The sequence below is a fragment of the Nocardia fusca NBRC 14340 genome, from assembly GCF_001618425.1.
Classification (GTDB): Bacteria; Actinomycetota; Actinomycetes; order Mycobacteriales; family Mycobacteriaceae; genus Nocardia; species Nocardia fusca.
The window spans coordinates 57,231-284,418 of sequence record NZ_BDCU01000027.1 but is presented as its reverse complement, the minus strand read 5'-3'; the positions used below and the strand labels follow the sequence as shown (position 1 = coordinate 284,418).

Below are 227,188 nucleotides of genomic sequence, written 5' to 3'. Positions count from 1 at the left end.
CGGTTCGTGCCACCCATGGTGCGTGCCGGTCAGGGCGGTGCGCTGGTGAACGTCTCGTCGGCGGCCGGTTTGCTGGCGCTGCCATGGCACGCTGCCTACAGCGCCAGCAAGTACGGGCTGCGCGGATTGTCGGAGGTGTTGCGCTTCGAACTGGCGGAGCACGGTATCTCGGTGCATGTGGTGACCCCGGGCGCGGTCGCCACCCCGCTGGTGCGCTCGTTCGACCTGGTCGGTGTGGACAAGGAGCATCCACGGGTACAGCGGGTGACCTCGCTGTTCACCCGGCACGCGGTGGCACCGGAGAAGGTCGCCGCGGTGATCCTGAAGGGCATCGAACGCAACCGGTTCCTGGTGTACAGCTCTTTCGATATCCGGTTCGGGTACTGGTGGAAGCGGAAGTTCGCTTTTCCCTACGAACTGCTGATGCGGCAGGCCAACCTGCAGTTCAGCACGCTGAAGCGGTCGGTGAATCGGGATCGGCCAGCGGAGAACACAACGAGTCCGGACTCTGCGGCGCCGCGCTGAGCGCGTCGTCGCAGCCGTACTCCGGGCAGTTCAGGTGCACGTCCAGCACGCGCGCGCCCGGGCCCTCGGCGCCGAGCCGGTCGTTCTCGTTCACCAGTTTGCAGCTACCCAGGGACAGGCAACCGCAGCCGATGCATCCGGTCAGGTTGTCGCGCAGCCGGACCAGCTGGGTGATCCGGTCGTCCAGGTCCTCGCGCCAGGCCGTGGACAGCGTCTCCCAGTCGCGCCGGGTAGGTGTGCGACCTTCCGGCAAACGGTCCAGAGCGGCCCGGATATCGCTCAGTGGGATGCCGACCCGTTGCGAGATCCGGATGAACGCCACCCGGCGCAGCGTCTCGCGGGTGTAGCGCCGCTGATTTCCGCTGGTCCGGCGGCTGGAGATGAGTCCTTCGCGTTCGTAGAAATGCAACGCGGACACAGCTACTCCGCTACGCTCGGAAAGCTGGCCGGGGGTCAACTCTTTGGTGGTCCAATCCGCTGTCGGCATCGATACTCCTCCTTTATCTGAACAATACTTCAGGTTGCTGGAGGCGGGGGTGGAATCGGGGCAACTACCCCGCGAACGGGTAGGCGTCGCCGTGCCCCCATCGCGTTCGCGCACTAGTGTCGGGACATGGGACCAGATGCCGTACCGGATCCGACATCCGCCCGCGACCACCGGCCTTCCCCCGCCCGCTACGGGGTGACCAGCGAAGTCGGCGCGTTGCGCGCCGTACTGCTGCACCGCCCCGGTGACGAGTTGCGCCGCCTCACCCCGCGCAACAACGACCAGCTGCTCTTCGACGGAATCCCGTGGGTGGAACGCGCGCAACAGGAACACGACATCTTCGCCCAGGTGCTGCGCGACCGCGGAGTCGAGGTCGCGCTACTGGCCGATGTGCTCACCGAAACACTCGAGGTGAGCGGCGCCGCCCGCATCCAGGGCATCTCCGCCGCCGTGCACGCCCGCCGTCTCGGGCACGCCCTCGCCGACGAGCTGGCCGGCCACCTGCGCGGGGTCCCGGCCGCCGACCTGGCCCGGATCCTCATGGCCGGGATGACCTTCGACGAACTGCCTTTCGCCGCCGACAACACCTCGCTGGTCCGCCGGATGCACCACGGCGGTGATTTCGTCATCGACCCGCTGCCGAACCTGCTGTTCACCCGGGACTCCTCGTTCTGGGTCGGCCCCAAAGTCGCCATCACCGCCCTGGCCCTTCCCGCCCGCGCCCGGGAAACCTCCCTCACCGACCTGATCTACGCCTTCCATCCGCGGTTCCTCGGCGTACGCCGGGCCTACGAATCGCATACCGCGCCCATCGAAGGCGGCGATGTGCTGCTGCTGGCGCCCGGAGTAGTGGCGGTCGGCGTGGGCGAACGAACCTCACCGGCCGGCGCGGAAGCTCTGGCGCGCAGCCTGTTCGACGACCGGCTGGCGCATACGGTGCTGGTGGTGCCGATCGCGCAGAACCGCGCCACCATGCACCTGGACACCGTGTGCACGATGGTCGACACCGACGCCGTGGTGATGTATCCGGGAGTCCGCGAAACCCTCACCGCCTACACGATCAACCGCGACGGCACCTCCGACGACTGTGCCGTCACCGGCCCCGAACCCTTCCTGCCCGCCGCGGCGGCAGCCATGGGGATCGACAAACTCCGCGTGATCGACACCGGGCTCGACGGGGTCACCGCCGAACGCGAGCAGTGGGACGACGGGAACAACACCCTCGCCCTGCGCCCGGGCGTCGTCGTCGCCTACGAACGCAACGAAATGACCAATGCGCGGCTGGAGGATTCCGGTATCGAAGTGCTGCGCATTCCCGGCTCGGAACTGGGTTCGGGGCGCGGTGGGCCGCGCTGTCTGTCCTGCCCGCTTGCCCGGGATCCGGTATGAAATCGGATCGGATGCGGTAAGAACGAGCCATGCTCGAAATCACGGTGTCCCACGATTCGGGCGTCCCGCCGTACGAACAATTGCGGCTCGCCGTCATCGCCCGGGTCCGCGCAGGTGAACTGGCCGCGGGCACCAAGATCCCCACGGTGCGGGCCCTGGCCGCCCAACTGGGCCTGGCCCCCAACACGGTGGCCCGCGCCTACCGCGAACTGGAACAGGACGGAGTCCTGGAGACCCGCGGCCGGCTGGGCTCGTTCATCGCCTCCTCCGGCGACCCCACCGCTGACGCGGCGGGGCGGGCGGCCTCGGAATACATTGCGGCCATCCGGCGGCTGGGGTTGGACGGGGACGCGGCGATCCACTACGTCAGGGTCGCGCTGGGGAGCTGAACGTTCTCAGCGCCAGCTGGGTAGCCACAGGTGGTCTTGCCAGCTACCTGTCGTTATCGGTAGGCCGGTGATGATCGGCCACAACCAGATGAAGTTCGCTATTACGAGGGCGAGGTAGAGGCAGACCACCAGGAGGCCCAGGCTGTGGCGTTCGCTGGGTTGGGCGGGCAGGAACTCGCCGCCGGATCCGCGGGCGACCGGGCGTCTGGCGGTGCCGAGTATGTCACCCAGCACCAGCGCCACCGCCATCACCAGGAACGGGGCCAGGGTGACCGCGTAGAAGTAGTACATCTGGCGGTCGAGGGTCAGGAACCAGGGCAGCAGGGCGGCGCCGTAGGCGGTGAGCACGGCCGCGTATCGCCAGTCCCGGCGGACGATCCAGCGCCAGATACCCCACGCGAGAACGGGAAGCGACACCCACCACAGGGCGGGCGTGCCGACCAGCATGACGGCTTTCACGCATTCGGTCTGCCCGCAGCCGGTGACCCCGTCGTCGGCGTAGTAGTACAGCATCGGCCGCAACCCCATCGGCCAAGTCCACGGTTTGGATTCCCACGGGTGATGATTGCCGGCGGAATTGGTGAGCTCGGAATGGAACGTGAGGGTGCGGGAGTGGAAGTACCACAGCGACCGCATGGCGTCGGGCACCAGATGTGACCAGAATCCACCGGTGCCGATCCCGTCCTCGGGCGCCGACGGATTACCCGCCATATAGCGGTAGACGGCGGTTTCGCTCCGGAACCAGGCGGCGTAGCTCGCCAGGTACACGCCCAGCGGGATCAGCACCAGCGCGTACAGCGCGGGGCCGAGATCGCGGAGGGCGGTGCCGTACAGCGGTTTGCGCACACCGTAGGTACGGCGCGCGAACAGATCGAACAGGATGCTCAGCAGCCCGAACGCGGCGATGAAGTACAGCCCGGACCATTTGGTGCCGCAGGCGAGTCCCAGCAGGAGTCCGGCCCCGAACCGCCACCAGCGCACACCCAGGCGCGGACCCCACGGAGTCTCGCCGATCCGGCCCTCGGCGTCGGCGCGTGCGAGCCGGGCCCGCACCTGGTCACGGTCGACGATCAGGCATCCGAACGCGGCGGTGACGAACACCGTGATGAAGATGTCGAGCATCCCGATCCGGGACGAGACGAAGGTGGTTCCGTCCGCGATCAGTAGGATCCCGGCCAGGGCGCCCAGCATCGTCGAGCGCGTCATCCGCCGCACGATCCGGATGACCAGCAGGATCAGCACCGTACCGGCCAGCGCGGCGGAGAACCGCCACCCCCAGCCGTTGTAGCCGAACAGCGCCTCGCCGATCGCGATCATCTGTTTCCCGACCGGTGGATGCACCACCAGCCCGTACCCGGGGTTGTCCTCGATACCGCCGGTGAGGAACTGCCAGCCCTGCGGGGCGTAGTGCTTCTCGTCGAAGACCGGCGTTCCCGCGTCGGTCGGATAGTTGAGCATGGTGAAGCGGGTGATGGCCGCGATCACCGTCAGGAACAGGCTGACCACCCAGCCGCGCGCGGTATCGGTGGGACCGAAATCCGGCGCCGGCCGCAGCGGAGCCGGGCTCGACCAGGTGCGCTGCGGCCGCCAGGCCGCGTTGCGGCGCAGTTCGGTCAGCTGAGTCACGGTTGTGAGCTTATGTGCTGTGTTTTTTGGCGCCGCCTCCGGCGTCGCGGGGTTGAGGCCCCCTTGGTCTCGCCGTTCAGGCCTCGAGACTCGAGCCTTCGGCTCCTGCGATGTGCAGTGGGCCGCCCATATAGAGTGCGACCATTGAGCACCTCCGGCCAAGGGCGGGACGGCCTCAACCCTTTATGGGCCTCGCTGAAATCGGCACCGAAAAGGTGCTGCTGTCCGTGAAGGCGATCAGATGCCAGGCCGGCCGGTCGAGTCGGCATCCGACCCGAATGTCGAATGCTGACGCAACCCGCATGTGTCGAGTTTTACGAGACACCTCCAAGGGTTGAGGCCCGTCTCGCCGTTTCGGCCTCGAAAGCGCATGAGCCGAAGGCTCGAGTCTCGAGGCCGAAACGGCGAGACCCAGGGGGCCTCAACCCCGCGCGCGCCAGCGCGCCAAAAACACAGCTAGGCTGCCGACATCGACAGGTTCGGACCGGCCGAGCCGGGCAGGAGCGTGGTGACCGACGGTGGGCTGATCTTGGCGGCGACACCGCTGGGGGCGATCGGGGACGCCTCGCTCCGGTTGCGGGAGGCGCTCGGCAGCGCCGATATCGTAGCGGCGGAGGATACCCGGCGGACCCGGTCGCTGGCGGACGCGCTCGGGGTGGAGATCCGGGGGCGGGTGGTCAGTTTCTACGATCACGTCGAGGAGGCGCGGGTTCCGGCGCTGCTGACCGAGATCGCGGACGGCCGGACCGTGCTGCTGGTGACCGATGCCGGTATGCCGTCGGTGAGCGACCCCGGCTACCGGCTGGTGGCGGCCTGTGCCGAACGCGGGCTGCCGGTGACCTGTCTGCCGGGACCCTCGGCGGTGACGACGGCGCTGGCGCTGTCGGCGCTGCCGGTGGACCGGTTCTGTTTCGACGGTTTCGCACCCCGGAAGCCGGGCCGGCGCAAGGAGTGGCTGGGCACGCTGGTGGGGGAGAAACGGGCGTGCGTGTTCTTCGAGGCGCCGCACCGGTTGGCGGATTGCCTGGCCGACGCGGTCGAGGTGCTGGGCGGCGACCGCCGGGCCGCGGTGTGCCGGGAACTCACCAAGACCTACGAGGAGGTCGTGCGCGGCACGCTGGCCGAACTCGCCGACTGGGCGGTGGACGGGGCGCGCGGTGAGATCACCGTGGTGCTCGCCGGCGCCGCGGCCACCGTGGTCGATCCCCAGGATCTGGTGGCGCAGGTGGAGGAGCGCGCCGCGGCGGGGTTGCGTCTCAAGGACGCGAGCGCGGAGATCGCCGAGGTGGCCGGGGTTTCCCGCCGGGAACTCTACGATGCCGTGCTGGCCGCCCGCCGCGCCGCGGTGGACTGATCCGGCGTCGGATCAGTCCTCGGTTTTCGGCTCCACATAGCGCGGGAACACCGGTTCGGGAGCCGGCAGCGCGACACCGGGTACCAGCGGGGTGGCGAGTGCGGCGAAATCGCGGTCCTGCTGGGCGAGCAGGTCCAGGATCCGCGCGGCCGAACCGGGCAGGACCGGCTGGACCAGGATCGCCACGATCCGGACCACCTCGAGCGTGACGTAGAGGACCGTCGCCATCCGGGCGAGATCTTCCTCGGTACCCGATTTGCGCAGCGCCCACGGCGCCTGGGCGCTGAAGTACCGGTTGGTCTCACCGAGGGTCAGCCAGATCTGCTCGAGGGCCAGATGCATCTGCTGGACGTCGAATTCGGCGCGGCAGCGTGCCAGTAGTCCGTTCGCGCGGTCGAGCAACGCCTGGTCCTCGGCGGTGAACTCGCCCGGGGCAGGGACGGCGGCACCGCAGTTCTTGGCGACCATGGTCAGGCTGCGCTGCACCAGGTTGCCGAATTCGTTGGCGAGGTCGGCATTGATCCGGGAGACGATCGCCTCGTGGCTGTAGCTGCCGTCCTGGCCGTAGGAGATCTCGCGCAGCAGGAAGAAGCGCACCGCGTCCAGACCGTAGGTGTCGACGAGATCCAGCGGGTCGACCACATTGCCGACCGACTTCGACATCTTCTCACCCTTGTTGTACAGGAAGCCGTGCACGAAGACCCGGCGCGGCAGTTCGATCCCTGCCGACATCAGGAACGCCGGCCAGTACACGGTGTGGAAGCGAGTGATGTCCTTGCCGATGATGTGCACATCGGCGGGCCAGTATTTCCGGAACGCGGCCGACTCGGTGTCGGGGAAGCCGGCGCCGGTGAGGTAGTTGGTGAGCGCGTCCACCCAGACGTACATCACGTGGTCGGGATGGCCGGGGACCGGTATGCCCCAGTCGAAGGTGGTCCGGGAGATCGACAGGTCCTTGAGACCGGCCTTCACGTAGCTCACGATCTCGTTGCGCCGGGTGGCCGGGGCGATGAACTCGGGGTGCTCGTCGTAGAGGGCGAGCAGTTTGTCCTGATAGGCCGAGAGCCGGAAGAAGAAGTTGGATTCCTCGGTCCAGGTGACCGGGGTTTTCGTCTCGGTGGAGATACGGCTGCCGTCGTCGAGCAGCGTGGTCTCCTCCTCGGTGTAGAAGGCCTCGTCGCGCACCGAGTACCAGCCCGAATAGTTGTCGAGGTAGATATCGCCGTTGTCCAGCATCCGCTGCCAGATGGCGGCGCTGGCGAGCTGGTGGTCGGCGTCGGTGGTGCGGATGAACCGGTCGTAGGAGACGTCGAGGGTTTTGTCCATCCGCTCGAACACATCGGAGTTACGGGCGGCCAGTTCCTCCACCGCGATGTTCTCGGCGGCGGCGGTCTGCTGCATCTTCTGACCGTGCTCGTCGGTTCCGGTCATGAAGAACACGTCGTACCCGTCGAGCCGCTTGAACCGGGCGAGCGCGTCCGAGGAGATGTACTCGTAGGCGTGCCCGATATGCGGCGCACCGTTGGGGTACGCGATGGCCGTGGTGATATAGAAGGCGGGACGATCGACTGCGCTCATGGTGTGTCGATTCCATCATGCGGACCGCAGTGAACCCGACTCGACTGCGTGTTCATGCCATCAGAGGGTACTGGTACGGCTCCGCGGGCCGGGAACGAATTCGTCGCCGACCGGCCTCGCGCGGCCGGAACCGCGGTGCGCGCTGCCCTCCGTGCGGCGGGAGGGGGTCTCTAGTGTGGTGCCCGTGCCTCTTCTCGATCGTGTGCGTGAATCCCGCCCCGCCCAGGCGGCGGGCCCCGTCCTGCGTATTCACCCGCTTCGGCGACGGGTCGCGGACCGATGAGCGCGAAGCGTCCCGCGCCGCCGCTACCGGAGCCGCTGACGCCGCTGGTCGACGCGCATACCCATCTGGACGCCTGCGGCGCCACCGACGCGGCGTCGGTGGCGGAGATGGTGGACCGGGCAGCGGAGGTGGGTGTCGGCCGGGTGGTGACCGTCGCCGACGATCTGGACGCCGCCCGCTGGGCGGTCCGCGCCGCGAACTGGGACGACCGGGTGTACGCCGCGGTCGCGCTGCACCCGACCCGGGCGAACGCGCTCGACGACGCAGCGCGGACCGAGCTGGAGAAGCTGGCCGCCGACCCGCGGGTGGTGGCGGTCGGTGAGACCGGGCTGGACTACTACTGGCCGGGCAAGCTGGAGGGGTGCGCGGATGTCGAGACCCAGATCGAAGGTTTCCGCTGGCATATCGATCTGGCGAAGCGCATCGGTAAACCGCTGATGATCCACAACCGGGAAGCCGATCACGACCTGTTGACCGTGCTGCTCGACGAGGGCGCCCCGGAGACGGTGATCTTCCACTGTTTCTCCTCGGACGCGAATATGGCGGTGTCGTGTGTGGCCGAGGGCTATGTCCTGAGCTTCTCGGGGACGGCGAGTTTCAAGAACGCGCACGAATTGCGGGAGGCGGTGCGGGTGGTGCCCGACGAGCAGTTGCTGTTCGAGACCGACGCACCGTATCTGACTCCGCATCCGTACCGGGGCGCGCCCAACGAGCCGTACTGCCTGCCGTACACCGTGCGCGCGGTGGCCGAAATCCGTGGCCAGGATCCGGGTGAACTGGCCGAGATCAGCACTGCGAACGCGCGCCGGATCTATCGATTCGGCCGCGGCTGAGCTCGGTTGATCTTGAGTGATCTGAATCACAAATTGGCCTGCTCGGATTTCTCTTACCTGGGGCGCGAGGGTCCATCGGGGATGTGAAGAAACAGTGGGTCGGTTCGCAGCGGTTGTCGGGGACCGGCGGCTTCGTTATCGTCTCGTGACCGTGTCACCCTTTGCGAGGATCAACTCCTCACGCTCGCCCCTGCTGTACCTGGTCATCGCCGCCGTGCTGCTGACCTTGATCGCCGGCGCCGGTGCGGCCATCGCCACCCACGACTCCGATGGTGAGCGGGCGCATTCCGCCCCGGTGGGCGTGTCGTACTCGGCGGTCCTCGACGTGGCCTGAGCTTCCCGCCCGCGAGGGCGGCCGGGCCCGGGTTGGTAGGTTCTCCCGGTGTCCGATGCCGAGATGATGGTGCGTGGTCAGGCCGAACTGCTGGGCCCCGCGCAGGTGCGCGAACTGGCGGAGCGGCTGGGTGTGCGCCCGACCAAACAGCTCGGCCAGAACTTCGTGCACGACGGCAACACCGTCCGGCGCATCGTGGCCGCGGCCGGTGTCGGGCGGGCGGATACCGTGCTGGAGGTCGGGCCCGGTCTCGGTTCCCTGACCTTGGCGCTACTGGATGTGGTGGACGCCGTCCTCGCGGTGGAGATCGATCCGGTGCTGGCCGGGCAACTGCCCGCGACGGTACGGGAGCGGGCGGCCACGCTGGCCGAGCGGCTGACCGTGATCCCGGGTGACGCACTGCGGATCGGGGCGGCGGCGCTGGCGGTGGCACCGACCGCGCTGGTCGCGAATCTCCCCTACAACGTGGCCGTGCCGGTGCTGCTGCATCTGCTCGCCGAGTTCCCGAGTATCACCACCACGCTGGTGATGGTGCAGGCCGAGGTGGCCGACCGGCTCGCCGCGAAACCGGGCGGCCGGGTGTACGGGGTGCCCAGTGTGAAGGCGGGGTTCTACGGGACCGTGCGCAAAGCGGGCGCGGTGGGCCGTCAGGTGTTCTGGCCGGTGCCGCAGGTCGAATCGGGTCTGGTGCGCATCGATCGGTTCACCGAATCGCCCTGGCCGGTCGACGAGGCGCACCGGCGCCGGGTTTTCGAGGTGGTCGATCTGGCGTTCGCACAGCGGCGCAAAACGCTGCGTGCCGCGCTGGCGGGGTGGGCGGGGAGCCCCGCGGAAGCCGAGCGGCGGCTGCTCGCCGCCGGGATCGCACCGACTGCCCGCGGGGAAACCCTGGACACCGCGGCGTTCGTCCGTCTCGCCGCGCAATCCTGATCCATTCGGATCGATCCCGTTCGCCCGATTACCTGGCGATCTCGTAACCCGCTTCGTCCACCGCCGCGGCGATATCGGCCTCGGCGATGGGAGCGCTGCCCTCGACGACGACCCGGCCGGACGCGAGGTCCACGTCGACTCCGGTGACACCGTCGATCTTGCCGATCTCGGTCTGTACCGACTGGACGCAGTGTCCACAGGTCATACCGGTGACGGTGTAGGTGCTGGTCGTGGCCATGACATCTCCTTCGTGCTCGTTCCCGTTCGGGAGGTCCCGCCGCAAATATACCCCCGGGGGGTAGTTTGGGCAACGGTGTGTTGTGCACCGCACCCTCCGGGCCCGCTCATCCGCCCGCCCCGGACGGGATCCTCGGTGCCGAGAACCGCTTTCCGATCCGCGGACCGGGATGGACATCCGGCGTACCTTCACCGATACCGCGACCGTGCGCGGGTAGTCATCGGGCTCCGCCCAGCTGTGCCGATCAGGCGTACCTCCGCCTTCGCTCCGGCCGTGCGCGGGCTATCGATGGGCTCCGCCCAACTGTGCCTATTAGGCTGGGTCACCGTGCTGTCCGTTGTGCCCAGTCCCGTCACCGTGCGGGCTCCTTCGAAGGTGAACCTCCATCTGGGAGTAGGTGACCTGCGCGCCGACGGCTACCACGAGCTCACCACCGTGTTCCAGGCCCTGTCGCTCGCCGACGACCTGGAGATCACTCCCGCCAACTCGCTCACCCTGCGGGTCACCGGCGAGGGCGCCGCCGAAGTGCCCACCGACCGGACGAATCTGGTGTGGAAGGCGGCGGTCCGGCTCGCCCAGGTGGCCGGACGCGCGCCTCTGGTGGAGATCGCCATCGACAAAGGCATCCCGGTCGCCGGCGGGATGGCCGGCGGCAGCGCTGACGCGGCCGCCGCGCTGGTCGGCCTGAACGAGCTGTGGGAACTGGGGATGAACCGGGACGAACTCGCCGCGGTGGGCGCCGAACTGGGCAGCGATGTGCCCTTCGCCCTGCACGGTGGCACCGCGCTGGGCACCGGGCGCGGGGAGCGTCTACTTCCGGTGCTGTCCCGCAATGCCTTCCACTGGGTGCTGGCGCTGGCCAAGGGCGGGCTGTCCACCCCGGAGGTGTTCACCGAACTCGACCGCCTGCGGGTCCAGGGCGAACCGCCCCGGCTCGGCGAACCCCAGGAGATCATGCAGGCGCTGGCCTCCGGCGACGCACACCAGCTCGCGCCACTGCTCGGTAACGATCTGCAGGCCGCGGCGGTCTCGCTGCGTCCCGAACTGCGCCGCACACTGCGGGCGGGCGTGGAGGTCGGCGCCCTGGCCGGACTGGTTTCCGGCTCCGGCCCGACCTGCGCGTTCCTGTGCGAATCGGCGGAATCGGCGGTGGCGGTCGCGGCGGAACTGTCCGGCGCGGGAGTGGCCCGCAGCGTGCGTACCGCCACCGGCCCGGTACCCGGCGCCCGGGTGATCGGTCACGCCGAACCGCACCCGCCGGCGCCCGAACCCGGGCCGGGCCCGCGCCGCGCCTGATCGCCGGCCCCCGGACCGCTGCCGGGCCCCCTCCGGGTGGGTCGATAGGCGTACCTTCGCCTTCGCTGCGGCCGTGCGCGGGCTGCGGGTGGGTTGCGCCCGGCACTGCCCATTAGGCTGATCGGGGCCCCGTAGAGGCGTGGCCGGCAGCCGGAGGCGGAAGGATCCATGTCCAACCTGATCAACCTCGAACAGGTCAGCAAGAGTTTCGGGATCACACCGCTGCTCGACGGAGTATCGCTCGGTGTGCATGCCGGCGACCGGATCGGGGTGGTGGGCCTCAACGGCGGCGGGAAGACCACTCTGCTGGAGGTGCTGACCGGTATCGAGGAGCCCGACAGCGGCCGGGTGAGCCGGCTCGGCGGGCTGCGCATGGCGGTGGTCACGCAGCGGGGCGTACTGCCCGAGGGCGCCACCGTCGGCGAGGTGGTGCTGGCCGGACTGGCCGACGACGCGCCCACCGGTGATATCGCCGAACACGAATGGGCCGCAGATCCCCGGATCCGGTCGGTGCTGGACGGTATCGGTATCGCGGACCTCGGCCTGGATACCTCGGTCACCAACCTGTCCGGCGGCGAACGCCGCCGGGTCGCGCTGGCGGCCGCGCTGGTGCGGGAACTGGATCTGCTGGTTCTCGACGAACCGACCAACCATCTCGACGTCGAAGGGGTGGAGTGGCTGGCCGCACACCTGCTGGCCCGGCGTAGTGCGCTCGTCGTCGTCACCCACGACCGCTGGTTCCTGGACACGGTCGCCACCCGCACCTGGGAGGTGGTGGGTGGCCGGGTCGAAACCTACGAGGGCGGCTACGGCGACTGGATCTTCGCGCGGGCCGAACGCGCCCGCCAGGCCGACGCGACCGAGGCCCGCCGCCGCAACCTCGCGCGCAAGGAACTGGCCTGGTTGCGGCGTGGGCCGCAGGCCCGCACCTCCAAACCGCGTTATCGGGTGGAGGCCGCCGAGGCGTTGATCGCCGATGTGCCGCCGCCGCGCGATTCGGTTTCGCTCGCCGCGTTCGCCAAGAAGCGTCTGGGCCGGGTGGTGGTCGAACTCGAGGACGCCACCCTCGCCACCCCGGACGGCCGGGAACTGGTACGCGATCTCACCTGGCGGCTCGCCCCCGGTGAACGGGTCGGTCTGGTCGGGGTGAACGGATCGGGCAAGACCACGCTGTTACGCGCGCTCGCCGGTGATATCGACCCGGTGTCCGGGAAACGGATCCAGGGCCAGACCGTCCGGATCGGCTGGTTGCGCCAGGAACTCGACGACCTGCCCACCGATATGCGGGTGCTCGAGGCGGTGCAGGAGATCGCCATGCGCATCACGCTCGGGGAAGGCGGCAAAGCGCTGGAGCTCTCGGCCGGGCAACTCGCCGAACGGCTCGGTTTCACTCCGGCCCGCCAGCGCACCCCGGTGCGCGACCTGTCCGGTGGCGAGCGGCGACGCCTGCAACTCACGCGCATTCTGATGTCCGAGCCCAATGTGCTGCTGCTGGACGAACCGACCAACGACCTCGATATCGACACCCTGCAGCAGCTCGAGGATCTGCTGGACAACTGGGCCGGAACCCTGGTGGTGATCAGCCACGACCGCTACCTGGTCGAGCGGATCTGCGACAGCACCTGGGCGCTGTTCGGCGACGGCGCGCTCACCAACCTGCCCGGTGGGATCGCCCAATACCTGCGCCGCCGCGCCGAACTCGCGGCGGGCGGTTCCGCACGGGCGACGACGCAGTCCGGTCCACAGCCGGCGCAGACCGATTCCGCGGCCTACCGTGCGGCCCGTAAGGAACTGACCCGGCTGGAACGTGCCATCGACAAACTGGGCGAGCGGGAGAAGGCCCTGCACGCGGCGCTGGCCGAGGCCGCCACCGAACCCGGCAAACTGGTGACACTGGGCGCCGAACTCAAGGACGTCCGGGCCCAGAAGGAAACGGCCGAAGAGCGCTGGATGGAACTCGCCGACCAGGTTTGAGCGCCCCGGTGTTCAGTAGTTCTCGGCCGCCGGGTCGCCCTCGCCGGTGATCGGGAGGCTGGCCTGGACGAACTCGCCGCCGAATGGGGTGAGCGCGATACCGCGATGCTGGAGTTTGCCGCGGCCACCGGCCTGTTTCAGCAGGTCGATCGCGGGTGCCTGGGCCTCCAGCAGCTGATAGCGCTCGGGCGTGCCCACCGGTTCGTTCAGCAACTCGATCAGCCCGATCCGCCGCAGATTGGCCAGGTAACGCTGGACCCGGTCGGGGTGGCGCAGCCCGGCGTGCTCGCCGATCATGCTGACCCCGACCTCGGCGGTAACGGACGCCTGTTCCGCCTTACGGGAACCCCGCCGGGCGCGGCGCCCACCGCGGACGGTTACGGCCGGTTGCGGCCCGTCGAGGCGGAGCAAGCGCAGGATGCGGGCCTCGTCGGAGGTGAGTTCGGCCAGAATGCGGGCGAAGGCCGGATGGCCCTCGTCGGCGGCCCGGGGGCTGGCGGCCAGGCGTAACAGCGCGGCCCCCTGGGCGCGCAGGGACCGTTCGGTCGGGTTGTCGAGAGCCGAGGGTTCCGCCGCCGCGACACCCAGCGCCCGGCGCAGTGCCTCCTGGGCCTGCGCGACCGCCTCGGTGCGGATCTCGGCCGGCGGTAGCCCGGCCATACTGCCCCGCACCACCGTCTCGGTGATATCGAGGGCGGTGTGCACACCCCAGCGGGTGGTACCCGATACCGCCGAGGCCGCGACCCGCGCGACTCCGCTCACCGCGCGCACCGTCGCGGCGGGGCCACCGGCCCGCCCGCTCTCGCCGGCCCGCCCGCTACCGCCGCGCCGCTCGGGCTCACCGCTGTCCCGCGTTTCCCGTTTCACAGCCATGTCGTCGCCACTCCCGTTCCGAAGACCAGGATATGCGCGTATCCGGCGAACAGTCCCAGCACGCCGCCGTGCACGAACAGCAACCACTCGTCCTGTTTGATCGCCGCCCGCAGCATATCGACGAAATCGTTGGGCGACAGTTCGGACATCTGCTTGGAGATATAGGCGCCGATCTGTTTGCCTTGGCGCATGTTGAAGTCCTCGTCGGCGAAGGCGAGCGGCGCGATGGCCATCGCCTCGGTGGTCAGGGTCTCGGTCAGCGTCCGGTAGTCACGGCTGCCGAGTACCAGTTTCACCGCGCCGCGGGCCGGTCCCAGCGCCCGGTCGGCGGCGGGTCGCAGGGTGTCCTCCAGCATTTGCAGGGTGCGGTCGGACTTCGGGCCGTTCAGCAGTTCGTCGCCGATATTGGCCACCGTCATCACCTGGGTCGAGACCAGTTCCGCGTACCCGGTCGTGATCTCGTCCTGGCGTTTGATCAGCAGGCCCTGCCGCCACGGGCACCACCATTTCGGCTCGGCGGGCGCGAAGATCATGTTCAGGCCGACCCAGTTGACGACCCAGCCGATGATCACCCCGCCGATCGGCAGCACCGCCAGCGTGGGCCAGCCGGTGAGATGCAGTATCGCGACCAGTGCCACACCCATCGGGGCGCCGAAGTAGAGGCCGAAATTCTGCATGAACCGCAACTCCTTGGCGCCGAGCACCTGGAACAACTGATTGAGCAGTTGCGGCCGCGCCTGGAAATAACGAATGACCATCTGTTTGACATCGAGCAGCTGATCGATGTTCGCGCCGAGTTCGGTGGTGAGTTCGCGCAGAATATCCGGCAGTTGCTGGCGCACTCTTTCGTGCACCATCTCCCGTACCTGGGTGGGCAGGTTGTACCAGAGCTGCGGATGTTCGCGGCGCAGGATCGTCTCGACGATATCGCGGATCTGGGTCTCGGCCGTCCCCGCCAGATGCTCGGCGAGGGCGTCGGGTTCCAGTTCCCGGTAGAAGTCGGTGACACTGCCCAGTTTCGAAAGACCTTTGTCCACCGCGATACTGGCCATCTTGTCGGCCCGCGAGGGGACGATGCCCTGCCAGCCGAAGCGGCCGTCATGGCTGAGCAGCGGCAGGATCTGGATCCGCTTGGGCAGGTACGGGTACAGATACCGCAGGCCGGGTAATCGGACACCGTGAAATGCGATCGGCCGGAACAGCATCAGCACACCGGTCCAGTTGGTGACGTAGCCGATGACTCCGGTGAACAGAGGAATGGTCAGCAATTCCAGGAGGATCGTCGGGTGCACCCCGAATACACTCTCCAACACGACACACCCTCCTGCTCCGGTGATCGCCGCCTCACCGGGACCCTCAAATTAGCACCACTGCCGAACGACGACCGCGCCGCGGCGGAGGCCCGGTGGCAGCGCGTTCGGGCCCGGCACATCAGTGTCCCAGACGAGAGCCGGATTCATGGTCCGGCGGCGAGTGATCGCGGCGAATGGGCAATAATCGGTGAGCGGATTCGTTCATCTGGCGATAATCGGAGTAGACGTGGCAGACGACAGGCCCGGACAGGAGATCCCCCGGACCGGTTCCCGTGCCGTGCAGCGCAGCGGGTCCCCGGGGGCGGTGCGGGCGCCGGGAATCGCACGCGGTGCGTCACCGAACGGTGTGCGCGCTTCCGCCGCGGATGTCGAACGCCGGCCCCCGTCGACTGTGGAACGCAGTGCCGATGTCGAACAGCGGCAGATCAGCGATGAGGCCCGTCTGATCCGAGGGGTGTTCCGGGCCGCCGGTCTGGCGGCGGGCAGCGTGGTGCGCGGCGGCCAGTGGGCGGTCAACACCTCCTACGAGATGACCCGGGAAATCACCCAGGCCGCCCTGGACGGGGAATCCTCGGCCGAGATCGCCGAGCGGACCGGTAACGCGCTGCGCTCCATCGCGCGCAACGCTCTCGGCGTCACCGAGGGGTCGGTGCGTGAGATCGTCAGCTACGTCCCCACCGGGCAGACCCCGCCCCAGCAGACCGTGGCGGTCGGTTCCTACCTGCGCTCGGCCAGCGTCGCCGAACTGCGCCGGCGCGGGGACGCCTTGCTGGCCCGGTCGGCGGATGTGTACTTCACCGAAGAGGTGCACCCGGCCTATGACCGGATCCTGGACGAACTGGCGCCCGACGAGGCCCGCATCCTGCGCTACATGGCCCTCAACGGGCCGCAACCGACGGTCGATGTGCGTACCAACCGTCCGCTGGGTATCGGATCGGAGTTGATCGCCGGGGGGTTGACCTCGGTACCGGAGCAGGCCGGGGTGCGGTACATGGATCGCGCGCGCTCGTACCTGATCAACCTGAGCCGGTTGGGCCTGACCCATAATTCAGACGATCCGGTGGTGCTGAGTCGCTATATGGTGCTGGAGGTCCAGCCGATCGTGGAGGCGGCACTGAAAAAAGCGGGCCGCGCACCGAAAATCGTCCGCAAAAGCTTGCGTCTGACCGAGTTCGGAGAGGATTTCTGCCGGACCTGCTTCACCATCGGCAACGGCGAACGGCCCTGATATCGCCCCCTGGAAACAGGCCCCCGGCGGATCTACCTGGTCTTTTCATAATCGGTGATCTGTGGCCGCGGTCCGTGATATCGCCGACGCAGGATAGCAATCCGATACAGATCTGAATTACCTCCCAAATTGTCCATTTCAGGTGGGATGGTGGAGAGATGGACCAGGGCGAAGAGCGCAACGATCCCGGGCCGCGCCCGGGTGGTTTTCCGCGGCGGCCGGGCCAGAGCAGGGACACCATGGCCTTCTCCGGCGCCGCGCTGGCGGCCGCATTGGGAGCCGGACTCGATGTCTCGCTGCCTCCGCGGCTCGAGCCCGAGAGCGATGCGCCGCTGACGATGGGGCCGATGCGTCCCGGCGAACGATCCGGGGTGAAAACCGTGCCGACCGACGACGTCCTCGCGATACATCGCCTGAAATTCCGCTACCTTCGCGCCCTGGACACCAAACTCTGGGACGATCTTGCGGACACGCTGGTTCCGGAGGCGACGGCCACCTATAGCGAATACTTGCAGTTCGAGTCCCGGGAAGCATTTCTCACATTTCTGCGCAATACCCTCGGGCCGCATGTCATCACCGAACATCGCTGCGATCACCCGGAGATCGATGTGGACGGAGACCGGGCCACCGGAATCTGGTATCTGTCCGATACCGCGCTGATCCCGGAGAACAATATGCTGCTGCGCGGCTCCGCCTTCTACAACGACGAATATGTGCGCTGTGACGACGGTCGCTGGCGGATCGCGCGCACCGGATACGAACGCACCTACGAAGTGGTGCTCTCGCTCAGCGATCTGCCCAGCCTGCGGCTGACCGCGAACCGCTGGGGACTGATCCAGCAGGCCACCGGGGTCGAAGAGGTGGAGCGCGTGCCGCGCGATTACCCGGCGGCGGACGCCCAGGCGGCCAACGGTGAGGTCGATACGGAGCGCGAGTACCCGGGCCCGGAGGATCGGGCGGCCGGGTGAGCCGGGTCAGTCGGCGGCGGCGACCAGCGGTTCCAGCGTGAGGTCGGGCATCTCCTTCCGGATGTACTGCAACCGCCATTTATCGCTGAATACGGCCAGGATCGCACCGTCGCTGCGGGTGAACACCTCGACCCCGCGCTGACGGTCGAGTTCGGGTGCCGATTCGGCGTCGGTACGCCGGGCGATCGTATAGGCGAGGTGGTCGAGCTGGGTCTCGACACCGAACTCACCCTGCATCCGCGCCGTCACCACTTCGAACTGCATGGGGCCGACCGCGGCGAGAACCGGGGAGGCGTCACCGCGCGAATCGTTGCGCAGGACCTGCACCACTCCTTCGGAATCGAGCTGGTCGATGGCCTTGCGGAACTGCTTGTACTTGCCCGCGCTCTGGGCTCGCAGCGCGGCGAAATGTTCCGGCGCGAACGACGGGATGGGCGGGAACTCGACCTTCTTGTCCACGAACAGCGTGTGGCCGGGGGCCAGCGCGGTCGCGTTCACCAGGCCCACCACGTCACCGGGATAGGCGGTGTCCACGGTGGCGCGTTCCCGGCCGAACACGGTGAGCGCGTATTTGGTCGCGAACGGACGACCGGTCTGGGCGTGGGTGACGACCATGCCGCGTTCGAACTCACCGGACACGATCCGCATGAACGCCAGCCGGTCGCGGTGGGCGGTATCCATCCCGGCCTGCACCTTGAACACCACCGCGCTGAACGGATCCGCGGGCTGCCGCGAGGTGCCGTCCACCCCGGCCCGGGAGCCGGGGGCGGGCGCGAGGGCCACCAGGGTTTCCAGCAGCTGCCGGACCCCGAAGTTGAGCATGGCCGAGGCGTAGATCACCGGGGAGGTCTGCCCGGCGAGGAAGAGTTCCTGATCGTGGTCCTGGCCGGTGGCCGAGAGCAGTTCGCTCTCCTCCGCCGCGGTACTCCACGGCTCGCCCTCCCGGGCCTCGGCGGCCTCGGGGGTCAGCGACTCCTCGGGCGCGATCGTGGCGCCGCCGGCGGTACGGGTGAAATGGATGTACTCGGCGGGAGCGCCGTCGGGCCCGCGCCGCAGCAGCCCGCGGAAATCGCCGGCGATACCGACCGGGAGGAACAGCGGAGTCGGCGTGAGACCGATCCGCTCGTCGATCTCGTCGAGCAGTTCCAGCGGGGCGCGGCCCGGCCGGTCCCATTTGTTGATGACGGTGATCACCGGGATACCGCGGTGCCGGCACACCTGGAACAGTTTCAATGTCTGCGGTTCCAGGCCCTTGGCGGCGTCGATCAGCATCACCGCGGCATCGACCGCGGTCAGCACGCGGTAGGTGTCCTCGGAGAAATCGGAGTGACCGGGGGTGTCGACGAGATTGATCACATTGTCGATCTCGGAGCCGGCGGACCGGTAGTTGAATTGCAGCGCGGTGGAGCTCACCGAGATACCGCGCGCCTTCTCCATCTCCATCCAGTCCGACACCGTCGATTTACGTCCGGCCTTGCCGTGGATGGCGCCCGCCTCGGCGATCTTGCGCGCGTGTAGCGCGAGAGCTTCGGTGAGCGTCGATTTACCCGCGTCGGGGTGGGAGATCACGGCGAAAGTGCGGCGCCGCGACACCTCGGCGGCCAATCCGCGCGCAGCGGGTGCGACGGAGCCCTCGGGGGAGGCGGTCAACGGAAACAACCTTTCGGACGATCGGGACAACCTGTCCAGGCTACGTGACGGTGCTGACCAGGCGTCGACGTGCCGCCCCACTACCCGATTCAGGAGTTATGCGGGGACTGAGTTACAGTATTCGGGTTGTCTCGGCGAGGGTCCGCGTTTCTGCGGCACCGTGATCGACGCGGCGCGGCTTCCGGCCGCCTCCGATCGGTCCTCGCCTGACGAGCAGACCAACCGACCAGGGGCGCGATTACCCTGGCACCGCCCACCAGCCCGGTAGAGCCGTAGGAGTTATCCAGTCATGTCCGACGTCAACCTTCTCGAAGCGAAGATCCGCACCGAGTTCGGCAAGGGCGCAGCGCGCCGTACCCGCCGCGCGGGCAACGTGCCGGCCGTGCTGTACGGGCACCAGTCGGACCCCCAGCATCTGTCGCTGGACGCGCTGTCCTTCGCGGCCATCCTGCGCCAGCACGGCACCAACGCGGTACTGAACCTGGACATCGAGGGCAAGAAGCAGCTCGCGCTGACCAAGTCGGTCGTGGTGCACCCCATCCACCGCTACATCGAGCACGCCGACCTGCTGATCGTGCAGCGGGGCGAAGCCGTCACCGCCGATGTCCCGGTCACCCTCACCGGTGAGGCCGGCCCCGGCACCCTGGTCACCCAGGAGGCCACCACCATCTCGGTATCGGCCGATGCCCTCAACATTCCCGAGTCGATCGAGGTCTCCATCGCCGGCGCCGAGGTCGGCACCCAGATCACCGCGGGCGCCATCGAGCTGCCCAAGGGCGTCGGTCTGGCCGGTGACCCCGAGGCCCTCATCGTGAACATCGTCGAGCCCCGCGCCGCCGAGCCCGAGCCCGAGACCGCGGCCGCCGAGGGCGAGAGCGCCGAATAAAGAACCGGCCCCCTCTCGATGGCCGATACCGCGCCGGCGCTCGTCGTCGGCCTGGGTAATCCGGGTCCCGCCTATGAGCGCACCCGGCACAATGTGGGCTTCCTGGTCGCCGACTCGCTCGCGCAGCGGGTCGGCGGCCGGTTCACCGCCCACAAGAAATCGGGCGCCGATCTGCTGCAGGCCCGCCTGGACGGACGGCAGGTGCTGATCGCGAAACCGCGGTCGTATATGAACCTGTCCGGCCGGTCGGTGGCGGCGCTGGCCCGGTTCTTCTCCGTCCCGCCCACCGAGGTCGTGGTGATCCACGACGAGTTGGATATCCCGTTCGGTGAGATCCGGCTCAAACGTGGCGGCGGTGAGGGCGGGCACAACGGCCTGCGGTCGGTGTCGGGGGCCCTCACCAGCAAGGATTATCTGCGGACCCGGATCGGTATCGGGCGGCCGCCCGGCCGGCAGGACCCGGCCGACTACGTGCTGAAGCCCTTTTCGTCGGTCGAGCGCAAAGAGCTCCCGACCGTGGTGGAGCAGGCCGCCGACGCCGTGGAACTACTGCTGCGGGTGGGCCTGGAAGCCGCGCAGAACCAACTGCACTGAGTTATTTGCGGCGCCTCCGGCGCCGCGGGTCGGGGCCCTCGTGACCCCGGTTCTTCACTCCGGAGCTCAGTCGCTGCGCTCGTTCGCTCTGTCGCTCCAGAACCGGGGCGGGCCCCGACCACCGATGTCGACCATTCGATCTTGTGGGGTTCCGGCTCAGATTCGGGCCGCGAGAACGAGGGCGAATCGATTGTCGGGATCGGTCCACGCGTGTTCGGTGGCGAAACCGGCGCCGCGCAGTTCGCGGTCGAGCGTGGGCAGCCGGAACTTCGCGGAGATCTCGGTACGTATCTGCTCGCCCCGGGCGAAACGTGCGGTGAAACCGAGATCGGCGACCGTGACCTCCATCTCCCGGGTGGCTTCCAGCCGCATTTCGATCCATTCGTTACCGGCATCCCAGTGCGCGATATGGTGGAAGGCCTCCGGGTCGAAATCGGCACGTAGCCGGGAATTGAGGACCCGCAGCACATTGCGGTTGAAATCCGCGGTGATGCCGGCGGCATCGTCGTAGGCGGGGACCATGATTCCCGGATCCACCACCAGGCCCGCGCCCAGCAGGAGTTGTTCGCCCGGCTCGAGGACATCGTGGATACCGGTGAGGAATTCGGCGCGTTCGTCGGGGACCATATTGCCGATGGTCCCGCCGAGGAACGCGATCATCCGGCGTCCGCCGCGCGGCAGCGTACCCAGGGTGTCGGTGAAATCACTGACCACCCCGTGGACCGCCAGGCCGGGGAACTCCGCCGCCACCTCGTCCGTCGAAGCCCGGAGGGCGGTGTCCGAGACATCCTGTGGGACATAGGTTTTGAGGGGCCCCTCCGAGGTGAGGGCGTTCAGCAGGATTCGGGTCTTGGCCGCCGACCCCGACCCCAGTTCGACCAGGACCTCCGCCTGCGCGGTGCGGGCGATCGCCGGAGCGACCGTTTCCAGCAGGGCGCGTTCGGTGCGGGTGGGGTAGTACTCGGGCAGCGCGGTGATCTGCTCGAACAGTTCGCTGCCGCGGGCATCGTAGAACCATTTCGGCGGCAGCCATTTCGGGCTCGCGGTGAGGCCGCGCCGCGCGTCGGCGCGTAGCGCCTCGGTCAGGTCGGCGTCGGTGAGATGGACTTCCACGATCGGCTGGGTCATAGGGGCAGGCTTTCGGTCGCGGGTGATCGGCCGAGGTCGAGCATTTCGACGCTCAGCTCGCCGGGTTCGGCACAGACGAGACTGCGATCCGGCAGCTGCTGCCACCGGGTGTCGTCGTCGTAGGGTTCGGAGGACAGCACGGCGAATTCGTCGCCGATCAGCGCGTACAGCGAGTGGTGACAGGTCGTGGCCCACAGCGCCGTGCCGTTGCCGAGCAACAGGTTCACCCGGGCGTCGGGCGCGTGGTGCAGCACCCCGGTGACCAGCAGGCGCAGGGCCGTGGCGGGAGTTTCGGCGAGGCCGGCCGGGGGTTCGGGGTCGAGCAGCTTGCGTAGCAGTACCCATAGTGCGGCGGAATCGGTCAGCGCCTCGGCTTCGAGGAGGTGACTGGTCTCGTAGCGGCGGGTCATTCCGGCTCGGGTGGCGGCCATATCGAGATCGGACAGGACGGCGGTGAGCACCGAACGCCACCCGGGCACCACCCCGTTGTGGCTGAACGCCCAGTTCTCCCAGCAGAACGGCGCGCACGCCGCGCGCTCCACCGGCATACCGACCGTGGCCGAGCGGACCGATCCGAGGACGGCGTGCGCGGTCAGCTGGGGCAGTACCTCGTCCACCGCGGGATCGGTCCAAATGGGATCGGCGTTGCGGTAGCGGGTCACCGAGGCCGCGTCCGGACCCCACCAGGCGACGCCGAAGCCGTCGGCGTTGATCGTGCCGCCGCCGCGCATTTCACGGGGCGCCCAGGCCTGGGTACGCAGCGAATGCGGGCCGCGGGTGAGCACTTCGCCCACCGGCACCGGGGTGCCCACATAGCCGATGTGCCGGCACATCAGATCTCTTCCGGGCCCACGGTGCGGGCCAGCCGGAAACCGGAGAATATCTGCCGGCGGATCGGATGATCCCAGTTCCGGAAAGTGCCGCGGCAGGCGACCGGATCGGTACCGAAGGAGCCGCCGCGCAGCACCCGGTAGTCGCCGCCGAAGAACACCTCCGAATACTCCCGGTACGGGAAGGCGTGGAAGCCGGGGTACGGCTGGAAGCCGGAGGAGGTCCACTCCCAGACATCGCCGATCAGCTGGTGTACTCCGGCGGGTGAGGCGCCCACGGGATAGGCGCCGATATCGGCCGGCTCCAGATGCCGCTGGCCGAGATTGGCGTGAGTGGAACCCGGTTCCGCATCGCCCCACGGGAAGGCGCGGGTGCGTCCGGTGTCCGGGTCGTAGCGGGCCGCCTTCTCCCATTCCGCCTCGGTGGGCAGCCGTTTACCGGCCCAGTTCGCATAGGCCTCGGCCTCGAACCAGCACACGTGCACCACCGGCTGTTCCGGACGCAGCGGCCGCAGCGCCCCGAACACCCGCCGCCACCACCGGCCGTCGGTATCGCGTTCCCAGAACTGCGGTGCGGTGAGCCCGGCCTCGTGCCGGTGCGCCCAGCCGCGCTCGGACCACAGCTCCCGCCGCTCGTAGCCGCCGTCGGCGACGAACGCGAGATACTGCGCGTTGCTGATGGGTGCCGCGTCGATCGCGAACGCGGGGACGTGCACCGGATGCGCGGGCCGTTCGTTGTCCAGCGCCCAGGGATCGGTGGAGGTGCCCATCACGAACTCACCGGCCGGGATCACCACCTCACCGCGCACCGCCGTGCGGGCGGTGGGCGGGGCGGGAGCGGTCAGGGCCGGTGCCCCGGTGCGCAGCTGGTGTGTGGCGAGCATGGTCTCGTCGTGCTGCTGTTCGTGCTGGGCGATCATCCCGAACGCGAAACCGCCCGCGACCAGCCGGTCGCCCTGGAGCGGGCTGCGGTCCAGCACATCCCACACCTTGTCGCGTACTGTGCCGACATAGCCGCGGGCCTCGTCCGGGCCCAGCAGCGGCAGCTGCGGCCGGCTCGGGCGCGCGTGTTTGAACGCGTCGTACAGCTCGTCGATATCGGGGCGCACCGGGTCCCGGCGGCCGACATCACGGACCAGCCACAACTCCTCCTGGCTGCCGATATGGGCCAGATCCCAGACCAGTGGGCTCATCAGCGGCGAATGCTGGGCGCGCAATTCGGCTTCGTCCAGGCAGTCGGTGAGCGCGGCGGTGCGTCGCCGGGCCCGGATGAGGGTGGCCGCGATGTGCTCGCGCAGGCGCTCGGTCTCGATGAGGTCGGCGTTCGGCGGGGTGAGGGTCACGATGCTGCTCCGCTCGTCGACGGGGGATCGGTGGGGTGCGCCGGTGCGCCACGGCCGGACTCGTCCTGTGGTGGCCGCCCGGCGGCGCACCGGCGGATGGCGGCATACAGCCGGGGTTCCGGACGGGGACTGTGGGCGGCGGCGGCCTCCAGGACGGCGACGGCCGCTGCCCGCAGCTCCGGCTCGGCGAGGCCGTGCCGGGCGGCGTCGTGCCAGCGTCCGACCGTGGCGCCCGCCGCGGCCGTCGCGTCCGCGACAGCGGCCGGAGTGGACAGCAGGGCGTCGACGACGGTGATCGGGACCGTCCACCCGTCGCCGGGCTGCGCGTCGAGATAGCGGACCTCGAAGTATCCGGCGGGCCGGACCGGCGGGAACAGTGTGGTCAGGTGGTATTCGAGGTCGCCGATATCGGGACGGCGGCCGATCACCTCGTCCAAGGCGCCGGACAACCAGTCGCCGAAGGTCACGTCCGGCGGCGCCGCCCAGGCGACCCGTCCGGCGGCCTCGGGCCGGCGGATACACAGCAGCGGGGCGTCCAGCGCCCAGCGCGCATAGCCGGTGACCGGATCGGGCCAGTCGGCGACCGGCGGGCAGGCGCGGGCCGGATCCAGGTGCAGCCAGGTGCGCATGCGCTGGGAGGCCCACTCGCCGGTGGGTGCCCCACGCAGCACCGGCGAGCACGCGAAAGCGGCGATCAGGGCGGGACCGACGGCGTGCAGGGCGGTCCAGCGGGCGGTGAGGTCGGCGTGGTCGGCGCCGATATCGACGCTGACCTGGGCGGCCGCCGTATTGCTCATCATCAGCCGCCCGTAGGGGCCGATGCGGGTGAAGTAGTGCTCCATCGCCTGGTACCGCGGTAGCCCCAGCTGACATCGGGGGGTGCGGGCCGGATCGGCGGCGGCGGCGACCATCCGGATGGACCGGGTGCCGAGGAGTTCGCGCAGCCGCTGTTCGTCGGCGCGGAGCCGGGCACAGAGGTCGGCGGCGTCGGGGACGGCGATGCTGGAGAGTTCGATCTGCCCGCCGGGTTCGACGGTGACCCGGCTGCCGCCGGGTAGCGGGAGGGCGGGGGAATCGGGCGCGATGGCGCGGGGTGCGTAGGGGCCCAGGGCCTGGGCCAGCAGTTCGGTCATGGGCCGGGGCCCGGTCAACAGATGGTGGGTCTCGTCCGGGGCGGGCCGTCGTGCGCCGCGGCGGGCCGTACGCCCGGTACGGCAGACGGTGAACCATTCGAGTTCGGCGCCGATGAGCCCGGGCGGGCCCACTTTGAAACAGACGCCCCCGAGAAAGGCTTCGGCCGCCGCGCGGCTGGACAGGGCCGGGTGTGCTGACAGGTCGCTGGTCGATTCCGGATGTTCGAGCGTGACCGCCATACCAACCTCCGTGCGGCTTCTCGCTGGTTCGTGTCTCGAGCTCGGTCCGGGTACTGACCGAGCAGGTGTTCGGTTGTCGGTTCGTCTCCGATCGACGGAGGGGCACCGGCCGGGCGGGTGGGCCGGTCGGACCTCGCGTGGAATCCAGAGTAGCGACGGGGGCGGACACGTTTTCGGCGCGAAGGGGTCACAGATCCGGCATAGGCTCGCATACATGGTCGATGAGCAGCGAGTACGCGACGATACGCCCGGGGTCGGGGCCGGGGCCGTTTTCCTGGACAGCGCGGGGTCCTCGCTTCCGCCGCGGGTGGTCACCGAGACGATGATCGCCCATCTGCGGCGTGAGGCCGAGATCGGCGGGTACCGGGCCGCGAACGAATGCCTCGCCGATCTCGCCGGGGTGAAGGACGCGATAGCGACCCTGCTGAACACCACCCCCGACACCATCGCCCTCAACGACAGCGCCACCCGCGGCTGGTCGGACTTCTTCTACGCCGTTCCGCTACATCCCGGCGACCGGATCCTGCTCTCCGGGGCCGACTACGCCAGCAATGCCATCGCCGCCCTGCAACGCGCGCGGGCCACCGGCGCCCGGGTCGAGCAGATCCCCAGCGACGACGTGGGCCGGATCGATCTCGACGCACTGGCCGCGATGATGGACGACCGGGTGCGGCTGGTCTCGCTGTTGCACGTGCCCACCAACGGCGGGCTGGTGAACCCGGTGGCCGCCGCGGCGCGGATCGCGCGGGAGGCGGGCGCGTTCGTCCTGCTCGACGCCTGCCAGTCCGCCGGCCAGCTGCCGCTGGATGTCGCCGAACTCGGGGTGGACGCGCTGTCGGCCACCGGACGCAAATGGTTGCGGGGGCCCCGGGGCACCGGGTTCCTCTACCTGCGGCCCGAGTTGGCGGCCGCGATGGAACCGGGCCGGCTCGATCTGCACAGCGCCCAGTGGACCGGTCCGCAGGAGTACCGGATGGCTCCGGACGCGTCCCGCTTCGAGTTCTGGGAGCACGATGTCGCGGCCCGGCTCGGGCTCGGTGCGGCGGTGCGCTACCTGCTCGAACTCGGTCCGGAGGAGGTGTACGCGGCCGTCGCCGAACGCGCCGAGTACCTGCGCGGCGCGCTCGGTGACCTGCCCGCGGTGACGGTCCGCGATCTGGGGGTGGAGCACAGCGGCATCGTCTCGTTCACGGTGGCCGGAACGGCGCCGGTGGAGGTCCGGGACCGGCTGCTGGGCAAGGACATCACAGTGACGGTCAGCCACCGCGGGTCCACGCTGCTCGATATGTCCGCCCGCGGTCTGGATTCGGTGGTCCGGGCGTCCCCGCACTGTTTCGTCGGCTACGACGAACTCGACCGGTTCATCGGTGCCGTCTCAGCGTTGTAGCGGATCTCGGCCGAGAAGTGAGCACAGACGAGCGAGGAGCCCATGGGTTTCGGGTAGCACGGTGGCGTCCACGATCACCGGTGTGAGGGTGCGCAAGGCGCGTAGCTGTCTGCCGGGTAGGTGCGTCGTCGCCGCGACGATCACCGCGTCGGCTCCGGTCCGGTCCAGCGTGGCGCGGAGTGTCGTGAGATGGTCCGGACGGGGGTCGGCCGGGAGTTCGACCAGCCAGCGGAGCCGGTAGCCGTGGGCGAGGGCGGCCAGCCGCAGTCGCGCGGTGGTGAATCCGCGATGCCCGCACAAATCGGTGCGCAGGTAACCGATAGCAGTCGGCTGTCCGCCCGGTGCGGGAAGGGAAACGTTCGTGTCCCCGCCGGGTTCGTGATCGGTCACCGATAGACCTCGGGTGTCGCCGGTATCCACCGGTCCACCTCGCCATGGCGGTACCACCCGTAAGGGTGGACGACCATCAGACCGTACCGCTCGAGCACCACCGGTGCGCGGAAGCCGATATGTTCCACGGTCGGTGTCACAATCGCGTCGCCACCGAGCAATTCCGATTTCCGTAATGTCCACGGCAGCACATCCACTCCGGATTCCACCACCACCCGGGCGATGGCGAATCCGTGTGCGCGGGCGAAATCGCGGCATTCGGTCTCGAGATGCTCTTGCTTTGTGCCGCAGAGACTTTTGTTCAGGTATACGATCGCAACGGGCATGGCTCCGCCTTTCCTCCAGAGGCGATGGGGTGCAGCCCGGCGCAGGGTCCGATAGGGAGTAGCGGCCACGATCGGACCACCGGTTCCACAACTCTCCAGGCCGTGGAGCCAGTGTCACCCAATGGATTCCGGGGGATTTCCTGCGCCGGGCGCGAAATCAGTAGACCGGAACAGCGCGATATGTGGAACCGCCTCGGTGGAGATTCTTGCCCGATCGGCCCGGCCTCCGTGCCGGGCCACTTCCGGCATTGTGTTCCGGGCCGGAGTGTTCCACAAAGGAATTCGATAATTAGGGAAGGTAAGAAAATGGCGGGTGGATCCACACTCCCGAAACGAGCACTCGGCCGCGAACTGCGCCGGCTGCGGGAACGCGGCGGTACCAGCCAGGCCGCCGCGGCCCGCGCCATCGAAGTGAGTCCCCAGACGATCGGCCGCATGGAAGACGGGCACGCGTCGCGGCCCACGTCGTTGCAGATCAACGGTCTGTGCGATCGGTACGGCGCCTCGGACGAGGAACGCCGGTTCCTGCTGGATCTGCTGGAGGATTCGCGGACGGCGAAGCAGAGCGGAGGTGGGTGGTGGCGGGCTTACGCCGACGAAATTCCTGCGGATTTCAACCACTACCTTGCGCTGGAGGAGTCCGCCACACGGGTGACTACATGGCAGGAGACGTTGCTTCCCGGGCTGATGCAGATCCCGGAGTACCGGCGCGAGATGATCTGGACCGAAAGCCCGCAATTGGCACCCGGTGACGTCGAACGTCGCATAGCGGTGTCTGAACAGCGATTGAATAATCTGCGTAACAGCAAGTTCCAGTTCAACGCGCTCTTGTCCGAGGCGGTACTGCGGCATGGAGTGGGCGGCTCGGCGGTTATGCCGCGCCAGCTGAACCACCTCCTTGCACTCAGCGAAGCGGCGAATGTCAGTGTTCGCGTCGTGCCCTTCCGGGCGCGCAGTCTGGTGGGCCTTCTCGTGCGTTCCTTCGTGTTCCTCGAATTCGAAGTGCTACCCAACACTCGTTTGACGGACCCGCCGGTGGTCTATGTGGAAGGCTTCACCGGCAGTCTCTACCTCGAACGGCGGGAGGAGGTCATGCAGTATCGAGCCGCCGCCGAGGCGATCGAGCGTGTAGCGTTGAGCGAGCAGGAAACCAGAGCGTTCATCGCGAAGGTTGCGAAGGAGTTCGAGACGTGAAGAGTGACCTGAGCGAGGCGCGTTGGTTCAAGAGCCGACACAGCGGGCCCTCTAGGGATTGCGTCGAGGTAGCGGGGCTGGGCGCTGGGACGGTTGGAGTCCGGGACAGCAAAAATCCGACTGGTCCTGTGCTCTCATTCCCTCAATCCGAATGGCAGCAGTTCCTGAGCGCCGCGCGTAGAGGTATCTTCGACCGTTCATGATTTGTTGTCCCAGCTTCCGTGTGGTGGTCCGGACTACGGTCGCTGATTTCCACAACGAATCTCGGGTCTTGCGAGAGAGGACCAGAGGTGGTGACCGATCCAGCCGAGGCTTGGTGGTTCAAGAGCTCATACAGCGGACCCGCTCGGGACTGCGTAGAGGCCGCTCATCTCACCGGGGGTGCAATCGGAGTCCGCGACAGCAAGCGCCGAACCGGACCGGTTCTTTTTCGACGCTGCCGCGTGGGATGCGTTCCTGACTTCGGTACGGATCGATTGATCGTGATCCACGAGGGGCTCTCCGGCCGCCGATGGCCCTCGTGCACAGTGGAGGTCTCCCGGTCGACAGCGCAGCGGATCATCACAGCGGCCGACGCCCCGAGCGCACTGATCCAGCCGGTACTCGAGCTGGAGAGTCGGCCGGGCCTATGGTCGAGGTGCGGCGCGAACCAGGGACGCGGTTGCCGAAGTCCGGTGGAACCCTTGAGCGCTGCGGGGCGTCCTATAGTGATAGCGGGGTAATCCGCCGCGCCGACACAGGGGAGAAGTATGCGAACCGCCGTCTTGACCCGCGCCGCGCTGACCACGGCGGTCGCAGCAGTCCTGGCAACCGGGTGTACCTCGAGCACTGAGGGAGCTGTTACCGGGACGACGGCGCCGACCACAACCGGCCCGATCGAAATCTTCAACCCTTGCACCGAGCTATCGGACCAGGTCTTGAGCGAGGTCGGGTTGGATCCGTTGACCAAGAGTGTCACAACAGACGCGCCAACCGGCGAGACCAGCTGGCGCGTGTGCAACTGGCGGACACCCGACAGCACGCTGATGATCGGCGTCTATTCAACCTCGCACACACTGGATGAGGCACGCAAGAACGAGGAGCTGGTGGAGAAGTCCGAGACCACTGTCGGTTCGCGGCCCGCCCTGACATTCTTCGACGACTCTGAAACAGATGGCACATCCTGCTATACAGCCATGGCAGCTGAGCAGGGGATGTTCGAGATCAACGCCAGCTGGTTTCTTGATGCAACCCGCAATCGTGACATCTGCGCGATCGCCACGGAGTACGCCGCCCTGTTGGAGCCCCATCTCCCGAGGTAATCGCATCGCAGCACATCAGGGAGCACGGTAGGTTCCAATAAATCAGCTAGGAATCAAACCCATGACCGACCAGCAGCAATACTGGCAGAACCTCAAACAGAACGCGATCGACGGGGAACTGCGCGTCGAGCACGACGCGGGGGCGGCACTGCAACAGGAGTGCCAAACCCTGCTGGTCGCGCTCGGCACCACGCGCAGGCAGGCCGCCGGTCTCGACCACCTGGCTGGCTATGGCGGCTTGCCGTCTGCACTCGACATGAAGAAAAAATTCGAGTTGAAGGCGTCCGGAGCAGAGAACGGTGATTCTGCGGTGGCGCGACTCGACGCGATGATCGAAGTCGTGACCCTCATGCGCGACACTTACGCTGCGATGATCGGCGGACTCCAGGAGACCGACCAGCAGAACTCCTCGCAGACCACCGCTGCCGGGGAAGGGCTCCGCTGATGCCCGCACCATTGCTGGTCGCTGCCGCGGTCGTCGCCGCGGTCGCTACCGTCGATTCCGCGGTCGATGAAGTCACCGGCAACTACGACGAATCCGAAGGCAACCGGAATCGCGCCTCCGATGCCGCCGGTGTCGCCGAGCAGGAGTGGAGCGGCGACCGGACACACATCAACAACGAACTGGCCCGAGTCAGCGGTGGTTTCGACGGCGAGTACGCCCCGGCCACGGCAACCAAGGAAGCGTTCAAAACCTGGACGCATCAACAAATCTGGGAAGCGCTCAACGGTAACTCCGAGCATCCGGCCGTGGCATCCGCCGATATCAATGCCGGTGCGGATGGCTGGCGGCGGCTCACCGGGGATCTTTCCCTCGCGCTCGACACCTTCGGCAAGAATGTCGACACGGTGATCAACGATAAATGGGGCGGTCAGTCCGCGAACGCGGCGGTCGAGGGCACCCGCACCTTTGTCACCGAGGCCCGGAAGCTGGTCAAGAGCTTCGAGATGGTTGCCAATGGTATCGACCTCTTGCAGGGCTACCTGGCCCAGGCGAAGATGTCGATCGTTCCACCGGTCGAGGTGTCCGGGTTCGATGAGTTCGTCGGCCATATTCCCGGTAACGGTGTCGTCAAGGCCGCCAAGCATCGCGCCAACGAAGCGCAGGCGCAGGCGCAGGATCTGATGATCGAGTTCTACCAGCCCGGTGTCACGGCCGTCGACACCAAAACCCCGGTGCTGCCCGTGACGAAAAGCCCGGTCGGTGAGGGTCCTGGCACGCAGCAACCGGTAGGACCCGGCGGCACCCAGAACCCCGCCGGTACCAACCCGAGTAGCACCAAGCCGACCGGGACGAACCCGGTCGGCCCGACCTCTCAGGACACGGCGACCCCCGGCCAGGAGACACCGCAGGATTCGGCGACCAACCCCGCCGGCACCGAAACTCCGGCGTCGACCACTCCGTCGACAACAACGACACCGGCGAACACTGTGCCGCTCGACGAACCGGTGGGCCGCCCGAACACCACCACACCTGGTTCGCCGAGTACCACCACCGGCGCACCCATGGTCGCCGCCCCGGGTGGCCAACAGCCTGCAGGCACCCCGGGCCGCACCGTAAGCGGAGGCCCAGGTAGCCCGAACCAGACCGCCGGACCCGCGACCCGTTCCGGTAGCCCGGCCGCTACTCGTGGCATGTCCGGGATGCCCGGCGCGATGGGCGCCGGTGGTCAACGCGGTCGCGGGGAGGACGACGACGAACACAAGACGCCCGACTATCTCGTCCAGGACCGCGCCACCGAACTACTGGGTGAGCAGCCACGGGTGCTCCCGCCGGGCGGGGTCATCGGCGCATGAGCGAATCAGGCCCGAAGGCGGGAGTTCGGTACCTCTGCCTGCGCTTCGGTTTCCCCACCAGTATGTCGGCCAATCGCCGCCCCCAGTCGGGCCCCGTGGGCAATGCATGAACGAAACTCGCTGGCAGTTGGACGGTTACGATTTCACGCTGGCCCTCGAGGCCATGGGACGTGACCGGTTACCGTATCCGCTGGAATACCAGCCGCACCGGATGGCGCACGACGACGATTTCCGGCGTTACCGGCAGCAGTGCGCACGCCGGTTGCAGCCAGTGTTCGACGAGCGGCTCTACCGGGCGCTCACCGTGCTCCTGGAACCGGAGATCCGCGTGGAGATCTACGGCGTCCACGGCCCCCAGCAGAACACCACGGTCCGGATGCACGCCGGGGTCGTCGGGCGAATCGCTGTGCGGGCCATGCAGTTACCCGGACCGGCCCGGAAATCCGGCGGCGATATCGTCCTCACCCAGCTCCGCACCGACCAGCTGGCTGCCCAGCTGGTGGCTGGCCTGCCGCAGGTCGCAACCGGCCGCCATCAACCCATCCGCGCCCGACGCAGCGACCTGAACGCACCCGTGTACTCCCGGCACCCGACGCGCCTGTCCCCGGAGGAGGATCTGCAACGCTTTTTCCGCCGCGCCCGCACCGGCACCGGCGAGATCACCGTCTATCCGGGCTACACCGTCGACACGCGTCCCACCGGCGACGGGTATGCCTTCCTCTGGCTCGACTACCCGGACGACGGCCGCTACCTGCTGCATAACCACAACACCGACGATTTCACCCTTACCCCGGGACCCCCGGACGAAATCCTGCGCCAACTCCGCAGCCGCATGGACACCGCCCACCGAGTCCGGACCGGCAACTACCAATGAGGTATGGGACTGCCGAAGCGGCGGTGGTACATGCGGCCGAGCCTCCGGGATCGTGTGAGTCGAGTCGTCGGTTTGACAACCGGTTGCTCAATCGAGAGGCTCTGTCAGCGAAGGGTATTCGTCGTTCGGGGGGCGTGTCGATGTCGAATGAACCGAGGCGTCCGGCAGTTGCCTCGGCCGGTTACCGGCGTCGGACTACTGATTTTCGAGAACGACCTGGGAGGAAGGGTTTCAGATGGCCGAGGAACTAAAAGTCGAACCAGACGACCTGGATGCGTTCGCGGGAAAGGTCCAAAATCTCGGGAGAGATGCCGAGGCTGCGAGATCCTATTCGAACAAGTGGCTCGACATCAGTTCCGGTGAGGCCCGAATCTATGCCCATGTAAAAGGTATTGCGGATCAGGTGAAGAAGAATCTGGACGCGAACTACAGTCAATTGGCACTGCTCGCCGACTCTGCCGCGACAGAGCTCGTCGCCACTGCGGAAATGTATCGCACCACCGATTCGGGAACCGCCCAGCAGCTGGACAAGACGTATGCGGACGGTCAGAAGTGACCGAGCCACGAGAGAATTTGCAGGATCCGCCCGCCGAAGATCCTATGCCGTTCGCTATTCCGTTTCTGGTAGGCGGAAATTTCATTTCTCCGGGTTTCTATATCAACGAGACTTTGAAGACCCTCATCGGTGTGGATGCATTCGGGTGGGCCTCTCAGCAGATTGCCGGTGATTGGGAAGCCGTGAAGCGGGCGGCGGGCGCGGCCGAAAAACTGGCGCATTTCAACACCGCGTTCCATGATTCACTGGAAGCCGCCTGGGGTGAGCAAGTGGAAGCATCATGGCGTGGCAACGCTGCCGATGACGCTCGTACTTATTTCGCTCAGCTGGCCGGTAACGTCGAGTTTCAGGTCGGCTCCCTCGAGGAAATCCACCGGACCCTGAACAATATAAGTAATTCGATGGTCAATCTGGCCAGGGTGCTCGGTGATATCCTGCAGGACATGTTCGATGCGGTCGTCATGTACCTGTTGGCAAGGGCGGCCGGCGCGGTATTGGCGTCGTCACTGGCTACTTCACCATTGGCAATGGCTCAATTTGCTGTAGCTGCCGCTCATGCCGCCTACATCGTGTTGAAATTCGGGGAGGCTATGAATGCGGTTACTGCCGCGTTCAAAGTTGTCATCGGCCTGGGAGCTACATTGCTCACCGCTTCATCGCGGATGCCCGAAAAGCTGCCGCCACTGAATTCCTCGACCTATGATCACCCGGGAGTGTGATTGCATGACACCATCGGATGAGTTCGTATACGACGTTGCAAAAGGAGATCTCGGCGCATCCCGTATGTTGCGGAGGTCTCTGGAGGTCCTTCGTTCTTCTTCGACCGATCCGGAGATGCGCAAACAGTTCGACGATCTGATCAAGGGCAGGGCGAGCGTACGCGAATTCGCGAAGTCGGCGGCATTCGCCGGTCTGCTGGACGGAACGGCCAAGGATATTTTCGCCCACGAGAATTCGACTTCCGATGAGGAGAAGCAGCGGCTCGCGGCTCTAGGCGAAGCGGAACTCGAACGCGCGCGCACAATGCGGCCGGACGAGCTTACCGGCGAGGCCGCCGCACCACCGGCGACTCCCGCTGTTCCGGCCGTCCCCCAGCGCGTAGTCGCTGATCCGCCACCTCCGGCATCTCTACCGGGCGTACGTCGCCGACCCTATCGGGAAGAGGTTGTCACCCCTGACGAACCGGACGAGGACGACCTCTATTTCCGCGAGCGCAACGAGCGCGGCTGGTTGGTGTGATGGCGAATTATCCGGAAACTCAGTACCGGTATGCGGTTCCGGTACGGGCGCGGAACACCGTGGAGACTGCCCTGGATGTGTACATGCTGACGCATTTCACCGGGGACGAGACCTTTTCGCTGGAGCTGGCCGGTCCGCTGCCGGAGGTGTGTCCACAGCACGGCCGGCCTGCTGTCTCCCGGAAATCGGAAGTGGTCCAGTTCTGGCGAACGTCACGCGGAATCGAGCAGGTAACAGCAGGTCTGTTCATCTGGGAGTTTCTCCGCAGAATCCTCAGCGTCCTCGCTCTGCGCAGATTCCGGATCCCCGTAACAGTCGCCACGCTCCACGGTACGTGGCCGGTATGCGGCCGATGCGTCACCCGATCCGCTGTGCTGCGGTGGATCGCAATCCTGCTCGGGTTCGCCGGAATTCCGATGATCATTGCCGCCTTCATCGCGAACCAGCTCGGCGTCTCGCGCATCCCGGTCGGGTTCATTATCGCGTTCTTCCCGGGCTGGCTGCCGTGCGGGCTGTTCGTGGCATGTGCCGCCCACCAGGGATCCCGCGATTTCGTTCGTTTCGACACCATCACCGACCAAGAGCACCTGATGCTTCGGGTGGGTCCCGATTTCCCGAGTAGTTGACGGTGCGTTGAATGGGTCCGGGCATTCTCGTCTCCGGTGCCGGGTGCATTCACCGTCCAGCGCTGGAAGCAACACCTATAGGACTTCCCGGGTCCGCGAACGCCGGTGCGCCCGTCCCATCGGGGACGGGCGCACCGGGTCGGCGGTTCACGCGTTGACCGGGATGGACAGCACGACCTCCTTTTCGTTCTCGGGCAGATAGTGTGCCGTGACGATCCGGCCCACCTGCACGTTCCCGATCGCGGTCGGCGGCAGGAACTTCTCGGAGCAGGTGGCGAAGGTGCTGCCGTCGGGGCGGGTGACCACCAGCCCCACCGCGACTTTGGAGTATCCGTCGCGGATCTCGCCCGGGACGGTGAGCGACTGGACCACCGCCTGCGCCGCGATACCGCGGGCGGCGATATCCACCTTGGCCCGGGTGGTGAACCCCTTGCGGATCAAGGATTCGTTCATCACCCGTTGCGCCGCAGCGGCGTCACCGGACAGATCCAGTTCGACGATCCCGGGCCGGTCCGGCCGGTAGCGGACGGGCAGCACCACACCGGGTGCCAGCAGGGCGAGTTCGGTGAGGGGGACGACCGTTTTCGCCGTGGCGTCGAATCGTTCGCCCTGCGCGCCCTCGACGATGAACTCGATCCGGATCTGCGGCTGGTCGTTCAGGGTGACCCCGGTGGGGGTGAACGAGCGCACGGTGCCCAGACCCAGTGGGGCGTCGCGGAACTCACCGGTGTTGCGGCCGGTGAGGGCCGTGACGATTCCCGCGCCGGTGAACGCGAAGACCATGATGACCAGGGTGGACGCGATGATCGGCAGGGCCAGGAACCCGTTGAGCCAGGCCATCGCGGCGGGTTCGTAGCGGCTGGTGGGTTCGTAGGTGAGGCCGTGCCAGAGGTAGAAGGCGATGGCGAGGGCGGCGCCGGCGAGGGCGGCGGTGCGCAGGGTGCGGATCATGGTTCTCTCCTGGTGGTGGTGGTCCGGATACCTGGCCACCTCGTCGCCCCGGATGCCGGCCGCAAGGCCGAGGTGCGGGGCGACGAGGAGCCGGATGTCCGGGCCGATCAGCCGCCGACGACGGTCGAGCAGGCGAAGGTGATCTCGAAAGCCGCGGTAGCGGGCCCGGCGAGCGGGTTCGCCATATCGGGGGCGCTGATGCCCTCGCCGGTCACGGTGAAAGTGTCACCGTCCTTGGTCACCTGGGCGGACCCGCCGGGCTGGCCGTTGCCGTAACCGACCGCGTAGGGCATCCCGGAGGAGGCGCCCTGGCTGCCGGCGATGGCCACCGCCTGCACGGTCTTGTCGTCGACGATGCTGGCGCTCACGCTCAGCTGCCCGTACTGGGCGTTGTTGTTGTCCGTGAGGGCCAGTGCCAGAGTGTTGCCCTGCTTCGCGCACGTGGTCTCGAAATCGCCCGCCAGCGCCTTTCCGTCGACCAGTGCGGCCGATTCGCCACCGGCCGTATCTCCTGCGGGGGCCGCGGCCGACGAACTCGGGGCCGCCGGGGCGGCGGTGGTGCTCGCGTCGTCGCCGCAGGCGGACAGCAGCAGGGTCGCGGAGGCGGCGAGGGCGACGGCGCCGAGGCGGAAGATCGTGGTGCTCATGGTGTGTCCTGTTCTCTCGGTGTTCCGGCCCGGTGTGCGTGGCCGTTACGAGAAAAGTAGGAATCGCTGCGCGCCTACCGATCCCAACTTTCGGCACCGCCACACCGGCGAAACTCCGATAACCTGGGCACATGCGACGACCGCGGGCCATGGTGCTCGATGAGGTGTGGCGCGGTCTCGAGGGCGTCGATGCGTTGAGCGGCCCGCAAGGCGGGCCGCTGCGCCGGACCGTGAAATTGATCCTCGATCCGCTGGTCATCCGGCCGGTGCAGTATCCGAGCTGCGGGGGCGCGGTGCTGACGGCCGACGGCGCGACCCTGCTCGCCGCCCGCGTCTACGCGCACGCCGACGCGTTGCGCGCGACCGCGGCCTGGTTCAGGCTGCTCAAACAGGCGCGCCGCCGGTTGCGGATCACCGAGGGCACCGCGCAGGATCTCTACTTCCAGCGCTGTTTCGAGCTGGCCGCCACCCGGGGTCATCCCGATCCCCACCGAGATCGGGTGCGTGCCGAGGCGGTGCTGCGTGAGATCCACGGTGTCGCGGCCGGGCGCACCACCCAGGCGCTGAAAGATCATCTGACCGATCCCGCCCGGGCCGCGCTGCTCGACGACCTGCTCACCACGGCCTGGGGCCGCCGTCCGCCGCCGCCCGCGGTACCGGTCGAGCACAGCGCACAACTGCGGCAACTGCTGGACTGTGCGGTGGCCTCACGTACCGACACCGACACCCGCGCCGGTCGGCGCCTGCTCGACCTGTTGGCCGCCGCGAACGCGGGGACACATACCGGGATCGAGTTGTGGCACGCGGCAACCCGCGACGCGGCCACCGATCTCGCGCGGTACCGGGCGCACGAACTCGGCCTGACCACCTATTCCGTTCCGCGCCGCCCGGAGGTAGGAGATTCGGCATCCACCGCGACGCTGGGGTTGCCCTTCGATCGCACCGTGCACGAACGGGTTTTCACGGTGCTCCAGGTCTCCACCGAACGCGCCGAACTGCCACCGATCCCGGACCTGGTCACCACGGAGATCGCCCGCAGTTGCGCACCGTGGGCACTGCTCGGCGAATCATTGCGCGTCACCGCGGCCGCGGGGGTCGAGCTGGCACTCGGCCTGGCGCCGATCGCGCCGCCGGACCCGCTCCGATCCCGGCCGGATACCGGCGTATCGGCCGCGCATCGGCTGGTGAACGGCCGCTGGCAGCGCGAAGCCTATGTGCTGCAGGCCCGGCGGCTGGCCGTCCATCCGCTGCCCGTGGACGGTAACCCGCTCACCGCCATCGCCGCCGAACTGCGGACCCCGTGGCGTCCGTACCTGCGGCGCCTGTGGGTGCGGTTGCACGGGCGCGATGTCCGGGAGCTGCCGGTCACCGAACCCGACGAGCTGTGGGATCTGCTCGACGGGGTGGCCCGCTCGGTGGTGCTCGATCACCGCACCCGCGTCCGGAAAGCCCTCAGCGCGCAGCCGGCGCGGGAACCGGATACGGCCGAACCGAGGGCGGTCTGATGGTCGACACTGTGCGTATCCAGCGAATCGAGCCGGGGCTGTGGAGTATCGCGCCACCCGGTGCGCCGACGCCGGCCGATGCCGATCCAGGTCTGGACACCGCCGTACTGGAGGTCGGCGGCGGCCACCTGAGCTGGAGTGTGCTGGCGGGCCGGCAGGTTCCGGCGGCGATCCTGCACGATCTGGACACCGCGCAGGAATGGTTGTGGGCGCTCTACGGCGCCGAGGTCGCGGTGGCGGCCGACGCGTACACCGAGCCCGTGGAGCTGCCGGCCCGTCCGGAGCGGCCCGAACTGGCGGCCGCGGTGCGCCGGCTCGGTTACGCGCACTGGGCGGCGCGCTGGTGGCCTGCCTCGACGGTGGACGGTATCCCGGCCCTCGACGCGGCCGAACTCGAGCGCGAGATCGCGGAGCTGAGCGAATTCTGCGAGAGCGTCGTCGCCGGCGCCGATGCCGCGGTACCGGCCGAATCCGAGGAGGTCACCGCGGCGGCGGACCGCCTCGGTGCCGAGGACGCCGGCCGCGCCGCCGACTATGCGCTGGCCGCGGGTGGACAGCGCGATCCGCGGGCGGCGCTGGTTCTCGAACGGGGAACCGCGGGCTGGGACTGGCGGTACTGCCCGCCCGGCGTGGTGGATGCCTCCGAACGGGCGGTCTCGTGGGAACTTGTGCGGGCCGCGGGCGTCAATTCGCTGCGGATCCGGGCCGTCGCCGCGCCGGGGCTGCGCGGGGAACCGCCCGAATATCTGCGTCCGCACGCGCTGGTCCGCACCCCGGCGGGCGACCACGGTGCCGCGCTGGTGCTGGCCGGGGACGACTGGACGGCCTCGATCGCCGGAACGGCCGGCACGGTATCGGGGGTGGAGGTCTATGTGCCGGGGGTCGGCCCGGCGGCACCGGTGGGGACCGAAGCGTCCGCGTTCGCGGTCGGCGCGCCCGGACCGCGCGACCCCGCGGCCCCGGCAGCGGATTCGCGGCAGCGCGAGCGCATCAGGGAACTCGCGCACAGCCGGCTGCGCCGCGCGGTATCGGGCCCCGGACCCGGTCCGGCGCCCGGCGACGGGCAACCGGCCGGGGGACTCGCCGACATCGCACCCCTGCGGGCCGAGATCAGGGCCGCCGAAACAGATTCGGATTTCTGAGATGAGCGCGCAAGAACCGCCCGGCCTGGAACTGTTGTACGAGGGCGCGGCCGCCTATCAGCGCGGCGATATCGCCGAGGCGCTGCGGATATTCGAGCACGCGGTGGACACCACCACCGACGGTGTCCGCACCAGCGCGCTGATCAACGTCGCGAGTATGTACGACGAACTCGGTGACCATCACGGCGCCGCCGCCCGGTACCGCGCGGCGCTGGACCGGATTCCGGCGGATGCCCGCGAGAAACGGGCCTCCACACTGATCAACTATTCCCAGGCCCTCCAGCATCTCGGCATGCTCGACGAAGCCCGCGAGGTGCTGGAAGAGGCGCGGGATCTGCTCGCCGACACCACGGATCTGGGTGTGCTGCGGGTGTCGTGCCTGCTCTCGCTCAGCGCCGTCGCGGCCCATCGCAGTCAGTGGAACCGGGTCATCGAGACGGCCACCGAATCCCTCGACGCGGCCTCGCGTTTCGCACCCCACCTGGCCGGACACCCATTGATGAATCTGGCCGGGGCGTATTTCGAAACCGGTCGCCGGGAGCTCGGTGTGGATTTCGCACAGCAGGCGCTGGCGGCGTTCACTGCGGCGGGGGACCGCAACGCCGTCGCCGATACCCAGCAGAACCTGGCCCAGCTCTTCAGCCGGCTCGACCGGCTCGACGAGGCGGAGGAACTGGTGCTGGCCAGTCAGGACTACTACGAGCGGGCCGGACTCGGGTACCGGGCGGGAGTCGGCTGGAAGATCCGCGGTTTCCTGGCCGAATGCCGCGGGGAGGTCGATCGGGCCGACGAATGGTATCGGCGCGGCCTCGACTGCTTCCGGGACTCCGGGGCGGTACTCGACGCCGCCGCCGTGCAGTGCCGGCTCGCCACGGTGGCCTATGCGCGCGGGCTGGTCGGGGAAGGACAGCGGCTGCTCGACGCCGCGTTCACCGTCTACGCCGAACGCGGTCTCGGCCTGCAGTGCGCGCAACTCGACTACTGGCACGCGGTGCTGGTGCAGATGCTGGTCGACGATATGGATTCCCCGCCTGCCGAACTCCTGGCGCTGGGCCGCGCTCTGGCGGTGCCCGCCGCGATCGCCATCGACGCGGTGCGTTACACGCTGCCGGGCGGCAGTCAGCGCGATCAGTGGAACCGCGAGGTCGCCGACCCCGCCGTCCGGCTGGCGTTCCGATTCGCCTACCTCTGCGGCGACGGACAGCTGCTCGCCGACCTCATCGAGACACAGTGCGCGGGAACGACACTGGACACGACTCCCGGAGCGCGCACCGAACGCCCGCAGTTCCCGCTGGACAGTCCCGTACCGCCGGCCGGCGGCGAACCCGGGGCCGGCCCACTGGTTCTGGGGGCCGCTCTGGCCCGCGTCGCGGCGGCGGCCGGTCTACCGGTGGCGCCACCCGCGCGGCTGGCCGTGGGGCCCGAGGCGCGTATCGCGCTCGGGGACTACATCGCGACCGCCGAACAGCGGTACGGGCAGCGTGTCCGGGAGGATCGGGTGATCGCGATATGAGCGGCGATCGGAGTACGGGGGAGTCGTGCTGAACGATCAGCCCACCGTGGTGGTGCGGATGGCCGACGCCGGCGATGTGTACATCTCCTGGCGTTGGATCGGAGACGCCGCCGCACCCGGTGTGGTGGCGCTACCCGGCGCCGATATCGACGCGGTGGTGCGGGAGCTGGCGGCCGCGCTCCCGGATCCGACTGGGCCCGGTGGTCTGGAACGCACCCTGACCACCGCCGCCTTCGCCGCGCCCGATACCGAATACCTGCTTGCCCGCGACCTTTCCCGTGCGCTGCTGCCCTATGACCTGGCCGGACAGCTGCATACGCTCTACCGGCAGGGGATCCGGCCGCTCATCCGGCTGCAGCCCTCGCCCCGGGTCGCCCAGGTGCCGTGGGAGATCCTGGCCCCGGCGCCGGACCTGCGGTTGATCGATATCGCCGATATCGGGTTGCTCGCACCCGCCGGTGTCGTGCACGGGCCCGCGCGTATCGCGCGCTGCTGGGCCGAAACCCGGGAACTGCCCGTGGTCGCCGTTCTCGACCCGCGGATACCCGGCTTCCGGGCCGATTCCGAACTCGGTTCGGTCCTCGGCCGGATGACCCATCCGACACCGCTGACCCGGCGCCTCGCCGGCCATATCGATTCCGGCCGCCTCCGCCCGGCGGTCACCACGCCCGCCGAGATCTTCCGCCGTACCGATCTCGACCGCGACTGGCTCTCCCGCACCCTGCGCGCCGGGGCCGCCCGTCTGCTCTACGTCGGCCACGTCACCGCGGCGCCGCCGGAATCCGGTCAGAGCGAGAACACCGAACTCCATCTGGCCTGCACCGCCGAGACGGCCGGTTTCGCCGAACCGCAGCGCACGCATCGCCCGCTCTCGGCCAAGGATCTGCTGCTCGGCACCCATACGCTGGCCGCCGACCCCGTACCGGGCCAGGAGTTGTGGCCGGTGCCGAGCCGGGTCGCGCTCATCGCCTGTGAAAGCGGCGGCGATCTGCGGTTCACCGAGGCGCTGGGCCTCGTCGCGGCCATGATCACCGGTGGCGCGGAACTCGTCACCGCCACTCGCTGGCCGCTACCCACCGACCTGGCCTTCCAGCGCTGGGGTGCGGCGGCGGACGCGACTCCGCTGCAGGAGGTCGTGCGCGCGGTCGATACGGCCCACGAGGCGGCCGATCCGGTGGCGGAACTGGCCGAATGGCAACGCGACCGGTTGCGCGCCTGGCGCGCGACCGGCGCTGTCGAGGACTCTCCGGTGCTGTGGTCGGCATTCGCCACCTTCGCGACCTGACGCCCGTGAACAGGGCGTGTCGCAATCGAGTAATCGCCGGCCCGCCGCACTGTCCGGAGCAGTACATCTCGGCCGTATTCCGCCACTACAGAGCGGTTTCGCCGCCGCGCCCGACGGGCGGGCCGCCGGAAGGCGGATCGTTGGTGCCTTTCACATTGCGGCGCAGGAGAATTTGTTCGGGTATACGATCGCAACGGGTATGGATTCCGCCATTTCAGGTGAGCGGATACATCCCGACGCAGGGGTCCGATGTGCTGTGGCGGCCGTGATCGGACCACCGGTGGCGCGGCTTCCCGCCGTGCCGCCGGTGTCCCCGAAGGGTCCGGGGCCTCCTGCGCCGCCACGCTCTCCGGCCCCGCGTCGAGCCCGAATCGAAACGATTCAGGGTTGCAATACGTATTTCCCGCGCACCCCGCCCCGGGCGAGTTCCCGGTGGGCGTCGGCGGCCCGGTCGAGCGGTAGGACCGCGTGCACGCGGGCCGGAAGACGGCCGCTCGCGGTATCGGCGAGGAGCCCGGCGAGGCGTTCTCCGTCGGGCTGTACCGCGACGGCACGGACGGTGATACCGCGTTCGGCCGGCGGTTCGGCGCCGGGCCGCACTCCGACGAACAGCCCGCCGTCGCGGACCAGCGGCAAACCCGCCTCCTGCAGCGTGGCGGCATCGGCCACCGCGTCCCAGCCCGGTGTGGCGGCGGCGGTGAAACCGGCGCCGAGACCGCGCACGAACTCCTCGTCGGTGGCGCGGGCCAGCCCGGTGACCCGCCAGCCGCGCTCTTGCGCGAACCGGATCACATAGCCGCCGACCGCCCCCGCGGCGCCGGTGACCAGCAGGTCACGACCGTCACCGGCGCCGAGCAGATCCACCAGCTGGGCCGCGGTGAGACTGTTGAGCGGGACGGTCGCCGCGGTGGCCAGATCGAGTTCGTCGGGCACCCGGGCGATATCGCTCACCGGGACGATCACCTGCTCGGCATAGGTGCCGAAATCGCGATCGAATCCACCGATCAGGCCCGCGACGCGGGTGCCGACCGGCAGTTCGACGCCGGGCCCGGCCGCGGTGACAGTGCCGGCGAAATCCGTGCCGATCCCGGTGTACTCCGACCGGGTGATCATGCCGAGGGCATGGAAAACACCCGCGGTCAGCGCGAGGTCGACGGGGTTGACGGTGGCGCCGGCTATCGCGACCCGTACCTGTCCCGCGCCGGGCTGGGTCACGGGTACGTCGATGATCTCGATTGAATCGGGTCCGCCCGGGGTGCGGACGATCGCACTGCGGAAAGTACTGGCCACGGTGACCTCCTGTGGTGATTTCTGTGCCATGCCTCCACAATGGAGCGGTAACTCTCCATCGGGAAGTAGGCACCTGAAAGTGCGTATCCCACCGCCGGGTAGGAAGGAGTGGGTCATGGCGACGACGACGGCCGCCCAGCAGCGGGCGCTGCGCAAGGTGGACTACGACGCGTTCTTCGCGGGCTGTCCCAGTCGGCAGCTGCTGGAACGGATCTCCGGGAAGTGGGTGGCGCTGGTGCTGTCCGCCCTGGGCAGCGGCGGTCCGCATCCGGGCGTGGAGTGCGGCGGCGAGCCGCAGCCGCTGCGCTACTCGGAGCTGGCCCGCCGGCTGGCCGGGGTCAGTCAGAAGATGCTCACTCAGACGCTGCGCACCCTGGAACGTGACGGCCTGGTCACCCGCACGGTCACGCCGACCGTACCGGTCACCGTCACCTACGAACTGACCGAACTCGGGCTCTCGCTGCACGAGATCATGCGCGGTATCAAGATGTGGGCGGAGACCCATATGGACGAGGTGCAGGCCAATCGCGAAGAGTTCGATCTCGGCTCGTCGGTGCGCGAAGCCGTCGGCGCGAACGATCCGGCCTAGCCCGACCAGGCCGCCGACCAGGGCCGCTTTCCACGTCGAGACCGATGCCGATGTCCACGCCGACCACTGGGAGATCCACCCCGGATCGGAGGAGGCTGTGTGCTGTCTGTCCGGTGCGCTGCGGCTCTACCTGCGTCCGGACCACCCCGGTGACGCCGAGACCGAAGTGCGCCTGAGTGCGGGCACGGCGTTCGTCGTACCACGTAACCGCTGGCATCGGCTCGAACTCGACCGGCCGTCCGACATCATGTCGATCGGGTTGCGGGACGGGACGCGTATCGAGCCGGTCGCCGGACCCTGACGGCCGGTCGTCGCCCGGCCGGAGCGGGTCAGCGGCGGGACGGAAACGGAATACGGTCCAGATCCGCGGCGACCACGATCTCGCCCCCGAACTCCCGCCGCGCCTCGGCCAGATGCTGGTCGAGACCGGGATAGCGCTGCGAGAAATGGGTCAGGACCAGGGTCCGCGCACCGGCCTCGGCGGCGATCCGGGCGGCCTGCCCGGCGGTGAGGTGACCGTGTTCGGCGGCCAACCGGGCATCGGCCTCGACGAAGGTCGCTTCGATCACCAGCATGTCCACTCCCGCAGCGAGTTCCCGCGCGCCGGGGCAGAGGCGGGTGTCCATGACGAACGCGAAACTCTGGCCGCGCCGCAGCGTACTCACCTCGTCGAGGGTCACGGTACGGCCCTGCCAGTCGATTTCGCCCTCGCGTTGCAGACGGCCCACCAGCGGGCCGTGCAGGCCGAGCTCGGCCAGTGCCTCCGGCCGGATGGTGCGGTAATCGGGTTCGGTGAGCCGGTAACCGAACGCCTCCACCGGATGGTCGAGCCGGCCGGCGGCGATCTCGAAGGGGGCGCCGGGAGCAGGTAGTGCGCCCGGTCCGGTGATCGGCCACTGCCGGAGTTCGACCGTCCGGTGGTAGGCGGTCGCGTCGCAGAGGTTGTCGAAGAATCGCCGGCCCGAGGCCGGGAAATAGGTGTCGATCGGGTGCGGGACCCGGTCCAGATTGATCCGCTGCACCACCCCGGCCAGACCCAGACTGTGGTCACCGTGGAAGTGGGTGATCGCTATCCGGGTCAGATCGGTCGCGGAGATGCCGGCGCGGATCATCTGCCGCTGGGTACCCTCGCCGGGATCGAACAGTACGACCTCACCACCCCAGCGCAGTGCGTATCCGTTGTGATTGCGCTGGGCCGTCGGCACCTGGCTGGCGGTGCCCAGTACGACCAGTTCCCGCTGTGACATCTATCCGCACCACGGCGGCGCGGCCGCCCCTGTCGCCGCCGCGCATCCACCGGCGCCTCGTTCCTCGGGCATGGCCAGACGATATCTGTCACCGAGGTGACGCGTACTACGCGGGCGCATGTGCGACCACGACCGAGGCGCGGTGGCGCTTCGGGCGTGGTATCCGTCCGGTCAGCCGAACGATTCGTTGGGCACGATCTCGGTCCCGGTGAGCAGCAACCCGATCACCACGCCCACCACGAGACATATCGCGGCCGCGATGGCCGCCCATTTGCCCAGCGGCTCGCCGCGGATATGCCCGATGACTCCGAGCACGATGCCGGCGGCGCCGAACACGATCGGGCAGAACAGCAGCGAGACCGCGGCGCAGACGAAACCGATGATGGACAGTACCTGTGGTCCCGAGCGTTCCGGCTGCCGGTCGGCGCCATAGGGCTGGTACTGCTGTTGTCCGGGGTAGGCGGGATAACCACCGGCACCGGGCGTTCCGCCCGACCGGCCGCTCTGCTGTCCGCCCGGCGCGCCGCCGGTCCAGCCGGGCGCACCACCCCAGCCCGCCTGTTCCTGCGGACCCCAGCCGGTCTGTTCCTGCGGACCCCAGCCGGTCTGTTGCTCCGCGCCCCACCCGGTCTGTTCCGGGCCGCCCCAGCCGCCCGGACCGCCGTATCCGCCACCCGGTTGTCCGCCGTACCCGCCCTGCGGCGGATACTGCCCACCGCCCTGAGGCGGATAGGGCGACCCGCCCGGCGGCTGCCCGGAACCCGGATACCCGCCGGGTGACTGCTGCTGCCAGGCCTGCCCGGGAGACTGTTCCTCGGGGCGGGCCGACCACGCCTGTGGGGGCACTTCACCGCCGGGCGGCCGCTGCTCCGGGGTGCCGGCGTGCTCATGGGCTCCGGCACCTTCGCCGGACCCCGGCGCGGGCTGTTCCGGCCCGGACGCGGGCCGGGGCCCCCGGCCGAGCAGTTTCGGCAGGTACTCGGTGGGCGGGTCGTCGGACCGTGCCGCCTGCGCACCGTACGGCTCGCCGGCCTCCGGCGGCTGCGGGGTGCCCGACGCCGTGTCACCCGCCGGGGGTTCCGCAGCGTTATCCGGGGTCTGCGTGTCGTCGGGAGGTTGCGGGGCGCCGGGGGTGACGTACGGCTCGTCCGGTGTTTCCCGTGGGCGGTCCGCCGCAGGCCCGCCGGTGGCGCCGGAATCGGGTCCCGGCCGGTCTGTGCTCCTGTCCTCCGGCCTGTCGCCGGAGTCGCGCGGGTCCTGCGGTGTGCTCATCACGTCTCCTCGTTCGTATCGTCGAGGGCTCGTTGGCCGGTACCGCGGTGCGGGCGCAGCGTCAGCTGCCGGGGCGTCCCCTATTCGGGTTCTTCCTCGATATGGATGGCGGCGGCCTCGGCGGGCCGGTTGTCGTCGGCGGCGCGGTCGCGCCGGTCCGGTTCCTGCCGCAGCTCCTCGGCTATGCCGAGACGGCCGTCGTCGTCGCCCTCCCGGTTACGAATGCGCAGGTCAGCGGGCGGGTCCTCGATATAGCGTTCGTAGGCGCGGACCTCGTCCTCCTGGTCGTCGTCGCCCATATCGGGCTCTCGTGGTTCGCGATCCATACCAACCAGTATGCGCCGCCGCGGGGCCGCTCGGCGGGATCGTGACCAGCGGTGTCGGCTCCGCCCCGAACGCCGAACGGCCCCGGACCGATGGGTCCGGGGCCGTTCGGAAAAGGATCAGGCGTTGCCGTTGAACAGTCCGGTCACCGAACCGTTCTCGAAGACCTCACGGATGGTGCGGGCCAGCAGCGGTGCGATGGACAGCACGGTGAGCTGCGGGAACTTCTTGTCCTCGGTGATCGGCAGGGTGTTGGTCACCACGACCTCCCGGGCTCCACAGGACGCGAGCCGCTCGGCGGCCGGGGCGCTCAGCACACCGTGCGTCGCGGCGATGACCACATCGCCGGCACCGGCCTCGCGCAGCACGTTCACCGCGCCGGCGATGGTGCCGCCGGTGTCGATCATATCGTCGATGAGGATGCAGGTGCGGCCCTCGACGGAGCCGACCACCCGGTTGGACTTCACCTGGTTCGGGACCAGCGGATCACGAGTCTTGTGGATGAACGCCAGCGGCGCGCCGTCCAGCGAATCCGCCCACTTCTCCGCCACCCGGACGCGGCCGGAATCGGGGGAGACCACGGTGATGTTGTCGAGGCTGTAGTTGTTGCGCACGTACTCGGCGAGCTGCAGCTGGGCGTGCATATGGTCGACCGGGCCGTCGAAGAAGCCCTGGATCTGGTCGGTGTGCAGGTCGACGGTGACGATTCGGTCGGCGCCCGCGGTCTTGAGCAGATCGGCGACCAGGCGGGCCGAGATGGGCTCGCGGCCGCGGTGCTTCTTGTCCTGGCGGGCGTAGGGGTAGAACGGCAGGATGGCGGTGATCCGCTTGGCCGAACCGCGCTTGAGCGCGTCGATCATGATCAGCTGTTCCATCAGCCACTGGTTCAGCGGCGCCGGAAAGCTCTGCAGGACGAAAGCGTCCGAGCCGCGGACCGACTCCTCGAACCGGACGAAGATCTCCCCGTTCGCGAAATCACGCGCGGTCTGCGGGGTGACGTGAACGTCGAGTTCCTTGGCGACCTGCTCGGCTAGTTCGGGGTGCGACCGCCCGGCGAAGAGCATCAGGTTCTTCTGGTTGTCGATCCATGACGCGGTCACTGCTGGTTGCCATCCTTAAGCTTTGTTGCCCGACCTGGTGTCTCTTCGGCCGCGAGAGCTTTCGCCGCCGCCTCTGCTGCAGCGGTTCCCGGTCGTTTCCGCTGCACCCAGTTCTCGATATTGCGCTGCGCCCCGCCGGACACTGCCAACGCGCCCGGTGGAACGTCTTCCCGCAGTACAGTACCTGCCCCGGTATAGGCGCCGTCACCCACGGTCACCGGGGCGATGAACATCGTATCGCTGCCGGTACGCACGTGTGAGCCCACGACAGTGCGATGCTTGCGCACCCCGTCGTAGTTCACGAACACACTGGATGCTCCGATGTTGCTGTGCTCGCCGATGGTGGCGTCGCCGATATAGGTCAGGTGCGGGACCTTGGTGTGTCGGCCGATCTCGACGTTCTTCGTCTCCACGAAGGCGCCGATCTTGCCGGACTCGCCCAGCACCGTGCCCGGCCGCAGATAGCTGAACGGTCCGACCGTCGCCCCCGCGGCGATCGTCGCGGCTTCGCCGTGGGTGCGGATCACCCGGGCGCGGTCGCCGACCAGCGTATTGGTGAGGGAGGAGTCCGGGCCGATCTCGGCGTCCTCGCCGATCACCGTGGTACCCAGCAGCTGCACCCCTGGGCGCACCACGGTGTCGCGGCCGATCCGGACATCGGTATCGATCCAGGTGGTGGCCGGATCCATGATGGTCACGCCGGCGCGCATATGGCGTTCCAGAATGTAGCGGTTGAGCGTATGGGCCGCGGCGGCCAGTTGCACGCGGTCGTTCACGCCGGTGACCTTGGCCGAATCGACCAGGCGGGCGCCCTGCACGGGGTAGCCCGCCTCGCGGGCGAGTTTCAGGACATCGGTCAGATACAGCTCGTGCTGGGCGTTGGCGGTGGACAGCCGGCCCAGCATGGTGCGCAACACCCCGGCGTCGAAGGCGTACACGCCGGAATTGACCTCGCGGATCGCGGCCTGCTCCGGGGTCGCGTCGGCGTGCTCGACGATCTCGGCGACCTCACCGTCGGCGTCACGCACGATACGGCCGTAGCCGTTGGGGTCCTCGGGTACAAAGGTGAGGACCGTGACGGCGGGGCGCTCGGCATAGCTGCGATGCTCGTCGAGGAGGGCGGCGAGGGTGTGCCCGTCCAGCAGCGGGACATCCCCGGACGTGACGATGACATCGCCGGAGAAATCGGCGGGCAGTCCGGAGAGCCCCACCTGAACGGCGTGCCCGGTGCCCAGTTGCTGTTCCTGCACCACCGGCACTATTTCCCGATCGAGTTCGGTGGCCACCGCGGCCGCGGCCGCCCCCACCTGCTCCCGGTCGTGCCCCACCACCGTCACCAGATGGCGCGGCTCGATGGCATGGGCCGCGTACAGCGCATGCGCCAGCATGCTGCGCCCGGCGAGCGGGTGCAGCACCTTGGGCGTCTTCGACCGCATTCTCGTACCGGCACCTGCGGCTAGCACGATGACGGCGGTCTGCTCCTGCATGAATCTCCCTCGGGCCGACGATGGTCATCGTGCACGCGAGCTGCTCCGCCGCCAGGACTCGAACCTGAACTATCTGAACCAAAATCAGAGGTGCTGCCATTACACTACGGCGGACTGTCACACCGGCAGGTACCCGAAACCCGCCGCTGTGCCCCGGCACGGGAACGATACTCGCATGCCACCCCGGGATACGTCGAACCGTGGTGGTGGCGACACGCCAGCGGTCCCGTCCCGCCCGGGTGTCTCCGGCCGCCACGGGTCTGGGACAGTTGATCTCGATGGTTCTGGTCGTAGGTCCGGTTTCGGCACCCACGGCCCCGATAACCAGGGAGGCGGGAACGTGGCGTCGGGAGAACCGAGAAGAACCGAGGAGTGGCGGGCCGCCGGTGACGCCGGCGAGGCCACCGAGCAGGTTCCGGTGGGTCGACAGCGGATGACGGGTACCCAGCGGCGCCAGCAGTTGATCGAGATCGGTCGCGCCCTGTTCGCCGAACGCGGCTACGACGCCACATCCATCGAGGAGATCGCGCAACGCGCCCTGGTGTCCAAACCGGTCGTCTACGAGCATTTCGGCGGTAAAGAGGGGCTCTACGCGGTCGTGGTCGACCGGGAGATGTCGATGTTGCTGGACATGATCACCTCCTCGCTCACCAACAACAGATCGCGGGTGCGGCTCGAACAGGTGGCGCTGGCCCTGCTCACCTATATCGAGCAACGCACCGACGGGTTCCGCATCCTGGTCCGTGATCAGCCGGTGTCCTCCACCGACGGCCGCTACTCGAGTCTGCTCAACGAGGCGGTCAATCAGGTGGCGCATCTGCTCGGCGGTGATTTCGAACGCCGCGGTTTCGATATCAGCCTGGCCGGCCTGTACGCACAGGCATTGGTCGGGATGGTGGCCACCACCGCCACCTGGTGGCTGGATGTGCGCAGCCCGTCCAAAGAAGTCGTCGCGGCCCATCTGGTCAATTTGTGCTGGAACGGTCTGAGTCATCTGGAGGCCGACCCCCAGCTCAGCTCGGAATGGCCCGCCCTGCCCGGGCAGCCTCCGGCGAACTTCCCGGGCGGGCAGGGCAGTTCGGGCAACCGCCGATGAACTACCGGCGAACTCGGGCGGGCCGATGAATCGACAGACGTAGCGAACACGGATGGTACGGTTCACCCATCCTTTGGGTGCTGTTCGAGCGGTAAGTCGGTCTACTTCGACAATGTCGGTCTACTTCAGGATGGCTGGTTATTGGGATGACAGGCGGAGCTGATGGCTAGGCAAGCGCGCGCGGAGATCACTCGCGATTCCGTTCTCGCGGGCGCTGCCGATGTCTTTCTGCGCTTGGGTTACGCCAATGCGAGCCTCAGCGAGATCATCGCGCAGTCCAACGTGACCAAGGGTGCCTTGTACTTTCACTTCGGGTCCAAAGAGGAACTGGCCCGCGCTGTGGTCGACCAGGGCAACGAACGCCTCATCGCGTCCTGCAAGGGATTCTTCGACTCCCGGGTCCCCGCCCTCGAGGCCGCCATCGGCATCACCTATGTGGTGGCCGATCTGTCGATGAACGACCCGATGGTCGGCGCCATGCTCAAACTGACCCATCAGATCGGCGACTACCGCGGCGCCAACGGCGACAATATCGCCAAGACCTGGGGCGAGACCTACCGCCTTCTCTCCGAGCGGGCGATCACCCAGGGCGACCTGCTCCCCGACCTCGACCCGGAGACCGTCGGCCTGCTGCTGTACGGGCTCACCACCGGAATCCACATCGTGGCGGTCGGCACGGAATCGGTCGATCAGATGGCATCGCGCATGGAACGGGCCTGGTACTTCCTGCTGCCCTCCATCGTCCCCGACGACAAGGTGTCGTACTTCCGCGAGTTCGCCGCTCGCCGCCTCCGCCGCTACGTGCCGTAATTCGCATTGCTGATCGCCTGACCTCGGCAGACCGGCCGAGCCTCTGCCCGGACCGCTGGTAATTCGCTGGACGCGCGTCGATACACTCGGCTGGCCCGGTGGAATTCTTTCGTTCGGCGTTCAGGAGAGAACATGTCTGCCCCACGTCCACCACTGGCGGGATTGGCCGCCGCGGCCGGTGCCGATACCGCGTTGCGGACAGTTTCCGGGATGCTCGGGCGATCGCCGGTGGAGCTGGTGGCGCCGGCGGCGGCGCGGTCGTTCGTCGCGGCGACCATGGCTGTCGAGCAGCCGGTGGTGGTGGTGACCGCGACCGGCCGGGAGGCCGATGATCTGACGCTGGAACTGGGCGAGATGCTGGGGTCGGCGGTCGCGCAGTTCCCCTCCTGGGAGACCCTGCCGCACGAGCGGTTGTCGCCGGGTGCCGATACGGTCGGGCGCCGGCTCGAGGTGTTGCGGCGGCTGGCGCATCCGGAAGACCCGGTGTTCCCGGAACCGTTGCGGGTCGTGGTGACCACGGTGCGGTCGCTGATGCAGCCGATGGCGAGCGGCCTGGGCGATATCGAACCGATCGTGCTGCGGATCGGCGGGGAAGCCGATTTCGACGAATTGGTCGCGCAGCTGGTCGAATTCGCGTATACGCGGGTGGATATGGTCGGCAAGCGCGGCGAGTTCGCGGTGCGCGGCGGCATTCTGGATCTGTTCCCGCCGACCGCGGATCATCCGGTCCGGGTGGAGTTCTGGGGCGACGAGATCACCGAGTTACGGCCGTTCTCGGTGGCCGATCAGCGTTCGCTCGGGGAGACCTCGCTGCAGGCCGTGGTCGCGCCGCCCTGCCGGGAACTGTTGCTCACCGCGGCGGTGCGTGAGCGGGCCGCGGCGGTGGCGGCGGCGAATCCGGCGGATGCCGCGCTGGTGGAGATGCTGGCGAAGCTGGCCGAGGGTATTCCGGTCGAGGGTATGGAGGCGCTGCTGCCGGTGCTGCAGCCCGGTGAGCTGCGCCTGCTGACCGAGCAGTTGCCCGATCGCACCCATCTGCTGGTATGTGATCCGGAGAAGGTGCGCACCCGGGCGGCCGATCTCATGCGCACCGGTGAGGAGTTCCTGGAGGCTTCGTGGACCGCGGCTTCCTTCGGGGGTGATGCGCCGCTGGGCGCGCGCGGGCTGGATCTGGCGGCGTCGGCCTATCGCCCGCTCTCCGAGATCCAGGCGAGTGCCGCGGCGCGGGAACTGCCCTGGTGGACGTTGAGCCCGCTGGCGTCCGGGAATCCCGCGGAGGTGGAGTTGCCGGTGCAGTCCGGCCCCACCGCGCGCGGGTCCGACGAACTGGTGGCGACGATTTTCGCGTCGCTGCGCGCCCATGTGACCACCGGTGGTCGCGCGGTGGTGGTGCTGGCCGGGCACGGTACCGCCCAGCGCACGTTGGAGCGCCTCGGCGAGGCCGAGGTTCCGGCCGCGCAGTTGGAGGCCGGTGCGGAGCCGGCGCCCGGGGTGGTCGGGGTGCTGTGCGGGTCGCTGCACGACGGGGTGATCTTCGGGGACGCGGGCCTGGTGGTGGTCGCGGAATCCGATCTCACCGGTAACCGGGTCACCGCGCCGGGCGACGGGAAGCGGCTGCCCGCCAAACGCCGCAACCAGGTGGACCCGCTGGCATTGAACGCCGGGGACATGGTGGTGCACGACCAGCACGGGATCGGCCGGTTCGTGGAGATGATCGAGCGCACGGTCGGCGGCGCGCGGCGCGAATACCTGGTGATCGAATACGCGCCCGGGAAACGCGGTCAGCCCGGCGACCGGTTGTACGTGCCGATGGAATCGCTGGACCAGCTGTCCCGGTATGTGGGCGGGGAAATGCCCAGCCTGTCCAAACTGGGCGGCGCGGACTGGGCGAACACCAAGCGCAGGGCGCGTAAAGCGGTCCGGGAGATCGCCGGCGAACTGGTACAGCTCTATGCCGCCCGGCAGGCGGCGCCCGGCCACGCCTTCGGCCCGGACACCCCGTGGCAGCGGGAGATGGAGGACGCGTTCGCGTTCACCGAGACCGTCGATCAGCTCACCGCCATCTCCGATGTGAAGGCGGATATGGAGAAGGCCGTGCCGATGGACCGGGTGGTCTGCGGCGACGTCGGCTACGGCAAGACCGAGATCGCGGTGCGCGCCGCGTTCAAGGCCGTGCAGGACGGGAAGCAGGTGGTGGTCCTGGTGCCGACGACCCTGCTGGCCCAACAGCATCTGCAGACCTTCACCCAACGTCTCGCCGGTTTCCCGGTGACCGTGAAGGGCCTGTCCCGGTTCACCGATCCGGCGGAATCGCGGGAGGTGCTCGCCGGAATGGCCGAGGGCGAGGTCGATATCGTGGTCGGCACGCACCGGCTGCTGCAGACCGGTGTGCGCTGGAAGAATCTCGGCCTGGTGATCGTGGACGAGGAACAGCGTTTCGGGGTGGAGCACAAAGAGCACATCAAGGCGCTGCGCACCCATGTGGACGTGCTGACCATGTCCGCGACGCCGATCCCGCGCACACTGGAGATGAGCCTGGCCGGTATCCGTGAGATGTCGACCATCCTGACGCCGCCCGAGGAACGGCATCCCGTGCTCACCTATGTCGGCGGCTACAACGACAAACAGGTCACCGCCGCGATCCGGCGTGAGCTGCTGCGCGACGGCCAGGTGTTCTATGTCCACAACCGGGTGTCCTCGATCGACAAGGCGGCCAAGCGGATCCGGGATCTGGTTCCGGAGGCCCGGGTCGTGGTGGCGCACGGGCAGATGAACGAGGACACCCTGGAACGCACCGTGCAGGGTTTCTGGCAGCGCGAATTCGACGTCCTGGTGTGCACCACGATCATCGAGACCGGCCTGGACATCTCCAATGCCAATACGCTGATCGTGGAACGGGCCGACGCTCTCGGACTCTCGCAGTTGCACCAGCTGCGCGGCCGGGTCGGGCGCAGCCGCGAACGCGGGTACGCCTACTTCCTGTATCCGGCGGAGAAACCGCTCACCGAAACCGCCTACGACCGGCTCGCCACCATCGCGCAGAACTCCGATCTCGGCGCGGGGATGGCGGTGGCGATGAAGGACCTCGAGATCCGCGGCGCCGGTAATGTGCTGGGTGCCGAGCAGTCCGGCCATGTGGCGGGCGTGGGGTTCGACCTCTATGTGCGCCTCGTCGGCGAGGCGGTGGAGGCCTACCGCGCGGCGGCGGACGGCAAACCGATCACCGCCGAGGAGACCAAGGAGGTCCGGATCGACCTCCCGGTGGACGCGCACATCCCGCCTGATTACATCGCCAGCGACCGGCTCCGGCTGGAGGCCTACCGCAAACTCGCCGCCGCCCACGACGATCCGGCGCTGGCCGCGGTGGTCGAGGAACTCACCGACCGCTACGGCCCGCTGCCGGTGGAGGTCGGCCGGCTCGTCTCGGTGGCCAAACTGCGGCTGCTGGCGCGAGAGTACGGGGTCACCGAGATCGCGGTCACCGGTACCACGGTGAAGGTGTCGCCGCTGTCGCTGCCCGATTCGAAGCAGATGCGGCTCAAACGGATCTACCCGAGCGCGAACTACCGCGCGGCCAGTTCGGTGGTGCAGCTACCGCTGCCGCGGGTGCAGGACAGCGTCGGCGCCGACCGGCTGCGTGATGTCGCGCTGCTGCAGTATCTCGCCGATCTGCTGCTCGCCCTCGACGGCAAGGCCGCCGGCGCGGTCGATCTCACGGTCGCGACCGAGGTGAGTCCGGCGCGATGAGCGAGGCGTGTGCCGACCGGCCCGAGCCGGGTGTGCTCGAATCGGAAACCGCCGCCGTGGCCGCCGGATTGGCCGAAGCGGTCGAGGTGATGGACCGGCTGTGGCGGTTCGGCGGCTGGGAGGTCACCCAGACCCACGATTCGCTGCGGCCGTATCTGCTGGAGGAGACCTACGAACTGCTCGACGCGATCCAGCAGGAGGACGCCGGGACGATCCGTGAGGAACTCGGAGATCTGCTGTTGCAGGTGCTGTTCCATTCGCGGATAGCCGAAGCGGCAGGCGAATTCACCATCGACGACGTGGCCGCCGCGCTGGTCGCCAAACTGGTGAACCGCAGCCCGCATCTGGTCGCGGGCCCCGACGAGTACGGTTTCGGTGCGGCGGTCACGGTCGAGGAGAAAGTGGCGGCGCAGGAGAAGGCCTGGGAGGAAAAGAAATCCGCGGAGAAGACGCGGCGTTCCTGCCTGGACGGTATCGCCATGGCGCAACCGGCGCTGGCGCTGGCGGAGAAGATCTGTTCCCGCAGCGTGCGGGCCGGTCTACCGGAGGAACTGATCCCGGACGATCTGCGTATCGTCCACCTGGGCGGTCCGGAGAGCGCCGAAGAGCGATTGCGCAAAGCCGCCCTCGCTTTCGCCGCCGCGATCCGCCGGGCCGAGGACACCGCCGAAGTCGCCCGGGGTGCCCGCCGCCCGCTCTCCGCAACCGACTGGCTCCAGTACTGGCCGGGCACCGCCCCATCGAGCCACTGACACAGGCGCGGCAGTGGGTGCCGACAAGCGGAGTCAGGGTTGCAGTCCGAGGATCAGCCGCACCGAGTCCTCCACACAACGCAACTCATTGGGCGCGAGCAGGCCCAGTTTTCGCCGCAACCGCGGCTTCGCCACCGTATGAAGATCGGCGCAATTCACGTACGACTCGTCGTACCGGGTCAACCCCGAATCACGTCCGACCGGAACATGGGTGGTTCGGGGACCCGAGGTGCCGGTGATCACCGCGACCGTCACAGCAGCCAACGGTTCGGCTATTCGGTTGACCGTGAGAACGACCACGGGATGCGCCCCCACCGGCTGAGGTAGAGCGCAGGCCCAGACCTCGCCCCGCAGTCGCGTGCCGACATTCACCACCGCATATCATCCGCGGCCGCGAGCTCGGAATCACTTGGTTCGGCGACACCGGCGGGTAGTGGCGCGGGCTGCTCCCCATAGAAAGCCCGGATCTCTTCGGCCGCCCCCACCTCCGCAGCCTCCTTGGCCAAGAGCTTCAGTCCTTCGCGCAAGGCATCTGAGGTCGAGGTGAGATCGAGAGTCCGCATGACCCGCTCGAGTGCCCGCACCTCGTCGTCACGTAACCGGACCTGCGCCAGACGACTGCGGCCGAAAGCCGCCGCGTCCCGCTCCGCCGGTGCGGCTTTCTTCGTGGTCCGCTTCCGGGAGGGCTTCGCCACGCGCTTACCTGCAGCTCTCTGCCCGCCTGCATCCTGTCTTACAGGTGTCATACAGCCAGTGTGGGGCAGTAAAACGCGCACGTCAAGACGGTGGTCGTCCTGCACGGTTGATGAACGCTATGGCGATCGGCGAGGCTGTCGGGTTCGGTCAGCCCAAATCGCGACCGTCGAGCACCTCGATCTCCGTCACAACCGCTTCGGCCGGATCGAGGCTAAGCAACACACCAGGGTCACCGCGCGTTCCAGTTGCACGATCCACGAGCCCGACGAACCGGACGGCGCCGTCAACAGGCCGTCGTGTCCAGGACCATACATTCGTGGCAACCGGCGACGGGTCCCTACGAATGTAGGTTGAACGACGAGCTCAGACGTTCACTCCGTAGTCGCGCGCGATACCGGCCAGACCCGAGGCGTAGCCCTGACCGATCGCCCGGAACTTCCATTCGCCCTGACGGCGATAGAGTTCGCCGAACACCATGGCGGTTTCGGAGGAGGCGTCCTCGGAGAGGTCGTAGCGGGCGAGTTCGGCGCCGGTGTTCAGATCGACCACCCGGATATAGGCGTTGCGGATCTGGCCGAAGGACTGGCCGCGCTGATCGGCATCGTGGATGGAGACCGGGAAAAAGATGTTGGTGATCGTCTCCGGCGTATTGGCCAGATCGACATTGATCACCTCGTCGTCGCCGTCGCCCTCACCGGTGACATTGTCACCGGTGTGCTCGATGCTGCCCTCCGGGGACCGGAGGTTGTTGTAGAAGATGAAATGCTGATCGGAGAGGACCTTCAGATTCGGTCCGGTGGCCAGGGCGCTGGCATCCAGGTCGTAGTCGGCGCCCACGGTGGTGCGCACATCCCAGCCGAGTCCGACGGCGATCTTGGTCAGATTGGGGGCCTGTTTGGACAGCGAGACATTGCCGCCTTTGGCCAGGTTGACGCTCATGTTCTCCTTCCCGTGGCGCCTGAGCGCCCGATGATCACGGCGGCGGGCGTGCGGAACCATCGGTGCCGTCGCGCCCGACGACGACCGCGCCGGGTCACCGATGGAAGGCGCCCGGACGCGAGGGATGTTGCGCCGCCGGAATCATCCGGCGATCGGATGTCACAAAGCGCCGCACCGAGCGAAGCGCCGGAAACACCCGAGGTGGTGAGCCGGGGCGGTCCGGCTCAGATTTTCTCTTCGTTCTCCGCCCAGGACTTCAGCGTCGCCACCCGGTGCTCCAGGGCGCGCAGTTCGCTGTCGTCGAGCACCGTGCGCTGGATCCCCTGTGCGACCGCGAAAGCCGACTGCCGGTGATCGTCGATCACATCCACATCGAGGCGGACCGCTACATAGTCGTCGGCGCCGGGCATCTCCTCGGCGATGACCTTGGCCGCGCCCCGGGCGCACAGCGCCACATTCCCGCCGCCCAGAATGAGCAGCGCCACCTGCGGCCGTTCGCGTAACCGGGCCAGTGAGCCGCGATCGAATTTGAGACTCAGCAGGATTCGCCGGTCGCCGGCGCGCACCGGCCACGACACCGGGATGGCGTGCGGCGCGGGATCGGTGGTGACCAGAACCGCGATCGTCTCCTGCGGCCATTCCGGCAGCGCATCCAGCTCGGGATGGTCGGTTGTGGGATTCTCCGCAGAACTGATTCCGGCTGCCATATCGTCCCCTCCTGGATCGACGTGGTGCGGCAGGGATGTGCCGTACCATGCACCAGTCTAGAGGTCGGCGCCGACACGCGCGGAGGAAGTACCGGCCCCCGACCTGCGCCGAAACACCTTGGTGTCGCCCGGAAACCGGGCGGCACGGGCAAGGAGACCCTCAGAACGGGAGGTGGAGAAGCCCCTTCGGGGATCTCGGAGGCGGCGGGCGGGGTGTCGTCGGGGCCCACGGGTTTCCGGGATGGGCGGGTCAGGCGGGGGTGAGGGTCGCGGACTCCAAGGGGAGGGTCCGGACCCATGCGCGACCCAGCACGGCGGCTTTGGTCTCACCGGACGCGTCGTGGCGGGCGTGCTCGCCGATCTGCACACCGCCGAACCCGGTGAGTTTCTCGGCGGCGATCTCCCCGCCCCGGTTGAAGGTGTGGTCGTAGACCGAATCGCCGAGCCCGAACACCGCGAAACGCAGCCCGGTCAGATCGGGGCGATGCGCGTCGAGGGCCTCGAAGAACGGTTCGGCCCCGGTGGGCAGATCGCCCTCGCCATAGGTGGAACACACGATGATGTGGAAGATCTCCCGGTCGAGTCCGGTGATATCGAACTCGCTCATATCGAAGACGGCGACCTCGTGTTCGGCCAGTTCCTCGGCAATACCCTCGGCCACCGTCTCCGCTGTGCCCATCTCCGAACCGAACAGGACGACGATACGCACCGCGTACTCCTTCCGCTCAAACTTTGGAGAGGCAATCCTAACTTACTGTCTCCCGCCGGTGGGGAGCGAGCAGTGCGTCGTGCTCGTCGAGCAGGCTGAAGTATTTGCGCACCATGAGTGCGGCGGTGGCGGCCAGGCCTGCGGTCAGCCCCCACCAGACGCCGGCCGCGCCCAATCCGGCCGGGTAGGCCAGCAGCAGCGCTGTCGGGAGTCCGACGATCCAGTAGCCGACCACCGACAGCCGGAAACCCGCGTTGGTGGCCTGCAGGCCGCGCAGCAGCCCGGTGCCGATGTTCTGGGCCGCGTCGAAGAACTGCAGCACGATACCGATGAGCAGCAGCGACCGGGCCAGTTCCACGGTCGCGGAGTCGGTGGGATCGAGGAACGGGCGCAGCACCAGGTCGGGGACGAACACATAGGCCAGGCCGGTGACCAGCGTGACCACTCCGGCGAACCGGAGTGCCAGCCGGGCCAGGCCCCGGGCGTCCGCGGTCTCGTTCCTGGCGACACTATGGCTGACCAGGACCGACGCGCCGTGCGAGATGCCGATGGCGATCTGGAACACGATGTAGATCACCTGGTACACGACATTGTGGGCGGCCAGCGCCGCGGGGCCGAGCGCCCCCATGACCAGCGCGAGTACCGAGAACATCCCGGCTTCCGACCCATAGGTGAGGGCGATGGGTGTGCCCAGCCGCAGTTCGCCGCGCACGGTCGTCATCCGCACCGGCCACGGCCGGATCGGCAGGGTGGCGCCGAGTTCGGGATCGCGGCGCACCATCGTCCAGAACACGGCGAACATGAGCAGAAAGACCAGTGAGGTCGCCACCCCGACACCGGTCAGCCCGAGAGCGGGCAATCCGGCCCAGCCGTGGATCAGCGCCAGGGCCAGCACGAGATTGACCGCGATGGAACCGAGAGTCACCGCCAGCAGCGCCTGTGGCCGCTGCATGCCCACCGAGTACTGGCGCAGCACCTGGAACCACAGGCAGGGCAGCAGGCCGGGGGCCAGGGCGACCATCAACGGCCGGGCCTCGGCCAGCACTCCGGCGTCCTGGCCGAGCCACTGTAGCGACCACCCCAGCCCGATGAGTACCGCGCCGCCGAGCAGACCTGCGACGGTGGCGATCAGGAAACTCGACCGCACCACCTCACGGACCTCGGGGCCGGGATCGTCACCGCGTTTACCGGCGGCGCCCACCGCGGCCGCGATCTGGTTGCCGCTGCCGGTGATCAACCCGACGCACATGGTGCGGATCTGATTGAACAGCACCAGGGCCAGCCCGCCCGCCGCGACCGCGCGCACACCCAGGCTGCCCATCAGGGCGATATTGGTGGTGGATACGGCGACCTGCGCCAGCTGGGTGAGCGCGATGGGAGCGGCCAGGGCGGCCAGACCGGCCGGGGCGGCCAGTCGGCTGTCGGGACGAATTCGCGAGAGGGGTGTGCTGATCACCGGGCCCGCACCATAGTGTCCGGTTCCTCCGTATGTTCGTGTTCGCCCGGTCGGCCGACTCGGACGGCGTGGGTATTCCCGGCCGCGGCATCGTTCAAAACGGCCGCCCCCACCGGATGATTGCCCCGGTTCGCGGGGGCATAGCGCGTCAGCATGGCGTGGACTTCGCGTTCGGTCTCGGTATCGAGCAATTCGCGGGCGGCCATCCAGTCGTCGTCGAAGACGGTGTCGAGATACTTCTCGCCGCCGTCGCAGACGATGGTGACCACGGTGGACCCGGCCGGGAACTCCTCGAGCCGGGTCAGCGCGGCATGGACCGAACCGCCCGCCGAACCGCCGAGCATCAGGCCCAGCCGCCGCGATACCGCGCGGCAGGTGGCGAACGCGGCCCGGTCGGTCACCTTCACGCCCTCGTCGAGCAGGTCATAGTCCACGGCCGTACCGATGGTGGCACCAGGCGGGGTGCCGGTGCCCGACTGCCAGTACGGCCCGCCCGGTCCGCCGAAAGCGATCGAGCCGACCGGTTCCACGCCGATCACCCGCGGCGCACATCCCAGCTGCCGCAGCCGCGTCGCGGTACCGAACAGGGAACCTCCGGTACCGACCGCGGACAGCAGGATATCGACCCGGTCCACCTCGGCCAGTAGTTCCTCGGCCACCGCGTAGTAGCCCACGGCATTGGCGTCGTTGTTGTGCTGTTCGGTGAAGAACGCGTCGGGCTGCGCGGCCGCCAGCGCGGCCGCGTGATCCTCACGCGCCGAGGTCGCCAGGTTGTCGTCGCCGTCGTCGGCGACGAAAATCAGCTCCGCGCCCATTGCCCGCATCGCCCGCAATTTGTCCTTACTCGCGTGATGGTCGACTACCGCAGTGAAACGATAGCCGCGTTCGGCGGCGACCACCGCGAGACCGAGCCCGGTATTTCCGGATGTGGATTCGATGATATGTCCGCCCTCGCGCAGCAGACCCCGACGCTCCGCGTCGAGAACCATTTCCCGCGCCATCCGGATCTTGGCGGCGCCGGTCGGATTGAACTGTTCCAGCTTGAGGAGTAATCGAGTGCCGGACCCGGTGGCGGCCAATTCGAAGAGCGGGGTGCGGCCGATCAGGTCCGTGACACGGGTGACGAGGGACATGGCGGATCTCCTGGGCGTCGATAACGGGCAATGCGAAGAGACCGGGGGCCGACGGTCTCAGTGACGGGATTGATCGAGAGCCCAGCGATACCGGCCGCCCGGCGCTTCGGAGAGCACCACCTTCGGCGGGAGGGGCAATTCGTGAAAGGGCGATTCGTTGGAATCCATCTGATAACCGGCGGTATTCGGGTAGATCAGCAGATCGCCGGCCTCGGCCGCGCGGGGCAGCGGGATCCGGCGCCAGCTCAGCATGTCCGATTCGAGACAGGTGGCGGCGCCGACGACCGTGGCGGTCGGGGTCCCGGGGCGGTCCGGCCAGAGCACCGGGTCCGGAAGGTATTCGCTGTCGAACCATTGTTCGGAAAGGCTCAGGCTCGTACCGTCCACGGTCAGGATCCGGTAGGGCTGCCCGTGTTCGTGGCGGGTCTTGCCGCCCTGTACCCGGAAAACCGTGCTGCCCGCCCGGTCCAGCAGGGCCCGGCCCGGTTCGACCGCCAGGGTCGTCTCCATGCGCCGCAGGCGGCCGGCGAGATCGTCGCGTCCGAGAATCGCGGTGAGCATGGCGGGGCCGGGTTCGGGAAAGGAATACGGATAGTACGACTCGAATGCTTTTCCGGAATGGAACCAGCGGCGGGTCACCTGTTCCCGGAACTCCGCCCAGTCGGCGGCGGGAACGTAATCGACACCGAACCCGCCACCGATGGAAACGGTGGTGGCCGGATGGCCCAGTGCCCGTGCGGCGCGACACCGGTCGAGCAATTGCCCGGCCATTTCGGCGCGGGGGATCGGGTCGTAACCGGAGAGATGGAAACTGAACCCCTGCAGGGAGATCGACGGATAGTCGGCCGATTCGGAAACGGCGTGATCGAGTTCCTCGGCCGACATACCGAACCGGCTGGCCGAGGCCGGGGGCAACGCACGCAGCAGTATCCGGACCGGGATATCCAGGGCGGCCAGGCGTTTCAGCTCGCCGATACTGTCCACGGCGATCAGGCATCCGTGCCGGGCGGCCAGCCAGTGCAGATCGTCGGTTTTCTCGGGGCCGGTGACCAGCAGATCCGCGCCACGGATGCCCTGTCCGAGTGCGGCGGTGAGTTCGCCGGTACTGGATACATCGATACCGGCCCCGGCGGTGGCGCAGGCCCGTGCCACACAGGCCGCCTTGTTGGCCTTCTTGCCGTAGTACACCGCGCCGGTGACCCCGGACTCGGTGAAAACCCGCTGGAAACCTCGGATATTGTCGACCACGCGGGCGGGATACATCAGATGGAACGGGCCCCCGACCGCGAAAGCGATATCGCCCAGGAGCTGCGGATCGGCGAGGATCCGCTGCTCCCACCGATCGCGGTGGGCGGGGACCGGTGCCGCCACGGTTCCCGCGTACCGGCCCGATGATCCCGATCCGGCACCGGTGGGGGCATCGGCTCCGGTCAATCCCATAGCGAGACCTCCGTGCCGCGGCCCTCGGCGATGGCCCGTTCGGCCAGGGCGTGGGCCACCGCGATATCGGTGAGCACCAGACCGCTGTTGTAGACGAAGATCTTCTGGTCCCTCCGCTGCCGGGCGACGGCCCGCCGGCTCAGTATCTGCGGCAGCTCCGCGTCCACCCGGCGCAGCTCGCCGTTGTCATCGGCCATATCGGTGCCGGTCAGCGCCATCTGTTCGGCACTGGTGGCGATCACCCGGTCGGCGTCGTGCAGCGTGGAGGGGGCCAGTCCGTAACCCACCAGCACCACCACCGCACCCGGTTTGAGGTGCTCGGATTCGATGGCCACCTCGGTGCCCGGTCCGGCGGTCGCCAGCACCACATCCGCGGTCCGCGCCGCGGCGTAGGGATCGTCGACGTTCTCCAGCAGTGCGTGCGGGGCGTATTCGGCGAGCTGCCGGTGCACCGCCTCGATGCCCTCGGGGTGGGTGCCGTACAGCATCAGTTTGCGCAACTGCGGGTTGGCGGCCAGCAGATGCGGCAGCGCGTTGCGGCCCTGGGTGCCGGTGCCGACGAGCAGCGCAGTGTCGGCGTCACGGTGCACCGTCTCGCGCACCAGCAGCGCCGATACCGCCGGGGTCCGCAGCGCGCCCACCCGCGCGCAGTCCATCATGGCGATGGGCGCGCCCGTGGTGTCGTCGTACAGCGTGATCGTGGTGTAGTAGCGCTTGGTGGTGCGATCGTGCCCGGGATCGAACTTGTAGGACGTTTTCATGGCGACCACCCGGCGCCGCCCGTCGCGGCCCAGCATCGCGTAGGCGACCGACCAGCCGTCCGGATTGGCCACGCTGAGCTTGCGTGGATTATCGGAATCCCCCGCCGCCAGTGCGATATACGCCTCTTCCACCGCGCGGACAACCTCGGCCGGGGCCACCGGCACATCGGCGAGATCGCCGCGGCTCAGGACGCGCAGGGGGGTCGGCCGGTCACGTGTGCTCAACGGATCCTCGATCATCTACTGCACCGTTCCGCTCTGCCCGCGCCCGTTGCGCCGGTAACGGCGGGAAGGGCGCGATGATTCGCTGACCGTATCCATTCTCCCCGGATTCGGCTGCGCGGCGGGGGCGTTCGGGTAGCCGGATGTTCACTCGTTTGAGCCAGCGGTCGGTGCCGTCGTAGCGCGCCGTGAACGGAACCCGGCCGTGAACTGCGACATCGTTATCGACCAGGAGCAGCTCACCGGGTTCGAGACAGGCCAGTACGCATACTCGTTCGAGTTCGTTTTCCAGCCGCTGGTAAGCCGCACGGTAGTGCGGTCCGGCGTCGGCGAGCGGGGTGTAGGCGGGGTCGAATCGCATCGTCAGGGCCTCGGGCCTGCCTTCGTCTCCGGGCTCGCACCAGAGTGTGGGCACCGGTACGGCGGTTTCGCGGTCGAAACCGGAGCCGTAGGAGACGTCCGGCAGGATCGGCAGAGTGGGGGTGCGCAGCGCGTCCTGTTCCGCGGCGGTGAGGTCGACCCTGCGCACCGACGAGACGGTGGTGCCGACGCGGTCCGGATTGCGCAGGCAGCCCAGCAGCAGCAGATTCGCGCGCAGCGGGTGGAAGGCGTCCTCGGTGTGCGGGCTGAGCAGGATGGTGCTGCTGGCCCCGGACTGCTCGAACTCGTGCCCGGCCGCCGGCACGATGTTGTTGACCAGCCGGCCGTCCTGCTGACCGGCCCAGCCGAACGGTTCCCCGGCCGCCGCGGCCAGTAACAGCATGGCGATATCCAGCTCGAACGAGCAGCCGGGACGCCCGGGTTCGGTGGTCCACGCGGTCGCGCTCTGCCAATCCGGTGGGGTGGGCCCGATTTCGTTGTCGCGCAGGGGCAGCCGGTGCAGCACACACGCGCCGGCCGTGGTGGCGGGCGGGCGCATCGCGGTGCGGACTTCCGCGGGGAGTTCGCCGGCGCGTGCGGTGATCAGGTCGATCAGGGCGGGGTCGGCGAGAGTGCGCGCGGCAGCGCCCGGCGCGGGATCCAGTGTGAAAACGATCTCAGCGGCCAGTTCACGCACCGCCTGTCCGGCGGTCTCGGGTAACTCACGGTGCTCGATATCTTCGATGTTAGGAGGGAGAAGCGTCTTACGTTCGGAGAGAACGCTTTTCACCAAGATTTCCCTTCTCGGAAGCGGTGTTCGGAGTACCGGTGGTGGCGAGTCGATGCGAAGTTAGTGCGTTCGCGCACCCGTGGCAAGGGTAGCCTTACTAAAGCGTGTGATAGCTTTTGCGTATTGCGCGCTCGAAGTGCAGGTGGTCGGGTGTGCGGGCGCCGATCGCCGGCGTCACGATGAGACGCAGAACACGGTAAGGCTAGCCTGCCCTTGCTGCAAAATCGGCGCGCCGCGCCGGGGAGCGAGAGTGACCGTGCCGCAACGAATTCGACCGGTCCACCGACCGGCCGACCGGGTTCAGAGGCTGTTGGCGAGCAGGGCGTACTGGGCCGCGGTCTTCTGCTCGATCTCGTTCTCGCTGTCGCTGGACACCACACCCACATACCGCTTGTACGGCACGAAGCAGCGGAACCGGTACTGATGCTGCGGATCGCCGGAGCTGTTGAGTCGCAGGCATTTCGCGCCCGGAATCGCGGCCGGGGCGGGATGGGCGTCGTAGGCCGCACCCGTCGATTCGACGAAACCGTCCACCAGGATCGGCGCACCCGCCGGATCGCGAACCCGGGCCACCGAACTGCCGTCGGCATAGGCGGTGGCCTCGAACCCGGACTCGTCGAGCAGCCGGGCGCGGGCGGGCTGATCGTCGGCCGAGTTGATCAGGTAGTTGCGGCCGTAGACAGCGAACTTGTCCGGATCGGGAACCTGACCTTTGCGGTCGGCGACCACCACGCGCGATAGCAGGTTCTCCGGATCCACCCGGAGATCGGCGATATCGGCGAGGGGGGTGGGACTGAACCGGTCGAGCTGGGCGAGCTGCGCGGTGAGGGTTTTGTCCACCCAGGACACCAGATCCTTACTGTCGGCTTTCGGCCGCTGCACGAACAGCGAGATCACGAACTCGTCGTGGGCCAGGAAGGCGCCGATATTGGCGATACCGGGCCGCCAGTGCACCAGCGCGTCGGGATACTTCTCCGACTTCAGCCGCCGGTTGTCCGGAGAGACCCCGATATCTGCGTTCTCCAGTTCCTCGGCCGCCTTGGCCGCCGCCGAGGTATCGGGAAAGCGCAGGGCCACCACCGTGATCGCGGTGGCGTCGGCCTCCGGTCGGGTCTGGCCCTCCGGATCGTCGCGATCGGCCCCGCTGGCCGCGTATCCGACCACCATCCGGCGATTCTTCAGCACCGGTTCGGACACGTTGGCCAGGAAATCGATCGCGGTCGCGGTATCGGGCAGCACCTTCGAACCGCGGCCGTATTTCAGGGAGGGATCGACCTGGCTGCTGGTGACTACCGCCTCCGACATACGGATACCCTCGAGCATGGGCCCGTTGTCGCCCGTGTCGGCGGGATAGCTGAACTTGTCGACCGGGAAGTCGCCGACCGCCAGGGTGCGCACGTCGATCTCTCCCGGGACCGGCGTCCCCGCCAGGGAACCGCATCCGGACAGTGCGGCCGCCACCAGAGCGACGACGGCGGTGACGGTGCTGGCACGCGATATCCGAACCATGGGCTGGCCCCTCGTTCCGATCGAAACTGCGGTGTCGAAGTTACCCGACGTCCAGCGGTCTCGGGGAGGGGCGTCGCACGCCGTGCCATACGCTGGACCGGTGGCAGGCCAACCGCAGCGCGACTCCGACGGAGGCTGATCCTCGTGTGGGATCAGCAGGTCGAAGTGGTCGCCGGAGCGCATGCGGCGGCCCGGGTCGCGGGTGCGGTGGTGCTGGTGGCCCATCGCGGTGTGGGCCGGCCCACCGAGCACGCCCCGGCGGTGCGGGCCCTGATCGAACTGGCCGAACTGGTACACGAGGCCGCCGTACGCCGGCCCGACGGCCCGGGTGCGCTGATCGCCCGGGAGGCGACCAGATGGCTCATGGCCCAGGCGGACCGGACCAGCCCGGGGACCGCCGTCGATTTCGGCATCCTCTCCGCCGCGGGCCCGGACCGGGTGGCGATATTCCTGCACGGTGCCGTCACCGCCGTCCTCGACGGTGCGGACAGCGAGTACTTCCACGGCCGCGACGCGGTCTTCACCGTCGACCGGGCGACGGCGATACCGGACCGCGCGGTCGCGCTGTTCGTCGACGACACCGCCGGCGACCCGGACGAGGATTTCCGGCCCGTACTGCCGGCCACCCGCGGTATCGGGCGGCTGGTGGAGGGCATTGCCGAGGCCGGCGGGGTGATCGCCTGGACGCCGCCCGGTGACCCGGGCGCGACGACCGGTTCCCGGGTGCGGGCGACCGGAGGCCGGACGACACCCGAGCCGGCCGCGGACACCGCGGTGACCGGCGGCGCGGGGCGGCCCGCGCCCGACGACGGACCGCACGCGGCACCGGTGGATCCGGACGCCGTTGCCACCGCCGTATCGACGCCACTGCTGGACACGGTCGAACTGTCTGAGCGGGGGAGTGGGTTCCGCGGTGCTCCCGGGGATCCGGAACCCACCGGCGGGCCGCGGGCCGCGGTCCCGGACACCGATCCGCACCGGGCACAGACCGAGATCAGCGTGCGGCAGCCGCCGCGCGGCGGTCCGGTGGCCGGCCCCGGACCCGACGAGACGGCGGACTCCCGGAAACCGGAGCCGGATGCGCTACGCCGGACACCCGCGCATCCCACCCCGCGTCAGCACCGGCCCCACGCATCACCCGACGCGCTGCCCGGTCCACCCGAGCGCGGGACACCCCCGCTCGACCCGGAACTGCGGCGCCGGACCGAGGCTACCGCGAAGGGCACCGCGCTCACCGTGAAGGTCATGGGGTTCAAATGCGCGCGCGCTCACCCCACCGATCCCCGGGCGGCCTTCTGCAGCGTCTGCGGTATGCCCGTGGACCAGACCCAGCCGCTGATCGAAGTGGTGCGTCCGCCGCTGGGCATCCTGATCCTCGACGACGGCGCGACCTATCTACTGGAGAGTGACTCCGTGCTGGGTCGCGATCCGGAGCATTCCGAACCCGCGCGCCGCGGGCTCACCCCGCTACCGGTGGTCGACAATTCCGGCGGGATGTCCCGCGCTCACGCGGAACTCCTGCTGGTGAACTGGGATGTGACGCTGGTCGACCGGGGCTCCACCAACGGCACCCGCACCCGGGCCACGGGCTTCCGGGACTGGGTCCGTATTCCGCCGCATCAGCCCGTGGTGCTGGTGCCGGGCACCGAGATCCTGATCGGTCACCGGATGCTGCGGTACGAATCCGCCGCGCCGCCCCCCTTCGGTCTGTGACGCAGGGTTCGTCGCCGCGTTATTCGTACCTGGCGCTGCAGGTGTCCTCGCCGCCGAGCACTCCGGCACGGAAGGCATCCACCCGGGAGAACCCGCTCGGCACCGTTTTACCCTCGACGTCGCTGGCGGCCAGGCCGTCGGTCAGCAGGCCCGAGACCGCCTCGTCCAGATCACCGGCGGCCAGCGTGATATCGCCCTCGGCCCGCCCGGATTCCGCCAGCTTCCCGGTGGCCACCCCGGATAGACAGGCCGCCCGCAACCCCGTTTTCGCTCCCACCAGGTCCTGGTCCCGGCTCTGCTGCACCGACAGGGTATAGCGGGAGATGAACACCACGTAGCCGTTGTAGTCGCCGGTGACCTTCACCGGTAGCGGGACTTCCGAATCGTCGGTGGCGGCCCCGCGCTCGGCGAGTCCGCCGATATTGGTGGCGATCGTATTACTGGCCGGGCAGTAGGTGACGGGCTCGGTGGAAACGCCGTCGCTGCATTCGATTTCGGCCCCGTCGTAGCGGTAGGTCGGCTCTTCGGGAATCGGCAGGATCACCGACAGGGCCTTGCTCAGTTCGACCAGGCTCCGTTCGGTGATCTCGAACTCCCCGGAGGTGCCCTCGAAACTCTGGGGCAGATCCCCCCGGCGCTGGTCGATCTCGTCCATATCGATCCCCTTGCACCCCTTGGCGCCGTCGGTGAAACCGATCTGCACCGCCGAAACCCGTTCGAAGGCCGAGCCGTGCACGCTCTCGGGATCGTCGGGGTCCGAATCGCGGATCGCCACCGTGGCGGCGAGCACCGAGTTCAGGCCGTCGGAGGTGTTGATGGTGAAGTAGTCCGACTTCCCCTCGGCCACCCAGCGCATGTACGCCCCGGCGAAACAGTCGGCCTGCTGTTCCTTGACGATCACCGGATCGTCGCGATCGACGATGTTCGCGTTGTTCTGGATGGCGTGCCCGTACTCGTGGGCGATCACCATCACCACCGACATCTTCCCGAACGTCTCGGTCATGGTGGGCAGCAGCAGTGCCCGGTCCCAGCCGATGGAGTTGTCCAGCCGGCAGTAGGCGGCATTCACCATTCGATAGGTCGATTCGGTGCAGAACTCCACCGATTCGCGCCGCGAATCCCGGGCACTCCAGGAGATCAATTTGTCGACCGGTTCGAACTCTCCCTCGAACTCGGCGCCGTAGTGCTGCTCCCAGTACGCCTGTACATCGGTGACCGCGTTCAGCGCGAGGGTATCGATCTCGCCGCCGTCGCCGTGCTCGGCGACGAGATCGGAGACCGGCGGGTTCTCCCGGGGACCGCTGGGACCGCTGGTGGTCGGCAGGCCGGCGACCTGGAAGGGATTGTCGTAGATCGATACCGCCCGGCCGTCCACGGGCCGGGTACACCCGGTGACCAGCAACAGTGCGCACAGTGCCGAGACGACGACAGCGGCGGTCGTGAGTTTCGGCATGGATCTCCCCCATTTCGGCCGGTGCGGGTGCTGCTCGTTGCCTCCGGAGCGGGGAGTTCACCCCCGCTCGGGGGCACCTCCGATGCCCGGGTAATGGAATAGTATCCGCTGCATGTCTGCACCGGGGGTGCGCACCATCACGGTGCGCCATGATGGAACCGAACGAGTCTTCGATTCGAATCAGCAGATCACTTTGGGCCGTGCGCCCGAGGTGACGCTGTTCGTCGACAGTCCGCTGGTATCACGTGTCCACGCGATATTGGCCTGGCAGTCGGGAGCCTGGGTACTCACCGACAATGGGAGTACCAACGGGGTGTTCGTCGATGCTCGCCGGGTCGGTGGGCCCGTCCCGATCGACCGGCCCACCCAGGTCCGGCTCGGTGACGCCATCAGCGGCCCACTGCTCTGGCTCGTTCCCTCCGGAGTCCCCCAGCAGCAACAGCAGCCGGCGCGGCCGCCGTCGCAGGCGCGTCCCGCCCCGCCGCAGCAGCGTCCGGCACCGTCGCCGCCGCGGCCGCAGTCCGGTCCACAGCCGCAGGTCGGACTGCACGGCCAGCGCGGTCCGGCCACCGGCCAGCCGTTGCCCGCGCAGCGTCCCGCACCGCAGCAGTGGCCGCCGCCCGGTGGACAGCCGCCCCGGCCGCCGCAGGTCGCCACCGCGGCCCAGCCGCCTCTCGTTCCGCCGCAGCCCGCCAATGTGAACATGACCGCCAAGGCGAGCGTGGCAGCCGTCCCACCCGTCCGTCACCGCAATACCGAGGGGCCGATCGCCCGCGCCGACCGGATCCCGCCGGGGGGTCTGGCGATCGGGCGGACCTCGGACAACCAGATCGTCGTCAACGATCCACTGGCCTCGCGTAAACACGCGCGCCTGATCGCCGGGGCCGAAGGTCTCGCCATCGAGGACCTCGGCTCGGCCAACGGAACATTCGTCAACGGTGTCCGTCAGCAGCACACGGTGCTGCGCGAACGCGACATCATCACCATCGGCAACATCGACTTCGAGGTCCAGCAGGGCACGCTGGTGCACCGGCAGCGCCCGGTCGCCGAACAGGGCCTGGCCGTGCACGGGGTCGGATTCACCGTCGAGGGCAACAAACAACTGCTCGTCGATGTGAATATGCAGGCCGCGCGCGGCACGCTGACCGCGCTGATCGGGCCCTCCGGGGCGGGTAAGTCGACGCTGTCGCGGTTGATCGCGGGTAGCACGCAACCCTCCGGCGGGGCCGTGACCTTCGAGGGCCGTGATCTGCACGCGGAATACGAGGCACTGCGCTCCCGTATCGGCATGGTGCCCCAGGACGATGTGCTGCACCGGCAGCTCACCGTCCGGCAGGCCCTGGGTTTCGCCGCGGAACTGCGACTGCCGCCCGACTCCTCCAAGGCCGACCGTCGTGAGGTGATCGACGGTGTGCTGCGCGAACTCTCGCTCACCGAACACGCCGACACCCGGGTCGATCGGCTCTCCGGTGGTCAGCGCAAACGGGCGTCGGTGGCATTGGAACTGCTCACCGGACCCTCCCTGCTGATCCTGGACGAACCGACCTCCGGCCTGGACCCGGCACTGGACCGCCAGGTCATGATGATGCTGCGCGAACTGGCCGATGCCGGTCGCGTGGTGATCGTGGTCACCCACTCCGTGGCCTGCCTGGACATGTGCGATCAGGTGGTCCTGCTGGCGCCCGGCGGTAAAACCGCCTACGCCGGCAACCCGGCCGGTGTCGAAGCGGCGCTGGGAACCAGCGATTGGGCCAAGATCTTCGCCGATGTGGCGGCCAATCCGGATGCCGCGTTCGCGCACTACCGATCCCGCCAGGCGGCGCTGCCGCCCCCGCCACCGCCCGCGGCACGGCAGGGCGGTGGCGGTTCGCCCCCGCAGTCCGGTGCCTGGAAACAGTTCTCCACGCTGGCGCGGCGGCAGTTGCGGCTGATCTTGGCCGACCGCGGCTACCTCGCCTTTTTGGTGCTGTTGCCGTTTGTGCTCGGCGGATTGTCGCTGGTGGTGCCGGGCCAGTACGGGTTCTCGCCGCCGCCGCTCACCCAGACCGACGACGGCAACTTCGTCCGCGTCGGCAGTTCCGAACCGCAGCAGTTGCTGGTGGTGCTGATTCTCGGCGCCTGCTTCATGGGATCCACACTCACCGTGCGCGATCTGGTCGGGGAGCGGACCATCTTCCTGCGCGAACGCGCGGTCGGATTGCGGTCGGGGGCCTACCTGACCGCGAAGATCGTGGTCTTCAGTGTGGCCGCGCTGCTGCAGTCGGGCGTGATGATCGGTTTCGTGCTGCTGGGCAAGAAGCGGCCGGAGGAGGGTTCGGTGCTGGCCGTCGGTGGCGCCGAACTCTATATAGATATCGCTCTCACGGCGGTCGCGTGTGTGGTGTTCGGACTGCTGCTGTCGAGTCTGGCCAAATCGAGCGAACAGGTGATGCCGCTGCTGGTGGTGGCGATCATGGGCCTGCTGGTGATGGCCGGTGGCCTCATCCCGGTAACCGACCGGGTGGTACTGGAACAGATCTCGTGGCTGTTCCCCTCACGCTGGGGCTACGCCGCGGCGGCGTCGACGGTGGATATTCGCTCACTGTTCGTCCAATCGCAACAGGACGCCTTCTGGGAACATACGCGTAGCGCATGGTTCCTGGATATCGGCCTGGTGGTGGCCATCACAGTGGTGCTCGCGCTGCTCACCTGGACCCGGCTGCGGCTGAAGAAGTCCGCGAGATGAGACGGGTGAGCGGGCCGATCCGCCGCCCCCGCCGCTGGTGGGTGGGGGCGCCGAGCGCATCGACCACACACCAGGCACACTGATGCCTGTGATGGTGCGAGTTGGGGCGGTACATCTCGGGTGGGATGTGGTGTCCGTGGCCGCGGGCGGATCCGGCGTGCCCATCCGCCCCGTACAGGTCGAGGGAAGCTACAACCCCCCCGCCTATCTGCTGGCCGACGCCTCCGGCCGGCTCTACACCGCCGGCGCGGACCGGCAGCGGCCCGATCTGGGGATGGCGATCCCCGATGTCCGCGATATCCTCGGGCATCCGCAGATCGTCATAGCCGGGGCGACCTGGCCCGCCGAGCTGGTGTTCCGGGCCCGTCTCTACAACCCGCTGGCCGCGGTGGGGACCTATCTGCGGGGTAAACCCGATGTGGTCGCGCTGCCGTATCCCGACGACTGGCCGGACGCGAAGATCGACGCCTACGCCCAGCTGGTCGAGCAACTCGACGTCGAGGTCGAGCCGATCCCGGAATCGATCGCGCTGTCGGGCTATGTCCGCGCGCTCGGCCTGGTCCGGCCGCCGGATCCCGCCCTGCCCGAGGGGGTGGGGGCCACTGCGGTCCATTTCGACGGGCAGGTGGTGGACGGCCGGGCGAATGTGCTGGTGGTCGCGGTACACGGGGACGAGGAGCGGCCCACCGAATCGGTGTACGTGCCGATCGACCCCGAATCGACCCGCAATCCCCGCGCCGCCGACGACACCGTGATCGAAGTGATGGCCGCGGCCCGTTCCATCGGCGCCGACAATTCGACAGTCCTGCTCGCCGGGCAGGTGGTGTTCAACGAGACCCTGCGGTTCGCCTTCCGTAACCATCTGGGGCAGCGCCTGAAGAAGGCCGAACATCCCATGCACGCGCTCGTCCTCGGTGCTACACACCTGTTGATCAGCGAGAACGAGGACGACGAGGAGCCGGCGCCCTACCCGCAGCCCGGGCCGAATACGGCGCCGCCGCCGGAGTCCGCCGCGAACTACGCGGTTCCCGGTCGGCTGCCGCCCGGAGCCGTCCCGAACGGGCCCGTTCCGGGACAGAACCCGCCACCCGGTGCGTACCAACCCGCACCGGGACCGCACCCGCCGGGGCCGAACCTGCCCGCGCCCGGCGGGCCGGTACCGGGCCCGATGACGGGCGGCCCGGCGGCACCGCCGCCGGGGTGGCCCGGCCCCGCGCCGTACGGCGCGCCCGCGCAGCCGGACCAGGACGCCACGGTGAAGGTCGACCGCGGGGAGCTGCCACCACCGATCTCGGGGCCGGCCAGCCGGTTCACCCGGCCGCCGGATCCGGAAACCGGCGCGCAATCCGCGGTACCCCCGGAGCCCGCCCGGCCCGGCCCCCCCGGTGATCCGCGGCCTGGTCCGGAGCCGGAGGGCGACCGGGGCAAGGGCAAGCTCTGGAACAAGATGAAGGACAACCTGTTCGGCGCCCACGCCGTCATCGGTGTGGCCGCGCTCGCCGCCACAGCCTGGGGCCCGCACGAGACGGGCACCGCGCAGGCCCATGCCGGGACCGAGCCGGTGATCAACGCCCCGGCGGCACCCGGCGCCGTGGTGTCGACCGCGACGGCCGGATGTGTGCCGATGCCGCGGGTCACCGTCGAACCGCGCGGCCGGTCCGCCACCGGCGCCGAGGACGCGGAGGGTTCCGGCGGTCACCCGCTCTACGCCCGCGTTCCCACGGCCCCCGCGCCCGGGGATTCCGCGCGCCAGGCGGCACCGGATCCTGGAGCGGCGGAGGAACGGGATCCGGCCGAATGCGCGGAACCGGGTATCGACACCCTGCGCTATCTGGTGCCCGGTCTGCCGGGGATCGCCGACCCGGGCCCGCCGATCGATATCTGAGCAGCTTCCGGGCGGTTTCCGGGTGACGGCACCCGGCTGGTATCGTGACCGGCTGGTGTGTGGAACGCCGAGGCCCGGGTCTCAACCGGCCGCCGGGAACCCCTCGACCACACACTGGGCCGGCAGCATCGACGACAGACAGGGAAGCACTGTGCCTACGTACAGCCCGAAGGCGGGTGACGTGACCCGGCAGTGGTACGTCATCGACGCCACTGACGTAGTGCTCGGCCGTCTTGCCGTGCAGGCAGCGAATCTGCTGCGCGGTAAGCACAAGCCGACCTACGCACCGCATATCGATGGTGGCGATTTCGTCATCATCATCAACGCCGACAAGGTCGCCATCAGCGGCAACAAGCGGCAGAACAAGCTCATCCACCACCACTCCGGGCACCCCGGCGGCCTGAAGTCCCGCACTGTCGGTCAGGTGCTGGATACGCGCCCCGACCGCCTGGTGGAGAAGGCCGTCAAGGGCATGATCCCCAAGAACAAACTCGGCAACGCGATCGCCGGCAAGCTGAAGGTGTACGCGGGCCCGACCCATCCGCACGCCGCTCAGCAGCCCGTTCCGTTCGAGATCAAGCAGGTGGCCCAGTGACCGCTCCCGAGGAATACACCGAATACGACGAAGCGGTCGTCGAAGACGCCGCCGCCGAGGTCCTGGACGAGGGCGAGGTCTACGACGACGACGCCGAGTTCGTCGAGTACGCGGCCCCGCTGGACCGTCCGGTGCAGACCGTCGGCCGCCGTAAAGAGGCCGTGGTCCGCGTGCGCCTGGTGCCGGGTACCGGCAACTTCGTGCTCAACGGCCGCTCGATCGAGGACTACTTCCCGAACAAGGTCCACCAGCAGCTGGTGAAGTCGCCGCTGGTCACCGTCGAGCGCGTCGAATCCTTCGATGTGTACGCCCGCCTGCACGGCGGCGGCCCCTCGGGTCAGGCCGGCGCGCTGCGCCTGGCCATCGCCCGGGCGCTGACCGTGGTCAACGCGGACGACCGTCCCGCGCTCAAGCGTGCCGGGTTCCTCACCCGTGACCCGCGTGCCACCGAGCGCAAGAAGTACGGCCTCAAGAAGGCCCGTAAAGCGCCGCAGTACTCGAAGCGCTGATATCACCGATGCCGGCTGTCCACCCGCCGCGTGCGGGTGGGCGAGCCGGTGTCGGTTCCGAGAGCAGGCGACCGGCCGGAGTCCGGTCGCCTGCTCTCGTGCTATATCTACCGCGGTGTTCGTCGGCCGGCCGTTCCGAGGGCAGTTTCGGCAGGGGTCGTCGCGCGCTGTGGACTCACCGACGAGGGGCAAGGTATGGGACATCTGTTCGGCACCGACGGCGTGCGCGGGCTCGCCAACGATTCGTTGAGCCCGGAGTTGGCGTTACGGGTTGCCGGGGCGGCTGCGCAGGTACTGGGTGTTGACCTGCACACGGGTCACCGCAGGGTCGCGGTGGTCGGGCGGGATCCACGCGCCAGCGGGGAGATGCTGGAGGCCGCGGTGACCGCGGGCCTGACCGCCGCGGGAATGGATGTGTTACCGGTGGGTGTGCTGCCGACCCCGGCCGTCGCCTACCTGACCGCGCTGTACGACGCGAGCCTGGGCGTGATGATCTCCGCCTCGCACAATCCCATGCCGGACAATGGAATCAAGATCTTCGCGGCGGGCGGGCACAAGCTCGAGGACGCCGTCGAGGAACGTATCGAGGCCCGGGTGGCCTCCGGTGAGACGGACCGTCCCACGGGCGCGGCCATCGGCCGGGTACTCGGCGCCGCCGGGGCGCGGCAACCCGGTACGGAGCTGCCCGGCCAGTTCGGTGTGGGCGGGACCCACGAGCGCTATATCGAGCATCTGGTGGAGGCCACCGGTCAGGACCTGAGCGGACTGACCGTCGTAGTGGACTGTGCGCACGGCGCCGCCTCGGAGGTCGGTCCGGCGGCCTACCGGGAGGCCGGTGCCCGGGTCATCGCGATCAACGCGGACCCGGACGGGCTCAATATCAATGACGGCTGCGGGTCGACCCATATCGAACAGGTGCAGCACGCGGTCCGGGAACACGGAGCCGATCTGGGCCTGGCCCACGACGGCGACGCCGATCGCTGCCTGGCGGTGGACGCCGCGGGCGAGGTGGTGGACGGTGACGCCATCATGGCGATCCTGGCCATCGGTATGCGTGACGCCGGAACGCTGGCCGGGAACACTCTCGTCGCCACCGTGATGAGCAATCTGGGGTTGCATCTGGCGATGCGCGCGGCCGGAATCGCTGTGCGCACCACCGGTGTCGGTGACCGTTACGTTCTCGAGGAACTCCGCGGCGGCGGTTACACCCTCGGTGGGGAACAGTCCGGCCATGTGGTCTTCCCGCGCTACGGCACCACCGGTGACGGCATCCTCACCGGCCTGCAGTTGATGGCGCGGATGTCGCGCACCGGCGCGCCCCTGGCCGAGCTGGCGAGTGTGATCCAGAAGGTCCCGCAGGTACTGGTGAACGTCCCGGTCACGGACAAGGTCGCGGTCACCGCCGACCCCGGGGTTCTCGAGGCCGTCCGGGCCGCCGAAGTGCAGCTCGGGGATACCGGGCGAATCCTGCTGCGTCCCAGTGGAACCGAACAGCTGGTCCGGGTGATGGTGGAAGCCGAGGATCACGAACGGGCCGAGCAGCTCGCCGAGGATCTCGCGAAACTGGTCGCGGTGGTCTGAACCGGTCGCGGCTTGGTCCCCATAGCTACCGGCAGCCCCGTTCCCGTCTGGGAGCGGGGCTGCGCTGTACCGTCGGGGATGGAAAGATGGACCGGGATATTCCCGTGGTCGACCAGTGGAGCTCAGGAGAATCCATGCCTACATCAGCAGAGTTCCCCGGTATCGGTATGCCGAGTTTCGAGGCGTCCTCGTCTATGGAGGGCCTGGGTCCGGTGGAAATGGAATCACCCACCCAGGACCTCGTCGTCGACGGCATTCTCGACACCTTCGTCACCACCGGTCCGGATGCGATGAGTGTGTGGACCGATACCGACCTCGACGGCTACGCCGACCGGCTGAGCGTGGTGGAGAACGACGGTGACTACTCGGCGTGGGAATATCACCGTAATCCGGATGGGTCGGGTGAGTGGCGGCAGACCGATCAGGGGAAAGTGGGGGAGTGATCGGGGCGCCGGTCGCGCGGTGCGGGGTGGAACCGATGCTCGTGCGGGCGCGTCGAATCAGGTAGGACGAGCACCGCAGGGCCGATCGGGGGCCACCCGGGAGGGGCGGGGATACGGAGGGGAGACCTATGAGTACGGGTGATCAGACGGTCGGGATGCAGGGCGACGCCCTGGTGGGTCTGGCGAACAATCTGCGTACCAGTGCCGATGTGGTGAAGGAGCAGGCAGGTGGCGTCGCCGGCAGTATGATCGCTCCCGCCGATACCGGCGCCGAGTACAAGAAGCAGGGGGATGCCGTTCACGCCGGTCTCGAGGCGGTGCAGCAATGGCTCAACGATTGGTCCGAGGCGACGCAGCTCACCGGTGATGCGATGGGGCAGACCGTGATCGATTTCTCCACGGTGGACAAGGAAAACGCCGCCAATACCCAGCAGGCGGCGAGCTGAGCAATGGCCGACAACCCGAGCGCGCCCGCGGCGGAGAGTCGCGGCTGCACCGAACTACTCGCAGACGGATCGAAGGCGCTGCGCTACTTCGAGATACTGGAGAACCGATATCTCCGATGGGTGGGTGCGGCGACCCCACCCGATTTCAAGCGTTATGTGGACCTGCACAAACTCTTCTATCACCAGAACGGCTTGAACGAGGATGCCTTCCGGCGAGCCGCCGATACGCTGAAGACCGTACTCGATCGGGTCGCCACCGAGCGCAATCAGCAGGCTGTTCTCGCCCAGACGCTCCCCACGGTGTGGTCGGGAGAAGCGGCGACCCGGGCGGCGACCATGATCGCCACGCAACTCCAGCTGTCCGAGGCCGATATCAATATCGTGCGCAAGGTGCACGAGGAAATGGATGCGACGCCGCAGGCTCTGCGGCAGGCGGTGGCGATCAAAGCGAAAGCCGCCGAGGGGATCCTGCTGGACGGTGATCCCAAAGTCCTCGGTAAGAGCCCCGAGGATATAGACACCATCATCACCTTCGCCCACGGGTTCGGCTGGAGTTCATCGCTCGGTGGCGATACCTTGATCGACAAGATCAATCGGATTTTTCCCGACCTCGCGCCCGGTGGTGGCTCCACATTGATCGTGATGCCCGGGGGCGACGAGAGCGAGACGACGTACGTCGGAAAAATGAAGGCCCGTTGTATCAGTTGGCTCAACGAAACCTTCAAACCCGATTACGAGTCGAACCTCAGAGAATTCGTGGATGCCTGCAACCAGACGAATCAGCAGGTCTCGGGTATCTACGACGAACTGGTCAAGGCGTTCACGGGCCTGAACGTGACGAAGTACCCGTGCCCCAAGGTTTCGACGACCCCGCCCTCGCAACCCACGAGCCCCGCCGGCACCAACCAGCCCAGCAGCACGGGGACCCCGTCCACCACCGGTACTCCGTCGACAACGAATACCCCATCGACAACGAACATTCCGTCGACAACGAACACTCCGTCCACGACCGGTACGCCCTCGACGAACCCGGCCACTACCGACAATCCGTTGTCCACCATCGCGCAACTGGGCACCCAGCTCGCTTCGTCGGGCCTCGGAACACAGCTGTCCGAGGGGCTGAGCAGCCTGGTGAGCTCGGCGAGTCAGCAGATCGGTAGCACGCTGGAGCAGCTGCGGGAACAGGCCGAGCAGGTTCTCGATCCGGACGGCGAGGACGACCCCGGGAAAGATCTGGACGGTGACGGCAAGCCGGACGCCGATGTGGACGGTGACGGCAAGCCCGACAAGGATCTGGACGGTGACGGCAAGCCGGACGCCGATGTGGACGGTGACGGCAAGCCCGACAAGGATCTGGACGGTGACGGGAAGCCGGACGCGGATACCGACGGTGACGGGAAGCCGGACACCGATAAAGGTGTCGAGTTCAACGGTAAGAACTACAAGCTCGAAGTCGGTTCCGACGGTCGGTTGAAACTCGTGGTGGACGATGCGGCGGGCGAGCCGGTCACCTACAAGGTGGAGGTCGGGCCGGACGGCACCCCGGTGATCGTCGGCGAGAATCAGCCCGGTGCGACCGCTCCGCCCGCGACCGAGGAACAGCAGCCCGCCGGTCAACCGGCGGGTGTGCCCGGCGCCCCGGCCGGAACCAAACAGGAAGACGGCGAACATCAGCCGCAGAGCTATCCGGTGCAGCAGCCCGAAGAAAACGCCGCCGAACCCGAGGAACCCGCGCCGCCGCCGGCACCCGCGGTGGATACGGGTGCGCAGCTGGCCGAGGCGGGCCCACTGTGACCTGGGGCAGTAAACGGTTGACGGTTCTCGGGCATGATCGGCGAGGTGGGCATGGCCAGTGAAGTGGAACGGATCGGCGAGGAATGCCGGCGCTACGCCGACCGCATGGTGGAGCGGATGGCGGAGACGAAGCGGCGGTCCGAAGCCCGCAGCCGTGAACTGACCGAGCAGGCAGCCGCCGAGATGCGGCAGTTCTGGCGGGAACTGGCGGAACGCGTCGACGACACAGCGGTGCGGGAAGACACAGCAGCCCGGGAACAAAGCGGGCCATCCCGCCCGAACGAGCAGGTCGGACCGGTGGACGAGCAGTCGCACGGTGCCGGACGGGAACCCGGAACCGAGCTCCGGCTGTGGGACGCCGGTACGGCGCGGCTCGACGACGAGGAACTACGCACTCGCCAGGAGGCGATAGCGCGGTCGGCGGCGGCGCGGCGGAACCAGCGGGTCGTCACACCCGTCGACGACGACGGAGATGACGAAGCCCAGTACTACCGGCGCAACAGCTGGTTGGTCTGAGCGATTCGGAACTGGCAGAGCTACCCCGCACAACCTCGATGGTGCACCGACCCAGGGCGCTGGATGGCGTAGCGGACAGTTGGGTTCTCACCATGCGGACGAACCCAACTACGTTGCCGCTGTCGGTTGCCCGGTCGCCGCATCCCCGGAATTCCACCAACTCATGCCGTTTTGCAGGACTTTGGCGAGCGGTTCGCTGTACGTTCCAAACGACCAGATCACGTCATTGAGTTTCTTCAGATAGGTCATTGTGTCCAGGCTGCTCTTCGCGAGCTTCGCCAGGAACGAGGCGATGACATGGCCGGCCGCCGCGCCTGCGGTCACCGCGAGTTCGATCGTATAGCCGATGGCCGCGCCGAGCAGGGCAGCGATGATATCGCGAACCAGATCCCGGACTATGGCAATAATCTTGGATGTCTTATCCATCAGCTCGCCGAGAGCAGCCGCTGCGGCCGCTGCGGTGTCGATTGCGGTGAGAACCTCTTCGGCGTGTTTGCGGTACGCGTCGCCCGCGCTGCCGGACCAGGTGTTGATGTCGGTCTCGATGGTGCGCTGCCACTGGGACCTCGTCGTGGTCAGTTCGGTCGAAATCGCGTGCCAGGACTTCGAATATGCCTCCACGATCGTGGGGTTGCCGGTGAGTTCCTCGTATGCCTGCCTGAGCGGCTCGATATGCTCCAACATCCATTTGGCGACCTGGGTGCCCGCGAAACCGAACGGATCCTTGACCGCCTCGACTGCGGTCGCCGCCACCCCGGCTACACCGAAGGCTGCCTCACCGGAATTGTCGTTCCGTAGATTCCCGTAGATATCCCATGCGTCACCCGCGACGGTGCCTTTGAGTACACCCAGGCCGCCGGTCTCTTCGTCGCCTTCGAGCCCGACATTGGACAGCCAGGAGACATCCTCCTGGAAGTAGGCATTGCTGTAATGGGACTCATCGTCGATGAGTTCGTTGTCGGGTGGCGCGGCGTCGTCGAAGCTCATTCGGAGTTCCCTATCGCCGCCTGGAGTCCCTGGAGTGTTGTGGTGAACGACCCGTCCGCGTCTTCGAAGGATGTGGCAGTCGCCTTCAGCTTCTCCGGAACCTCGGCGGTGCGCTCACCGGCCGCGCGAATCACTTCGACGGTCGATCGATGGTTGTCGTCGAACAGCCCTTTTATCGCCGGCCGTAACCAGTCCCCGTACCCGTCATCTGCCGAGGTGAGGTAGTTGGCGGCTTCGAGGCATTTGTCCAGACTGCCCATGAGCGCTTCGACGCTGTCCGCGTGTTTTCGCACTTCTTCGGGATCGACCGAGACGCTGTCAGGATTGTTGGTCATCGTTCACTCCAACCACGATTTCCGGCGGTAGTACTCGGTTTCTTCGTCGGGTTCGTCCGGAGTGACGACCTGGTTGCGGTGGGGGTTGCGCGGCGCCGGAGGCGGTGTGGAGTCCCACGCTGGTGGTACCGGACGGTGCTGAGGGGAAGGCTGTTCGGCGGCGGACGCGGGAGGATGGTCGGCCTGCGGCGGACCGGAATTCGATGCCGTGGCCGCACTCGTCTCCAGCTCCGGGAAGCGCCGGTCGAACCCGTCGACGAGTGCGGCACCGGCCGGGTCTTCGCCGACGATATCGTGCACCAGTCCGGCGATGCCCGGCCGAAGCTTTCCCTGCGCCCGCCGCATACACGCCAGGATCTCGGCGGACAGCGCACGCGAATCCATTTCCCGGACACCGGGTGCCAGATCGATCGCTGTCGGAACCCCGCTACTGTCCACGGTGACGCTGACTCGTCCGCCCGCGCCCGATTCGGTCGCCGTCAGCGTTGTCATCCGCTCCTGTAACTCGGCGAACCGCTGAGCTCTGCGCTCCGCATCGGCGGCCATCTGTGCGAACCCCGCTATCGCGCGGTCCAGATCCATCTCGGCGGCCATCGACACCTTCCCCTGGCGGAACATCCCAGCTCGCCCGATCCATCGACGAAAAGACTTGAGCGCGAAACGCTTCGGCATCCTACGTCGGGTGTCGGAACCGATCAATTCCGGTGAGACCGGTCATCCCGTCGGAAAGCAACTGAGCCGGGTGTGTCACCATCATCCGATGAGTTCGGGGGATGCCTTCGGGTTGACGAGTACGCCTGATTTTCTGCCGGGATACCACGGGTCCGACGGGGACAAGCGGTATCCGTCACCACGCAAGCTGCGGTCGATGGGCGCCGCGTTGATCGATCTCCTCCTGCTGTTCGGGCCGGCTTTTGCGTTGGGCGTGCTGGTGGTGGCCGTGGAGATGCCGAGAACGAACAGCTATGCGCTGCTGCCGATACCACTTGCCATCATCGTCGGAAACTGGATTCTGCTGCGGAAACGGGTGCACGCGACTGTCGGGGAGTTGATCTTCGGGCTGGTGGCGATTCGCGGTCGTGACGGGGCGTGGCCCGGCTGGAGCGAGCTGTTGTCAGGACGTGCGCCGGGTCACGACGGCGTGCCGAATATCGTGCGCGTCCGCCGCTGCGATATCCGAGGTCGCGGCCGCGAATCGGATCGATAGGTGGCGTCGGGGCAGCGGGCCCGGCCTCGTCGTCGATGATATGTGCGCGGCGGCGTCCGGTGGGCACCGCCGCGCAGTGTCCTATGCGACCGGTGCCGCCGCGTTGTCGCGCTGGGTCTGCAGCAGCTGCGGCCGGTGTTTGCCGTCTTTGAACCAGTGGTGTGCGCCCGGCTTGTGCGCCTCGGTCGCCAGATGCTTGATGCCTGCCTCGCAGGCGAACTCCTTGAGTTTCTTGCCCACGAAACCGCCGAAGTACAGCCGCATGGCGGTCTCGTCTTTGTGGCCGAGCTGGTAGATCCCGGCTTCCCGGCCGAAACTGAGGCACATGGCGGGGAAAGCCAGGTCGATCGGGGAAGGCTGTTCACCCGCGATGCGGTGCAGCAGTGTGTCGGCAGCGTGCGCTCCCAGGCAGTACGCGGTGTAGGCGCTCATCCGGAACGGCAGATCCGACGGAGCCGATGAGTCACCCGCCGCGACAATGCGCTCGTCGTCGACGCTGGTCAGTGTTTCGTCGGTGAGTAGACGCCCGGCGGCGTCGGTACTCAGCCCGCTGCGGCCGGCGAGGTCGGGTACACCGAAACCCGCCGTCCAGATCGTGACCGCACTCGCCAACGTCCGGCCGTCGCCGAGTTCTACGGCGTCCCGTGTGACGGCGGTGACCTTCGCATCGGTTCCTTCGATAATGGTCGCTCCCAGCGCGGCAAGGTACTTACGGGCGGTTCGCCGAGCCTTGGGGTGCAGGTACGGACCGAGAACACCACCGCAGACCAAGGTGACCGCGCGGCCCTGCTCGGCCAGCTCCGCGGCGGTCTCGATACCGGTCGGGCCGCCTCCGACGACCGTCACCGCCGCCGTCGAAGGTGTATCGAACAGTTCCGACCGCAGCTGCTGCGCCGCTTCCAACGTGGCGACCGGGTAGACGAATTCGGCGCCCGGCACCTGCGGCCCGGCGGCGGCGCTGCCCACGGCGTAGACAAGGTAGTCGTAGCCGATCGTGCTGCCGTCGGTCAACGTCACGTTGCGCCCGGCGGCATCGATCCGGGTCACACTGCCGACGACCAGCCGGACGCCTTCGGCCAGGACATCCCGATAGTCGACGACCGCATCGTGGGTCCCGCCCACCAACTGGTGCAAGCGCAGTCGCGGGACGAAGGCTTCGCGCGGATTGATCACGGTCACCGTCACGTCGTCGCGCTGTGTCAGGCGATTGGCCGCCATCACTCCCGCATACCCGCCGCCGATCACCACCACGTCGATGTTCTTGTTCACGGTGTCTCCTTCGTTTCGAGGGGTTCGAGAACAAGACAACGCAGCGCCGGAAATCCTGACATGGTGTGATGGGTATCACTATCGGCTGAGTCCGTGGCTCATGCATGACTGCCGCGGCGCGCATGACCTCGGCGGTGGGACCGATACCACTCATGGTGGTCCCGGCACGGTCGGCACGCCGAAAATTGAGGGGACGCAGCATATTTCGGATGCGCCGGTGTTTCCCGGCCTTGGCGTCACCCACGTCCCGAAGCTTCGGGGGCGGACCCGTCCCGGTCTGTCCGGTGCCGGCTACCCTCTGCCGGTTGGACGACGACCGGACGGTTCGTCTCCGGTGGGGTGTCGGTGTTACTTGCGGAGTGTCCGAACGAGTTTGCCGACCGCCGCCGGGTCGGGGGTCGCGGCGGCTTTCCGGCTCTCCTCTTGGTCCAGGAGGGCGGCTGCCGGGTCGATGACCTGGGTGTGGCGGATCGAGGTCTCCGGGTCGGCGAGCGGCTTGTAGGTCTTGTCGCCGAGCAGGGTGTGCAGCAGGTAGCCGGTGAGCAGGGCGCGGGTGGCGCGGGATGTCTTCTCCTCGTGCTTGCCGCCGCCGAGCGCGGCCAGCAGCCGGCGGCCTTCGGCGAGCCCGTTGTGACCCGCGCCGTCGAGAGTGCGCAGGATCACCGGACCACCCCAGGCCGCGGCGAGGGGGACCGCGTCCGAGCTCAGCGAATCGATATCGCTCACCCCGGCCAGGATCAGTGCCGGGGTGGTGAGGTCACCGGCCACCGAGGTGGCGGCGGGGGCGGTGGGCGCCGGGAACAATGGAGCCACCGCGGCCACCGGGCGCTGGGCGGCGGCGAGTACGGCCGCGCCCGCGCCCATCCCGTGGCCGGCCAGCGCCAGGCGTTCGGGGTGCACGGTGAGGGTGCCGTCGCCCAGCCGGACCCCGGTACAGATATCGAGGGTGGTGAGCAGATCGGTGGCGAGGTTCAGATGGGAGGGCACCGGGCCGCGCTCGGTATCGGGGGCGGCCGCGACGATGCCCCACGACGCGAGGTGTTCGAGCAGCGTGCGGTAGTTGCCGGCGCCGTTCAGCCACCCGTGCCCGAACGCGACCGCGGGTAGATCGCGGCCGGCCTCGGGCGTGTACACCACCCCGGGCTGACCCGCGATGGCAAGATTGCCGCGGAGCACCCGATGCGGGCCGCGGCTGGTCAGAGTGCTCAGAAGTGATTTCACAGACGCCGACACGACGAGAACGTTAGCCGATAAGTAGGCTGGGGAGCCATGTGCGGAATCGTGGGGTACGTCGGGTACCGGGACGCGTTGGGCGTCGTCGTCGCTGCCTTGCGCCGCATGGAGTACCGAGGTTACGACTCGGCGGGCGTGGCGATTCTCGACGGCGCCGGTGGCGCGGCGATCGAGCGGCGCGCCGGGCAGCTGAGCAACCTGGAAGCGGCATTGGACACCGCGGCGCCGGACGAGTTCGCCGGCACCACCGGTATGGGACATACGCGGTGGGCCACCCATGGCGCGCCGACCGACCGCAATGCCCATCCGCACCGGGATGTGAGCGGCAAGGTCGCGGTCGTGCACAACGGCATCATCGAGAACTTCGCCCAGCTGCGGCGTGAACTCGAGGACGGCGGTGTCGAACTGCGCAGTGAGACCGATACCGAGGTCGCCGTGCACCTGGTCGCCCGGGCCTACGCCGCGGGGCCGACCGCGGGCGACTTCGAGGCCAGCACGCTTTCGGTACTCCGGCGGCTCGAGGGTGCGTTCACGCTGGTGTTCACGCATGCCGACCATCCGGGAGAGATCATCGCGGCGCGTCACTCGACTCCGCTGGTCGTGGGTGTGGGCGAGAACGAGATGTTCATCGCCTCCGACGTGACCGCGTTCATCGAGCACACCCGCGAGGCGGTCGAGCTCGGCGAGGGCCAGGCCGTGGTGATCACCGCCGACGGCTACCGCGTCACCGACTTCGACGGTTCCACCGAAGGCGTGAGCACCCGGCCGTTCACCATCGACTGGGATCTGGCCGCCGCCGAGAAGGGCGGTCACGACTACTTCATGCTCAAGGAGATCGACGAGCAGCCCGGCGCGGTCGCCGATACGCTCATCGGTCACTTCGATCAGACGCCCGGCCGGGACGGCCGGATCGTGCTGGACGAGCAGCGCCTCTCCGATCAGGAGTTGCGCGATGTGGAGAAGGTTTTCGTGGTGGCCTGCGGTAGCGCCTACCACTCCGGCCTGGTCGCCAAATACGCCATCGAGCACTGGACCCGGCTGCCGGTGGAAGTGGAGCTGGCCAGCGAATTCCGCTACCGGGACCCGGTGCTGGACCGCTCGACCCTGGTGGTGGCGGTCTCCCAGTCCGGTGAGACGGCCGACACACTGGAAGCCGTCCGGCACGCCAAGAGCCAGAAGGCGCGGGTGCTGGCGGTCTGCAATACCAACGGCGCGCAGATCCCGCGCGAATCCGACGCGGTGCTCTACACCCGGGCCGGGCCGGAGATCGGGGTCGCCTCCACCAAGGCGTTCCTCGCGCAGGTGACGGCGAACCTGCTGGTCGGGCTGGCGCTGGCCCAGGCGCGCGGTACCAAGTACCCCGACGAGGTGGCGCGTGAGTTCGCCGAGCTGGAGGCCATGCCGAAGCTGGTGGAGCAGGTGCTGGAAACGGCGCCGCAGGTGCGGGCGATCGCCCGGGAACTCGCGCGCGAACGCACCATCCTGTTCCTCGGCCGCCATGTCGGATACCCGGTGGCGCTCGAGGGGGCGCTCAAGCTCAAGGAACTGGCGTATATGCACGCGGAGGGTTTCGCCGCGGGTGAGCTCAAGCACGGTCCGATCGCGCTGATCGAGGGCGGGCTGCCGGTGATCGTGGTTATGCCCTCGCCCAAGGGGCGTGGGGTGCTGCACTCCAAACTGCTGAGCAATATCCGGGAGATCCAGGCTCGCGGGGCGCGCACGATCGTGATCGCGGAGGAGGGGGACGATCTGGTGCGCCCGTTCGCCGACGATCTGATCGAGATTCCGTCCGCGCCGACCCTCTACCAGCCGCTGCTGTCGACGGTGCCGCTGCAGATCTTCGCCGCCGAGGTGGCGCAGGCCCGCGGCTACGATGTGGACAAACCGCGCAACCTGGCGAAATCCGTCACCGTGGAATAGCTGACGGGGTAACCGATGTCCCGGTTACCCCGTCTACTCCTCGACCGTGATGGTGCCGCGCATATCCGGGTGGATCGGGCACAGGTAGCGGTATTCGCCCGGCTGGGTGAAGGTGTGGCTCCAATCGCCCACCTCGAACAACGGGCTGTTGATGCTCATCGCCTTGTCGCCGATGCCCTGTACACCGTGTGGCAGGTCGCCGTCGAAATGCCAGGACACCGTATCGCCGGCGGCGATCGTGATATCGCCCGGCGAGAAGTGGTCGTCTTCGACCTCGACGGTGACGGTGGCCTCCGGGTCGTGCCGCGAATGTGCGCCGGAGGTATCGGTTTTCGTTATCTCTTCTGTCGCAGCACCGGAGCCGCAGCCGGACAGCAGTGCCGTGACGAGGGCGAATCCGGCGGCTGGGACGAGTACGGCACGGTGAACTCTGGACATGGAGGTCAAGCGTAGTCTGCTGGCATCGCTGCCCGTCCGTCCACGGAGGTGTGTTCGGTGACCCAGCCGCTCGGCTATTACACCGCCGACGAGGTGCGCCTCGCCGAGGCCGAACTGTTCACCAGGGTACCCGACGGAGTGCCCATGCGCCGCGCCGCGTACGGTCTGGCCACGGTGGTCGCGGCCGAGTTGCGGGCGCGCAGCGGCGGGGTCGCGGGGCGGACGGTGGCGCTGCTGGTGGGTTCGGGCGACAACGGCGGGGACGCGCTGTGGGCCGGGGTGACGTTGCGCCGGCGGGGGGTCGCGGTGACCGCGGTACTGCTGAATCCGGCGCGGGCGCATACGGCCGGGCTGGCCGCCCTGCGCCGCGCCGGCGGACGGCTGTGCGCCGACCCGGTGACGGCGGTTGCGGAGATCGCCGGCGCCGATCTGGTGATCGACGGGATCGTCGGTATCTCCGGCCGCGGGCCGCTGCGCCCGGATGCGGCGAGAATCGTTGCGGAAGTGGATGTTCCGATCATCGCGGCCGATCTGCCCAGTGGGGTCGACCCGGATACCGGTGCGGTCTCCGGGCCCGCGGTCCGGGCGGCGGTCACCGTCACTTTCGGTGCCCGTAAACCGGTGCACGCCCTGGCCGCGGACCGGTGCGGCCGGATCGAGCTGGTACCCATCGGTTTACGGCTGCCCGAACCGAACCTGGCCGCGTTGGATCCCGCCGCGGTGGGCGCGGCCTGGCCGGTGCCGGGAGCCGCGGACGACAAGTACACGCAGGGGGTCACCGGGGTGCAGGCCGGCAGCGCGACGTACCCGGGCGCGGCCGTGCTCTGTACGGGCGCGGCGGTGGCCGCGACCTCCGGGATGGTGCGTTACGCGGGTACCGCCGCGTCCGCGGTGCTCGCGTGGTATCCGGAGGTGATCGCGGTAGCCGATCCGGCGGATGCGGGCCGGGTGCAGTCCTGGGTCTTCGGTCCGGGCTCCGGGACCGACTCCGGCGCGCGCGATCACCTCGCCGAGATCCTGGCCACCGACCTGCCGGTGGTCATCGATGCCGATGGTCTGACCCTGCTGGCGAGCGAACCGGAGCTGGTCCGGGGTCGCCGGGCTCCCACCGTGCTCACTCCGCACGCCGGTGAGTTCCGCCGGCTCACCGGTGCGGAGCCGGCACCCGACCGGGTGGCCGCGGTCCGGGGGTTCGCCGAATCGTGGCAGGTCACCGTGCTGCTGAAAGGCCGGGCGACACTGGTCGCCGCCCCCGGGCGGCAGGTGCTGGTCAACGAGGCCGGTGGTTCCTGGGCCGCCACCGCCGGCGCCGGTGACGTGCTTTCCGGGGTGATCGGGGCGCTGCTCGCCGCAGGCCGCGATCCGCTCCCGGCCGCGGCCGCCGCGGCCCGCGTGCACGCACTCGCCGCGGGGCTCGCCGCCCATGACACCCCGGGCGGGGCCGCCGCCCCCGTCTCGGCGACACCGCTGCTGCGTCATATCCCCGCCGCCATCGCGACGCTCCGCGCGCTGGCTGCCTGAGCTACGCACGCCCGGCCCCGCGGGTGGCCGCCGTCGCGGCCGCGCGCCGGGATGGCAGTATCGGCAGGTGTGAACGGTCAAGTGGAAGCAGTCGTCGACCTGGACGCCATCGCGCACAACGTCGGAGTGCTGCGTGCGCACGCAGGCGACGCCGCGGTGATGGTGGTCGTCAAGGCGGACGGCTACAACCACGGCGCCGTCGAGGTCGCCCGGACGGCGCTGGCCGCGGGCGCGGCCGAACTGGGGGTCACCACGGTGGCCGAGGCGGTCGCGCTGCGCGAGGCCGGAATCGAGGCGCCGATCCTGTGCTGGCTCAATATCTGTGACGCGGATTACACCGCGGCCGTCGCCGCCGAAATCGAGATCGGTATCTCCTCGGCGGAGCAGTTGGACGCCGTCGCCGCGGCCGCCCGCGACCTGGGCGAACAGGCTGTCGTGAGTCTCAAGGTCGACACCGGGCTCAATCGCAACGGGATCGAGCAGGAGGTCTATCCCGTGGTTCTCGCGGCCCTGCGGAAGCAGGTCGACGAGGGGGTGGTGCGCTTCCGGGCGATCTTCTCCCATCTCGCGCACGCCGACGAGCCCTATCACCCGACCATCGACCTGCAACGCGACCGGTTCCTCGACGCCATCGCGGCGGCCAAGGAATACGGTCTGGAGCCCGAACTCGTGCACCTGGCCAATTCCGCGGCCACGCTGACCCGGCCCGACCTGGCCTTCGATATGGTCCGTCCCGGTATCGCCGTGTACGGGCTCACCCCGGTCCCCGATATCGGCGATTTCGAGCTGCGGCCCGCCATGACCTTCCAGGCCGAAGTGGCCCTGGTCAAACGAGTCCCGAAGGGCGAAGGGGTGTCCTACGGGCACGAATGGATCGCCCCGGCCGACACCACCGTCGCGCTGATTCCCGCCGGATACGCCGACGGTGTGTTCCGTACCCTGGGTGGACGGATGCAGGTGTGGGTCGGTGGACGCAACCGTCCCAACCGCGGCCGGGTGTGTATGGACCAGCTGGTGGTGGACTTGGATGACAATGCCGAGGGCGTGGCCGAAGGCGATACCGCGATCTTGTTCGGACCGGGCTCCCACGGTGAACCGCGAGCCCAGGATTGGGCCGATCTGCTCGGCACCATCCACTACGAAGTGGTGTGCGCGCCCCGTGGCCGGGTACACCGGCGGTATCGAGGGGGTACCCGATGAAACGAGGAACGACCCTGTTGCGCGGTGGGCTGGCCACCGCCGGGGTGGTGGGCGCCATGGCCGGTGTGCACGCGCTGCGCCGGGCCGGTGCGAAAGTACTGTGGCCCCCTGTCCGCGACGAGTACCGGGACGAGAACTTCGCCCTGATCGATCTCGACCGGGCCGGTGAGGTGCTCGCCGACGACGGTGTGTGCCTGGCCACCCGGGAGTGGGGTTCCGGCGACGCGGACGCCACAGTCGTTTTCGTGCACGGTTTCTGCAACAGCATGGAGTCGTTCCATTTCCAGCGTCGCCACCTTGCACAGCGCTGGGGTTCGCGGCTACGGCTGGTGCTGTTCGACCTGCGCGGCCACGGCCGCTCGGGAACGCCGCAAACCGACAGCTGTACGGTGTCCCAGCTCGGCCGCGATCTGCTCACCGTGATCGACGCGCGCGCGCCGCGCGGGCCGTTGATCCTGGTCGGGCATTCGCTGGGCGGGATGGCGGTACTCGCCGCGGCCGCCCATGCCGGCGGTCTCTTCGCGCAGCGGGTGCGCGGTGTCGCGCTGCTGTCCACCGCGGCCGCCGAGGTCGCCTCCTCCGGTATCGGACAGTTGCTGCGCAATCCCGCGATCGACGGATTCCGGCTGGCCGTATACACCGCTCCGGCGCTGGTACAGGCCGGACGGGTCACTGCCCGCCATGTGATCACGCCGATCCTGCACGTGAGTTCGTTCCACGGACCGGTCAGTCCCACACTGTCGCGGTTCACCACCATGATGATCGACCGCACCCCGGTGGAAACCGTGGTGAAGTTCCTGAAGGCCATCGAACTGCACGACGAGGCGGCGGCCCTGCCGGTGCTGCGCGATACCCCGACGCTGGTCCTCGGCGGCACCCGGGACCTGGTCATTCCCTTCCGCAATTCCCGTGTGCTGGCACGCGAATTGGCCGAGTGCGAACTCGTCCGGCTCCCCGAGGCGGCACATATGCCGCAGCTGCAGTACCCGGAGGAGACCAACGCCGCGCTGGATCGGTTGCTGGTGCGGGCCGGAGTGGTCGGCGAGGACGACCGGTGGGAGGCCACCGGTGGTTGACCGCGGCGAACGCCTGCTGCCGGAGGTCACCGATACGGAGGCGCTCGGGCGGGAACTGGCCGCCGGGCTGCGGGCCGGCGATCTGGTGGTGCTCGACGGACCACTGGGGGCCGGTAAAACGGCTCTGACCCGCGGTATCGCGTCCGGCCTCGGGGTCGGTGGGCGGGTGAGTTCGCCAACCTTCGTCATCGCGCGCCGGCATCCGGCGGGCGAACGCGCCGACGGGCCGCCGGTGCCACTGGTCCATGTCGATGCCTATCGGCTCGGCGGCAGCCTCGACGAACTCGACGCGCTCGATCTGGACACCGAACTCGACGACGCGGTCGTGGTGGTCGAGTGGGGCAGCGGGATGGCGGAGCGGTTGACCGGCCGGCATCTGCTGGTGCGGATGTCGCGGGAGCCGGAATCCGAAGTCCGCACGGCATCTTGGGAGTGGGTACACACCGGGGCGGCGCACTAGGTCGCACGAAATCGGCAACCTCGCTGCTGGGGCGCCGTGCGCCGCCGCTGTGTGAAGCGGGTCACCCGGTATCGTTGACCAGACCATGCTTGCACTTGCTGTCGACACCGCGACGCCTGCCGTCACGGCGGGTCTCGTCGAACTGGAGCAGGCGGCCGCCGGTGCGAACACCTCGGACGCCGCCGCACCGCGCACTCTCGCCGCCCGGGTACTCGTCGATGCCCGCGCGCACGCCGAGGCGCTCACTCCGCAGATCCTGGAATGCCTGGCCGAGGCCGGGGTGTCGCGTGCCGATATCGGGGCGGTCGTCACCGGTATCGGCCCGGGACCGTTCACCGGGCTGCGGGTCGGGATGGCCACCGCCGCCGCGTTCGGTGATGCGCTGGGTATCCCGGTGCACGGTGTGTGCAGTCTGGACGCGATCGCAGCCGGTTGCGCGCCCGAACTCGGCCCCGACGACGAATTGCTCGTGGTCACCGACGCGCGCCGTCGGGAGGTCTATGCCGCGCGCTATCGCGACCGCGGCCGTACCCGGGTCGCCGGGCCCGAGGTGTGCAAACCGGGCGAATTACCGGTGGCCGGCGCGACCAAGATCGCGGGATCGGCCGCGCACACCGCGCTGTTCGCACTTCCCGCGCTGACCGTGCAGACACCCTCGCCGGCCGCGCTCGTGCAGGTGGCGGCGGGCGCGCTGTGGTCGGGTGTGATCCCCGAACCGCTGGTCCCGCTGTATTTGCGCCGCCCCGACGCGGTCGAACGCAGCTACCGCACTCTCGACCGGATGGGAGCGTGACAATGGGAGTTCGTACCACGGGAATTCGTATCGAACCCATGGAAGCGACCGATATCGCGGGCTGCGTGGAACTGGAACAGTTGCTGTTCCCGGAAGACGATCCGTGGCAGGCCGTGGCATTCCGCTCCGAGCTGGCCGCGGGGTACAACCGCTACATCACCGCCCGCGACGATGCCGGGAACATGGTGGGCTACGCGGGAATCGCGCTGCTCGGTGACGCCGAGCACCCCGAGGCCGAGGTGCACACCATCGGGGTGGACCCGACCTGTCACCGGGCCGGTATCGGCACGCTGCTGCTGGAGGCGCTGCTCACCGAGGCCGGGCGGCGGGGTGGGCCGGTATTCCTCGAGGTGCGCACCGACAACACCGCCGCGATCTCCATGTATGCCAAGCACGGTTTCCACATCATCGGCCTGCGCAAGAACTACTACCACCCCAGCGGCGCGGACGCGTACACGATGCGCCGTCCGGCGCTGGAGGACGTCCCGGTGGTCTTCGGTGCCCGGACACCGGACGGGGTGCTGTCGTGATCGTCATGGGTATCGAGAGCTCCTGTGACGAGACGGGAGTGGGCATCGTGCGCCGCCGTCCCGACGGCAGCTGTGAGCTCCTGGCCGACGAGGTCGCCTCGAGTGTGGCCGAGCACGCCCGGTTCGGCGGGGTGGTGCCCGAGATCGCGTCGCGGGCCCATCTCGAGGCGATCGTGCCCGCCATGCGGCGCGCTCTCGCGACGGCGGGCATCGCCGCGCCCGATGCCCTGGCGGTGACGATCGGTCCCGGTCTGGCGGGAGCGCTGCTGGTCGGTGTCGCGGCCGCCAAAGCCTATGCGGCGGCCTGGGATATCCCGTTCTACGCGCTGAACCATCTCGGCGGACATGTGGCGGTGGACACCCTCGAGCACGGCCCCATGCCGCCCTGTGTGGCGCTGCTGGTCTCCGGAGGTCATACCCATCTACTGCATGTCGAGGATCTGTCGAAACCGCTGATCGAATTGGGCAGCACGGTCGACGATGCCGCCGGCGAGGCGTTCGACAAGGTCGCCCGGCTGCTGGGTCTCGGCTACCCGGGCGGTCCCGCGCTGGACGCGGCCGCCGTCACCGGTGATCCGGCGGCAATCGCCTTCCCGCGGGGGATGACCGGACCGCGGGACCCGCGCTACGATTTCTCGTTCTCCGGGTTGAAGACCGCGGTCGCACGCTATGTGGAGGCGCAGGCCCGCCAGGGTGTCGGACCGGAGCAACTGCCGATTCCCGATATCGCGGCCTCGTTCCAGGAGTCGGTCGCCGATGTGCTCACCATGAAAGCGGTGCGCGCGGCCCGCGATGTGGGCGTGGACACCCTGGTCCTGGGCGGCGGCGCGACCGCCAATACGCGGATCCGCTCGCTGGCCGAAGAAAGGTGCGCCGCGGCCGGTTTGACACTGCGCATCCCGAAACCCCGGCTCTGCACCGACAACGGCGTGATGATCGCGGCGCTTGGCGCGCATGTGATCGGCGGCGGCGCGGCACCGTCACCGCTGTCGGTGGCCTCCGATCCCGGGCTGCCGGTATCGGTCAGCCAGGTGGGCTGACCGGCCACCGGCTCGCCCCGGCGGCCGACGACCGGCCGTCCGGCGGCCGCCGCGGATGAGAGCCTGCCGGCAGGCCGCGCCGAAGACGCTGCCGCAACGGACACCCTCGCCGCATCGAGGTGACATGGAGGCTTACCGGCGCCTGCCCGATCCGACTGCGGGCGCGAGGGTTATCGCGTACGCGCGGGCGCTGTGCCGCGGGGCGGCTATCCCGCCGAACCCGAATTGGGCAACCGCGGGGGCGGAGGCGGAATCTCCAGTGTCGTCTGCGTTCGCTGCGAACCGGTCGGGGGCGGCACGTCCGAGGTGGACGGTTGATCCGTCGGCAACTCGTCCGAGGAGGGCGGCGGGGGAGCCGATGTGCCCGGGCCTATTCCTTCCGGGAAGGGGATATGCGGCAGATTGGGGTCCGGCCGCAGGGTGGGCGGGGACGGTTCGGTGCTCGGCGGGGTGGTGCTCGTGGACGGTTCACCCGAGGTGGTGGGCACCTCGCTCGTCCACGGGTACTCGCCGGTGCCCGGGATGCCGGTCACCGGGGGCTCGGCGAGTGTCGTACTCGGCGCACCGGCGTCGGCGGGCTCCTCGACGGGCTGCTGGGGGAATTCCTCGGTGGTGCCGGGCACCACGCTGGTGGTCGTCGGCGCGATGGTGGCGGTGGTCGGCAGCTGAGCGCTGCTGGTGGTACCGGCCGGGGAGACCTCTTCGTCGGAACTCGGGGCCATGGTGTTGACCCCGTACCCGACGATCAGCCCCACCACCACGATGGCGCCGGCCACCGTGCCGAACGCTTTGAGCAGGGTGTTACCGGACTTGTCCGGAGCCAGCGCGCCGATCGGCGCGCTGGAGCGGGCGGTATCGGCGAGCAGCGCAGCGCCTTTGGCGATCACCGCGTCCGGGTCCGGCACCGTCAGCACCGGGAGCCCGAGTTCGTCACGCAGGGTTTCCAGTACCGCCGGGATGTTCGCGCCGCCACCGATCACCACCACCGCTTCCGGGGCGCGATCGGCCAGACCGAAGGTCATCGACGCGAACCGGGCCATCTCGCGCCACACGCCGGCGGTGAGCGATTCGAAATCGGCGCGGGTGAGTTTGAGCGGTTTGCCCGCGATGTGGTCGATGGTGACGGCCTGGGTCACCGACAGATGTTCCTTGGCGGTGCGGGCCCGGTTCACCAGCACACTGCGGTTGGGCCGGGTACCGCGCCGGGCGTAGTGCTGATCGACCAGATGCCGGTACAGCAGGTCGTCGATCGCGCGGCCGCCGACCGTGGTGGACCGCGCGGTGTGCAGCACGGCGCCGTCGGCCGGGTCGGCCACCGAGACGGTACAGCCGGAGGCGCCCAGGTCCACCACGGCCACCGTGCCGTAGCGGTCCAGCAGGCCGGTGTCGCGCAGGAAGGTGAGCGCCGCGGTGGTCTCCGGAACCAGTTGCGGTTCGTGCTGTTTGCCGGTGGCGAGCCGGATCGCGTGCGCCTGCTCCTTGCTCCGATATGCGACCGCGACACCGGTGGGTGGGCGGTCGGCCATCACGTCGAGCCCGGAAGTCTGTGTCGCGGGCAGCTGGGTACCGAAAACCGCCTCGTGGGAATGGCTCGCGGGGAGCTGAGTGGTCATGAGCTCGATGGAGGAGGCGACCAGATCCCCCAGATCGGAATGCGCGTCCGCGGAGACCACCCGGTAGTCGAAGGTGCGGGCGCCGTTGGCCGCGGTGGTGACCAGGGCGGAGCACACCACTTCGTTCCCGGCGGAGATGCCGAGCGATGTGCGCATACTCTCTTCACCTCCCTTCGAGTGGACGCGGCGGCCGTGCCGGATGGTGAGGTCCGGGCATGCCGAAAGGTGTTCGCGAAACCGCCGTCGTCTGCGGTGAACGGTGGTTTCGCGAACAACCATCACACATGGTGTCACGATCTGTTATCCGAACGTTACAGAGTCGGAGAATTATTGGGAAGCCCTCTTCCCTTTGGTCTACCCGGCTTTCGTGCTCCTAACCCGCCCACCAGCGAGCACGGCGGATGGCGTGTTGGTGACAGCGTGACCGAATCGTTTCGAATCGGCCCCGCATTGGCAGCGCCTGCCCTTGAGCGCTGGCACTCTCATGTATAGAGTGCTAGTCGGCACCGATTGTTGCCCGGTGCCAGGCTTGACCACTGAGCAGGCGGTCCCGGCACCCGCGACGACGGGGCTGTGCGCAGGGTCAGCATCGTGACCGAATCGATGGTCCGGGACAACAGTTCCGGACGACCGTTATCCCCTGAAAGTGGAGGGCTCAACGTGGCGAGCGTGAACATCAAGCCGCTCGAGGACAAGATCCTCGTCCAGGCCAACGAGGCCGAGACGACGACCGCCTCCGGCCTGGTCATTCCCGATACGGCCAAGGAGAAGCCGCAGGAGGGCACCGTTGTCGCCGTCGGCCCCGGCCGGTGGGACGACGAAGGTGAGAAGCGCATCCCGCTGGATGTCCAGGAGGGCGACACCGTCATCTACAGCAAGTACGGCGGTACCGAAATCAAGTACCAGGGTGAGGAATACCTGATCCTGTCCGCGCGCGACGTGCTGGCTGTCGTCGGCAAGTAATCGACTGCCGCGCAGGCGTTCCGCCCCGGTGTCGCACGGTGACCCGGGGCGGAGTGCTTTGTGCCACACAACTCGAAGCGCACCAGATACAGGAGCGAAGACATATGGCAAAGCAGATCCAGTTCGACGAGCAGGCTCGCCGGGCTCTGGAGCGCGGTGTCGACAAGCTCGCCGATGCGGTCAAGGTCACTCTCGGCCCGCGGGGCCGGCATGTGGTGCTGGCCAAATCGTTCGGCGGCCCCACCGTCACCAACGACGGTGTCACCATCGCGCGTGATATCGATCTCGAGGACCCGTTCGAGAACCTCGGCGCCCAGCTGGTCAAGAGCGTCGCCACCAAGACCAACGATGTCGCCGGTGACGGCACCACCACCGCGACCGTGCTGGCCCAGGCCCTGGTGCGCGGCGGACTGAAGAACATCGCGGCGGGCGCCAACCCGATCGCGATCGGCGTGGGCCTGGCCAAGGCCGCCGACGCGGTGTCGGAGGCCCTGCTGGCCGCGGCCACCCCGGTCAGCGGCGAACAGGCCATCGCCCAGGTCGCCACCGTCTCCTCGCGGGACGAGGTCATCGGCGAAATGGTCGGCAAGGCGCTGACCACCGTCGGCAAGGACGGCGTGGTCACCGTCGAGGAATCCTCGACCCTGCAGACCGAACTCGTGGTCACCGAGGGCGTGCAGTTCGACAAGGGCTACCTCTCGCCGTACTTCATCACCGACGGCGACAGCCAGGAAGCCGTGCTGGAGGACGCGCTGGTGCTGCTGCACCGCGAGAAGATCAGCTCCCTGCCCGACCTGCTGCCGCTGCTGGAGAAGATCGCCGAATCCGGTAAGCCGGTCCTGATCATCGCCGAGGACGTCGAGGGCGAGGCGCTGTCCACCCTGGTCGTCAACTCGATCCGCAAGACCCTCAAGGCCGTAGCGGTCAAGGCACCGTTCTTCGGTGACCGCCGCAAAGCGTTCCTCGACGATCTGGCCGTGGTTACCGCGGGTACGGTCGTCAACCCCGACCTGGGTATCAACCTGCGTGACTCCGGTCTGGATGTGCTGGGTTCGGCGCGGCGCGTGGTGGTCACCAAGGACACCACCACCATCATCGACGGCGCGGGCAGCGGCGACGATATCGCCGCCCGCAGCGCCCAGCTGCGCCGCGAGATCGAGGCCACCGATTCCGACTGGGATCGGGAGAAGCTGGAAGAGCGGCTGGCCAAACTGGCCGGCGGTGTCGCGGTGATCCAGGTCGGCGCGGCCACCGAGACCGCGCTCAAGGAGCGCAAGTACCGGGTCGAGGACGCGGTCAGCGCGGCCAAGGCCGCCGTCGAGGAGGGCATCGTCCCGGGTGGCGGCACCGCGCTGGTCCAGGCGGGCACCAAGCTCGACGGGCTGATCGCCGGGCTGTCCGGGGACGAGGCCGTCGGTGCCGAGGTGCTGCGCGGCGCGCTGCGGGCCCCGCTGTACTGGATCGCCACGAATGCCGGTGTCGACGGTGCCGTCGTCGTCAACAAGGTCGGTGAGGGCAAGGAAGGCTTCAATGCCGCCACCCTCACCTATGGCGATCTGCTCACCGACGGTGTCGTGGACCCGGTCAAGGTGACCCGGTCGGCCGTGATCAACGCGGCGTCGGTGGCGCGGATGGTGCTGACCACCGAGAGCGCCGTGGTGGAAAAGCCCGCCGAAGAAGCGGACGACCACGGGCACGGCCACGCCCACTGATCGCGGTCCGGTTCGCCGGTTCCCGCCGTCCCGGTGAGAACCGGCCGCCGAACCGGGACGGGCCGTTCACATCCGCTGTGGAATGTGAACGGCCCGTTCTCGTAGTGGTCGCCGGTCGCCGAGGGAGGCCGGCCCTCCCATGCTCTTCTTCAGCCTTATCAGGCCGTCGCGGATACGGGATTTGACGGTCGGTAGCCCGATATCCAGGTGCCGGGCCACCTCGGCGTAGGTCCGGCCGTCGTAGTAGGCGAGTGAGATCGCCTCACGCTGGGTCTCGGTCAGGGTGCGTAGTCCGACGACCACGGCCTGATGGTCGAGTTTGCGCTCGACCTCCTCGATGACCTCGTCGTATTCGTGCCCGAGTACCCGGGCGCCGTAGGCGATCTCGCGCTGGGTGTGGGCCTGCTCGGCGCGTACCCGGTCGACCGCGCGGCGATGGGCCAGTGTCATCAGCCAGGTCACCGCCGAGCCGCGCGCCGGATCGAAACTCGCCGCCGTGCGCCAAGTCTGCAGGTAGACCTCTTGAGTGGTCTCCTCGGCGAACCCGGAATCCTGGAGGACACGTAACACCAGACCGAAGACCCGGGTGCGGGTCCGGTCGTACAGTTCGGCGAAAGCCTCGGCATCCGAGTGGCCGCAGCGCTGCAAGAGCGCTGAGAGCTCGATACTCTCCTGTGTCATCGGTCATAACAATAACCGCAAGCTATAACCGAGAGCGTATGCGGCCCCGTGGAACACGCGGTGTCGCGCCGTCGGGCAGCGGTATGGAGTCGCTACCCGCGACCCATCAGACCGCCATTCGGCGCCGGTTGCGCCGGGCGTGCATCTCCCGTTCGGTTTCCGACATTCCGCCCCAGATGCCGTAGGGCTCACTGACCTTCAGCGCGTGCGAACGGCACTGCATCAGCACGGGGCACGACCTGCAGATCTCCTTCGCGCGCAGTTCGCGTGCCGCCCGTGCTCTGCCGCGTTCACCGTCGGGATGGAAGAACACCGCCGAGTCCACACCCCGGCAGGATCCGCGCATCTGCCAGTCCCAGACGTCGGCGTTCGGTCCGGGAAGGTGGGTGGGCATGGGCATGGGGGAACTCCTCGTAGACGCGAGCTCGTCGGCATTGTCGAGCGAGTGATGGGTACAGCTTTCCGGCGGTGCCCGGGCGTTCGGGCGAGCGCGCGGGGCCACATGCGTCGGCCGATGTGCACCGCTGCCGTCGGCATCCGTTGCGTTTTCGTCCGGCGCCGTCCGTGGCGATGAGTTACGTTAGGGGTACCGAGGAAATTCCGTCAACAGTTTGACGCCCTGAATTATCGGGTCTTTTGCGCACTGAATTTAACCTCGCTGACTGTTTACTTTCGCTAATCGCCCGGCGATACTGTCAGGTTGGCCTGTTGCTGGCGCTCCCGGCATGTCCATGCTGGTCGGCGTATCCGCAGGTGGGCGCGCCCCTTCCGAGGGCTCTCGATAGGTCTGGACCGAATTCCGCCCCGCGGACCGTCCCGGTGGGTTAAGGTGCCCCGATCTCGATACGATCACAGATGGCCGGTGAGGGGCTTCCAGGTTAATTAAGCGAAACGTCCTCGAATTCGATGCGTGGTCGCTCATGGATTGATGGGCGGAGATTAACCTGATGGAAACACCGCTCGTTCGGATTAATGCTGAAAGATAGCTGGGTCGTCGCTGTCCCGCGGCGGACCGCCCGTTCCACCCGGCGGTGGATCCGGTGGCCGGTACAGTGCGTCGGTGATCGCCCCCGGCCCCCGCCTCGAATCCGATTCCCTCTCGGCCGCCGACGCCGCGTTCGGTGCGCGAACGGGCCGCACCGCTGCCGAGTTGCCGGAACCGGCGGATCCCCTCGAAATGTGGTGGCGAGCGGTCGCTCTGGGTGGTGCGGGTCACTACGCCGCCGCCCACACCGCGCTGCGCCGCCTGTCCGCGGCGACCACCGATCCGGTGTTGCTCTCACTCGCCGCCTCGACGCAGGGGTCGCTGTTACGTCAGCTCGGCTGGCATCAGCGGGCCGCCGAGTACGACGGGCGGGCCGCGGGGCTCGTTCTCCCGGCGGTGGCCATCCTTCCGGCCGCGCCGCAGCCGACGGCTCCGGTCGCGGGCGGTGGAACCGGCCCGGGTCCCCGGTTCCCGCGTCCGGCGAAAGCTGCGGCGGCCGGGCCGGGCGATTACGGTCGCCGGCCCGATGTGGTCGACGCCGCGGCCGACGCGCTGATCGGTCTGGCGGCCGACGCCCTGGGCGTCGGCCGGACCGCCCTGTCCACCCGGCTGCTGGATCGCTGCGCGGCCCTGCTGGATCGTCCGGCGCCCGGATACGGCGCGCACGACGCCGGTACGCCGGAGCGGCCGCGGACCCGGGTGCGGCTGCACTGGGTCCGCGCCGAAACCGCGCTGGCCGACGGTCGCGGCGCGCCGGCGCTGGCCGCGGCGGAGGCCGCGCTCACGCTGGCCGAACAGGGCCCCTCGGTCCGGCATCGGATCAAATCGCGATTGCTGGTCGCCGCGGCCGCGAGCGCCACGGGGCAGACGGCCCGCGCCCGCGCGCTGGCGGACCGTATCGATGAGGAATGCCGTGTCTCCGGTTCGGTTCCGCTGCGGTGGGCCTGCGCCATGCTGCGCGGCGGCCTGGCCGCCGGACCGGGCGACCGCGACACGGCGGTCGCCGACGCGGAGGCGTGTCGCGCACTCATCTCCCGGCGTGGCGGGCGATTTCGCGATGCGCGTGGATAACCCGAGTTCCACCGTCTCGACCCGTACCGCCGCCGGTGTCCTATTGTGGACCCGTTCCGCTGGACCGGCGGAAGCACCGGTCATCACAGACCGTGCCACTTTGTAACGCCAGGAATTCCGCTGACGATGACGCACATGGGCGAAGAGTTGGACCGCGCCGTCGCCGCCGCTGCGCAGGGCGACAGGTCTGCTTTAGCTCAGGTACTGGAAATGGTCCGCCCGCTGGTGATGCGCTATTGCCGCGCGCGGATCGGTGTCGCGGAGCGTGGACAACTCTCCGCGGACGATGTCGCGCAGGAGGTCTGTCTAGCGGTCATGACCGCACTACCCAGGTATCAGGACCAGGGTAGGCCGTTCATGGCCTTCGTATACGGAATCGCATCGCACAAGGTTGCCGACGCCCATCGCAACGCCTCCCGTAACAAGGCGGAGGCGATGGCCGAAGTACCAGATGTCATATCCACCGACCACGGCCCGGAGCAACGAGCTCTCGAATCGGAAACCAGCCGGCAGATGAACGCTCTGCTGGCCACTCTTCCGGAGAAGCATCGAGAGATCTTGATCCTGCGCCTGGTCATGGGTCTGTCAGCAGAAGAAACCGCAACCGCCGTGGGCAGTACGGCGGGCGCGATTCGGGTGGCCCAGCACAGGGCGCTCGCAAAATTGAAGGCACAAGTGGCGAGGGCAGGTGAAATGTATGGCTAGGGATGGCGGGCGCGGTCGGGGCGACAGATGGGCGCGGCGTGCATCGCGGAACACCGATCCCTATGCCGAGGGCTCCGGTGCCGGATCCGAACCGGTGGATATCGTGGCGGTTCGTCGTGATGACGAACTGATCGACGCTATCGCCCGTGGCGGACCCGTCCCCACCGAGAGCACCGAGGAACTCCAGCTGGCGGCATTGCTGGCGGATTGGCGGGCCGAGATCGTGGCACCGCCGCTACCCGACGCGCCCGACCTCGATACCGTGGTCGCGGCGGTCAACCAGGAGATCGGTGCCCGGCAGGCGCGGATCGGCGCGCAATCGGGAGGCCGCCTGCGGCTGCTCCGCCCGATTGCGACCACCGCCGCCGCGCTGGCGCTCGTATTCGGTGGGCTCTCCGCGTTCTCGTATCAGGCCGAACCCGGCGACGCGCTGTGGCGCGTCAAAGAGGTGGTGTTCAGCGAACAGGCCCAGAGCACCGTCGTGCAGTACGCCGGTGACGACCTGGCCGCCGCGCAGACCCTGCTCGAACAGGGCAGGCCCGACGAGGCACGGGAACGGCTCGAGCAGGCGTCGGCCAATACGACCCAGGTCAACGACCCGACCAAGCGCAACGAACTCGTCGAACGCTGGAACCAGCTGTTCGAGGAGGTCCGGAAGGTGATACCGCCGGACGTCGCCGCACAGCTGGAACAGATCGCTCCCTCGCCCGATCCGGGCGCACCGGTGCAGCCGTCGCGTCCCGGCGGGACCACGGAACGGCCCGGTAGCACGGTGACCACCATTCCGGCCCCGGGCAGCGAACTGCCGTTCGACCGGCCGAGCGGTCCCGGCGGCAGTGACAAGCCGAGCGCTCCGGACGTCCAGGCGCCCGAGCGTCCGGGACCCGGCACCGACCGGCCGGACACACAGGCACCGGGTACCCATACTCCGGACACCCCGGCACCGGACACGCAGGCTCCGGATATCGCCCCGGACGGCACCACCGTCCCGGGCGTTCCGGGTACCACCACTCCGAACGGACCGGGTGTGGACTCGGTGGAGCCGTCCACTCAGGCGCCGCCGTCCACGATCAGCACACCCGGCCCGGCCGAGCCGTCGACCGTGCCGGTGCCGCAGACCGCCGTGCCGGCCCCGTCGATTCCTCAGCAGGCTCCGACCACGTTGCCGCTGCCGGGAGGCACCACCAACTGAACGCCGACACACCGATGGCCATCCACCTGGAAATTGTGGATGGCCATCGGTGTGTTCGGCCACAGTCGGTGTGAGTGCCGGGGAACCGGGCGTAGCCATGAAAAGTCGATCGGCCGCCTGGTGCGGCCGATCGAGCCGGACGAACCGGCTACTCCGAAGTCAGCTGTCGAAGGCGTCGAACCCGTCGCCGTGGAACGCCTCGTTCATCGAGGCATCCGCGTAGCCGCGACAGTAATCCCAGGTGACGTAGGCTTCCGGAGTCGGGTCGTAGGCGGGCTCGTGCGGGCGGACCGTGCCGTCGACGAGGAGCTGTAACAGATTGGCGCGCAGCATGTCCCAGTCGTGATAGTGATCCTGCCGACAATCCTCGCAGCTCACCACCAACCCGCGGATACCGCGGTGCGCCAGTAGCGCCTCGTAGACTGCGAGATCGGCGAGATCCTCCTCGACCGCAAGGCGCTCGTGAGGATCCAGCGGTTCCCCCGGCTCGATGGCATCGAGCGCGGCGGACGGGTCGGCGGGGTCTCCGGCGAACGGATCCGGCGGCAAGCCAGGTGGTAGATGGTCACGCACATCCCCACGGTACGCAGAACAGGGTGGTCTGCGCCAGCCGTCCGCGCCGCCAGTTTCGCCGATGCCCTCAGTTGATCCATGGTCCAGGCGGACCGATACCATGGTGACACGGCGCCGACGAGTACCGATCACCCGGCCACCCACCGGTCAGAACCGAACCGGTGCCGCAGTCCAATCCCAGTAACAGTTCGCTATCGGGTCGCCGCACCCCGTTAGCTTCGCCGACGTCCAGGAGGGGTCGATCCGAATGAGTAATCCCGTACCGGGCGAGCGCACCGTAGTCCGCCCTCATACGGGTGGTGACGATCCGAACAAGATCGCCATGCTCGGCCTCACCTTCGACGATGTACTGCTGCTCCCCGCCGCTTCGGACCTGATCCCCAGCACGGTCGAGACATCCAGCCAGTTGACCCGGGAGGTCCGCCTGCGGACCCCGCTGGTGAGTTCCGCCATGGACACCGTCACCGAAGCCCGGATGGCCATCGCCATGGCCCGGGCGGGGGGCATGGGTGTTCTGCATCGCAACCTCTCGGTCGCCGACCAGGCGAGCCAGGTGGAGACCGTCAAACGGTCCGAAGCGGGGATGGTCACCGATCCGGTGACCTGCCGCCCCACCGATACTCTCGCCGAGGTCGACGCCATGTGCGCCCGGTTCCGGATTTCCGGGCTGCCGGTGGTCGACGAGACCGGCGCGCTGGTGGGCATCATCACCAACCGGGATATGCGCTTCGAGGTCGACCAGAACCGGCGTGTCGCCGATGTGATGACCAAGGTGCCGCTCATCACCGCCCAAGAGGGTGTTACCGCCGAGGCCGCGCTCGGCCTGCTGCGCCGGCACAAGGTGGAGAAGCTGCCGATCGTGGACGGCGAGGGCCGGCTGCGCGGGCTCATCACCGTGAAGGATTTCGTCAAGACCGATCAGTTCCCCGACGCCACCAAGGACCGCGACGGCCGGCTGCTGGTGGGTGCCGCGGTCGGCGTCGGAGACGACGCCTGGTCACGCGCCATGACCCTGGCCGACGCCGGAGCCGATGTCCTCGTGGTCGATACCGCGCATGGTCACCAGCGTCAGGTACTCAGCATGGTGAGCAAGGTGAAGGCCGAGGTCGGTGACCGCATCCAGGTCGTCGGCGGCAATATCGCCACCCGGGCCGGTGCCGCGGCACTGGTCGAAGCGGGTGCCGACGCGGTGAAGGTCGGCGTCGGACCCGGCTCCATCTGCACCACCCGCGTGGTCGCCGGTGTCGGCGCTCCGCAGATCACCGCCATCCTCGAAGCCGTCTCCGCCTGTAAACAGGCCGGAGTCCCGGTCATCGCCGACGGCGGTATCCAGTTCTCCGGTGATATCGCCAAGGCCATCGCCGCGGGCGCCTCCACCGTGATGCTCGGCTCCCTGCTGGCCGGTACCGCCGAATCCCCGGGCGAACTGATCCTCGTCGGCGGTAAACAGTTCAAGAGCTACCGCGGAATGGGCTCGCTGGGCGCCATGCAGGGGCGCGGGCAGGCGAAATCCTTCTCCAAGGACCGCTACTTCCAGGACGACGTCCTGGCCGAGGACAAGCTCGTCCCGGAGGGCATCGAAGGGCGGGTCCCCTTCCGCGGCCCGGTCAACCAGGTGATCCACCAGCTGGTCGGCGGCCTGCGTGCCGCCATGGGTTATACCGGCGCCCAGTCGATCACCGACCTGCAGGAAGCGCAGTTCGTACAGATCACCGCCGCGGGGCTGAAGGAAAGTCACCCGCACGACATCACGATGACCGTCGAGGCCCCCAACTACACCGGTAGGTGAGGCCGGGCCGGGGGGCGCGCACCAGCACCTCGGGCGTGTTGCAGGCGGCCCCGGCCCCTACCGGAGCCGAGGGCGCAGGTGAAACCCGCTCACGTCCTGTGCCGGGTTCAGCGAGGCCCCAGGAGCCAGGCCCGTCCCGCCCCTCGGCCGGAGGTGCTCGATGGCCGGCATGCCGCAGCCGGCCGGCCGCACATCGCATCCGACGTGCGGCCGGCCCGCCGAGGAATGCGACCGTTGAGCACCCCTCGGCCACGGCGAACCACTCGAGTCGGGTACGGGTTCCGAGGCCTGAACGGCGGGACCTTCGGAGGCCTCGACCCCGCGCGCCGAAGGCGCGCCGGAAGACACTGTAAGGTTTACGTGTAATTACGCGGTTCACCAGGTGAAACCATGACATCGGCGCCTCGTTTCGCGGGGCCCACACCGGGTCGCTGCCCGTTCCGCGTTTTCGCTCTCGAAACGTAGCCGCGGCAGGCGTGGTCTCGCGGGCGGGGAACGCGGGCGAGGGGGCCGAGAACCCACGCGCGGCAGCGCGCCACCGACACAGGAGTTATTTCGTGCGCGATATGGTCGAGATCGGAATGGGTAGGACGGCTCGCCGGACCTACGAACTGGACGATGTCGATATCGTTCCGTCGCGCCGGACCCGTTCGGCGAGCCAGGTCTCGCTGGCCTGGCAGCTCGACGCGTACCGATTCGATATCCCGTTCCTCACCCACCCCACCGACGCCCTGGTCTCCCCGGAATTCGCCATCGAGATGGGCCGGCGCGGCGGACTGGGCGTCATCAACGGTGAAGGTCTGTGGGCGCGGCACGCGGATGTGGCCGCCAAGATCGAGCAACTGGTGGAGCTCGCGGACAAGGGCAGCTATCAGCGGGCCGTGGCCTTCCTCCAGGAACTGCACGCCGCCCCCATGCAGCCCGATCTCCTCGCCGCCGCGGTGGCGCAGGTACGGGCCGGCGGGGTCACCGTCGCGGTGCGGGTCAGCCCGCAGAACGCCCAGAGCCTGACCCCGGGCCTGCTGCAGGCCGGAATCGACCTGCTGGTGGTGCAGGGCACCATCATCTCCGCCGAACACGTCGGTGACGGCGAACCGCTGAACCTGAAGACGTTCATCGCCGAACTCGATGTGCCGGTGGTGGCCGGCGGGGTGAGCGATCACCGCACCGCACTGCACCTCATGCGGACCGGTGCCGCCGGTGTGATCGTCGGCTACGGGTCGCAGGAGGGCGCGACCACCACGGGCGAAGTCCTCGGTATCGGGGTTCCGATGGCCACCGCCATTGCCGATGCCGCCGCCGCCCGCCGGGACTATCTCGACGAAACCGGTGGCCGCTACGTGCACGTCATCGCCGACGGCGATATCCACACCTCCGGCGATCTGGCCAAAGCCATCGCCTGCGGTGCGGACGCCGCCATGCTCGGCGCGCCGCTGGCCCTGTCCACCGAGGCCCCGGGCCGGGGCTGGTACTGGCCGTCCGCGGCCGCGCACCCGTCGGTGCCCCGCGGCTCGCTGCTGTCGCTGGACGAACCGTGGGATCTCGCCGACGAACTGCTCAGCGGGCCCGCTGCCCGCCCCGCCGCGGTGCGCCCCAGCCTCGAACAGGTCCTCACCGGGCCTTCCGACGATCCGTTCGGCTCTCTCAACCTGGTCGGCGGCCTGCGCCGGTCCATGGCCAAGGCCGGCTACTCCGACCTCAAGGAGTTCCAGAAGGTCGGATTGAGCGTCCGCGCCTGAGCGGTGTGTCCGCGGGGTCCGAGCGGGGCCAACGGTCGGTGGACGGCCGTCCGGCCGGCGTGGGCCCGGGCTCGCCCGGGATTTCGATCGGCCGCCCGGCGGTCGCGTCTCGCTCGGCCTGGTGAGCTCACTGCGCCGCCTCCGGGAAACGGCAGGTCGACGCGGTCCGGGTCCGGTGGTGACCGACCTCGAGGGCCCGCGGAGCCAGCACTAGAATCATGCGGGTGACGCATTCCCAGAGACCTGTACTCGTTGTCGACTTCGGTGCGCAATACGCGCAGTTGATCGCCCGCCGGGTCCGGGAGGCGAAAGTGTACTCCGAGGTGGTGCCGCATACCGCGACGGTCGCCGAGATCGCGGCCAAGCAGCCGCTCGCGGTGATCCTGTCCGGCGGTCCGGCCAGTGTGTACGCCGAGGGGGCGCCCTCGCTCGATCCGCGGCTGTTCGATCTCGACGTGCCGGTCTTCGGGATCTGTTACGGATTCCAGGCGATGGCGCAGGCGCTGGGCGGCACCGTGACCAACACCGGGACCCGCGAGTACGGGCGCACCGAACTCGATATCGACGGCGGCCTGCTGCACGAGGGCCTGCCGGGCATACAGCCGGTGTGGATGAGCCACGGCGACGCGGTCACCGACGCACCGGCTGGTTTCACGGTCACCGGTACGACCGTGGGCGCGCCGGTCGCGGCGTTCGAGCACCGGGCGCGCCGATTGGCGGGTGTGCAGTACCACCCCGAGGTGCTGCACTCGCCGCACGGCCAGCAGGTGCTGAGCCGCTTCCTGCACGAGATGGCCGGGATCGCGCCGACCTGGACACCGGCCAATATCGCCGAGGCCATGATCGAACAGGTGCGGGAGCAGATCGGCGACGGGCACGCGATCTGCGGGCTTTCCGGCGGGGTGGACAGCGCGGTGGCGGGCGCTCTGGTGCAGCGCGCCATCGGTGACAGGCTGACCTGTGTGTTCGTCGATCACGGGCTGTTGCGCGCGGGAGAACGCGAGCAGGTGCAGCGGGATTTCGTGGCGGCCACCGGGGCTCGGCTGGTCACCGTGGACGCGGTGGACAAGTTCCTGGGTGAGCTGAAGGGCGTCACCGACCCGGAGGAGAAGCGCAAGATCATCGGCCGCGAGTTCATCCGGTCCTTCGAGGACGCGGTGGGTGAGGTCGTGGGCGAGCAGACGGCCGCCGATGCGGCCCCGACGGTGGAGTTCCTGGTCCAGGGGACGCTGTATCCGGACGTGGTGGAGTCCGGCGGGGGCAGCGGCACGGCGAACATCAAATCGCATCACAATGTGGGCGGGCTGCCCGAAGACCTGGAGTTCGAGCTGGTCGAACCGCTGCGGCTGCTGTTCAAGGACGAGGTCCGGGCGGTCGGCCGGGAGCTCGGGCTGCCGGAAGAGATCGTGGCCCGCCAACCGTTCCCGGGCCCGGGTCTGGCGATCCGGATCATCGGTGAGGTCACCGAGGACCGGTTGCGCACCCTGCGGCAGGCCGACGCCATCGCGCGCGAGGAACTGACGGCGGCCGGTCTGGACGGGCAGATCTGGCAGTGCCCGGTGGTGCTGCTCGCGGATGTGCGCAGTGTCGGTGTGCAGGGCGACGGCCGCACCTACGGTCATCCCATCGTGCTGCGGCCGGTATCGAGTGAGGACGCGATGACCGCGGACTGGACCCGGTTGCCCTACGAGGTGCTGGAACGTATCTCTACCCGGATCACCAACGAGGTAGCGGAGGTCAACCGGGTGGTATTGGATGTGACGAGCAAGCCCCCGGGCACCATCGAGTGGGAGTGACGACGAACCGGCCGGGCCTGTACAGGCCCGGCCGGTTCCGTTCGTCCCAGGTGTTCGTGCTCAGCGGCGGCGTCTCCGGGGTGATACCACCAGAGCCAGACCGACCACTATCGCGAGCGCGACGACGATCCAGCCGATCGGAACGATCGTGGTGAGCCCCCACTGGGTGGGGCCGGCCAGTGCCCAGGCGCTCAGTCCGAGCGCCAGCAGGCCCACGAAGAACAATCCGGGGGAGAAACCGCCGCGCCGGGCGTGCCCGCGGGCCGCGCGCCGCTCGGTTCGCTCATCTGTCTGCTGTTCAGCCACGGCGTACCTCCGCATCGCCCATCCGCACGTGCACGTTCAAGTTCAGTACCGGCGCGTCGCCACCGGGCCCGGTCAGCCCGTCGGGGCAGCTCGCCTCGCCCATCCGGACGGTGCATTCGGTGCGCACGTTCATCTTCTCGGGTAGCAGGACCATCGCCTGACCCATCTGTACGTCGACATCGACGGTCCGGTCGGCGGTGAGGTCGATACCGCGCAGGTCGAGCGTGCCCGACCCCATGGTGACCTTGTACTCCGGCCGTATTTCGGTGGCCGAGGCCGGCGCCCAGGTGCGGTCGCCCATGGTCGAGCTCTGCACGTCCACCGGTCCGATCACCGCGGCGAACAGTACGAAGGCCGCCAGGGGAGCGGTGACCAGCAGCAGGCCGTGGCCGCGGCGCCGGAACGAACCGAACACCAGCCCCAGCCCGATCACCGCCAGGGCGACCGCGCCGATCCGCCCCGCGGTCATCCATTCGCTCCCCGCCACGGACGTGGCACCCGCGGCCGCCGCCGCCAGCACCGCGAGGCCGAGGACGACCGGGGTGAAGCGGGAACGCGGCCGCGGCTCGACGGCCGGTGCGACCATCGTGCGGACCGGTGCGGGTTCGGGCAGATCCCAGGCCAGCGGCGCGACACCCAGCGGGTCCCAGGAGGGCGGGGTGCGGTGTGCGAACTCCGCGGTGCCGGGTTTGCCCATATCGATCGTGGGCCGGAAGGTACCTGTACCTGCGGTGGGCCGGTCCCCGGCCGGTTCGGCGGAAGCCGCCGACCCGCCGGGCGAATTCTCGGCCTGCGCGGGACCGCTGGACGCGGTGGTCGCGGAATCGCCGGCTCGGCCGCTCTGCTCGGTCCCGGTGACCCGCGCGGGCGCCGCGTCACCGCTCTTGGTGAGCAGCGGGCGCGTCGGTTGCGGGGCATCGCCGGTGGGTCCGGCGGCCGCGCCGCCCGAGTCCGCCGGGGGCTGCGGGATGTCGGCCGGCGGATCGGGGATGTAGCGGTCCGGCAGCCTCGTGTACGGCGTGTACATATCGGACGGGGGCCCGTAGAGGTCGGCCCCGCCCTGCGGGAACATGGCGCCGGGGTAGCCGGTGGTGCCGGGGTGGCCCAGCGAGTCCGGTTCGACGGTACCGGGTGGCAGCGGCGGTGGTTCGGGGGAACGCATGTGCAGCATCCACCAGCCCGCGAGCATCAGCGCCAGCGCGATGACACCGGAGCCGCCGAGCCCGACCCCCACCGGGCCCATCGTGCTCACCGCGATCGCCAGCGCCACGATCAGCACGATGGTCTTGGTCTGATTCGGTGATTCCCGGTCCTTGCGGGTGAGCGACTCCGCCATGGAACCGCGGCCCCCGGGTTCCGGGAACAAAAGCCATCCCGCCAGGTAGAGCACGATTCCGGCGCCACCGAAAATGGTGGACACCACGAACGCCACCCGGACCAGCACCGGATCGATGCCGTAGCGATGGCCGAAACCCGCCGCGACTCCGGCGATCGGGCCCCGCCGGGGCAACCGAACCGGCCGGGTCTGCCACATCTGCTGCAGCTGATCGCCGAAGCTCGTTCTCGTCATGGACCCCATGGTCCGCTCGGGGCACCCGCGCCCGCATCCGGGTGAACCCTGAAGTTGGACCGGAAAACCTCCTGAGCACCGTCGATGGGGGCGACCCGAGACCGAACTCAGGGTGTTTCCCCATGGCTGCCGGTGCGGCTCTCGTGCCAGTATCGAGGGTATGTGCCCGTTCGGACCTGCCTTCTACACGCGGGGGGCCGCTGCCGGGTCCGGGGCGGTGCCCGGTGCCGATACCCCGCGCCTGGTGCGCCGTTCCGGCGGCCGCATCGTCGGTGGGGTGGCCGGCGGTGTCGCCGACCATCTGGGGATCGACGTCCTCAAGGTGCGGATGGTCTTCGTCCTGCTGTCCGCGCTGGCCGGGGCCGGGATAGTCGCCTACAGCCTGCTGTGGATCTTCACTCCCGACGGCACCGATTCGGGACGCCCGTCGGGTACCGAGCGGCGTCAGGCGATCGGACTGGCACTGCTCGGGCTGGGTCTGTCGGTGGCGGTGTCGTGGGCGTTCAGTGGCGCGGCGGCGCGGGTGATCGCGCCGCTCGTGGTGATCGCGGTGGGCGCGGCACTGGTGTGGCGCGAATACGACGCCGACGGTCCGCGGTCGCTGATCGGAATACCGGCGAAACCGTCGGTGGTGACCTGGTCGCGCATCATCGCGGGCGTGACGCTGGTGGTCACCGGGCTTACGGTGGTGGTGCTGTCCCAGCTGGACTGGGGTTCGCTCGGTTCGGCGCTGCTGGCGGTGGCCGCGACCCTGATCGGGGTGGGACTGCTGACCGTTCCGCTCGGGCTGCGGCTCATGCATTCGCTGAATGCCGAGCGCGCCGCGCGGATCCGTAACGAGGAACGCGAAGAGATCGCCTCGCACCTGCACGATTCGGTACTGCAGACGCTCGCCCTGATCCAGCGGCAGGCCGGTGACCCGCAGGAGGTGCTGCGGCTGGCGCGCAGTCAGGAACGGGAGTTGCGCCGCTGGTTGTTCGTGGATGCGGGTCCGGCCGAATCCAGCCTCGCCGCCGCGCTGCGCACCATCGCCGGCGAAGTCGAGGACCAGCACGGGGTGAAGGTCACCCCTGTGACGGTGGGCGATGTGGCGATGGACGGTACGGAGAGCGGCTCCGGCCTGCCGAAGGAACATTTCACCGCGTTGCTGGGCGCCACCCGGGAAGCCCTGGTGAACGCCGCCAAACATGCCGGGGTCTCCGATATCGACCTGTTCGCCGAGGCCGAACCGCACCAGGTCAGCGTGTTCGTCCGCGACCGCGGCACCGGTTTCGACCCCGATTCGATCCCCGAGGACCGCCACGGCCTGGCCCGTTCGATCCGCGCCCGGGTGGAGCGCCGCGGGGGGACGGTGGAGATCGTCTCGGAGCCCGGCCGGGGCACCGAGGTCCGCATCATCATGCCGCGAACCGATTCCGGGTCTTCGGAAGCGGAAGAGCAAGTGAACGATGTCCGGGGCGAAACCGTGGGGTCCGCCTCCGCGGAAGCCTTCCGCCGGGCCACCACCCCTGCCCCCGAACCGCGGGATCTGTCCCGAGCGGACTCCACCGAGGTCGTCACCGCCGGCCTCACCCGACCGCACCGGCCCGCCGCCGATCCGGCCCGCCCGAACGGCCACCGCTGATGGACTCGCGCCGGACCTGCTCACCGGCCCGGCCCGCGACCACATCCGCACTTGCGCCACCGACCCGTCGCCCGCAGCATGGATACGATCGTGGGCCGGGCCGGTTCGACTTCGAACTCATCACTTTCCAGCAGCTGTCAGCGGTCGTGCATACTGCGGCGTGCCCGGCCTGTGCCCACGGTGCGGACCAGGGCACATCTGGTCGACCATCCGGGACTGCGGCCGAAACATCCGCCGACGGAATGGCGGCGTGCCCGGGAACCACACGGCACCCGACACGGCCACAAGCCGGGTCGGCTGCCCCCGAATCCCTTCCTCGCTACCCACCTGAAACCATGTATCGCACGATGATCAGCAGTGGTGCCCCGCACCACCCGGCCGCCCCGCTCGGCGCCGAGTCCAGCGAGGCCCCCAAAGGGTCGAGGCCCATCTCGCCGTTCAGGCCTCGAAAGCGCAGGAGCCGAAGGCTCGAGTCTCGAGGCCTGAACGGCGAGACCGAGGGGGCCTCGACCCCGCGCGCCGAAGGCGCGCCAAAAAACACAGAAAGGGTGGGCGTGCGGGTTTTTCTGGTCGATGATCACGCCGTTTTCCGTTCCGGAGTGCGGGCCGAGTTGAGCCGGGAGACGGATATGGAGGTGGTCGGGGAGGCCGGTGGAGTGGCCGAGGCCGTGGCGGGGATCAACAGCGCGAAACCCGATGTGGTGCTGCTGGATGTGCATATGCCCGAGGGGGGCGGGGTGGCGGTGTTGCACGGTATCGACAGCGGTCCGGTGTGTCTGGCGTTGAGTGTGTCCGATGCCGCCGAGGATGTGATCGCGGTGATCCGTGCCGGTGCCCGGGGTTATGTGACCAAGACGATTTCCGGTGCCGAACTGGCCGACGGGATCCGCCGGGTGGCCGGCGGTGACGCGGTGTTCAGTCCGCGGCTCGCCGGTTTCGTCCTGGATTCGTTCACGGGTAAATCTCCGGTGCCCGAGCCGCCGCTGGATCCGGAGCTGGATTCGCTGACCCCGCGTGAGCTGGAGGTATTGCGTCTGCTGGCGCGCGGTTACACCTATCGGGAGATCGCCGAGAAACTGTTCATCTCGGTGAAGACGGTGGAGACCCACGCGTCGAATGTGCTGCGTAAGACGCAGCAGTCCAACCGGAACGCGCTCACTCGCTGGGCGCATCGGCGGCGGATCGACTGAGCGGCGGCGTCAGGGGCGGGTCGGGTCGTGCAGACCGCGTACCGAGCGGGTGACGGTGAATTTCCGGTTGCGACCCATCACTTCGGTGCGTCCCACCATGCGTTCGACCACCGTGCGATGGTTGAGGTGGTTGTTGTAGACCGTCCACAGCTCGCCGCCGGGGCGCAGTACCCGGCCGGTCTGGGCGAACATCTTGATGGCCGATCCGGTGTGCACGGCGGCGCCGACATGGAACGGCGGATTGCACACGACCAGGTCGGCGCTGTTGTCGGGGGCGCCGGACATGGCGTCGTCGCGGACCACCCGGACCCGGTCGGTGAGCTGATTGGCGGCGGCGGTGGCGGTGGCCGAGGCCACGGCGGCGGCGGACTGGTCGGTGCCGACCACCGCCAGCCCGGGCCGGGACCTGGCCAGTGCCACTGCCAGTATCCCGGTACCGCAGCCTAGGTCGACGGCGTCGCGGGCGTCGGGTTTCATCGCGCGCAGATGTTCGAGCAGAAACCGCGTGCCGATATCGAGGCGGGTGCCGGAGAACGCGGCGCCGTGTGCGACCACTTCGATTCCGAACTCACCGATGTGCTCGTGCACCGGGAATCGGGGCGCGCCCACCGGTTTCGGACCGCGGACCAGAAGGGTGCGCGATTTCTGCCGGCCGCGGCTGGCCCGCACCTCGGAAAACGATTCGGCCAGTACCTCGTTCATGGCCTTGGTCAGGTATTTGTCGCGACCACCGGCGAAGACGCGGACCGCGGGATGGGCGTAACGGGCGATGGCCTCGGCGATTTCGGCCAGGCCGGCCAGGACACGCGGTAGCCGCAGCAGGACCACGGTCGCACCGCGGAGCAGGGTCTCGTCCAGTGGGTGGGAGGTGTAGCGGTCGGCGAGACCGAGGGCCCGGGCGTTGGCCGCCAGGGCGAGTTCGCCGGTGAGTAGATCCTGGTGGACCCGGATTCCGTGCAGGTCGTGGGCGGCGGCGGCGCCGAGGGTGAGGGCGCCGTAACCGTCACCGATCACCGCGACTGTTTCCCGGGCGGCGGCGGCTTCGGTGATCGCCTCCGCGGCTACGTCGAGAATCAGGCGGTCGGCGGCATCGACGGCGTACAGGTTGGCGGCCTCCACATCCGGATAGCGGCGCAACCGTTCCAGTAGGTCCTCCACATCTCGCACAGGTCAAGTGTGCTAGATCGTTGCCGCGGCCCGCCGGCCGCCCCGTCGGATGGCCGGTGGACCCGCTGCGCGCACCCCGCGGGCCGGTCGGGTGGCACACCGGGAGAGGGCGTGTTCCCGCAGGGCAGCGGTTACGCCGGTTAGCATCGGCCGCATGCGTACCGGGCGTGTTCTGGTAGTGGTGGCAATGCTGGGTTTTCTCGCGGGATGTGCCCACTCCGGCTCCACACCACCGGTTGGCTCTCCGGAGCCGGTGCCGGCGGTGCCGAGTTCGGAAGTGGACACTCCCGGTTTGCCGCCGCCGCCCGTGCCGTTGCCGGGTGAGCCCGTGCCCGCGCCCGACGATACGGTCCCCAAACAGGCGGAGGCCTCGCCGGGGGCCGCGCTGACCGTGACCGATATCCGGCTGAGCAGGCATGCCGGGTTCGATCGTGTGGAATACCACCTCGGCGGGGAGGGCACTCCGGGCTGGAGTGTGTGGTACACCGGCCGGGCGGTCCAGGACGGCAGCGGCCGGGAACTGGAGGTGGCGGGCGAATCGGTGCTCGAGGTGCGGATCACCGGGTCGGCCTATCCCTTCGACAGCCGGGTGGCGCCCTACTCCGATCCCGACCCGGCCACCGATCCGGCGGTTCCCGGGATCGCCGGGGTGTACCGGACCACGGTTTTCGAGGGGGTCACGCAATCGTTCGTCGGGGTTGCCGGCGACCGGCCGGGCTTCACGGTATCCACCGCCACCATGCCGAACCGCCTGGTCATCGATATCGCCAACGGGTAGCGTGTGGTGCGCCCGGTATCGGTTGATGATCAATGACGAGGCTGGGCGGTCGAAATACGACCCGACGCAGTACGGTTGACAGCACCGGCGGCTCAGATGTCCGGCGCGCCGGGGCGAAATACGGGGTCGTGGGCATCCGAGGGGAGTTCAACACCTATGCGACGACTCGAACGAGCCGGTCTCGCCACCGCTGTGACCGCGCTCATCGCGGGTGGTTTCATCGCTGCCTGCTCGAACACCGTGACCGGTACCGCCCAGGTGAACCAGTCCGAGTTGCAGCTGTACACCTCCGAGGTCAAATCGTCGTCGGCCGCGGCCTCCTCGTCGCGAGCCGCCGCCGCGGCGGCCGCTGCCACCGATGTGTGCGAGGCGCTGCGCGACAACAACAATCCCGCGGTCGACGCGTTCAACGCCTATATCGACGCCAGTGACGCGAAGGCCCCCGATCTCGAGCCCAAGAAACAGGCCGCGATCACCGCGTTGCGCGATACCGCCAACAAGATCGATCAGAACCTGAACCCCGATGTGCCCAACGATGTCTCCACTCCGATGCGCACCTACCGTGAGAATCTGAAATCACTGGCCGACCTGCTGGAACGCAATGCCTCGGTCGACGAGGTGAACGGCCAGATCGATGCGTTCAACGCGGACAAGGACGCGGCGTTCGACGCCTGCGACGGGTACTGAGCGCGACGTTCATTCGTAGAGCCCTTCCACGTACCACCGGTCGTTCTGGGCGAACAGCAGCAGACTGTGCGGGCCGGGTAGTTCCACCTGCGCGCGGGCACTGGGCGCCGTGCCGGGCGACCACCACAGTTCGTCCAGTAGCCAGGGGCCGGCCCAGGCGGTGAGCCGCCAGCTGGATCGTCCCCAGCGCAGCCGTGCCGGGGGTCCGCTGAACCCGCCGCGCCCGGTGATCCGTACCGGGGCGCCGTCGGCGGATTCCAGGGTGACCGGTGGACGGTCGAGCATGATCACGGCGGGGGCGGGTTCGGGGATCCGGCCCGGCCAGGGTGGCGCCGGATCGGTGCGCGGGGCGCGTTCGTCACCGAACGCGACCATGGTGACCCGTTCGGCCGGCCCGCGTCCGCCACTGAGCACGCCCACCTGCACCGCGTCTCCACCGAGCAGGCCCTGGACGCGGACCAGGGCGCGCAGCGCGCGTTCGTCACCCGATCCGGTATCGCCCCACAGGCCCAGTTGCAGGGCGCCGGCCGGCACCACCTCCACCGGCACCAGGTGCAGCAGGATGATCGGGCCGCCTGCGCGGCCGTCCGGGGGACGGGTCAGCCAGCCGTCCAGCTGCCAGCGCACCCGGTCGGCGACGCCGTCGGCGGTCAGCGGTTCGGCGCAGCGCCAGACCCGGGACAGTTTTTCCCCTGTTTCGGTTTCGGCTCGGATCTCGAGCCGGGTACAGGCCAGCGCGGCGGCCGACAGCGCCGCGGTGAGACGGGTGGCCAGTAGCCGGCCGGCGAACGCGGCCCGGTCGACTCGGTCGATGGGCGGATCGCAGGGGAGCCGGACCTCCAGATCAGGTGCGGGCCGGCGCGGCGCCGGTGGCCGTTCCGGTAGGGCACGGGCGGCGCGGTGCGCGAGGATCGCGTCCGTGCCGAACCGGGAGGTCACCTGGGCCGGTGTCAGCTCGGCGAAATCCCCGATCCGGCGCAGGCCCAGCCGGTGCAGCAGATCTATGAGCGCGGCCCGTTCCGCGGCCGCCGGGCCCGGTTCGGCCGCCAGCTCCGTGATCGGCAGCGGGGCCAGGAACCGGGCGTCGCCCCCCGGGGCCACGAGGGTCCCGTGCCGGGCGGCGATGATCGCGGTGGGTAGTTCGTCGGCGATACCCACCCGCGCCTCCACCCCGGCGCCGGCCAGCGCGGTGAGCACCCGACGGGTTGCGGCCTCGGCGGAACCGAAGTAGCGGACGACACCGCGGGCGGACAGGGCCAGCAGACCGGGGCGCAGCACTTCCACGCCGGAGGCGAGGGTGTCCACGGTCGCGGCGACCGGTTCGAACAGCCGGGCATCACGGTCCGGGTCCTGTTGCGCCACTACGAGTTCCGGGCAGCGGCTCTGGGCTTCGCGTTTGCGCATACCGCGGCGCACCCCCGCCTCACGGGCGGCGGCCGAGCAGGTGACCACCCGGTTCGCGTGGAGTACCGCCACCGGTTGTTCCGGCGGCAACCCCGCGCTCGCCGCCGCCGCGACCGCCGGCCAGTCCGGGCACCACACCGCCAGTACCCGGGGACCGCCGCGGGCGGCGCCCGGTGCGGGCCGGTCAGGAGGCAACCGACCGCTCCTGCCGTTCCGGTGCGCGGCCCTCGCCGGCTTCCGTGCCGGCCGGCGCGATCCACTCCACCCGGCCGCCGAGTGGACGGGCGGCCAACCGGCCCCGGTGCGGTACACCGCCTTTGGCGCGGACCTCGACGTCGAGGCTGATGGAACGGATACGCCCGCTGCCCGTCCCGAGCCCGGTGTAGCCGGATACCTTCGCTTCCAGGTTCAGGTCCGGCGCCGGCCAGGAGCCGCCGGTGACGATCAGGGTGGCGTTCTTTCCGCGGGCTTTCGCGGTGAGCACCCGGGCGCGGACCGGGGGGACCGCGGCGCCGCCGAGGCCGAGCACCACCAGTTCCATACCGTCGAGCAACACCGCCGCCACCTCCGCCGGTTCCCGGCCGGCGTCGGCGACCACCGCGATCCGATCCAGCCGGGCACCCATCTCCGCGGCGGCGAGCAGACCGAGCCCGGGCAGCCCGACGGTGGCCGCGTGCCCGCCCGGTCCGGTGACGGCGGCGAGTAATCCGGCCAGCAACGATCCGGCGCCGGTATAGGCCACCACGCTGCCCTTGACCAGGCCGCCTTCGGGCAGCAGGGGTGCCAGGGCCGGAGGGACGGGCAGGATCTCCCGCCGCAGACCCGTCGCCGGCGCCACCGGTGCGGGCAGGCCGTGCTCGCCGCGTGGCGTTGCCGGGGGGCCGGGTACGCAGCCGCCGCTCGCCGCCCGGGCGCGCCGCGACCGGGCCAGTTGCCGCAGTTGGGCGCCGCTCGCCTTCGGTGGCCGTGCCGTCATACTTTCACCCACTTCCGCGACGGACGCCGGACGGACGGCCGGTCGCACCGAAGTGGCCGGCACCGATCCAGCTAACTCCTGGTTCGAACATACATTCGACAGACTATCGGCTGAAACCCGCCCCCGGAAGTACCTCCGGCACCGCGGCGAACCCACTGTGGTGAACGAAGTCACGTGTGGCGCGGCCCGGCTCCGAATCCGGCCAGCTACCACCGAATTCGGCTAGTCTCACACCCATGATCGATCGCCCCCGTCCCATCGTCGGCCCCGACTATCTGGTGGCCGGCCGATACCGCCTGCGGTCCAAGCTCGGCGGTGGCGGTATGGGAGCCGTATGGGAGGCCCGTGACCGGCTGCTGGACCGCGACGTCGCCATCAAACAGGTGCTGTCCACCGCCGGTATGGACGAGGCCCAGGCCCGGCGGGTCCGCGATCAGATCGTGCACGAGGGCCGGGTCGCGGCGAAGCTGTCCCATGAGCACGCCATCGCCGTCTACGACGTGGTGATCGAGGCAGGTGAGCCCTGGCTGGTGATGGAGCATCTGCCCTCACGCAGCGTGGCCCGCGCGCTCGCCCTGGTCAACGCCCTCCCGGTGATCGAGGTGGCCCAGATCGGCGCCCAGGTCGCCGACGCGCTGGCCGCCGCGCACCATGTCGGGATCGTGCACCGCGATATCAAACCGGGCAATATCCTCGTCGCCGATCGCGGTCCCGGGGTCGGGATGGCGAAGCTGAGCGACTTCGGTATCTCCCGCAATATCGCCGAGGCCGCCGACGAACCGGACGGAATGATCACCGGTACGCCCGCCTATCTGCCGCCCGAGGTCGCGCGCGGTGCCCAGCCCACCGCGGCCAGCGATGTGTTCTCCCTCGGTGCCACCCTCTACACCGCCATCGAGGGGCAGCCGCCGTTCGGGATGGACGACGACACCGGCGCCATCGTGGAACGCGCCGCCATGGCGCAGATCATTCCGCCGAGTCGCAGCGGCGTGCTCACCCGGGCGCTACTGCACATGATGGAGCCGGCCCCGCAGCGCCGCCCCACCATGGCCGAGGCGCGTGACGAGATCCTCGCCGCCGCTTTCGGTCCCGGCGCCGCGAGCAATATCCTCGGCGCCCCGGTGCGGACCGAGGACGGCACCATCCCCGCCTGGGCGGCCCGCAACTCCGCCGCCGGCCTGCGCAGCCCCCGCTCCGGCCCCCTGCCCCGGCGCGCGCAGGCGCAGCCGCCGCGCCCCGCCGCGGTCGCGGCGCCTACCCCGCGGCCCGCTTCGCGGCAACTCAGTCCGACCCTGGCCGTCACCATCGGGCTGCTGATCGGGCTGCTCATCATCATTGTGATCCTCGTGATGGTGATGTAGCGCGCCGCCGCGGATCAGCCCGCCAGTGGCCCGCCGCCGCTACCGGATTCCTCGAGCAGCAATGCCAGTATTTCCCGGAATTCGTCCGCGCGCCCGGCGCCCAGGATCCGGGCCCAGTCCTGTTCCACCGTGATCATGCTGTCGCGCAGCACTCCGAACGCCGCGCGTCCGCGATCGGTCAGGCAGACCAGTTTGGCCCGCCGGTCGGTGGGGTCCGCGACGCGTACGAGATAGCCGCCGCGTTCCAGCGTGCCCACCACCTGCGCGGTGGCCTGCCGGGTGACCCCGATCTGTGGCGCCAGCTCCGAAACCCGCTGCCCGCCGGCGAGCAGCGGCGGGAAGAATTGCAGAGCGTGCCGTGGATGGAGGTCGGGCATACCCGCGGCGGCGAACGCGGTGGCCAGCCGGACGCTGGTGGCGCGGGTCAGCCGGTACAGCAGCACGGCCGACGATGATGCCGCGGCGGTGGACTCGGTCATGGCGACGATTCTCGCCGAGCCGGTTGCTCACCGAGCGCGCCACCGGTGGCCTCGGCGCGGGCGAGGTCAGCAGAGCCCGGCCGTCTCGCCGGTAGCCGCCGCGTAGGTGAGTGTCGGATAGTAGGGGCCCAGCCCCGGTTCCGGGTCTTCCGGATCGGCGTTCTGAACCGAACCGGTGAAGTCCGCGGCGGGCAACATGTTCCGCATGATCAGCAGGGTCTCGCCGGAGTTCGCGGGTAGCCAGGCGAGGTGGCAACTGGGGTCCGGCCGGTGCTCCGGGGCGGACACCACGATGGTGAACTCGCCGTTTTCGTCGACCTGGATCTCGTCGTCGACCAGGCAGCCCAGCGTGCTGGTCGATGGGACGTCGCCGCTGCACATCGACCAGTACCGCAGTTGGGCGGGCGCCATCCGCGCCGCACCGGAGAATGTATCGGGAGTTTCGGGTAGGCGGCCGCGGATCACCGCGGTCCGGCCGGAATCGACCAGGGTGGCCAGGTACTTGTTGTCGGGATTGGGGAACAGTCTCCCGCCTTCGCGTCCGGCCCATTGCGGCGCGTGCGGCAGTGGTGTGGCTCGCCCACGGCCCAGCCGGGCGCGGCCCTCGACGAACACGCCGTGCGGGTCGGAATCGCTGGTGTTCGTCCCGCAGTCGGCGAGTTCGACCGCAGCGCCGCCGGAGGTGTGCACGGTGGTCCGCGGTAGTCCGGTTCCGCCCATCGAATCGCGCCCGGCATCGGGCCGGTATATCCGGTAGATCACCGGGATCACGCCGTCGGTGGCGCGGGCGTAGAGGGTATTGGGTTCGGGGTTCCCCGGCCGGTCTCCGGCGACCACCCGGATCGTGTAGGAGCGGTTCGCGCTCTGCCGGTCGGCTCCGGCGGGGAAAGGATTCACCGAGCCGGCGTCCGGCGCGATCGCTGTATCGGTCAGGACGCCGGTGGCCGTTCCGGCCGAATACGAGACGAACGACATGTACCGCGCGTGCGGGTATTCGCCATGCAGGGTCACGCTCGTTCCGGGCGCGGCGGGTATCAGGGTCATCCAGTAATTGGCGAAGGTGTCCGGGAAGGCGACGTTGAACGTATCCGCCCCGATCCGCGGGCTCCAGCCGCAGGCGATCTCCGGTGGTGGTGCCGCGGTGACGGGGGTGGCCGGCGCGGGGAACGCGGCGGCGCAGCCGGCGGCCACGCTCAGTACGAGTGCCCTGGCGCCGCGCCGGTGGAGGAGAGCCCTTGTGGCCATGTGATCTCGTTTCCGTGTTCTGCCGAGTGGAAGGTGTGCGCCGCCGGGGCGCCTCCGGATTATAGGCAAGACCCTTGCGTAATTGCATCGGACACTCCGTGAACCGCAGGTAGCGGCATTCGGCGAGGTCGCGCGCGGCCTCCGGTCGTCGGCCGGTATCGCGGTCCGTGGTCCATCCGGGCCCGACCGGCGGTAAGGTCCGGTTTGTCTGTCTTGTCGTCTCGCCCGGGAACTCCACCGGGGGTCGTGATCGTTGGATGGACAGTTGGATATCGAGTAACAGCTCGAGCCGACGGTCGTGCTCCGGTATGGCCAACGAACTCCGAGAAAGGGATTTGCGGTGCGCGCCACAAGCAATCCGGTATTCAAGAATCTGCCGCGGCAGGAAACCGGCTACGCGGGCTTCGGCTCGACTGCCGCCGGCGCGGGGCAGCTGGGCTACCAGTACGGCAACCAGCAGCACCCGCAGCAGTATCAGCAGCCCTACCCGCAGGCGCCGACCCGGTCGCTGACCATCGACGACGTGGTCACCAAGACCGGTATCACGCTGGGTGTCCTCGCGCTGTCCGCGCTGGTCACCTACCTGCTGACCAGCGCGAACAGCGGCCTCGCGCCGCTGTTCGTCATCGGCGGTGGTCTCATCGGCCTGGTTCTGGTGCTGGTCGCCACCTTCGGCAACAAGGCCGACAACCCGGCGCTGGTGCTCTCCTACGCGGTCGCCGAAGGCGTCTTCGTCGGCGCCCTCTCGTTCATGTTCACCGATATCAGCTTCGGTGGCGCGGGCGGCGCGGGCATGATCGGCCAGGCCATCCTGGGCACCTTCGGCGTGTTCGCCGGCATGCTCGTCGTCTACAAGACCGGCGCCATCCGGGTCACCCCGCGCTTCACCCGCATGCTGATCGGCGCCATGATCGGCATCCTGGTCCTGGTGGTCGGTAACCTGATCGCGAGCTTCTTCACCGACGGCGGCTTCGGCCTGCGTGACGGCGGCCCCATCGCCATCATCTTCAGCCTGGTCGTCATCGCCATCGCGGCGTTCAGCTTCCTGCTGGACTTCGACGCCGCCGACCAGCTCATCCGCGCCCAGGCCCCGCCGAAGGCCGCCTGGGGTGTGGCCCTGGGCCTCACGGTCACCCTGGTCTGGCTCTACGTGGAGATCCTGCGCCTGCTGAGCTACTTCCAGAGCGACTAGTAGCGACCGCGACCGAGTGAAAACGGCCCCCACTCCGGTGGGGGCCGTTTCGCGTCCGGACGCCGATCAGATGCTGTTCCGCCGCCGAACCCCGGCGTGATTTCCGGCTGCGGTCACAGCTCGGGCCATTCGTGGACGGTGAGCAGGAGATGGTCGAAGCGGGTGCGGGTGGCGGTTTCGGCGCCGCCGAACCCGCCCACCGCGGCGACCAGTTTGGCGGCCAGATCGCGGAGTTTGGTGTTGGTCTCCTGGGACCGCCAGATCAGCACCCGGAACGCCTGTTCCGCCGAAATTCCGTAGATCACCATAACCGCGCCCTTGGCCTGCTCGATCAGCTCCCGCGCCGCGACCATCCCCGGTATCGCGGCGTCGAGGGCGTCCTGGCGCTCTTCGCCGAGAGTGTCGGTGATATCGATGTAGTAGCCGGTGGTACCGGTCACCGCGCCGGTGTCGTCGAGCATCTGATCCCCGACGACCAGTACGTGGTGCACCTGGCCGGCCGTATCGATGAGTCGGTGGCGGCTACTGAACGGCGCACCGGTGCTCACCACCATCGCCAACGTGTCGGCGACCCCACCGCGGTCCTCGGGATGCTTGTGTCCCAGCAGTAACTCGGTGGTCGGTTCCACCTCGCCGGGGGCGTACCCGTGCAGCGCCGCGACCTCGTCGGACCACTCCCAGCGCTGTTCGGCCAGCCAGAACCGGAAACTGCCGGTGCGCCGCGGCACCGGAACCATCGGCCCCGGACCCTGTGAAACGCTTTCCTTCCTCACCCGCTCATTCTCCTGTATGCCTGCGCGGGACGAGAACACGATAGACGAGCTGTCCGCCGACAACACCCGCGTCTGCGATTTCTGTACAGAATGCGAACCGATGAGCCGGCGGACACCGCGTAACCCGCTGTTCCCGTCGGTCAGCCGGCCGGAGGCGTCCCGGGGATGATCTGCTGGGCGCCGATGACGGAGAGAAGCCGGAGTTTCTCGTAGCTCTCGCTGCCGGGGACGGCGGTGTAGACGAGGAGCAGGTGGGACTGCTCGGGGTCGAGAAGTGTCTGGCAGGTCAGTTCCAAGGCGCCGACCTCGGGGTGTGCGTAGCGTTTGACACCGTTGTAGTGGATGCCGATCTCGTGCCGGTTCCAGACGGTGCGGAATTCTTCGCTGCCGTCGAGCAGGAGGTCCATGAGGTGAGCGGCCCGTGAACCGGACCCCCGGAGCGTGACCATCTTGCGTAGTCCGGCGGCGAAGACGCGGGAGTGCAGCGCGTGGTCGTCCGGGTGGTACAGGGCCCGGGTCGCCGGGTCGGTGAACCACCGGTAGCCGATGCTGCGGGCCGGGCCGGTGTATCGGGTGGTGTCGCCGGTGAGCGCGACGCCGAGCGGGGTCTGCCGGAGTGTCTCGCCGAGCTCGGTGACGATCTCGGCTGGCGTATCGGGGAGCCTGTCGAAGATACGGAGCAGGCCGGGACTGATGTGTTCGCTGGTGGCGCCGCGCGCGGGTGGGTTGTGCCCGGCGAGGCGGAAGAGGTGGTCGCGTTCGTCGAGGGACAGATACAGGCCCTGCGCGATCGAGGCGATCATCTGCTCGGACGGGTGTGGTCCGCGCGCCCGCTCCAGCCGGCTGTAGTAGTCGGTGGAGATGTGGCACAGCGTGGCGACTTCCTCGCGGCGCAGACCGGCGGTTCTACGCCGTTGCCCGCGTGGGAGACCGACGTCTTCGGGTTGCAGTGATTCCCGGCGGCGGCGGAGGAACTCGGCGAGCCCCGTTCGATCGATCACGACTGCTTCCTCCTCCGGTCCGGTGCTCTTCAGTCTGCCCTCGGTGCCGAATCGCTACCTGGGATCGTCGATCCCCCTTCACTGTGCCGCGCCCCGGCCTCGTTTGCCTGGGATCGAGAGGCCGTGGATATCACCGTGGTGCGCGCGCAACCTGGGTTCACATCCACCACCGAAATCAGGAGCAGCACATGGCACGCACACGACCGGACGTCACCGTTGCCGACCTCTCCGGGAAGCTCGCCGTCGTCACCGGCGCCAGCGACGGGGTCGGGCTGGCCCTGGCGACCCGCCTCGCCGCCGCCGGCGCCGAGGTCGTCATGCCCGTCCGGAACCCGCGCAAAGGCGAAACGGCGGTCGCGAAGATCGAGCGGCAGCATCCGGAAGCGGTCGTCTCCCTGCGGGACCTCGACCTGTCCTCGTTGGACTCGGTGGCCGCACTGGGAGACACCCTGCGCGGCGAGAACCGGCCGATCCATATCCTGGTCAACAACGCCGGCGTGATGACTCCACCGGACCGGCAGACCACCGCCGACGGCTTCGAGCTACAGTTCGGCAGCAACCACTTGGGGCATTTCGCCCTGGTCGCCCATCTGCTGCCCCTGCTGCGCGCGGGAAGTGCGCGCGTGACCTCGCAGATCAGTATCGCCGCGAACGAGAACGCCATCAACTGGGACGACCTGAATTGGGAACGGTCCTACCACGGCCGCCGCGCGTACAGCCAGTCCAAGATCGCTTTCGGCCTGTTCGGGCTCGAACTGGATCGGCGGAGCCGGGCCGCGGGCTGGGGGATCACCAGCAATCTGTCCCATCCCGGCGTCGTTCCCACCAGTCTCCTGGCCGCGCGTCCCGAGGTCGGGCGGGCACAGGACACCGTCGCGGTCCGTGCCATCCGTGCGCTGTCCCGCCGCGGCATCCTCGTCGGGACGGTCGAAACCGCCCTGCTCCCGGCCCTGGTGGCCGCGACCGCACCGGACGCGCGCGGCGCACGCCTATACGGTCCCAGCGGTTTCCGGCACCTGTCCGGCCCACCCGCCGAACAGGCTCTCTACTCCCGGCTGCGCGGCGAGGACGACGCGGACCGCATCTGGGAGATCTCCGAGAAGCTCACCCGCGTATCCTTCCCGGTCGTCGAGCCGGCCCGGCCCGGCCCGGGGTCGACGGGTTCCGGAAGTCCGCGGGCGCGGTGATCAGCGTGCGCCCGCGCTGTGCGCCGGATCGGCGCACTGGCTACCCGCCGCTCGGTCGGCGTAGGAGAACACGGCGGCGAAGCACGGCTCGGTGAGGTGCGCCGAGTTCAGTGCGGCAGTTCCGCTCTGGCGTAGACGAGGGCATAGATGATCAGTGCGGCGCCGAGCGCGGCGAACAGGACCCGGACGGTGACGGGGCCGACGCGGGCCAGGGCCCGTACCACCCGCCGGTAGATCCGTTGGGCCCGCGGGGTGCGCCGCAATGCCAGCGCGAGGACCAGCAGCGGTGGAAGCAGGGCCAGGGCGCAGTAGACGAGCACGATGACCGGCCAGCCCGAGAGCGGCGGCTGGTGCGAGGACAGCATCGCCAGCGCGGTCAGATAGGGGATGGCGGTCGGGGCCTGAGCGAAGCCGATCGCCATTCCGGCCAGCGCGAGCATTGCGGGCCGCCGGCGCAGGGTGATCGTCCATTCCGGTGGGTCGGCGGTGCCGGTGGTGCGCACGCAGGCCAGGGCGAGCAGCACAGTGCCGGCCGCGAGTTCACCCCAGAAGCGGAGGGTGGGGGTGAGCCGGAAGTCGAGGAGTTCGGTGAGCCAGTTCAGCCCCAGGACCGTGGCCAGGCCGAAGGTGGTGGTGAGCACGAACACACCGCCGAGGAAGGCCAGGCCGCCCGGTAGTGGCGAACGCCGGGCGAGCCGGCTGTCGATGATGACGGCGGTGGTGACTCCGATCAGCAGCACGTCGAGAGAGTCGAGGAACGCCAGCCCCGCCATCGCCAGCAGAAGAGTCGTCATATCCCGACCGAACATACGGCACCGCATCGGGAGCGCAGAGTCCTCGTGCGCGTACGGCGATCAAGGCCGGGGACCGACGAATCGGTTCCGCCCGTGGGCGCGGCCCCGGTTCCGCAACCCGGTCAGGATCTGTCGGGCGTGAGGTCGGTGCAGGTGGCGGCGTCCGGTAGCTCCCGGGCGAGAAACACGGTCTGGGCCATCATCTTGTAACCCGCCATTCCTTCGCGCAGCACCTCGATGGACTCCTCCGGGTGCACCGAATCGATCACCGCGTTCGGGCCGACGGCATTGAACTGGTGACTGACGCCGCGAGGAATCTGCATATCCACGAACGAGCACGGCGGCACGATCAGGTTGTACCGGATGCGGTGCACGCCGGGCGGGGTGTCGGGCAGGTCATCGGTGAAGCACTCGGGCCGGAAGGGCGTCACTCCGGGGACGTCGGTGACGACGAAGGGGGACAGCGCGCCGACCCGGATATGGGTGGCGGGGCCGGTCATCATGCGGACGAAGCGCAGCCCGGTGTGCAGGTGCATCCGCGAGCAGATGCCGCGTTCGGCGGCGTCGTAGAAATCCATGAGGTAGCGGTCGGCGAAGAAACCTTCGAAAGGCGTTTCCAGCAGGTAGACATCGCCTTCTTCGAAGGTCTGCGCGCGCACGATGCCCTGGGCGTCGGGTGTGCTCGCCGACCGGGTGGCCTTGGCGGTCCGGACGATCTGCGCGAACGCGTCCACCACGACCCCGGCCACCTCGGGCGCGAACCGCGCCACCGGTGTCACGACATTGCGGCCCGCGTCCCGGAATTCGGCGAGGTCGTGGATCTCGTTCTCGTCGTCGGCATGGTTCTTGATGCGCGGCTCGGTCATCGGGCTGACTCCTCGGTACCGGACGTGCGGACGGCGGTCACGGTCCCACGTCGAACGAACGAAGCCATAATTCCAGCGACAGCACCAGCCACAGTTTGCCGCCCTGCCGGGGCAGCAGCGCTCCCTCGCGGCGCAACCAGGCACGCACGGTGTCCTGCCGGAAGAGTCCGCGGGCGCGTGCGGCGCGGCCGAGCAGCAGGTCGTGGACCGGATCGCGGAGCGGGCCGTCCAGCCACTGCTGCACCGGAACCCGCATACCGCTCTTGGGGCGGTCGACGATCGTGGGCGGCAGCAGATCGCGCACGGCCTCCTTGAGGATCCATTTCTCGCTGGTGCCCGCGAGTTTCGCGGTGGCCGGGACGGCGAAGGAATGGTCGACGACGGCGCGGTCGAACAGTGGTGCGCGGCCCTCGATTCCGCTGGCGGCGGTCAGGCGTTCCACCTTGGTCAGGATGTGGTGGGCGCCCTTGGTGCGCAGGTTGGTGTGCAGTAGCTGGTTGAGCAGGCCGGTCATCCGGCCCTCGCGCAGGTAGGGAGCGACGTGTTCGACCGGGGACGGTGCTCCGGCCAGCGCGGCGAGTGTCTCCGGGGTCAGCAGGGTGGGCAGGTCGCCGTAGCATTTGCGATAGCTGTCCAGGTACGCGCGGGCGCGGGCATCGGGATCGGGGTCCTCACGGGACAGTTCGAAGATCAGCATCGCCAGGTTCTTGGGGCCGCCGAACACCGGGTCCCCGCCCTCTCCGTTGAGCGCGACGCGGATTCCGTCGGCGGCCACGGCTTCGGCGAGCATCAGGTTCGGCACGGTGAGCGGATCACCGACCGGGCAGTCGAGCAGGCCCACCGTATCCGCCAGCCGGGCGGCGATCGTCTCGCCGGGCACCGTGAGCACCCGGTGCTCGGTACCGCAGTGCGCCGCGACGAGCCCGGAGTAGCCGAGTTCGTCCGGGGCGGTGGCGCCGAAACTGATCGAATAGGTATGGACGGCCCGGTCGTGCGCTTTCGCGGCGAGCGCGGTGACCAGACTGCTGTCGATCCCGCCGGACAGCAACACGCCGACGGGTTCACCGGGTGGAAGCCGCCGGGCGACGGCGTCTTCGAGCAGAGCACGGAGCGCCGAAATGTGTTCGTCGACGGACCGTTCGTCCGCGGTCTCGCGCGGTTCCCAGAACGTGTGCTCGTCGGAGGTGCCGTCCGGGCGCAGCCGCACACAGCGGCCGGGGAGCACCTCGTGGATATCGCGCAGCAGGGTTTCCCGTCCGGGTAGGTAGGCGAAGGTCAGGAAGGACCGCACCGCGGGCAGGTGCAGACCGGTGCGCAGGGCGGGCCAGCGGCTCAGCGCGCGTAACGAGGTCGAGGCGGCCCAGCCCGCCGCCGAACGGGCGTGGAAGAGAGTGCGGGTGCCCAGATGATCGCGCGCGAGCACCAGGTCGGGTCCGTCGGTGATGGCGAGGGCGAACATTCCCTCGGCGGCGGCGAGGCCCGCGATGCCGAAACGGGCGTAGCAGCGCAGGAGCAGTTCACCGTCGGACCGGCCGGGCGGTGGGGCCTGGGCGCCGAGACGGGCGCGCAGCCGGTCGGCGTTGAACAGCGTGACCTCACCGACCGCGCTCAGCTCGCCGGCGACGAAGGGCCCGCGTGCCGTGCCCGGTCCGTCCAGCAGGCCCAGGGCGTGCCCGCCGCGGACCGTGACCGGCTCACCACCGACGGCCCGCAAGTGGGCGGATGGATCGTCACCGGTCAGGAACGCACACCATCGAGACATTCAGCACTCACCCGAAATCGTCGTCGTCACCGTATCCGTCGCCCCAGTCGCCGTAGTCGCCGTCGCTTCCGCCGCCACCGCCGCCGGATTGCGCGGCCTGGTTGCGCAGTTCCTCTTCTTCTTCCGGAGTCAGCGATATCGGGGGCATCACCAGCGCGCCGAGCATGGCGCCACCGGCGACGCCGGCGAGGATCGTGCCGAGCCTGCCGCCGAAGGACGAACGGTTGACCGTCAATACGCTGTCGCTCCACAGGGTCCGGCCGTAACCGGATTCGCGTCCGTAGCGGACCGAACCGTCGCGCAGGGTGCGTTTGACGATCCTTCGGCCCAGCGGTTCGTCGACCCCGGAACCACCCCGGTCGTCCTGCCAGGTGATCGTGGCGCCCGGGCCGCGTCGCCGCCACTCCTGTCTCCCGTCGGCGTAGCGCCGGTGCACGGTGTCGTCGGCGAGCAGTTCATCGGTATAGGCGAGATGCTGGTATCGGGGCACAGCGGCCTCCTCTCGTGCGGCGGGTGCTCAGGCGGCGGGCCAGGTCAGGAACCCGCTGCGGCGGGCGTGCCGCAGCTCCACCAGCGGCGGTGGCGGGGTGCGTACACCGCGGACCAGCCGATGCACCGAGCGCAGCAGGACGGCGGGATGGACCGCGTCGAGTTCGACGATCCGGCCGCGCCGCAGCCAGGCCTGTTCCCGCTCGTCCAGGAATCCGGGGCCCGGCTCGTCGCCTCGGCCCGGGTTGATCGATCGTCGACCATCGAGTGCCGGACCATCGAATACCGGTCCCGGCGAATCCGATACCGAGGACGCGTCAAGGGATCGCCCCGAATCGACCGCGGAGCCGTCGATGTGGAACAGATGCAGTCCCATGGCCTGCCGGGGCCGCAGGCCCAGCGGCACCACGCGCAGACCCGCGGTAATCCCGGCGAGTTCGGGCAGTCGGGCGGGAAACGTGAGGCCCGCCGCGCCCGCTTCGTGCAGGACGTAGACATCACCCGAGCCGCGGGCGAGCATTGCCGTCACACCCGGGTGTAACGGCAGTTCGGCCGCGCTGAGTACCGGTGTCGCCGATTCCATCGGCAGACCGTTGGCGCGCAGCATATGCGCGACGGTGTGCGATTCGCAGATCAGCAGGCGCGGCAGGCCGTAGTCGAACAGGTCGGGTTCGGGAGTGTGCGCTCCCGGGGGCGCCGTCCGAGGTGGTGCCGGTGTGAGCAGGCCGGGAATCTCGCCGTGCCGGGCGAGCGCGGTGCGGAAAGTAGCGAAGGACAGCGGTGCCGGGACGGTGAACGCGACCCGGCGCGGGAGCGGGGGCGCCGGGGTGAGCAGCCGGCAGAGTCCGTAGTAGAGCTGGCGTTCGGTGAACCGGATTCCGCTCGGCGCGGCGGCCCGGGATGCCGCGACCGGTAGCAGCCGACCAAGTACCCGCTGCGTCCACCGGGCCGGTGTCAACTGTTCGGCCACGTCAGGAAGCCTATCTCGCGGGCGCGCTGCCGGTCCGGGTCGGCGGCCTCCTGTACCCGCTCGACCCCGCGCGCCACCACGCCCAGCAGCGCCGCGGGCGGCAGCGCCCCGACCGGTGACCACCAGCCGTCGGCCAGCCAGTCCCGCTCGGCCGCGGACCCGGCAGCCCACTCCGGCACGGGCGGCGCCGCCGGGTCCGGCAGCTCCCGTAACCGCACCGCCGAGCCGGCCGCGAGCGCCGACTTCGCGGACAGCCCGATCAGGATTGCCCGGGAGCCCAACGCGTCCCGGGCACGCGCGCCGAATCCGACACCGGGCAGACCGGCATCGTGCAGGACGAGAACCGGCACCTCCGGCGGCAACCGGTCCACGCGATCGGCCAATGCCATCTCCCATACCTCGGCGGCGTTGTTCGCGGCGAGACAGGCGAGTACCGAACGGTCCGCGCACAACAGGGCCAGTCGCGGTTGCCGCACCGCGGGCAGCGGAATGTCCTCGGTCACCATTCCGGACGGCGGCCCGCCGTAGATCTGTGCCCAGCGGTCGAACACTCCGGTGCGGAATTCCCGCGGCGTCACCGGTATCCGCACCGTCGTCCGCTGCCGGAACCACGGTTTGGCGAAGGTCAGCAGCAGGGGGATTCCGATCAGCAGCGATGCGCCTGTGCCGATCCCCGGCAACACCGGAACCACACCGCTGACAACACAGAGGAACCCGCCCACCAGGATGATCCCGCACGCCCAACCGAGCGCGGCCTTGTAACCGCGGTCCACACTCGGCAGATCCCGGCGCGTGGCCGCGTACCACAGCTGGGTGGGGGTATAGCGCAGACCGCGACCGTCGCCGAGCTTTTCGGTCAGGCGACGCATCCGCAGATCATGCATCCGCGCCGGGCTTTCCTTCGGCTCCAGCGCGAATTCCCGCCGGCACGCCCGACACCGCCGTCCGGTGCGCTCGCGGCGCAGCAGACTCTTGGCGCAGTGCGGGCAGATCACCTGTCCAATGGTCGTCGATCGGCCCGGATCGCGCGAGGGGTATATGTTTTCGGATCCGAGATGACCTGCTCGTTCTCCGCCGCCGGTGCGCTGAATTCATCGACTGTCAACGCTGCGGTTCGGTGGCGGTCTCCAGGAATACCCGCACGCTGCCGACCGAGCCTCTACCTCGTCGATTGGACGGCTTGCAGACCTGGCTGCTGTGGAACGCCGGCAGGCGGATGGCGGTGGGGAGCCGAAAACACCTGTCAGGTTATCTGTTTCCAATACCGCACCAGGCGGCGAACCCGCGCAACGTTTCCGTCGAGCGCGCCTCCTGCCGCGCCAATGCGCGCACTGTCTCGTGCACCATCGGGTGGTACCGGGTTCTGCGCCGGCTCGCGGACGGGCTTCGTACGCTACCCGCCGAACATCCCACCGCGCATTGCCGCTCGCACGAACCGATCCGTGGTTACGCGCACGCGCACCAGGTGATGGATGTGCATGCCGCGCACCGCTGCCCGCGCTACGCGGCGGCAGCCGAGTACGCGGCCGAGGCGCGCCGGTGAGCCTCGGCAGACGCGCGGTCGTGCTCTGCCGGCGACGCCGAGATCACCGGGATCCGGAGTGCCCGCACCCGTGAGTCCGGTGTCATGGCCTCGATCCGTGGAGCCTGTTCCGGCCACCCGGAGCCGCGGTACGAGACCGGAAGCACGTCCGGTTCTAGGCTGTATCCCGCACCCGACAGGCAGGAGACCGAGGTGGCCCCGACGACGCCGACCGAGACGACCGTGGCCGAAGTGCTGGCCGAGCTGGCCGACCTCGAGGACCCGAAGATCCGCGCCGTGAACGAGAAGCACGGCGATGATCACGGCGTGAACCTCGGCCGGCTGCGCGCGGTCGCGAAACGGCTGAAAACCCAGCAGGACCTCGCGCGCGGATTGTGGGAGTCCGGTGACACCGCGGCGCGCCTGCTGGCGCTGCTGATCTGCCGCCCGAAAGCCTTCGAACGCGATGAGCTGGACGCCATGCTGCGTGACGCGCGGACGCCCAAGGTGCAGGACTGGCTCTCGAGCTATGTGGTGAAGAAGAACCCGCACGCCGAAGAACTGCGCGTGACCTGGTTCGACGATTCCGACCCCGTGGTGGCGAGCGCCGGGTGGGGGTTGACCGCCGACCGGGTGAGCAAGAAGCCCGGTGGTCTCGACCTCCCCGGCCTGCTCGACATCATCGAAGCGCGGATGAAAGACGCCCCGGAGCGCCTGCAATGGGCGATGAACACCTGCCTGGCCCAGATCGGGATCGAGCACCCCGAGTACCGCGCCCGGGCGATCGATATCGGCGAGCGACTGAAGGTGCTCGAGGACTACCCGACCTCCCCGGGCTGCACCTCCCCGTTCGCACCCATCTGGATCACCGAGATGGTCCGTCGGCAGGAGGGGAAGTAGCCTTACCTGCACCACGTCATCGCGCTCAGGCCGTCGAAGTATTCCGAGCCGTGCGGCTGGACCTCGATCCGGCGAACCATGCGCGGAGCATGGGAGCGAACGCCTGCGTCGGCGTGGTCTACGTCGCACGACGACGGCGGACGAAAAGAAGCGACCTCCCCACGGACGTGACACCCGTGGAGAGGTCGTTCTCGGTGGCATCGGCTGTCAGCTGTTGCCATCCGTCCTCGTCGGCCGGATGGTCTACCTGAATCAGCTCAGGCGCTCGATGATCATCGCCATGCCCTGGCCGCCGCCGACGCACATCGTTTCCAGGCCGAACTGCTTGTCGTGGGTCTGGAGGTTGTTGATGAGGGTGGCGGTGATGCGGGCGCCGGTCATACCGAACGGGTGGCCGAGGGCGATGGCGCCGCCGGAGACATTCAGTTTGTCCAGGTCCATGCCCAGTTCCCGGGCCGAACCGAGGACCTGCACCGCGAACGCCTCGTTGATCTCGTAGAGGTCGATATCGCCGATGGTCTTACCGGCCAGCTTCAGCGCCTTGCGCACCGCTTCGATCGGACCCAGGCCCATGATCTCGGGGGAGAGGCCGGAGACCCCGGTGGACACGATCCGGGCCAGCGGGGTCAGGCCCAGTTCCTTGGCCTTGGTGTCGCTCATGACGACCAGGGCGGCGGCGCCGTCGTTCAGCGGGCAGGCGTTACCGGCGGTGACCGTGCCGTCCGGGCGGAAGACCGGCTTGAGCTGGGAGATCTTCTCGTAGGTGGTGCCGGCGCGGGGGCCGTCGTCGGTGGAGACGACGGTGCCGTCGGGCAGGGTCACCGGGGTGATCTCGCGCTCGAAGAAACCGGCTTTGATGGCCTCTTCGGCGCGATTCTGCGACCGCACGCCCCAATGGTCCTGGTCTTCACGGGAGATCCCGGTGAACGAGGCGACGTTCTCCGCGGTCTGACCCATGGCGATGTAGACGTCGGGGATGTTGTCGTCCTCGCGCGGGTCGCGCCAGCTCACCCCGCCCTGCGCGGTGGTGGCGGTGCGCTCCTCGGCGGTGGCGAACTGCGGGTTGTGGGTGTCGGGCCAGCCGTCGGCGGTGCCCTTCGGGAAGCGGGAGACGGTTTCCACGCCGGCGGAGATGAACGCGTGGCCCTCGCCGGCCTTGATGGCGTGGAACGCCATCCGGGTGGTCTGCAGCGAGGAGGAACAGTAGCGGTTCACGGTGGTACCGGGCAGGTAGTCGTAACCCAGCTGGGTGGCGACGACCTTGGCCATGTTGAAACCGGATTCGCCGGCGGGCTGGCCGCAGCCGAGCATCAGATCGTCGATATCGGCGGGTGACAGGGCGGGGACCTTGTCCAGTGCGGCGCGCACCATCTGCGCGGCCAGGTCGTCGGGCCGCATGCTCACCAGCGACCCCTTGTTGGCCCGGCCGATGGGGGAGCGAGCAACGGAAACGATGACGGCCTCTGGCATGAGGACTCCTTTGTCGGGGAGTGTGCACGGCCGGGCCGAACACTACTCGCGGGTACGATCCCTTCGAATCTACGTCGCGCCCGGCTACGAGGAAATATCCGCTCCTGCCATATCCCGGTCAGCGAGCGCTTTCAGCAATTCGGGCAGCAGATGGGTGGCCGCCAACGCGTAACCGTCGGCGGATGGGTGGAAACCGTCGGCGGAGAACAATTCCTCCGGGGCGGCCCGGAAATCCTTGCCGAGCAGGTCACCCATGGCGACGGGGTGGCCGCCGGCCGCCCGGGTGGCCGCCGTCTGGGCTCGCGCCAGCCGGATGCTCCACCGGTGCACCACCGAGCGCAGCGGTTCCGGGATGGCGGTGACGCTGCCGAGGTCCGGGCAGGTGCCGACCACGACGACGCTGCCCGCCCCGTGTAAGCGGCTGACCGCCGCGCCGAGGCGTTCGGCGGACCGGCCGATCGAATGCTTCTTGGTGACATCGTTCGCGCCGACCAGCACCACCGCCGCGTCCGGTGGCGGGCCGGCCACGAACATGGCGTCCACTTGCCCGGCCAGCCCCTTGGAGGTGGCGCCGGAGATGGCCTTGGTACTCAACCGGACGCGCTGTCCGGTGGCGTCGGCCAGACCGTGCGCGATGCGGACCCCGGGCACCTCGGCGGCGCTGTGGCAGCCCAGACCGGCGGCGGTGGAGTCACCGAAGATCATCAAATGCAGGTCGGCGTGTTCACCGGTGCGCCAGCGCCGGTATCCGTGTGGCGAGTAGATGCCGTCGGCCTCCGGGGGTTTGGAGGTGTCGCGGCCGATCATGCCGCGCGCCGTACCCGCCTGGGTGGTGAGCAGCCGGTAGGCCGCCCAGGATGCGGTACCCGCCCCGGAGCCGACCAGAACCGTGGCGGCGCCGGCCACCGCGGCCGTCCGCCATCCGATCCGAGTTTCGCCCATGTGCCGGGATTTTACGAGCGGGAATGATCTCGTGCGACCGTGCGCGGGGGCCGCTCGCGCAGGGCAGGGATCAGGCCGGGACGACGAAACTGCCGTACGCCGGGATACTCGCGTGGTTCGTGGTCACCACGACCTCCACCCGGCCCGGGCCGGTGTCCTGGAACAGGGAGTACTGGATGCTGCCGTAGATGCCGGTCACCACATTGTTGATGTAGGTGCCGGTGGCCCCGGTGTCGAGGTTGCGCCAGGTCACCGTGGTCAGTACCTCGCACAGGGGCGCCAGCGGGTACGCGCCCGGCCCGATGCCGGCGATCGGGTTGGCCCGGACGTTCAGTACCGCGCGGCCCGGCCACTGGGGGCTGGTATCGGCCCAGGTGCGGACGCTCGTTCCGCACAGCCCGCCGTAGGTCAGCGTCGGGACATCGGGAAACGTGATGGTAGTGGCACCGGCCGTGGCACCGGACGTGGCCGCCAGCGCGAAGGCGGACCCGGCCAGGAGCACGGTGGCACGTGCGAGCTTCGGCAGCCTCATAGGTCCCAGATCCTAAAGGCTCGGCAGCTACGCCGTCGGATTTGCACGGTGGGGTGGCGGACCACACGGAGCCCTCCGGCAAAGCCTCTGCAACGATGGGGGTATGCGCATTGCGGATCATGTCGTGGACCTCATCGGCAACACCCCGCTGGTCCGGTTGAACTCGGTGGTGCCCTCGGGCGCCGGGCTGGTGGCCGCCAAGATCGAGTACCTGAACCCGGGCGGCAGCTCCAAGGACCGGATCGCGGTGAAGATGATCGACGCCGCGGAGAAGTCCGGGAAGCTGGCTCCCGGCGGGACCATCGTCGAACCGACTTCGGGCAATACCGGTGTCGGCCTGGCGCTGGTGGCCCAGCAGCGTGGCTACCACTGTGTCTTCGTCTGCCCGGACAAGGTCAGCGAGGACAAGCGCAATGTGCTGCGTGCCTACGGTGCCGAAGTGGTGGTCTGCCCGACCGCGGTGCCACCGGAGCACCCCGACAGCTATTACAGCGTCTCCGACCGCCTGGTCGAGGAGATCGAGGGTGCCTGGAAACCGGACCAGTACTCCAATCCCGGCGGTCCGGACAGCCACTACGAGACCACCGGGCCGGAGATCTGGCGCGATACCGAGGGCACGGTGACCCATTTCGTCGCCGGTGTCGGCACCGGCGGCACCATCACTGGCGTCGGCCGCTACCTCAAGGAGGTATCGGACGGCACGGTGAAGATCATCGGCGCCGATCCGGAGGGATCGGTGTATTCCGGCGGTACCGGGCGCCCATATCTGGTCGAGGGGGTCGGCGAGGATTTCTGGCCCTCGGCCTACGACCCGGCGATCCCGGACGAGATCATCGCCGTCTCCGACGCGGATTCCTTCGATATGACCCGGCGCCTGGCCCGGGAGGAAGGTCTGCTGGTCGGCGGTTCGTGCGGGATGGCCGTGGTGGCGGCGCTCGAGGTGGCCCGGCGCGACCCGGATGCCGTCGTGGTGGTGCTGCTCCCGGACGGCGGGCGCGGCTATCTGTCCAAGATCTTCAACGACCAGTGGATGAGCTCCTATGGGTTCTTGCGCAGCCCGCTCGACGGGCCGGCCGCGGAAACGCTGGTCGGCGACGTGCTGCGGGGTAAATCGGGCGAACTGCCGGATCTGGTGCACACCCATCCCTCGGAGACCTTGCGCGACGCCATCGAGATCCTGCGGGAGTACGGCGTGTCGCAGATGCCGGTCGTCGGCGCGGAACCGCCGGTGATGGCCGGCGAGGTGGCCGGCAGCGTTTCCGAGCGGGACCTGCTCTCGGCGGTGTTCACCGGTCGCGCGAACCTCACCGATTCGGTGGCCCAGCACATGAGCCCGTCGTTCCCGCTGATCGGGTCGGGCGAGCCGATCTCCGCGGCCACCAAAGCGCTCTCCGATACCGATGCGCTGATGGTGGTCGAGGACGGGAAACCGGTCGGCGTGATCACCCGACACGATCTGCTGGGATTCGTCAGCACCGGTCGCACGGCGCATTAGCAATTAATCCGCAATCACGGGTTCAACCTGCTCTATCGGGGTATAACGTGGCTTATGCCGTTCGTGGCAAACGCCGCGTCCGATCGGAGAGCGAAGGGAAGGGCTTGTGCAAACCTCAAGTTTGGCAATCGATTTCCAGCAGGGTTTCTCTGATGCGTGGAGCTCGATCGTGACGTTCGTACCCAAGCTCCTCGGCTTCCTGGTCATCCTGGTCGTCGGCTGGATCATCGCCAAGGCGGTCGAGAAGATCGTCGACAAAGTTCTCGAGCGGGTGGGTTTCGATCGGCTCGTGGAGCGGGGCGAGATCCAGCGGATGCTGGCGGGGAGTAAATACGACGCGTCCGATCTCCTCGGGAGGCTGGCCTTCTACGCGATCATGTTGATCGCCCTGCAGCTGGGCTTCGGGATCTTCGGGCCCAACCCGGTCAGCAACGTGATCAACGGGATCGTCGCCTGGCTGCCTCGGGCAGCGGTGGCCATCCTGATCGTGGTGGTCGCGGCCGCTATCGCGCACGCGGTCGGCGATCTGGTGCGCAACGCGCTCGGCGGGCTGAGTTACGGGCCGATGATCGGCCGGATCGCGGTGGTGTTCGTCTGGGGTATCGGTATCGTCGCCGCGCTGAACCAGATCGGGGTGGCCACCACGGTCACCACACCGGTCCTGATCGCGGTTCTCGCCACGTTGGGCGGCATCCTGGTCGTCGGTGTCGGCGGCGGTCTGGTGCGCCCGATGCAGCAGCGCTGGGAGTCCTGGCTGAGCGGGCTCGAGGAGGAGATGCCGGCGATGCGCGGTCACGCCGAGGCCTATAAGCGCGGCCGGGAGGACGCCTCGCGGGAGCGGGAGCGGATGGGCGCCCAGCAAGAGGGACGCGGTGCCACGGCCACCACCGGCACCGGCCGCGACCCGGAACAGTGGGACGAACCGCAGCCCGCGCACGGTGGCGGCATCCGGCGGGAACCGGACGAGCCCGGAGGTTACGGGCAGCAGATGTCCGGTGGTGAGTACCGGCAGTTCGGAAACCCCTACCGCGGCGGTCAGGCGCCCTACGGGGGCGGCGGCCAAGGGCCTTACGGAGGCGGCGGTCAGCAGCCCTATGGCGGTTACGACGAGGGTGGTCGGTCGCCCTACGGTGGCGGCGAACCGCGCCACCTGCGCTGAGCGCTGCCTTCCCGATTCTCTTCCGCCGTGCACCGGAGTTCCGGTGCACGGCGGAAGTCGTTCATCGGGCCGAGTGCCCGGCCTGCAGGCAGGCTCCGGCCAGCCGCAGGTGCAGCCAATCGGCGGTCGCCCAGTCGGCGGGTTCGGTGAGGGGCGCGGTCCGGTCCTCCAGCAGTCCGCGCGTGTACCCGGCCAGCAGGACGACCGGCGAGACCTGCTCGGCCGTATCGATCCCGAGGTCCAGAATGTCGCGGACGGCGGCGGCGTGCTGATCCAGTTGCGCGGACAGCCCCGGCAGCGCGGCGGCAGCCGCGAAGGCCGGCGCCCCGTGGGTCCGGTGGATACCCTCCAGATAGCGGCGGGCGGAGATTTCGAACACACGGGGACCCAGGGCGAACATAACCCGATGGTAACAACGCGCCGTCATTTATCGAATTGTGATTTATCGCGCATTTCCGCAGGTGGTAGCTCGGTGGGCGACTCAGGTCCGGCGCCGGACCGGCTCGGCGCCGGCCACCAGATCGGTCCATTCGTCGGCCAGTAGTGCCAGGCGATACCAGGCCGCGTGCACTCGCTCGTCGGAGACGCGTTCGGCGTGGTGCAGCAGATGGTTGGCGTGTACGTGGGCGGCCGCCATGCGGTCGATCGTGGCGCCGAAGGAATTGTCGCGCTGTCGCCGGACCCGCCGTCCGGGCGGCTCGGTGCTGATCCAGCGGTCGATCAGCGCGACGAGTTCGGCTCGGCGGCAGTCTATTCCGGCGGTCGCCAGGGGGTCACCGTGCCGGCGGCGATGCAGATCGGCGAGGCCGGTCGCCCAGGTGAGCAGGGGCTGACCGGTTTCGCGGCTCCCGGCTCCGGTGAACGCGGCCACCAGCTCGCGTTGATCGGGTAATCGACAGGCGGTGGCGCGTTCGCGTGGATTCCGCGCGGCTTTCATGCCGAGGGCGGATTTGGCCGTGGCGGACGGTCGGCGATTGCCCGGTCCGGGCGACTGCGAGTTCATGACGCACCTCCCTGTACGGCACCCGGGCGTTTTCGGATCCGCGCCGGGTACGAATATCAGAGTGCGCCGCCGGACCGGCTCATGGGTGACACCGAGATGGCTCGCCGATGACGGTTGGTAACAATGTCCTCCACTCACGCGGGACACATTGTGAGGCAGTGTATTCGCCCGGAACGGAATGTGACCGCACGCGAAATGACAAGTGGTGCCGACCCACTCGTGACGTCAGCGGAACGCCGACGCGTCGGTGAGCGCTTTACCGAGCACCAGCTGGTGGACCTCCGCGGTGCCCTCGTAGGTGAGGACCGATTCGAGGTTGTTCGCGTGCCGCAGCACCGGGTAGTCGAGGGTGATGCCGTTGGCGCCCAATACAGTGCGGCATTCCCGGGCGATCGCGAGGGCCTCGCGGGTGCTGTTCAGTTTGCCCGCGCTCACCTGCTCCGGGGTCAGTTCGCCGCGATCCTTCAGCCGCCCCAGGTGCAGCGCCAGTAGTTGACCCTTGCCCAATTCCAGCGCCATATCCGCCAATTTCGCCTGGGTGAGTTGATAGGCGGCCAGCGGTTTCTCGAAAACCTCGCGCGTGCGCGAATATTCGATGGTCGCACTCAAACAGTCGCGGGCGGCCCCGAGCGCGCCGAAGATTATTCCGAAGCGTGCCTCACCCAGGCACGACAGCGGGGCCGACAGACCGGACGCGCCCGGCAGTATCGCGTCGGCCGGCAGCCGCACCTCGTCGAAATCGAGTTCGGCCGTGACCGAGGCGCGCAGTGAGAGCTTCCCCTTCATTTCCCGGGCCGTGAACCCCGGCGTACCCGCGGGCACCAGGAAACCGTGCACCACATTCTTTCCGCCGGTCTCGACCTGAGCCCACACCACGGCGATATCGGCCACCGACCCGTTGGTGATCCACATCTTCGATCCGTTGAGCACCCAGTCGCCGCCGTCGCGGCGGGCCCGCGTGCGCATCCCGCCGGGGTTCGATCCGAAATCCGGTTCGGTGAGACCGAAACAGCCGATCGTGTGCCCGGCCGCCATATCCGGTAGCCACTGCTGTTTCTGTTCCGCGGAGCCGTATTCGTGCACGGCCGTCATCGCCAGCGACCCCTGCACCGACACCAGCGACCTGAGTCCGGAGTCGGCCGCCTCCAATTCCTGGCAGGCCAGCCCGTACGCGGTGGCAGGCAGGCCGGCGCAGCCGTAACCCTCCAGATGCATCCCGAGTACGCCCAGCTTCCCGAGTTCCGGCGCGATATCGCGCACCGGAAATTCCCCGGCCTCGAACCACTCCGCGATATGCGGCCGGATATGCCGGTCGGTGAAGGCCGCGACGGTATCGCGGATCTCCCGTTCCTCCCCGGTCAGCAGTGAATCTGTGGCGAACAGTTCGGCGACGGTCAGCATGGCCCCAGGGTAATCGCCGGCGGCTGTCGCGCGGACGGCTCGGACCAGGGCGCGAGCCTGCTCACACGTGGGACGCCCGGCGTGCGGCCGCGGCGCGTCCGACCTTTAGGGTGGGGGGTATGAGCGAACTGGGATTCACCACCAGGGCTGTGCACGCCGGTTACGATCCCGACCCCCGGACCGGCGCGGTGAACGTGCCCATCTATGCCAGTTCCACCTTCGCCCAGGACGGGGTGGGTGGACTGCGGGACGGCTATGAATACGCCCGCACCGGCAATCCCACCCGGACGGTGCTGGAGGCCAACCTGGCGTCCCTCGAAGTCGGCCGCTACGGCCGGGCATTCGCCTCGGGGATGGCGGCCACCGACTGTGCGCTGCGGGCGATGTTGCGGCCCGGCGACCATATCGTCATTCCCGACGACGCCTACGGCGGCACCTTCCGGTTGATCGACAAGGTGTTCACCGAATGGGGAATCGAGCATTCCCCGGCCGCGATCACCGATATCGACGCGATGCGCGCCGCGATCCGGCCCAATACGAAACTCATCTGGGTGGAATCGCCCACCAATCCGCTGCTCAATATCGGCGATATCCCGGCACTGGCCGATATCGCGCACACCTCCGGCGCCAAATTGGTCGTCGACAACACCTTCGCCACCCCGTATCTGCAGCAGCCGCTGCTGCTCGGCGCCGATGTCGTGGTGCATTCGACGACGAAGTACCTGGGCGGACACTCCGATGTCATCGGTGGCGCACTCGTCACCGACGACGCCCAGCTCGACTCGGCCTTCGCCTTCCTGCAGAACGGCGCCGGCGCGGTACCGGGCCCCTTCGACGCCTACCTCACGATGCGCGGCACCAAAACGCTCGCGCTGCGGATGGACCGGCACTGCGACAACGCCGAGACCCTGGCCGAGTTCCTGTCCCGGAATCCCGCGATCAGCCATGTGATCTACCCGGGCCTGCCCGAGCATCCCGGCCACGCCGTCGCCGACAAGCAGATGCGGCGGTTCGGCGGAATGATCTCGGTGCGACTGGCCGGTGGCCCCGATGCCGCCCGGGATCTGTGCTCGCGGACGAAGGTGTTCACGCTCGCCGAATCGCTGGGTGGGATCGAGTCGCTGATCGAGCATCCCGCGGCCATGACCCATGCCTCTACAGCAGGGTCGCTTTTGGAAGTGCCCGGTGATCTGGTAAGGCTGTCAGTGGGAATCGAGGACATCAGCGATCTGCTGGCCGACCTCGAACAAGCCCTGAGCTGAACCCGCCGGGGCGCCACCGAGTATTCGGGAGAGACGCAGGACATGAACGAGCGGCCGTATCCGGGAAAACGGATGCGGCCGCTCGCGTCGTCATACGGTCCGGTGTCGGCGGAGTGCGCCGCGCCCGGACCGGTGGTCTCAGCTGTGGTACGGCTCGGCGCTGACCAGCGTCACCTTCATGAGGTTGCCGTTGGGCAGGGTGTATTCGCGGGTCTCGCCGACCTTCGCGTTGATCAGCGCCCCGCCGAGCGGGGAACTGGGGGAGTAGGTCTCCAGGTCGGGGTTGCCCAGGCCCTCTTCGCGGGTCGCGATGAGGAAGGTCTCGGTATCGGACTCGTCACCGTCGTAGTAGACCTTCACCACGGATCCGGGCAGCGCGACACCGGACTTGGTCGGCGCCACGCCGACCTTGGCGTTGTTCAGCAGTTCCTGCAGCTGCCGGATCCGGGCCTCCTGCTGGCCCTGTTCCTCGCGCGCCGCGTGGTAGCCGCCGTTCTCCTTGAGGTCGCCTTCTTCGCGGCGCTCGTTGATCTCGGCGGCGATGACCGGACGATTGGCGATGAGCGCGTCGAGTTCGCTCTTGAGCCTGTCGTGCGACTCCGGGGTCAGCCAGGTCACTTGGGTCTCAGTCATCTCGATCACTCCCTAGTAGTTGTCCCCGGCAGGCCGGGATTCCTGATCACTGCGGCACGGCCCACCCGCAGGCAGGCATGCTTCAGCAGACGGCTATCGCGATCTGCGGGAAGTTCGAAGAACCCCGACAGTCCGACTCCGGGACCCTCCCCGGCATCGACCGCTCCGGCCGCCAATGCAGCAAACACGGCTCCGAGCCCCGGAACCGTGTGTCAGGCCATTTTAGCATGATTCACAAAGATGCAGGTCGGGCGAGTTTTTACCAGCGGGTCAACTGTTCCCGGCCTACTTCTACGACCCTGGCGATACCCACGCGGGCCGGGTCCTAACCCGCACTCACTCTGTTTTCAGGTATCCCGGCACTCGGTCGGTGCACGTGTAGATCGCCGCGGAAGCCGGTCGTTCGGAGGCCTCCACGACCGTGGAGACCCGCACCGTCTTCTCGCCCGCCGTAGGCTGGACCAGCACCTCGCGGCGGCCCACCTCGGTAAGGTCGCGGGACATGGCCCGCACCAGGCACACCACCGGTTTCGATGGATCGGCCCGGGTGAGCCGGATCTTCACCTCGACCGAGGAATCGTCGAGCACGGTGTAGCCCAGTTCCTCGGATTCGATGTCCTTCGGGCCGAACTTCGCCCAGCCCAGATAGGCGACCCCGGCCCCGGCGAGCAGCACCACAGCCGTGAGTACCACCCCGATCAGGCGGCGATTCGGCCGCGCGGTGCGCCGGCCGTAGCGGTCGGCGTTGCGGTCCCGCGCGGAAGCGGCGGCGTCCGGAGAATCCGCCGCGGCAGAGCCGAAGGCGTCCGGGCGGCCGGGTTCCGGCGTGGGATCGGTCATGATTTCGTGCTCCCGGGGGGTAGGTCGGAACAGAATCGGTCCAGATGGAACTATAGGTAACGAAGTCCGAACACCCGCGACCGAGAGCGACGGTGAACGAGAAGTGAGTGGCCTTCGCCTCATGGCGGTGCACGCCCACCCCGACGACGAATCCAGCAAAGGCGGTGCGACCACCGCACGCTACGCCGACGAGGGACACGATGTCCTCGTCGTCACTCTGACCGGCGGGGAACGCGGCAGCATCCTCAACCCCGCCATGGACACACCCGGGGTGCTGGAGCGAATCGAGGAGATCCGGCGCGAGGAGATGGCGGCCGCGGCCGCCGCGCTGGGCGTCCGGCAGACCTGGCTGGGTTTCATCGATTCCGGGCTACCCGAGGGCGACCCGCTGCCGCCGGTGCCGGAGGGATCCTTCGCGCTGGTCCCGCTCGAAGAGGCGACCGAGGCGCTGGTCCGGGTGGTCCGCGAGTTCAAACCGCACGTCATGACCACCTACGACGAGATGGGTGGCTACCCGCACCCGGACCATATCCGGTGCCATGAGGTATCGGTGGCCGCGTTCGAGGCCGCCGGTGATCCGGAGAAGTTCCCCGACGCGGGCGAGCCGTGGACCCCGCTGAAGCTGTACTACGACCACGGCTTCACGATCCGGCGGATGGAGGTGTTCGCCGAAGAGTACGAGAAGCTGGGCGAGCCGTTCCCGCTGCAGGAGTGGCTGGACCGGTCGCGCAAATACGCGGTGGAACGCGGCGACATCATGGCCCGGGTCACCACCCAGGTCGAATGCGGTAAGTACTTCCCACGCCGCGACGACGCGCTGCGCGCCCACGCCACCCAGGTCGATCCGAACGGCGCGTTCTTCGCCATTCCGCTGGAGATGCAGCAGCGGCTGTGGCCGACCGAGGAGTTCGAACTGGCGCGGACCCGGGTCAGCACCGATATCCCGGAAACCGACCTGTTCGCCGGCATCACCGACGAGTACCGCTGATGTGGGCCGTTGCTCTCCCGGTATCGGCGACCGTGCTGCTGGCGCAGACGCCGGGTACGCCGACCGGCCCGGAATTCGGTAAGGCGTCCCCGCTCGGGCTGGCGATCGTGCTGATCCTGCTGGCGGGTACGTTCCTGCTGGTCCGTTCGATGAACAAACATTTGAAGAACCTGCCGGAAACCTTCGAACCCGAACATCCGGAACCCGACCAGGCGGCCGACGAGGGCACCGAGCCCGGGGTACCGCGGCGGGCCGAATCGACCCCGAACGGTGGCAGCGAGGACCGCGACCGTCCGGTGTAGTGCGCGGTTGCCGGCGCTCGCGGTCGCGACCGGGTGGCCCGCTACCAGTCGATCAGGTCCAGCCGGTGCAGGTGCTCGAAAACGAGTAGTGAGCCGGGTGCGACCTCGGGCATGGCGGCGTACTCCGCACCGGTGAAGTAGCGGAATTCGGCGATCTCGCCGAGCGGGCTGGGTTCGGCGGTGACCTCGGCGAGGAAGCAGGTCATGTGCAGCCGGGTCCCGGCGGTGTGTCCGTAGGCCTCGGCCTCGAAGATGCCGAGTTCGCTCACCTCGGTGACGCCGACGCCGAGTTCCTCCCGGACCTCCCGATGCAGCGCCTGCAGCGGGCTCTCCCCCGCATCGATCTTCCCACCGGCCATGTAGAAGACGGTCTTCCCGGTCGAACGGGTCTGGATCAGGCGACGGTCGCGAATATGGGCCAGGGCGGCGGTTCTGATCACGGCTCCACCGTAGAAGTCCGCGCGGGCGCGGGGCTCGGCAGGGCGGCGGCAGGCGTGAGAGGGTGGAAGTGTGAATCGTCTGGGACGCGCGACCTCACCGTACCTGCGTCAGCACGCGGACAATCCCGTGCACTGGCGGGAGTGGGACGCCGACGCGCTGGCCGAAGCCGCCGCGCGTGACGTGCCGATCCTGCTGTCCATCGGGTACGCATCCTGCCACTGGTGTCATGTGATGGCCTACGAATCGTTCGCCGACGAGGCCACCGCCGCGCAGATGAACGCCGACTTCGTGTGTATCAAGGTGGACCGGGAGGAACGCCCGGATCTGGACGCGGTGTACATGAACGCCACGGTCGCGATGACCGGTCAGGGCGGCTGGCCGATGACCTGCTTCCTCACCCCGGCGGGAGAACCGTTCTACTGCGGTACCTACTACCCGAAGGTGCCGCGCGGCGGGATGCCGTCGTTCACCCAGCTGCTCACCGCGATCACCGATACCTGGCGTAACCGCCGCGCCGATGTGGACACGGCGTCCGAGCAGGTGGCCGCCGCCCTGCGCGAGCAGGCGGGCGGGATCCCGAAATCCGAGCTCACCGTCACCACCGAACTGCTCGACCACGCCGTGGCCGCGGTGCTGCGCGATTTCGACGAGACCCACGGCGGCTTCGGCGGCGCGCCGAAGTTCCCGCCCTCCGCGCTGCTGGAGGGTCTGCTGCGCAGCTGGGAACGCACCGGCGACCCGGCGGTGCGGGCCGTGGTGGACCGCACCGCGGAGGCCATGGCCCGTGGCGGTATCTACGACCAGCTGCGCGGCGGTTTCGCCCGCTATTCGGTGGACGCGGCCTGGGTGGTCCCGCATTTCGAGAAGATGCTCTACGACAATGCGCAGCTGCTGCGGTTCTACGCGCATCTGGCGCGCCGGAGTCCCGCGGATCCGCTGCCGCGCCGGATCACCGAAGAGATCGTGCAGTTCCTGCTGGACGATCTGTCCACCGCGCACGGCCTGGCTTCCGCCCTGGACGCCGACACCCATATCGAAGCGGGCAAACCCGGTGTGGAAGGTGCGACCTACGTCTGGAACCCCGCCGAGCTGGTCGGCGAACTCGGGCCCATCGACGGCGCCTGGGCCGCGGAGGTTTTCGGGGTCACCACCGCCGGGAACTTCGAGCAGGGTTGTTCGGTGCTCACCCGACGTACGGATCCGGAGGACAGCGAGCGGCTCGAACGCGCCCGTACCGCGTTGCGCGCCGCCCGGCAGCGCCGACCCCAGCCCGAACGCGACGACAAGGCGGTGACCGCCTGGAACTGCATGGCGATCACCGCGCTCTGTGAGGCCGCCCGCGCACTCGACCGGCGCGACTGGTTCGACGCCGCCTACGATCTCGCGCGGGTGCTCCTGGACCTGCACGTGGTGGACGGCCGGGTGCTGCGCGCCTCGCTCGGCGGGGTCGCCGGTAGCGCGCCAGGCGTACTCGAGGACTACGCCTGGCTGGCCACCGCCCTGCTGGCACTGCACCAGTATTCGGGTTCGGCCGGCTGGCTACCGGATATCCATCGCATCCTGGACGCCGCGATCGCGCATTTCGCCGACCCGGACGAGCCCGGTAGCTGGTTCGACACCGCGGACGACGCCGAAACCCTGATCGCCCGCCCCCGCGACCCCATCGACGGCGCCACCCCCGCGGGGGCGTCCGTGCTGGCCGAAGCCCTGCTGACCGCCTCCGCTGTCGTCGAACCCGACCGCGCCGCGCGCTACCGGGAACTGGCCGAGCACACCCTCGCCCGCGGCGCGATGGTGCTGGCGAAAGCACCGCGCTCGGCCGGCCAGTGGCTGACCGTGGCCGAGGCCGCGCTGCAGGGCCCGCTGCAGATCGCCATCTCCACCACCGGTTATCAACCGGTGGGCGATGCCGAACTGCTGGAGGTCGTGCGGGCCTACGCGCCCGGCGGTGCCGTCGTCGTCCGGGCCGATGTGGACACCGTCCCCCTGCTCACCGACCGGCCTTCGATCGAAGGCACCGCGGCGGCCTACGTGTGCCGGGGACCGGTCTGCGACCTGCCGGTGACGACACCGGACGCCTTGCGCGCCGCCCTGGCCAGGCCCTCGGCCGACACCCGGCGGTAGGAGTGCCCGACGTCGGCCATCGCAAGGGGTGCGCCGGGCGGCGCGTTATCGGCAAGCTGCCGTGCCGGGCGGGGGTCGTAGTTCGTCGGTATTTCGAGTACCGGCTACTCCCCGCCTACCGGTAGCCCGCGCGGTGGCGGCGGACCGGGGTCAGTCGACGGCGGTGCCCTCGAGCTCGACCAGTTGGCCGGGAATGGCCAGCCGGGTGACTCCGAGCATCGTGGTGGCCGGTGCCACGCCGGACGCACCCAGCCGCGAGGCGAGTACGCCGTAGTGCTGGAAGAGCAGGTCGACATCGGTGGTGTAGACGGTGAGCCGGACGAGGTTCACCAAGGACATGCCGGCCTCGCCGAGCACGGCCGTCAAGTTGTCGAGGCTCAACGCCAACTGGGCTGCCATATCACCGGCATGCTGCGGTGTGCCGTCGCCGCTCATCGCGGTCTGCCCCGAGCAGTACAGGGTCCGGCTGTGCCCGGAGACGAGTTCGCCCTGGTTGAACCCCATCTCCGTCGACCATGCCACCGGGTTGACCGCCGTTCGTTCCACTGCCACATCAGCTCCGTTCGATTCGGTGAAGTACGTACGTCCCGCGGCGCGGTAGGCCTGGTTCGGGACGCCGTGGTGGCAAGCCTGCCAACCAATCACGACATCCTGTGTCATGTATTCGGTACAGTTTTCGGATGCGCGCCGACCGGTTGGTGTCACTGGTGCTGCTGCTGCGCGGGCGCGGTCGGCTGACCGCGACCGAACTGGCCGACGAGCTGGAGGTGTCCACCCGCACCGTGCTGCGTGATATCGAGGCGCTGTCCACAGCCGGAGTCCCGGTCTATGCCGAACGCGGCCGGCGCGGCGGTTTCGCGTTGCTGCCCGGATTCCGCACCGAACTCACCGGGCTGAGCCACGATGAGGCGATCGCCCTGCTGGTCGCCGGTTCACGGCGCGGCGCGCAGGCATTCGGTCTCGGCTCGGCGCTTGCTTCGGCCATGCTCAAGGTGGTCGACGCGCTCCCCGAAAGTTATCGGCACACCGCAGCCGATGTGGCGCAGCGATTGCTCATCGACCCGGAAACCGATCTGCTGTCGCGGCGGATGGTCACCGAGGAGGTGCCCGGCAGCATATCGGCCGAGGTCCGGCGCGCGGTGTTGGCCGGGAACAAGCTGCGTATCCACTACGCGGCCGCCGGCCGGAGCCCGGAGTGGCGCACGGTGGACCCGATCGGCCTGGTCACCGTGGGCGGCCAGGCGTACCTGCTGGCCACGCGGTCCGGCGCGGAACGCACCTACCGGCTGTCGCGGGTGTCGGCGGCAGAAGTACTTCCCGAACCGGCCCAGCGCCCGGAACGGGTCGATCTGGGCCGGGTCTGGCAGGAACGCAGCACCCGATTCCGGACCGGCGGAGACCGAATCGACGTCCTGGTGCGGGTGGACCCGGCGCGGCGGGACGAGTTGGTGAACACCGCGCTGGCCGTCCGCACCGAGGAATCCGGCGCGGACGGATGGCTGCGGCTGGAGGTGACCTTCCAGGATGCGCGGCACGCCGAATGGGCGCTGTGGCAGCTCACCACGGACGCGGAAGTCCTGGCCCCGCCGTCCTTGCGCACCTGTCTGCGCGACCGCGCCGCCGCGATCGCCGCTCGCTACGAAGCGCCTTAGCCTCAGCGCGGGGCCTCATGTTCGCGATCGGTCCAGGACGGGGTCGGTGCGTCGATACCACGCAACGCGACGGCTCCGTACTTCACCCATTCCGCGCGCTCGCCCGCCTCGGCGGCATCGACAACACTCTGGGAGACCAGGATGCGCCGCGGCACCTCCTTGGCGCGGCTGGTGAGCCGGGCCGCGGCGTTCACCGCGTCCCCGATCACCGTGTACTCCCGGCGGGTGTCGGTGCCGACGTCCCCGGCGAACACCCGGCCCCGGGCCACGCCGATTCCGATATCGAGTTCGCCCGCCGCCAGGACCTCGTCGCGGATCCGGCGGGCGGCGCGCAGGGCGGGAGTCGCGTTGTCGGCCAGCGCGATCGGGGCGCCGAAGATACACAGCGCCGCGTCACCTTCGAACTTGTTCACCAGCCCGTCGTTGTCCTCGGTCGCGGCGACCACGGTGGCCATGAGCCGGTTCAGTTTGGCCACGAACTCCTGCGGCGGGAGTCCGGTGGAGATCGCCACCGATCCGGTGACGTCCACGAACAGCGCCGAAACCTCCCGTACGTCACCGGTGAGATCGATACCTCCGGCGAGTGCCCGCTCGGCCACCTCCTCGCCGACGTGCCGGCCGAACACGTCCCGCATGCGCAACCGTTCGCGCAGGTTCGCCGACATCTCGTTCACCGAATGTTCCAACCGGCCGATCTCGCTGGCACTGCCCACCGACACCCGGACATCCAGGTCACCCCGGGTGATCCGGTCCACCGCTATTCGCAGTGTCCGCAGGGGCGAGGCCACGGCCCGGGCCAGCGCCCAGGTGGCCAGCACCCCGACGACCAGGCTGATCGCGGCGAGATAGATGCCGGTTCGGATCCGGTGTTCCATGGAGGTAGCCGGATCGGCGAGTACCACGATCAGCGCGCTGAGCGGCATGGCGCCGGAGACAGCCCAGGCCAGCGCCACCCGGATGAACACCGACGAACTCCAGTGCATGGTCGCGCCGAGCACTCCGGCCACGATCGGCACCACCGGCCGGATGACCCGGTCCACGATCAGGTAGGTCAGGCCGGCCGATTCGAGTCCGCCGACGGTGAACATCGCGAGCAGGACGGTGAGATCCTTCTCGGTGGTCAGGCCGGCCAGCAGGATCGCCGACAGCACCACCCCGGGCGCCCACATCACCAGCGAGCGCAGGGTGATGGCGAGCGGCAGGTGCAGGATCCGCCGCGCCTCCTCGGGGGTCGGTTTGCGGGAGCTGTCCAGCCAGGCGAAATAGCTCATCCGGTCGCGCACGGCCAGCGCGATGCCCAGCAGCGACGCGACGATCGGGTAGACGGTGACCAGTATGAGCCCGCTCAACTGTTCGGCGCCGACGCGACCGGGGAAGCCGATGAGTATCAGCTGGGTCACGATGACCGCGAGACCGCTGAGGTGGGCGGCGATGACGACCGACGCCAGCCCCCAGCGGGCGAGGACGGTCCACTGCATCAGCCGGGTGACCATTCCGGCCCGGGGCCGGGATCCGACACTGTAGGCCATCGGCGCGTTACCCGCGGTGGCCGCTGGAGCGTGGGCGGCCGGTATCGAAGGACACGACTCAGCAGCCTAATCGACGTTGCTGGTCAGCGGTCCGGGAACGAGCTCGCTCACCTCAGCAGTACCAGCCAGACCGCCGCGTAGTGGCAGAGCGCGGCCACCACGGTGGCGGCGTGGAAGAACTCGTGGTGGCCGAAGGTGCTCGGCCACGGGTTGGGCCAGCGGGTGGCGTAGAGGACCGCGCCGACGCTGTAGGCCAGCCCACCGGCGACCAGCAGCAGGACCGCCGGCAGGCCGACCGAACGGTAGAGTTCGCCGCCCACCGGCACCACCGCCCAGCCGAGCAGCAGATACAACGGCACCCCCAGCCAGCGCGGGGCGTGTGGCCACAGCACTTTCAACGCCACCCCGGCCAGCGCGCCCGTCCACACTACGGTGAGCAGGACCGGTCCGGTCGGGTCGGGCAGACCGAGCAGCGCGAACGGGGTATAGGTGCCCGCGATGAAGAGGAAGATCATCGAGTGGTCGGCCCGTTTCATCCGGGTTCGCGCCTGGACCGTGGGCCAGGTGATGCGGTGATAGACGGCGCTGACACCGAACAGGGCACAGATGGTGAGCCCGTAGACCAGCGATGCCGCGACGGCTGTCGCCGATACCGTGGCCGACTTCGCGACCAGGGCGATCACGGCCACCGCGGCGATACCGGTGGCCCAGGTATGGATCCAGCCGCGCATCCGGGGTTTGCCCAGTGCGACCAGGGAGTCGGCCGGATTGGGTACCGGATCGCCATTGTCCGGATCGGTTCGCGGATCGACCCCGGCGTCGAGCACAGTGCCGGGCGGATCGAGGTCGCCGGGATCCGAGGGACCCCCGGGGAACTGGTCGGGCACATTACCTCCTGGTCGGCTCTGCACTGGACCGCCTCCTGCGGCAGCGCGACGGGTCCGGCCGGTGGGACCGCGGAAGTTCCGCCGCCCGACCCGCGATCGATAGACAACCCGTGGGTAACCTACGGCGGCGTAGGTTCCTTTCGATGGCTACTGTACCGGCTCGGCCCCGGACACGGGCGGTCTCGCCCGGCCGTGGACTCCACTGCATTCTGCGGCAACTACGGACCCCGACCGGAAAAGGCGTACTGTTGGTCGTCGTGGAATTTCCGAGTCGGCTGCGGGGCTTTCCCTATCGCATCTACGAGGCCCGTCTGGCCAAGCAGCTTGCGGACAAACAGCATCCGCGCCATGTAGCGGTGGTGTGCGACGGCAACCGCCGCTGGGCCCGGGAGAACGGGTTCACCGATATCACCCACGGCCACCGGGTCGGCGCCCTCAAAGTCGCCGAACTGGTCAGCTGGTGCGAAGCCGCGGGAATCGAGCTCGTCACCGTCTACCTGCTCTCCACCGAAAACCTCAGCCGCGGCCAGGAAGAACTGGAAACTCTCTTCGAAGTCATCACCGACGTCGTCGAGGAACTCGCCGCCCCCGAACAGAACTGGCGGGTCCGTATCGTCGGCACCCTGGACGGTCTTCCCGAGCTGGTCGCCAAACGCATGCGCACCGCCACCGAACGCACCCGTGAGCGCACCGGCACCCACGTCAACGTCGCCATCGGCTACGGCGGCCGTCAGGAAATCGCCGACGCCGTCCGCCAACTGGTTCGCCAGGAGATATCGGCCGGCGAAACCGGCGAGGACCTGGTCCAGTCCATTACGGTCAGCGCCATCGGCCAGCACCTCTACACCTCCGGCCAGCCCGACCCCGACCTGGTGATCCGCACCTCCGGCGAACAGCGGCTCTCCGGCTTCCTGCTCTGGCAGAGCGCCTACTCCGAGATCTGGTTCACCGAGGTCTACTGGCCCGAGTTCCGTCGCGTCGACTTCCTCCGCGCCCTCCGCGACTACGCCGCCCGCCACCGCCGCTATGGAACATGAATTTTCGGCGGTGCCGCAGGCGGCGTCGAAAAACACCGTCGATCACAATTTCCGCAGCCGCAGCCGGTTGATCGTATGGTCGGAGTCCTTACGCAGGACCAGGGTCGCGCGAGGGCGGGTGGGCAGGATGTTGTCCACCAGATTCGGGCGGTTGGTGGAGTTCCAGATGTCCTTCGCGGCGGCCGTCGCCTCGGCGTCGGTGAACCTGGCGTAGTGATGGAAATGAGCCTTGGGATCGGCGAAACCGGTGGCTCGCAGGCTCAGGAACCTTCGTACGTACCAGGTTTCGATATCTTCGATCCGCGCGTCCACATAGATGGAGAAATCGAACAGGTCCGAGACCATGAGCCGCGGCCCGGTCTGCAAAACGTTCAACCCTTCGACGATGAGGATATCCGGCTGGCGTACACAGTGGAATTCGCCGGGGACGATATCGTAGGAGATATGTGAATAGACCGGTGCGCACACTTCTTCGGCGCCCGATTTCACTTCGGTGACGAAGCGCAGCAGTTTGCGTCGGTCGTAGCTCTCCGGGAAGCCTTTACGGTGCATGAGCCCGCGCCGGGTGAGTTCCGCCGTGGGGTAGAGGAATCCATCGGTGGTCACCAGGTCGACGCGGGGATGGTGATCCCAGCGGGCCAGCAGTGCCTGTAGTACGCGGGCCGTGGTGGATTTGCCGACCGCCACGCTGCCGGCCACACCGATCACGAAGGGGACCTGTTTGTCCGGATGTGATTCCCCGAGGAAGGTGGCGGTGGCCGCGAACAAACGTTGTCTCGCCGCCACCTGCAGGTGGATCAACCGGGCCAGCGGCAGATAGACCTCGGCGACTTCTTCCAGGTCGATCTGTTCGCCCAGACCCCGCAGGCCGATCAGTTCCTCTTCGGTGAGCACCAGCGGAGTCGATTTGCGCAGTTCCCGCCACCGTTTCCGGTCGAATTCCACATACGGACTCGGCTCGCTCGCCTTGGCCATCTACTCAGCGCTCCACTCTGCCGGACACTCGTGCTCGCGGTGCCTTGCGCGTGGGATTCCGCCGCTGCGGCTGTCGCGACCCCGGCAGGTCCGGCGCTCTGGCTGTGCCCTCATGGCTGAATTCTGCCCCTCGCGGGGGAGCAGGCGAACGAGGGGGTCCATTACGCTCCGGCCGGCCGCGGATTGTGTATGGGCTTCGCCCGAGCACGCCCGTTAGGGTCGGTGCCATGGAAGCCCACCCCCTGGTGATCGAATATTTGCGGCTCGGTCTGGCATTCGACCGGATCGAAGAGGGGTTCGTCGACGCCTACACGGCCGACCCGCGGCTGCGGCAGGAGGTCGAGAACGCGCCGAAGCCCGAACCCCGGGAGCTGGCCCGGACGGCCGCGCGGTTACGTGCGGAACTCCCGAACGCCGGTCTCACCGCCCAGCGGTCCGAGTTCATCGATGCGCATCTGCGGGCGCTGGAATGTTCGGGCCGCAAGTTCGCCGGGGACGATATCGGTTTCATCGACGAGGTCCGCGCCTATTTCGACGTCGAGATCGCGCCCGGCGATCCCGCCGACTACCAGGAGGCGCATCGCCGGATCGACGAGGTCCTGGGCGGATCGGGCCCGTTGGCGGAACGGATGGCGGCCCATCGCAAAGCCGACGAGATCCCGCCGGACAAGCTCGAGGCCTGCGTCGAAGCGTTCTCCGGCGCGCTGCGCGAACTGGTCCGCGCCCGGTACCCGCTACCCGACCACGAACACGTCACCTACGAGGTGGTCGGCGACAAGCCGTGGTCCGGTTTCAACTATTACCTCGGCAACTACCGTTCGACGGTCGCCATCAACTCCGACCTGCGCCAGCACATGGCGAATCTGCCCCGGCTCATCTCGCACGAGTCCTACCCCGGGCACCACACAGAGCACTGCCGCAAAGAGGCCGGCCTGGTGGCCGCCGGGCAGGCCGAGCAGACGATCTTCCTGGTCAACACCCCGCAATGCCTGATGGCCGAAGGACTGGCGGACCTCGCGTTGCGCTCGATCGTCGGGCCCGGATGGGGCCGGTGGGCCCAGGAGATCTACGCCGACCTCGGACTGCGGTTCGACGGTGAACGCGCCGAACGGCTCGCCGAGGCCTCCGGCCAACTGCTCGGGGTCCGGCAGGATGCCGCGCTCATGCTGCACGACCAGGGCAAGGACGCCGACGACGTGGCCGCCTTCCTGGAGCGCTGGTCGCTCACCACACCCGACCGCGCCCGCCAGTCGCTGCGCTTCCTGTCCTCACCGCTGTGGCGGGCCTACATCAGCACCTACGTCGAGGGCTACCGGCTGCTGGGGGGCTGGCTCGACCGCGCCACCGACGAGGACGACCGTGCCGACCGCTTCCGCCGTCTGCTGGACGAACCCCTCATCCCCTCAGCCCTCCGCGCCGCCTGACCATGGCGCCGCGCTCTGTCCGCTCCGGATGGCCGGCCTTCGTGGCCGGGGTCACGAGGGTGCCCCGGCCATGCCGCGCCGAAGGCGGGGCAGATAAACCCATCCCGGAGGTGACTCATACACTGGCGTGGTGACGCAGACGACCGCCTCTGTCAATACCCAGTCTCTCGGTGAGCTCGATCCCGAACTCGCCACCGCGATGGCGGGTGAGCTCGCCCGGGAACGCGACACCCTGGAAATGATCGCGTCGGAGAACTTCGTGCCGCGCGCGGTGTTGCAGGCGCAGGGCAGTGTGCTCACCAACAAGTACGCCGAGGGTTATCCGGGCCGTCGCTACTACGGCGGCTGCGAACACGTCGATGTGGTCGAGAACCTCGCCCGCGAGCGCGCCAAGGCGCTGTTCGGCGCCGATTTCGCGAATGTGCAGCCGCATTCCGGCGCGCAGGCCAACGCCGCGGTGCTGATGGCGCTGCTCGATCCGGGTGACCGTTTGCTCGGCCTGGACCTGGCCCACGGCGGCCACCTCACCCACGGCATGCGGCTGAACTTCTCCGGCAAGCTGTACGACGTCCACTCCTACGGGGTCTCCAAGGAAGACCACCGGGTGGATATGGACAATGTGCGGGCGATCGCGCGGGAGGCGCGGCCTAAGGTGATCGTCGCCGGATGGTCGGCGTACCCGCGGCACCAGGATTTCGCGGCGTTCCGGGAGATCGCCGACGAGGTCGGCGCCTATCTGTGGGTCGATATGGCGCATTTCGCCGGACTGGTCGCCGCCGGCCTGCACCCCTCCCCGGTCCCGCACGCCGACGTGGTCTCCTCCACCGTCCACAAAACCCTCGGCGGCCCCCGCTCGGGCCTCATCCTGGCGAAACAGGACTACGCCAAGAAGCTCAACAGTTCGGTGTTCCCCGGGCAGCAGGGCGGCCCGCTGATGCATGTCATCGCCGCGAAGGCGGTGGCGTTCAAGATCGCCGGCACCCCCGAGTTCGCCGAACGCCAGCAGCGCACCCTGACCGGCGCCAAGATTCTCGCCGAACGCCTCACCGGCGCCGACGTCGCGGGTAAGGGCATCAGCGTCCTCACCGGCGGCACCGACGTCCACCTGGTCCTGGTCGACCTGCGCAACTCCGACCTCGACGGCCAGCAGGGCGAAGACCTGCTGCACGAGGTCGGCATCACGGTCAACCGCAACGCCGTCCCCTTCGACCCGCGCCCCCCGATGGTCACCTCGGGGCTGCGTATCGGCACCGCCGCCTTGGCCACCCGCGGTTTCGGCGACACCGAGTTCGCCGAGGTCGCCGATATCATCGCCACCGCCCTCGCGGGCGGCGCCGACCTGGACGCACTGCGCGGCCGGGTCAAGAAACTCGCCAATGATTTCCCGCTCTACCAGGGCCTGGAGGACTGGAACCTGTTGTGATTTTCGGGGTCTGTGTTCTCGACGCGCCAGCGCGCCGAGAACACAGCGCCCTGGCTCCTACCGGAGCGGCGTCCTAGGCTCGGATGATGGATACCGATCTGAATCAGGACGCGGTCACCACGGTCCGCGAGTTCTTCACCGCGATGGAGATCGGCGCGCTCGACGAGGCGCTGGAACTGGTGCATCCCGATATCGTCTGGAAGAACACCTCGCTGCCGGATGTGCGCGGGGCGCGGCGGGTCGGGAAGTTGCTTCGGGGCCTGGACCGGGAGCAGTTCGGGTTCTCAGCGCAGATGCACCATATCGCCGCGGACGGATCGGTGGTGCTCACCGACCGCACCGATGTGCTGCGGTTCGGGCCGGTGCGCATCTCATTCTGGGTGATGGGAACCTTCGAACTGCGGGACGGCCGGATCGTGCTGTGGCACGACCATTTCAGCTGGGAGAACTTCCTGCGCGGTACCGCGGCCGGGGTCGTGAAGGCACTTTTCGGTCGCTGACCTGCCGGGTCGCCATCGCGCGGGCGCCGTTCGAGAGCGCCGTGGAGTGCTCTCGAACGGCTGCGTCGTGCGCCGGGCCCTATGCGTTGGGCCCGTATTCCTCCAGCATCTCGGTGACCAGTGCGGCGATCGGCGACCGCTCACTGCGGGTCAGGGTGATATGCGCGAACAAGGGGTGGCCCTTGAGCTTTTCGACCACCGCCGCGACACCGTCGTGCCGGCCGACCCGCAGATTGTCGCGCTGCGCCACATCGTGGGTCAGGACCACCCGGGAACCGCTGCCGAGCCGGCTCAGTACCGTCAGCAGGACATTGCGTTCCAGTGACTGGGCTTCGTCCACGATCACGAACGAATCGTGCAGGGACCGGCCTCGAATATGGGTCAGCGGGAGAACTTCCAGCATATCCCGGCTGAGTACCTCCTCCATGACCTCGCGGCTGGCCAGACCGTCCAGGGTGTCGAAGACGGCTTGTGCCCAGGGGCCCATCTTCTCGTTCTCGGTGCCCGGCAGATAACCGAGTTCCTGACCGCCCACCGCGTACAGCGGCCGGAAGACCACGACCTTGCGCTGGGTGCGCTTCTCCAGCACCGCTTCCAGGCCGGCGGTGAGCGCCAGTGCGGATTTACCGGTGCCGGCGCGGCCGCCCAGCGAAACGATGCCGACGCTCTCGTCGAGCAGCAGGTCCAATGCCACCCGCTGTTCCGCGGAGCGGCCGTGCAGCCCGAAGGCTTCCCGTTCCCGCACCAGCTGCACCCGTTTGTCCGGTGTCACCCGGCCGAGGGCGCTGGAATTGTTGCCCAGGAGCCGGATTCCGGTGTGGCAGGGCAGTTCTCGTGCCTCGTCGAGATCGACGACCGATTCGCTGTAGAGCCGGTCGACGATGTCGGAGGCGGTGTCGATCTCGACCATGCCCGTCCAACCGGAGGTCACCACATCCTGTGCGTGATATCCCTCCGCCCGCAGACCTACCGCGCTGGCCTTCACCCGCATCGGAATGTCCTTGGACACCAGCACGACCTGGCATCCGTCGGCCGCGAGGTTCAACGCGCAGGCCAGGATGCGGGAATCGTTGCTCTCGGTGCGGAAACCGACCGGCAACACCGAGGGGTCGGTGTGGTTCAGCTCCACCTGCAACGTGCCACCGTCGGTGCCGATCGGCAGCGGTTCGTCGAGCCGGCCGTGGGCCACCCGCAGATCGTCGAGCATGCGCAGGGCCTCGCGGGCGAACCAGCCGAGTTCGTGATGGTGTCGTTTACCTTCGAGTTCGCTGATCACGACCAGCGGCAACACCACATGATGTTCGCCGAACCGGGTCACTGCCCAGGGGTCCGACAGCAGCACCGAGGTGTCGATGACGAAGGTTTTCAAACCTTTCTCAATGAAGCGAGAATTCGCCGAAGGGGCGGATACGGAGCGATTATCAGTCACGGTAGGCTCCTATGGTCTGCGCGGCACCCACACAGACAGTCTCGCTGGGCCGGTAGGTCCGGATGGCTGCTGACGTGGTGCGTCAGTGGCCACGAGGACCGGGTGCCGGCCCCCTCGTACTGAGTTTCTCAGTCACGGTCAGGACCTCCCGAGCGAACCGCAACGTGCGACCCGCCACTCCGAAGCTACCTCCTCACCACCCCTGTGCGCTCGGAGAAATGCGGGAGGCTTTGGTGAATTCACTGTGAACTGGCCCCGGTTCGGCCGGTTTCACGCAGGTCAGCATGGGTATCGACGGCCCGCGATCGATTCGGATCAGGTATCGGTGAAACTCACGCTGTCCCGGCGCTTGGGCGGCGTGTTCGCTCCGGGTTCGCCTTCGTGTCGCGCGGCGCGGGGTCACCTCACTCGCGCAACTGCTCCACCAGTACCGGAACGTGGCTGTGACCCGGCTCTTTGACCGCGGTGACCAAAGTCACCGGCGGGCTGCCCCCGGCGCGCTCCCGTAACCGGTGCAGTATCTCGCGGGCCGCAGGCTCGGCGAGCTCGGCCCGGTAGCGGTCGGCGAATTCGGTGCGCCGGCCGTCGGGATCCTCGTGGAACCACCGGCGCAACTCGGTCGAGGGGGTGATCTCCTTGGCCCATTCGTCGATCCGGGCGACGGCCTTGGCGAGGCCGCGCGGCCACAGGCGGTCGACCAGTACCCGGTATCCGTCGTCGGCCGCGGGGGCTTCGTAGACGCGTTTGACCTGGAAGCCGGGCGGTGGGGTGAGGGTTTCGTCGGTCATCGGGTCATCGCAGCACGGTATCGGCCCGGAGGGGGTACGCCACGCGGCGACGGCCCGGCGACCCTCCCGGAAACCGGGCCCGGAACCCGGCGCCGGGATTAGAGTCGGCCATATGACCCAGCACGAGGAGTTGGACAAGCTCTCGTCGAAGGAACTGCACGACCGCGCGGTGAGGCTCGCGGTGCGGCACGGTGACATCCGCTTCCTCTGGGAACTGCTGACCCGGATCCCGGCGGCGGAGGCCACGGCGGGCCGGGCCGGCGAGAGCGAAGCCGATATCAAATGGGTGGTGCCCATGCTCGACGACTATATTCACGCAGGTGACGGCGAACTCGCCGAGGCGCTGCGCGAGTTCTATCTGGAGTACCTGAAGCAGCATTCCTGATCGTGGCGCAGCGATGCGCACCGCGGACCCGCCGCGGTGCCGGATCGCCACGGCCTCGGTTCACTCGCCGCGGTACCCCCCGAAGAACGCGGTGATCTCGGCGGCCATGAGATCCGCCGCGACATGGTGCAGGTAGTGGGTGTGCACGTCGTGTGTACGCCACGACACGATGTGGTGATCGCGCTCGGCGAACCGCCGGATCCCGTGGAAATCGCCGGTCGAGCCGCACAATGCCAGCGGCACGGTCGACGGCGCGGTGGAAGCGGGGGCCTTGTCCTTCTCGAAGTAATGCCGGATCGCCGAACCCGCCGTGCCGGTGAACCAGTGGACGGCGATATTGGCGATCACGAACTCGTCGTCCAAATCCGGGCCCAGGAGCTGTCCATTCCAGCCGAGCAGGCCCGAGGGTGAATCCGCGAGGGCGTGCGCGAGGGTCTGCGGCTGCTGTGATTGCAGCACATTGAAACCCATCTTGTTCGCCACGAACCAGTTCAGGGTTTCCAGTGACCGCTGCTCGTCGGCATCCAGGTCCGCCAGCTCGGTGGGGTCGCCCGAGGGGAACGAATACACCTGGGCAACATGCAATCCCACGACACGGTCCGGCGCGATACGGCCCAGTTCGACCGAGATCGACGACCCGCCGTCGTTGCCCACCGCGCCGTATCGCTCGTAGCCGAGCCGGCTCATCAGCTCGGCCCAGGCGCGGGCGATCCGCTGGTCGTTCCAGCCCTTCTCGGTGGTGGGTCCGGAGAAACCGTAACCGGGGACCGAGGGGATGACGAGATCGAAACCCGCGGCGGTCAGCGGCTCGATCAGGCGCAGGAATTCGATGAAGGTGCCGGGCCAGCCGTGGGTGAGGACCAGCGGGAACCCGGTGCCCTGCTGCGCGCGTACATGCAGGAAGTGGATCCGCTGACCGTCGATCTCGGTCACGAAGTGGGGGTGGGCGTTGAGCTGCTCCTCCGTCTTCCGCCAATCGAGCTGCAGCCACTGCTCCGCCAGGGCGCGTACCCGGTCGACGCTCACGCCGTACTCCTCGCCGGAGCCCGGGATCTGGTCGGCCCAGCGGCTGCGCCGGAGCCGGTTGCGCAGATCGTCGATATCGGCCTGGGCGACCTCGATGCGGAAGGGCTGGATGGTGGCCATATCGAATCCTTTGTTCGGAACGGAATGCTTTGTTCTGTTTGAAGAATAGCAGAACGGAACATTCCGTTTCAAGTGCTATGCTCGGCGCATGCCGAAATCAGCGGAAACCCCTGCTCACAAGCCTCTGGGCGGCCGTAGAGCGCAGGCCGCCCGCAACGACAGTCTCGTCCTGGAAGCCGCTCGGGAGGTGTTCCTGGCCGAACCGAAGGCACCGATCGCCGCGGTGGCCGAACGGGCGGGCGTCGGAATCAGCGCGCTCTACCGCCGCTATCCCAGCAAGGAAGCGCTCCTGCGCACGCTGTGCCACGAGGGGCTGCGCCGCTACAACGCGGAGGCCGACGCCGCGCTGGCCGAACCCGACGGCTGGCAGGCCCTGGTGGGATTCCTGGAGCGAGTGGTCGACGCCGACGTGCATTCCCTGACAGTCCATCTCGCCGGCACCTTCGAACCCGACCCGGGGATGCGGCCCGAGGTGACGCACGCCGACGAGGTGAACACGAAGCTGGTGCGCCGGGCGCAGGCGGCGGGCCGGCTGCGGGAGGGGGTGACGCCGCAGGATATCGGCCTGGTACTGGAAGCGTGCGCGGCGGTTTCGACACCCGACCGGCAGCGCACCGCGCAACTGCGCCGCCGGGTGCTCGCGGTACTGATCGCCGGGTTGGCCGCCGAGGGCGAGCTGCCGGGCCCGCCACCGCGGCCGGGTGAGTTCGCCTGGCGGTGGCAACGCGCCGGAACCCACCCGGCACGGCCGCCGGAAGCGGATCAGCCGGCGTAGGCCTCCCGCATGGCCTGCAGGTCGATCTTCTTCATCTGATACATGGCCGCGAGAGCGCGGTCGACCGCCACCGGATCGTCACCGGAGAGCAGTTCGTTGGCCTCGCTGGGCCAGATCTGCCACGGCACCCCGTACTTGTCGTTGAGCCAGCCGCACTGCACCTCCTCGCCGCCGTCGGCCAGCAGCGCCTCCCACAGCCGGTCCACCTCGGCCTGATCACCACAGTTGACCAGCAGCGACATCGCGTGGGTGTAGTGATAGTCGCCGCCGCCGTTGATAGCGGTGAACTGCTGGCCGGCGAGCTGGAAATCGACCAGCATCACCGTCCCCGCTTCCCGCATGCCCGAATCCGTATAGCGCTGCACCCCGGTGATCTTCCCGTCCGGAAACAGGGAACAGTAGAACTCCGCGGCCTCCTCGGCCTGGGTGTCGTACCAGAGATTGGTGACGATCTTCTGCATGACGATCCTCCTCGGCTGACGGCTGGTATGCACTGACGACGGATCCCGGAGCCCAAACTGATCGGCTCCGGCCGAATTCGATCGATGATCCGATACCGGGTCGCCGCATACGGCCCGACCCGCCGAGCCCGGTCGGCGGTAGTCGGGGGCCGGGTCCCTCGCGGCTCCCGTTGTCCACTCCGCCGCCTCGGAACCGGGCGGCCCCGAGCGCCGAGGCGAACCATCGGAGCCGCGAGGAGGTTCCGGCGGAAGCGCGCCCCGACTCACCTGAAGAGGAGCGCAGCACTGTCAGTGCTCAATGGTCGCCGTTCTCTGGACGGTCGGCCGCACTCGCGCCTGTCGGCGGTGGCGGCGCGGCTTCGAGGCGGAGGAACTCCTCGTCGGTGAGCAGCCGGGACCGGATCAGGAACCGCACACCCTCCGGGGCCTCCAGAGAGAATCCGCTTCCGCGCCCGGGCACCACGTCCACCGTCAGATGGGTGTGCTTCCAGTACTGGTACTGGTCCGCGCTCATCCAGAACGGGGTGTCCACATCCACCTGCCCCAGCAGCACATCCTGCGCCCCGACCCGGAACTCACCCCGCGGGTAACACATGGGTGCGCTGCCGTCGCAGCACCCGCCGGACTGGTGGAACATCACCGGACCGTGCCGTTCGATCAGCTCGTGCAGCAGATCGGCGGCGGTCGCGGTGAGTTCCACCCGGTTCGGGTCCGGCATCAGAAGAACCCGAGCTTCTGCGGTGAGTAGCTGACCAGCAGGTTCTTGGTCTGCTGGTAGTGGTCCAGCATCTGCGCGTGGTTCTCCCGGCCGATACCCGACTTCTTGTAGCCGCCGAATGCCGCGTGCGCCGGATAGGCGTGATAGCAGTTCGTCCACACGCGGCCGGCCTTGATACCGCGGCCGAGCCGGTAGGCGGTATTGCCGTCCCGGGTCCAGACACCCGCGCCGAGACCGTAGAGGGTGTCGTTCGCGATCTTCAGGGCCTCCTCGGTGGAATCGAATGTGGTGACCGAGACGACCGGGCCGAAGATCTCCTCCTGGAAGATGCGCATATCGTTGCTGCCCTTGAAGATGGTCGGCTCCACGTAGAAGCCGTTCGGGTAGCCCTCGACCGAACGGGAACCGCCGCCGGTGAGTACCTCGGCGCCTTCCTTCTTGCCGATATCGATGTAGGACAGGATCTTCTCGAGCTGGTCGTTACTGGCCTGCGCGCCGATCATGGTTGCGTCGTCGAGCGGATCGCCGCTCACAATGGCCTTGGTGCGCTCCACACAGCGGGCCATGAACTCGTCGTAGATCGACGAATGGACGAGCGCCCGCGACGGACAGGTGCAGACCTCGCCCTGGTTCAGCGCGAACATCACGAAACCCTCGACCGCCTTGTCCAGGAAATCGTCGTCGGCCGCCATGACATCCGGCAGGAAGATATTCGGACTCTTCCCGCCCAGTTCCAGGGTGACCGGGATGATGTTCTCGCTCGCGTACTGCATGATCAACCGGCCCGTTGTGGTCTCTCCGGTGAACGCCACCTTCGCCACCCGCGGACTCGACGCCAGCGGCTTACCGGTCTCCACCCCGAAGCCGTTCACCACGTTCAGCACACCCGGCGGCAACAGATCGCCGATCAGCTCGACCACCTTCATGATCGACGCCGGCGTCTGCTCTGCCGGTTTCAGCACCACCGCGTTACCGGCCGCCAGCGCCGGCGCCAATTTCCAGGTGGCCATGAGAATCGGGAAATTCCACGGAATAATCTGACCCACCACACCCAGCGGCTCGTGGAAGTGATAGGCGATGGTATCGGCGTCGATCTCGCTGATCCCGCCTTCCTGGGCGCGGATGGCCCCGGCGAAATACCGGAAATGATCCACCGCCAGCGGCAGGTCCGCCGCCTTCGTCTCCCGGACCGGTTTCCCGTTCTCCCAGGTCTCGGCGACCGCCAGCGCCTCCAGATTCTCCTCGATCCGATCCGCGATCTTGTTGAGGATATTCGCGCGTTCGGTGGTGGACGTGGCTCCCCACCCGTCGGCGGCCGCATGCGCGGCATCCAGCGCCAGCTCCACATCGGGTGCGGTGGACCGCGCCACCTCGCAGAAGGTTTCGCCATCGACCGGAGACGGATTGTCGAAGTATCTACCTTCGACGGGCGCGGTCCACTCACCCCCGATGAAATTGTCGTATCGGCGGGCATAGCTGACGATGCTGCCGTCGGCACCGGGCTTGGCGTAGGTCATGAGGTACTCCTCGAAGTGGATTCATGCGGTGCGCGGAGGCCGAAGCGAAGGCGGAGGTATCGCATCATGACGAACTCCTCGGTCGACTCGGGCGTTGAACGCGCGCCGGATAGAGCGTGATGTACCTCACTATGCCGCGTAACCGGCAGTAGTACGCCGGGTTCGCGACGAAACGTGGGCTCGATTCCGGCGTGGAGCCGGATCGGCCCTGGTCGAGGTGGTGGCAGCCGGAAAACCGAGGTCGACGGCGGGGGATGCGTGCCCGGAATCGCGCGGGCCGGGCGTGGACGCCCCGCTGACCGAGCGTCCGGGATATAGCGCCGACCGATCGGCAACAGTCGGCGGGCCGTGGGGAACGAAACGGACTGCCGCGAGGCGATTCCGCGGTACCGGGGTCCCGGCGGAACCGGAGTGGGGGCGGGTGCGTCCAGTATGGTGAGTGAAGTTTACGGAAGGGTGGGCCGAGCGGGATGGATGTGGGGCAGGGGACCGCGAACGCGCTGTATCAGCAAGCTGTGGCGGGGACATTCCGGATGGAGCGGGGGGCCGCGGAACGGTGTGCGGCGGTGTACACGCGGTTGGTCGACACGTGTGTGGACAAGCAACTCGATGAGTTGAGGCGCATAGTCCGTCTGGACGGGTTCGGGGGATTCCGCTCGGCCGAACAACTCCAGAGTGGGTTCCAGGAAAAACACGTCCTCACCATTGACGCGGTGGCGGGGCTGAAGGAGGCCGCCTTGCGGATGGCTGCGGCTTTCCTCCAGGCCGGTGGCGAGTTCGAAGAGGCAGATGAAATGAACAGGCGCGCGATCGATGCGGCGGCGGAGGTTCAGCAGTTATGACACTAACGAGATTTGCGACTGCCACGGCATCCTGTGCTCTGATGATGTTGAGCGTCGGCTGTTCACAGGGCTCGGAGGCTCCTGCCGAAGGGCCGCCGGTGGCGGCAGGTACATCGACCAGTCCGGGAAGTGTGGCATCTCGTCCGACTCTCACCGCGCCCAACCTGCAGCCACCGGTGGAACAAAACGAGTACACAACCGATGGCCGGGCGGAGGTCGTCTTCGACCCGTGTACCTGGATCAGCGATGACGCCGTCTCACGCGCGGGGCTGGATCCGGCGAGTCGGCGGCGAGGCCGGGATCTTATCGCCGAGTACACGTTCTTGACCTGTGACTTCGACGGATTGAACTGGGACCTGCAGATCGATTCCGGGAATCTGAGCTGGCAAGAGGACGTGGACAAGAACGGCGCAAACAGTGAGCCGTTGACGATCAACGGTCGGGAGGCGATGTGGGTTCGCGATCCTCGATTGGTAAAGACGTGCGATATTCACGTCCGTACCAAGGTGGGGTTCGTAATCTTCAGCACTTCAAGGACTTTCGAAGGTTCAGAGGCGGGTTTGGAGCGCTGCGACGGAGTGCTGCACATTGCCGAGACTCTCGAGCCTTCTATCGGGCCGGACAACTGACCATGGGCGGAGAACAGCAACCTTCGCAATTGGGGTTCTTCGGCCCAGCGCTCGGCATAGACCCATCTGCGGTGAAGGCCCGGCTCACGGCACAGCAAGTTCAATCGGGCGCGGAACACGTCGGGTCTCAGGTATCCCACGGCGGTCGTGATCCGTCCTATATCACTGAAATGGAGCAGTTCGAAGGGCTCTCGCACCAAGAGATCTACGCCAAGGTCCAGGCCATGGATCCCGTTGCCATGCGTCGGTTCGCCGATACCTATGGGGCAGTCGCCGTCGCTCTCAGCGGCGGATTGCTCGGTGCTCACCTGTCCATTCAGCGAGAGCTTTCCGACGGCCTGGACGGGGAGTTCGCCGATGCCGCCAATCGGGCTGCGCGGAAGTTCTACGATCAGGCGACGGATGTGCAGGAAGTGATCCGCGCGGTGGGGTTGAGGGTCGAAGCCGCTGCTTACGGTGCGGAGGTCGTGAGAAAATCCGTCCCCCCGCCTCCTACCGTTTCCCCAGGTACAAACCCGGCGATCGCCACGTCCGTGGTCGATCCGGCCCAGATCGCGCAGACGGTTGTCGGCGCAACCGACCCCGCTGCTGCCGCCGCACTCGATCGCTACAAGGAAGACCAACGGCTGGTCGCGGTGGAAGCCATGAATATGGCGTACAAGCCGACCTACCAGCCCGCGGGTGACGGCGTGCCGACCTTCGTGCCGGTTCAGGCGCCGGGTGACGGGCCGGGGCCGTCTGTTCCGGGTGGGACGTCCACCACCGGACCCAACGGCACCACAACGACCTCCTCCGCTCCCGGCGGTGAAACTCCGGGTTCCGAAACGCCCGGCGAGCGCGACACCGAGGGGAAGAGCACCGAAACCGCTGGTACAGAAGAGGATTCGCAGACCACCGCGGCCGGATCGAACGACAACCCGACCACCCGGCAGCCGAACACGACGACAACCACTAACCCGGCCGGCGACCCGCAGCGCACTACACCGTCGACCACCACCACCGGTTCGCCCTCTGTACCTACCGGTACTCCGGCCGGGACGCCCGGTGGCACCCCGCAGACGCAGACCCCGGGCAAGACGGTGACCGGGGCTCCCGGTGGGCCCAACACCTCCACCGGGTCTCCGAGTGCGGCTTCCACGGCCGCGGGTACCAGCCGGGGGATGTCCGGGATGCCGGGCATGATGTCCCCGGGCGCGGGCAAGCGCGGTGAGGACGACGACGAGCACAAGACTCCCGACTACCTGATCCAGGATCGTGAAGAAGAGTTGTTCGGTCCTCGGATCAGTGCCCTGGGTGGTGTTCTCGGGGCCGATGCCCCCGCCGCGCAGCCGGCCGATGATCGCGGTGACCGGCGGTGAAATGGGAGTTCGCCCCGGACGAATTCGTGCACGTCTGGAAGGAGACCGGTAAGGACCGGTATCCGTATCCCCTGGAGGTGCGATCGTCGGTGCGCTGGGAGGACGAGTTCCAGCGGTTGGCGGCCGGGATCGCGTCCGCGTACCCGCGAGGTGGTGATCCCGACCTCACCGCCGCGTTGCGAGTCGCCGCCGACCCCGAGTACACGCTGACCCTCTCAGGTAGCCGCCGGCACCGGATCCGCGCATACGGCGCGTTCGCTGGGCAGGTGGCCGTCACCGCCGTGCAATTCCCCGGCACCACTACCGATTTCGACGGCAAGTTCGTGCTGCAGATCGGCTCGTCCTCGCTTGTCCGCAGAATCTTTCTACAAATACTCGGGGAACAGCCCAAGGGAAGCCGGGCACCGCTGGTGGAGAGTATCGACCGGCTCCGTGACACCTATGAGGTGTGGAACGGCGGCAAACCCCAGCCCGCCGACCGGATGCGCCGACTGCTGAAGGCGCCGCGCGCGGGATCCGGGTTCCTGGAGGCGCGCCACCGGTTGCGTGAACCGGACCCGCCGCCACCTCGCTACCTGAGCTGGTTCGATGTCGCCGACGATGGGCGCTATATCTATCGGCACCGCTACCAGGATTTCCATATCGACCCGATCTCGCACGCGGAGTTGAGTCGCGAGATCGACCGGCTCGTCTCCACCGGACACGACTGAGCAGGAGCGAGCTCACCCGGCTACCGGGGATTTCGATCGGTGAGCAGTTGTCTCGCGGGCGTAGCGAGGTATCGAGCAGGTGTTCCAGGCCCACGCGGGGGCCGGGTCCGGCATCCATCGAGGGGAATTCCGGTGACCTGGACCTCACGCGTGGCACGCCAACATCGCCGGGACGCGGCATAGGCTCGGGAACATGAGCGAGGAGAAGCAGTACCGCATCGAGCACGACACCATGGGCGAGGTCCGGGTTCCGGTGGACGCGCTGTGGCGTGCCCAGACTCAGCGGGCGGTGGAGAACTTCCCGATCAGCGGGCGAGGGCTGGAGCGGGCGCAGATCCGGGCGCTCGGGCTGTTGAAGGGGGCCTGCGCGGTCGTCAACCGGGATCTGGGGTTGCTCGATGAGGAGCGGGCCGCGGCGATCGTCGCGGCCGCGACCGAGATCGCGGAGGGCCGCCACGACGACCAGTTCCCGATCGATGTGTTCCAGACCGGGTCGGGGACCAGTTCGAATATGAACGCCAACGAGGTGATCGCCTCGATCGCGGCCGCGCGCGGGGTCACCGTGCACCCGAACGATCACGTGAACATGTCCCAGTCGTCGAACGACACCTTCCCGACCGCGACCCATCTGGCGGCCACCGAGGCCGTGATCAAGGATCTGCTGCCCGCCCTGGAGCATCTGCGGCTGGCGCTGCTGGACAAGGCGACCGAATGGCGCACGGTGGTGAAGTCGGGGCGCACCCATCTGATGGACGCGGTCCCGGTGACGCTGGGCCAGGAGTTCGGCGGCTACACCCGGCAGGTCGCGGCGGGTATGGAGCGGCTGCTGGCGACACTGCCGCGGCTGGGTGAACTGCCGATCGGCGGTACCGCGGTCGGGACCGGGCTGAACGCGCCCGCCGGGTTCGGGGCGAAGGTGGTGGCGGAGTTGGTGCGGGCCAGCGGGATCGACGCGCTGACCGAGGCCGAGGATCATTTCGAGGCGCAGGCGGCGCGGGACGGGCTGGTGGAGGTCTCCGGGGCGCTGCGCACGGTCGCGGTGAGCCTGACCAAGATCGCCAACGATATCCGCTGGATGGGTTCGGGCCCGCTGACCGGGCTGGGTGAACTGCAACTGCCCGACCTGCAGCCGGGCAGTTCCATCATGCCCGGAAAGGTGAATCCGGTACTGCCGGAGGCGGTCACCCAGGTGGCGGCGCAGGTGATCGGAAACGATGCCGCGGTGGCTTTCGCGGGGGCGGGCGGCCATTTCGAGCTGAATGTCTATATCCCGGTGATGGCGCGTAATGTGCTCGAATCCATCCGGCTGCTGGCGGCGGTGTCCCGGCTGTTCGCCGACCGGTGTGTGCACGGGCTGACCGCCGACGTCGAACGGCTGCGTACCCTGGCCGAATCCTCGCCTTCCATCGTGACCCCGCTGAATTCGGCGATCGGTTACGAGGAGGCGGCGGCGGTGGCCAAACAGGCGCTGCGGGAGCAGAAGACGATCCGTCAGACGGTGATCGATCGCGGACTGATCGGCGACGGGTTGAGCGAGGAGGAACTCGACCGGCGCCTGGACGTCCTGTCCATGACGAATATCGACAACGACTGATGCCGCGCCGCCCCGGGGACCCGGGATGACGCGGCATTCGGTGCGACGCGACCGTCGATCGACGGTCGCGTCGCACCGTAGGTGGATTCAGGGTCGGAAGCGGGCCAGCTCTTCGCGGGCCGCCTCCCCGGATTCGCCGAGGTCGGTGCGGCCGAACACATCCCAGCGCCGCAGCAGCGGCGCGAAGATCAGCTCGTCCTGTTTCTCCGGGTCGTAGATGCCGGCGTCGGCCAGAGCCTCGTCGCTGCTGCGCCCGTCGGGCAGGGTGACCGAGGGGACGCGGAACGCGGCGACCTGGTCGGCGACGGCGCGCATGGTCTGGTCCGGGGTCTCGTCGAAACCGGCGGCGACGAGGTCGGCGAATACCGCGGCCTGCATCTCGTCGTCCTTGGCGATCCGCTCGCTGATCGCGGTGATCAGCGGGTTCTCCCCGAGCGCGGCGGTGTTGCGATGGCGCACGGCGGCGGCGGTCTCCTCGAACGCGCAGGCGGCCAGCACATCCAGCAGATGCAGCGGCTCGCGCCGGAAACCGTCGGTCATATGGCCCATGCGCAGCCGTTCCAGCTCCACCGGGTCACAGGCGCGGGTGACCATCAGGTAGTTGCGGATCACCACGGAGTGCCGGGCCTCCTCGGCGGTCCAGCGGCCCACCCAGCGCCACCACGTGCCGGTGCGTAGATATTTGCCGACCTCTCGGTGGTAAGAGGGCAGATTGTCGGCGATCAGCACGCTCACGGTGAGCGCCAGCCGGGCGGTATCGCTGAGCTCGGACTGCGCGGGGTCCCAGTCCTCGCCGCCGAGGAAGGCGAAGTTGCGGCCGTCGTCCCACGGGACGAAGTCGTGCGGCTGCCATTCATCGGCGATCTCGGTATGGCGCCGCATGGTCAGTTCCACCTCTACCGCGAGTGATTCCAGCAGGTCGCGGTCGGTCAACAGTTTCTGCACGCACACACGGTAGCGGGTCGGACCGAGTACGGGGTGAGCGCCGGGGCCGGGTTGGGGAATATCGGCGGGCCGGCTGCTTCGGGTGGTGGACGCGCACAATTCGTTCCGTCCCCGCATGTGAACGGAGATTCCGCCTCGCGCAGTGCGCAGGGCCCCGGACAGCCCTCGGGACGCCCGCCGTAGCGGGCGCCCCGAGGCGTTGTCTCTCAGTTCTCGGTGACCGTGGTGGAACGGTCCGAGGAGTTCCAGGTGATGGTGCCGCCCTCGAACTCGCTCTTCTTGCCCTCCGGGGTCTCTTCCTCGTCGGAGGTGGGGAAGCCGAGTTGGCCGTCCGCGCCGCCGTTGGCCTCCCAGGCTTCGCGAATATCACCCCAGACGATATGGGCGCCGGTCTCCTCGCTGAAGAAGACGGTCCCGCCGGTGAAGTTCTGGTAGCGGCCGCCGTCCCCGGCGATCTCCTCCTCGCCCTCCGGCATACCGAGCGTGCCGGTAGGGCCGCCGGCCTCGGTGTACTTCTGGTAGATGCTGCCCTTCACGGTGACCTCGTTGCCGTCCGGGGTCTGCACAGTGGTCTCGCCGGCGTCGGCATTGGGGTCCTCGTCGGGGGTCGGCGAGCCCTCGGCTTCCGTCGTCTCGGTGGGCGAGCCCTCGGCGCCCGGAGAGGCGGGCGGGGCGCCGGTGTTGTTGCCGCCCGGCATCACCGCCGAGGTCACGGAGCCGACCGTATCCGATACCGAGTTGTCGTCGTCACCGCAGCCGGCGACGAGCAGACCCGCGGCGGCGAGTGCCATGGTGAATCCGGCCGAACGTCGAGCGAAGTGGTGCATGTCCATCCTCTCGCGACAGGCCGGTGTGATGGACGGACAGGTCGTGGTGGTTCATCACTCCGGCTGTGGATTCGGCAACGCGACGGCTACCGAGATCGGATTTCCGTGACGCTGCCAGTTCGGTGGCCACGCGGATATTACCCGTAACAGCCGGGATCCACCCGGGATGCCGAAAATTTGCTGACTGCGGCGGGTGCGTCCGGGCGCGCCGGAGCGATCCGGGCGGTCCGGAGCCGGGCCCCGGACCGCCCACACGCAGGTCAGGGCAGCGGCGGGTTGGCGTGCTCGTCGCCGTGGAAATCGACCGACGAGTACTCGCGCAGTTTTGTGAGCCGGTGGTAGGCGTCGATCATGCGGACCGTGCCCGATTTCGACCGCATCACGATGGAGTGGGTGGACGCGCCGCCGCCGTAGTAGCGGACCCCGCGCAGCAGATCGCCGTCGGTGACGCCGGTGGCGCAGAAGAAGACGTTGTCCCCGGCCACCAGGTCCTCGGTGACGAGGACCCGATCCAGATCGTGTCCGGCGTCGAGCGCCTTCTGCCGTTCCTCGTCGTCCTTGGGTGCGAGCTTGCCCTGCAGCGCGCCGCCCATACAGCGCATCGCGGCGGCCGCGATGATGCCCTCGGGGGTGCCGCCGATACCTACCAGGATGTCGGTCCCGGAATCGGGCCGCGCGGCGGCGATGGCGCCGGCCACGTCACCGTCGGAGATCAAGCGGATCCGGGCGCCGGCACTGCGGACCTCCTGGATCAGGTCGCTGTGGCGGGGACGGTCCAGAATGCACACGGTGATATCGGAGACCGAGGCGTGCTTGGCCTTGGCGACCTTGCGGATGTTCTCCCCGATGGGCGCCGAGATATCGATCACGTCGGCGGCGTCGGGGCCCACGGCGATCTTCTGCATGTAGAACACCGCCGACGGGTCGAACATGGCGCCGCGCTCGGCGACCGCCAGCACCGAGATGGCGCCGGGCGACCCCTTCGACATCAGCGTGGTGCCGTCGATCGGGTCGACCGCGAAATCGACCTCCGGACCGGTGCCGTCGCCCACGTTCTCGCCGTTGTACAGCATGGGCGCTTCGTCCTTCTCGCCCTCGCCGATCACCACGATGCCGCTCATGGATACCGAGCTGACCAGCTGCCGCATGGCATCCACGGCCGCCCCGTCGCCGCCTTCTTTGTCGCCCTTGCCCACCCAGCGTCCCGCTGCCATGGCGCCGGCTTCGGTGACGCGGACGAGTTCGAGCGCGAGGTTGCGATCGGGCGCCTCGCGGCGGCTCGAAGCGGGCGAAGATGCCGTCATAGCGGGTGCCTCCTAGGTTGTGTAACTTGCCGTAATTGTCGCATCGCCGGATTGCGTGCCGGTGATCACCTGGTACGGCAGTACCGGGGGCGGCGCGGGGCCCCGCCGCTACCACGATGGATACTGGGAGCGTGCCGAACAAGAAGCCACGCATCATGAACGACTACCGGGATCTTTTCTGGTCGTTGATCCCGTTGGTGCTGATCGCCGTGGTGTTCGCCGGATTGACCAGTCAGTGCAGTTTCTCCGCGACCGGTCCCACCCAGGGCACGATACCGAGTTTCGATGCCGCCGCGGCACTGCGCTCGGACGCGCAGAACCTCCCGTTCCCGATCCGCGAACCGGCCCTCCCACAGAACTGGCAGCCCAATTCCGGGAGCCGCGACACCATCACCGAACGCGGCGGCGGCACGGTCAGCACCATCGGTTATGTCACCGGTGTGGGCACCTATATGGAACTCGATCAGAGCGACGCCACCGAAGAGGTCCTGGCCGGACATATCGTGGGCACCCGGTATGCCACCGGCACCCGGGATATCGCCGGGCAGAAATGGGTGGTTTACCAGGAGCCCGGCGCCGAACCCGCGTGGGTCGCCGATTTCGGGGACAGCCGGGTGCTGATCCGGGGCGCCGGCGATGCCGAGGCCTTCGAGACCCTGGCCGCCGCGGTGGTGGCCGCCCGGCCGCTCCCGGCGACGTAACCGGTCGACGGGGTAGGCGCGGGTCATTCCGTGTCGTCGGATTCGGCCAGCGCTTTCTCGATCCGCTGCCGCGCCCCGGCCAGATGTTCTTCGCACCGGTTGGCGAGCGCCTCGCCGCGTTCCCAGAGCGCCAGGGCGTCGTCGAGGTCCATACCGCCCTGCTCCAGCATCTTCACCACGCCGGCCAGCTCGTCGCGGGCGCGTTCGTAGCCGAGGCCGGCGATATCGGCCAGGTCGTCGGTGCCGGATTCGGACACGGTCAGGTCCTCTCGGAGTCGTCGGAGCGGGTGGGGGAGCCGCGTTCGCCGAGCCGCTCGGTGCCGAGGACGGCGGCGGAGATCGCGCCGTCACCGACCCGGATACGCAGCCGGCTGCCCGCGGGCGAATCGTCGATCGCGCGCACCACATGGCGTTCGGGTCCGGTCACCCGCTGCACGACAGCGTAGCCACGGGCCAGGGTGGCGGCCGGACCGACCGCAGTCAGCTGACGCCGCAGATGGTCGGTGGTCACCGATTCGGCGCGGACCAGGCTCTCGGCGCAGCGACGGGTCGCGGTGCGCAGGCGTTCGATCTCGTCGTGCCGGTGGCCGAGATCGCGCAGCGGATCGGCCAGCACCGGGCGTGACCTCAGTTGCCGCAGTGCCGCCGACTCCCGTTCGACCCAGCCGCGCAGTGCCGCCGCGGACCGCGCGCGCAGTTCCCGGACGAGCGCGGTCTCCGCGGCGGCATCGGGCACGATACGTTTGGCCGCGTCGGTCGGGGTGGCCGCGCGCAGATCCGCGACCAGGTCGGAGACCGGGGAATCGGGTTCGTGACCGATAGCGCTGACGATGGGAGTGGTCGCGGCGACGATGGCCCGGCACAGGGTCTCGTCGGAGAAGGGCAGCAGATCCTCGACGCTGCCGCCGCCACGGGCGAGCACGATCACCTCGACCGCCGGGTCACGATCCAGCGCCGCCAGCGCGTCGAGGATCTGCGGGACCGCGGACGGACCCTGCACAGCGGTGTTATGGACCTCGAACCGCACCGCGGGCCAGCGATCCCGCGCCACGCTCAGCACATCGTGTTCGGCGGCGCTGCCGCGGCCGGTGATCAGCCCGATGGTGCCGGGCAGGAAGGGGACCGGGCGTTTGAGCCGCGGATCGAACAGGCCCTCGGCATCCAGCAGGGCTTTCAACCGTTCGATCCGTGCCAGCAGTTCGCCGACACCGACCGGGCGGATCTCGGAGATCCGCAGCGACAGGGTGCCGCGGCCGGGGAAGAAGGAGAGCTTGCCGTAGACCACCACCCGGCTGCCCTCCTGCAGCGGGACGGGGGAGGCGCGCAACAGGGCCGGGTCGCAGGTCACCGACAGCGACATATCGGCGGCCGGATCGCGCAGCACCAAGAAGGCGGTGCGGGTGCCGGGCCGCAGGTTGATCTGGGTCAGCTGGCCTTCCACCCAGATACTGCCGAGCCGGTCGATCCACTGGGCGACCTTCATCGACACCGAACGCACCGGCCACGGCTGCTCGGCGGAATTGGCGGGGGCGGGTGCCTGCCCGGGCCGGCCGGAACCGCTCCGGCCGACCGTGGGCGCGGGATCGGCCTCGGTCACTGGGCTCGCACGGTGGCGATCCGGTTGGTCAGCATGGTCACGAACGCGGCGCGATCGAGGGTGCGCTGTTCGTAGTCGAGCAGGGCGACCAGATCGGTGACCGTGAGCGTGCGCAGGCGTCCGCGCAGCTGGGCGAGGGTCATGTTCGGGTAGTCGTAGCGGGCGCCGACCTCGGGGAGTGCGGGTTCGGCCGCCGGCTCGGGTTCGGCGACGGGCTCGGGATCGGCCGTGGCGGCGGATTCGGGCCCGTCGACAGCGGACGCGCCGACCACCGCGATATCGTCGGCCGCGTCACCGGCGGCGGCGTCGAAGGTGGCCTCGGCGTCGAAGGTGTGTGCCGCGTGCACCGGATTGCCGTTCTGGATCGCGCGCAGGCCGTCCAACGTCTCCTGTAGGGCCAGTTCCACCTCGGCCGGATCGGCGTCGAAGCGGTCGAAACCGCTGTTGCGTCGGCGCGGGGTGGCACCCGGTTCGCGCACCGGCGGGTCGTCGTCCTCGTCGAAGGTGGCCCATTCGGGCTGTTCCTCGGGGCGGTTGATGATCCGGTCGAAAACCGAATCGCCCTTGATCGCGAGACTGGTGACGAACTGCTGGAAGTGCATCCCCGTCTGCAGTAATTGGCTTACCGCGGTGAGCGGTAGTTTCGCCGCTGTCGAGGGCAGCCGTCGCGTCTCCTCGAGGACATAGACGGCGGCTCCGGCGGCGACGCGGGCCAGGAACGGTGGTCGAAACATGGTTAACAGCCTGCCCGATATAGCGGGGTCCGCAAAAGAGGGTCAGCCTACCCGGCAAGCCGCGGCGGGATCAGCGGGTTTCCCGGCGGGCGCTTCCGCGGGCGCAGCGCGGAAATTCGTATCCGCGCCGGTAGGGATCGTCGGGTGAACCTGCACACCTCTGCCGGACGTGGTGGCGCCGGTGACCCGGTGGCGCGTGGGCGTCGAGGGCCGCCGGTGAGCGGGGTGAACGGGCCGAACAGGTGGTCGGGGCGCGGCGCGGGCGGCGGGGTGCACGGCCGCAGCGGTCACGGAGGTACGCACGTATTCTGTGGGGCATGTCCTCGGCAATACCGTTGAATGTCGGAATCGCTCGCTCGGCCGGCGCCGCGACCGCCGCCCCCGAAGGAAAACGAGTGCTGCTCGCCGAACCGCGCGGATACTGCGCGGGTGTGGACCGTGCCGTCGAAACCGTGGAGAAGGCGCTGGAAAAGCACGGCGCGCCGATTTATGTCCGCAAGGAGATCGTGCACAACCGCCATGTGGTGGAAACGCTGCGCGAACGCGGCGTGATCTTCGTCGACACCACCGACGAAGTTCCCGAGGGGGAGCTGGTGGTGTTCTCTGCGCACGGTGTCTCGCCCGCGGTGCACGCGACCGCCGCCGAGCGCAACCTGCGCACCATCGACGCGACCTGTCCGCTGGTGACCAAGGTCCATCAGGAGGCCAAACGCTTCGCCCGGGACGACTACGACATCCTGCTGATCGGCCACGAGGGCCACGAGGAGGTCGAGGGAACCGCCGGTGAGGCCCCCGAGCACGTACAACTGGTCGACGGTCCGGACGCGGTCGAGAACGTGACCGTGCGCGACGAGTCCAAGGTGATCTGGCTGTCGCAGACCACGCTGAGCGTGGACGAGACCATGGAGACGGTGTCGCGGCTGCGGGAGAAGTTCCCGGCGCTGCAGGATCCGCCCAGTGACGATATCTGTTACGCCACCCAGAACCGGCAGGTCGCGGTGAAGGCGATGGCCCCGGAATGCGATCTGGTGATCGTCGTGGGCTCGCGCAACTCGTCGAACTCGGTGCGCCTGGTGGAGGTGGCTCTCGGCGCCGGCGCCCGCGCGTCGTATCTGGTGGACTACGCGCGCGAGGTGGACCCGGCCTGGCTCGAAGGGGTGACCACGGTCGGGATCACCTCCGGCGCGTCGGTCCCCGAGATCCTGGTGCGCGGGGTGCTGGACATGCTCGCCGAACACGGGTTCGGCGAGGTCCAGCCGGTGACCACGGCGAACGAGACCCTTGTGTTCGCGCTGCCGCGGGAATTGCGGGCCGCTCGGCGCTGACCCGCGCTCGCCCTCCGGCGACGGCCCGCGCTCAGCGGCGTTCGGGTCGCCGCCGTTCCGGAATCGGTTCGCGGACCCGGGCGGTTTGCGGTGCCCGGGCCGGTTCGCCGCGGCGGGCGTTCGCGCGCACCGGCTCGTCCGGTACCGGAGCCGCCGGGCGGGCGGGCCGGTGCTGACGCATCTCGCGGGTGCGAGGCGCGGCGCCCCGCGCGGCCGGTTCGGCAGGCGGACGGCCCTGGCCGCCGCGGCGTGGGGGTTCGTCGAACGATTCGTGGGTGTAATCGGGTTCGGGGTTCTCGGGTCGTTTCGGCCGCGCTTTCGCCTTGGTCCTGACCTTGGACCGTGCCGCCAGGGTTTCGGCGCGCGAGGGCTTGCTCCCGCGGGCCGTCTTGCCTTCGCCCACGGGACGCTTCGCCTGTCCGCGGCTCGGCCGCTTCGCGGTCTCGCGGCGGGGCCGGTTCTCCGCCCGTTCCTTGGCGTCGCCGCGGGCCGCGCGCCGTTCGTTACGGCCCCAGCTCGTGCCGCGCCGGGCGGCGGCGGTCTCGCCGGCCGCGTTCTCCGAGCGGAATTGCGCGATCCGGATTCCGGCGATGATCAGCACCAGGACGGTGGCCAGCATCATCGGCGGGAAACGGTGCACCAGCGGGATCGCCAGGTTCAGCAGGATGTCCTTGAGGGAGGCGGTGCTGGTCCCGGTGAGCTGGCGATAGGCGATCGGCACGGCGACGAATAGCAATAGCGGCGGTAACACCATCGTGGTGAACAGGCCGCGGAACCGCACCGCCGCCACCGCCGCCAGACATCCGAGGATGTAGAACGCGCTGAAGGTGCCGGTGAGGTCCGTGACGTCGCCGAGGGCATCGATGAGGAAACCCAGGAAGGTGCAGGCCGCAGCGATGAGAACCGCGGCATAGGCCGGGACACCCGGCACCGTCGGCAATAACGAACGTTGCGGCGCGGGCACCCGGGAATTCACTCGTTGGGAAGCAGCCACGTGATGAACACTATCGTCCGGAAGGGTCGACCGTGTTACGGCACGGCGAGACCGGCTTCGCGATTGTGCGGAAACGGTGGTCGGCGGTGGTATTCATACCGTCAAGGGATATGGGTGGCGCGCAACACGATGGCGCAATGGAGACACTGTCCGTGGTGGTCACGGGTCCGCCGCGCCAGGGGCGGTACGGGTCTCGGCGTGTTGCCGGTGTGGCGTCCCGGGTATCGGTACCGGCATTGAAGCTGTCGGTGCGGTGCCCTAAATTCGCCGTCATGCGAATCCTGCATACGTCGGACTGGCATATCGGTCGCACCTTTCACGGCGTGGACCTGCTGGCCGACCAGTCGCGGGTACTCGAAGCGATCGCCGAGCTCGTCGCCGCCGAAGAGGTGGACACCGTCGTGCTCCCCGGCGACGTCTACGATCGCTCCATCCCCAGTGCGGACGCGATCGCGGTCTGCAACAGGGGGTTCGAAGCCATCCGCGCGGCCGGAGCGCGCATCGTGGCCACCTCCGGTAACCACGATTCGCCGACGCGGCTCGGGGCGGGCGCGAGTTTCGCGGCGGCCGGCGGGCTGTATCTGCGCACCACGGTGGCCGATTCGGCACGACCGGTGCTGCTGTCCGACGAGTACGGTGCGGTCGCCTTCTACGGCATTCCCTACCTGGAACCGGAGATATGCCGGGGCGAGCTCGGCGTACCGCAGGCGCGGTCGCATGCCGAGGTGCTCGCGGCCGTGCTGGAACGGATCCGGGTGGATATCGCACAGCGGCCGGGCACCCGGACGGTACTGCTGGCGCACGCCTTCGTGGTGGGTGGCGCGGCGACGGGCTCGGAGCGGTCGATCTCGGTGGGCGGAGTCGAGACGGTGCCGCTGGGGATGTTCACCGAGCCGGGGTTCGACTATGTCGCGCTCGGGCATCTGCATTCGCCGCAGACCCTCGCCGAGGCGGTGCGCTATTCGGGGTCGCCGCTGCCGTATTCGTTCGGGGAGAGCACCCACCGCAAACAGGCGTGGCTGGCCGACCTCGGTGAGACCGGTCCGGCTCGGGTGCGAGGTCTGGAATTACCGCAGGTTCGCGGGCTGAGCCACCTCACCGGAACACTGGAGGACCTGTTGGCCGACCCCGCGTGGGAAACGGCCGAACAGCACTACGTCTCGGTTTCGCTCACCGACTATGCCCGGCCGGTGGACGCCATGCGCCGACTACGCGAGCGTTTCCCGTACGCGGTGCACGTGGAATGGGAACGACCCCAGGGCGACCCGGCCCTGCGGTACCGGGAGCGGGTACGCGGCCGCGACGACACCGAGATCGCCCGCACCTTCCTCACCGATGTGCGCGGCGAGCCGAACACCTCCGAAATGGACTGGCTGACCCGAGCCATGGCGGCGGCCGTCCGGGAGACGGAGGTGGTCCGCGATGATATCGGCGCGTCCCCGGCGGCCGATACGGAACTCACCGCATGAGACTGCACCGGCTGGAGATGACGGCCTTCGGCCCCTTCGCCGAGACGGCGTCCGTCGATTTCGACGAACTGGGCGCGGACGGACTGTTCCTGCTGCACGGGCAGACCGGCGCCGGGAAGACCACCGTCCTCGACGCCATCGCCTACGCGCTGTACGGGCGGGTGCCGGGGGCGCGGGGGGACAAACGGCTGCACTCCGATCACGCGCCCGCGCATATCCGCCCGGAGGTGATGCTCGAGGCCACACTGGGCGGCCGGCGACTCCGGCTCACCCGGCAACCGGAATTCGAGCGGCCGAAGCTGCGCGGTAGCGGGACCCGGGTGGAGAACGCCAAAGCCACGCTGACCTGGCTGGACGGACAGGGCACCAACCTTTCGCGGATCAACGAAATCGGCGACGAGATCGTGCGACTGCTGGGCATGAGCGCCGATCAGTTCTTCCAGGTGGTGCTGCTGCCGCAGGGGGATTTCGCGAAGTTCCTGCGCGCCGAGAACGAGGATCGCGAACGACTGCTCGAGAAACTGTTCGATACCGGACGTTTCGGGTCGGCCGAACAGTGGCTCACCGCCCAGCGCAAATCGTCGGGGGAGCAGATCGGCGCCCAGCAGCGCAATGTGGAGGACCTGATCACCCGGGTCGCGGTGACGGCCGGGATAGACCGCACCGAGCGGATCGACATTCTGGACGCGGTCGAGTGGTCGCAGGATCTGCTGGCGGGGGCGCGCGGCGAGGTGGAGAAGGCGCAGCACGAACTCGATGAGCGGCGCGCGGAGTCGGCGCGCGCCGACGAACGGGCCGAACGGGAGCGGCGGGCGGCCGAGCAGCGACGCCGGCTGGAACTGGCCCGGCAGCAGCTCGAGCAGTACGCCGCCGACGCCCGGGCACGGGCCGCGGATCGTGGCGAACTGGATCGTGCGCGCCGCGCCGAACCGGTGGCCGCGGCGCTGGCCGAGGCCGAGGCCGCGGTCCGCGCGGCGCGCAGCCGTGAAGACGAATCCGCGGCCGCGGCCGAACATCTGGCCCGGCTGGCCGCGGAACCCGACAGCGCGGACATCCCGGGTATCCGCCTGGTGCTGTGCCCGTCCGCCGGGCGAACCGGGGACCGGGTCGAGGAACTGTCCTCGGAGGATGTCGCGCCGGAGGGCTTCCCGGCGTCGGCTGCCGACGAGTTCGCACTGTTCGACGTGGATCCCGGGGGGTCTGCGGAAAGCTCTTCCAGCGCCGGTGCGGACGAGCCGGACCGGATGGACGACCGAGCCGGCTACGACGAGGATCTCGGTCTCGATACCGCGATCCGCGGATGGAGCGCGCTCCTGGGCAAACTCGGGGAGATCCGCGCCGACGCGGTTACGGCCGATACGTTGCGCGGAGAACTGGCCGAACTGCACGCCGAGGCGGCCGAACTCGGCGAACGTTCGGCCACCCTCACCGAACGCCGGGCCCGGCTACCCGAGATCCTGGCCGGCGCGCAGGCGCGGGCGCGGGAAGCCGACGAGGCGAAAGCGACGCTGCCCGGTCTGCGGACCGAACTCCGGCGTTTGCAGGAGGCCGCGACCGCGGCCGTGGAACTGGCTCGGGCGCGCACCACGCTCGACCGGGCCCGGGTGGATCTCGATACCGTGCGCGCCCGGCATCTGGAGGCCCGTGAGCACGTCCTGGACCTGCGGGAACGCCGGTTGGCCGGAATGGCGGCGGAGCTGGCCGGGCGCCTGGTGGACGGGCAGGCGTGCGCGGTGTGCGGTTCGGCCGAGCATCCCCGGCCGGCGCGGCAGGCGGCTGGTGCCGTATCGAAAGAAGACGAGGCGGCGGCGGTCGCCGCCGAACGTACCGCCGAGGCGGCGCGTGAACGTGCGCAGTCAGTGCTGGCCGAGGTGGAGCGGGAGATCGAGGCACTGCTGGCCCGCGGTGGCGAGGCCGACCGCGTGCAACTCGCGGCCGCCCTGCGTGAGGCCACCGAGAAGTGCGGGGACGCGGAGGAACTGGCCGAATCGGCCGAGGCGTGTGCCGCCGAACTCACCCGCCTGCGCAGCGATGAGAACGAGTTGCACGATGCCCTGCGCGATACCGAGACCCGGGCGGGGGCCGTCGCGGCGCGGATCGAGTCCGCGCAGACCCGGCTCGCCGAAATCGACGAGAAGCTGCGCACTGCCGCCGGGCGGGACCGGACCATCGGTCGTCGCCGGGAGCGCCTGCACGCGCTGATCGCCGCCGCGGGCAACCGGCGTGACACCTATGCCGCGGTCCGCGCGGCGTGGGAACGGGTGGCCACCTGTGTGCTGCGGGTCGAACGACTGGCCGGATCGGCGGGTCTGGTCCCGCCCACGAGTGCCGTCGGCACCGCGCCGGATTCCGTGGCCGGTGGTTCGGGTGACGTGGGCCGAGACTCCGGAGCCGGCTCGGAGGAGATGCTGGCGACGCTGCGGATCTACGCGCCGCTGGTCGGTGCCGCCACCCGGACCCCGCAGCGGCAGGACGCGCTGAGCGCTGCCCTGGCCGCCGCGGAGGAGATACGCGCAGCCGCTCGCGCCGTACTGGACGAACCGGAGATCCGGGCCGCCGCCGCCACCGCGCCCGGTGATCCGGAAGCGCTCGAGGCTGCGGTGCGGACCGCCCGGATCGCGCTGGACGAGGCGGTCGCGGCCCATTCCGCCGCTGTGCACCGGGTCACCCGGCTGGAAACCCTGTGCGGGCAGTTGTGGGCGGCGGTGGATTTGGTCGCCCCCGCCCAGCGGGCCCACCAGGAACTGGCCGAGCTGGTGGAGGTGGTCGCGGGCCGTGGCGCGAACAACCGGCGGATGTCGCTGCGCTCCTATGTGCTCGCGGCCCGGCTCGAGGAGGTCGCGGTGGCCGGGTCGGCCCGGCTGCGCCGGATGTCGGGCGGCCGGTACGAATTCGTGCACACCGACCGGGCCGGGACGCACGGCCGGCGCGGCGGTCTCGGGCTGGACATCCGTGACGACTACACCGGCGCCGTCCGGCCCGCTCGCACACTTTCCGGTGGGGAAACCTTCATGGCGTCACTGGCGCTCGCGCTGGGTCTGGCCGATACCGTCGCGTCCGAAGCGGGTGGGATCATCCTCGACACCCTGTTCATCGACGAAGGCTTCGGCAGCCTGGACGCCGACACCCTCGACGCGGTGATGGGTGTTCTCGACGAACTCCGCGACGGAGGCCGGGTGGTAGGGCTGGTCAGTCACGTCGACGAGATGCGTCAGCGCATACCCAGCCGCCTTCACGTGGTGCGCGGCCGCAACGGTTCCCGGTTGCATGCCACCATCGCCTGACCGCGCGGATTCAACCCTCGAGATCGAGCAGCCGTCGCTTGATGCCCAGACCCCAGCGGAAACCGCCGAGCGTGCCGTCGGTGCGTACGATCCGATGGCAGGGCACGAACAGTGCGGCCGCATTGCGGGCACAGGCGCTCGCCGCGGCGCGGGTGGCCGCGGGCCGGCCGGAGCGGGCGGCGAACGCGGTGTAGGTGATCGGCTGCCCCGCGGGCACCGTGCGCAGCACCTCCCACGCGTGCTGCAGGAATTCGCCCGAGCGCTGACGCACCGGGACGGAATCGATCGCGGCGGTGTCGCCGCGGTGGTAGGCGGTGACGGCGTCGGTCACCGCACCAAGTTCACGGCGGGCGCGCAGTTCCGCCGGGCGCAGGCCGGGGTGGACCAGTGTGCGGAGTTCTTCGGGCGCGGCGGTCCACCCGGACGCCAGGACCGCGCCGTCGGCGGCCACGATCGTGGTGAACGGGCCGAGCGGGGTGTCCACGGTGGCGACGTCGGCGGTGCCGGTCGCGGTGGTGGCCAGGGCGGGCAGGGTGGCGGTGGACATCAGTCGGTACTCACTTTCGCGTCGGTTTCGGTACTGGGTGCGGCGGACTCCCGGGATTCGGCCCGGGAGCGCAGTTCGGTGCGCCACAGGTGCATACAGAGGTAGGAACGCCAGGGCGACCAGCGGGTCGTATCGGTCAGGTCGATACCGCGGCGGGCGGCGCCGCGGCGGATGACGAGATCGGTGTGCAGCATGATGTCGGGGTCGGCGAGCAGCCGCATGGTGACGTAGTCGGCGGTCCACGGGCCGACTCCGTCGAGTGCGAGCAGATCGCGTCGCAGGTCGGCGGCAGTACGGCCCTGGTGCAGGACCAGGTCGCCGGAAGCGAGCGCCGCCGCGGCGGCGGTGATGGAGCGGATCCGCTGGGCGGGGCCCGCCAGTACTTCGGCGCCGCGTTCGGCGATCACCTCCGGTGCCGGGAACAACCGGCCGACCGGCCCGTCCACCGGTTCGCCGAGGGCGGCGACCAGCCGGGCCGTATGCGTATTGGCCGCCGCCACCGAGATCTGCTGACCGATCATGGTGCGCAGCAGCAACTCCGGTCCGTCCACGCAGCCCGGTACCCGGATCCCGGGGGCGAAATGAGCGTGCGGTTCGTGCGGCGCTCCGGTGCTCTCGGGGGCCCGGGTGAGTGCCTCGTCGATGGCCACCGGGTCCGCGTCGAGGTCGAGCAGATGCCGGACCCGGGCCACCGCGGGCGCGAGGTCGCGCATATCGCGCAGCGTCAGTTCCGCCTGGACATGCCCGGGCAGTACCGCGAGCCGGACCCCGGCGTAACCGTGCGGCGTGCGGATGGTGCGCAGATAGTGGTTCTCCCCGACCGATGTGGTCTGCCAGAGCTCCAGACCCGGTGCCACGTGGGCGGACAGGAACCAGTTCAGCCAGTCGCGGTCCAGCGGCGCCCGGTAGGGCAGGCGCAGGGACAGGGTGCCGTTGGCGGTCGGGACCGTGCGGTCGCGGGTGCGCTGCGCTTCGGTGCGCATGGTGCTTGGACTGACCGCGAAGACCTCGCGCACGGTGTCGTTGAACTGCCGGATACTGGCGAAACCGGCGGCGAAGGCGATATCCGACATGGGCATGGCGGTGGTCTGGATCAGCAGTCGCGCGGTATGTGCCCGGTGGGCCCGCGCCAGCGCCAGCGGGCCCGCGCCGAGTTCGGTGGTGAGCACCCGGGTGAGCTGTCGTTGCGAATAGCCGAGCGCCGAGGCCAGCGCGGGGACCCCGCCGCGTTCCACCACACCGTCGCCGATGAGCCGCATGGCCCGGGCGGCCAGGTCGGCGCGGGTGTTCCACAGGGGCGACCCGGGCGCGGCATCGGGCAGGCAGCGGCGGCAGGCGCGGTAGCCCGCCTGCTGGGCCGCGGCCGCGGTCGGCAGGAAGGTCACATTGGTGCGCTTCGGAGTGATCGCCGGGCAGGACGGCCGGCAATAGATTCCGGTGGTGCGCACGGCGGTGTAGAACTGCCCGTCAAAACGGGAGTCGCGGGCCGAGACCGCGCGATAGCAGCGTTCGAAATCCAGGGCCGTGATGCTCACCCAACACACGATGTCAGCTCGAGGGGCCTCGAGCTAGCGGAAAACAGACATCGGTGCCGCATGTCGCCGAGGGCGGTCGCGGGGGCGCGGGCTGGATAACGGAAACGATGGCGGTGCGGGGCAGCCGTGAAAACGCGACGGCGGGGCCGGTCGCACCGGCCCCGCCGTAACTCTCGCGGTTCTGCTCAGCAGCAGCGCGCGCCCGGATTGCGGTCCGCGTCGGCGTACCGCTCCCGCCAGTAGTCCCGCTCACTCACCACCGGGCGGCCGGGATGCACCCGGCGCATATGCGCGAGGTAGCGCTGGTAGTCCTGCCCGCCGACGACGGAGTCCAGGTACCGGAACACCGACCGCGCCCCGCGAGCGAGCGCCCGCACCCCGCGGGCCGGCGTCCCGCGCGGACCGGCCCGCTCGGCGCCCAGCGTCCCGGCGCCCATGTCCGGCGCCGCCGCGAGCCGCCCGGTCAACTCCGCACCTCCGCATGTGCCGCCCCCGGCACCGCGACCTCGCCCTTCGCGATCCGCTCGTCCCACTGCCGCTGGACATCCTTCTCCGCCGAGGTGATCAGGAAACCACTGGGCGCGAAGATCTTCGACGGCTCCTCCGGCGATTCGGTGGTCGAGGTATCGCCCGATTTCACGGTGCGGTAGCAGACCCATACCGCGGCGAGCACCACGATCAGGACCAGCACCGCGAAAACGATGGACAGCGCACCCTGGATGAACGTATTGCGGATGACCGCGTCCACGTCATCCGGTGTTTTCGCCGTCAGGCACAGCTCACCGGCGTCCCGGGCGGCCCGGCAGATGCTGTTCTGTTTCCAGTAGCCCACCTTCGGATCGGCCGAGAAGATCTTCTGCCAGGACGCGGTCATGGTGACGATGAGATCCCAGGCCAGGGCGATCCCGGGGATCCAGGCCCATTTCGTCAGGCCCTTCTTCACCAGGATCGTCAGCACCACCACCAGCGCGATCGCGGCCAGCAACTGGTTGGCGATACCGAACAGCGGGAACAGCGCGTTGATCCCGCCCAGCGGATCCGTCACACCCATCAGCAGGATCGACCCCCAGGCCGCCACCACGACCGCCGAGCACAGCCACGCCCCCACCCGCCACGACGGATCGGCGAACTTACGCGCCGGACCGCGCAGGTTGCCCAGCGAATCGGACAGCATGAACCGCGCCACGCGGGTGCCCGCGTCGATGGTGGTCAGGATGAACAGCGCCTCGAACATGATCGCGAAGTGGTACCAGAACGACTTCATCCCGGCGCCGCCCAGGAACCCGGCGAACACCTCGGAGATCCCGATGGCCAGCGTGGGTGCGCCGCCGGTGCGGGAGATAACCGATTCCTCGCCGACATCGGTGGCGGCCTGGCTCAATTCGGCGCCGGTCGTCGGCGGACCGGAGAGGCCCAGGCCGTTCGTGTAGGCCGCGGCGGTTTCCGCGGTGCCGCCGGTCGCGCCGGCCGGAGCGTTCATCGCGAAGTACAGGTGCTGATCGATGATCGACGCCGTGATGATCGCCATCACCGCGACGAAGGATTCCATCAGCATGCCGCCGTAGCCGATCACCTTGGCATGCGATTCCTTCTCCAGCAGTTTCGGTGTCGTACCCGACGACACCAGCGCGTGGAAACCGGACAGCGCACCGCAGGCGATGGTGATGAAGAGGAACGGGAACAGGCTGCCCGCGAAGGCCGGGCCGGTGCCCGAGGTGGCGAACTCCGAGACCGCGGGCGCCTTCAGCACCGGCAGGGTCACCAGGATGCCGACCGCCAGCAGGCCGATGGTGCCGATCTTCATGAAGGTCGACAGATAGTCGCGCGGGGCGAGCAGCAGCCACACCGGCAGTACCGAGGCGACGAAGCCGTAGCCGATCAGCATCCACGAGATGGTGACGGGATGGAAGGTGAACCACCCGGCCCAGGTGTCGTTGTGCGAGACCCAGCCGCCCCCGATGATCGCCAGGATCAGCAGGACGAAACCGATCGCCGAGATCTCACCGACCCGGCCCGGTCGCAGATACCGCAGGTACACGCCCATGAAGAGGGCGATCGGGATGGTCATCGCGATGGAGAAGACACCCCACGGGCTGTGCGCCAGCGCGTTCACCACCACCAGCGCCAGTACCGCCAGCAGGATCATCATGATCACCAGGACGCCGATGATGGCGGCTACACCGCCGACCACGCCGAGTTCGTCGCGTGCCATCTGCCCGAGACTGCGCCCGCGCCGTTTCATCGATACCCACAGCACCAGGTAGTCCTGCACCGCACCGGCGAACACGACGCCGACGATGATCCAGATGGTGCCCGGCAGGTACCCCATCTGCGCCGCCAGCACCGGACCGACCAGCGGCCCCGCCCCCGCGATGGCCGCGAAGTGATGCCCGAACAGCACCCGCCGGTCCATCGGCATGAAGTCCTTGCCGTTGTCCAGGATCTCGGCCGGAGTCGCCAGGTCGTCGCGGGGTTTGACGACCTTGTATTCGATGAGCCGCGCGTAGAACCGGTAGGCGATGATGTAGGTACACACCGCCGCGATCACGATCCACACCGCGTTCACGGATTCGCCCCGCGCGATCGCGAGAACCGTCCAGGCCACGGCGCCCAGCAGCGCGATGGCCGCGAAGATCGCCTTCTTCGCGGGCGTGATCGGGGACCGGTCGACCACACCCACGGGTGGTAGGTCGGGGTCGGTCTTGAGATATTCGATAGTCCCCATCGGGCAACTCCTGTACAGCGAGCTGGAACATGCCGGCCACACGAACGTAACCGATGGCCGTTCGGCGCTGCGATGGTTGCGGTGAACGGTCGCTGTGGTGCGCTGAGCGGAATGCCCTTCCGCCTCGGTGGGCCGGTGGTGATGCTCAACCTGCTGCGGTTCGCGCCGGACGGCGCCCGGACCTACCAGGAGTACGCGCGCCGCCGCGCCGTATATGGAGCAATTTCGGTCAACCGGAATCCGGTCCGGCGCGCATACGGTGGGGCAATGCGCGAAACCCCCGAAGAACTGGCCGCACTGCAGACCCTGCTCGACACCTCTCTCGCGGGTGCCACGGGGCATCTCCGTTCGATCATCGCCGCCGACCGCACCCTGACCGCCGAGCAGCTCACCTCGGTGCTCACCGGTATGTGCCTGCTCACCCTGTCCACCGTGACCGCCAAGGGCGAGCCGCGGGTGAGTGGAGTCGACGGGCATTTCCTGCACGGCCGGTGGTATTTCGGCACCGCGCGCACCGCCGCCAAGGCCCGCCACCTCGCCGCCCGCCCGGCTGCGAGTGTCGCGCATATGCGCGGTGAGGGGTTGGGTGTTTTCACGCACGGTACCGCCGAGACCTTGAACCCGGTCGGTGGTGAACCGGATGCCGAGTGGCCGGAACTGCTCGCCTACTTCCAGGATTTCTACGGCGACGACGGGTTCGACTGGGACAACGAGGTGGTGTTCTTCCGCCTGCGCCCGCACTGGACGACCGTCTACGCCCCCGATTTCGCCGCGCTCACCGCGCAGTGATCGCCGCCCCGGCCGATCGGTGCCGGGTGGGCCGCGGTAACCACGGGACGGTGTCAGGAATGCGGGCCCGGCGCGCTCGTCCGCCGCTCGGTGGACCGCCGGGTGACCGCGTCGGCCACCTCGTCGAGCGCGGTGCGGATCATCGCGCTGTAGGCGTCGTCGGAGAGGGCGTCCAGCCGTTCGCGGGCCGCGGCGAGCTGTGCCGCGGCGGCGTCCCACGATCCCAGCCGCCGATAGTTGTCGGCCAGGTTCAGGTGCAGCGACGGATAGAACCCCGCCACCTGCAGGCTCGTGTGGTGCCGCTGAACCCGGTCGTCGGTGAGGGCGTCGGCCGCGTCGAGGGCGCGGATATCCCAGACCAGCGCCTGAGCGGGGTCGTCGTGGAGGTCGGCCAGGTAGTGCGCGAGGGTGCAGCGGTGCAAGGGGTCACCGGCGACGCCGATACCGCGCCAGATCTCGAGGAGACGTGCGCGGGCGGTGGCGGTGTCCCCGGAGCGGCCGAGCGTCACGGCCGCGGTGATCGCGTCCATGGTGGTGTCGGGGGAGAGCTGTTCGGTGGAGGTCATCCGGGGGATCCGTTCTCGTCGACAACTGCGGGGTCGGCCGGCATGGCCAGGGTGGTGAGGTCGCCGTTGTCCGCGGACCGGACGACCATCGGATCGGTGCGGCCGCCGATATCCAGCCGGACATCGGGTCCGATGGCGGTGGCGACGGCCGGGTGCAGGGTGGTGAACCCGAAGACGAGTTCGCTGTCCGGGCCGGTGATCCGCGCGGCCAGTTCGGTCGGCGGCTCGCCTCCGGTACCCGAGACGGTGAGAGTGCCCGCCGCGGTCCTTAGACGCAGGTAGCGGCCGCGCTGCTGTTCCAGCGCGCGCATCAGGTCGTGTTTGGCGACCACGGCGTGGGTGGGTGCCGCCGGCAGCGCGGCCAGCAGCCCGCGGTGGTCGGGGAAGGGTTCGGCCAGCGTCCGGCAGGTGCGTACGGCGCCGTCGGTGGATCGGAACCGGACGCTGTGTTCGCCGGCTTCGATATCGATCGAGTGGGCGCCGCGGATCTCCGGCAGCGCCGCACTCAGGTCGGCACCGTCGACCGTGGCGGCCCACTCGGCCGATCCGGGCTGTTCGGGAACCAGTGTGCGGGTGGACAGCCGGTAGCGGTCGGTGGCGGTGAGAGTGAGCGATTCGGGTGTCGCCTCGAGTCGCACGCCGGCCAGAACCGGCAGGTCGGAGTCGGTGCCGGTGGCGGCGAGTATCTGCTCGACCGCCGCCGCCAGCACCGGGCCGCGGACGGTCGCCACCCACCAGCCGGAGGGTTCGCCGAGAGCGGCCTTGACCACTTCGGCGGTCCGTCGTGCCTGCTGGGACCGCTGGAGCAACCCCGCCACATGGTCGTCGATGAGCCGGGCCGCGGTGTGCGGGTCGGTCGCGAGCACGCGGGCGATCTCGTCGAGCGGCATATCGATGGCGCGGAGGCGGCGGATCGTCACCGCCCGCTCGACCTGGGCGGGTGCGTAGTAGCGGTATCCGGTGGCCGCGTCGACCCCGGCCGGTGACAGCAGGCCGGAGTCGTCGTAGAAGCGCAGCGCACTGGCCGTGATACCGCACGAGCGGGCGAACGCGCCGATGGTGATCAGGTCGGATTCGGGCACGCGCCCATCATCGGGCTTCGAGCAACCCGAAGGTCAAGCCACGACGGCATGGTCGGCTTCGGAAAGGCGCCGCGGCAGGGCTCGACACCACCGCGGCGACCGGGATCAGCGAACCATGTGCCGCCCTCGATCCAGCGCTGCCACGCGGTTCACTGCCCTCGATAGGTTCCGAAGCTCCAGTAGTTGCCCTCCGGATCGGCGACCGTGAACCCGCGCGACCCGTAGTCCTCGTCCTTCAGCCCGGCGACGGTTTCCGCGCCGGCCGTGGTGGCTCGCTCGTACAGCGCGTCCGGGTCGGCGCAGACCACATAGATCGATTCGGTGCCCGGTGTGCGCCGCTCCGGCAGCCCGCCGCCCTTGTTCGCGGTGCCGAACATGATCCCGCCGCCTTCCGGCCAGCGCATTTCGGCGTGTTCGATCACCGACGGGTCGCCTTCGCGGGCGTACATCGCGGTCAGTTCGAAGCCGAACGCCCGGACCAGGAAGTCGGCGGTGCCGCGGGCGTCGGTGAAGGCCAGGCACGGCCAGACGGCCGGTGCGGGGGTGGTGGTCGTGGTGGTGTTCTCGGTTGCGGTCATGGTTTCAGCCTGGTCCGCCGGCCATCTCCGGGTCTTGGATGGATGGAATCTCCTCGGCCAGCCACTGCGTGGGGCTGCATCCGGCCAGCCGGGCGAACTCCCGGTTGAGATGCGGCTGGTCGTAGTAGCCGCAGGTGGCCGCGACCTGGGCGATCGAGACAAACGACGGCGTGTGCAGCAGCATGTGTTTGGCCCGCTCGAAGCGCGCGACCCGCCCCGCCACCTTCGGGCTCAGCCCGAACTCGCCGGTGAAACGTTTGGTGAGGTACTGGCGGCTCCAGCCGATACGTTCGGCGAGCGATTCGACCCCCAACGTCCCGTGTGAACCCGTCACAGCCCGCCACGCCCAGCTCAGTTCCGGCCCCACCGCCCGCTCGGGCACCAGCAGCCGCGTGAGTACCCGGTCGCACGCTTCGAACCGCTGCGGCCATCCCGGCCGCTCCTGGAGTTCCTCCCACAGCTGCCGACCCGGCGCGCCGATGAGGTCGGCGAACTCGATCGAGGTACTCCACAGTTCCGCCGCGGGCAGCCCGAACAGGGCCCGGCTGCCCAGTGGGGTGAGCTCGATCGCCACCCCTTCCTGGGTGCCGTCGTGGGCGATCAGCGCCGGACGGTCCTGGAGTCCGCTGAGCACGCAGCGGTAGTCGTCCGGCGACTGGCGGGCATCGGTCTGGCCGATCACATCGATGGCGGGTCCGATGGCCACGATGAACGTCATATGCCGCGAGGGCAGCCCACGGTGCAGACCCGCCTCGTACCCGGTCATGCGGTATCCGATGTACCGGTCGATGAAGGCGGCCAGGGCGGGCGCCGGTTGCGCCGTCACCACCTGGGAGGTCGGCTCCATGGGAGTCACGGTACGCCGTTGCGGACGTGGGCAGCCCGAGTCCGAGCGGGCGCCGACCGTGAAAGCTGCCTGCTTCGGCGTGGGTTCTCGCGACCGGCGCAGCGGCACCGCGCCGTCTCGGCCCAGATGACCCGGTCGCGTCAGGGCGGGGATCAGCGACACGGCAGGCTGGCATGATGAGAGAAAAATGGTATCTTACTATCAGACGTCCGGGATTCCGGAATCGGTCGAGGGATTGCGCAATGACGAGGTCGCCGGCGCCGGCAAAGCGGGAAATCGCCCACCACTCCCTGCTGCGCAGATATCTTCCTGACCGCCGCTTCCTGCTGACCCTGCCCCGCGCCGTCGCCCTGCAGATCCTGCACCCCGCCATCGCCGCCTCGTTCACCGAACATGTCCACACCGGTCTGTGGGCGCACAAGAAACGCACGGTCGACCGCATGATCGGTCTGGCCTGCCACGGCCACCCCGATCCCGCCCGTGTCATCCGCTACGCCCACGAGCATGTCAAGGGTCGCGACCACACCGGCGCCCGCTATCACGCCCTGACCCCCGAGCTGTTCCACTTCCAGCACGCCACCTACGTCGACACCCTCGTCACTGCCGTCGAGATCTACGTCCGCCCTCTCACCCCCGCCGCCCGCGAGCACCTCTATCAGGACTGCTGCGACTGGTACCGCCTCTACGGCATCTCCACCCGGCCTCTCCCCGGCAGTTGGCCCGAGTTCACCGAGTACTTCACCGACGCCCTCACCCGGCTCCACCGCACCCAAGCCGCCGACAGCCTGGCCGAACAGGCCCTGAACCCACCGTGGTGGGCGCTCGGCGTCGTCCCCGGTTTCGCCGTCCGCGCCGTCCAGCACGAACGCGCCGCCGAACTCCTCGACATCACCGAGCAGTCCGGCGACCGCATGGAGTTCGCCGCCTTCTCCGCCGCCCTCCGCGCGGGCGCCCGCGCGCACGTCCCGGCCGACCGCCACCCTCGGCGCCCACCCGCGTAGACTGCTGTCCTCGTGAGTCTCACCCTCGGAATCGTCGGCCTGCCCAACGTCGGAAAATCGACGCTGTTCAACGCGCTGACCCGCAACGACGTGCTCGCCGCGAACTACCCGTTCGCGACCATCGAGCCCAATGTCGGCGTGGTTCCGCTGCCCGACCCCCGCCTGGACAAGCTCGCCGAGATCTTCGACTCCGCCCGCACGGTCCCCGCGACGGTCTCCTTCGTCGATATCGCCGGCATCGTGAAGGGCGCCTCCGAGGGCGCCGGCCTCGGCAACAAATTCCTGGCCAACATCCGCGAAGCCGACGCCATCTGTCAGGTCGTCCGTGTCTTCGCCGACGACGATGTGGTGCACGTGGACGGCCAGGTGAACCCGGCCTCCGATATCGAGGTCATCGAAACCGAACTGATCCTCGCCGACCTGCAGACCCTCGAAAAGGCCGTCGTCCGCCTGGAGAAGGAAGCCAAGGTCAAAAAGGACCGCAAACCCTACGCCGACGCCGCCAAGCAGGCCCAGGAAATCCTCAACAGCGGCCGGACCTTGTTCCACGCCGCGAAGGAGATCGACGGCGACCTGCTCAAAGAGCTGTCCCTGCTCACCACCAAGCCCTTCCTGTACGTCTTCAACGCCGACGAATCGGTGCTCAGCGACGAAGCCAAGGTCGCCGAACTGAAAGCCTCCGTGGCCCCGGCGGATTCGGTGTTCCTGGACGCCAAGGTCGAATCCGAACTCCTCGAACTCGACGAGGAATCCGCGACGGAACTACTGGAATCCATCGGCCAGACCGAACCCGGCCTGCACGCCCTGGCCCGCGCCGGTTTCCACACCCTCGGATTGCAGACCTACCTCACCGCCGGCCCGAAAGAGGCCCGGGCGTGGACGATCCACCAGGGCGACACCGCGCCGAAGGCGGCCGGGGTCATCCACACCGACTTCGAACGCGGGTTCATCAAGGCCGAAGTGGTGGCGTTCGACGACCTGGTCGAGGCGGGATCGATGGCCGCGGCGAAGGCGGCGGGCAAGGTTCGGATGGAGGGCAAGGACTACGTCATGGCCGACGGCGACGTAGTCGAGTTCCGCTTCAACGTGTAGTCGCTTTTCGGTTCGACCCCAGGGCCTCCTTGTGAAGGCGTTGGGACGCACGAAGGTTCAGACGTCGGCGTTCGAGGTTGCCGGTTCGTGCGCGTCGCTGTCACTGGACCATGCCCCGGCTTTCTCCGTGGCGGCCTCGAACGCCTGCTGCAGTCGTTCGGACGCGAGAGGGCGTTCGGGGGCGGGTCGCGGAATGCCGAGGTGAATCTCGCGGAGTTCGTCGATGAGGTCGTCGACGAGGTCCGGGGACTCGGCCAGGATGCGAGCGCGCACGCTCAATGCGGGTGACGTGGGTCGATGATTCATGCCCCAGGTCCCGAGGGCCACCATCACCGGAACCGTCCGAATCCCTGCCTCGGTGAGTGAATACGTCGCCCGCTGCCCCCGCGTCGCATCGTCACGAGAAAGCAGGCCCTCCTCGACCAGGGTTCGGAGGCGGTTGGCGAGGATGTTCGACGCGATGCCTTCGTCGCTGCGCGTCAGGAGCTCGCGGAAGTGTCGGCGGCCGCCGAAAACGATGTCGCGAAGCACGATGAGGCTCCAGGCGTCGCCCAGCACCTCGACCGCCGCATTGATCGCGCACCCGGATCGGGGCTGTCCTCTCGCCATCTGACCTCCGAAGTGATTGCAGACTGAAATCACTCTACGCTACGGTGTGAGTGATTTTATTTTGCAACCACCTGTATTGGAGCCATTATGTCCCGGACGCGAGTCCACAACCTGTTCGTCTCCTCGGACGGGTATGCCGCCGGTGATCACGTGACGTTCGAAGCGCCGATCGGCGGAGCGGCGGCGCTCTTCGGCAAATTCGACGGACGCGTCATCCACGGCATTCACGGAATCGACGAACCGGTGACCGTGGACCGCGCCATGTTCAGTCTGTGGGGCCAGGGTGTCGGGGCGGAGGTCATGGGTCGTCGCAAGTTCGGCCCGCAGGCGGGCGAATGGCCGGACGACGGCTGGCATGGGTGGTGGGGAGATGCGCCGCCCTTCCGCACCCCGGTCTTCGTTCTGACCCATTACCCGCACGAAACACTCGAGTTCGACAACGGCACCAGTTTCCGCTTCGTGGACGCCTCGCCGCAGGAGGCGCTTCGCTTGGCGCAAGACGCGGCCGGCGGGTTGGACGTCCGGATCGGCGGCGGGCCGTCCACCGTGAGCGAGTTCCTCCAGGCCGATCTCATCGATTTTCTGCACATATCGATCATTCCGATCGTGCTCGGTGCCGGTGTCCGGATCTGGGATCACCTCACCGGCCTGGAAGAGCGGTTCAGTGTCGAATCCATCAGCACATCCAGCGGTCTGACGCACCAGCTGTGGAACAGGAACCGCGGCGAGTGAGAGCGCGGTGTCTCGGGTCGGCGGCAGTGGTCAGACGCTGGACACAGCACGGGAGGCACCGAGCTCGCACACAGCTGCCCGCAGAAATCCGATCAGGTGAGTTCGGACCACTCCGTCACCAATTGGATGTGCGCTGGAGAAATATTCGGCCACTCGGTGGCGCCTGTTACCGGTCGATTCTCCGTCGCGATGTCGTATTGCCGCCGAACCCGTGCGTGGTGGCTGGTCAGCGATTGCGAAGACCCCTACCGAGCCATCTCCGACGTGGCCGGTAGTCGGACGCCATCTGGACGACGATTCCACCGAAGTGTGCCTCCTGCATGGTCGCGGGCTGCCCGTCGACAAAGCACACACCGGTTCGGGTCACCTCGACGCATGCTTCCTTGTGGGAGTCCGACCCGTCCGAGTCCCCGAGCGTGTCGGTGTAGTAAGCGATCATTCCGCCGCTTAAATGGGTGTTGAAACCGGTGACCCGGCGCCCGGTGTGGTCGGTGGTGCGGCTCCGGCAGTGATCGCAGACCGCGCGTGGGTAGCGTTCCTGGAAGATCGCCGGCCGCGCGCAGCGCGGGCAGGGTTGGGTGTATCGACGCCCGGCGGCAGGACTCTGCATCAGGAAATCATTGCGGGCGAGAATAGTACGCCCGGAATCGCCCCGGTTGCCGCTGCGCCGCAGGGCGATGAGAATGAACTCGGCATAGTCGGCTGTCGCGGCACCGATTTTCCTGCGCCCGGGCATCTCGCTGATGCGCGTGAGGCCCAGGTCGTAGGCCTCCAGCGCAACGCGGTGCGCCATCGAGAGCTCGCTGTCGGGAATATCCCTGTTGGCATGTTCGGCTCGGGCCAGGTGCTCGGCGATCACCGTGTCGATGGTGCTTCCGCCCACCGATAGCAGCCCGCTGCCGTAACTGGTCGTGGTCACCAGGACATAGCCGTCCATATCGCCGCGGTCGGTGCCGATCGTCTGCAGGAAAGCGAAACCCCGTCCGTAGCGGGCAGTCTCGAGTCCTCGATGGCTGTAGGGGGTGAGAGTGCGGGAATCCTGCGCCAGGTCGCGTGCGATCAGCAGTGCTTCATCGAACGTCAACGGAGAGCCCGGGTCCGGCTGTTTCATGACCGCCAGCCTAATCGAGCCGAATACGCCTGGGCGGAATGCGAATTCGAAAGTAATCAGCTGCCGGCCGGTGACAGGATTGTGTGATGACAACTGCCAGGAGCGACCGTCACCGGGAACTCTCGGCTTTCCTGTCCTCGTGCAGTGGTATCGAACTCGCCGCGCTAGTGGACAGGAGCCGGTCGAACGCCGTGGGAGTGGGCGGCGGTTCGGCCGTCCTCGACGTCGACGGCGTGCCGGTGTTCGCCAAGCGAATTCCGCTGACCGATCGGGAACTCGCGCACCGGGGCTCCACCGCGAACCTGTTCGGCCTGCCGGTGTCCTGCCAATACGGCATCGGTGGCCCGAGCTTCAACGCATGGCGCGAGCTGGCCGCGAACATCCTCGTCACCGACGGTGTTCTGGCCGGCGAGACGCACTCGTTCCCGATGCTCTACCACTGGCGGGTTCTCCCCGGCCGCTCGCCGATCGCCGCCGAACACGCGGACATCGACACTGTGGTCGCCGCATATGGCGGGTGCTCAGCTGTGCGTGCGCGTCTCGAGGCACTGGCCGCCGCACCGTCGAGCCTCGTGCTGTTCTGCGAATACATCCCGCGTCCGTTGCCGGATTGGCTGCGCGAGAACCCGGTAGGCAAGGCCGCCGTGGTCGAACAGCAGTTTTCGGAGATCGTGGCATTCCTGGGCGATCGGCAGCTGCTGCATATGGACGGCCACTTCGGTAACATGCGCACCGACGGGCAGCGGATCTATCTCACCGACTTCGGGCTCGCTACCTCACCGCGTTTCGATCTGTCGCCGGCCGAACGCGACTTCGCCGAACGCCATATCACCCATGACGCCTCTTACGCCGCCATGCGACTGGTCAACTGGCTGGTGACCGACGTCTGTGGAATACCGATGCCGATCGCCGGCGGCCCCGTTGCTCGCAACGAGTACGTACTCCGTTGCGCAGCTGGACAAATCCCGGAGGACGTCTCGCCGGTCGTGGCCTCGATCCTGACCCGCCACGCCCCTGCCGCCGCGCGGATGAACGCCTTCTACTGGAAATTGTTCGGTGGCGATATCCACGCGGAATACCCGGGCGGGTAGAGCAGATCGGGCCGGCGACCCCTCGCTTGCACGGAGATTTGCTGAGCGGGTGCCCCGCTGCTGCCGACGCCGCTACTGATCCCCCTCGGGAGACTCGGTGGGGAGCGGTCGTAGGTTCGGAGCGTCTGCTGCGGCAGCGGGGGTCGGCGTGCTCGGAGAAGTGGGTGCCGCAGACCGGTCCACGATTCAGGCCTGGATAACCTCGATCCTGGTCAGTGCGTTGAACGAGTCGCAACTGGCCCAGGACTGGTTCTGCCCGTACTGCACCGGGCCGTACTTCCAGTAGGTGAACGGGACGGGCCACGCGACGCAGGTGAGTTTCACCTGATGCCAGGTCGGCAGCTCGCAATTGGCCATCCCGCCGGTGTTGAAGACGTTGTAGACGTGACAGTTGGCCTGCCACACCGGTACGTCGGCCTGGGCCACGCCACCACCGGCGAGCACAGTGGCCGCAGTCGCTCCGGCAACGACGGCGCCGGCGGCAAGTCGCTTCGCAGACAGCATTTCGAACCTCCTGGTTTGATGTTGTATGAACACATCGCACAGGAATCGCGCTTGTTACTCGAACCGTTCATAATGGTAACTCCCGGATCGCTGGCAAGCCCGAATGCGCCTGCCCCGCAGCTGTGCCATCACCTGGATATTCGGCACCTGCCGACCCGCTGATCCCATCCGTAGGCGTGCGGGTGGTGGTCGGTCGTTTCGTCAGCAGGGTTCGGTGTGCCGGCGGGGGCCTCCGACGCTGAGCTCTGGAGAGCACTCCAAGTCAAGTCACACGCGCGGCTGTCGGCGCAGACATCGATCGCCGCCAGGAACCTGTCGCCGATGCTCGATACCTATTCCGTGTCCAGATCTCTTTCGCGCCAGAGAGCGGTCGCGGCATGTCCCAGAAGAAGTTTCGGGTAGTACGTCCAGGCGAACCACGGGGCGACCTCCGAAGGCCCGAGCGCCCGATCGAGCAGGAGGCCGCCCGCTGTCAGGGTCACGCCGAGGCTTCGTCGGTGCTCCGGCACGTTCCTGATCGCCCAGGTGGACAACATCATGTATGTGTAGTGGGCCGTCGCCCACCGCACCGCATTCGGCTGTCGTTCGACGTTGCTGTCCAGGTAGGCGATCACCGCGGGGTGAATATGGAGTGCGGCGAAGCGGAGATGATGTTTCGCTTCTTGCCCGGGGCGCTCGTACCAGCGGGCGCATGCCTTGGTGTTGTTGACGTATGCCCCACCTACCAGGTCGACTCCCAGCATCGAAACGAGTGCCGTCGCGCTGGGTCCGGCGCCCTTGCGCCGGGCGACCCGTGCCGGGCCGAGTAGTCCGGCCGCGCCGGCGGCGAGAGTCAGTATGTTGTTCGTGCGGGTGGCTTCCGGCCCTACGAACTCGGCCCATGATCGCCGCACACGAGCAATCCAATTGGTCACGACCATCTCCAGGCATTCTTTGGTTCGGAACCGGATCGCTTTCCGCTGTCGGCGACGAGCCGCTTCAGTACGGTGGCCGGGCCGCCAGGGGCGACACCCAGGCCCTGATACAGGACGAGACCGTCCAGGGTGGCGAGCAGAACGGTTGCGGTGGACTCGGCGTCCGAAACGCCGCTGTCGGCCAAGCGGTGCGCGAGACGTGTACGCGTAGCCGACAGCGTGCTTTCTATGGCTTCGCGCAGCGAGTCGTCCCGGGTAGCGGCCAGGTACGCCTCGACCAGCAGCAGCGATGTCGACTCCTGCCCGGTGAAGGAATCCACGCCGGCGAGTAGTGCCTCGATCAGGCCGTCCGCTGTTCCTGCGGTGTCGAACAATGCTTCGAGTTCGGCAGCCGCCCGGTTCAGGGCTTCGGTCACGGCCTCCCGTAGCAATGCCTGTAGCGACGGAAAGTGGTAGTGCACCACGCTGGGCGTCACGCCTGCGTGTTCGGCCAGATTACGCGTGCTCACCGCCGTCCAACCCCGTTCGGGGATCAGTTCGACGGCGGCGGTCAGTAGCCGTCGGCGCACTTCTCGGCCGCGTTGGGCCGCCGGAGATGACACGGGCCGCTCCTTGTAGGTCGATCGTCCTGTACGGACGCCCTGAATGTATTCGACAGCGTTCGGCCAACGCAAGACTTCGGGCGCGGGTCCCTCGAGGCCGAAGCGGTAGCCGATGAGGGACCGAGTCCGAGGCGGCGTCGTCGACGGCCGTGGAGAAGGCGGCGGCAAGGTCCGAATAGAGGGGGTGGACCACGTCGTGGCCGCCGGTGACGTGGTGGCGTTGTACCGGCGGACAGCGACGTGATGGAGTTCCGGTATGGACGAAGGTTTGCGGGCGGAGGAGACCCCGTCGCCGCGATCCCACCTGCGTGACTGCCGCGGTGCGGCCGAATACGGCTACTTGGTCGATGTGTGGCGAAGTGCGGTGATGGCGACCCATCACTTTCTGGCGGAAGCCGACCGCGTGGCCATCGAGAGCCGGTTGATCGAGGTGTACTTTCCCCAGGTCCGGCTCACGGTCATGGATGTCGACGGCCGGGTGATCGCCTTTTCGGGAACGGCCGGGGACAGCCTCGACATGCTGTTCGTCGCGGCCGACGCCCGGGGTCGCGGTGCCGGGAGCGAGCTGCTCGCGCACGCGGTCCGCGCGCAGGGGGTGCGGCGGGTGGACGTGAACGAACAGAACGAGCAGGCTGTGCGCTTCTATATGCGGCGCGGGTTCGTCGTCGTCGGACGGAGCGATCACGACGAGGCGGGGAGGCCGTATCCGCTGCTGCATATGACGCTGGAAGCGTGAAGTCGGGGCGATCACTGCTCGGGTCGCGAAAGCTAGCTCCTCCAAGGAGCGCGCCGCAGGCCGAGTGCGGCGAAAACCCTGATCCCCACGTCCCGCCTCGGGGTGCGGGGACTGGTCCAGAGCCTCGCCTGCTTTCGGTCGTGCCCGCGGGGGCCGGTCGAGCCTTCCTCCGTCTCACCACCGAGAGCGCCCGCGTCCACAACTCCATGACCGTCGACGATTATGCGTCGCTGCCGGAACCGTCGGCTCAGCCGGCAGCAGCGGCGGGGCCACCGGGTCGGGCCCGCTTCAGGGTGCCGACACTCAGGGAGCCACTCGCGGTGCCCCGCAGCTCTTTCTCCGCTGCGCGGACGTAGCCGACGGGATCCTTGTCGACCGGGCGGACGCCGGCGTAGTTCCGCGCCTCGTACGCGGCGAAGGCGACGGCCAGACGATGGCGGTGCGACAACCCCGCGAGACGGCGGAAATCGGTCAGGCCCTCGCGCTCTTCCTCGGCCATGTGATCGCTGTTGGCCGTGTTCGCTGCCGCTACGGCCGTGTACCAGTCATCGCTGCCGACTCGATGACGTGCGACTTCGGCGACGGCGTCCCTGATCTCGTTGTGGTCGTGGACGGCATCGATGGTCTCCGCCTCCACCCCCGCCGCGCGCCGGGCCGCGATACCCACCTGGAGCAGCGCGGGATAGAAGATCTCCTCCTCCGCCTGCGCGTGCAGTTCGAGGAAGGCCGCCAGCCTGTCCCAGATCGCGGAGAGCACGCCGGTCTCCCGGCGATCGATCTGCTCCAGGATCGCGAACAGTCGCCGCTGCTCGTGATGGTCGTCGAGGATCAGCTGGGTAATGTCCACAATGCCTCCCTGCTACCGCACGTCGGGTCGGTACCGAGCGTCAGGGCGCGCTGTCGCTCGGGCGGCCGGTGTCCATCGGGGTGCCGACGATAGCGCACTGCCGGGCTGCCCGGCGGCCAACGCACCGCGTGCCCGCCGCGCGCCCGGCCGGCGGTTCGAGCACGAGAGCGCGGTCGGCGTGGCTCTTCGTCACGTCGGCGAGCGGAAGCACGGCGCCGCGGGCGCCTCACCCCGGGTCCATAGCCTTGCGCGCCGGGTTCGGCCGAGTTCATCGTGCGCTCCCGTCCGCCAGCTCGCGGATTGCGGTAGCAAGCGGCTGCCACGCGTGTTCGGGCAGGTCGTGCCCCACTCCGGGCAGTATGAGCAGGCGCGAGCCGGGTATGCGGGACGCGATGGCGCGGGCGGCGCCGGGAACGATCAGCGGGTCGTCCTCGCCGTGCACGACCAGGGTGGGCCGGGTGATCTCGGTGATCGCGGGGCCGCTCCACCGGGCCGCGATCTGCCGGCTCTGGGCCTGCGCGTCGTGGATCCCGCTGTCCGGCTCGGCTTCCAACCGCGTTCGCACCGCGGTTTCGTCGAATTCGTGGCGCGGCGAGGCGAGCAGTTTCGCTACCGTGACTCCTGCCTCGATCGCGCCCTCCCGGGTGTCGGGGAACTTCACCCGGGCGAACTTCGCGAGCGTGCGCAACCGGATGTAGCGGAGTGTGCGCAGTCCGGTGACGTCGCCGGGGACGGCGTCGGCCGAGGTCAGGGTCCGCACCCGAGGGGAATGTCGAAGGGCGAGTCGCTGAACGACCGCCCCGCCGAGGGAGACCCCCAGCACATGTGCCGAGTGCCAGCCCAGTTCGTCGAGTACCGCGACCGCGTCGTCCGCCATGTCTTCGGCGGTGTAGTCCGCACCGCGCCGGGTGAGCAGCGCGGTGATCGGGTTCCGCACGGCCGTCGGCGGCAGGTGGGTGGATTCGCCGCTGTCGCGCTGGTCGTAGCGCGCCACGGCGAAACCGTGTTCGGTCAGTTGCTCGCAGAACCCGTCGGGGAGCCAGTGCCGGTTGGCGCCCAGCCCGGTGGCGATCAGCAGCGGTTCACCGCCTCGCTCCGGCAGGTACCGGTCGAATGCGAGGCGTACCGCTCCGTTGCGCGCCCATCGTCGTGGTTCCCAGGCTGCGTGTGCTGGCATCCGGCACCTCCCATAAATAGTGTTCACTGAACGCAGTTTAGAATAGAGCCTGGCAGACACCGGTGAGTAGAGGGGTATGGCGAGTGGCACAGTCCGAAAAGGCCGACCCGACGGTCTGGGAGCGACCCGACGGCAGGCGCGGGCCGGCCCCCTCACACAGCCGGGAGGAACTCGCCGCCGCGGCGATCGAACTCGCCGGTCGGGGCGGGTTGGCCGCTGTCTCCACGCGCCGGATCGCGCAGCAGCTCGGGGTGAGTCAATCGGCGCTGTACCGCTATGTATCGGGTCGTGACGACGTGCTCGACCTCATGGTCGACGCCGCAGCCGGGGAGATCGACCTCGATGTACCGCTGACCGGAGTGGCGATCGACGATCTCACCGCGTTGGGAGTCCGGGCGAAGAGTGTGTACCTGACATACCCGTGGCTGCTCGACATCCCGATCGAGCCGTTACGTGTCGGACCTCGCGGAATCGATTATCTCGAGTACGCGCTACGCGCCATGGCGTCGGTCGACGCTCCCGGGCAGGTGAAACTGCAGACGGTCGCGGTCCTGAACGCGCTCGCCCAGCAGTTCGCTCGCGCCGAACTCGACGCTCGGACAGCGACCGAATCGCGCCGGATCGCCCAGGCGGCCTACATGCACAGGATCGCCGAGGCGGGGCACCATCCATATCTTGCCGACGCGCTCGGCACCCCGAACCGCGACGCGGACCCGGGGGAGCTCTTCGAAACTCTGCTACGCCGAGCCCTCGGGGGTGTACTGGCGCCGGACTGACATCGTCCGGATCAGGTTGCGGATCGGTGCGTCGCGGGGCCGGGGGCCGCCCACACCGCGTGCACCCCGGCCGGTCCGGCGCCTCGATCCGTCGCCATGATCAATGCCGCGCAACCGATTCCCGACAGCACGAGGCTCGACCCGAACAGCGCCGGATACCCGAGCAACTCGCCGACCGTCCCCGCCGCGAACCCCGCGATGCCCTGCACCACCACGATCGCGCAGGCCAGCAGCGTGTAGTCGCTGCCGGCGTGGTCGGGGTCGGCGGCGTCCATCATGAGGGTGAACACCGCCACGGTCGCGGCACCGCCGAGGATATGTTCGGCCAGGCTCGCGGTGACGATCAGCTCGAAGCCGCCGACTCCCAGCGCGGCGAGCAGATAGAGGGCCAAGCTGAGGGTCTGCGTGACACCGCCGATCAGCAGGGCGCGCCGCCGGCCGTGCCGGTAGCACAGCCAGCCGCCCAAGGCCGCGCCCGCGAGCGCGCCGGCGGAGGACAGGACCCCTTTGACCAGGGCTATCTGCCCGAGGGTGAGCCCGGTGTCGGACATGAACGGCCCGACCATCGCCGAGCCCATCGAATCGCCGAATTCGAAGCCCCCGATGAGCAGGATGAACGTGAGCATGCCCGGCCGGCGCAACCGCTGCCACCATCCGACGGTCAACCGGCTCGGGCTCGACGGCGCCTTCTCCGAGGTGCTGCGGATCGTGGTCCGCGGTGACCACCACACCGGAATCGCCGTGAGCAGCAACAGAATCGACATCGCGACGAACAGGATGCGCCACCCCGCGAGCGCGAAGAGCCACAGCAGCGCGCCGCCGCCGACGATCATGCCGATCCGGTACGCGCCGACCTGGATCCCGTTGCCCAGGCCGCGTTGCCGAGGCCCGAGGAGTTGGACGGCGAGCCCGTCGGTGGCGACATCCTGGGTCGCCGATATCGCGTTGACCACGGCGATGCCCACCAGCAGCACGCGCAGCGACGCCGACAGGTCCAGGCAGGCGAGCCCGAGTGTCACCGCCGACGCGCTCAGTTGCAGGGTCAGCAGCCACTGCCGGCGGGTGCCGTAGTGGTCGACGTAGGGCGCCCACAGGAATTTCAGGGCCCACGGCGCGAACAGGATTCCGGTGGCGCTGATCTCGATCAGCGAGAAACCGGATTCGCGCAGCACCACCGGCAGCGCCTGGGTGAAGAACCCGTACGGCAGTCCCTGGGCGAAATACAGGGCGGCCAGCAGAACCAGGGTCCCGGCGGAGATCGTCCCGGGGCGGGTCATGGTTCTCATGCGGTCATCCTGGCAGATCGTCGGAATCACCCGCTCCGGTGCGCTCGCCGTCACGATCCGGCCGCGCGCCTCGGGCGTACGAAAACGGTTGTCGGTTATGTATCTTGACCGTTATGGAACGGTCCGGCCTGAACCCGCACGAGCCGCATATCGCAGTGGAACCCGGTGTGGTGCCCATCCACCGGTGGCGGCCGCCGATCGAACCGGCGAAGTCGATGGACGCGAAGGTCCCCGGTTACGCCGCGGTCGGTCGCAAGTCCTGAGCTGCGCCGCGGCGTCGCGAGCTGTGAACGACTGGAGGGACGATCGCGTGCGGTCCGCGATCGAGGGCTGGAACCCGACCGTCTTCGCCGAGCTCGACGCGGCGTTCGCGGTGATCGGCGATGTCCAGTTCCTGCCCGGCTACTCGCTCGCTCTGACCAAAATGCCGGGCGTCGACCGGCTCACCGACCTGCCCCGGGGCGAACGGGTGAGGTTCCTGGCCGATGTCGATCTCATCGCCACCGCGGTCGAAGCGGTATGTGCGGCGCGCGACCCGCGATACCGGCGCACCAATATCGAGATCCTCGGCAATACGGACCATTTCCTGCATGCCCACATCTGGCCTCGGTACGACTGGGAACCCGGGGAGATCACCGGCAATCCGGTGTGGGTCTATCCGGACGGGCGTTGGCACGACCCGGCGACCGCGCTCGGGCGGCAGCACGAGGAGCTGCGGACGGCCCTGGCCGCGGAGGTCGCCCGGCTGCGGGCCTCGGCCGAATACGGGTACGACGCATAGCCGCGGACTTGGTGGTCATGCGTGCTGCGGAGCTTCGGCGCTGGACGCCCTCGCTACGAATCCCGGGGTATCGCGCGCAATTGGGCCAGCTGACTGCGGCAGCCTTCGATGTCCTGGTAGTCGCCGCAGCCGAACGGGGCCGTGGACCGGCCGAGCGCGCGGTAGTGTTCGTAGTCTCCGGCCAGGTCGAACAATTCGACCGGGTCCATTTCGCCCGCACGGCTCTCGAGGCGATGTGCCCGCTCCGCGAAGTCTTCACTGCCGGTTCGTACCGCGTCCGCCCAGTCCAGGGTGCTGGAGAAAACGTCATTGTCGAAATCGTGCAGCGCGGCCGGGGGCAGGCCGTCGCATTCGAGCGACCAGTTCATCAGCAGGCGGGAGAACCGGCCGTTGTAGTCCTGCCAGGGGTGGATGGATACGGCGCGCTGCTGGAGTTCGGCGGCGAGGGCGTAGGGGTCGAAACCGGGCCGGACACGGACGTCGTTGTACCAGGCGCACAGGGATTCGAGTTCCGCCCGCGCGGCTTCCGGTGTCGAGATGCGATATTTCAGGCCGCCGTCGAGGAGGAAACCGCCGGTGCCCGGTGGCAGGTATTCCAGGTATGGGTTCGCGTCGACCTGCGCGATCTCCTCATCGGTGAGCCGCCGGCTCTGGGTGCCCCACCGCTCGCGATCGGCGAAGAGTCCGCCGGACGCGTCGGGGCAGAAGCGTGCCAGGCGCTGGTGGAGTTCGGTCAGGAAAGACATGGACAGCTCCTGGGAGCCGTGCTGCCGGGCGAACGCGCGGGCGTCCAGGTAGCCGGCCCATTCACCGTCGCCGAACAGTAGTTCCGGGTGTGGTTGGTCGCGGATCAGTGCCATTCGGTGCAGAGGTGCGTCGATGAGCAGGCTCGATTCCAGCGCGCGCTCTCCTGCCGAACGCAACCCCAGTTCGGTCGACCGCCGCTCGATCACCGCGTTCGCGTCGTCCAGGTCGGCATCGGCCGGGTCCTCGGTGCTCGCGTGCCGCACATGGCGGGCGCCCTCCGCGTCGGCCTCCAGGCTGCGCGGCGCCACTTCTCGGTTGAGGTTGCCGCCCACTCTGCGCATTTCTGTCGCCGCGTAGTCCGCCGCGTCAGCGACCGGCCGGCCGACCTCGGGCAGTACCTGCTTCCGTAAGAGGTCCGCGAGAACAGTACTGGTCTGCACTTCCTTCTCCTCGCCCGCCGGAGTGACCGATGCTGCGTCCGAGTATGCCGCCTGCCGCGCCGCGGTGTGCGGCGCTTGGTGCCCATGGGCAGTAATTCCGGAGTGTGCGCCTCCGCGGTCGCCTCCGCCGGGAATTGACCTCAACCTTTGTTTAGGTCATAGCGTTCGCGTTCGGAAGGGAGTCGACGTGACGGTATTGGTAACGGGCGCAACCGGGAACACCGGCAAACATGTGGTGTCGGAGTTGCTGCGCAGGGGAAAGAAGGTGCGGGCGTTGACCCGTGATCCGCGACGGGCCGCGACGCTGCTGCCCGCGGACGCGGAACTGGTGACGGGTACGCACACCGAGCCCGCGGCGCTGGACGCGGCACTGGACGGCGTCACCGGGCTGCACATCACCGTGACGGCCGGGGTGGCCGGGACCGGACCCGAACTGGTCCGGCGCGCGGTCGCCGCCGGGGTCGAGCGGATTACCATCCTCTGGGGTGGTTACGTCGGCCCGGCCGAGTCGGCGGTGGAGCGGTCCGGGGTCGCGTGGACGCGGCTGGAACCGCAGGAGTTCATGGCCAATGCGCTCACCTGGGCGGAATCCGTTCGCGCGGAGGGGGTGGTGCGGGAACCGTTCGATCTGCCGAGCGCGGTCGTGCACGAGGGCGATCTCGGTGCGGTGGCGGCGATCGCGCACACCGAGGACGGGCATGCGGGTCGTGCGTACAACCTCAACGGCCCCGAAGCGCTGACCACCGGAGAACGGGTGGCGCTGCTCGCCGGTGCGCTCGGCCGTGATATCGCCTTCGAGCAGATCGGCCGCGAACGGGCCATCGAAAGAATGCTGCGCGAAGGGGTGTCCCGGGCCGATGCGGAGTACGTGGTGGGCTGGCACGCCGACCCGCCGCCGGAGGCGCGGATCCCGGACGGCACCGTGGAACGGATCCTCGGCCGGTCCGCACGCACGTTCGCCGACTGGTTGCGTGGGCACAAAGAGCGGTTCTGAGCGACGGGACGCGGTGGCGGCTCCCGGAGGGCATCGCGGCCCAGGTCCGGGGTGATGAGATGCCCGGCGCGCCGCCGATCGAGGAACGCCGAAGGTGACGCGGCGGTCCCCGGCGCGGGTCCCGCGGGGGCTCCGCGCCCGGGATCGCGCCGAGGACTCGGGAGTGCCGGCGCCGGGGAATCAGCCCTTGTGCTCCGCGATCTGGATGAGGTTGCCGCAGGTGTCGTCGAGGACCGCGGTGGTCACCGGCCCGTGGTCCACCGGGGGCTGGGTGAAGCGCACACCCAGCCCTTGCAGCCGCTCGTACTCGGCGTGCACATCGTCGACCGCGAAGGAGGTGAACGGGATTCCATCCTCTACCAGCGCGTTCTTGAATGGTTTGGCGGCCGGGTGGGCGTCGGGTTCCAGGAGCAGCTCCACCCCGTCCGGCGCCTGCGGTGAGACGACGGTCAGCCAGCGGTACTCGCCGGCCGGGACATCGGTCTTCTTCACGAAGCCGAGTGTGTCGGTATAGAAGGTGAGTGCCTTGTCCTGGTCGTCGACCCAGACGCTGGTCACGTCGATCCGCATTCCTACTCCTTCAGCCAGCGGTCGGTGAGATTCCGCAACGGTTCTCGCTCGAGGTAGTGGAACTTGTACCGGCCCTCCCGGCTCGTCCGGATCAGGCCGGCGCCGGCGAGTACGTCGAGATGCTGGGATATGGCCTGCCGGGTGGATGACAGCTGGTGGCGCATGGTCAACCGGCCGCACAGTTCGAACAGTGTCTGCCCGTCCCGTTCGGCGAGTTCGTCGAGAATCACTCGCCGAGTCGGGTCGGCCAGTGCGCGGAACACATCGGCCGGGTCGGTACTTTCGCTCACGCTACCACTATAGGCAAGTAGTCACTTGCATGTCACGTCGCTGCTTCCGCCGGCACGTTCCTCCGATCCGGTCGCCGGGGACTGCTGTCACTCGGGCCGGGGGGCGCGAGCCGCGGACGCGGTCACGATCTCGTGTTCCAGTACCTCCTCCGCCGCCCGCTCACCCGACCGCACGGCTCCGTCGACCCACCCGCACATCACCGCGGAACTTTCGGTGCCGGCCCAGTGGATGCGTCCGCACGGTGCGCGCAGGGCGGGGCCGAACTGGGTCAGCACGCCGGTCGGCGCGTGGCTGAGCATCCCGCCACCGGAATAGCGTTCGGCGCTCCAGTTCTGCTCGATGTAGTCGGCCGGGGTGCGGGCCTTGTCGCCGAACCGTTCCGCGAGGGCGTCGAGTATCGTGTGCCGCCGCTCGGCGGGGTCGAGCCGGCCGATCTGCCGTGCGATGGGCCCCTCCACGATGACGCACAGGACGCCGGGACGGCCGGTATCGGTACAGGCGTCGATGGTGATGGTGGCCGGCGACCCCGGCGCCGCCGACTGTCCGGACAACCCGTCCGCGCGCCAGAACGGTTCGTCGTACACGAGGGAGATCTTGATGATGGCGCCGCTCGGCATCCGCTGATGCAGGAGCGACCGGTCGACCGGCAGTATCGGTTCGTAGCGGATCTGGCTCGCGATCGCCAGCGGAACCGTCACGATCACCCGGCGGGCGCGCACCGTCATCTTGCCGGAGAACACTGTGACCCCGTCGGCGTCCTGCCGGATGCGGCGGACGGGCTGGGCGAGCATGACCGCGTCGCCGAGTTCGGCCGCCATCGGGCAGTAGACCGCGCCCATCCCGCCCACCGGCCGGGAATCCTGGGCGCCGTCCTCGATGCCCAGAACGAAACCGGGACCGCCGCCGGATGCCATCTGATACAGGGCGAACAGTAGCGACACCTCGGACGCGGCGGACGTGTAGGCACCGGCTATCGCGGTTTCGAGCAGTTCGTGCGCGGCCTTGGATACGACGTGGGTGTTCAGCCAATGCGCCAGGGTGAGGCGATCCCAGCGGTCGGCCTGCTCGGCCGTCCACGGCGCGTCGAGTGGTATCGACTTGCACAGATGGCCCAGGTCGAGGAGCGCGGCGCCGAGGTTCATCGCCACCCACGGGCTCATCGACCACGGGATCGTGCCGGTGTAGCGATACTGCTTGCCGTCGACGAGCATCATCGCCTCACCGTCGGTGTACTGCTTGTAGCTCGCCACCCCGTAGTCCTGCATCAGCGCGCGGATCCGGTCCTGGCCGGGGCCGATCCACGCGCCGCCGCGATCGATCCACGACCCGTCGGGCCGGGTTTCGGTGAACGCGCGCCCGCCGAGCCGGTCGCGGGCTTCCAGCACGGTCACTGTGCGGCCCGCCTGTTTCAACCGCCGGGCGGCGGTCAGTCCGGCAAATCCCCCACCTACCACGCAATAGTCGACGTCTGTCATGAGCGCCGCCTCGGATCGGAGTTTCGGTGCGAAACCGCCGCGCGGGCGGACGCACTCATTCGCGCACCACACGGTGACGGTGCGCATCGCAGGAAGAACAGGTGAGCGCTTCGAGTTGTATGGCAATTCTAGGGCAGAGCGGGGTCCGGGGGCTGTCGCGGCCGGGTCCTTCCGGTACGGCATACCCCGGCGCTCGGAGGCGGCTACCGGGCCGGACGCCTAGCGGGCGCGCAATCCTTCGAGCAGCAGCCCGACCATTCGCCGCGCGTCGTAGCGGGGGTCGTGACCCGCGCCGATGCACAGATTCCCCACTGCCCGCATGAGTTCGTATGTGTCGGTATCGGGGACGATCTCGCCGGCCGCGGTCGCGGCATCGAGCAGTTGGGCGCAGACCGGGAGCAGGCGGTCGATGAAGTAGGCGTGCAGGGGCTCGAAGGCCGCGTTGTCGGAGCGCAGCGCCTCGGCGAGACCGTGTTTGGTGACCAGGAAGTCGACGAACAGATCGATCCAGCGAGTCAGAGCGAGGAACGGGGTGGGGCTGTCGGCCAGTAGAGCGGGGCCGGCTTCGGCACAGGCTTCGACCTGGTGGCGGTAGACGGCGACGACGAGGTCGGACCGGGTGGGGAAGTGCCGGTAGATGGTGCCGACACCGACTCCGGCGCGCGCGGCGATATCGCGGACGGGTGCATCGACGCCGGCGGCGACGAAGGCCGCGGCGGCCGCGTCGAGCAGAGCTGCCTGATTGCGCCGGGCGTCGGCGCGTTTCCGCTGTTCGGGGGGTTGCACCCTGCTGCCCTCTGCCGCCATTGGGCGCTATCCTCTCACTTCGCTTGGCAAGCGGAACGATGTTCCGTATGTTGGTTATCGGAACATTGTTCCGCTTTCAGGATGCCAGAAACCCGCAGAACGATCGACCCGGTTCGCCCCCGAGGGGCTCGGTCCGGCGTTCTCTCACCCATCCCCTTGTGCTGAAAGGCCGACCATCCCATGGCGCACCCAACCCGTCCCAGCTTCGGCATCATGACCGCACCCATGCAGGTCGACTACGCCGATATCCTGCGCGTCTGGCAAGAGGCCGACGCTGTCCCGGAGATCGAACACGCCTGGCTGTTCGACCATCTGCTGCCGATCGCCGGTGACATGAACGGGCCCATCCTCGAGGGTTGGACGCTGCTGTCCGCGCTCGCGGCGCAGACCGGCAGGTTGCGCCTCGGCCTGATGGTCACCAGTAATCGGTTCCGGCCGCCGGCCGTGCTGGCCAAGATCGCCACCACCGTCGATATCGTCGCCGGCGGCCGGTTGGACTTCGGGATCGGCGCCGGGTCCCGCCCCGGCCTGCCGATGGCCCGCCGGGAGTACGAGGCGCACGGTCTGCCCTATGCCGATTTCGGCGACTCGGTAGCGAATCTCGCCGAGGCGTGCGCGGTGATCCGCCGCCTGTGGACCGCGGACGCGCCCTTTGATTTCGAGGGTGCCCACGTGCGGCTCACCGGGGCGTTCGGCAATCCCAAACCCGTGCAGCGTCCGTATCCGCCGATCGTCATCGGCGGTCGATCCGATGCGACACTGCGCGTTGTCGCCGAATACGCCGATCTGTGGAACATTCCGGGCGGTGATATCGGCGATGCCGTCGACCGCAGCGCCCGGTTGGATCGATACTGCGCCGATATCGGCCGTGATCCGGCCGAGATCGGCCGGTCGATCTTCCTGCCGGTCTCCTACGAGCGGCCGGACAGCACACGGAGCGCGATCGATGAAGCGCTCGCGGCCGGGTTCGGTCATATCGTGCTCGGGTTGCCGGCTCCCTACCCGGACGGTGTGGCTCGGTGGATTGCCGACCAGTTCGTTCCGGCGGCTGTGCAGGTGCCCGCGACGACAGGGGTGGCCGACGGGGCTTTCTCGTAGCGATCGACGTACTCGGGCGCAATACAAGACGGCCGCGGACCGTCACAGTCGTTCGCGGGTCGGGGCGATCACCGGGTCTTAGAACGGGTGGGTGCGAAGCGGCCCATGGCCGGGGTGGCGGTGTTTTCGCTCATTCGCAGTCTCGGCCGGAGGCGGTGGCCGCGGTCTCGGGCGAACCGCGCGCGGCCGCCCATGCTCGGATGGTTCGCCGCAGAAGATCCGCAACGGAACTATCATGGGCGTATGACCGCAATGGCTCCCGTCCGCGCCGAAGTGGACCTGTCGTTTCTGCTCGACCGCACCAGTCACGTCCTGCGCACCCGGATGGCGGCGGCGCTGGCGGAGATCGGGCTCACGGCCCGGATGCACTGCGTGCTCGTCCACGCCCTGGAGGGGGAGCGGACCCAGGCGCAACTCGCGGTGATCGGGGATATGGACAAGACCACCATGGTGGTCACCGTCGACGCGCTGGAGCGGGCCGGGCTCGCCGAACGGCGGCCTTCCGCGGCGGACCGGCGGGCTCGCATCATCGCCGTCACCGACAGGGGGCGGGAGGTCGCCGAGCGCAGCCAGCGGATCGTCGACGGCGTGCACCGTGCGGCGCTCGGCTCGCTGCCCGCGGGGGATCGGGAAGTTCTGGTGCGCGCGCTGCGGAATCTGACCGAGGGCCATCTGGCCGAGGCGGTGGAGGCGCCGTCGGCGGCGCGGCGCGCCCGGCAATAGATCTCCAATAGATTGTCTGCAACGGAACTATCTATTACAGTCTCTCCTGTCGGGTTTCGGACAGGAGAACACCATGAACACCCACGCACGCCTCGCCCTCGCCGTGCTGTCGGCAGCCACCCTGATGACCGTCCTGGACGGCAGCATCGTCACGGTGGCGCTTCCGGAGATCCAGCGTGACCTGGGATTCGACTCGGCCGGATTGAGCTGGACGGTCAACGCCTACCTGATCGCCTTCGGCGGGCTCCTGCTGCTGGGCGGACGCCTCGGCGACCTGTTCGGCCGCAAGACGATATTCCTGATCGGGAACGCTGTGTTCACCGCGGCGTCCCTGATCGCCGGCGCGGCCACCACGCCCGCGCTGCTGATCGGCGCCCGCTTCCTCCAGGGCGTGGGCAGCGCCTTCGCCTCCGCCGTCGCGCTGGGCATTCTGGTCACCCTGTTCACCGACCACCGGCAGCGCAAAGTCGCCATCGGGGTCTTCGGCTTCACGGGCGCCGCCGGTGCGGCGATCGGGCAGGTGCTGGGCGGGGTGCTGACCGACGCCTTCGGCTGGCACTGGATCTTCCTGATCAACGTGCCGATCGGGCTGGCCACAGTGGCCCTGGCGGTCGCGGTGCTGCCGGCGGACCGGGCCGGTGGCGGTGTGCGCCGGGCGGATCTGATCGGCGCCACACTGGTCACCGCCGGGCTGATGCTGGGTATCTACACGGTGGTCGGGATCGAGCGCCACGGCTGGACCTCCTCACGCACGCTCGGTCTCGCGGCCGTATCCCTGCTACTGCTGGCCGCGTTCGTCATCCGGCAGTCCCGGGTCGCCGATCCGCTGCTTCCGCTGCGGGTCTTCCGTTCGCGCGCTGTCTCCGGGGCCAATCTCGTGCAGATGCTGACGGTTTCGGCCATGTTCGCCTTCCAGGTGTTGCTCGCGCTGTACCTGCAGCGCGTCCTCGGCTACGCGGCCTTGGAGACCGGGCTGGCCATGCTGCCGGCGGCCGTGGCGATCGGCGGGGTGTCGCTGTTCGCCTCGGCCCGCCTCACCCTCCGCTTCGGTGAGCGCGCCGTGCTGATCACCGGGCTGCTGCTCCTGCTGGCCGCCATGGTCCGGCTCGCGAGCGTGCCGGCGCACGCCTCCTACCCGGTCGACCTGCTGCCGGTGATGGCGCTGATCGCCGGATTCGGGCTGGTGCTCCCGGCGCTCACCGCACTCGGCATGTCCGGTGCCGCGGCCGACGACGCGGGGTTGGTCTCCGGACTGTTCAACACCACCCAGCAGATCGGTATGGCGCTCGGCGTGGCCGTACTGACCACCCTCGCCGCGTCCCGCACCGGCGCCCTGGCGACCGCCGGCGCCTCCGATGCCGAGGCGCTGACCGGCGGCTACCGGACGGCCTTCGCCGTCGCCGCCGGCCTGCTGGTGGCCGCACTGGCGGTGGCGGTCACCGTGCTGCGACCCGTCGCCGTGGCACTTCCGGCCACCCCGCCCGCCGCGGTCCATCCCGCCTGACGTGGGCCTGCGGCCCCGCACCGACATCCGACCGAACCGAAACGACCCGAAGGAACCGATATGACGACCGAATTGCCCGCTGAGGCCCGCCGCCTGCTGGACGGGAAGAATTTCGCCACCGTGGCGACGATCGACCCGGACGGCCGTCCCCAGACCTCGGTGGTCTGGATGGACCGGGAGGGCGACACGATCCTGTTCAGTTCGACGACCACCCGCCGCAAGGTGCGCAATCTGGCGCGCGATCCACGGGTCGCGCTCACCGTTTTCGACGCCACGAACCCCTACCGTTCCGTGGATATCCAGGGCACCGCCGAACTGATCGAGGATCCGGACAAATCGCTGCCGTTACGGCTGTCCCGGAAGTATCTCGGCGAGCAGCCGCCCCCGGAGCCCGACAATATCCGCCGGTTCATCGTCCGCGTGACACCCGAACGGGTCACCGGGTTCTCCCTGCCGGACCCGTCGAAACCCGACGCCGGCTGATCGGCTCGGTGAACCGAATCGGCCGGATACGCCGATCCGGCAGCGCGGTCGCGAGGAGCCCTACGCGACCGCGCTGCTGTTCCTCGCTTCCGCTTCCGCCGATGTCCGAACGTGCTGGGCTCAGCTGCCGGCCTCGGCCCGTCCCTTCAACCGCACGAGGCCTTTCTCGAAGTCCGGGCCGATGAAGCGGTCCATGGGGAAGAGGAAGCCGACCACTTTGAAGAACAGGTTCTTGCGGCCGGTCATCCGCCAGGTCACCTCGGTGGTTGCACCCGAGGTCACCAGCAGGAACGTCACCTCGTTCCGGCTCTCGAACGGTTTGCGGAAGGCCAGGTCGATCCCGACCCGTCCGGGCTCCGAGGCGGTGATCGTCATCGTCCCGGCGCCCGCCTTCCGGTTGCCCTCCCAGTCGTAGCGGGCGCCCACTCCCGACCCCGGACCGGAGTAGGTGCGCCGCAGATCGGGATCGGCGTCCTCCCAGGGCGACCAATCACGCCAGTGGTGGAAATCGTCGATGAGGGCGCGGATCCGGGGCTCGGGCGCGGCGATCCTGGTCGCGCGTTCGACGAGGTACGTACTGGAATCGGACATACCCTCTTCTCCTGCGGGAAGGGAGGCGCGACGTCACGACAATGCGCCACGGTCACCGGAATTATGCCTCGCGCACACCGCGGTGCGCGGATGCCACGGTTCGCCCGTTTCGGGCGAGCATGGCGGCGGGCCCCGTGACGTAGGGAACAGCGGCGCCACCCGGTGGTCGTCCGGTGCCGGCGGGTGAGGAGGCTGGGTACCGTTCGATTCGGTATCGACCGTGGAGGTGGATCGTGTTCGGATTCGGAGATCTCGCCGTGCCGATCGTGGCGGCGCCGATGGCAGGTGGGCCCTCGACGCCGGAATTGGTGGTGAGCGTCGGGGAAGCGGGCGGGCTGGGTTTTCTGGCGGCCGGGTACAAAACCCCCGAGGCGGTGGCCGAGCAGATCCGGCAGGTGCGGGCCGGCACGGACGCGGCGTTCGGGGTGAACCTCTTCGTGCCGCAGCGCACTTCCTACGATGCCGCGGCGGTGGAGCAGTACCGGGACAGGCTGCGGGAGACGGCGCGGCAGTACGGGCTCGAAGTACCCGCTGTCCGGGAATTCGACGACGACCGGTTCGACGAGAAGGTGGATCTGGTCGTCGGACAACGGGTGCCGGTGGTCTCGCTGACCTTCGGCCTGCCGCCGGTGGACACGGTGCGGCGGCTGCGTGCGGCGGGATCGATGGTTATCGCGACGGTGACCGGTCCGGACGAGGCCCGGGCCGCGGTGGAGGTGGGCGTCGACGCGCTCTGCCTGCAGGGGCCCGAGGGCGGGGGCCATCGGGGCACCTTCCGGGTCGAGGACGAACCGGGTACGGCCGCGCTGATCGACCTGCTCGACGAGATCACCGCGTGGTGCCCGCTGCCGGTGGTCGCGGCGGGCGGCATCTCCGACGGGGCGCGGATCGTGGAGGTGCTCGCGCACGGGGCGGTCGCGGTGCAACTGGGTACGGCGTTCCTGCGCAGCGCCGAATCCGGGGCGAAAGCAGCGCACAAGAACGCGCTCGCCGATCCGCGATTCGACCGGACGGTCGTGACGCGCGTGTTCTCCGGCCGCCCCGCCCGTGGACTGGCCAACGGTTTCATCGCCGAGTACGGCACGGCGCCCGCCGCCTACCCGCAGATCCACCACCTCACCAGCCCCATCAGGGCGGCCGCGGCCGAGCGGGACGGTGCCGACGATATGGCGCTGTGGGCGGGTACAGGGTTCCGAAAGGCGGCGCCGGACCCGGCGGGGACGATCCTGCGGCGGCTCTGGGACGAGGCACGGGTGTCGGGCGCGGCCCACGACTGACCACGAACAGCCGACAGGCGGTGTGCGACCCGGGATCGACAGTTGCCCGGCGATCGACCGGTCGAAGCGTCCTCGGCGGTGGCATCTCGGAACCCGATCCGGACCGGCCCCGGTCCGGGTCGGGCGATATGTCGGTACCGATCCGTAGTGTGCGGTTCGTCACCCCCCCGGCCGGGGGCGGAGCCGAGCTGGAGGAATCGTGCAAGACGTGTGGCCGACGGTCCGGTCCGAGAGACTGGCGCTCATCGCGGATCTCGAAGGGCTCACCGCCGAGCAGTGGGCGACGCCCTCGTTGTGTTCCGGGTGGACGGTGCACGATGTGCTCGCGCATATCGTGGCGACGGCGAAAACATCCCGGCTCGGCTTCGTCCGGCAGTTCGCCCGGGCCCGCTTCGATTTCGACCGGTTCACCGCGAACGGTGTCGAACGGGAGCGGGCGGACACCCCCGCCGAAACGCTGGACCGGTTGCGTGCGGCCCTGGACCGGACGGTCACCCCGCCCGCCCCGCTCGACAGCAGGTTGGTCGAGATGATCGTGCACGGAGAGGACATCCGGCGGCCGCTGGGGATCACCCGGGAGTACCCGGCCGATGCCGTCGCCGACGCGCTGCGGCTGCAGATCCGCACCACGGCCGGGTTCGGTGGCGGGAAGGAACTCGTCGCCGGGCTCACGCTGGTGGCCGACGACGCCGAGTTCACCGCGGGGTCGGGGCCGCAGGTGTGCGGTCCACTGCTGTCGCTGCTGCTGATCGCCTCGGCGCGCGGTATCGCGGCCGCCGACCTGCACGGAGACGGTCTCGACACACTCCGGCGGCGGCTGGTATCCGGGGTCGCCTGAGACCGCCGCAGCGCAGGCGAACCCACGCCGAGCGGCGGATAACGGCGTGCCATCTGTCGACCGATGGGGGAAATCGCCGTAGCGTCGATGAGGTGACTGTTCCAACAGAGCTGCCCGCCACCGCGGGCGCGTTGCGGGCGGCCGGGTACGCGCCGCGGAGTGTGAAAGCCGAGATCCGGGAGAATCTGCTGGCCCGGCTGGCCTCGGGAGAGGATCCGTGGCCCGGGATCGTCGGCTTCGAGCGGACCGTGCTGCCGCAATTGGAGCGCGCGCTGCTGGCGGGTCACGATGTGGTGCTGCTGGGCGAGCGGGGACAGGGCAAGACCCGGCTGCTGCGGACCGTAATCGAACTGCTCGACGAATGGACCCCGGTGATCGCGGGCGCCGAACTGGGCGAACACCCGCTGGAACCGATCAGCCCGCAGGGCCGGCGGCTGGCGGCCGAACTCGGCGACGACCTGCCCGTGACGTGGCGGCATCGCAGCGAGCGCTACGCCGAGAAGCTCGCGACCCCCGACACCTCGGTGGGCGACCTGATCGGCGATGTCGATCCGGTGAAGGTCGCCGAAGGACGCAGCCTCGGCGATCCGGAGACCATCCACTTCGGCCTGGTGCCGCGGGCGCACCGGGGCATCGTGGCCGTCAACGAGCTGCCCGACCTCGCCGAACGTATCCAGGTCGCGCTGCTGAACGTCATGGAGGAGCGCGATATCCAGGTGCGCGGCTATACGCTGCGGCTACCGCTGGATGTGCTGCTGGTGGCGACGGCCAATCCCGAGGACTACACCAATCGCGGCCGGATCATCACCCCGTTGAAGGACCGATTCGGCGCCGAGATCCGGACGCACTATCCGCTGACCGTCGAGGCGGAGATGGCGCTGGTGCGCCAGGAAGCAGAACTGGTCGCCGAGGTGGGCGACCCGCTGATCGAGGTGCTGGCCCGGTTCGTGCGGCGGTTACGCGAATCCCCGGCCATCGATCAGCGCTCCGGGGTTTCGGCCCGGTTCGCGGTGGCGGCCGCGGAGACCGTGGCCGCGGCGGCGCTGCGGCGTTCCGCGCTCACCGGGGAGAACCCCGCGGTGGCCCGGCCCGTCGATCTGGAATCGGTGCCGGCCGTCCTGCGCGGGAAACTGGAGTTCGAATCCGGCGAGGAAGGCCGCGAACAGGAACATCTCACCCATCTGCTGCGGCGGGCCTTCGCCGATACCGCGCGGGAGCGGCTGGGCGGATTGGATCTGCGGCCGCTGGCCGCCGCGGTGGACGAGGGACATCTGGTGACCACGGGCGAGCGGGTGCCCGGCGCGCAGGTCCTGTCCGCGCTACCGGAGCTTCCGGTACTGCACGAAGTGGCGCTGCGGCTCGATGTCGCGGCGGGCGATCCACCGCAGCGGATCGCCGCGGCCGTCGAATTCGCCCTGGAGTCCCTGTATCTGGCGCGTCAGGTGGCCAAGGACTCCGACGACGAGGGCAGCGCGGTGTACGGCGGATGACCGTGGCACCCGATTTTGAAGAGGTGTGATGACAGCGGCGGACCGATATTCCTACGGGCCCTACCATGAGGGGCCCGATCCGCTGGCGCCTCCGCTGGATCTGCGCGAGGCGCTGTCGGAGATCGGGCGCGAGGTGATGGAGGGTTCCTCGCCGCGTTCGGCGCTCGAGGAACTGATGCGGCGGGGGACGTCCGGTATGCCCGGCCTGGAAGAACTGACGCGCCGCCTGTGGGAGCGGCGGGCCGAGATCTCGCGGTCCCACCGCCTGGACGGCACCCTGCAGCAGGTGCGGGAACTGCTGGACCGGGCACTGGAGGCCGAACGGCGCGCGCTGTTCCCGGACCCCTCCGACGACGCGCGGTTCGCCGAAATGCAGTTGGACGCACTTCCGTCGAGCACCGCGAAAGCGGTCAACGAACTGAGCGAATACTCCTGGCGTTCGGAAACCGGCCGGGAGAACTATCAGAAGATCCGTGAGCTGCTCGGCGAGGAACTGCTGGAATCCCGTTTCCAGGGCATGAAGCAGGCGCTGCGGGACGCGACACCGCAGGATGTGGAGGGGGTCCGGCAGATGATGTCGGACCTCAACGATCTGCTCGCGGCCCACGCCCGCGGCGAGGACACCACCGAGCGGTTCGCCGAGTTCATGGACGAGCACGGCGAGTTCTTCCCCGAGAATCCGCGCGATACCGAGGAATTGATCGACGCGCTGGCCGCGCGGGCCGCGGCGGCGCAGCGGATGATGAATTCGATGTCGGCTCAGCAGCGGGCGGAACTGAACGAGCTGATCGGGCAGGCCTTCGGGGATCCGCGGATAGCGCAGCAGATCGCCGACCTGGACGCGAATCTGCGTGCGCTACGTCCCGGCCAGGACTGGGAGTCGGCGCGGCGTTTCCGCGGCCAGGACCCGCTGGGAATGGGCGAGGCCGTGGCGGCCATGCAGGATCTGGGCGAACTCGACGAACTCGCCGCCCAGCTCGCCCAGTCCTATCCCGGTGCACGGCTGGAGGATATCGACCTGGAGATGCTGGAGCGTCAGCTCGGCGCCGAGGCCCGGGTGGATGCGGCCCGGCTGGCCGAGCTGGAACGCGAACTGCGTCGCCAGGGCCTGTTCGAGCGGGCCCCCGACGGTTCCCTGCGACTGACCCCGAAGGCGCTGCGGCGGCTCGGGGAGGTCGCGCTCCGGGATATCGTCGGTAAATTGCGCAGCCGCAAGGGGCAGCGGGAAACCGCGCTCGCCGGGGCGGCCGGGGAACCGACCGGCGCGAGCCGGCCATGGCAGTTCGGCGATACCGAGCCGTGGGATGTCTCGCGTACGGTGCGCAACGCGGTACTGCGCTCGGCGTCCACCGGAAGCCGGACGGTATCGCTGGATGTGGCGGATGTGGAGATCGCCGAGACCGAACAGCGGTCCCGGGCGGCGGTCGCGCTGTGTGTCGACACCTCGTGGTCGATGGTGCAGGACGGGCGCTGGGTGCCGATGAAGCGAACGGCGCTGGCCCTGCAGCACCTGATCAGCACCCGGTTCCGGTCCGACGCGCTGGAACTGATCACCTTCGGCCGCCACGCCGGCACCGTGGACATCGCGGAACTGACCGGTCTGGAACCGGTCTGGGAGCAGGGCACGAACCTGCACCACGCGCTGCTGCTGGCCGGTCGCCATCTGCGCCGGCATCCCGACGCGGTACCGGTGGTCCTGGTGGTGACAGACGGGGAGCCGACCGCGCACCTGGAGCCGGACGGCACCTCTTACTTCAATTGGCCGCCGGACCGGCGCACCCTGGCCGTCACCGTGACCCAGGTGGATTCGCTGGCCCGCCTGGGCGCCTCGATCTCGGTGTTCATGCTGGGTGAGGAACCGCGGCTGGCCGCGTTCGTGGATCTGGTGGCCCGGCGCAGCGGGGGCCGAGTGGTGGCGCCCGACCTGGACGGGCTCGGCGCCGCGGTGGTCAGCGATTATCTGCGTGGCCGGCGCTGAGCGCCGGATCGGGAGCGAGGTGTAGGTATGCGGCTGGACCGTGACCGGGCGCGGACGCGCTTCGCCGAAGCCCGGGTCGCCCGGCTCGCGACGGTGACCGCTACGGGGGCGCCGCATCTCGTGCCGATCGTGTTCGCGCTCGCCGGCGACACCGTCTACACCGCGGTCGATGCCAAACCGAAGTCGACCACCGCCCTGCGCAGGCTGGCCAATATCGAGGCGAACCCGGATATCGCCGTACTGGCCGATTTCTACGACGAGGACTGGACCCGCCTGTGGTGGGTCCGCGCCGACGGGAGGGCGCGCATCGTGGCGGGTGACGAGGCGCGGCAGGGCCTGACGCACCTGACCGCCCGCTATCCCGTCTATGTGACGGAACCGCCGCCCGGACCGGTTATCGCGCTCGACATCGCGCGGTGGTCGGGCTGGGCGGCGGGCTGATCACGTGGGGCGGATCAGGAACCGCCGCCGCCCATGGCGAACCGCAGCAGCGCCTGCTTGTCACCCTGCTTGATCTTGCCTTTGCGGTTGAGCACCTCGAGCTGCCAGACGTCACCGTTGCGGAAGGCGCGGGCGACGGCGTTGGCATTGTCGTTGCCCAGCAGCGACGGCCAGATATCGGCCACCTGTTGGCTGCTGCCGCCGGTTGCGTCGTAGACCTTGAACGAGATGTTGTTCGCCTTCTCGAACGAGCTGCCCTTCTTGAAGGCCGCCGCGACGAAGATTATGGCGTCGATACCGCCGGGGACCTCGGCGAAGGTGACATGGACGGTTTCGTCGTCACCGGCGGCCGAACCGGTCTGTTCGTCGCCGGAGTGCTGGACCGAGCCGTTGCCCAGCGGGTCCAGCGAATCCAGTCCGGCGAAACGAACCGGTTCGCTGCCCTGCATGAGGATGGCGATCAAGTCGAGGTCGACACCTTTCTTGCGGCGCGCCCAGCCGAGCGCGCCACCGCTGGCGCCCGCGGACGGGTCCCAGCTGACACCGACACTCAGCTTGGCGATCCCCGCGAGATCCGCTGCGCCGTCTTCCTTTTTGAGCGTGATCATGGCTCAACGGTACCGGCTGCCGGAGAACACCGGGTGACCACCGAGTTCTCGGTCAGTGGACCGGGGAACCGGTGGTGCGGTGGGGGCGCGGCCAGGGATGGCGGGCCAGCCCTTCGACCCCTTCGTTGAACCGCTCCAGGAGCCGGACCAATTGCTCGACCTCCTCGTCGGGCCAATCGGTGAGCACGGAGCCGACACCGCGGCGTTGCAGGGCCAGATCGGCTTCGAACAGCCGGAGCCCTTTCTCACTGGGCCGGACCTTGCGGGCGACGCCGCCCTCGGGGTCCGGTACCCGCTCCACCAGGTCCTGGTCGAGCATGGCGGCCACCTGGCGGTTCACCGTGGACACGTCGAGGCCGAACGCCTCGGCCAGTTCGCGCAGGGACAGCGGATCGCCGAGACGCAGCCGGGTGAGGATCAGGTACGCGGATCTGTCCAGCTGGAACGGCGAATTCCGGCGGGCGGCCGGATACTGCCGGGACAGTAGGTTCAGTTCCAGGACGAGCCGCGCCAGGACGGCGGGGTCCCGGCGGTCCGCCGCGGAGGCGGCGAGCGGTGCAGCCGAATCGGACATTCGGACACTATGTCGTCTGTTTCGCCCGAATACAAAATTGTGCACCATACACAGGCTATGTAACGTGCATATGCGTGACTGCTGTGGCCGACGACCCTTCCAGATCCGACGAACGCGATCGGCCCCGCACCTCACCGACAGTGCTGGTGGCCACCCTGAGCACCATCGGCATCGTCGTCTCACTCATGCAGACTCTGGTCGTTCCGCTCATCCCGAGCCTGCCCACCCTCCTGGACACCACCGCCACCAACGCCTCCTGGGTGATCACGGTGACCCTGCTGGCCTCGGCGGTCTGCACCCCGATCAGCGGCCGGCTCGGCGATATGTTCGGCAAACGCCGCATCCTGCTGCTCGACCTGCTCGCCATGATCATCGGCTCGGTCCTGTGCGCGATGTCCTCCTCACTGCTGCCCTCGGTGGCCGGCCGCGCCCTGCAGGGCGTCGCGATCGGGGCCATTCCGCTGGGTATCAGCATCCTGCGCGACGAACTGCCACCCGAACGCGTCGGTTCGGCCATGGCCGTGATGAGTTCCACCCTCGGGGTGGGCGGCGCGATCGGACTGCCGGTCGCCGCCCTGATCGCCGAACACGCGGATTGGCACGTCCTGTTCTGGGCGGCCGCGGCGATGGGCGGCGCGGGAGCGCTGCTGATCTTCCGGTTCGTCCCGGAATCCTCGGTGCGCGCCCCCGCTCCCTTCGATTTCGGTGGCGCCGCGGGTTTGGCGACCGCCTTGCTCGCGCTGCTCCTCGCGATCACTCAGGGCGCGCAATGGGGTTGGACCAGCGCCTCCATCCTGACCCTGTTCGCGGTGTCGATCCTGGTGTTCCTCGGCTGGGGCCGTTACGAACTCGGTCGCCGGCATCCACTCGTCGATCTACGGGTCTCGGCGCGGCCGCGGGTGCTGTTCACCAATATCTCCTCGATCGCAGTGGGTTTCGCGCTCTACGGCATGTCGCTGAGCTTCCCCCAACTGCTGATGGCCCCCGCGGAAACCGGCTACGGCCTCGGATTGACGATGGTGGCCGCCGGACTCGCCCTGGCGCCCAGCGGTTGCGTGATGATGCTGCTCTCGCCGGTCTCCGCAAAGATCTCGGCGCGCTTCGGTCCCAAACTGACCCTCGGCGTGGGCTCGGCGGTGATCGGTCTCGGCTACCTGTGCGCCGCGGCGATGATGGACACCGTCTGGCAGATCATGATCGCCTCGGTGCTGGTGGCCGGCGGTGTCGGCCTCGCCTACGCCGCGATGCCCGCGCTGATCATGGGCGCGGTACCGATCACCGAAACCGCCGCGGCCAATGGGCTCAACGCGCTCATGCGCTCGGTCGGCACCTCCACCTCGGCGGCGGTGATGAGCGCGGTACTGGCCAATATGACCATCAACCTGGGCACCCAGCAGTTGCCGTCGCGTGACGCCTTCCACACCGCCTTCCTCATCTCGACCACCGCCGCCTGCGTCGCCATCGCGCTCACCGCCCTCATCCCCATGCGAACAGCGGCCGACGACGCACGGTGACCCCCGCCGCCGGAAATCGTTCGGCATCGCCCGCGCGGGTCTGGTGCCATACCAAGTAGTCGCCGCTGGAACGACCGCCCTTCTTCGCGTCTTCGTAGCCTGGCGGGAAATGCGCGCGAGGCGGATACCCCACTCTTTCCCTCGGGCCGCGCGTATACGGCGCAGAACCCGCTCACCACGTCACGGAATCATCGGCCTTTCGATGCGGCGATACGGTCGAGACGCTCGTACTGATGGTCGGTGAGTTCCAGACGGGCTGCCGCGAGATTCTCGGTGAGGTGGCTGGGTGAGGCGGTGCCCGGGATAGGCACGACGACGCGCGACCGACGTAACAGCCAGGCGAGCACGACCTGGGTGGCGGTGGCGTCGAGCTCGCGAGCGACCGCGGCGATCACGGCAGTCGCGCCCGCAATGCCGGCGACCACAGGCCGCCACGGCAGGAAAGCGATACCGGCTTGTTCACAAGCATCGACCACCGGGTCGTATTCGCGGTCGAGGATGTTGTAGCGGTTCTGCACACTCGCGATATCCACGGTTTCGCGTGCCTCGGCGAGCTGCGCGGCGGAGACCTCCGACAGGCCGATGTGGCCGATCTTTCCCTCATCACGCAGGTCGCCCAGCACCCCGACCTGGTCGGCGAGCGGAATGGCCGGGTCGATGCGGTGCAGTTGCATGAGGGCGATCCGGTCCACCCGCAGCCGACGCAGAGCATCGTCGACCTGACGGCGCAGGAAACGTTCACTGCCGTTGTAAACCGCCCCGTCGGGGTGGTCGCGGCGGCGCTCGACGCCGAGTTTGGTCGCCACCAGGAGCCCCTCGGGATAGGGATGAAGGGCCTCGGCGACGAGTTCCTCGTTGGCGCCCCAACCGTAGAGATGCGCCGTGTCGATCAATGTGACACCGAGTTCGACAGCCCTGCGCAGCAACTCGATCGAAGCGAAGCGGGCATCATCCGGTTCGGTGGCCAGCCGCATCGCACCGAAGCCCAGACGGTGCACGCGAGATCCGGCAAGGTCGAGGGTGAGAGTCGTCATGAGTCCCTTTCCGAGTCACGCCACACTATCCACCTCACCTACCGGCCCGTACCGCGATCCGCCGGCCGGGCATGGGCCCAACGCCCGCCACTGCTGCCGGTGGGCATCCTCCTGTCCGCCTACAACATCGATTTCCTCCCGCTCACCGGCGCGGCCATCCTGGTGGCGCTGTTGCCGCCGGCCGAGCCGAATGCGCTGGGATGCGTGCGTTACACACCGGCCGGTGAACCGAACCAGTGCGTGAGCGCCGCGCGCAGCGTGTCCACGGCGGTGTCGGCTGGTTCGCCGATCGCCGCCGCCCAAGCCAGGTGACCGTCCGGACGGATCAGCAGGGCGTCGGCGGGCTGGTCTTCGGCTTTCCCGCTGTGGATCTCGACGACGTCACTCCACTCCTGGGCGATCACGCGCAACTCCGGCCGGTCGGCGAGTTCGAGAAACACCGGCCGCGCGTTGTGCATGAGTTCCGCGACACTGGTGGCGCCCGCTCCGGTGTGCAGGGCGAGATCGGGGGCGAAGGTCCCGGCCAGCGGGTGTTCGACCCCCGGCATCGGATAGCGAATGTCGCTGTGGCCGACAAGTCCACCCATCCGGCGTAGCGCCGGCTCGTCGAGCAGCAACTCCTGCACGATCTGCCGCAGCGCTTCGTCGGCGTCGTCGCGGCCGCGCCGCAGCGCGACCTGCGCCCGGGTCTGCAGCCGGGCCCGGCCAGCGGCCATGTGCCGCTCGTTGTGATAGCTGTCCACCAGGCCTTCCGGCGCCCGGCCCCGCACGGCGGCCGCCAGCTTCCAGCCCAGGTTCACCGAGTCGAGCATGCCGACATTGAGCGCCGTGCCGGTGGCGGGCAGCAGGTGTGCCGCATCGCCGGCCAGCAGGATCCGGCCGTCGCGATACCGCTCGGCCTGCCGATCCTTGAAGGTGAAGCGCGAGAGCCGCTTCGGGTCCGTCATCGGGAGGTCGACGCCGAGCACCCGACGCACGCTGGCGCTCAGCTCGGCCAGGGTCAGCGGCTCTTCGTCGTCGTATTCGGTGGTCTCGTTCTCGGTGGCCATCAGGCTCGTTGTCCCGGATTCGGGGTCGATCGCGAACGCGAACACACCCCGGTCGTTGCGGGTGAAGCCCGCGGCGACCCGGCCCAGCCCAGGCACGTCGATATCGCCGTTGTCGAGCACGGTGACCGCGTCGTCCAACCGGACCTGGCCCAGCCGGTTGACCTCCGGATAGGTGGTGCCGGGGAACGGAATTCCGGCCAGCTCGCGGATCCGGCTGCGGCCGCCGTCGCAACCGACCAGGTAGCCGGCGCGCATCTGATACGTCCCCTCCGGACCACGGACCTCCGCGGTGACCTCGGCCGCGTTCTGGGTCACGCCGAGCACCTCGTGTCCACGGCGGATCTCGGTGCCGAGTTCGCGAGCGCGTTCGCCGAGTAGTCGCTCGATGACGTGCTGCGGGATCGGCATCGCGCGCATCGGCGGATCGGCGAGCTGCGTGAAGTCCAGCTGCAACGTGCCGAAGGGGAACCGGGGCGCGATATTCGGGTCGCTGCTGGCCGCTTCGAAGCGCTCCAGCAGCCCGCGGTAGCGCAGCACGTCCAGGATCCGCCCGCCGATCCCGCTGGCCTTCTGGGTTTCCCGGGGCACCAGGTGCTTCTCCAGCACCAAGGGGCGCGCGCCGGCCAGGCTCAGTTCAGTGGCCAGGGTCAGACCGGCCGGACCGGCACCCACGATGATCACGTCGAAATCCGGCATTCGGACACTCCCTCTTTCCACAGGTTCTGGCTCAGCCGGGCAATTCTGCGGTATGAACCGGGTCTTGCCGCAAGCCCCCAGGTGCGCTATACCTTCAGAAGGGGAAACGATCCGGCGTCTGCCGGCTGACTTCAAGCTTCGGTAGTGCCGGGAATCGCGAGCAGCCGCCGTCCGTACTCGGTCATGTCGGCCTCGTCGCCGTTCGGTCAACGGGGTCGGGAACATTTACGAGAAAAGTCATGCCAAGGGGTTACCGCTTGGGGAGCCTCGGCTCCTGCTCTGCTTTCGAACTGAGTCCAACCAGTGGCGCGGTTGAACAGCCTGTCGGTGTCCGGACAGCCCTGGGCCTCGATCAGGAGCGGCAGCACCGTGTTGTCCCACTCCAGTCCGGCGTCTTCGGATGTGACCGTGCTGGACCCAAGGGTATCGAGGTGGTTGTAGCGCCCCTTGTCCGCGAACTCCGTCAGGATCGTCAGGGTCGCCCCGTAGATCGGTTCCGCAAACGGGCATGCTGGACGGCACCGGTCGATCACCGGAAAGTTCTGCCGAGGCACGGGGTGTGGAAATGGTCGGATCTTCGGAACAGGTACGCACGCGGAGGAAGCCGGTGCGCGGCACCGCGCTCCTGCTGGTGGCCGCCGCGCTGTTTCTGTGTGGCTGTTCGTTCTTCTCCGGTTCCTCCGACGGACTCGTCGGTGAGCGGTTGACCTCCTTCCCGGTGATCGACCGGGCCACACTCACCGCGACCCAGGCGCGGGTCGTCGACGCCGCCGCGACCGAATTCGCCGACCCCCGCGCGGGAGCGGGCTACTCCGAGGGCAACACCGAACCGTGGTGCGCCAACTTCGTGAGCTGGGTGATGCGTGCGGCCGGGCTGCCGCTGATCAATCCGAACTCGGGATCGTGGCGTATCCCCGGCGTCTACACCCTGCAGGAGTATTACGAGACTTCGGGCCGCTTCGCCGCCGCCGGGTCGGGATACCGGCCGGTCACCGGGGATGTGATCCTCTACAGCCCGGAGAGCAGATTCGGCCAGCACACCAATATCGTGCTGGCCGAAGACCACGGCACCCTCACCACGATCGGCGGTAACGAGGGCGACGCGGTCGGTATCGAACGCTGGAACCCCGCCGCCGTCCCCGATATCCACATCGTCGGTTACGGG

224 protein-coding genes and 1 tRNA gene (2 of these 225 only partly in view) are annotated in these 227,188 nt (G+C 68.7%); 114 read left to right on the top strand and 111 right to left on the bottom strand.

The features are described from left to right. A protein-coding gene (locus tag NF4_RS16955) for an SDR family oxidoreductase (RefSeq protein WP_063128280.1) crosses the window boundary here: on the top strand, positions 1–525 show its 3' portion. Its footprint begins 390 nt before the window's first position; the window shows 525 of its 915 coding nt (coding positions 391–915); its start codon lies beyond the left edge, outside the window; it ends in the stop codon at positions 523–525. On the opposite strand, the gene soxR is transcribed toward NF4_RS16955, so the two are convergent. Further along, complete coding sequence (soxR, locus tag NF4_RS16950; RefSeq protein ID WP_232330507.1) at positions 446–1,012, bottom strand: redox-sensitive transcriptional activator SoxR; 567 nt, start codon at positions 1,010–1,012, stop codon at positions 446–448. The genes NF4_RS16955 and soxR overlap by 80 nt on opposite strands. A gap of 126 nt (positions 1,013–1,138) precedes the next feature. On the opposite strand from soxR, the gene arcA reads away from it, so the two are divergent. Together arcA and NF4_RS16940 are read left to right on the top strand one after the other, a co-directional pair. Then, complete coding sequence (arcA, locus tag NF4_RS16945; RefSeq protein WP_084533177.1) at positions 1,139–2,401, top strand: arginine deiminase; 1,263 nt, start codon at positions 1,139–1,141, stop codon at positions 2,399–2,401. A 29-nt stretch (positions 2,402–2,430) separates the two neighbouring features. Continuing rightward, positions 2,431–2,790, top strand: a complete 360-nt coding sequence (locus NF4_RS16940) for a GntR family transcriptional regulator (protein WP_063128278.1) — start codon at positions 2,431–2,433, stop codon at positions 2,788–2,790. Between the two features lie 6 nt (positions 2,791–2,796). On the opposite strand, the gene NF4_RS16935 is transcribed toward NF4_RS16940, so the two are convergent. Continuing rightward, positions 2,797–4,416 carry a dolichyl-phosphate-mannose--protein mannosyltransferase gene (locus NF4_RS16935; protein ID WP_063128277.1) on the bottom strand — a complete coding sequence of 540 codons (1,620 nt, stop codon included), beginning with the start codon at positions 4,414–4,416 and terminating at the stop codon, positions 2,797–2,799. A gap of 508 nt (positions 4,417–4,924) precedes the next feature. Between NF4_RS16935 and rsmI the strand changes: the two genes are divergently transcribed. After that, positions 4,925–5,770: a 16S rRNA (cytidine(1402)-2'-O)-methyltransferase gene (gene rsmI, locus NF4_RS16930; protein WP_232330506.1), complete on the top strand. Its 846-nt coding sequence runs from the start codon at positions 4,925–4,927 to the stop codon at positions 5,768–5,770. A 12-nt stretch (positions 5,771–5,782) separates the two neighbouring features. Here the strand turns inward: rsmI and metG are convergent, their stop codons facing one another. Further along, complete coding sequence (gene metG / locus NF4_RS16925; protein ID WP_063128275.1) at positions 5,783–7,348, bottom strand: methionine--tRNA ligase; 1,566 nt, start codon at positions 7,346–7,348, stop codon at positions 5,783–5,785. A gap of 279 nt (positions 7,349–7,627) precedes the next feature. On the opposite strand from metG, the gene NF4_RS16920 reads away from it, so the two are divergent. The 3 genes from NF4_RS16920 to rsmA all read left to right on the top strand — a co-directional run bounded on the left by NF4_RS16920 (position 7,628) and on the right by rsmA (position 9,728). After that, entirely contained in the window at positions 7,628–8,464 is an 837-nt protein-coding gene (locus NF4_RS16920) for a TatD family hydrolase (protein ID WP_063128274.1), read from the top strand. 151 nt (positions 8,465–8,615) lie between these two features. Then, entirely contained in the window at positions 8,616–8,798 is a 183-nt protein-coding gene (locus tag NF4_RS16915) for a hypothetical protein (RefSeq protein ID WP_157120371.1), read from the top strand. Positions 8,799–8,861: 63 nt separating this feature from the next. Continuing rightward, positions 8,862–9,728, top strand: coding sequence for a 16S rRNA (adenine(1518)-N(6)/adenine(1519)-N(6))-dimethyltransferase RsmA (gene rsmA, locus NF4_RS16910; RefSeq protein WP_439956759.1), 867 nt, complete (start codon positions 8,862–8,864; stop codon positions 9,726–9,728). A gap of 28 nt (positions 9,729–9,756) precedes the next feature. Here rsmA and NF4_RS16905 read toward each other — a convergent pair whose 3' ends face one another. Then, positions 9,757–9,966 (bottom strand): heavy-metal-associated domain-containing protein, encoded by a 210-nt coding sequence (locus tag NF4_RS16905; RefSeq protein ID WP_030522301.1) that lies wholly within the window; start codon positions 9,964–9,966, stop codon positions 9,757–9,759. A gap of 327 nt (positions 9,967–10,293) precedes the next feature. On the opposite strand from NF4_RS16905, the gene NF4_RS16900 reads away from it, so the two are divergent. Both NF4_RS16900 and NF4_RS16895 read left to right on the top strand, forming a co-directional pair. Continuing rightward, positions 10,294–11,262 (top strand): 4-(cytidine 5'-diphospho)-2-C-methyl-D-erythritol kinase, encoded by a 969-nt coding sequence (locus NF4_RS16900; RefSeq protein ID WP_063128334.1) that lies wholly within the window; start codon positions 10,294–10,296, stop codon positions 11,260–11,262. Positions 11,263–11,430: 168 nt separating this feature from the next. After that, positions 11,431–13,236 carry an ABC-F family ATP-binding cassette domain-containing protein gene (locus NF4_RS16895; protein WP_063128271.1) on the top strand — a complete coding sequence of 602 codons (1,806 nt, stop codon included), beginning with the start codon at positions 11,431–11,433 and terminating at the stop codon, positions 13,234–13,236. A gap of 12 nt (positions 13,237–13,248) precedes the next feature. Here NF4_RS16895 and NF4_RS16890 read toward each other — a convergent pair whose 3' ends face one another. Together NF4_RS16890 and NF4_RS16885 are read right to left on the bottom strand one after the other, a co-directional pair. Continuing rightward, positions 13,249–14,103 (bottom strand): Abi-alpha family protein, encoded by an 855-nt coding sequence (locus tag NF4_RS16890; RefSeq protein ID WP_232330505.1) that lies wholly within the window; start codon positions 14,101–14,103, stop codon positions 13,249–13,251. Further along, positions 14,100–15,422 (bottom strand): DUF445 domain-containing protein, encoded by a 1,323-nt coding sequence (locus NF4_RS16885; protein WP_063128269.1) that lies wholly within the window; start codon positions 15,420–15,422, stop codon positions 14,100–14,102. The genes NF4_RS16890 and NF4_RS16885 overlap by 4 nt, the downstream gene beginning before the upstream one ends. 391 nt (positions 15,423–15,813) lie before the next feature. Here NF4_RS16885 and NF4_RS39310 point away from each other — a divergent pair, with 391 nt between their 5' ends. Then, positions 15,814–16,650 (top strand): DUF4393 domain-containing protein, encoded by an 837-nt coding sequence (locus NF4_RS39310; RefSeq protein WP_063814612.1) that lies wholly within the window; start codon positions 15,814–15,816, stop codon positions 16,648–16,650. A gap of 347 nt (positions 16,651–16,997) precedes the next feature. After that, the gene (locus NF4_RS16875; protein WP_084533186.1) at positions 16,998–17,618 is read left to right on the top strand and encodes a nuclear transport factor 2 family protein; all 621 of its coding nucleotides are present in this window, start codon (positions 16,998–17,000) and stop codon (positions 17,616–17,618) included. A gap of 6 nt (positions 17,619–17,624) precedes the next feature. Here NF4_RS16875 and NF4_RS16870 read toward each other — a convergent pair whose 3' ends face one another. Beyond that, positions 17,625–19,268, bottom strand: a complete 1,644-nt coding sequence (locus NF4_RS16870) for a peptide chain release factor 3 (RefSeq protein WP_063128268.1) — start codon at positions 19,266–19,268, stop codon at positions 17,625–17,627. A 289-nt stretch (positions 19,269–19,557) separates the two neighbouring features. Here NF4_RS16870 and NF4_RS16865 point away from each other — a divergent pair, with 289 nt between their 5' ends. Then, entirely contained in the window at positions 19,558–20,154 is a 597-nt protein-coding gene (locus NF4_RS16865) for a 50S ribosomal protein L25/general stress protein Ctc (RefSeq protein ID WP_063128267.1), read from the top strand. Between the two features lie 18 nt (positions 20,155–20,172). Further along, a complete protein-coding gene (gene pth / locus NF4_RS16860) occupies positions 20,173–20,748 on the top strand; it encodes an aminoacyl-tRNA hydrolase (protein ID WP_063061714.1) in 576 nt (191 codons plus the stop codon). A gap of 156 nt (positions 20,749–20,904) precedes the next feature. On the opposite strand, the gene egtD is transcribed toward pth, so the two are convergent. From egtD to egtA, 4 genes are read right to left on the bottom strand one after another with little or no spacing between them, the layout of a single operon-like run. Continuing rightward, on the bottom strand, positions 20,905–21,876 hold the full coding sequence (gene egtD, locus NF4_RS16855; RefSeq protein WP_063128266.1) for an L-histidine N(alpha)-methyltransferase: 972 nt from the start codon (positions 21,874–21,876) through the stop codon (positions 20,905–20,907). Further along, positions 21,873–22,709 carry an ergothioneine biosynthesis protein EgtC gene (gene egtC, locus NF4_RS16850; RefSeq protein ID WP_063128265.1) on the bottom strand — a complete coding sequence of 279 codons (837 nt, stop codon included), beginning with the start codon at positions 22,707–22,709 and terminating at the stop codon, positions 21,873–21,875. Before egtC ends, egtD begins: the two co-directional genes overlap by 4 nt. Further along, positions 22,709–24,049 carry an ergothioneine biosynthesis protein EgtB gene (gene egtB, locus NF4_RS16845; RefSeq protein WP_063128264.1) on the bottom strand — a complete coding sequence of 447 codons (1,341 nt, stop codon included), beginning with the start codon at positions 24,047–24,049 and terminating at the stop codon, positions 22,709–22,711. The genes egtC and egtB overlap by 1 nt, the downstream gene beginning before the upstream one ends. Continuing rightward, positions 24,046–25,422: an ergothioneine biosynthesis glutamate--cysteine ligase EgtA gene (egtA, locus tag NF4_RS16840; RefSeq protein WP_063814604.1), complete on the bottom strand. Its 1,377-nt coding sequence runs from the start codon at positions 25,420–25,422 to the stop codon at positions 24,046–24,048. Before egtA ends, egtB begins: the two co-directional genes overlap by 4 nt. A 214-nt stretch (positions 25,423–25,636) precedes the next feature. Here egtA and NF4_RS16835 point away from each other — a divergent pair, with 214 nt between their 5' ends. Then, a complete protein-coding gene (locus tag NF4_RS16835; RefSeq protein ID WP_063128263.1) occupies positions 25,637–26,809 on the top strand; it encodes an aminotransferase class V-fold PLP-dependent enzyme in 1,173 nt (390 codons plus the stop codon). On the opposite strand, the gene NF4_RS16830 is transcribed toward NF4_RS16835, so the two are convergent. Next, positions 26,798–27,199 carry a hypothetical protein gene (locus NF4_RS16830; protein WP_063128262.1) on the bottom strand — a complete coding sequence of 134 codons (402 nt, stop codon included), beginning with the start codon at positions 27,197–27,199 and terminating at the stop codon, positions 26,798–26,800. The genes NF4_RS16835 and NF4_RS16830 overlap by 12 nt on opposite strands. Then, a complete protein-coding gene (locus NF4_RS16825; protein WP_063128261.1) occupies positions 27,196–27,525 on the bottom strand; it encodes a hypothetical protein in 330 nt (109 codons plus the stop codon). The genes NF4_RS16830 and NF4_RS16825 overlap by 4 nt, the downstream gene beginning before the upstream one ends. A gap of 306 nt (positions 27,526–27,831) precedes the next feature. On the opposite strand from NF4_RS16825, the gene NF4_RS16820 reads away from it, so the two are divergent. From NF4_RS16820 to NF4_RS16780, 11 genes are all read left to right on the top strand, one after another. Beyond that, positions 27,832–28,719, top strand: coding sequence for a helix-turn-helix domain-containing protein (locus tag NF4_RS16820; RefSeq protein WP_063128260.1), 888 nt, complete (start codon positions 27,832–27,834; stop codon positions 28,717–28,719). Then, positions 28,716–28,922, top strand: a complete 207-nt coding sequence (locus NF4_RS36560; RefSeq protein ID WP_084533174.1) for a DUF397 domain-containing protein — start codon at positions 28,716–28,718, stop codon at positions 28,920–28,922. Before NF4_RS16820 ends, NF4_RS36560 begins: the two co-directional genes overlap by 4 nt. Before the next feature lie 18 nt (positions 28,923–28,940). Further along, a complete protein-coding gene (locus NF4_RS40055; protein WP_369690937.1) occupies positions 28,941–29,441 on the top strand; it encodes a DUF397 domain-containing protein in 501 nt (166 codons plus the stop codon). A 27-nt stretch (positions 29,442–29,468) separates the two neighbouring features. Further along, the gene (locus NF4_RS16815; protein ID WP_063128259.1) at positions 29,469–30,020 is read left to right on the top strand and encodes a DUF3558 domain-containing protein; all 552 of its coding nucleotides are present in this window, start codon (positions 29,469–29,471) and stop codon (positions 30,018–30,020) included. A 61-nt stretch (positions 30,021–30,081) separates the two neighbouring features. Next, positions 30,082–30,465 carry a hypothetical protein gene (locus tag NF4_RS16810; RefSeq protein WP_063128258.1) on the top strand — a complete coding sequence of 128 codons (384 nt, stop codon included), beginning with the start codon at positions 30,082–30,084 and terminating at the stop codon, positions 30,463–30,465. Then, positions 30,465–31,817, top strand: coding sequence for a hypothetical protein (locus NF4_RS16805; RefSeq protein ID WP_063128257.1), 1,353 nt, complete (start codon positions 30,465–30,467; stop codon positions 31,815–31,817). The genes NF4_RS16810 and NF4_RS16805 overlap by 1 nt, the downstream gene beginning before the upstream one ends. A 106-nt stretch (positions 31,818–31,923) precedes the next feature. Continuing rightward, positions 31,924–32,691 (top strand): ESX secretion-associated protein EspG, encoded by a 768-nt coding sequence (locus NF4_RS16800; protein ID WP_063128256.1) that lies wholly within the window; start codon positions 31,924–31,926, stop codon positions 32,689–32,691. A 235-nt stretch (positions 32,692–32,926) separates the two neighbouring features. After that, positions 32,927–33,247, top strand: coding sequence for a type VII secretion target (locus NF4_RS16795; RefSeq protein ID WP_063128255.1), 321 nt, complete (start codon positions 32,927–32,929; stop codon positions 33,245–33,247). Then, positions 33,244–33,966 (top strand): hypothetical protein, encoded by a 723-nt coding sequence (locus tag NF4_RS16790; protein WP_157120369.1) that lies wholly within the window; start codon positions 33,244–33,246, stop codon positions 33,964–33,966. Before NF4_RS16795 ends, NF4_RS16790 begins: the two co-directional genes overlap by 4 nt. Continuing rightward, on the top strand, positions 33,947–34,486 hold the full coding sequence (locus tag NF4_RS16785; protein ID WP_157120367.1) for a hypothetical protein: 540 nt from the start codon (positions 33,947–33,949) through the stop codon (positions 34,484–34,486). The genes NF4_RS16790 and NF4_RS16785 overlap by 20 nt, the downstream gene beginning before the upstream one ends. A 59-nt stretch (positions 34,487–34,545) precedes the next feature. Then, entirely contained in the window at positions 34,546–35,112 is a 567-nt protein-coding gene (locus tag NF4_RS16780; RefSeq protein ID WP_157120365.1) for a hypothetical protein, read from the top strand. A 147-nt stretch (positions 35,113–35,259) separates the two neighbouring features. On the opposite strand, the gene NF4_RS16775 is transcribed toward NF4_RS16780, so the two are convergent. Further along, positions 35,260–36,063 carry a hypothetical protein gene (locus NF4_RS16775; protein WP_063128251.1) on the bottom strand — a complete coding sequence of 268 codons (804 nt, stop codon included), beginning with the start codon at positions 36,061–36,063 and terminating at the stop codon, positions 35,260–35,262. Between the two features lie 107 nt (positions 36,064–36,170). Continuing rightward, a complete protein-coding gene (locus tag NF4_RS16770; protein WP_063128250.1) occupies positions 36,171–36,710 on the bottom strand; it encodes a lipoprotein LpqH in 540 nt (179 codons plus the stop codon). A gap of 149 nt (positions 36,711–36,859) precedes the next feature. Here NF4_RS16770 and NF4_RS16765 point away from each other — a divergent pair, with 149 nt between their 5' ends. The 4 genes from NF4_RS16765 to NF4_RS16750 are packed head-to-tail and all read left to right on the top strand — an operon-like array spanning position 36,860 to position 42,155. After that, positions 36,860–38,215 carry a hypothetical protein gene (locus tag NF4_RS16765; RefSeq protein ID WP_063128249.1) on the top strand — a complete coding sequence of 452 codons (1,356 nt, stop codon included), beginning with the start codon at positions 36,860–36,862 and terminating at the stop codon, positions 38,213–38,215. Then, positions 38,215–39,357 carry a hypothetical protein gene (locus NF4_RS16760; RefSeq protein ID WP_063128248.1) on the top strand — a complete coding sequence of 381 codons (1,143 nt, stop codon included), beginning with the start codon at positions 38,215–38,217 and terminating at the stop codon, positions 39,355–39,357. Before NF4_RS16765 ends, NF4_RS16760 begins: the two co-directional genes overlap by 1 nt. Before the next feature lies 1 nt (position 39,358). Next, positions 39,359–40,870, top strand: coding sequence for a tetratricopeptide repeat protein (locus NF4_RS16755; RefSeq protein ID WP_063128247.1), 1,512 nt, complete (start codon positions 39,359–39,361; stop codon positions 40,868–40,870). 58 nt (positions 40,871–40,928) lie between these two features. Then, positions 40,929–42,155, top strand: coding sequence for a hypothetical protein (locus tag NF4_RS16750; protein ID WP_063128332.1), 1,227 nt, complete (start codon positions 40,929–40,931; stop codon positions 42,153–42,155). A 381-nt stretch (positions 42,156–42,536) separates the two neighbouring features. On the opposite strand, the gene NF4_RS16745 is transcribed toward NF4_RS16750, so the two are convergent. Continuing rightward, positions 42,537–43,445 carry an NADP-dependent oxidoreductase gene (locus NF4_RS16745; protein ID WP_084533185.1) on the bottom strand — a complete coding sequence of 303 codons (909 nt, stop codon included), beginning with the start codon at positions 43,443–43,445 and terminating at the stop codon, positions 42,537–42,539. A 115-nt stretch (positions 43,446–43,560) separates the two neighbouring features. On the opposite strand from NF4_RS16745, the gene NF4_RS16740 reads away from it, so the two are divergent. Together NF4_RS16740 and NF4_RS40050 are read left to right on the top strand one after the other, a co-directional pair. Beyond that, positions 43,561–44,034, top strand: coding sequence for a winged helix-turn-helix transcriptional regulator (locus NF4_RS16740; protein ID WP_063128245.1), 474 nt, complete (start codon positions 43,561–43,563; stop codon positions 44,032–44,034). Further along, entirely contained in the window at positions 43,949–44,335 is a 387-nt protein-coding gene (locus NF4_RS40050; RefSeq protein WP_084533172.1) for a cupin domain-containing protein, read from the top strand. The genes NF4_RS16740 and NF4_RS40050 overlap by 86 nt, the downstream gene beginning before the upstream one ends. 28 nt (positions 44,336–44,363) lie before the next feature. On the opposite strand, the gene NF4_RS16730 is transcribed toward NF4_RS40050, so the two are convergent. The 6 genes from NF4_RS16730 to NF4_RS16705 all read right to left on the bottom strand — a co-directional run bounded on the left by NF4_RS16730 (position 44,364) and on the right by NF4_RS16705 (position 49,578). Continuing rightward, positions 44,364–45,281 (bottom strand): ribonuclease Z, encoded by a 918-nt coding sequence (locus NF4_RS16730; protein ID WP_063128244.1) that lies wholly within the window; start codon positions 45,279–45,281, stop codon positions 44,364–44,366. Between the two features lie 171 nt (positions 45,282–45,452). After that, positions 45,453–46,553 (bottom strand): hypothetical protein, encoded by a 1,101-nt coding sequence (locus NF4_RS16725; RefSeq protein ID WP_063128243.1) that lies wholly within the window; start codon positions 46,551–46,553, stop codon positions 45,453–45,455. Positions 46,554–46,633: 80 nt separating this feature from the next. Next, positions 46,634–46,879, bottom strand: a complete 246-nt coding sequence (locus NF4_RS16720; protein ID WP_063128242.1) for a hypothetical protein — start codon at positions 46,877–46,879, stop codon at positions 46,634–46,636. A 117-nt stretch (positions 46,880–46,996) separates the two neighbouring features. Then, complete coding sequence (locus tag NF4_RS16715) at positions 46,997–47,977, bottom strand: ribose-phosphate diphosphokinase (protein WP_063128241.1); 981 nt, start codon at positions 47,975–47,977, stop codon at positions 46,997–46,999. After that, on the bottom strand, positions 47,974–49,464 hold the full coding sequence (gene glmU / locus NF4_RS16710; protein ID WP_063128240.1) for a bifunctional UDP-N-acetylglucosamine diphosphorylase/glucosamine-1-phosphate N-acetyltransferase GlmU: 1,491 nt from the start codon (positions 49,462–49,464) through the stop codon (positions 47,974–47,976). The genes NF4_RS16715 and glmU overlap by 4 nt, the downstream gene beginning before the upstream one ends. Before the next feature lie 43 nt (positions 49,465–49,507). Further along, positions 49,508–49,578, bottom strand: a tRNA-Gln gene (locus NF4_RS16705). Positions 49,579–49,897: 319 nt separating this feature from the next. On the opposite strand from NF4_RS16705, the gene NF4_RS16700 reads away from it, so the two are divergent. The 4 genes from NF4_RS16700 (at position 49,898) to NF4_RS16685 (ending at position 55,869) form a co-directional block, all read left to right on the top strand. Beyond that, positions 49,898–50,560: a TetR/AcrR family transcriptional regulator gene (locus NF4_RS16700; protein ID WP_232330520.1), complete on the top strand. Its 663-nt coding sequence runs from the start codon at positions 49,898–49,900 to the stop codon at positions 50,558–50,560. 162 nt (positions 50,561–50,722) lie between these two features. Beyond that, positions 50,723–51,370: a TetR family transcriptional regulator gene (locus NF4_RS16695; RefSeq protein WP_063128239.1), complete on the top strand. Its 648-nt coding sequence runs from the start codon at positions 50,723–50,725 to the stop codon at positions 51,368–51,370. Positions 51,371–51,502: 132 nt separating this feature from the next. After that, positions 51,503–55,117, top strand: a complete 3,615-nt coding sequence (gene mfd / locus NF4_RS16690; protein ID WP_063128238.1) for a transcription-repair coupling factor — start codon at positions 51,503–51,505, stop codon at positions 55,115–55,117. Next, entirely contained in the window at positions 55,114–55,869 is a 756-nt protein-coding gene (locus tag NF4_RS16685) for a nucleoside triphosphate pyrophosphohydrolase (RefSeq protein ID WP_063128237.1), read from the top strand. The genes mfd and NF4_RS16685 overlap by 4 nt, the downstream gene beginning before the upstream one ends. A gap of 33 nt (positions 55,870–55,902) precedes the next feature. On the opposite strand, the gene NF4_RS16680 is transcribed toward NF4_RS16685, so the two are convergent. The 11 genes from NF4_RS16680 to NF4_RS16630 all read right to left on the bottom strand — a co-directional run bounded on the left by NF4_RS16680 (position 55,903) and on the right by NF4_RS16630 (position 66,591). Beyond that, a complete protein-coding gene (locus NF4_RS16680; protein ID WP_198165349.1) occupies positions 55,903–56,241 on the bottom strand; it encodes a type II toxin-antitoxin system PemK/MazF family toxin in 339 nt (112 codons plus the stop codon). Further along, positions 56,238–56,564 (bottom strand): hypothetical protein, encoded by a 327-nt coding sequence (locus tag NF4_RS36550; RefSeq protein ID WP_198165348.1) that lies wholly within the window; start codon positions 56,562–56,564, stop codon positions 56,238–56,240. The genes NF4_RS16680 and NF4_RS36550 overlap by 4 nt, the downstream gene beginning before the upstream one ends. Positions 56,565–56,928: 364 nt before the next feature. Next, positions 56,929–57,504, bottom strand: coding sequence for a TerD family protein (locus NF4_RS16670; RefSeq protein WP_063128235.1), 576 nt, complete (start codon positions 57,502–57,504; stop codon positions 56,929–56,931). Positions 57,505–57,728: 224 nt separating this feature from the next. Further along, a complete protein-coding gene (locus NF4_RS16665) occupies positions 57,729–58,211 on the bottom strand; it encodes a hypothetical protein (protein WP_063128234.1) in 483 nt (160 codons plus the stop codon). 250 nt (positions 58,212–58,461) lie between these two features. Then, positions 58,462–58,920: a flavodoxin domain-containing protein gene (locus tag NF4_RS16660; protein WP_063128233.1), complete on the bottom strand. Its 459-nt coding sequence runs from the start codon at positions 58,918–58,920 to the stop codon at positions 58,462–58,464. Positions 58,921–58,957: 37 nt separating this feature from the next. Beyond that, positions 58,958–60,376 (bottom strand): MATE family efflux transporter, encoded by a 1,419-nt coding sequence (locus NF4_RS16655; protein WP_063128232.1) that lies wholly within the window; start codon positions 60,374–60,376, stop codon positions 58,958–58,960. Then, on the bottom strand, positions 60,373–61,509 hold the full coding sequence (locus tag NF4_RS16650; protein ID WP_084533171.1) for a PLP-dependent cysteine synthase family protein: 1,137 nt from the start codon (positions 61,507–61,509) through the stop codon (positions 60,373–60,375). Before NF4_RS16650 ends, NF4_RS16655 begins: the two co-directional genes overlap by 4 nt. Positions 61,510–61,566: 57 nt before the next feature. Then, positions 61,567–62,949, bottom strand: a complete 1,383-nt coding sequence (locus NF4_RS16645; protein ID WP_063128231.1) for an alanine racemase — start codon at positions 62,947–62,949, stop codon at positions 61,567–61,569. Next, positions 62,940–63,950, bottom strand: coding sequence for an ornithine cyclodeaminase (locus tag NF4_RS16640; protein ID WP_063128230.1), 1,011 nt, complete (start codon positions 63,948–63,950; stop codon positions 62,940–62,942). The genes NF4_RS16645 and NF4_RS16640 overlap by 10 nt, the downstream gene beginning before the upstream one ends. Further along, a complete protein-coding gene (locus tag NF4_RS16635) occupies positions 63,922–65,082 on the bottom strand; it encodes a TauD/TfdA family dioxygenase (RefSeq protein ID WP_063128229.1) in 1,161 nt (386 codons plus the stop codon). The genes NF4_RS16640 and NF4_RS16635 overlap by 29 nt, the downstream gene beginning before the upstream one ends. Positions 65,083–65,382: 300 nt before the next feature. Then, positions 65,383–66,591, bottom strand: a complete 1,209-nt coding sequence (locus NF4_RS16630) for a DUF7373 family lipoprotein (protein ID WP_063128228.1) — start codon at positions 66,589–66,591, stop codon at positions 65,383–65,385. Between the two features lie 144 nt (positions 66,592–66,735). Here NF4_RS16630 and NF4_RS16625 point away from each other — a divergent pair, with 144 nt between their 5' ends. Continuing rightward, the gene (locus NF4_RS16625) at positions 66,736–68,304 is read left to right on the top strand and encodes an FHA domain-containing protein (RefSeq protein ID WP_063128227.1); all 1,569 of its coding nucleotides are present in this window, start codon (positions 66,736–66,738) and stop codon (positions 68,302–68,304) included. Positions 68,305–68,323: 19 nt separating this feature from the next. Here NF4_RS16625 and NF4_RS16620 read toward each other — a convergent pair whose 3' ends face one another. Beyond that, positions 68,324–69,757 (bottom strand): neutral zinc metallopeptidase, encoded by a 1,434-nt coding sequence (locus tag NF4_RS16620; RefSeq protein WP_063128226.1) that lies wholly within the window; start codon positions 69,755–69,757, stop codon positions 68,324–68,326. Between the two features lie 112 nt (positions 69,758–69,869). Between NF4_RS16620 and NF4_RS16615 the strand changes: the two genes are divergently transcribed. The 9 genes from NF4_RS16615 (at position 69,870) to NF4_RS16575 (ending at position 80,251) form a co-directional block, all read left to right on the top strand. Further along, positions 69,870–72,482, top strand: a complete 2,613-nt coding sequence (locus tag NF4_RS16615) for an ATP-binding cassette domain-containing protein (protein ID WP_063128225.1) — start codon at positions 69,870–69,872, stop codon at positions 72,480–72,482. Positions 72,483–72,573: 91 nt separating this feature from the next. Beyond that, on the top strand, positions 72,574–74,367 hold the full coding sequence (locus NF4_RS39300; RefSeq protein ID WP_232330518.1) for a hypothetical protein: 1,794 nt from the start codon (positions 72,574–72,576) through the stop codon (positions 74,365–74,367). Positions 74,368–74,518: 151 nt separating this feature from the next. After that, the gene (gene rplM / locus NF4_RS16605) at positions 74,519–74,962 is read left to right on the top strand and encodes a 50S ribosomal protein L13 (RefSeq protein ID WP_030522249.1); all 444 of its coding nucleotides are present in this window, start codon (positions 74,519–74,521) and stop codon (positions 74,960–74,962) included. Continuing rightward, positions 74,959–75,471, top strand: a complete 513-nt coding sequence (gene rpsI, locus NF4_RS16600) for a 30S ribosomal protein S9 (RefSeq protein WP_157120363.1) — start codon at positions 74,959–74,961, stop codon at positions 75,469–75,471. The genes rplM and rpsI overlap by 4 nt, the downstream gene beginning before the upstream one ends. 195 nt (positions 75,472–75,666) lie before the next feature. After that, positions 75,667–77,052, top strand: a complete 1,386-nt coding sequence (glmM, locus tag NF4_RS16595; protein ID WP_063128223.1) for a phosphoglucosamine mutase — start codon at positions 75,667–75,669, stop codon at positions 77,050–77,052. Between the two features lie 134 nt (positions 77,053–77,186). After that, positions 77,187–77,495 carry a DUF6802 family protein gene (locus NF4_RS16590; protein ID WP_063128222.1) on the top strand — a complete coding sequence of 103 codons (309 nt, stop codon included), beginning with the start codon at positions 77,187–77,189 and terminating at the stop codon, positions 77,493–77,495. 128 nt (positions 77,496–77,623) lie between these two features. Further along, positions 77,624–77,941, top strand: coding sequence for a hypothetical protein (locus tag NF4_RS16585; RefSeq protein WP_063128221.1), 318 nt, complete (start codon positions 77,624–77,626; stop codon positions 77,939–77,941). Between the two features lie 3 nt (positions 77,942–77,944). Continuing rightward, positions 77,945–79,735, top strand: a complete 1,791-nt coding sequence (locus tag NF4_RS16580; RefSeq protein ID WP_063128220.1) for a TenA family protein — start codon at positions 77,945–77,947, stop codon at positions 79,733–79,735. Between the two features lie 33 nt (positions 79,736–79,768). Next, positions 79,769–80,251: a hypothetical protein gene (locus tag NF4_RS16575; RefSeq protein ID WP_063128219.1), complete on the top strand. Its 483-nt coding sequence runs from the start codon at positions 79,769–79,771 to the stop codon at positions 80,249–80,251. A gap of 108 nt (positions 80,252–80,359) precedes the next feature. Here the strand turns inward: NF4_RS16575 and NF4_RS16570 are convergent, their stop codons facing one another. From NF4_RS16570 to NF4_RS16560, 3 genes are read right to left on the bottom strand one after another with little or no spacing between them, the layout of a single operon-like run. Further along, a complete protein-coding gene (locus NF4_RS16570) occupies positions 80,360–81,238 on the bottom strand; it encodes a hypothetical protein (protein ID WP_063128218.1) in 879 nt (292 codons plus the stop codon). Next, complete coding sequence (locus NF4_RS16565) at positions 81,235–81,573, bottom strand: type VII secretion target (protein ID WP_063128217.1); 339 nt, start codon at positions 81,571–81,573, stop codon at positions 81,235–81,237. The genes NF4_RS16570 and NF4_RS16565 overlap by 4 nt, the downstream gene beginning before the upstream one ends. A gap of 3 nt (positions 81,574–81,576) precedes the next feature. Beyond that, the gene (locus NF4_RS16560; protein ID WP_198165347.1) at positions 81,577–82,167 is read right to left on the bottom strand and encodes a YbaB/EbfC family nucleoid-associated protein; all 591 of its coding nucleotides are present in this window, start codon (positions 82,165–82,167) and stop codon (positions 81,577–81,579) included. 166 nt (positions 82,168–82,333) lie between these two features. Between NF4_RS16560 and NF4_RS16555 the strand changes: the two genes are divergently transcribed. Then, a complete protein-coding gene (locus NF4_RS16555) occupies positions 82,334–82,780 on the top strand; it encodes an RDD family protein (protein ID WP_157120361.1) in 447 nt (148 codons plus the stop codon). An 81-nt stretch (positions 82,781–82,861) separates the two neighbouring features. Here the strand turns inward: NF4_RS16555 and NF4_RS16550 are convergent, their stop codons facing one another. Both NF4_RS16550 and NF4_RS16545 read right to left on the bottom strand, forming a co-directional pair. Further along, on the bottom strand, positions 82,862–84,049 hold the full coding sequence (locus NF4_RS16550; RefSeq protein WP_063128214.1) for an NAD(P)/FAD-dependent oxidoreductase: 1,188 nt from the start codon (positions 84,047–84,049) through the stop codon (positions 82,862–82,864). 348 nt (positions 84,050–84,397) lie between these two features. After that, positions 84,398–85,282, bottom strand: a complete 885-nt coding sequence (locus NF4_RS16545) for a poly(ethylene terephthalate) hydrolase family protein (protein WP_063128213.1) — start codon at positions 85,280–85,282, stop codon at positions 84,398–84,400. Between the two features lie 36 nt (positions 85,283–85,318). Here NF4_RS16545 and glmS point away from each other — a divergent pair, with 36 nt between their 5' ends. Then, complete coding sequence (gene glmS / locus NF4_RS16540) at positions 85,319–87,202, top strand: glutamine--fructose-6-phosphate transaminase (isomerizing) (protein ID WP_063128212.1); 1,884 nt, start codon at positions 85,319–85,321, stop codon at positions 87,200–87,202. Positions 87,203–87,235: 33 nt separating this feature from the next. On the opposite strand, the gene NF4_RS16535 is transcribed toward glmS, so the two are convergent. After that, positions 87,236–87,640: a cupredoxin domain-containing protein gene (locus NF4_RS16535; RefSeq protein WP_063128211.1), complete on the bottom strand. Its 405-nt coding sequence runs from the start codon at positions 87,638–87,640 to the stop codon at positions 87,236–87,238. A gap of 57 nt (positions 87,641–87,697) precedes the next feature. Here NF4_RS16535 and NF4_RS16530 point away from each other — a divergent pair, with 57 nt between their 5' ends. From NF4_RS16530 to tsaD, 7 genes are all read left to right on the top strand, one after another. Continuing rightward, positions 87,698–89,161, top strand: a complete 1,464-nt coding sequence (locus NF4_RS16530; protein WP_063128210.1) for an NAD(P)H-hydrate dehydratase — start codon at positions 87,698–87,700, stop codon at positions 89,159–89,161. Between the two features lie 51 nt (positions 89,162–89,212). Then, positions 89,213–90,361 (top strand): alanine racemase, encoded by a 1,149-nt coding sequence (alr, locus tag NF4_RS16525; RefSeq protein WP_063128209.1) that lies wholly within the window; start codon positions 89,213–89,215, stop codon positions 90,359–90,361. After that, positions 90,358–91,437 (top strand): alpha/beta fold hydrolase, encoded by a 1,080-nt coding sequence (locus tag NF4_RS16520; RefSeq protein WP_063128208.1) that lies wholly within the window; start codon positions 90,358–90,360, stop codon positions 91,435–91,437. Before alr ends, NF4_RS16520 begins: the two co-directional genes overlap by 4 nt. Then, positions 91,430–91,897, top strand: coding sequence for a tRNA (adenosine(37)-N6)-threonylcarbamoyltransferase complex ATPase subunit type 1 TsaE (gene tsaE, locus NF4_RS16515; RefSeq protein WP_063128207.1), 468 nt, complete (start codon positions 91,430–91,432; stop codon positions 91,895–91,897). The genes NF4_RS16520 and tsaE overlap by 8 nt, the downstream gene beginning before the upstream one ends. 85 nt (positions 91,898–91,982) lie before the next feature. Further along, entirely contained in the window at positions 91,983–92,690 is a 708-nt protein-coding gene (gene tsaB / locus NF4_RS16510; RefSeq protein WP_063128206.1) for a tRNA (adenosine(37)-N6)-threonylcarbamoyltransferase complex dimerization subunit type 1 TsaB, read from the top strand. Between the two features lie 2 nt (positions 92,691–92,692). Next, a complete protein-coding gene (gene rimI / locus NF4_RS16505) occupies positions 92,693–93,220 on the top strand; it encodes a ribosomal protein S18-alanine N-acetyltransferase (protein WP_063128205.1) in 528 nt (175 codons plus the stop codon). Next, on the top strand, positions 93,217–94,260 hold the full coding sequence (tsaD, locus tag NF4_RS16500) for a tRNA (adenosine(37)-N6)-threonylcarbamoyltransferase complex transferase subunit TsaD (protein WP_063128204.1): 1,044 nt from the start codon (positions 93,217–93,219) through the stop codon (positions 94,258–94,260). Before rimI ends, tsaD begins: the two co-directional genes overlap by 4 nt. A gap of 206 nt (positions 94,261–94,466) precedes the next feature. Here the strand turns inward: tsaD and NF4_RS16495 are convergent, their stop codons facing one another. Next, positions 94,467–96,029 carry a DUF7159 family protein gene (locus tag NF4_RS16495; RefSeq protein ID WP_063128203.1) on the bottom strand — a complete coding sequence of 521 codons (1,563 nt, stop codon included), beginning with the start codon at positions 96,027–96,029 and terminating at the stop codon, positions 94,467–94,469. 504 nt (positions 96,030–96,533) lie between these two features. On the opposite strand from NF4_RS16495, the gene groES reads away from it, so the two are divergent. Next, positions 96,534–96,836, top strand: a complete 303-nt coding sequence (groES, locus tag NF4_RS16490; protein ID WP_030522227.1) for a co-chaperone GroES — start codon at positions 96,534–96,536, stop codon at positions 96,834–96,836. A 104-nt stretch (positions 96,837–96,940) separates the two neighbouring features. Beyond that, the gene (gene groL, locus NF4_RS16485; protein ID WP_063128202.1) at positions 96,941–98,548 is read left to right on the top strand and encodes a chaperonin GroEL; all 1,608 of its coding nucleotides are present in this window, start codon (positions 96,941–96,943) and stop codon (positions 98,546–98,548) included. Between the two features lie 66 nt (positions 98,549–98,614). Here groL and sigK read toward each other — a convergent pair whose 3' ends face one another. Both sigK and NF4_RS16475 read right to left on the bottom strand, forming a co-directional pair. Further along, the gene (sigK, locus tag NF4_RS16480) at positions 98,615–99,229 is read right to left on the bottom strand and encodes an ECF RNA polymerase sigma factor SigK (RefSeq protein WP_084533169.1); all 615 of its coding nucleotides are present in this window, start codon (positions 99,227–99,229) and stop codon (positions 98,615–98,617) included. A 106-nt stretch (positions 99,230–99,335) separates the two neighbouring features. Then, a complete protein-coding gene (locus NF4_RS16475) occupies positions 99,336–99,629 on the bottom strand; it encodes a WhiB family transcriptional regulator (protein WP_030522224.1) in 294 nt (97 codons plus the stop codon). 660 nt (positions 99,630–100,289) lie between these two features. On the opposite strand from NF4_RS16475, the gene NF4_RS16470 reads away from it, so the two are divergent. The 3 genes from NF4_RS16470 to NF4_RS16460 all read left to right on the top strand — a co-directional run bounded on the left by NF4_RS16470 (position 100,290) and on the right by NF4_RS16460 (position 103,182). Next, positions 100,290–101,285 carry a hypothetical protein gene (locus NF4_RS16470; RefSeq protein WP_063128201.1) on the top strand — a complete coding sequence of 332 codons (996 nt, stop codon included), beginning with the start codon at positions 100,290–100,292 and terminating at the stop codon, positions 101,283–101,285. A gap of 126 nt (positions 101,286–101,411) precedes the next feature. Beyond that, on the top strand, positions 101,412–101,990 hold the full coding sequence (locus NF4_RS16465) for a sigma-70 family RNA polymerase sigma factor (RefSeq protein WP_063128200.1): 579 nt from the start codon (positions 101,412–101,414) through the stop codon (positions 101,988–101,990). Continuing rightward, positions 101,983–103,182, top strand: a complete 1,200-nt coding sequence (locus tag NF4_RS16460; RefSeq protein WP_084533168.1) for an anti-sigma-D factor RsdA — start codon at positions 101,983–101,985, stop codon at positions 103,180–103,182. The genes NF4_RS16465 and NF4_RS16460 overlap by 8 nt, the downstream gene beginning before the upstream one ends. A 159-nt stretch (positions 103,183–103,341) precedes the next feature. Here NF4_RS16460 and NF4_RS16455 read toward each other — a convergent pair whose 3' ends face one another. Beyond that, positions 103,342–103,755 (bottom strand): DUF5319 domain-containing protein, encoded by a 414-nt coding sequence (locus NF4_RS16455; protein WP_030522220.1) that lies wholly within the window; start codon positions 103,753–103,755, stop codon positions 103,342–103,344. A 247-nt stretch (positions 103,756–104,002) separates the two neighbouring features. Between NF4_RS16455 and guaB the strand changes: the two genes are divergently transcribed. From guaB to guaA, 3 genes are all read left to right on the top strand, one after another. Then, positions 104,003–105,544, top strand: a complete 1,542-nt coding sequence (guaB, locus tag NF4_RS16450) for an IMP dehydrogenase (RefSeq protein WP_084533167.1) — start codon at positions 104,003–104,005, stop codon at positions 105,542–105,544. A gap of 557 nt (positions 105,545–106,101) precedes the next feature. After that, entirely contained in the window at positions 106,102–107,283 is a 1,182-nt protein-coding gene (locus tag NF4_RS16445) for a GuaB3 family IMP dehydrogenase-related protein (protein WP_063128199.1), read from the top strand. Positions 107,284–107,501: 218 nt separating this feature from the next. Beyond that, a complete protein-coding gene (gene guaA, locus NF4_RS16440) occupies positions 107,502–109,079 on the top strand; it encodes a glutamine-hydrolyzing GMP synthase (RefSeq protein WP_063128198.1) in 1,578 nt (525 codons plus the stop codon). 60 nt (positions 109,080–109,139) lie between these two features. Here guaA and NF4_RS16435 read toward each other — a convergent pair whose 3' ends face one another. Together NF4_RS16435 and NF4_RS16430 are read right to left on the bottom strand one after the other, a co-directional pair. Then, positions 109,140–109,385 (bottom strand): hypothetical protein, encoded by a 246-nt coding sequence (locus tag NF4_RS16435; protein ID WP_063128328.1) that lies wholly within the window; start codon positions 109,383–109,385, stop codon positions 109,140–109,142. Further along, positions 109,378–110,955 carry a PspC domain-containing protein gene (locus NF4_RS16430; RefSeq protein WP_063814610.1) on the bottom strand — a complete coding sequence of 526 codons (1,578 nt, stop codon included), beginning with the start codon at positions 110,953–110,955 and terminating at the stop codon, positions 109,378–109,380. Before NF4_RS16430 ends, NF4_RS16435 begins: the two co-directional genes overlap by 8 nt. 160 nt (positions 110,956–111,115) lie before the next feature. Between NF4_RS16430 and NF4_RS16425 the strand changes: the two genes are divergently transcribed. Together NF4_RS16425 and NF4_RS16420 are read left to right on the top strand one after the other, a co-directional pair. Then, positions 111,116–112,579, top strand: a complete 1,464-nt coding sequence (locus NF4_RS16425) for an ATP-binding protein (protein ID WP_084533166.1) — start codon at positions 111,116–111,118, stop codon at positions 112,577–112,579. 554 nt (positions 112,580–113,133) lie between these two features. Beyond that, positions 113,134–113,769 (top strand): response regulator, encoded by a 636-nt coding sequence (locus NF4_RS16420; RefSeq protein WP_063045376.1) that lies wholly within the window; start codon positions 113,134–113,136, stop codon positions 113,767–113,769. Between the two features lie 9 nt (positions 113,770–113,778). Here NF4_RS16420 and NF4_RS16415 read toward each other — a convergent pair whose 3' ends face one another. Next, a complete protein-coding gene (locus NF4_RS16415; protein ID WP_063128196.1) occupies positions 113,779–114,936 on the bottom strand; it encodes a class I SAM-dependent methyltransferase in 1,158 nt (385 codons plus the stop codon). A 154-nt stretch (positions 114,937–115,090) separates the two neighbouring features. Here NF4_RS16415 and NF4_RS37795 point away from each other — a divergent pair, with 154 nt between their 5' ends. Then, positions 115,091–115,714 (top strand): AMIN-like domain-containing (lipo)protein, encoded by a 624-nt coding sequence (locus NF4_RS37795; protein ID WP_063128195.1) that lies wholly within the window; start codon positions 115,091–115,093, stop codon positions 115,712–115,714. Between the two features lie 156 nt (positions 115,715–115,870). After that, a complete protein-coding gene (locus NF4_RS16405) occupies positions 115,871–116,401 on the top strand; it encodes an Rv2240c family protein (RefSeq protein WP_063128194.1) in 531 nt (176 codons plus the stop codon). Between the two features lie 9 nt (positions 116,402–116,410). On the opposite strand, the gene NF4_RS16400 is transcribed toward NF4_RS16405, so the two are convergent. Continuing rightward, entirely contained in the window at positions 116,411–118,000 is a 1,590-nt protein-coding gene (locus tag NF4_RS16400) for a DNA polymerase Y family protein (RefSeq protein WP_063128193.1), read from the bottom strand. Continuing rightward, positions 117,990–118,781 (bottom strand): DnaE2-dependent mutagenesis accessory factor ImuA', encoded by a 792-nt coding sequence (gene imuA' / locus NF4_RS16395; RefSeq protein WP_157120359.1) that lies wholly within the window; start codon positions 118,779–118,781, stop codon positions 117,990–117,992. The genes NF4_RS16400 and imuA' overlap by 11 nt, the downstream gene beginning before the upstream one ends. Positions 118,782–119,017: 236 nt before the next feature. Here imuA' and NF4_RS16390 point away from each other — a divergent pair, with 236 nt between their 5' ends. Continuing rightward, positions 119,018–120,142, top strand: a complete 1,125-nt coding sequence (locus tag NF4_RS16390; protein ID WP_063128192.1) for a serine/threonine-protein kinase — start codon at positions 119,018–119,020, stop codon at positions 120,140–120,142. A gap of 14 nt (positions 120,143–120,156) precedes the next feature. Here the strand turns inward: NF4_RS16390 and NF4_RS16385 are convergent, their stop codons facing one another. Beyond that, complete coding sequence (locus tag NF4_RS16385; protein ID WP_063128191.1) at positions 120,157–120,621, bottom strand: MarR family winged helix-turn-helix transcriptional regulator; 465 nt, start codon at positions 120,619–120,621, stop codon at positions 120,157–120,159. A 66-nt stretch (positions 120,622–120,687) separates the two neighbouring features. Beyond that, the gene (locus NF4_RS16380) at positions 120,688–121,866 is read right to left on the bottom strand and encodes a hypothetical protein (RefSeq protein WP_157120357.1); all 1,179 of its coding nucleotides are present in this window, start codon (positions 121,864–121,866) and stop codon (positions 120,688–120,690) included. A 340-nt stretch (positions 121,867–122,206) separates the two neighbouring features. Between NF4_RS16380 and NF4_RS16375 the strand changes: the two genes are divergently transcribed. Beyond that, complete coding sequence (locus NF4_RS16375) at positions 122,207–123,058, top strand: Bax inhibitor-1/YccA family protein (RefSeq protein WP_063128189.1); 852 nt, start codon at positions 122,207–122,209, stop codon at positions 123,056–123,058. Between the two features lie 113 nt (positions 123,059–123,171). On the opposite strand, the gene NF4_RS16370 is transcribed toward NF4_RS16375, so the two are convergent. Beyond that, positions 123,172–123,795, bottom strand: coding sequence for a PAS and ANTAR domain-containing protein (locus tag NF4_RS16370; RefSeq protein ID WP_063128188.1), 624 nt, complete (start codon positions 123,793–123,795; stop codon positions 123,172–123,174). 176 nt (positions 123,796–123,971) lie between these two features. Next, positions 123,972–124,832 (bottom strand): helix-turn-helix transcriptional regulator, encoded by an 861-nt coding sequence (locus NF4_RS16365; RefSeq protein WP_063128187.1) that lies wholly within the window; start codon positions 124,830–124,832, stop codon positions 123,972–123,974. A gap of 188 nt (positions 124,833–125,020) precedes the next feature. Between NF4_RS16365 and NF4_RS16360 the strand changes: the two genes are divergently transcribed. After that, the gene (locus tag NF4_RS16360) at positions 125,021–126,019 is read left to right on the top strand and encodes an SDR family oxidoreductase (RefSeq protein WP_063128186.1); all 999 of its coding nucleotides are present in this window, start codon (positions 125,021–125,023) and stop codon (positions 126,017–126,019) included. Positions 126,020–126,126: 107 nt separating this feature from the next. Here NF4_RS16360 and NF4_RS16355 read toward each other — a convergent pair whose 3' ends face one another. The 6 genes from NF4_RS16355 to NF4_RS39795 all read right to left on the bottom strand — a co-directional run bounded on the left by NF4_RS16355 (position 126,127) and on the right by NF4_RS39795 (position 131,769). Continuing rightward, a complete protein-coding gene (locus tag NF4_RS16355) occupies positions 126,127–126,813 on the bottom strand; it encodes a GAP family protein (RefSeq protein WP_063128327.1) in 687 nt (228 codons plus the stop codon). 122 nt (positions 126,814–126,935) lie between these two features. Next, positions 126,936–127,679, bottom strand: a complete 744-nt coding sequence (locus NF4_RS16350; RefSeq protein ID WP_063128185.1) for a hypothetical protein — start codon at positions 127,677–127,679, stop codon at positions 126,936–126,938. Positions 127,680–127,716: 37 nt separating this feature from the next. Continuing rightward, positions 127,717–129,441 (bottom strand): asparagine synthetase B family protein, encoded by a 1,725-nt coding sequence (locus NF4_RS16345; protein ID WP_063128184.1) that lies wholly within the window; start codon positions 129,439–129,441, stop codon positions 127,717–127,719. A 7-nt stretch (positions 129,442–129,448) separates the two neighbouring features. Next, complete coding sequence (locus NF4_RS16340) at positions 129,449–129,931, bottom strand: hypothetical protein (RefSeq protein ID WP_063128183.1); 483 nt, start codon at positions 129,929–129,931, stop codon at positions 129,449–129,451. 27 nt (positions 129,932–129,958) lie between these two features. Then, positions 129,959–130,900 carry a hypothetical protein gene (locus tag NF4_RS16335; protein ID WP_232330501.1) on the bottom strand — a complete coding sequence of 314 codons (942 nt, stop codon included), beginning with the start codon at positions 130,898–130,900 and terminating at the stop codon, positions 129,959–129,961. Continuing rightward, positions 130,885–131,769, bottom strand: a complete 885-nt coding sequence (locus tag NF4_RS39795) for a hypothetical protein (protein WP_157120355.1) — start codon at positions 131,767–131,769, stop codon at positions 130,885–130,887. The genes NF4_RS16335 and NF4_RS39795 overlap by 16 nt, the downstream gene beginning before the upstream one ends. 311 nt (positions 131,770–132,080) lie before the next feature. Here NF4_RS39795 and NF4_RS16325 point away from each other — a divergent pair, with 311 nt between their 5' ends. Together NF4_RS16325 and NF4_RS16320 are read left to right on the top strand one after the other, a co-directional pair. After that, positions 132,081–132,443, top strand: coding sequence for a hypothetical protein (locus NF4_RS16325; RefSeq protein WP_157120353.1), 363 nt, complete (start codon positions 132,081–132,083; stop codon positions 132,441–132,443). 192 nt (positions 132,444–132,635) lie between these two features. Continuing rightward, positions 132,636–133,322, top strand: coding sequence for a DNA alkylation repair protein (locus NF4_RS16320; protein ID WP_063128325.1), 687 nt, complete (start codon positions 132,636–132,638; stop codon positions 133,320–133,322). Between the two features lie 252 nt (positions 133,323–133,574). On the opposite strand, the gene NF4_RS16315 is transcribed toward NF4_RS16320, so the two are convergent. The 3 genes from NF4_RS16315 to NF4_RS16305 all read right to left on the bottom strand — a co-directional run bounded on the left by NF4_RS16315 (position 133,575) and on the right by NF4_RS16305 (position 136,266). Next, positions 133,575–134,792, bottom strand: a complete 1,218-nt coding sequence (locus tag NF4_RS16315; protein ID WP_063128180.1) for an acetyl-CoA C-acetyltransferase — start codon at positions 134,790–134,792, stop codon at positions 133,575–133,577. A gap of 84 nt (positions 134,793–134,876) precedes the next feature. Continuing rightward, on the bottom strand, positions 134,877–135,734 hold the full coding sequence (locus NF4_RS16310) for an SGNH/GDSL hydrolase family protein (RefSeq protein ID WP_063128179.1): 858 nt from the start codon (positions 135,732–135,734) through the stop codon (positions 134,877–134,879). A gap of 70 nt (positions 135,735–135,804) precedes the next feature. Continuing rightward, a complete protein-coding gene (locus NF4_RS16305; protein WP_063128178.1) occupies positions 135,805–136,266 on the bottom strand; it encodes a hypothetical protein in 462 nt (153 codons plus the stop codon). Between the two features lie 103 nt (positions 136,267–136,369). Here NF4_RS16305 and NF4_RS16300 point away from each other — a divergent pair, with 103 nt between their 5' ends. Together NF4_RS16300 and NF4_RS16295 are read left to right on the top strand one after the other, a co-directional pair. After that, a complete protein-coding gene (locus tag NF4_RS16300) occupies positions 136,370–137,761 on the top strand; it encodes a cystathionine beta-synthase (protein WP_063128177.1) in 1,392 nt (463 codons plus the stop codon). A gap of 106 nt (positions 137,762–137,867) precedes the next feature. Next, positions 137,868–138,920 carry a mechanosensitive ion channel family protein gene (locus NF4_RS16295; protein ID WP_063128176.1) on the top strand — a complete coding sequence of 351 codons (1,053 nt, stop codon included), beginning with the start codon at positions 137,868–137,870 and terminating at the stop codon, positions 138,918–138,920. Between the two features lie 61 nt (positions 138,921–138,981). On the opposite strand, the gene NF4_RS16290 is transcribed toward NF4_RS16295, so the two are convergent. The 3 genes from NF4_RS16290 to NF4_RS16280 all read right to left on the bottom strand — a co-directional run bounded on the left by NF4_RS16290 (position 138,982) and on the right by NF4_RS16280 (position 141,324). After that, the gene (locus tag NF4_RS16290) at positions 138,982–139,320 is read right to left on the bottom strand and encodes a DUF6401 family natural product biosynthesis protein (RefSeq protein WP_063128175.1); all 339 of its coding nucleotides are present in this window, start codon (positions 139,318–139,320) and stop codon (positions 138,982–138,984) included. An 81-nt stretch (positions 139,321–139,401) separates the two neighbouring features. After that, positions 139,402–139,923, bottom strand: coding sequence for a DUF4254 domain-containing protein (locus NF4_RS16285; protein ID WP_232330499.1), 522 nt, complete (start codon positions 139,921–139,923; stop codon positions 139,402–139,404). Between the two features lie 225 nt (positions 139,924–140,148). After that, a complete protein-coding gene (locus tag NF4_RS16280) occupies positions 140,149–141,324 on the bottom strand; it encodes an acyl-CoA dehydrogenase family protein (protein ID WP_063128174.1) in 1,176 nt (391 codons plus the stop codon). Positions 141,325–141,443: 119 nt separating this feature from the next. Here NF4_RS16280 and NF4_RS16275 point away from each other — a divergent pair, with 119 nt between their 5' ends. Then, positions 141,444–142,586, top strand: a complete 1,143-nt coding sequence (locus NF4_RS16275; protein ID WP_063128173.1) for a cystathionine gamma-synthase — start codon at positions 141,444–141,446, stop codon at positions 142,584–142,586. 138 nt (positions 142,587–142,724) lie between these two features. On the opposite strand, the gene greA is transcribed toward NF4_RS16275, so the two are convergent. After that, positions 142,725–143,219, bottom strand: coding sequence for a transcription elongation factor GreA (gene greA, locus NF4_RS16270; protein ID WP_063128323.1), 495 nt, complete (start codon positions 143,217–143,219; stop codon positions 142,725–142,727). A 336-nt stretch (positions 143,220–143,555) separates the two neighbouring features. Continuing rightward, on the bottom strand, positions 143,556–144,059 hold the full coding sequence (locus NF4_RS16265; RefSeq protein ID WP_063128172.1) for a DUF4307 domain-containing protein: 504 nt from the start codon (positions 144,057–144,059) through the stop codon (positions 143,556–143,558). A gap of 103 nt (positions 144,060–144,162) precedes the next feature. On the opposite strand from NF4_RS16265, the gene mca reads away from it, so the two are divergent. Both mca and NF4_RS16255 read left to right on the top strand, forming a co-directional pair. Next, complete coding sequence (mca, locus tag NF4_RS16260; RefSeq protein WP_232330498.1) at positions 144,163–145,047, top strand: mycothiol conjugate amidase Mca; 885 nt, start codon at positions 144,163–144,165, stop codon at positions 145,045–145,047. Then, a complete protein-coding gene (locus tag NF4_RS16255; RefSeq protein WP_063128170.1) occupies positions 145,047–145,349 on the top strand; it encodes a hypothetical protein in 303 nt (100 codons plus the stop codon). The genes mca and NF4_RS16255 overlap by 1 nt, the downstream gene beginning before the upstream one ends. 41 nt (positions 145,350–145,390) lie before the next feature. Here the strand turns inward: NF4_RS16255 and NF4_RS16250 are convergent, their stop codons facing one another. After that, on the bottom strand, positions 145,391–145,789 hold the full coding sequence (locus tag NF4_RS16250; RefSeq protein WP_063128169.1) for an NUDIX hydrolase: 399 nt from the start codon (positions 145,787–145,789) through the stop codon (positions 145,391–145,393). 70 nt (positions 145,790–145,859) lie between these two features. Here NF4_RS16250 and NF4_RS16245 point away from each other — a divergent pair, with 70 nt between their 5' ends. Beyond that, positions 145,860–147,914, top strand: a complete 2,055-nt coding sequence (locus NF4_RS16245; RefSeq protein ID WP_063128168.1) for a thioredoxin domain-containing protein — start codon at positions 145,860–145,862, stop codon at positions 147,912–147,914. Positions 147,915–148,064: 150 nt separating this feature from the next. Here the strand turns inward: NF4_RS16245 and NF4_RS16240 are convergent, their stop codons facing one another. Beyond that, positions 148,065–148,460, bottom strand: coding sequence for a RidA family protein (locus NF4_RS16240; protein ID WP_063128322.1), 396 nt, complete (start codon positions 148,458–148,460; stop codon positions 148,065–148,067). Between the two features lie 134 nt (positions 148,461–148,594). Between NF4_RS16240 and NF4_RS16235 the strand changes: the two genes are divergently transcribed. Then, positions 148,595–149,566, top strand: a complete 972-nt coding sequence (locus tag NF4_RS16235; protein ID WP_063128167.1) for a helix-turn-helix transcriptional regulator — start codon at positions 148,595–148,597, stop codon at positions 149,564–149,566. Between the two features lie 2 nt (positions 149,567–149,568). Here NF4_RS16235 and NF4_RS16230 read toward each other — a convergent pair whose 3' ends face one another. Both NF4_RS16230 and trhA read right to left on the bottom strand, forming a co-directional pair. After that, positions 149,569–151,095, bottom strand: coding sequence for an adenylate/guanylate cyclase domain-containing protein (locus NF4_RS16230; RefSeq protein ID WP_232330497.1), 1,527 nt, complete (start codon positions 151,093–151,095; stop codon positions 149,569–149,571). Positions 151,096–151,202: 107 nt separating this feature from the next. Beyond that, positions 151,203–151,826, bottom strand: coding sequence for a PAQR family membrane homeostasis protein TrhA (trhA, locus tag NF4_RS16225; RefSeq protein WP_063128320.1), 624 nt, complete (start codon positions 151,824–151,826; stop codon positions 151,203–151,205). 404 nt (positions 151,827–152,230) lie between these two features. Between trhA and NF4_RS16220 the strand changes: the two genes are divergently transcribed. Next, on the top strand, positions 152,231–153,019 hold the full coding sequence (locus NF4_RS16220; RefSeq protein ID WP_232330516.1) for an isoprenyl transferase: 789 nt from the start codon (positions 152,231–152,233) through the stop codon (positions 153,017–153,019). Positions 153,020–153,061: 42 nt separating this feature from the next. Here the strand turns inward: NF4_RS16220 and coaA are convergent, their stop codons facing one another. Next, positions 153,062–153,994: a type I pantothenate kinase gene (coaA, locus tag NF4_RS16215; protein WP_063128166.1), complete on the bottom strand. Its 933-nt coding sequence runs from the start codon at positions 153,992–153,994 to the stop codon at positions 153,062–153,064. Between the two features lie 227 nt (positions 153,995–154,221). Here coaA and NF4_RS16210 point away from each other — a divergent pair, with 227 nt between their 5' ends. The 3 genes from NF4_RS16210 to NF4_RS16200 all read left to right on the top strand — a co-directional run bounded on the left by NF4_RS16210 (position 154,222) and on the right by NF4_RS16200 (position 157,341). Then, complete coding sequence (locus NF4_RS16210; RefSeq protein ID WP_063128165.1) at positions 154,222–155,418, top strand: hypothetical protein; 1,197 nt, start codon at positions 154,222–154,224, stop codon at positions 155,416–155,418. 130 nt (positions 155,419–155,548) lie between these two features. After that, positions 155,549–156,841, top strand: coding sequence for a serine hydroxymethyltransferase (glyA, locus tag NF4_RS16205; protein ID WP_063128318.1), 1,293 nt, complete (start codon positions 155,549–155,551; stop codon positions 156,839–156,841). An 86-nt stretch (positions 156,842–156,927) separates the two neighbouring features. After that, entirely contained in the window at positions 156,928–157,341 is a 414-nt protein-coding gene (locus NF4_RS16200; protein WP_369690936.1) for a limonene-1,2-epoxide hydrolase family protein, read from the top strand. Between the two features lie 79 nt (positions 157,342–157,420). Here the strand turns inward: NF4_RS16200 and phoH2 are convergent, their stop codons facing one another. Continuing rightward, complete coding sequence (phoH2, locus tag NF4_RS16195) at positions 157,421–158,770, bottom strand: RNA 5'-3' helicase PhoH2 (RefSeq protein ID WP_063128163.1); 1,350 nt, start codon at positions 158,768–158,770, stop codon at positions 157,421–157,423. 404 nt (positions 158,771–159,174) lie between these two features. After that, positions 159,175–159,558: a DUF488 domain-containing protein gene (locus NF4_RS16190; RefSeq protein ID WP_063128162.1), complete on the bottom strand. Its 384-nt coding sequence runs from the start codon at positions 159,556–159,558 to the stop codon at positions 159,175–159,177. Positions 159,559–159,670: 112 nt separating this feature from the next. Between NF4_RS16190 and NF4_RS16185 the strand changes: the two genes are divergently transcribed. Further along, positions 159,671–159,943, top strand: coding sequence for a hypothetical protein (locus NF4_RS16185; protein ID WP_063128161.1), 273 nt, complete (start codon positions 159,671–159,673; stop codon positions 159,941–159,943). Between the two features lie 60 nt (positions 159,944–160,003). Here the strand turns inward: NF4_RS16185 and NF4_RS16180 are convergent, their stop codons facing one another. Continuing rightward, a complete protein-coding gene (locus NF4_RS16180; RefSeq protein ID WP_063128160.1) occupies positions 160,004–161,089 on the bottom strand; it encodes an epoxide hydrolase family protein in 1,086 nt (361 codons plus the stop codon). Between the two features lie 88 nt (positions 161,090–161,177). Here NF4_RS16180 and NF4_RS16175 point away from each other — a divergent pair, with 88 nt between their 5' ends. Further along, positions 161,178–161,864 (top strand): TetR/AcrR family transcriptional regulator, encoded by a 687-nt coding sequence (locus NF4_RS16175; protein WP_063128159.1) that lies wholly within the window; start codon positions 161,178–161,180, stop codon positions 161,862–161,864. On the opposite strand, the gene NF4_RS16170 is transcribed toward NF4_RS16175, so the two are convergent. From NF4_RS16170 to adh, 3 genes are all read right to left on the bottom strand, one after another. Next, positions 161,852–162,325, bottom strand: coding sequence for a VOC family protein (locus tag NF4_RS16170; protein WP_063128158.1), 474 nt, complete (start codon positions 162,323–162,325; stop codon positions 161,852–161,854). The genes NF4_RS16175 and NF4_RS16170 overlap by 13 nt on opposite strands. Before the next feature lie 295 nt (positions 162,326–162,620). After that, a complete protein-coding gene (locus tag NF4_RS16165) occupies positions 162,621–163,043 on the bottom strand; it encodes a DUF779 domain-containing protein (RefSeq protein ID WP_063128157.1) in 423 nt (140 codons plus the stop codon). Then, positions 163,043–164,560 carry an aldehyde dehydrogenase gene (adh, locus tag NF4_RS16160; RefSeq protein ID WP_063128156.1) on the bottom strand — a complete coding sequence of 506 codons (1,518 nt, stop codon included), beginning with the start codon at positions 164,558–164,560 and terminating at the stop codon, positions 163,043–163,045. The genes NF4_RS16165 and adh overlap by 1 nt, the downstream gene beginning before the upstream one ends. 470 nt (positions 164,561–165,030) lie before the next feature. On the opposite strand from adh, the gene NF4_RS16155 reads away from it, so the two are divergent. The 5 genes from NF4_RS16155 (at position 165,031) to NF4_RS16135 (ending at position 169,693) form a co-directional block, all read left to right on the top strand. After that, on the top strand, positions 165,031–165,402 hold the full coding sequence (locus tag NF4_RS16155) for a hypothetical protein (RefSeq protein ID WP_063128155.1): 372 nt from the start codon (positions 165,031–165,033) through the stop codon (positions 165,400–165,402). Between the two features lie 41 nt (positions 165,403–165,443). Further along, positions 165,444–166,031: a DUF3558 domain-containing protein gene (locus NF4_RS16150; RefSeq protein ID WP_198165346.1), complete on the top strand. Its 588-nt coding sequence runs from the start codon at positions 165,444–165,446 to the stop codon at positions 166,029–166,031. Positions 166,032–166,201: 170 nt separating this feature from the next. Further along, entirely contained in the window at positions 166,202–167,389 is a 1,188-nt protein-coding gene (locus NF4_RS16145) for a hypothetical protein (RefSeq protein WP_063128153.1), read from the top strand. Next, positions 167,386–168,099, top strand: a complete 714-nt coding sequence (locus NF4_RS16140) for an ESX secretion-associated protein EspG (RefSeq protein WP_063128152.1) — start codon at positions 167,386–167,388, stop codon at positions 168,097–168,099. Before NF4_RS16145 ends, NF4_RS16140 begins: the two co-directional genes overlap by 4 nt. Positions 168,100–168,292: 193 nt before the next feature. Continuing rightward, positions 168,293–169,693 carry a class II fumarate hydratase gene (locus tag NF4_RS16135; RefSeq protein ID WP_063128151.1) on the top strand — a complete coding sequence of 467 codons (1,401 nt, stop codon included), beginning with the start codon at positions 168,293–168,295 and terminating at the stop codon, positions 169,691–169,693. 87 nt (positions 169,694–169,780) lie between these two features. Here NF4_RS16135 and NF4_RS16130 read toward each other — a convergent pair whose 3' ends face one another. From NF4_RS16130 to glpX, 3 genes are all read right to left on the bottom strand, one after another. Then, positions 169,781–170,638 (bottom strand): acyl-ACP desaturase, encoded by an 858-nt coding sequence (locus NF4_RS16130; protein WP_232330496.1) that lies wholly within the window; start codon positions 170,636–170,638, stop codon positions 169,781–169,783. A gap of 206 nt (positions 170,639–170,844) precedes the next feature. Beyond that, the gene (locus tag NF4_RS16125) at positions 170,845–171,465 is read right to left on the bottom strand and encodes an LGFP repeat-containing protein (RefSeq protein ID WP_063814601.1); all 621 of its coding nucleotides are present in this window, start codon (positions 171,463–171,465) and stop codon (positions 170,845–170,847) included. 260 nt (positions 171,466–171,725) lie between these two features. Then, positions 171,726–172,769: a class II fructose-bisphosphatase gene (glpX, locus tag NF4_RS16120; protein ID WP_063128149.1), complete on the bottom strand. Its 1,044-nt coding sequence runs from the start codon at positions 172,767–172,769 to the stop codon at positions 171,726–171,728. 131 nt (positions 172,770–172,900) lie between these two features. Between glpX and NF4_RS16115 the strand changes: the two genes are divergently transcribed. After that, on the top strand, positions 172,901–173,470 hold the full coding sequence (locus NF4_RS16115; RefSeq protein WP_063128148.1) for a DUF4245 domain-containing protein: 570 nt from the start codon (positions 172,901–172,903) through the stop codon (positions 173,468–173,470). 23 nt (positions 173,471–173,493) lie between these two features. Here the strand turns inward: NF4_RS16115 and NF4_RS16110 are convergent, their stop codons facing one another. The 3 genes from NF4_RS16110 to NF4_RS16100 all read right to left on the bottom strand — a co-directional run bounded on the left by NF4_RS16110 (position 173,494) and on the right by NF4_RS16100 (position 175,801). Then, complete coding sequence (locus tag NF4_RS16110) at positions 173,494–173,727, bottom strand: exodeoxyribonuclease VII small subunit (RefSeq protein ID WP_063128147.1); 234 nt, start codon at positions 173,725–173,727, stop codon at positions 173,494–173,496. 2 nt (positions 173,728–173,729) lie between these two features. Beyond that, a complete protein-coding gene (gene xseA, locus NF4_RS16105; protein WP_232330514.1) occupies positions 173,730–174,968 on the bottom strand; it encodes an exodeoxyribonuclease VII large subunit in 1,239 nt (412 codons plus the stop codon). 95 nt (positions 174,969–175,063) lie between these two features. Beyond that, positions 175,064–175,801, bottom strand: a complete 738-nt coding sequence (locus NF4_RS16100) for a lipid droplet-associated protein (protein WP_063128145.1) — start codon at positions 175,799–175,801, stop codon at positions 175,064–175,066. 317 nt (positions 175,802–176,118) lie between these two features. Between NF4_RS16100 and NF4_RS16095 the strand changes: the two genes are divergently transcribed. Beyond that, on the top strand, positions 176,119–177,126 hold the full coding sequence (locus NF4_RS16095; protein WP_063128144.1) for a 4-hydroxy-3-methylbut-2-enyl diphosphate reductase: 1,008 nt from the start codon (positions 176,119–176,121) through the stop codon (positions 177,124–177,126). A gap of 31 nt (positions 177,127–177,157) precedes the next feature. On the opposite strand, the gene NF4_RS16090 is transcribed toward NF4_RS16095, so the two are convergent. Then, positions 177,158–178,120, bottom strand: coding sequence for a DUF6542 domain-containing protein (locus NF4_RS16090; RefSeq protein ID WP_084533159.1), 963 nt, complete (start codon positions 178,118–178,120; stop codon positions 177,158–177,160). A 272-nt stretch (positions 178,121–178,392) separates the two neighbouring features. Between NF4_RS16090 and NF4_RS16085 the strand changes: the two genes are divergently transcribed. Together NF4_RS16085 and NF4_RS16080 are read left to right on the top strand one after the other, a co-directional pair. Continuing rightward, entirely contained in the window at positions 178,393–179,589 is a 1,197-nt protein-coding gene (locus NF4_RS16085) for an exonuclease SbcCD subunit D (protein WP_063128142.1), read from the top strand. After that, positions 179,586–182,873, top strand: coding sequence for an AAA family ATPase (locus NF4_RS16080; protein WP_063128141.1), 3,288 nt, complete (start codon positions 179,586–179,588; stop codon positions 182,871–182,873). The genes NF4_RS16085 and NF4_RS16080 overlap by 4 nt, the downstream gene beginning before the upstream one ends. A 10-nt stretch (positions 182,874–182,883) precedes the next feature. On the opposite strand, the gene NF4_RS16075 is transcribed toward NF4_RS16080, so the two are convergent. From NF4_RS16075 to NF4_RS16060, 4 genes are all read right to left on the bottom strand, one after another. Further along, a complete protein-coding gene (locus NF4_RS16075; RefSeq protein WP_063128140.1) occupies positions 182,884–183,420 on the bottom strand; it encodes a methylated-DNA--[protein]-cysteine S-methyltransferase in 537 nt (178 codons plus the stop codon). Beyond that, on the bottom strand, positions 183,420–184,955 hold the full coding sequence (locus tag NF4_RS16070) for an Ada metal-binding domain-containing protein (RefSeq protein WP_063128139.1): 1,536 nt from the start codon (positions 184,953–184,955) through the stop codon (positions 183,420–183,422). The genes NF4_RS16075 and NF4_RS16070 overlap by 1 nt, the downstream gene beginning before the upstream one ends. A gap of 185 nt (positions 184,956–185,140) precedes the next feature. Next, the gene (locus NF4_RS16065) at positions 185,141–185,422 is read right to left on the bottom strand and encodes a YbdD/YjiX family protein (RefSeq protein WP_369690935.1); all 282 of its coding nucleotides are present in this window, start codon (positions 185,420–185,422) and stop codon (positions 185,141–185,143) included. Beyond that, entirely contained in the window at positions 185,419–187,680 is a 2,262-nt protein-coding gene (locus NF4_RS16060; protein ID WP_063128138.1) for a carbon starvation CstA family protein, read from the bottom strand. Before NF4_RS16060 ends, NF4_RS16065 begins: the two co-directional genes overlap by 4 nt. A gap of 267 nt (positions 187,681–187,947) precedes the next feature. Between NF4_RS16060 and NF4_RS16055 the strand changes: the two genes are divergently transcribed. After that, positions 187,948–188,469: a pyridoxamine 5'-phosphate oxidase family protein gene (locus tag NF4_RS16055; protein ID WP_063128315.1), complete on the top strand. Its 522-nt coding sequence runs from the start codon at positions 187,948–187,950 to the stop codon at positions 188,467–188,469. 53 nt (positions 188,470–188,522) lie between these two features. Here the strand turns inward: NF4_RS16055 and NF4_RS16050 are convergent, their stop codons facing one another. The 4 genes from NF4_RS16050 to NF4_RS16035 form a co-directional block, all read right to left on the bottom strand. Further along, the gene (locus NF4_RS16050) at positions 188,523–189,035 is read right to left on the bottom strand and encodes a hypothetical protein (RefSeq protein WP_063128137.1); all 513 of its coding nucleotides are present in this window, start codon (positions 189,033–189,035) and stop codon (positions 188,523–188,525) included. Next, positions 189,032–190,117, bottom strand: a complete 1,086-nt coding sequence (locus NF4_RS16045; protein ID WP_063128136.1) for a DNA polymerase III subunit beta family protein — start codon at positions 190,115–190,117, stop codon at positions 189,032–189,034. The genes NF4_RS16050 and NF4_RS16045 overlap by 4 nt, the downstream gene beginning before the upstream one ends. 149 nt (positions 190,118–190,266) lie before the next feature. After that, positions 190,267–190,695: a VOC family protein gene (locus NF4_RS16040; RefSeq protein ID WP_063128135.1), complete on the bottom strand. Its 429-nt coding sequence runs from the start codon at positions 190,693–190,695 to the stop codon at positions 190,267–190,269. Positions 190,696–190,699: 4 nt separating this feature from the next. Beyond that, positions 190,700–191,542 (bottom strand): helix-turn-helix domain-containing protein, encoded by an 843-nt coding sequence (locus NF4_RS16035; protein ID WP_063128134.1) that lies wholly within the window; start codon positions 191,540–191,542, stop codon positions 190,700–190,702. Between the two features lie 242 nt (positions 191,543–191,784). On the opposite strand from NF4_RS16035, the gene NF4_RS16030 reads away from it, so the two are divergent. Together NF4_RS16030 and ychF are read left to right on the top strand one after the other, a co-directional pair. After that, on the top strand, positions 191,785–192,543 hold the full coding sequence (locus NF4_RS16030) for an oxygenase MpaB family protein (RefSeq protein ID WP_063128133.1): 759 nt from the start codon (positions 191,785–191,787) through the stop codon (positions 192,541–192,543). Positions 192,544–192,555: 12 nt separating this feature from the next. Further along, on the top strand, positions 192,556–193,635 hold the full coding sequence (ychF, locus tag NF4_RS16025) for a redox-regulated ATPase YchF (protein ID WP_063128132.1): 1,080 nt from the start codon (positions 192,556–192,558) through the stop codon (positions 193,633–193,635). A gap of 57 nt (positions 193,636–193,692) precedes the next feature. Here ychF and NF4_RS16020 read toward each other — a convergent pair whose 3' ends face one another. Then, entirely contained in the window at positions 193,693–194,193 is a 501-nt protein-coding gene (locus NF4_RS16020) for a winged helix-turn-helix transcriptional regulator (protein ID WP_232330495.1), read from the bottom strand. 138 nt (positions 194,194–194,331) lie between these two features. On the opposite strand from NF4_RS16020, the gene NF4_RS16015 reads away from it, so the two are divergent. Next, positions 194,332–194,976: a dihydrofolate reductase family protein gene (locus tag NF4_RS16015; RefSeq protein ID WP_063128130.1), complete on the top strand. Its 645-nt coding sequence runs from the start codon at positions 194,332–194,334 to the stop codon at positions 194,974–194,976. A 226-nt stretch (positions 194,977–195,202) separates the two neighbouring features. Here NF4_RS16015 and NF4_RS16010 read toward each other — a convergent pair whose 3' ends face one another. Then, positions 195,203–196,087, bottom strand: coding sequence for a hypothetical protein (locus tag NF4_RS16010; RefSeq protein ID WP_063128129.1), 885 nt, complete (start codon positions 196,085–196,087; stop codon positions 195,203–195,205). Positions 196,088–196,173: 86 nt separating this feature from the next. On the opposite strand from NF4_RS16010, the gene NF4_RS16005 reads away from it, so the two are divergent. Beyond that, complete coding sequence (locus tag NF4_RS16005) at positions 196,174–197,178, top strand: BUD32 family EKC/KEOPS complex subunit (protein ID WP_063128314.1); 1,005 nt, start codon at positions 196,174–196,176, stop codon at positions 197,176–197,178. A 186-nt stretch (positions 197,179–197,364) separates the two neighbouring features. Here NF4_RS16005 and NF4_RS16000 read toward each other — a convergent pair whose 3' ends face one another. From NF4_RS16000 to NF4_RS15990, 3 genes are all read right to left on the bottom strand, one after another. Then, positions 197,365–197,682: a hypothetical protein gene (locus NF4_RS16000; protein ID WP_039826496.1), complete on the bottom strand. Its 318-nt coding sequence runs from the start codon at positions 197,680–197,682 to the stop codon at positions 197,365–197,367. A gap of 332 nt (positions 197,683–198,014) precedes the next feature. After that, positions 198,015–198,596 carry a hypothetical protein gene (locus NF4_RS15995; RefSeq protein WP_232330494.1) on the bottom strand — a complete coding sequence of 194 codons (582 nt, stop codon included), beginning with the start codon at positions 198,594–198,596 and terminating at the stop codon, positions 198,015–198,017. Next, positions 198,593–199,198, bottom strand: coding sequence for a TetR/AcrR family transcriptional regulator (locus tag NF4_RS15990; RefSeq protein WP_063128127.1), 606 nt, complete (start codon positions 199,196–199,198; stop codon positions 198,593–198,595). The genes NF4_RS15995 and NF4_RS15990 overlap by 4 nt, the downstream gene beginning before the upstream one ends. Before the next feature lie 256 nt (positions 199,199–199,454). Between NF4_RS15990 and NF4_RS15985 the strand changes: the two genes are divergently transcribed. Continuing rightward, a complete protein-coding gene (locus NF4_RS15985; RefSeq protein ID WP_063128126.1) occupies positions 199,455–199,934 on the top strand; it encodes a GNAT family N-acetyltransferase in 480 nt (159 codons plus the stop codon). Between the two features lie 247 nt (positions 199,935–200,181). On the opposite strand, the gene NF4_RS15980 is transcribed toward NF4_RS15985, so the two are convergent. After that, on the bottom strand, positions 200,182–200,781 hold the full coding sequence (locus tag NF4_RS15980; RefSeq protein WP_063128125.1) for a hemerythrin domain-containing protein: 600 nt from the start codon (positions 200,779–200,781) through the stop codon (positions 200,182–200,184). A 268-nt stretch (positions 200,782–201,049) separates the two neighbouring features. Further along, entirely contained in the window at positions 201,050–201,958 is a 909-nt protein-coding gene (locus NF4_RS15975; RefSeq protein WP_063128124.1) for an alpha/beta fold hydrolase, read from the bottom strand. Positions 201,959–202,041: 83 nt separating this feature from the next. On the opposite strand from NF4_RS15975, the gene NF4_RS15970 reads away from it, so the two are divergent. Next, positions 202,042–202,734 (top strand): TetR/AcrR family transcriptional regulator, encoded by a 693-nt coding sequence (locus tag NF4_RS15970; protein ID WP_063128123.1) that lies wholly within the window; start codon positions 202,042–202,044, stop codon positions 202,732–202,734. 11 nt (positions 202,735–202,745) lie between these two features. Here the strand turns inward: NF4_RS15970 and NF4_RS15965 are convergent, their stop codons facing one another. After that, the gene (locus NF4_RS15965; RefSeq protein ID WP_063128122.1) at positions 202,746–204,020 is read right to left on the bottom strand and encodes an MFS transporter; all 1,275 of its coding nucleotides are present in this window, start codon (positions 204,018–204,020) and stop codon (positions 202,746–202,748) included. A gap of 113 nt (positions 204,021–204,133) precedes the next feature. Between NF4_RS15965 and NF4_RS37790 the strand changes: the two genes are divergently transcribed. Both NF4_RS37790 and NF4_RS15960 read left to right on the top strand, forming a co-directional pair. Then, entirely contained in the window at positions 204,134–204,283 is a 150-nt protein-coding gene (locus tag NF4_RS37790; RefSeq protein ID WP_157120349.1) for an SAM-dependent methyltransferase, read from the top strand. Positions 204,284–204,330: 47 nt separating this feature from the next. Then, entirely contained in the window at positions 204,331–204,801 is a 471-nt protein-coding gene (locus NF4_RS15960; protein ID WP_232330493.1) for an HIT family protein, read from the top strand. A 53-nt stretch (positions 204,802–204,854) separates the two neighbouring features. Here NF4_RS15960 and NF4_RS15955 read toward each other — a convergent pair whose 3' ends face one another. Then, positions 204,855–205,988: a Fic family protein gene (locus tag NF4_RS15955; RefSeq protein ID WP_063128120.1), complete on the bottom strand. Its 1,134-nt coding sequence runs from the start codon at positions 205,986–205,988 to the stop codon at positions 204,855–204,857. A 187-nt stretch (positions 205,989–206,175) separates the two neighbouring features. Between NF4_RS15955 and NF4_RS15950 the strand changes: the two genes are divergently transcribed. Then, a complete protein-coding gene (locus NF4_RS15950; RefSeq protein WP_063128119.1) occupies positions 206,176–206,982 on the top strand; it encodes an NmrA family NAD(P)-binding protein in 807 nt (268 codons plus the stop codon). Between the two features lie 180 nt (positions 206,983–207,162). Here NF4_RS15950 and NF4_RS15945 read toward each other — a convergent pair whose 3' ends face one another. The 4 genes from NF4_RS15945 to NF4_RS15930 all read right to left on the bottom strand — a co-directional run bounded on the left by NF4_RS15945 (position 207,163) and on the right by NF4_RS15930 (position 210,125). Then, positions 207,163–207,552, bottom strand: a complete 390-nt coding sequence (locus NF4_RS15945) for a VOC family protein (RefSeq protein ID WP_063128118.1) — start codon at positions 207,550–207,552, stop codon at positions 207,163–207,165. 2 nt (positions 207,553–207,554) lie between these two features. After that, complete coding sequence (locus NF4_RS15940; RefSeq protein WP_063128117.1) at positions 207,555–207,842, bottom strand: ArsR/SmtB family transcription factor; 288 nt, start codon at positions 207,840–207,842, stop codon at positions 207,555–207,557. Positions 207,843–207,929: 87 nt separating this feature from the next. Continuing rightward, entirely contained in the window at positions 207,930–209,318 is a 1,389-nt protein-coding gene (locus NF4_RS15935; protein WP_063128313.1) for a flavin monoamine oxidase family protein, read from the bottom strand. A 219-nt stretch (positions 209,319–209,537) separates the two neighbouring features. Then, a complete protein-coding gene (locus NF4_RS15930) occupies positions 209,538–210,125 on the bottom strand; it encodes a TetR/AcrR family transcriptional regulator (RefSeq protein ID WP_063128116.1) in 588 nt (195 codons plus the stop codon). A 213-nt stretch (positions 210,126–210,338) separates the two neighbouring features. On the opposite strand from NF4_RS15930, the gene NF4_RS15925 reads away from it, so the two are divergent. The 4 genes from NF4_RS15925 (at position 210,339) to NF4_RS15910 (ending at position 213,933) form a co-directional block, all read left to right on the top strand. Beyond that, entirely contained in the window at positions 210,339–211,223 is an 885-nt protein-coding gene (locus tag NF4_RS15925) for an LLM class flavin-dependent oxidoreductase (RefSeq protein WP_232330492.1), read from the top strand. Between the two features lie 243 nt (positions 211,224–211,466). Next, positions 211,467–211,946, top strand: a complete 480-nt coding sequence (locus tag NF4_RS15920; protein ID WP_063128114.1) for a MarR family winged helix-turn-helix transcriptional regulator — start codon at positions 211,467–211,469, stop codon at positions 211,944–211,946. A 73-nt stretch (positions 211,947–212,019) separates the two neighbouring features. Then, positions 212,020–213,450: a DHA2 family efflux MFS transporter permease subunit gene (locus tag NF4_RS15915; protein WP_063128113.1), complete on the top strand. Its 1,431-nt coding sequence runs from the start codon at positions 212,020–212,022 to the stop codon at positions 213,448–213,450. A gap of 60 nt (positions 213,451–213,510) precedes the next feature. Further along, positions 213,511–213,933, top strand: a complete 423-nt coding sequence (locus tag NF4_RS15910; RefSeq protein ID WP_063128112.1) for a PPOX class F420-dependent oxidoreductase — start codon at positions 213,511–213,513, stop codon at positions 213,931–213,933. A gap of 120 nt (positions 213,934–214,053) precedes the next feature. On the opposite strand, the gene NF4_RS15905 is transcribed toward NF4_RS15910, so the two are convergent. Next, positions 214,054–214,524, bottom strand: a complete 471-nt coding sequence (locus NF4_RS15905) for an SRPBCC family protein (protein WP_063128111.1) — start codon at positions 214,522–214,524, stop codon at positions 214,054–214,056. Positions 214,525–214,757: 233 nt separating this feature from the next. Here NF4_RS15905 and NF4_RS15900 point away from each other — a divergent pair, with 233 nt between their 5' ends. The 5 genes from NF4_RS15900 to NF4_RS15880 all read left to right on the top strand — a co-directional run bounded on the left by NF4_RS15900 (position 214,758) and on the right by NF4_RS15880 (position 220,548). Continuing rightward, positions 214,758–215,801, top strand: coding sequence for a nitronate monooxygenase (locus NF4_RS15900; RefSeq protein WP_063128110.1), 1,044 nt, complete (start codon positions 214,758–214,760; stop codon positions 215,799–215,801). 199 nt (positions 215,802–216,000) lie between these two features. Continuing rightward, positions 216,001–216,639, top strand: coding sequence for a maleylpyruvate isomerase family mycothiol-dependent enzyme (locus NF4_RS15895; RefSeq protein WP_063128109.1), 639 nt, complete (start codon positions 216,001–216,003; stop codon positions 216,637–216,639). 92 nt (positions 216,640–216,731) lie between these two features. Continuing rightward, a complete protein-coding gene (locus NF4_RS15890) occupies positions 216,732–218,129 on the top strand; it encodes an ATP-binding protein (protein ID WP_063128108.1) in 1,398 nt (465 codons plus the stop codon). Positions 218,130–218,157: 28 nt separating this feature from the next. Beyond that, positions 218,158–220,107: a vWA domain-containing protein gene (locus NF4_RS15885; protein WP_063128107.1), complete on the top strand. Its 1,950-nt coding sequence runs from the start codon at positions 218,158–218,160 to the stop codon at positions 220,105–220,107. Positions 220,108–220,134: 27 nt separating this feature from the next. Further along, on the top strand, positions 220,135–220,548 hold the full coding sequence (locus NF4_RS15880) for a TIGR03668 family PPOX class F420-dependent oxidoreductase (RefSeq protein ID WP_198165345.1): 414 nt from the start codon (positions 220,135–220,137) through the stop codon (positions 220,546–220,548). 14 nt (positions 220,549–220,562) lie between these two features. Here NF4_RS15880 and NF4_RS15875 read toward each other — a convergent pair whose 3' ends face one another. Then, complete coding sequence (locus NF4_RS15875) at positions 220,563–221,156, bottom strand: TerD family protein (RefSeq protein ID WP_063128106.1); 594 nt, start codon at positions 221,154–221,156, stop codon at positions 220,563–220,565. Between the two features lie 52 nt (positions 221,157–221,208). Next, a complete protein-coding gene (locus tag NF4_RS15870) occupies positions 221,209–221,730 on the bottom strand; it encodes a MarR family winged helix-turn-helix transcriptional regulator (RefSeq protein WP_063128105.1) in 522 nt (173 codons plus the stop codon). 74 nt (positions 221,731–221,804) lie between these two features. On the opposite strand from NF4_RS15870, the gene NF4_RS15865 reads away from it, so the two are divergent. Continuing rightward, entirely contained in the window at positions 221,805–223,244 is a 1,440-nt protein-coding gene (locus NF4_RS15865) for an MFS transporter (protein ID WP_501193526.1), read from the top strand. 188 nt (positions 223,245–223,432) lie between these two features. Here the strand turns inward: NF4_RS15865 and NF4_RS15860 are convergent, their stop codons facing one another. Together NF4_RS15860 and NF4_RS15855 are read right to left on the bottom strand one after the other, a co-directional pair. Further along, positions 223,433–224,278: an aldo/keto reductase gene (locus tag NF4_RS15860; RefSeq protein ID WP_063128103.1), complete on the bottom strand. Its 846-nt coding sequence runs from the start codon at positions 224,276–224,278 to the stop codon at positions 223,433–223,435. Between the two features lie 209 nt (positions 224,279–224,487). Further along, positions 224,488–226,023 carry an FAD-dependent monooxygenase gene (locus tag NF4_RS15855; protein ID WP_063128102.1) on the bottom strand — a complete coding sequence of 512 codons (1,536 nt, stop codon included), beginning with the start codon at positions 226,021–226,023 and terminating at the stop codon, positions 224,488–224,490. A gap of 607 nt (positions 226,024–226,630) precedes the next feature. Between NF4_RS15855 and NF4_RS15850 the strand changes: the two genes are divergently transcribed. Continuing rightward, a protein-coding gene (locus tag NF4_RS15850; protein WP_232330491.1) for a CHAP domain-containing protein crosses the window boundary here: on the top strand, positions 226,631–227,188 show its 5' portion. It continues 21 nt past the right edge of the window; 558 of the gene's 579 nt are visible here — the first part of the coding sequence; the start codon lies at positions 226,631–226,633; its stop codon lies beyond the right edge, outside the window.

Coding starts and splice junctions, on each gene's coding strand:
- NF4_RS16315 (WP_063128180.1), bottom strand. CDS start 134,792: ATGCCAGAGGCCGTCATCGTTTCCGTTGCTCGCTCCCCCATCGGCCGG.
- NF4_RS16920 (WP_063128274.1), top strand. CDS start 7,628: ATGAGCGCGAAGCGTCCCGCGCCGCCGCTACCGGAGCCGCTGACGCCG.
- glpX (WP_063128149.1), bottom strand. CDS start 172,769: ATGACGGCATCTTCGCCCGCTTCGAGCCGCCGCGAGGCGCCCGATCGC.
- NF4_RS16230 (WP_232330497.1), bottom strand. CDS start 151,095: ATGGCCTACAGTGTCGGATCCCGGCCCCGGGCCGGAATGGTCACCCGG.
- NF4_RS15975 (WP_063128124.1), bottom strand. CDS start 201,958: ATGCCAGCACACGCAGCCTGGGAACCACGACGATGGGCGCGCAACGGA.
- NF4_RS16040 (WP_063128135.1), bottom strand. CDS start 190,695: ATGACCGCAACCGAGAACACCACCACGACCACCACCCCCGCACCGGCC.
- NF4_RS37790 (WP_157120349.1), top strand. CDS start 204,134: ATGGAACGGTCCGGCCTGAACCCGCACGAGCCGCATATCGCAGTGGAA.
- NF4_RS16875 (WP_084533186.1), top strand. CDS start 16,998: ATGCGTCCCGGCGAACGATCCGGGGTGAAAACCGTGCCGACCGACGAC.
- NF4_RS16630 (WP_063128228.1), bottom strand. CDS start 66,591: ATGGTTCGGATATCGCGTGCCAGCACCGTCACCGCCGTCGTCGCTCTG.
- NF4_RS39300 (WP_232330518.1), top strand. CDS start 72,574: ATGGTGCGAGTTGGGGCGGTACATCTCGGGTGGGATGTGGTGTCCGTG.
- NF4_RS15985 (WP_063128126.1), top strand. CDS start 199,455: ATGGACGAAGGTTTGCGGGCGGAGGAGACCCCGTCGCCGCGATCCCAC.
- NF4_RS16640 (WP_063128230.1), bottom strand. CDS start 63,950: ATGATCGAGGATCCGTTGAGCACACGTGACCGGCCGACCCCCCTGCGC.
- NF4_RS16730 (WP_063128244.1), bottom strand. CDS start 45,281: ATGTCACAGCGGGAACTGGTCGTACTGGGCACCGCCAGCCAGGTGCCG.
- NF4_RS16175 (WP_063128159.1), top strand. CDS start 161,178: ATGCCGAAATCAGCGGAAACCCCTGCTCACAAGCCTCTGGGCGGCCGT.
- NF4_RS16060 (WP_063128138.1), bottom strand. CDS start 187,680: ATGGGGACTATCGAATATCTCAAGACCGACCCCGACCTACCACCCGTG.
- NF4_RS15965 (WP_063128122.1), bottom strand. CDS start 204,020: ATGAGAACCATGACCCGCCCCGGGACGATCTCCGCCGGGACCCTGGTT.
- NF4_RS16650 (WP_084533171.1), bottom strand. CDS start 61,509: ATGTCCCTCGTCACCCGTGTCACGGACCTGATCGGCCGCACCCCGCTC.
- NF4_RS16080 (WP_063128141.1), top strand. CDS start 179,586: ATGAGACTGCACCGGCTGGAGATGACGGCCTTCGGCCCCTTCGCCGAG.
- glmS (WP_063128212.1), top strand. CDS start 85,319: ATGTGCGGAATCGTGGGGTACGTCGGGTACCGGGACGCGTTGGGCGTC.
- NF4_RS16015 (WP_063128130.1), top strand. CDS start 194,332: ATGTCCCGGACGCGAGTCCACAACCTGTTCGTCTCCTCGGACGGGTAT.
- NF4_RS16180 (WP_063128160.1), bottom strand. CDS start 161,089: ATGGCCACCATCCAGCCCTTCCGCATCGAGGTCGCCCAGGCCGATATC.
- egtA (WP_063814604.1), bottom strand. CDS start 25,422: ATGGCGGTCACGCTCGAACATCCGGAATCGACCAGCGACCTGTCAGCA.
- NF4_RS16695 (WP_063128239.1), top strand. CDS start 50,723: ATGGCTAGGCAAGCGCGCGCGGAGATCACTCGCGATTCCGTTCTCGCG.
- NF4_RS16795 (WP_063128255.1), top strand. CDS start 32,927: ATGGCCGAGGAACTAAAAGTCGAACCAGACGACCTGGATGCGTTCGCG.
- adh (WP_063128156.1), bottom strand. CDS start 164,560: ATGACCTACGCCAAGCCCGGTGCCGACGGCAGCATCGTCAGCTATGCC.
- NF4_RS16075 (WP_063128140.1), bottom strand. CDS start 183,420: ATGTCCACCGCCACCCTGCCCGCCCTGGCCACCACCGCGACCGGCACC.
- NF4_RS15930 (WP_063128116.1), bottom strand. CDS start 210,125: ATGGCGGCAGAGGGCAGCAGGGTGCAACCCCCCGAACAGCGGAAACGC.
- NF4_RS16305 (WP_063128178.1), bottom strand. CDS start 136,266: ATGAGGCTGCCGAAGCTCGCACGTGCCACCGTGCTCCTGGCCGGGTCC.
- NF4_RS16280 (WP_063128174.1), bottom strand. CDS start 141,324: ATGCTGACCGTCGCCGAACTGTTCGCCACAGATTCACTGCTGACCGGG.
- coaA (WP_063128166.1), bottom strand. CDS start 153,994: ATGGCCAAGGCGAGCGAGCCGAGTCCGTATGTGGAATTCGACCGGAAA.
- rsmA (WP_439956759.1), top strand. CDS start 8,862: ATGATGGTGCGTGGTCAGGCCGAACTGCTGGGCCCCGCGCAGGTGCGC.
- NF4_RS16800 (WP_063128256.1), top strand. CDS start 31,924: ATGAACGAAACTCGCTGGCAGTTGGACGGTTACGATTTCACGCTGGCC.
- guaA (WP_063128198.1), top strand. CDS start 107,502: ATGCGGGTGACGCATTCCCAGAGACCTGTACTCGTTGTCGACTTCGGT.
- NF4_RS16560 (WP_198165347.1), bottom strand. CDS start 82,167: ATGGCCGCCGAGATGGATCTGGACCGCGCGATAGCGGGGTTCGCACAG.
- NF4_RS16895 (WP_063128271.1), top strand. CDS start 11,431: ATGTCCAACCTGATCAACCTCGAACAGGTCAGCAAGAGTTTCGGGATC.
- NF4_RS16350 (WP_063128185.1), bottom strand. CDS start 127,679: ATGACCGAGCCGCGCATCAAGAACCATGCCGACGACGAGAACGAGATC.
- NF4_RS16940 (WP_063128278.1), top strand. CDS start 2,431: ATGCTCGAAATCACGGTGTCCCACGATTCGGGCGTCCCGCCGTACGAA.
- NF4_RS15905 (WP_063128111.1), bottom strand. CDS start 214,524: ATGTCCGATTCCAGTACGTACCTCGTCGAACGCGCGACCAGGATCGCC.
- NF4_RS16785 (WP_157120367.1), top strand. CDS start 33,947: ATGATCACCCGGGAGTGTGATTGCATGACACCATCGGATGAGTTCGTA.
- tsaB (WP_063128206.1), top strand. CDS start 91,983: ATGCTTGCACTTGCTGTCGACACCGCGACGCCTGCCGTCACGGCGGGT.
- NF4_RS16685 (WP_063128237.1), top strand. CDS start 55,114: ATGAGCGAGGCGTGTGCCGACCGGCCCGAGCCGGGTGTGCTCGAATCG.
- NF4_RS16125 (WP_063814601.1), bottom strand. CDS start 171,465: ATGCACCACTTCGCTCGACGTTCGGCCGGATTCACCATGGCACTCGCC.
- pth (WP_063061714.1), top strand. CDS start 20,173: ATGGCCGATACCGCGCCGGCGCTCGTCGTCGGCCTGGGTAATCCGGGT.
- NF4_RS15925 (WP_232330492.1), top strand. CDS start 210,339: ATGACCGCACCCATGCAGGTCGACTACGCCGATATCCTGCGCGTCTGG.
- NF4_RS16255 (WP_063128170.1), top strand. CDS start 145,047: ATGTGGGCCGTTGCTCTCCCGGTATCGGCGACCGTGCTGCTGGCGCAG.
- NF4_RS16000 (WP_039826496.1), bottom strand. CDS start 197,682: ATGCTGTCTGCGAAGCGACTTGCCGCCGGCGCCGTCGTTGCCGGAGCG.
- NF4_RS16190 (WP_063128162.1), bottom strand. CDS start 159,558: ATGACCGACGAAACCCTCACCCCACCGCCCGGCTTCCAGGTCAAACGC.
- NF4_RS16565 (WP_063128217.1), bottom strand. CDS start 81,573: ATGACCAACAATCCTGACAGCGTCTCGGTCGATCCCGAAGAAGTGCGA.
- NF4_RS15915 (WP_063128113.1), top strand. CDS start 212,020: ATGAACACCCACGCACGCCTCGCCCTCGCCGTGCTGTCGGCAGCCACC.
- NF4_RS15875 (WP_063128106.1), bottom strand. CDS start 221,156: ATGATCACGCTCAAAAAGGAAGACGGCGCAGCGGATCTCGCGGGGATC.
- NF4_RS16535 (WP_063128211.1), bottom strand. CDS start 87,640: ATGTCCAGAGTTCACCGTGCCGTACTCGTCCCAGCCGCCGGATTCGCC.
- egtD (WP_063128266.1), bottom strand. CDS start 21,876: ATGACCCAGCCGATCGTGGAAGTCCATCTCACCGACGCCGACCTGACC.
- NF4_RS16035 (WP_063128134.1), bottom strand. CDS start 191,542: ATGGAGCCGACCTCCCAGGTGGTGACGGCGCAACCGGCGCCCGCCCTG.
- NF4_RS16100 (WP_063128145.1), bottom strand. CDS start 175,801: ATGTTTCGACCACCGTTCCTGGCCCGCGTCGCCGCCGGAGCCGCCGTC.
- NF4_RS15880 (WP_198165345.1), top strand. CDS start 220,135: ATGCGGCTGGACCGTGACCGGGCGCGGACGCGCTTCGCCGAAGCCCGG.
- NF4_RS16585 (WP_063128221.1), top strand. CDS start 77,624: ATGAGTACGGGTGATCAGACGGTCGGGATGCAGGGCGACGCCCTGGTG.
- NF4_RS16570 (WP_063128218.1), bottom strand. CDS start 81,238: ATGAGCTTCGACGACGCCGCGCCACCCGACAACGAACTCATCGACGAT.
- NF4_RS16905 (WP_030522301.1), bottom strand. CDS start 9,966: ATGGCCACGACCAGCACCTACACCGTCACCGGTATGACCTGTGGACAC.
- NF4_RS15885 (WP_063128107.1), top strand. CDS start 218,158: ATGACAGCGGCGGACCGATATTCCTACGGGCCCTACCATGAGGGGCCC.
- NF4_RS16095 (WP_063128144.1), top strand. CDS start 176,119: ATGTCCTCGGCAATACCGTTGAATGTCGGAATCGCTCGCTCGGCCGGC.
- NF4_RS16010 (WP_063128129.1), bottom strand. CDS start 196,087: ATGAAACAGCCGGACCCGGGCTCTCCGTTGACGTTCGATGAAGCACTG.
- NF4_RS16370 (WP_063128188.1), bottom strand. CDS start 123,795: ATGGTTCCGGTGCCGCGGCGCACCGGCAGTTTCCGGTTCTGGCTGGCC.
- NF4_RS15920 (WP_063128114.1), top strand. CDS start 211,467: ATGACCGCAATGGCTCCCGTCCGCGCCGAAGTGGACCTGTCGTTTCTG.
- NF4_RS16135 (WP_063128151.1), top strand. CDS start 168,293: ATGAGCGAGGAGAAGCAGTACCGCATCGAGCACGACACCATGGGCGAG.
- NF4_RS15935 (WP_063128313.1), bottom strand. CDS start 209,318: ATGACAGACGTCGACTATTGCGTGGTAGGTGGGGGATTTGCCGGACTG.
- NF4_RS16300 (WP_063128177.1), top strand. CDS start 136,370: ATGCGCATTGCGGATCATGTCGTGGACCTCATCGGCAACACCCCGCTG.
- metG (WP_063128275.1), bottom strand. CDS start 7,348: ATGAGCGCAGTCGATCGTCCCGCCTTCTATATCACCACGGCCATCGCG.
- NF4_RS16285 (WP_232330499.1), bottom strand. CDS start 139,923: ATGAACTCGCAGTCGCCCGGACCGGGCAATCGCCGACCGTCCGCCACG.
- NF4_RS16165 (WP_063128157.1), bottom strand. CDS start 163,043: ATGCCGGACCCGAACCGGGTGGAACTCACCGCGACCGCCGCCGATCTG.
- NF4_RS16345 (WP_063128184.1), bottom strand. CDS start 129,441: ATGTCTCGATGGTGTGCGTTCCTGACCGGTGACGATCCATCCGCCCAC.
- NF4_RS16495 (WP_063128203.1), bottom strand. CDS start 96,029: ATGCGCACATCGCTCGGCATCTCCGCCGGGAACGAAGTGGTGTGCTCC.
- NF4_RS16555 (WP_157120361.1), top strand. CDS start 82,334: ATGAGTTCGGGGGATGCCTTCGGGTTGACGAGTACGCCTGATTTTCTG.
- NF4_RS16805 (WP_063128257.1), top strand. CDS start 30,465: ATGCCCGCACCATTGCTGGTCGCTGCCGCGGTCGTCGCCGCGGTCGCT.
- NF4_RS16590 (WP_063128222.1), top strand. CDS start 77,187: ATGCCTACATCAGCAGAGTTCCCCGGTATCGGTATGCCGAGTTTCGAG.
- NF4_RS16290 (WP_063128175.1), bottom strand. CDS start 139,320: ATGTTCGCCCTGGGTCCCCGTGTGTTCGAAATCTCCGCCCGCCGCTAT.
- NF4_RS16355 (WP_063128327.1), bottom strand. CDS start 126,813: ATGACGACTCTTCTGCTGGCGATGGCGGGGCTGGCGTTCCTCGACTCT.
- NF4_RS16465 (WP_063128200.1), top strand. CDS start 101,412: ATGACGCACATGGGCGAAGAGTTGGACCGCGCCGTCGCCGCCGCTGCG.
- NF4_RS16050 (WP_063128137.1), bottom strand. CDS start 189,035: ATGACCTCCACCGAACAGCTCTCCCCCGACACCACCATGGACGCGATC.
- NF4_RS16575 (WP_063128219.1), top strand. CDS start 79,769: ATGATCGGCGAGGTGGGCATGGCCAGTGAAGTGGAACGGATCGGCGAG.
- NF4_RS16645 (WP_063128231.1), bottom strand. CDS start 62,949: ATGGGATTGACCGGAGCCGATGCCCCCACCGGTGCCGGATCGGGATCA.
- NF4_RS16390 (WP_063128192.1), top strand. CDS start 119,018: ATGATCGATCGCCCCCGTCCCATCGTCGGCCCCGACTATCTGGTGGCC.
- NF4_RS16755 (WP_063128247.1), top strand. CDS start 39,359: ATGAGCGCGCAAGAACCGCCCGGCCTGGAACTGTTGTACGAGGGCGCG.
- egtC (WP_063128265.1), bottom strand. CDS start 22,709: ATGTGCCGGCACATCGGCTATGTGGGCACCCCGGTGCCGGTGGGCGAA.
- NF4_RS16210 (WP_063128165.1), top strand. CDS start 154,222: ATGGAAGCCCACCCCCTGGTGATCGAATATTTGCGGCTCGGTCTGGCA.
- NF4_RS15860 (WP_063128103.1), bottom strand. CDS start 224,278: ATGACGACTCTCACCCTCGACCTTGCCGGATCTCGCGTGCACCGTCTG.
- imuA' (WP_157120359.1), bottom strand. CDS start 118,781: ATGACGGCACGGCCACCGAAGGCGAGCGGCGCCCAACTGCGGCAACTG.
- NF4_RS16360 (WP_063128186.1), top strand. CDS start 125,021: ATGGCACGCACACGACCGGACGTCACCGTTGCCGACCTCTCCGGGAAG.
- mfd (WP_063128238.1), top strand. CDS start 51,503: ATGTCTGCCCCACGTCCACCACTGGCGGGATTGGCCGCCGCGGCCGGT.
- NF4_RS16150 (WP_198165346.1), top strand. CDS start 165,444: ATGATGTTGAGCGTCGGCTGTTCACAGGGCTCGGAGGCTCCTGCCGAA.
- NF4_RS15855 (WP_063128102.1), bottom strand. CDS start 226,023: ATGCCGGATTTCGACGTGATCATCGTGGGTGCCGGTCCGGCCGGTCTG.
- NF4_RS16460 (WP_084533168.1), top strand. CDS start 101,983: ATGGCTAGGGATGGCGGGCGCGGTCGGGGCGACAGATGGGCGCGGCGT.
- NF4_RS16765 (WP_063128249.1), top strand. CDS start 36,860: ATGGTGCTCGATGAGGTGTGGCGCGGTCTCGAGGGCGTCGATGCGTTG.
- NF4_RS16700 (WP_232330520.1), top strand. CDS start 49,898: ATGACGGGTACCCAGCGGCGCCAGCAGTTGATCGAGATCGGTCGCGCC.
- NF4_RS16665 (WP_063128234.1), bottom strand. CDS start 58,211: ATGGCAGCCGGAATCAGTTCTGCGGAGAATCCCACAACCGACCATCCC.
- guaB (WP_084533167.1), top strand. CDS start 104,003: ATGAGTAATCCCGTACCGGGCGAGCGCACCGTAGTCCGCCCTCATACG.
- NF4_RS16825 (WP_063128261.1), bottom strand. CDS start 27,525: ATGCCCGTTGCGATCGTATACCTGAACAAAAGTCTCTGCGGCACAAAG.
- alr (WP_063128209.1), top strand. CDS start 89,213: ATGGCAGTATCGGCAGGTGTGAACGGTCAAGTGGAAGCAGTCGTCGAC.
- NF4_RS16820 (WP_063128260.1), top strand. CDS start 27,832: ATGGCGGGTGGATCCACACTCCCGAAACGAGCACTCGGCCGCGAACTG.
- glmU (WP_063128240.1), bottom strand. CDS start 49,464: ATGCAGGAGCAGACCGCCGTCATCGTGCTAGCCGCAGGTGCCGGTACG.
- glmM (WP_063128223.1), top strand. CDS start 75,667: ATGGGACATCTGTTCGGCACCGACGGCGTGCGCGGGCTCGCCAACGAT.
- NF4_RS16770 (WP_063128250.1), bottom strand. CDS start 36,710: ATGAGCACCACGATCTTCCGCCTCGGCGCCGTCGCCCTCGCCGCCTCC.
- NF4_RS16580 (WP_063128220.1), top strand. CDS start 77,945: ATGGCCGACAACCCGAGCGCGCCCGCGGCGGAGAGTCGCGGCTGCACC.
- NF4_RS16380 (WP_157120357.1), bottom strand. CDS start 121,866: ATGGCCACAAGGGCTCTCCTCCACCGGCGCGGCGCCAGGGCACTCGTA.
- NF4_RS16145 (WP_063128153.1), top strand. CDS start 166,202: ATGGAGCAGTTCGAAGGGCTCTCGCACCAAGAGATCTACGCCAAGGTC.
- NF4_RS16615 (WP_063128225.1), top strand. CDS start 69,870: ATGTCTGCACCGGGGGTGCGCACCATCACGGTGCGCCATGATGGAACC.
- NF4_RS16520 (WP_063128208.1), top strand. CDS start 90,358: ATGAAACGAGGAACGACCCTGTTGCGCGGTGGGCTGGCCACCGCCGGG.
- NF4_RS15945 (WP_063128118.1), bottom strand. CDS start 207,552: ATGCGGATCGACGTGACCAGCGTCTGGGTCGACGACCAGGACAAGGCA.
- NF4_RS16425 (WP_084533166.1), top strand. CDS start 111,116: ATGTGCCCGTTCGGACCTGCCTTCTACACGCGGGGGGCCGCTGCCGGG.
- NF4_RS15910 (WP_063128112.1), top strand. CDS start 213,511: ATGACGACCGAATTGCCCGCTGAGGCCCGCCGCCTGCTGGACGGGAAG.
- NF4_RS16430 (WP_063814610.1), bottom strand. CDS start 110,955: ATGACGAGAACGAGCTTCGGCGATCAGCTGCAGCAGATGTGGCAGACC.
- NF4_RS16310 (WP_063128179.1), bottom strand. CDS start 135,734: ATGGGCGAAACTCGGATCGGATGGCGGACGGCCGCGGTGGCCGGCGCC.
- NF4_RS16775 (WP_063128251.1), bottom strand. CDS start 36,063: ATGATCCGCACCCTGCGCACCGCCGCCCTCGCCGGCGCCGCCCTCGCC.
- NF4_RS16720 (WP_063128242.1), bottom strand. CDS start 46,879: ATGGATCGCGAACCACGAGAGCCCGATATGGGCGACGACGACCAGGAG.
- NF4_RS39795 (WP_157120355.1), bottom strand. CDS start 131,769: ATGCGTCGCCTGACCGAAAAGCTCGGCGACGGTCGCGGTCTGCGCTAT.
- NF4_RS16475 (WP_030522224.1), bottom strand. CDS start 99,629: ATGCCCATGCCCACCCACCTTCCCGGACCGAACGCCGACGTCTGGGAC.
- arcA (WP_084533177.1), top strand. CDS start 1,139: ATGGGACCAGATGCCGTACCGGATCCGACATCCGCCCGCGACCACCGG.
- NF4_RS16200 (WP_369690936.1), top strand. CDS start 156,928: ATGGATACCGATCTGAATCAGGACGCGGTCACCACGGTCCGCGAGTTC.
- NF4_RS16385 (WP_063128191.1), bottom strand. CDS start 120,621: ATGACCGAGTCCACCGCCGCGGCATCATCGTCGGCCGTGCTGCTGTAC.
- NF4_RS16185 (WP_063128161.1), top strand. CDS start 159,671: ATGACCCAGCACGAGGAGTTGGACAAGCTCTCGTCGAAGGAACTGCAC.
- NF4_RS16865 (WP_063128267.1), top strand. CDS start 19,558: ATGTCCGACGTCAACCTTCTCGAAGCGAAGATCCGCACCGAGTTCGGC.
- NF4_RS16085 (WP_063128142.1), top strand. CDS start 178,393: ATGCGAATCCTGCATACGTCGGACTGGCATATCGGTCGCACCTTTCAC.
- NF4_RS16405 (WP_063128194.1), top strand. CDS start 115,871: ATGCGACGACTCGAACGAGCCGGTCTCGCCACCGCTGTGACCGCGCTC.
- NF4_RS16670 (WP_063128235.1), bottom strand. CDS start 57,504: ATGAGCGTCAACCTGGCCAAAGGCGGCAATGTCTCGCTGTCCAAACAG.
- NF4_RS16235 (WP_063128167.1), top strand. CDS start 148,595: ATGCGCGCCGACCGGTTGGTGTCACTGGTGCTGCTGCTGCGCGGGCGC.
- NF4_RS16055 (WP_063128315.1), top strand. CDS start 187,948: ATGCGCGAAACCCCCGAAGAACTGGCCGCACTGCAGACCCTGCTCGAC.
- NF4_RS16170 (WP_063128158.1), bottom strand. CDS start 162,325: ATGCAGAAGATCGTCACCAATCTCTGGTACGACACCCAGGCCGAGGAG.
- soxR (WP_232330507.1), bottom strand. CDS start 1,012: ATGCCGACAGCGGATTGGACCACCAAAGAGTTGACCCCCGGCCAGCTT.
- NF4_RS16275 (WP_063128173.1), top strand. CDS start 141,444: ATGAGCGAACTGGGATTCACCACCAGGGCTGTGCACGCCGGTTACGAT.
- trhA (WP_063128320.1), bottom strand. CDS start 151,826: ATGCGCGGCTGGATCCATACCTGGGCCACCGGTATCGCCGCGGTGGCC.
- NF4_RS16265 (WP_063128172.1), bottom strand. CDS start 144,059: ATGACCGATCCCACGCCGGAACCCGGCCGCCCGGACGCCTTCGGCTCT.
- NF4_RS16815 (WP_063128259.1), top strand. CDS start 29,469: ATGCGAACCGCCGTCTTGACCCGCGCCGCGCTGACCACGGCGGTCGCA.
- NF4_RS16810 (WP_063128258.1), top strand. CDS start 30,082: ATGACCGACCAGCAGCAATACTGGCAGAACCTCAAACAGAACGCGATC.
- groL (WP_063128202.1), top strand. CDS start 96,941: ATGGCAAAGCAGATCCAGTTCGACGAGCAGGCTCGCCGGGCTCTGGAG.
- NF4_RS16725 (WP_063128243.1), bottom strand. CDS start 46,553: ATGAGCACACCGCAGGACCCGCGCGACTCCGGCGACAGGCCGGAGGAC.
- NF4_RS15870 (WP_063128105.1), bottom strand. CDS start 221,730: ATGTCCGATTCGGCTGCACCGCTCGCCGCCTCCGCGGCGGACCGCCGG.
- NF4_RS16740 (WP_063128245.1), top strand. CDS start 43,561: ATGGCGACGACGACGGCCGCCCAGCAGCGGGCGCTGCGCAAGGTGGAC.
- rimI (WP_063128205.1), top strand. CDS start 92,693: ATGGGAGTTCGTACCACGGGAATTCGTATCGAACCCATGGAAGCGACC.
- sigK (WP_084533169.1), bottom strand. CDS start 99,229: ATGACACAGGAGAGTATCGAGCTCTCAGCGCTCTTGCAGCGCTGCGGC.
- NF4_RS16835 (WP_063128263.1), top strand. CDS start 25,637: ATGGTCGATGAGCAGCGAGTACGCGACGATACGCCCGGGGTCGGGGCC.
- NF4_RS16155 (WP_063128155.1), top strand. CDS start 165,031: ATGGATGTGGGGCAGGGGACCGCGAACGCGCTGTATCAGCAAGCTGTG.
- NF4_RS16760 (WP_063128248.1), top strand. CDS start 38,215: ATGGTCGACACTGTGCGTATCCAGCGAATCGAGCCGGGGCTGTGGAGT.
- greA (WP_063128323.1), bottom strand. CDS start 143,219: ATGACTGAGACCCAAGTGACCTGGCTGACCCCGGAGTCGCACGACAGG.
- NF4_RS16620 (WP_063128226.1), bottom strand. CDS start 69,757: ATGCCGAAACTCACGACCGCCGCTGTCGTCGTCTCGGCACTGTGCGCA.
- NF4_RS16030 (WP_063128133.1), top strand. CDS start 191,785: ATGACGAGGTCGCCGGCGCCGGCAAAGCGGGAAATCGCCCACCACTCC.
- NF4_RS37795 (WP_063128195.1), top strand. CDS start 115,091: ATGCGTACCGGGCGTGTTCTGGTAGTGGTGGCAATGCTGGGTTTTCTC.
- NF4_RS16750 (WP_063128332.1), top strand. CDS start 40,929: ATGGCCGACGCCGGCGATGTGTACATCTCCTGGCGTTGGATCGGAGAC.
- NF4_RS16005 (WP_063128314.1), top strand. CDS start 196,174: ATGACAACTGCCAGGAGCGACCGTCACCGGGAACTCTCGGCTTTCCTG.